The 223,265-nt window shown below is 66.1% G+C and carries 206 protein-coding genes, 17 tRNA genes and 3 pseudogenes (2 of these 226 cut by a window edge); 112 read left to right on the forward strand and 114 right to left on the reverse strand.

All coding sequences use genetic code 11. The features are described 5' to 3' along the window. The 5 genes in view from ABIC94_RS11750 to ABIC94_RS11770 are tightly spaced (at most 52 nt apart) and all read left to right on the forward strand, a layout consistent with a single transcriptional unit that may run on beyond the window. Positions 1-738 carry the 3' portion of a methionine ABC transporter ATP-binding protein gene (locus ABIC94_RS11750; protein WP_354373198.1) on the forward strand. It extends 138 nt beyond the left edge of the window, so 738 of the gene's 876 nt are visible here — the last part of the coding sequence; its start codon lies beyond the left edge, outside the window; the stop codon is at positions 736-738. Next, positions 731-1,393 (forward strand): methionine ABC transporter permease, encoded by a 663-nt coding sequence (locus ABIC94_RS11755; RefSeq protein WP_047783086.1) that lies wholly within the window; start codon positions 731-733, stop codon positions 1,391-1,393. The genes ABIC94_RS11750 and ABIC94_RS11755 overlap by 8 nt, the downstream gene beginning before the upstream one ends. A gap of 41 nt (positions 1,394-1,434) precedes the next feature. Beyond that, entirely contained in the window at positions 1,435-2,256 is an 822-nt protein-coding gene (locus ABIC94_RS11760) for a MetQ/NlpA family ABC transporter substrate-binding protein (RefSeq protein ID WP_354373199.1), read from the forward strand. A gap of 21 nt (positions 2,257-2,277) precedes the next feature. Next, positions 2,278-2,634 carry a hypothetical protein gene (locus tag ABIC94_RS11765; protein ID WP_354373200.1) on the forward strand — a complete coding sequence of 119 codons (357 nt, stop codon included), beginning with the start codon at positions 2,278-2,280 and terminating at the stop codon, positions 2,632-2,634. 52 nt (positions 2,635-2,686) lie between these two features. Continuing rightward, a complete protein-coding gene (locus tag ABIC94_RS11770; protein ID WP_354373201.1) occupies positions 2,687-3,394 on the forward strand; it encodes an aspartate/glutamate racemase family protein in 708 nt (235 codons plus the stop codon). Between the two features lie 12 nt (positions 3,395-3,406). Here ABIC94_RS11770 and ABIC94_RS11775 read toward each other — a convergent pair whose 3' ends face one another. Then, positions 3,407-4,336 carry an alpha/beta fold hydrolase gene (locus ABIC94_RS11775; RefSeq protein ID WP_354373202.1) on the reverse strand — a complete coding sequence of 310 codons (930 nt, stop codon included), beginning with the start codon at positions 4,334-4,336 and terminating at the stop codon, positions 3,407-3,409. 115 nt (positions 4,337-4,451) lie between these two features. Here ABIC94_RS11775 and ABIC94_RS11780 point away from each other — a divergent pair, with 115 nt between their 5' ends. From ABIC94_RS11780 to ABIC94_RS11795, 4 genes are read left to right on the forward strand one after another with little or no spacing between them, the layout of a single operon-like run. Next, the gene (locus ABIC94_RS11780) at positions 4,452-5,513 is read left to right on the forward strand and encodes an aldo/keto reductase (RefSeq protein WP_354373203.1); all 1,062 of its coding nucleotides are present in this window, start codon (positions 4,452-4,454) and stop codon (positions 5,511-5,513) included. Between the two features lie 22 nt (positions 5,514-5,535). Next, complete coding sequence (locus ABIC94_RS11785) at positions 5,536-6,027, forward strand: aminoacyl-tRNA deacylase (RefSeq protein ID WP_354373204.1); 492 nt, start codon at positions 5,536-5,538, stop codon at positions 6,025-6,027. A gap of 41 nt (positions 6,028-6,068) precedes the next feature. Continuing rightward, positions 6,069-6,704, forward strand: coding sequence for a glycerol-3-phosphate 1-O-acyltransferase PlsY (plsY, locus tag ABIC94_RS11790; RefSeq protein WP_354373205.1), 636 nt, complete (start codon positions 6,069-6,071; stop codon positions 6,702-6,704). An 11-nt stretch (positions 6,705-6,715) separates the two neighbouring features. Then, a complete protein-coding gene (locus ABIC94_RS11795; RefSeq protein ID WP_258501656.1) occupies positions 6,716-7,069 on the forward strand; it encodes a RidA family protein in 354 nt (117 codons plus the stop codon). Positions 7,070-7,081: 12 nt separating this feature from the next. Here ABIC94_RS11795 and ABIC94_RS11800 read toward each other — a convergent pair whose 3' ends face one another. Further along, the gene (locus ABIC94_RS11800; RefSeq protein WP_354373206.1) at positions 7,082-7,726 is read right to left on the reverse strand and encodes a retropepsin-like aspartic protease family protein; all 645 of its coding nucleotides are present in this window, start codon (positions 7,724-7,726) and stop codon (positions 7,082-7,084) included. Positions 7,727-7,732: 6 nt separating this feature from the next. Further along, the gene (locus tag ABIC94_RS11805) at positions 7,733-8,218 is read right to left on the reverse strand and encodes a YajQ family cyclic di-GMP-binding protein (protein ID WP_015866547.1); all 486 of its coding nucleotides are present in this window, start codon (positions 8,216-8,218) and stop codon (positions 7,733-7,735) included. 44 nt (positions 8,219-8,262) lie between these two features. On the opposite strand from ABIC94_RS11805, the gene murB reads away from it, so the two are divergent. Then, positions 8,263-9,315: a UDP-N-acetylmuramate dehydrogenase gene (gene murB, locus ABIC94_RS11810; RefSeq protein ID WP_354373207.1), complete on the forward strand. Its 1,053-nt coding sequence runs from the start codon at positions 8,263-8,265 to the stop codon at positions 9,313-9,315. Beyond that, positions 9,315-10,145, forward strand: coding sequence for a glycine-rich domain-containing protein (locus ABIC94_RS11815; protein WP_354373208.1), 831 nt, complete (start codon positions 9,315-9,317; stop codon positions 10,143-10,145). The genes murB and ABIC94_RS11815 overlap by 1 nt, the downstream gene beginning before the upstream one ends. Before the next feature lie 83 nt (positions 10,146-10,228). On the opposite strand, the gene argG is transcribed toward ABIC94_RS11815, so the two are convergent. The 4 genes from argG to ABIC94_RS11835 all read right to left on the reverse strand — a co-directional run bounded on the left by argG (position 10,229) and on the right by ABIC94_RS11835 (position 13,079). Then, positions 10,229-11,569: an argininosuccinate synthase gene (argG, locus tag ABIC94_RS11820; protein WP_354373209.1), complete on the reverse strand. Its 1,341-nt coding sequence runs from the start codon at positions 11,567-11,569 to the stop codon at positions 10,229-10,231. 27 nt (positions 11,570-11,596) lie between these two features. After that, positions 11,597-11,923: a pyrimidine/purine nucleoside phosphorylase gene (locus tag ABIC94_RS11825; RefSeq protein WP_354373210.1), complete on the reverse strand. Its 327-nt coding sequence runs from the start codon at positions 11,921-11,923 to the stop codon at positions 11,597-11,599. Between the two features lie 145 nt (positions 11,924-12,068). Next, complete coding sequence (locus ABIC94_RS11830) at positions 12,069-12,665, reverse strand: hypothetical protein (RefSeq protein WP_354373211.1); 597 nt, start codon at positions 12,663-12,665, stop codon at positions 12,069-12,071. Between the two features lie 57 nt (positions 12,666-12,722). Further along, positions 12,723-13,079 (reverse strand): ArsC family reductase, encoded by a 357-nt coding sequence (locus ABIC94_RS11835; protein ID WP_354373212.1) that lies wholly within the window; start codon positions 13,077-13,079, stop codon positions 12,723-12,725. A 57-nt stretch (positions 13,080-13,136) separates the two neighbouring features. On the opposite strand from ABIC94_RS11835, the gene folC reads away from it, so the two are divergent. From folC to ABIC94_RS11880, 9 genes are all read left to right on the forward strand, one after another. Continuing rightward, complete coding sequence (folC, locus tag ABIC94_RS11840; protein WP_354373213.1) at positions 13,137-14,444, forward strand: bifunctional tetrahydrofolate synthase/dihydrofolate synthase; 1,308 nt, start codon at positions 13,137-13,139, stop codon at positions 14,442-14,444. A 61-nt stretch (positions 14,445-14,505) separates the two neighbouring features. Then, positions 14,506-15,372 carry an SPOR domain-containing protein gene (locus ABIC94_RS11845; RefSeq protein WP_354373214.1) on the forward strand — a complete coding sequence of 289 codons (867 nt, stop codon included), beginning with the start codon at positions 14,506-14,508 and terminating at the stop codon, positions 15,370-15,372. An 18-nt stretch (positions 15,373-15,390) separates the two neighbouring features. Beyond that, on the forward strand, positions 15,391-15,876 hold the full coding sequence (locus ABIC94_RS11850; RefSeq protein ID WP_126746284.1) for a CvpA family protein: 486 nt from the start codon (positions 15,391-15,393) through the stop codon (positions 15,874-15,876). Between the two features lie 12 nt (positions 15,877-15,888). Then, complete coding sequence (purF, locus tag ABIC94_RS11855; protein ID WP_354373215.1) at positions 15,889-17,391, forward strand: amidophosphoribosyltransferase; 1,503 nt, start codon at positions 15,889-15,891, stop codon at positions 17,389-17,391. A gap of 8 nt (positions 17,392-17,399) precedes the next feature. Continuing rightward, positions 17,400-18,620, forward strand: coding sequence for an O-succinylhomoserine sulfhydrylase (locus tag ABIC94_RS11860; RefSeq protein ID WP_354373216.1), 1,221 nt, complete (start codon positions 17,400-17,402; stop codon positions 18,618-18,620). A gap of 8 nt (positions 18,621-18,628) precedes the next feature. Then, entirely contained in the window at positions 18,629-20,017 is a 1,389-nt protein-coding gene (gltX, locus tag ABIC94_RS11865) for a glutamate--tRNA ligase (protein ID WP_354373217.1), read from the forward strand. Between the two features lie 36 nt (positions 20,018-20,053). Further along, positions 20,054-20,129, forward strand: a tRNA-Ala gene (locus tag ABIC94_RS11870). 51 nt (positions 20,130-20,180) lie between these two features. Continuing rightward, positions 20,181-20,256 (forward strand) — tRNA-Glu (locus ABIC94_RS11875). A gap of 69 nt (positions 20,257-20,325) precedes the next feature. Beyond that, positions 20,326-20,402: transfer RNA gene (locus ABIC94_RS11880), tRNA-Asp, on the forward strand. Positions 20,403-20,510: 108 nt separating this feature from the next. Here the strand turns inward: ABIC94_RS11880 and ABIC94_RS11885 are convergent. Then, positions 20,511-20,633, reverse strand: coding sequence for a hypothetical protein (locus ABIC94_RS11885; RefSeq protein ID WP_354373218.1), 123 nt, complete (start codon positions 20,631-20,633; stop codon positions 20,511-20,513). Between the two features lie 277 nt (positions 20,634-20,910). Between ABIC94_RS11885 and ABIC94_RS11890 the strand changes: the two genes are divergently transcribed. From ABIC94_RS11890 to ABIC94_RS11935, 10 genes and pseudogenes are all read left to right on the forward strand, one after another. Continuing rightward, on the forward strand, positions 20,911-21,306 hold the full coding sequence (locus ABIC94_RS11890; RefSeq protein ID WP_354373219.1) for a DUF2946 family protein: 396 nt from the start codon (positions 20,911-20,913) through the stop codon (positions 21,304-21,306). Positions 21,307-21,928: 622 nt separating this feature from the next. Beyond that, entirely contained in the window at positions 21,929-22,846 is a 918-nt protein-coding gene (locus ABIC94_RS11895; RefSeq protein ID WP_354373220.1) for a LysR family transcriptional regulator, read from the forward strand. 139 nt (positions 22,847-22,985) lie between these two features. After that, positions 22,986-23,366, forward strand: a complete 381-nt coding sequence (locus ABIC94_RS11900) for a cupin (RefSeq protein WP_354373221.1) — start codon at positions 22,986-22,988, stop codon at positions 23,364-23,366. Continuing rightward, positions 23,363-23,833: pseudogene (locus ABIC94_RS11905) on the forward strand (D-glutamate cyclase family protein); the annotation flags it as partial. The gene ABIC94_RS11900 and the pseudogene ABIC94_RS11905, both read left to right, overlap by 4 nt. A gap of 48 nt (positions 23,834-23,881) precedes the next feature. Then, complete coding sequence (locus tag ABIC94_RS11910; RefSeq protein WP_436317997.1) at positions 23,882-24,964, forward strand: TRAP transporter substrate-binding protein; 1,083 nt, start codon at positions 23,882-23,884, stop codon at positions 24,962-24,964. Then, positions 24,964-25,581, forward strand: coding sequence for a TRAP transporter small permease subunit (locus ABIC94_RS11915; RefSeq protein WP_354373222.1), 618 nt, complete (start codon positions 24,964-24,966; stop codon positions 25,579-25,581). Before ABIC94_RS11910 ends, ABIC94_RS11915 begins: the two co-directional genes overlap by 1 nt. Continuing rightward, complete coding sequence (locus ABIC94_RS11920; RefSeq protein WP_354373223.1) at positions 25,578-26,978, forward strand: TRAP transporter large permease; 1,401 nt, start codon at positions 25,578-25,580, stop codon at positions 26,976-26,978. Before ABIC94_RS11915 ends, ABIC94_RS11920 begins: the two co-directional genes overlap by 4 nt. A gap of 26 nt (positions 26,979-27,004) precedes the next feature. Continuing rightward, positions 27,005-27,721 carry a DUF2848 domain-containing protein gene (locus tag ABIC94_RS11925; RefSeq protein WP_436317998.1) on the forward strand — a complete coding sequence of 239 codons (717 nt, stop codon included), beginning with the start codon at positions 27,005-27,007 and terminating at the stop codon, positions 27,719-27,721. Between the two features lie 5 nt (positions 27,722-27,726). Continuing rightward, positions 27,727-29,064 (forward strand): amidase, encoded by a 1,338-nt coding sequence (locus ABIC94_RS11930; RefSeq protein WP_354373224.1) that lies wholly within the window; start codon positions 27,727-27,729, stop codon positions 29,062-29,064. 416 nt (positions 29,065-29,480) lie between these two features. Then, a pseudogene (locus ABIC94_RS11935) lies at positions 29,481-29,609 on the forward strand (sigma factor-like helix-turn-helix DNA-binding protein); the annotation flags it as partial. A gap of 74 nt (positions 29,610-29,683) precedes the next feature. On the opposite strand, the gene ABIC94_RS11940 reads toward ABIC94_RS11935, so the two are convergent. After that, on the reverse strand, positions 29,684-31,147 hold the full coding sequence (locus ABIC94_RS11940; protein WP_354373225.1) for an efflux transporter outer membrane subunit: 1,464 nt from the start codon (positions 31,145-31,147) through the stop codon (positions 29,684-29,686). A gap of 104 nt (positions 31,148-31,251) precedes the next feature. Here ABIC94_RS11940 and ABIC94_RS11945 point away from each other — a divergent pair, with 104 nt between their 5' ends. The 5 genes from ABIC94_RS11945 to ABIC94_RS11965 all read left to right on the forward strand — a co-directional run bounded on the left by ABIC94_RS11945 (position 31,252) and on the right by ABIC94_RS11965 (position 37,921). Further along, on the forward strand, positions 31,252-31,869 hold the full coding sequence (locus tag ABIC94_RS11945) for a TetR/AcrR family transcriptional regulator (protein ID WP_354373226.1): 618 nt from the start codon (positions 31,252-31,254) through the stop codon (positions 31,867-31,869). 84 nt (positions 31,870-31,953) lie between these two features. Further along, a complete protein-coding gene (locus ABIC94_RS11950; RefSeq protein ID WP_354373227.1) occupies positions 31,954-33,069 on the forward strand; it encodes an efflux RND transporter periplasmic adaptor subunit in 1,116 nt (371 codons plus the stop codon). After that, positions 33,066-36,143 carry an efflux RND transporter permease subunit gene (locus ABIC94_RS11955; protein ID WP_354373228.1) on the forward strand — a complete coding sequence of 1,026 codons (3,078 nt, stop codon included), beginning with the start codon at positions 33,066-33,068 and terminating at the stop codon, positions 36,141-36,143. Before ABIC94_RS11950 ends, ABIC94_RS11955 begins: the two co-directional genes overlap by 4 nt. A gap of 40 nt (positions 36,144-36,183) precedes the next feature. After that, positions 36,184-36,996, forward strand: coding sequence for an oxidoreductase (locus ABIC94_RS11960; RefSeq protein ID WP_354373229.1), 813 nt, complete (start codon positions 36,184-36,186; stop codon positions 36,994-36,996). A 34-nt stretch (positions 36,997-37,030) separates the two neighbouring features. Next, the gene (locus ABIC94_RS11965) at positions 37,031-37,921 is read left to right on the forward strand and encodes a LysR family transcriptional regulator (RefSeq protein WP_354373230.1); all 891 of its coding nucleotides are present in this window, start codon (positions 37,031-37,033) and stop codon (positions 37,919-37,921) included. A 28-nt stretch (positions 37,922-37,949) separates the two neighbouring features. On the opposite strand, the gene ABIC94_RS11970 is transcribed toward ABIC94_RS11965, so the two are convergent. From ABIC94_RS11970 to ABIC94_RS12040, 15 genes are all read right to left on the reverse strand, one after another. Next, positions 37,950-38,513 carry an HNH endonuclease gene (locus ABIC94_RS11970; protein ID WP_354373231.1) on the reverse strand — a complete coding sequence of 188 codons (564 nt, stop codon included), beginning with the start codon at positions 38,511-38,513 and terminating at the stop codon, positions 37,950-37,952. A gap of 53 nt (positions 38,514-38,566) precedes the next feature. Continuing rightward, a tRNA-Arg gene (locus ABIC94_RS11975) sits at positions 38,567-38,643 on the reverse strand. Positions 38,644-38,648: 5 nt separating this feature from the next. Beyond that, a tRNA-Ser gene (locus tag ABIC94_RS11980) sits at positions 38,649-38,735 on the reverse strand. Positions 38,736-38,827: 92 nt separating this feature from the next. Beyond that, a tRNA-Ile gene (locus ABIC94_RS11985) sits at positions 38,828-38,902 on the reverse strand. A gap of 10 nt (positions 38,903-38,912) precedes the next feature. Next, a tRNA-Asn gene (locus ABIC94_RS11990) sits at positions 38,913-38,989 on the reverse strand. A gap of 67 nt (positions 38,990-39,056) precedes the next feature. Then, positions 39,057-39,141 (reverse strand) — tRNA-Tyr (locus tag ABIC94_RS11995). Between the two features lie 7 nt (positions 39,142-39,148). Continuing rightward, positions 39,149-39,226: transfer RNA gene (locus tag ABIC94_RS12000), tRNA-Arg, on the reverse strand. A 21-nt stretch (positions 39,227-39,247) separates the two neighbouring features. Continuing rightward, positions 39,248-39,323 (reverse strand) — tRNA-Phe (locus ABIC94_RS12005). 8 nt (positions 39,324-39,331) lie between these two features. Next, positions 39,332-39,407, reverse strand: a tRNA-Asp gene (locus ABIC94_RS12010). 190 nt (positions 39,408-39,597) lie between these two features. Continuing rightward, positions 39,598-39,673, reverse strand: a tRNA-Pro gene (locus ABIC94_RS12015). A 16-nt stretch (positions 39,674-39,689) separates the two neighbouring features. Further along, a tRNA-Gln gene (locus ABIC94_RS12020) sits at positions 39,690-39,767 on the reverse strand. 32 nt (positions 39,768-39,799) lie between these two features. After that, positions 39,800-39,877: transfer RNA gene (locus tag ABIC94_RS12025), tRNA-Glu, on the reverse strand. Positions 39,878-39,896: 19 nt separating this feature from the next. Further along, a tRNA-Trp gene (locus ABIC94_RS12030) sits at positions 39,897-39,972 on the reverse strand. Between the two features lie 10 nt (positions 39,973-39,982). Continuing rightward, positions 39,983-40,067: transfer RNA gene (locus ABIC94_RS12035), tRNA-Leu, on the reverse strand. 158 nt (positions 40,068-40,225) lie between these two features. Then, a tRNA-Gly gene (locus tag ABIC94_RS12040) sits at positions 40,226-40,302 on the reverse strand. Between the two features lie 455 nt (positions 40,303-40,757). Here ABIC94_RS12040 and ABIC94_RS12045 point away from each other — a divergent pair. After that, complete coding sequence (locus ABIC94_RS12045) at positions 40,758-41,309, forward strand: hypothetical protein (RefSeq protein WP_354373232.1); 552 nt, start codon at positions 40,758-40,760, stop codon at positions 41,307-41,309. A 120-nt stretch (positions 41,310-41,429) separates the two neighbouring features. Here the strand turns inward: ABIC94_RS12045 and ABIC94_RS12050 are convergent, their stop codons facing one another. The 5 genes from ABIC94_RS12050 to ABIC94_RS12070 all read right to left on the reverse strand — a co-directional run bounded on the left by ABIC94_RS12050 (position 41,430) and on the right by ABIC94_RS12070 (position 49,042). After that, entirely contained in the window at positions 41,430-42,722 is a 1,293-nt protein-coding gene (locus ABIC94_RS12050; RefSeq protein WP_354373233.1) for a phosphatase PAP2 family protein, read from the reverse strand. After that, entirely contained in the window at positions 42,719-44,023 is a 1,305-nt protein-coding gene (locus ABIC94_RS12055; protein ID WP_354373234.1) for an ArgE/DapE family deacylase, read from the reverse strand. The genes ABIC94_RS12050 and ABIC94_RS12055 overlap by 4 nt, the downstream gene beginning before the upstream one ends. 76 nt (positions 44,024-44,099) lie before the next feature. After that, positions 44,100-46,202, reverse strand: a complete 2,103-nt coding sequence (locus ABIC94_RS12060; RefSeq protein ID WP_436318005.1) for a TonB-dependent siderophore receptor — start codon at positions 46,200-46,202, stop codon at positions 44,100-44,102. A 250-nt stretch (positions 46,203-46,452) separates the two neighbouring features. Then, a complete protein-coding gene (locus ABIC94_RS12065) occupies positions 46,453-48,147 on the reverse strand; it encodes a hypothetical protein (RefSeq protein ID WP_354373235.1) in 1,695 nt (564 codons plus the stop codon). Between the two features lie 7 nt (positions 48,148-48,154). Further along, positions 48,155-49,042: a hypothetical protein gene (locus ABIC94_RS12070; RefSeq protein WP_354373236.1), complete on the reverse strand. Its 888-nt coding sequence runs from the start codon at positions 49,040-49,042 to the stop codon at positions 48,155-48,157. A gap of 511 nt (positions 49,043-49,553) precedes the next feature. Between ABIC94_RS12070 and ABIC94_RS12075 the strand changes: the two genes are divergently transcribed. Then, positions 49,554-50,138 carry a BPSL1445 family SYLF domain-containing lipoprotein gene (locus ABIC94_RS12075; RefSeq protein WP_354373237.1) on the forward strand — a complete coding sequence of 195 codons (585 nt, stop codon included), beginning with the start codon at positions 49,554-49,556 and terminating at the stop codon, positions 50,136-50,138. 27 nt (positions 50,139-50,165) lie between these two features. Here the strand turns inward: ABIC94_RS12075 and ABIC94_RS12080 are convergent, their stop codons facing one another. Together ABIC94_RS12080 and ABIC94_RS12085 are read right to left on the reverse strand one after the other, a co-directional pair. Then, a complete protein-coding gene (locus ABIC94_RS12080; protein WP_354373238.1) occupies positions 50,166-51,017 on the reverse strand; it encodes a plasmid replication/partition related protein in 852 nt (283 codons plus the stop codon). A 30-nt stretch (positions 51,018-51,047) separates the two neighbouring features. Then, positions 51,048-51,848, reverse strand: coding sequence for a 4'-phosphopantetheinyl transferase family protein (locus tag ABIC94_RS12085; RefSeq protein ID WP_354373239.1), 801 nt, complete (start codon positions 51,846-51,848; stop codon positions 51,048-51,050). Positions 51,849-52,170: 322 nt separating this feature from the next. Here ABIC94_RS12085 and ABIC94_RS12090 point away from each other — a divergent pair, with 322 nt between their 5' ends. The 10 genes from ABIC94_RS12090 (at position 52,171) to ABIC94_RS12135 (ending at position 87,043) form a co-directional block, all read left to right on the forward strand. Beyond that, positions 52,171-52,704 (forward strand): sigma-70 family RNA polymerase sigma factor, encoded by a 534-nt coding sequence (locus ABIC94_RS12090; protein ID WP_354373240.1) that lies wholly within the window; start codon positions 52,171-52,173, stop codon positions 52,702-52,704. A gap of 89 nt (positions 52,705-52,793) precedes the next feature. Continuing rightward, entirely contained in the window at positions 52,794-53,054 is a 261-nt protein-coding gene (locus tag ABIC94_RS12095; RefSeq protein WP_354373241.1) for a FecR/PupR family sigma factor regulator, read from the forward strand. A gap of 215 nt (positions 53,055-53,269) precedes the next feature. Next, positions 53,270-53,542: an MbtH family protein gene (locus tag ABIC94_RS12100; RefSeq protein WP_354373242.1), complete on the forward strand. Its 273-nt coding sequence runs from the start codon at positions 53,270-53,272 to the stop codon at positions 53,540-53,542. Positions 53,543-53,547: 5 nt separating this feature from the next. Beyond that, positions 53,548-54,270: a thioesterase II family protein gene (locus ABIC94_RS12105; protein ID WP_354373243.1), complete on the forward strand. Its 723-nt coding sequence runs from the start codon at positions 53,548-53,550 to the stop codon at positions 54,268-54,270. Between the two features lie 9 nt (positions 54,271-54,279). Next, on the forward strand, positions 54,280-59,577 hold the full coding sequence (locus ABIC94_RS12110; RefSeq protein ID WP_354373244.1) for an amino acid adenylation domain-containing protein: 5,298 nt from the start codon (positions 54,280-54,282) through the stop codon (positions 59,575-59,577). Further along, positions 59,577-64,187, forward strand: coding sequence for a type I polyketide synthase (locus ABIC94_RS12115; RefSeq protein WP_354373245.1), 4,611 nt, complete (start codon positions 59,577-59,579; stop codon positions 64,185-64,187). The genes ABIC94_RS12110 and ABIC94_RS12115 overlap by 1 nt, the downstream gene beginning before the upstream one ends. A gap of 7 nt (positions 64,188-64,194) precedes the next feature. After that, the gene (locus ABIC94_RS12120; protein ID WP_354373246.1) at positions 64,195-70,683 is read left to right on the forward strand and encodes an amino acid adenylation domain-containing protein; all 6,489 of its coding nucleotides are present in this window, start codon (positions 64,195-64,197) and stop codon (positions 70,681-70,683) included. Further along, positions 70,683-79,697 (forward strand): amino acid adenylation domain-containing protein, encoded by a 9,015-nt coding sequence (locus ABIC94_RS12125; protein WP_354373247.1) that lies wholly within the window; start codon positions 70,683-70,685, stop codon positions 79,695-79,697. The genes ABIC94_RS12120 and ABIC94_RS12125 overlap by 1 nt, the downstream gene beginning before the upstream one ends. 4 nt (positions 79,698-79,701) lie before the next feature. Continuing rightward, on the forward strand, positions 79,702-82,929 hold the full coding sequence (locus ABIC94_RS12130) for a non-ribosomal peptide synthetase (protein ID WP_354373248.1): 3,228 nt from the start codon (positions 79,702-79,704) through the stop codon (positions 82,927-82,929). 52 nt (positions 82,930-82,981) lie between these two features. Further along, positions 82,982-87,043 (forward strand): amino acid adenylation domain-containing protein, encoded by a 4,062-nt coding sequence (locus tag ABIC94_RS12135; protein WP_354373249.1) that lies wholly within the window; start codon positions 82,982-82,984, stop codon positions 87,041-87,043. A 54-nt stretch (positions 87,044-87,097) separates the two neighbouring features. On the opposite strand, the gene ABIC94_RS12140 is transcribed toward ABIC94_RS12135, so the two are convergent. The 3 genes from ABIC94_RS12140 to fhuF all read right to left on the reverse strand — a co-directional run bounded on the left by ABIC94_RS12140 (position 87,098) and on the right by fhuF (position 91,200). Continuing rightward, the gene (locus tag ABIC94_RS12140) at positions 87,098-89,251 is read right to left on the reverse strand and encodes a TonB-dependent siderophore receptor (protein WP_354373250.1); all 2,154 of its coding nucleotides are present in this window, start codon (positions 89,249-89,251) and stop codon (positions 87,098-87,100) included. A gap of 162 nt (positions 89,252-89,413) precedes the next feature. Continuing rightward, positions 89,414-90,259, reverse strand: a complete 846-nt coding sequence (locus ABIC94_RS12145; protein ID WP_354373251.1) for a formyltransferase family protein — start codon at positions 90,257-90,259, stop codon at positions 89,414-89,416. A gap of 128 nt (positions 90,260-90,387) precedes the next feature. Next, a complete protein-coding gene (gene fhuF, locus ABIC94_RS12150; protein ID WP_354373252.1) occupies positions 90,388-91,200 on the reverse strand; it encodes a siderophore-iron reductase FhuF in 813 nt (270 codons plus the stop codon). A gap of 279 nt (positions 91,201-91,479) precedes the next feature. Here fhuF and ABIC94_RS12155 point away from each other — a divergent pair, with 279 nt between their 5' ends. The 7 genes from ABIC94_RS12155 (at position 91,480) to ABIC94_RS12185 (ending at position 102,043) form a co-directional block, all read left to right on the forward strand. Further along, entirely contained in the window at positions 91,480-93,159 is a 1,680-nt protein-coding gene (locus ABIC94_RS12155; RefSeq protein WP_354373253.1) for a cyclic peptide export ABC transporter, read from the forward strand. A gap of 51 nt (positions 93,160-93,210) precedes the next feature. Continuing rightward, a complete protein-coding gene (locus ABIC94_RS12160) occupies positions 93,211-94,512 on the forward strand; it encodes a lysine N(6)-hydroxylase/L-ornithine N(5)-oxygenase family protein (RefSeq protein WP_354373255.1) in 1,302 nt (433 codons plus the stop codon). An 89-nt stretch (positions 94,513-94,601) separates the two neighbouring features. Continuing rightward, complete coding sequence (locus ABIC94_RS12165; protein WP_354373257.1) at positions 94,602-95,765, forward strand: efflux RND transporter periplasmic adaptor subunit; 1,164 nt, start codon at positions 94,602-94,604, stop codon at positions 95,763-95,765. Beyond that, a complete protein-coding gene (locus tag ABIC94_RS12170; protein WP_354373258.1) occupies positions 95,762-97,750 on the forward strand; it encodes a MacB family efflux pump subunit in 1,989 nt (662 codons plus the stop codon). Before ABIC94_RS12165 ends, ABIC94_RS12170 begins: the two co-directional genes overlap by 4 nt. Positions 97,751-97,764: 14 nt before the next feature. Then, a complete protein-coding gene (locus ABIC94_RS12175; protein ID WP_354373259.1) occupies positions 97,765-99,192 on the forward strand; it encodes an efflux transporter outer membrane subunit in 1,428 nt (475 codons plus the stop codon). A 142-nt stretch (positions 99,193-99,334) separates the two neighbouring features. After that, on the forward strand, positions 99,335-99,574 hold the full coding sequence (locus ABIC94_RS12180; RefSeq protein WP_354373260.1) for a hypothetical protein: 240 nt from the start codon (positions 99,335-99,337) through the stop codon (positions 99,572-99,574). Between the two features lie 27 nt (positions 99,575-99,601). Continuing rightward, positions 99,602-102,043 (forward strand): penicillin acylase family protein, encoded by a 2,442-nt coding sequence (locus ABIC94_RS12185; RefSeq protein ID WP_354373261.1) that lies wholly within the window; start codon positions 99,602-99,604, stop codon positions 102,041-102,043. A gap of 12 nt (positions 102,044-102,055) precedes the next feature. On the opposite strand, the gene ABIC94_RS12190 is transcribed toward ABIC94_RS12185, so the two are convergent. From ABIC94_RS12190 to ABIC94_RS12200, 3 genes are all read right to left on the reverse strand, one after another. Further along, positions 102,056-102,760, reverse strand: a complete 705-nt coding sequence (locus tag ABIC94_RS12190; protein ID WP_354373262.1) for a glutathione S-transferase N-terminal domain-containing protein — start codon at positions 102,758-102,760, stop codon at positions 102,056-102,058. A gap of 45 nt (positions 102,761-102,805) precedes the next feature. Then, the gene (locus ABIC94_RS12195) at positions 102,806-103,693 is read right to left on the reverse strand and encodes a phosphate/phosphite/phosphonate ABC transporter substrate-binding protein (protein ID WP_354373263.1); all 888 of its coding nucleotides are present in this window, start codon (positions 103,691-103,693) and stop codon (positions 102,806-102,808) included. Positions 103,694-103,791: 98 nt separating this feature from the next. Next, positions 103,792-104,631 (reverse strand): hypothetical protein, encoded by an 840-nt coding sequence (locus ABIC94_RS12200; protein WP_354373264.1) that lies wholly within the window; start codon positions 104,629-104,631, stop codon positions 103,792-103,794. Positions 104,632-104,841: 210 nt separating this feature from the next. On the opposite strand from ABIC94_RS12200, the gene ABIC94_RS12205 reads away from it, so the two are divergent. Beyond that, positions 104,842-105,495 (forward strand): DUF1345 domain-containing protein, encoded by a 654-nt coding sequence (locus ABIC94_RS12205; RefSeq protein ID WP_354373265.1) that lies wholly within the window; start codon positions 104,842-104,844, stop codon positions 105,493-105,495. Here ABIC94_RS12205 and ABIC94_RS12210 read toward each other — a convergent pair. The 3 genes from ABIC94_RS12210 to ABIC94_RS12220 are packed head-to-tail and all read right to left on the reverse strand — an operon-like array spanning position 105,470 to position 108,576. Continuing rightward, positions 105,470-106,432: a DMT family transporter gene (locus tag ABIC94_RS12210; protein WP_354373266.1), complete on the reverse strand. Its 963-nt coding sequence runs from the start codon at positions 106,430-106,432 to the stop codon at positions 105,470-105,472. The two genes, ABIC94_RS12205 and ABIC94_RS12210, sit on opposite strands and share 26 nt — an antisense overlap. 38 nt (positions 106,433-106,470) lie before the next feature. Next, a complete protein-coding gene (locus tag ABIC94_RS12215; protein ID WP_354373267.1) occupies positions 106,471-106,965 on the reverse strand; it encodes a methylated-DNA--[protein]-cysteine S-methyltransferase in 495 nt (164 codons plus the stop codon). Positions 106,966-106,971: 6 nt separating this feature from the next. Beyond that, positions 106,972-108,576, reverse strand: a complete 1,605-nt coding sequence (locus ABIC94_RS12220; protein ID WP_354373268.1) for a DNA-3-methyladenine glycosylase 2 family protein — start codon at positions 108,574-108,576, stop codon at positions 106,972-106,974. A gap of 111 nt (positions 108,577-108,687) precedes the next feature. On the opposite strand from ABIC94_RS12220, the gene ABIC94_RS12225 reads away from it, so the two are divergent. The 3 genes from ABIC94_RS12225 (at position 108,688) to ABIC94_RS12235 (ending at position 112,166) form a co-directional block, all read left to right on the forward strand. Next, positions 108,688-110,070, forward strand: a complete 1,383-nt coding sequence (locus ABIC94_RS12225) for a phosphomannomutase/phosphoglucomutase (RefSeq protein WP_354373269.1) — start codon at positions 108,688-108,690, stop codon at positions 110,068-110,070. Between the two features lie 5 nt (positions 110,071-110,075). Further along, positions 110,076-111,452 carry a 3-deoxy-D-manno-octulosonic acid transferase gene (locus ABIC94_RS12230; protein ID WP_354373270.1) on the forward strand — a complete coding sequence of 459 codons (1,377 nt, stop codon included), beginning with the start codon at positions 110,076-110,078 and terminating at the stop codon, positions 111,450-111,452. 399 nt (positions 111,453-111,851) lie between these two features. Further along, positions 111,852-112,166, forward strand: a complete 315-nt coding sequence (locus ABIC94_RS12235) for a hypothetical protein (RefSeq protein ID WP_354373271.1) — start codon at positions 111,852-111,854, stop codon at positions 112,164-112,166. A 42-nt stretch (positions 112,167-112,208) separates the two neighbouring features. On the opposite strand, the gene ABIC94_RS12240 is transcribed toward ABIC94_RS12235, so the two are convergent. The 4 genes from ABIC94_RS12240 to ABIC94_RS12255 form a co-directional block, all read right to left on the reverse strand. Beyond that, positions 112,209-113,753 carry a TolC family outer membrane protein gene (locus ABIC94_RS12240; protein WP_354373272.1) on the reverse strand — a complete coding sequence of 515 codons (1,545 nt, stop codon included), beginning with the start codon at positions 113,751-113,753 and terminating at the stop codon, positions 112,209-112,211. A gap of 21 nt (positions 113,754-113,774) precedes the next feature. Next, positions 113,775-114,113 (reverse strand): rhodanese-like domain-containing protein, encoded by a 339-nt coding sequence (locus ABIC94_RS12245; protein WP_354373273.1) that lies wholly within the window; start codon positions 114,111-114,113, stop codon positions 113,775-113,777. A gap of 14 nt (positions 114,114-114,127) precedes the next feature. Continuing rightward, entirely contained in the window at positions 114,128-114,805 is a 678-nt protein-coding gene (locus ABIC94_RS12250; protein ID WP_354373274.1) for a protein-L-isoaspartate O-methyltransferase family protein, read from the reverse strand. An 89-nt stretch (positions 114,806-114,894) separates the two neighbouring features. After that, positions 114,895-115,572 carry a TetR/AcrR family transcriptional regulator gene (locus ABIC94_RS12255; protein WP_354373275.1) on the reverse strand — a complete coding sequence of 226 codons (678 nt, stop codon included), beginning with the start codon at positions 115,570-115,572 and terminating at the stop codon, positions 114,895-114,897. Positions 115,573-115,673: 101 nt separating this feature from the next. On the opposite strand from ABIC94_RS12255, the gene msrA reads away from it, so the two are divergent. From msrA to ABIC94_RS12275, 4 genes are all read left to right on the forward strand, one after another. After that, positions 115,674-116,228 (forward strand): peptide-methionine (S)-S-oxide reductase MsrA, encoded by a 555-nt coding sequence (msrA, locus tag ABIC94_RS12260; protein WP_354373276.1) that lies wholly within the window; start codon positions 115,674-115,676, stop codon positions 116,226-116,228. Between the two features lie 37 nt (positions 116,229-116,265). Then, entirely contained in the window at positions 116,266-116,676 is a 411-nt protein-coding gene (locus ABIC94_RS12265; protein ID WP_354373277.1) for a hypothetical protein, read from the forward strand. A gap of 80 nt (positions 116,677-116,756) precedes the next feature. Continuing rightward, positions 116,757-118,865 (forward strand): TonB-dependent receptor, encoded by a 2,109-nt coding sequence (locus tag ABIC94_RS12270; protein ID WP_354373278.1) that lies wholly within the window; start codon positions 116,757-116,759, stop codon positions 118,863-118,865. A gap of 86 nt (positions 118,866-118,951) precedes the next feature. After that, entirely contained in the window at positions 118,952-119,902 is a 951-nt protein-coding gene (locus ABIC94_RS12275; RefSeq protein ID WP_354373279.1) for an AEC family transporter, read from the forward strand. 130 nt (positions 119,903-120,032) lie between these two features. Here the strand turns inward: ABIC94_RS12275 and ABIC94_RS12280 are convergent, their stop codons facing one another. After that, complete coding sequence (locus tag ABIC94_RS12280; protein WP_354373280.1) at positions 120,033-120,410, reverse strand: hypothetical protein; 378 nt, start codon at positions 120,408-120,410, stop codon at positions 120,033-120,035. A gap of 24 nt (positions 120,411-120,434) precedes the next feature. Here ABIC94_RS12280 and ABIC94_RS12285 point away from each other — a divergent pair, with 24 nt between their 5' ends. Continuing rightward, a complete protein-coding gene (locus ABIC94_RS12285) occupies positions 120,435-121,637 on the forward strand; it encodes an OmpA family protein (RefSeq protein ID WP_354373281.1) in 1,203 nt (400 codons plus the stop codon). Between the two features lie 6 nt (positions 121,638-121,643). Here the strand turns inward: ABIC94_RS12285 and pdxH are convergent, their stop codons facing one another. Then, positions 121,644-122,315 (reverse strand): pyridoxamine 5'-phosphate oxidase, encoded by a 672-nt coding sequence (gene pdxH / locus ABIC94_RS12290; protein ID WP_354373282.1) that lies wholly within the window; start codon positions 122,313-122,315, stop codon positions 121,644-121,646. A gap of 37 nt (positions 122,316-122,352) precedes the next feature. On the opposite strand from pdxH, the gene ABIC94_RS12295 reads away from it, so the two are divergent. Further along, positions 122,353-122,928 carry a nucleotidyltransferase family protein gene (locus tag ABIC94_RS12295; protein WP_354373283.1) on the forward strand — a complete coding sequence of 192 codons (576 nt, stop codon included), beginning with the start codon at positions 122,353-122,355 and terminating at the stop codon, positions 122,926-122,928. A gap of 4 nt (positions 122,929-122,932) precedes the next feature. Here the strand turns inward: ABIC94_RS12295 and ABIC94_RS12300 are convergent, their stop codons facing one another. Both ABIC94_RS12300 and ABIC94_RS12305 read right to left on the reverse strand, forming a co-directional pair. Continuing rightward, positions 122,933-123,475, reverse strand: coding sequence for a superoxide dismutase family protein (locus tag ABIC94_RS12300; RefSeq protein ID WP_354373284.1), 543 nt, complete (start codon positions 123,473-123,475; stop codon positions 122,933-122,935). Continuing rightward, positions 123,472-124,221: a gamma-glutamylcyclotransferase gene (locus ABIC94_RS12305; protein WP_354373285.1), complete on the reverse strand. Its 750-nt coding sequence runs from the start codon at positions 124,219-124,221 to the stop codon at positions 123,472-123,474. Before ABIC94_RS12305 ends, ABIC94_RS12300 begins: the two co-directional genes overlap by 4 nt. Positions 124,222-124,344: 123 nt before the next feature. Here ABIC94_RS12305 and ABIC94_RS12310 point away from each other — a divergent pair, with 123 nt between their 5' ends. From ABIC94_RS12310 to ABIC94_RS12325, 4 genes are all read left to right on the forward strand, one after another. Beyond that, positions 124,345-124,896, forward strand: a complete 552-nt coding sequence (locus ABIC94_RS12310) for an OmpA family protein (protein WP_354373286.1) — start codon at positions 124,345-124,347, stop codon at positions 124,894-124,896. A gap of 160 nt (positions 124,897-125,056) precedes the next feature. Next, positions 125,057-126,883 carry a phosphogluconate dehydratase gene (gene edd / locus ABIC94_RS12315; protein ID WP_354373287.1) on the forward strand — a complete coding sequence of 609 codons (1,827 nt, stop codon included), beginning with the start codon at positions 125,057-125,059 and terminating at the stop codon, positions 126,881-126,883. Continuing rightward, positions 126,874-127,518, forward strand: coding sequence for a bifunctional 4-hydroxy-2-oxoglutarate aldolase/2-dehydro-3-deoxy-phosphogluconate aldolase (gene eda / locus ABIC94_RS12320; RefSeq protein ID WP_354373288.1), 645 nt, complete (start codon positions 126,874-126,876; stop codon positions 127,516-127,518). The genes edd and eda overlap by 10 nt, the downstream gene beginning before the upstream one ends. Before the next feature lie 2 nt (positions 127,519-127,520). Next, positions 127,521-128,249 carry a haloacid dehalogenase type II gene (locus ABIC94_RS12325; RefSeq protein WP_354373289.1) on the forward strand — a complete coding sequence of 243 codons (729 nt, stop codon included), beginning with the start codon at positions 127,521-127,523 and terminating at the stop codon, positions 128,247-128,249. Between the two features lie 25 nt (positions 128,250-128,274). On the opposite strand, the gene ABIC94_RS12330 is transcribed toward ABIC94_RS12325, so the two are convergent. The 9 genes from ABIC94_RS12330 to ABIC94_RS12370 all read right to left on the reverse strand — a co-directional run bounded on the left by ABIC94_RS12330 (position 128,275) and on the right by ABIC94_RS12370 (position 136,937). Beyond that, complete coding sequence (locus tag ABIC94_RS12330) at positions 128,275-129,336, reverse strand: acyltransferase family protein (RefSeq protein ID WP_354373290.1); 1,062 nt, start codon at positions 129,334-129,336, stop codon at positions 128,275-128,277. After that, positions 129,333-130,487, reverse strand: a complete 1,155-nt coding sequence (locus ABIC94_RS12335) for a hypothetical protein (RefSeq protein ID WP_354373291.1) — start codon at positions 130,485-130,487, stop codon at positions 129,333-129,335. The genes ABIC94_RS12330 and ABIC94_RS12335 overlap by 4 nt, the downstream gene beginning before the upstream one ends. Before the next feature lie 341 nt (positions 130,488-130,828). Next, the gene (gloA, locus tag ABIC94_RS12340; RefSeq protein WP_354373292.1) at positions 130,829-131,269 is read right to left on the reverse strand and encodes a lactoylglutathione lyase; all 441 of its coding nucleotides are present in this window, start codon (positions 131,267-131,269) and stop codon (positions 130,829-130,831) included. A gap of 47 nt (positions 131,270-131,316) precedes the next feature. Further along, complete coding sequence (locus ABIC94_RS12345) at positions 131,317-131,994, reverse strand: glutathione S-transferase family protein (RefSeq protein ID WP_354373293.1); 678 nt, start codon at positions 131,992-131,994, stop codon at positions 131,317-131,319. 97 nt (positions 131,995-132,091) lie between these two features. Further along, the gene (locus tag ABIC94_RS12350; RefSeq protein WP_354373294.1) at positions 132,092-132,775 is read right to left on the reverse strand and encodes an ABC transporter ATP-binding protein; all 684 of its coding nucleotides are present in this window, start codon (positions 132,773-132,775) and stop codon (positions 132,092-132,094) included. Next, positions 132,772-134,451 (reverse strand): ABC transporter permease, encoded by a 1,680-nt coding sequence (locus tag ABIC94_RS12355; protein ID WP_354373295.1) that lies wholly within the window; start codon positions 134,449-134,451, stop codon positions 132,772-132,774. The genes ABIC94_RS12350 and ABIC94_RS12355 overlap by 4 nt, the downstream gene beginning before the upstream one ends. A 38-nt stretch (positions 134,452-134,489) precedes the next feature. Next, the gene (locus ABIC94_RS12360) at positions 134,490-135,551 is read right to left on the reverse strand and encodes a Fe(3+) ABC transporter substrate-binding protein (RefSeq protein ID WP_354373296.1); all 1,062 of its coding nucleotides are present in this window, start codon (positions 135,549-135,551) and stop codon (positions 134,490-134,492) included. Positions 135,552-135,684: 133 nt separating this feature from the next. Next, positions 135,685-136,377: a nitroreductase gene (locus ABIC94_RS12365; RefSeq protein ID WP_354373297.1), complete on the reverse strand. Its 693-nt coding sequence runs from the start codon at positions 136,375-136,377 to the stop codon at positions 135,685-135,687. 14 nt (positions 136,378-136,391) lie between these two features. Continuing rightward, complete coding sequence (locus ABIC94_RS12370; protein WP_354373298.1) at positions 136,392-136,937, reverse strand: PaaI family thioesterase; 546 nt, start codon at positions 136,935-136,937, stop codon at positions 136,392-136,394. Between the two features lie 50 nt (positions 136,938-136,987). Here ABIC94_RS12370 and ABIC94_RS12375 point away from each other — a divergent pair, with 50 nt between their 5' ends. From ABIC94_RS12375 to ABIC94_RS12385, 3 genes are read left to right on the forward strand one after another with little or no spacing between them, the layout of a single operon-like run. Beyond that, complete coding sequence (locus ABIC94_RS12375) at positions 136,988-137,485, forward strand: MarR family winged helix-turn-helix transcriptional regulator (RefSeq protein ID WP_354373299.1); 498 nt, start codon at positions 136,988-136,990, stop codon at positions 137,483-137,485. Further along, on the forward strand, positions 137,478-138,713 hold the full coding sequence (locus ABIC94_RS12380) for an MFS transporter (protein ID WP_354373300.1): 1,236 nt from the start codon (positions 137,478-137,480) through the stop codon (positions 138,711-138,713). Before ABIC94_RS12375 ends, ABIC94_RS12380 begins: the two co-directional genes overlap by 8 nt. A 35-nt stretch (positions 138,714-138,748) precedes the next feature. Beyond that, the gene (locus tag ABIC94_RS12385; protein WP_354373301.1) at positions 138,749-140,158 is read left to right on the forward strand and encodes an MATE family efflux transporter; all 1,410 of its coding nucleotides are present in this window, start codon (positions 138,749-138,751) and stop codon (positions 140,156-140,158) included. A 34-nt stretch (positions 140,159-140,192) separates the two neighbouring features. On the opposite strand, the gene ABIC94_RS12390 is transcribed toward ABIC94_RS12385, so the two are convergent. The 5 genes from ABIC94_RS12390 to ABIC94_RS12410 all read right to left on the reverse strand — a co-directional run bounded on the left by ABIC94_RS12390 (position 140,193) and on the right by ABIC94_RS12410 (position 144,748). Next, a complete protein-coding gene (locus ABIC94_RS12390) occupies positions 140,193-140,516 on the reverse strand; it encodes a hypothetical protein (protein ID WP_354373302.1) in 324 nt (107 codons plus the stop codon). Positions 140,517-140,674: 158 nt separating this feature from the next. Further along, positions 140,675-141,418: an aldolase gene (locus ABIC94_RS12395; protein WP_354373463.1), complete on the reverse strand. Its 744-nt coding sequence runs from the start codon at positions 141,416-141,418 to the stop codon at positions 140,675-140,677. A gap of 42 nt (positions 141,419-141,460) precedes the next feature. Further along, complete coding sequence (locus ABIC94_RS12400) at positions 141,461-142,102, reverse strand: 2-dehydro-3-deoxy-6-phosphogalactonate aldolase (protein ID WP_337318484.1); 642 nt, start codon at positions 142,100-142,102, stop codon at positions 141,461-141,463. Continuing rightward, on the reverse strand, positions 142,099-143,007 hold the full coding sequence (locus ABIC94_RS12405) for a 2-dehydro-3-deoxygalactonokinase (protein ID WP_354373303.1): 909 nt from the start codon (positions 143,005-143,007) through the stop codon (positions 142,099-142,101). The genes ABIC94_RS12400 and ABIC94_RS12405 overlap by 4 nt, the downstream gene beginning before the upstream one ends. A 1-nt stretch (position 143,008) precedes the next feature. Next, complete coding sequence (locus tag ABIC94_RS12410) at positions 143,009-144,748, reverse strand: IlvD/Edd family dehydratase (RefSeq protein ID WP_354373304.1); 1,740 nt, start codon at positions 144,746-144,748, stop codon at positions 143,009-143,011. A gap of 201 nt (positions 144,749-144,949) precedes the next feature. Here ABIC94_RS12410 and ABIC94_RS12415 point away from each other — a divergent pair, with 201 nt between their 5' ends. From ABIC94_RS12415 to ABIC94_RS12435, 5 genes are all read left to right on the forward strand, one after another. Next, the gene (locus tag ABIC94_RS12415; RefSeq protein WP_354373305.1) at positions 144,950-145,699 is read left to right on the forward strand and encodes a FadR/GntR family transcriptional regulator; all 750 of its coding nucleotides are present in this window, start codon (positions 144,950-144,952) and stop codon (positions 145,697-145,699) included. Positions 145,700-145,746: 47 nt separating this feature from the next. Continuing rightward, the gene (locus ABIC94_RS12420; protein ID WP_354373306.1) at positions 145,747-146,292 is read left to right on the forward strand and encodes a TRAP transporter small permease; all 546 of its coding nucleotides are present in this window, start codon (positions 145,747-145,749) and stop codon (positions 146,290-146,292) included. Continuing rightward, positions 146,289-147,590 (forward strand): TRAP transporter large permease, encoded by a 1,302-nt coding sequence (locus ABIC94_RS12425; protein WP_354373307.1) that lies wholly within the window; start codon positions 146,289-146,291, stop codon positions 147,588-147,590. The genes ABIC94_RS12420 and ABIC94_RS12425 overlap by 4 nt, the downstream gene beginning before the upstream one ends. A gap of 46 nt (positions 147,591-147,636) precedes the next feature. Then, a complete protein-coding gene (locus ABIC94_RS12430; RefSeq protein ID WP_354373308.1) occupies positions 147,637-148,647 on the forward strand; it encodes a TRAP transporter substrate-binding protein in 1,011 nt (336 codons plus the stop codon). 72 nt (positions 148,648-148,719) lie between these two features. Then, a complete protein-coding gene (locus tag ABIC94_RS12435; RefSeq protein ID WP_354373309.1) occupies positions 148,720-149,916 on the forward strand; it encodes a mandelate racemase/muconate lactonizing enzyme family protein in 1,197 nt (398 codons plus the stop codon). Between the two features lie 20 nt (positions 149,917-149,936). On the opposite strand, the gene ABIC94_RS12440 is transcribed toward ABIC94_RS12435, so the two are convergent. Continuing rightward, positions 149,937-150,950, reverse strand: coding sequence for an endonuclease/exonuclease/phosphatase family protein (locus tag ABIC94_RS12440; protein ID WP_354373310.1), 1,014 nt, complete (start codon positions 150,948-150,950; stop codon positions 149,937-149,939). Between the two features lie 218 nt (positions 150,951-151,168). On the opposite strand from ABIC94_RS12440, the gene ABIC94_RS12445 reads away from it, so the two are divergent. Both ABIC94_RS12445 and ABIC94_RS12450 read left to right on the forward strand, forming a co-directional pair. Further along, the gene (locus ABIC94_RS12445) at positions 151,169-151,384 is read left to right on the forward strand and encodes a hypothetical protein (RefSeq protein WP_354373311.1); all 216 of its coding nucleotides are present in this window, start codon (positions 151,169-151,171) and stop codon (positions 151,382-151,384) included. Positions 151,385-151,420: 36 nt separating this feature from the next. Next, positions 151,421-152,128: a hypothetical protein gene (locus ABIC94_RS12450; RefSeq protein WP_354373312.1), complete on the forward strand. Its 708-nt coding sequence runs from the start codon at positions 151,421-151,423 to the stop codon at positions 152,126-152,128. A gap of 78 nt (positions 152,129-152,206) precedes the next feature. Here the strand turns inward: ABIC94_RS12450 and ABIC94_RS12455 are convergent, their stop codons facing one another. Beyond that, positions 152,207-154,054: a DEAD/DEAH box helicase gene (locus ABIC94_RS12455; protein ID WP_354373313.1), complete on the reverse strand. Its 1,848-nt coding sequence runs from the start codon at positions 154,052-154,054 to the stop codon at positions 152,207-152,209. A gap of 289 nt (positions 154,055-154,343) precedes the next feature. On the opposite strand from ABIC94_RS12455, the gene ettA reads away from it, so the two are divergent. Both ettA and ABIC94_RS12465 read left to right on the forward strand, forming a co-directional pair. Then, entirely contained in the window at positions 154,344-156,005 is a 1,662-nt protein-coding gene (gene ettA, locus ABIC94_RS12460) for an energy-dependent translational throttle protein EttA (RefSeq protein WP_055798110.1), read from the forward strand. A 109-nt stretch (positions 156,006-156,114) separates the two neighbouring features. Continuing rightward, complete coding sequence (locus ABIC94_RS12465; protein WP_354373314.1) at positions 156,115-157,398, forward strand: PQQ-dependent sugar dehydrogenase; 1,284 nt, start codon at positions 156,115-156,117, stop codon at positions 157,396-157,398. Between the two features lie 74 nt (positions 157,399-157,472). On the opposite strand, the gene ABIC94_RS12470 is transcribed toward ABIC94_RS12465, so the two are convergent. Together ABIC94_RS12470 and ABIC94_RS12475 are read right to left on the reverse strand one after the other, a co-directional pair. Beyond that, the gene (locus tag ABIC94_RS12470) at positions 157,473-158,867 is read right to left on the reverse strand and encodes a TAXI family TRAP transporter solute-binding subunit (protein WP_354373315.1); all 1,395 of its coding nucleotides are present in this window, start codon (positions 158,865-158,867) and stop codon (positions 157,473-157,475) included. A 7-nt stretch (positions 158,868-158,874) separates the two neighbouring features. Continuing rightward, positions 158,875-159,924 carry a P1 family peptidase gene (locus ABIC94_RS12475; RefSeq protein ID WP_354373316.1) on the reverse strand — a complete coding sequence of 350 codons (1,050 nt, stop codon included), beginning with the start codon at positions 159,922-159,924 and terminating at the stop codon, positions 158,875-158,877. Between the two features lie 40 nt (positions 159,925-159,964). On the opposite strand from ABIC94_RS12475, the gene ABIC94_RS12480 reads away from it, so the two are divergent. After that, positions 159,965-161,263 (forward strand): NAD(P)/FAD-dependent oxidoreductase, encoded by a 1,299-nt coding sequence (locus ABIC94_RS12480; protein ID WP_354373317.1) that lies wholly within the window; start codon positions 159,965-159,967, stop codon positions 161,261-161,263. 32 nt (positions 161,264-161,295) lie between these two features. Here the strand turns inward: ABIC94_RS12480 and ABIC94_RS12485 are convergent, their stop codons facing one another. From ABIC94_RS12485 to ABIC94_RS12515, 7 genes are all read right to left on the reverse strand, one after another. Beyond that, a complete protein-coding gene (locus ABIC94_RS12485) occupies positions 161,296-161,763 on the reverse strand; it encodes a DUF411 domain-containing protein (protein ID WP_354373318.1) in 468 nt (155 codons plus the stop codon). A gap of 15 nt (positions 161,764-161,778) precedes the next feature. Beyond that, positions 161,779-162,057: a hypothetical protein gene (locus ABIC94_RS12490; RefSeq protein WP_354373319.1), complete on the reverse strand. Its 279-nt coding sequence runs from the start codon at positions 162,055-162,057 to the stop codon at positions 161,779-161,781. Further along, positions 162,054-163,088 carry a glycerophosphodiester phosphodiesterase gene (locus ABIC94_RS12495; RefSeq protein ID WP_354373320.1) on the reverse strand — a complete coding sequence of 345 codons (1,035 nt, stop codon included), beginning with the start codon at positions 163,086-163,088 and terminating at the stop codon, positions 162,054-162,056. The genes ABIC94_RS12490 and ABIC94_RS12495 overlap by 4 nt, the downstream gene beginning before the upstream one ends. Then, a complete protein-coding gene (locus ABIC94_RS12500) occupies positions 163,085-163,666 on the reverse strand; it encodes a DUF1439 domain-containing protein (protein WP_354373321.1) in 582 nt (193 codons plus the stop codon). Before ABIC94_RS12500 ends, ABIC94_RS12495 begins: the two co-directional genes overlap by 4 nt. A gap of 50 nt (positions 163,667-163,716) precedes the next feature. Then, positions 163,717-164,685: a succinylglutamate desuccinylase gene (locus tag ABIC94_RS12505; RefSeq protein ID WP_436317999.1), complete on the reverse strand. Its 969-nt coding sequence runs from the start codon at positions 164,683-164,685 to the stop codon at positions 163,717-163,719. Positions 164,686-164,687: 2 nt separating this feature from the next. Beyond that, the gene (locus ABIC94_RS12510; RefSeq protein WP_354373323.1) at positions 164,688-165,668 is read right to left on the reverse strand and encodes a Bug family tripartite tricarboxylate transporter substrate binding protein; all 981 of its coding nucleotides are present in this window, start codon (positions 165,666-165,668) and stop codon (positions 164,688-164,690) included. Positions 165,669-165,765: 97 nt separating this feature from the next. Further along, positions 165,766-166,659 (reverse strand): LysR family transcriptional regulator, encoded by an 894-nt coding sequence (locus tag ABIC94_RS12515; protein WP_354373324.1) that lies wholly within the window; start codon positions 166,657-166,659, stop codon positions 165,766-165,768. A 201-nt stretch (positions 166,660-166,860) separates the two neighbouring features. On the opposite strand from ABIC94_RS12515, the gene ABIC94_RS12520 reads away from it, so the two are divergent. Then, positions 166,861-167,826 (forward strand): DUF72 domain-containing protein, encoded by a 966-nt coding sequence (locus ABIC94_RS12520; RefSeq protein WP_354373325.1) that lies wholly within the window; start codon positions 166,861-166,863, stop codon positions 167,824-167,826. Between the two features lie 26 nt (positions 167,827-167,852). Here the strand turns inward: ABIC94_RS12520 and ABIC94_RS12525 are convergent, their stop codons facing one another. From ABIC94_RS12525 to ABIC94_RS12555, 7 genes are all read right to left on the reverse strand, one after another. After that, positions 167,853-168,620: an amino acid ABC transporter ATP-binding protein gene (locus tag ABIC94_RS12525; RefSeq protein WP_354373326.1), complete on the reverse strand. Its 768-nt coding sequence runs from the start codon at positions 168,618-168,620 to the stop codon at positions 167,853-167,855. Beyond that, positions 168,604-169,257 carry an amino acid ABC transporter permease gene (locus tag ABIC94_RS12530; RefSeq protein ID WP_354373327.1) on the reverse strand — a complete coding sequence of 218 codons (654 nt, stop codon included), beginning with the start codon at positions 169,255-169,257 and terminating at the stop codon, positions 168,604-168,606. Before ABIC94_RS12530 ends, ABIC94_RS12525 begins: the two co-directional genes overlap by 17 nt. A gap of 17 nt (positions 169,258-169,274) precedes the next feature. Then, entirely contained in the window at positions 169,275-169,931 is a 657-nt protein-coding gene (locus ABIC94_RS12535; protein ID WP_354373328.1) for an amino acid ABC transporter permease, read from the reverse strand. Between the two features lie 44 nt (positions 169,932-169,975). Beyond that, a complete protein-coding gene (locus ABIC94_RS12540) occupies positions 169,976-170,776 on the reverse strand; it encodes a transporter substrate-binding domain-containing protein (RefSeq protein WP_354373329.1) in 801 nt (266 codons plus the stop codon). After that, positions 170,773-171,534 carry a GntR family transcriptional regulator gene (locus ABIC94_RS12545; protein ID WP_354373330.1) on the reverse strand — a complete coding sequence of 254 codons (762 nt, stop codon included), beginning with the start codon at positions 171,532-171,534 and terminating at the stop codon, positions 170,773-170,775. Before ABIC94_RS12545 ends, ABIC94_RS12540 begins: the two co-directional genes overlap by 4 nt. Positions 171,535-171,969: 435 nt before the next feature. Continuing rightward, positions 171,970-172,947 carry a Bug family tripartite tricarboxylate transporter substrate binding protein gene (locus ABIC94_RS12550; RefSeq protein ID WP_354373331.1) on the reverse strand — a complete coding sequence of 326 codons (978 nt, stop codon included), beginning with the start codon at positions 172,945-172,947 and terminating at the stop codon, positions 171,970-171,972. Positions 172,948-172,993: 46 nt separating this feature from the next. Beyond that, a complete protein-coding gene (locus ABIC94_RS12555) occupies positions 172,994-173,434 on the reverse strand; it encodes an OsmC family protein (RefSeq protein ID WP_354373332.1) in 441 nt (146 codons plus the stop codon). Between the two features lie 221 nt (positions 173,435-173,655). Between ABIC94_RS12555 and ABIC94_RS12560 the strand changes: the two genes are divergently transcribed. The 3 genes from ABIC94_RS12560 to ABIC94_RS12570 all read left to right on the forward strand — a co-directional run bounded on the left by ABIC94_RS12560 (position 173,656) and on the right by ABIC94_RS12570 (position 177,585). Then, complete coding sequence (locus tag ABIC94_RS12560) at positions 173,656-175,347, forward strand: long-chain fatty acid--CoA ligase (RefSeq protein ID WP_354373464.1); 1,692 nt, start codon at positions 173,656-173,658, stop codon at positions 175,345-175,347. Positions 175,348-175,834: 487 nt separating this feature from the next. After that, complete coding sequence (locus ABIC94_RS12565; RefSeq protein WP_354373333.1) at positions 175,835-177,115, forward strand: DNA sulfur modification protein DndB; 1,281 nt, start codon at positions 175,835-175,837, stop codon at positions 177,113-177,115. Next, positions 177,112-177,585: a hypothetical protein gene (locus tag ABIC94_RS12570; RefSeq protein WP_354373334.1), complete on the forward strand. Its 474-nt coding sequence runs from the start codon at positions 177,112-177,114 to the stop codon at positions 177,583-177,585. The genes ABIC94_RS12565 and ABIC94_RS12570 overlap by 4 nt, the downstream gene beginning before the upstream one ends. On the opposite strand, the gene ABIC94_RS12575 is transcribed toward ABIC94_RS12570, so the two are convergent. Genes ABIC94_RS12575 through ABIC94_RS12590 form a run of 4 tightly spaced genes read right to left on the reverse strand, consistent with a single transcriptional unit; the run spans position 177,557 to position 178,944 of the window. After that, entirely contained in the window at positions 177,557-177,949 is a 393-nt protein-coding gene (locus ABIC94_RS12575; RefSeq protein WP_354373335.1) for a hypothetical protein, read from the reverse strand. The genes ABIC94_RS12570 and ABIC94_RS12575 overlap by 29 nt on opposite strands. Then, positions 177,946-178,098, reverse strand: coding sequence for a DUF72 domain-containing protein (locus ABIC94_RS12580; protein WP_354373465.1), 153 nt, complete (start codon positions 178,096-178,098; stop codon positions 177,946-177,948). Before ABIC94_RS12580 ends, ABIC94_RS12575 begins: the two co-directional genes overlap by 4 nt. Positions 178,099-178,123: 25 nt before the next feature. Continuing rightward, positions 178,124-178,729 carry a hypothetical protein gene (locus tag ABIC94_RS12585; RefSeq protein WP_354373336.1) on the reverse strand — a complete coding sequence of 202 codons (606 nt, stop codon included), beginning with the start codon at positions 178,727-178,729 and terminating at the stop codon, positions 178,124-178,126. A 20-nt stretch (positions 178,730-178,749) separates the two neighbouring features. Next, positions 178,750-178,944 carry a hypothetical protein gene (locus tag ABIC94_RS12590; RefSeq protein ID WP_354373337.1) on the reverse strand — a complete coding sequence of 65 codons (195 nt, stop codon included), beginning with the start codon at positions 178,942-178,944 and terminating at the stop codon, positions 178,750-178,752. 1,231 nt (positions 178,945-180,175) lie between these two features. Here ABIC94_RS12590 and ABIC94_RS12595 point away from each other — a divergent pair. After that, entirely contained in the window at positions 180,176-180,586 is a 411-nt protein-coding gene (locus ABIC94_RS12595; protein ID WP_354373338.1) for a hypothetical protein, read from the forward strand. Positions 180,587-180,621: 35 nt separating this feature from the next. After that, entirely contained in the window at positions 180,622-180,837 is a 216-nt protein-coding gene (locus ABIC94_RS12600) for a hypothetical protein (protein ID WP_354373339.1), read from the forward strand. Positions 180,838-180,930: 93 nt separating this feature from the next. On the opposite strand, the gene ABIC94_RS12605 is transcribed toward ABIC94_RS12600, so the two are convergent. From ABIC94_RS12605 to ABIC94_RS12665, 13 genes and pseudogenes are all read right to left on the reverse strand, one after another. After that, positions 180,931-181,248 carry a hypothetical protein gene (locus ABIC94_RS12605; RefSeq protein WP_354373471.1) on the reverse strand — a complete coding sequence of 106 codons (318 nt, stop codon included), beginning with the start codon at positions 181,246-181,248 and terminating at the stop codon, positions 180,931-180,933. Positions 181,249-181,251: 3 nt separating this feature from the next. After that, positions 181,252-181,326, reverse strand: a pseudogene (locus tag ABIC94_RS12610) (zinc ribbon domain-containing protein); the annotation flags it as partial. A gap of 376 nt (positions 181,327-181,702) precedes the next feature. Further along, a complete protein-coding gene (locus ABIC94_RS12615) occupies positions 181,703-181,873 on the reverse strand; it encodes a hypothetical protein (protein ID WP_354373340.1) in 171 nt (56 codons plus the stop codon). A gap of 271 nt (positions 181,874-182,144) precedes the next feature. After that, positions 182,145-182,519 carry a nucleotide pyrophosphohydrolase gene (locus ABIC94_RS12620; RefSeq protein ID WP_354373341.1) on the reverse strand — a complete coding sequence of 125 codons (375 nt, stop codon included), beginning with the start codon at positions 182,517-182,519 and terminating at the stop codon, positions 182,145-182,147. After that, a complete protein-coding gene (locus ABIC94_RS12625) occupies positions 182,512-183,459 on the reverse strand; it encodes an MrcB family domain-containing protein (protein ID WP_354373342.1) in 948 nt (315 codons plus the stop codon). The genes ABIC94_RS12620 and ABIC94_RS12625 overlap by 8 nt, the downstream gene beginning before the upstream one ends. Positions 183,460-183,717: 258 nt before the next feature. Further along, on the reverse strand, positions 183,718-184,902 hold the full coding sequence (locus ABIC94_RS12630) for a hypothetical protein (RefSeq protein ID WP_354373343.1): 1,185 nt from the start codon (positions 184,900-184,902) through the stop codon (positions 183,718-183,720). A gap of 82 nt (positions 184,903-184,984) precedes the next feature. After that, positions 184,985-185,527, reverse strand: a complete 543-nt coding sequence (locus tag ABIC94_RS12635) for a hypothetical protein (RefSeq protein WP_354373344.1) — start codon at positions 185,525-185,527, stop codon at positions 184,985-184,987. A gap of 3 nt (positions 185,528-185,530) precedes the next feature. Then, positions 185,531-185,740: a hypothetical protein gene (locus tag ABIC94_RS12640; protein ID WP_354373345.1), complete on the reverse strand. Its 210-nt coding sequence runs from the start codon at positions 185,738-185,740 to the stop codon at positions 185,531-185,533. 31 nt (positions 185,741-185,771) lie between these two features. After that, positions 185,772-186,440: a hypothetical protein gene (locus tag ABIC94_RS12645; RefSeq protein WP_354373346.1), complete on the reverse strand. Its 669-nt coding sequence runs from the start codon at positions 186,438-186,440 to the stop codon at positions 185,772-185,774. A gap of 2 nt (positions 186,441-186,442) precedes the next feature. Next, on the reverse strand, positions 186,443-186,895 hold the full coding sequence (locus ABIC94_RS12650; RefSeq protein WP_354373347.1) for a helix-turn-helix domain-containing protein: 453 nt from the start codon (positions 186,893-186,895) through the stop codon (positions 186,443-186,445). 8 nt (positions 186,896-186,903) lie between these two features. After that, positions 186,904-187,101 (reverse strand): hypothetical protein, encoded by a 198-nt coding sequence (locus tag ABIC94_RS12655; protein ID WP_354373348.1) that lies wholly within the window; start codon positions 187,099-187,101, stop codon positions 186,904-186,906. An 88-nt stretch (positions 187,102-187,189) separates the two neighbouring features. After that, positions 187,190-188,029 (reverse strand): DUF6387 family protein, encoded by an 840-nt coding sequence (locus ABIC94_RS12660; protein WP_354373349.1) that lies wholly within the window; start codon positions 188,027-188,029, stop codon positions 187,190-187,192. Positions 188,030-188,058: 29 nt separating this feature from the next. Beyond that, positions 188,059-189,225 (reverse strand): tyrosine-type recombinase/integrase, encoded by a 1,167-nt coding sequence (locus ABIC94_RS12665; protein WP_354373350.1) that lies wholly within the window; start codon positions 189,223-189,225, stop codon positions 188,059-188,061. A gap of 273 nt (positions 189,226-189,498) precedes the next feature. Here ABIC94_RS12665 and ABIC94_RS12670 point away from each other — a divergent pair, with 273 nt between their 5' ends. Next, entirely contained in the window at positions 189,499-190,017 is a 519-nt protein-coding gene (locus ABIC94_RS12670) for a thermonuclease family protein (protein WP_354373351.1), read from the forward strand. A gap of 40 nt (positions 190,018-190,057) precedes the next feature. Here ABIC94_RS12670 and ABIC94_RS12675 read toward each other — a convergent pair whose 3' ends face one another. Further along, entirely contained in the window at positions 190,058-191,404 is a 1,347-nt protein-coding gene (locus tag ABIC94_RS12675; RefSeq protein ID WP_354373352.1) for an NAD(P)/FAD-dependent oxidoreductase, read from the reverse strand. A gap of 164 nt (positions 191,405-191,568) precedes the next feature. Here ABIC94_RS12675 and egtB point away from each other — a divergent pair, with 164 nt between their 5' ends. From egtB to ABIC94_RS12700, 5 genes are all read left to right on the forward strand, one after another. Further along, a complete protein-coding gene (gene egtB / locus ABIC94_RS12680) occupies positions 191,569-192,825 on the forward strand; it encodes an ergothioneine biosynthesis protein EgtB (protein WP_354373353.1) in 1,257 nt (418 codons plus the stop codon). Positions 192,826-192,951: 126 nt separating this feature from the next. Continuing rightward, complete coding sequence (egtD, locus tag ABIC94_RS12685; protein ID WP_354373466.1) at positions 192,952-193,848, forward strand: L-histidine N(alpha)-methyltransferase; 897 nt, start codon at positions 192,952-192,954, stop codon at positions 193,846-193,848. Positions 193,849-194,537: 689 nt separating this feature from the next. Further along, a complete protein-coding gene (locus ABIC94_RS12690) occupies positions 194,538-194,822 on the forward strand; it encodes a DUF427 domain-containing protein (protein ID WP_145746146.1) in 285 nt (94 codons plus the stop codon). Further along, positions 194,819-195,568, forward strand: coding sequence for a 2OG-Fe dioxygenase family protein (locus ABIC94_RS12695; RefSeq protein WP_354373354.1), 750 nt, complete (start codon positions 194,819-194,821; stop codon positions 195,566-195,568). Before ABIC94_RS12690 ends, ABIC94_RS12695 begins: the two co-directional genes overlap by 4 nt. A gap of 109 nt (positions 195,569-195,677) precedes the next feature. Beyond that, on the forward strand, positions 195,678-196,121 hold the full coding sequence (locus ABIC94_RS12700; protein WP_015866434.1) for a universal stress protein: 444 nt from the start codon (positions 195,678-195,680) through the stop codon (positions 196,119-196,121). Here the strand turns inward: ABIC94_RS12700 and ABIC94_RS12705 are convergent. Beyond that, complete coding sequence (locus tag ABIC94_RS12705) at positions 196,105-196,809, reverse strand: RluA family pseudouridine synthase (RefSeq protein WP_354373355.1); 705 nt, start codon at positions 196,807-196,809, stop codon at positions 196,105-196,107. The two genes, ABIC94_RS12700 and ABIC94_RS12705, sit on opposite strands and share 17 nt — an antisense overlap. 80 nt (positions 196,810-196,889) lie before the next feature. On the opposite strand from ABIC94_RS12705, the gene ABIC94_RS12710 reads away from it, so the two are divergent. Next, positions 196,890-198,191, forward strand: coding sequence for an MFS transporter (locus ABIC94_RS12710; RefSeq protein WP_354373356.1), 1,302 nt, complete (start codon positions 196,890-196,892; stop codon positions 198,189-198,191). Positions 198,192-198,206: 15 nt separating this feature from the next. Here ABIC94_RS12710 and ABIC94_RS12715 read toward each other — a convergent pair whose 3' ends face one another. The 3 genes from ABIC94_RS12715 to ABIC94_RS12725 are packed head-to-tail and all read right to left on the reverse strand — an operon-like array spanning position 198,207 to position 198,915. Then, the gene (locus tag ABIC94_RS12715) at positions 198,207-198,488 is read right to left on the reverse strand and encodes a 2Fe-2S iron-sulfur cluster-binding protein (protein WP_354373357.1); all 282 of its coding nucleotides are present in this window, start codon (positions 198,486-198,488) and stop codon (positions 198,207-198,209) included. Continuing rightward, a complete protein-coding gene (locus ABIC94_RS12720; protein WP_354373358.1) occupies positions 198,485-198,769 on the reverse strand; it encodes a VF530 family protein in 285 nt (94 codons plus the stop codon). The genes ABIC94_RS12715 and ABIC94_RS12720 overlap by 4 nt, the downstream gene beginning before the upstream one ends. Further along, on the reverse strand, positions 198,766-198,915 hold the full coding sequence (locus ABIC94_RS12725; protein WP_354373359.1) for a hypothetical protein: 150 nt from the start codon (positions 198,913-198,915) through the stop codon (positions 198,766-198,768). Before ABIC94_RS12725 ends, ABIC94_RS12720 begins: the two co-directional genes overlap by 4 nt. Positions 198,916-199,010: 95 nt before the next feature. Between ABIC94_RS12725 and ABIC94_RS12730 the strand changes: the two genes are divergently transcribed. Both ABIC94_RS12730 and ABIC94_RS12735 read left to right on the forward strand, forming a co-directional pair. Further along, a complete protein-coding gene (locus ABIC94_RS12730; protein ID WP_354373360.1) occupies positions 199,011-199,529 on the forward strand; it encodes a GNAT family N-acetyltransferase in 519 nt (172 codons plus the stop codon). Between the two features lie 84 nt (positions 199,530-199,613). Next, on the forward strand, positions 199,614-200,522 hold the full coding sequence (locus ABIC94_RS12735; protein ID WP_354373361.1) for a DUF808 domain-containing protein: 909 nt from the start codon (positions 199,614-199,616) through the stop codon (positions 200,520-200,522). 75 nt (positions 200,523-200,597) lie between these two features. Here ABIC94_RS12735 and ABIC94_RS12740 read toward each other — a convergent pair whose 3' ends face one another. After that, positions 200,598-200,810, reverse strand: coding sequence for a hypothetical protein (locus ABIC94_RS12740; RefSeq protein ID WP_354373362.1), 213 nt, complete (start codon positions 200,808-200,810; stop codon positions 200,598-200,600). A 30-nt stretch (positions 200,811-200,840) separates the two neighbouring features. Continuing rightward, the gene (locus tag ABIC94_RS12745; RefSeq protein WP_354373363.1) at positions 200,841-202,037 is read right to left on the reverse strand and encodes a lactonase family protein; all 1,197 of its coding nucleotides are present in this window, start codon (positions 202,035-202,037) and stop codon (positions 200,841-200,843) included. 102 nt (positions 202,038-202,139) lie between these two features. Here ABIC94_RS12745 and ABIC94_RS12750 point away from each other — a divergent pair, with 102 nt between their 5' ends. The 3 genes from ABIC94_RS12750 to ABIC94_RS12760 are packed head-to-tail and all read left to right on the forward strand — an operon-like array spanning position 202,140 to position 203,750. Then, positions 202,140-202,412, forward strand: coding sequence for a DUF2164 domain-containing protein (locus tag ABIC94_RS12750; protein ID WP_354373364.1), 273 nt, complete (start codon positions 202,140-202,142; stop codon positions 202,410-202,412). A gap of 53 nt (positions 202,413-202,465) precedes the next feature. Then, positions 202,466-202,894, forward strand: a complete 429-nt coding sequence (locus ABIC94_RS12755; protein ID WP_354373365.1) for a hypothetical protein — start codon at positions 202,466-202,468, stop codon at positions 202,892-202,894. 58 nt (positions 202,895-202,952) lie between these two features. Continuing rightward, on the forward strand, positions 202,953-203,750 hold the full coding sequence (locus ABIC94_RS12760; protein WP_354373366.1) for an enoyl-CoA hydratase/isomerase family protein: 798 nt from the start codon (positions 202,953-202,955) through the stop codon (positions 203,748-203,750). Here the strand turns inward: ABIC94_RS12760 and ABIC94_RS12765 are convergent, their stop codons facing one another. Continuing rightward, on the reverse strand, positions 203,751-204,410 hold the full coding sequence (locus ABIC94_RS12765; protein WP_354373367.1) for a glutathione S-transferase: 660 nt from the start codon (positions 204,408-204,410) through the stop codon (positions 203,751-203,753). Between the two features lie 114 nt (positions 204,411-204,524). Between ABIC94_RS12765 and zigA the strand changes: the two genes are divergently transcribed. Then, entirely contained in the window at positions 204,525-205,718 is a 1,194-nt protein-coding gene (zigA, locus tag ABIC94_RS12770) for a zinc metallochaperone GTPase ZigA (protein WP_354373368.1), read from the forward strand. A gap of 31 nt (positions 205,719-205,749) precedes the next feature. Here zigA and ABIC94_RS12775 read toward each other — a convergent pair whose 3' ends face one another. Next, positions 205,750-206,217: a Fur family transcriptional regulator gene (locus ABIC94_RS12775; RefSeq protein WP_354373369.1), complete on the reverse strand. Its 468-nt coding sequence runs from the start codon at positions 206,215-206,217 to the stop codon at positions 205,750-205,752. A gap of 109 nt (positions 206,218-206,326) precedes the next feature. On the opposite strand from ABIC94_RS12775, the gene ABIC94_RS12780 reads away from it, so the two are divergent. The 7 genes from ABIC94_RS12780 (at position 206,327) to ABIC94_RS12810 (ending at position 211,666) form a co-directional block, all read left to right on the forward strand. Beyond that, positions 206,327-206,992 (forward strand): alpha/beta hydrolase, encoded by a 666-nt coding sequence (locus tag ABIC94_RS12780; protein WP_354373370.1) that lies wholly within the window; start codon positions 206,327-206,329, stop codon positions 206,990-206,992. 57 nt (positions 206,993-207,049) lie between these two features. Then, the gene (locus tag ABIC94_RS12785) at positions 207,050-207,361 is read left to right on the forward strand and encodes a putative quinol monooxygenase (RefSeq protein ID WP_354373371.1); all 312 of its coding nucleotides are present in this window, start codon (positions 207,050-207,052) and stop codon (positions 207,359-207,361) included. 169 nt (positions 207,362-207,530) lie between these two features. Further along, entirely contained in the window at positions 207,531-209,087 is a 1,557-nt protein-coding gene (gene gshA, locus ABIC94_RS12790) for a glutamate--cysteine ligase (protein WP_354373372.1), read from the forward strand. Between the two features lie 188 nt (positions 209,088-209,275). Beyond that, on the forward strand, positions 209,276-209,656 hold the full coding sequence (locus ABIC94_RS12795; RefSeq protein WP_354373373.1) for a response regulator transcription factor: 381 nt from the start codon (positions 209,276-209,278) through the stop codon (positions 209,654-209,656). Positions 209,657-209,768: 112 nt separating this feature from the next. Continuing rightward, a complete protein-coding gene (locus ABIC94_RS12800) occupies positions 209,769-210,692 on the forward strand; it encodes an SDR family NAD(P)-dependent oxidoreductase (protein WP_354373374.1) in 924 nt (307 codons plus the stop codon). Between the two features lie 103 nt (positions 210,693-210,795). Further along, positions 210,796-211,221 carry a nuclear transport factor 2 family protein gene (locus ABIC94_RS12805; RefSeq protein ID WP_354373375.1) on the forward strand — a complete coding sequence of 142 codons (426 nt, stop codon included), beginning with the start codon at positions 210,796-210,798 and terminating at the stop codon, positions 211,219-211,221. Next, the gene (locus ABIC94_RS12810) at positions 211,211-211,666 is read left to right on the forward strand and encodes a MerR family transcriptional regulator (RefSeq protein ID WP_354373376.1); all 456 of its coding nucleotides are present in this window, start codon (positions 211,211-211,213) and stop codon (positions 211,664-211,666) included. Before ABIC94_RS12805 ends, ABIC94_RS12810 begins: the two co-directional genes overlap by 11 nt. A 6-nt stretch (positions 211,667-211,672) precedes the next feature. On the opposite strand, the gene ABIC94_RS12815 is transcribed toward ABIC94_RS12810, so the two are convergent. From ABIC94_RS12815 to bamE, 3 genes are all read right to left on the reverse strand, one after another. Beyond that, complete coding sequence (locus tag ABIC94_RS12815; RefSeq protein ID WP_354373377.1) at positions 211,673-212,032, reverse strand: HPF/RaiA family ribosome-associated protein; 360 nt, start codon at positions 212,030-212,032, stop codon at positions 211,673-211,675. 97 nt (positions 212,033-212,129) lie between these two features. Further along, a complete protein-coding gene (locus ABIC94_RS12820) occupies positions 212,130-212,558 on the reverse strand; it encodes a CBS domain-containing protein (protein WP_354373378.1) in 429 nt (142 codons plus the stop codon). Positions 212,559-212,702: 144 nt separating this feature from the next. After that, a complete protein-coding gene (gene bamE / locus ABIC94_RS12825) occupies positions 212,703-213,302 on the reverse strand; it encodes an outer membrane protein assembly factor BamE domain-containing protein (protein WP_354373379.1) in 600 nt (199 codons plus the stop codon). A 212-nt stretch (positions 213,303-213,514) separates the two neighbouring features. Here bamE and ylqF point away from each other — a divergent pair, with 212 nt between their 5' ends. Further along, on the forward strand, positions 213,515-214,486 hold the full coding sequence (gene ylqF / locus ABIC94_RS12830) for a ribosome biogenesis GTPase YlqF (protein WP_354373380.1): 972 nt from the start codon (positions 213,515-213,517) through the stop codon (positions 214,484-214,486). Between the two features lie 18 nt (positions 214,487-214,504). On the opposite strand, the gene ABIC94_RS12835 is transcribed toward ylqF, so the two are convergent. Beyond that, positions 214,505-216,154 carry a DUF4139 domain-containing protein gene (locus tag ABIC94_RS12835; RefSeq protein ID WP_354373381.1) on the reverse strand — a complete coding sequence of 550 codons (1,650 nt, stop codon included), beginning with the start codon at positions 216,152-216,154 and terminating at the stop codon, positions 214,505-214,507. A 202-nt stretch (positions 216,155-216,356) separates the two neighbouring features. Here ABIC94_RS12835 and ABIC94_RS12840 point away from each other — a divergent pair, with 202 nt between their 5' ends. Further along, on the forward strand, positions 216,357-216,776 hold the full coding sequence (locus tag ABIC94_RS12840) for a PaaI family thioesterase (RefSeq protein WP_354373382.1): 420 nt from the start codon (positions 216,357-216,359) through the stop codon (positions 216,774-216,776). Here the strand turns inward: ABIC94_RS12840 and ABIC94_RS12845 are convergent. Next, positions 216,712-217,956, reverse strand: a complete 1,245-nt coding sequence (locus tag ABIC94_RS12845; protein WP_354373383.1) for an acyltransferase family protein — start codon at positions 217,954-217,956, stop codon at positions 216,712-216,714. The two genes, ABIC94_RS12840 and ABIC94_RS12845, sit on opposite strands and share 65 nt — an antisense overlap. Before the next feature lie 166 nt (positions 217,957-218,122). Here ABIC94_RS12845 and ABIC94_RS12850 point away from each other — a divergent pair, with 166 nt between their 5' ends. From ABIC94_RS12850 to ABIC94_RS12860, 3 genes are all read left to right on the forward strand, one after another. Then, positions 218,123-219,061: a LytTR family DNA-binding domain-containing protein gene (locus tag ABIC94_RS12850; RefSeq protein WP_354373384.1), complete on the forward strand. Its 939-nt coding sequence runs from the start codon at positions 218,123-218,125 to the stop codon at positions 219,059-219,061. A gap of 184 nt (positions 219,062-219,245) precedes the next feature. Further along, positions 219,246-220,448, forward strand: coding sequence for an ammonium transporter (locus ABIC94_RS12855; RefSeq protein ID WP_354373385.1), 1,203 nt, complete (start codon positions 219,246-219,248; stop codon positions 220,446-220,448). Between the two features lie 169 nt (positions 220,449-220,617). Then, entirely contained in the window at positions 220,618-221,553 is a 936-nt protein-coding gene (locus ABIC94_RS12860) for a succinylglutamate desuccinylase/aspartoacylase domain-containing protein (protein WP_354373386.1), read from the forward strand. 64 nt (positions 221,554-221,617) lie between these two features. On the opposite strand, the gene ABIC94_RS12865 is transcribed toward ABIC94_RS12860, so the two are convergent. The 3 genes in view from ABIC94_RS12865 to ABIC94_RS12875 are tightly spaced (at most 42 nt apart) and all read right to left on the reverse strand, a layout consistent with a single transcriptional unit that may run on beyond the window. Beyond that, a complete protein-coding gene (locus ABIC94_RS12865; RefSeq protein WP_354373387.1) occupies positions 221,618-222,535 on the reverse strand; it encodes a peptidoglycan DD-metalloendopeptidase family protein in 918 nt (305 codons plus the stop codon). A gap of 42 nt (positions 222,536-222,577) precedes the next feature. Beyond that, on the reverse strand, positions 222,578-223,114 hold the full coding sequence (locus ABIC94_RS12870) for a pseudouridine synthase (RefSeq protein ID WP_055799122.1): 537 nt from the start codon (positions 223,112-223,114) through the stop codon (positions 222,578-222,580). Continuing rightward, on the reverse strand, positions 223,114-223,265 hold the end of the coding sequence (locus ABIC94_RS12875) for a glutamine--tRNA ligase/YqeY domain fusion protein (RefSeq protein ID WP_354373388.1). The gene runs 1,675 nt beyond the window's last position; the window shows 152 of its 1,827 coding nt (coding positions 1,676-1,827); its start codon lies off the right edge, out of view; its stop codon occupies positions 223,114-223,116. The genes ABIC94_RS12870 and ABIC94_RS12875 overlap by 1 nt, the downstream gene beginning before the upstream one ends.

Below are 223,265 nucleotides of genomic sequence, written 5' to 3' on the forward strand. Positions count from 1 at the left end.
CAGGGCGACGTGTTCGGCCTGATCGGCAAGAGCGGCGCGGGCAAGTCGACCCTGCTGCGCCTCATCAACCTGCTGGAGCGGCCCGATGCGGGCAAGGTCTTCGTCGGCGGGCGCGACCTGACGACGCTCTCGCGCCGCGAGCTGCGCGACACGCGCCAGAACATCGGCATGATTTTTCAGCAGTTCAACCTGCTGCAGAACGCCACGGTGTTCGACAACGTGGCGTTTCCGCTGAAGATCCACGGCCGCCATTCGAAGGCCGAGATCGACGCCCGCGTGCGCGAATGCCTGGCCCTGGTGGGCCTGGCCGAAAAGATCGACACCTACCCGGCCCAGCTTTCGGGCGGGCAGAAGCAGCGCGTGGCCATTGCGCGTGCGCTGGCGCCGCGGCCGCAAGTGCTGCTGTGCGACGAGCCCACCTCGGCGCTCGACACCGAAACCACGCGCGCGCTGCTCGAAACGCTGCGCGACATCAACCAGAAGATCGGCGTGACCATCGTCATCGTGACGCACGAGCTCTCGGTGGTCGAGGTGCTGTGCCGCAACGTGGCCATTCTGGAGAAGGGCCGCCTGGTGGAGCAGTTCGCCGTGGTCGATGCGCCGGCCGAAGAGCGCCAGACGGCGCTGGGCCGCGAAATCGACGAGCTGGTGCGTCGCCGCGAGCGCGAGGCGCGCGAACCCATCACGCCGCGCCCCTTGCCGGTGCAGCGCAGCGCGCAGGAGGTGGCCTATGTTTGAAAACATCGCGCCCATCCTCCCCGAGCTGTGGGTGGCCACGGGCCAGACCTTCCTGATGCTGGCCATCGGCCTTTCGGCCGCAGTGCTCATCGGCGGGCCGCTGGGCATTCTGCTGTTCCTGCTGGGGCCGGGCCAGTCGCTCGAGAACAAGCCGGCGTTCCTGGTGCTCAACTGGATCGTGAACACCGTGCGCTCGTTTCCTTTCATCATCCTGCTGGTGGCGCTGGTGCCGTTCACGCGGGTGATTGCAGGCACCTCCATCGGGCCGCTGGCGGCCGCGGTGCCGCTGTCGTTCGCGGCCATTCCGTACTTTGCGCGGCTGGTCGACCAGTGCCTGCGCGAAGTGCCGCGCGGCGTGATCGAGGCGGCGCACGCCATGGGCGCTTCGGAGCTGCAGATCGTCTGGCGCGTGCTGGTGGTGGAGGCGCGCTCCGGTTTGGTGCTCGCGCTCACGGTGCTGGCGGTGAGCTTTCTCTCCTACTCGGCCATTGCCGGCGTGGTGGGCGGCGGCGGCATCGGCGACCTGGCGATCCGCTACGGCTACTACCGCTTCCAGACCGACGTGATGGTGCTCACTGTGGCGCTGCTCGTGGTGCTGGTACAGATCCTGCAATTCGTGGGCAACACCACGGCGCGCAGGCTGGACAAGCGTTGATTTCTCTTTCTCCTCTTTCTTTTTTCTCTCCTGCTCATTCCATGAAAACCGCACTGCTGCGCCGCTCCGTTCTCGCCCTGTCCCTGGTCGCCCTCTCGTTCGGCGGCCTTTCGCTGGCACAGGCGCAAGAGGCCAAGAAGAACCTCGTCATCGGCGGCACCGCCGGCTCCAACATCGACCAGCTCAAGGCCGGCATCGTGCCCATTCTCGAAAAGAAGGGCTACAAGGTGAAGCTGGTCGAGTTCAACGACTACGTGCAGCCCAACCTCGCGCTCGCGCAGGGTTCGCTCGACGCCAACTTCTTTCAGCATCAGGTCTACCTGAAGAAGTTCTCCACCGACCAGAAGCTGGACCTCGCCGAACTGGTGCAAGGCCCCATTGCGCCGCTGGGCGTGTACTCGACCAAGCGCAAGACATTGGCCGAAGTGAAGGAAGGCGACCGCGTCACGCTGCCGAACGACCCGAGCAACCTGGCCCGCGCGCTGGTGCTGCTGGAGCAGAACAAGCTCATCACCATCAAGCCCGGCATCGATCCGCTGCGCGCTTCTGAAAAAGACGTGGCCGAGAACCCGAAGAAGCTGAAGTTCATTCCGCTCGAAGCCGCGCAGCTGCCGCGCTCGCTGGGCGACACCGAATACGCCATCGTCAACGGCAACTTCGCGATCTCGTCGGGCCTGAAGCTCAACGAAGCCGTGGTGCTGGAAAAGACGCCCGACTACTACCTGAACGTGGTGGCCGTGAAGAGTGCGGACAAGAACGCGCCCTGGGCCAAGGACATCGCCGAGGCCTACCGCTCCAAGGAGTTCAAGGCCGTGGTCGACACCAAGTTCCAGGGCTACGCCAAGCCCAGCTTCCTGCAGTAACGCCTCAACCAAAGGACGCCCATGCCCGTGCTCGCCGTTTTCGATGTCGAAGGACGCTGGTGCGACACGCATGTGTGCGACGGCCGCATCACCGAGCGCCTGTCCGGGCAAGGCGTGACCTGGGGCCGCGAAGAAGCGCCCGCAGGCCAGCGGGTGCTCGAGCGTGCGAGCCTGTTCTACGTGCGCACCGAAGACGGCTACCTGGGCCTGCTGTTCGAGGCGGGTGAATGGGTGGCCATGTCGGCCGGCGCGGAGCATTTTTTCGACGATGGCGAGGCCGCGCCGGCCCGGCCGCTGCCCGCCGCGCTGCCGCACTTCGACGCCTTCGTCGAAGAAGTGCTGATGCTGACGGGCAACGACGCGGACGAAGAAGACTGAGTGCAAAGCCGGGTCTGGCGCACGCCGGGCCGCAGGCTTGTAGCATGTGCGGATGACCCAGCACATCGGAATCGTCGGATGCTCCGCCGAAGGCGCGGCGCTCTGCTACCAAACCATCTGCGTGGAGGGGGCCCAACTGCTCGGCCCGCATGCGCATCCTGAAGTCTCGATGCACACGCCGTCGCTTGCCGACTACATGCAACACATCTACCGCAGTGACTGGCGCGGCGTGGGCGAGGTGATGCTCGCTTCGGCGAACAAGCTCGCGAAGATCGGTGCGAGCTTTCTGGTCTGCCCCGACAACACCATTCACCAGGCGCTGCCTTTCATCGCGGAACGCTCGCCGTTGCCGTGGCTGCACATTGCCGAGTGCGTGGCCGACGAAGCCGCACAGCGCGGGTTCAAGCGCCTGGCCATCACCGGCACGCGCTGGCTGGTCGAGAGCGAGGTCTACCCTGAGAAGCTGTCGGCCAGGGGGCTCGAATACGTTCGGCCTACCGCTGAAGAGCGCGAAGAGATCAACCGCATCATCATGGACGAGTTGGTTTGCGGTGTTTTCACGCCCGACGCCATCACGGCGTTCCGCCGCGTCATACAGCGCATGAAGGACGAAGACGGCTGCGATGCCGTGGTGCTCGGCTGCACCGAAATTCCACTGATCATGAACGACGTGAACTCGCCGCTGCCGACGCTCGATTCCACGCGGCTGCTGGCCCGCGCGGCGCTGCAGCGCACCGTGCAGGGCCGCGCTGCCAACTGAAACCCTGCTGGCTCAGCCGGCCAGGAACTGCTCGATCAGCCCGGCCACGCGCTGCGGCTGGTCGTGGTGCAGCATGTGGCCCGCATCGGCGACCTGCTCGATGCGCACCGAAGGCACGGACTTCAGGCGCTCGTGGAACTCTTCTAGCGTGTAGCGGTTTTTCCACCAGCCGTGCAGGCTGTCGTCCGCAGCCTCGACCATCAGCGTGGGTGCCGAGATCCGCGCATACAGGGCGAGCGTTTCGTCGACCCGGAAGATGTTCGCGTTGATGATCTTGTGGGCGGCGTCGCCAAGAATCTGCCAGCGCTCGCTGCCGTCGGGCTGGGTTTGCGCGGCCGACCAATGGCCCGCCAGCCAGTTCGCCTTGTCGGGTGTGAGGCGCGGGTTGGTCTTCATGAGCCGCCGTGCCACGCCGTCCACGGCGGAGTAGCCGGCAAGCGCCATCTCGCCGCGGTGCAGGCGCTTGAGTTCGTCGATCCATTGCCCGTAGCGCGCGGGCGCTTCCTCGGGCTTGCGAGCGGGCATGCCGAAGCCTTCGCAATTGACCAGGCGGCGAATGCGCCCGGGCCTTGCCCCTGCATAGTGCATGGCGACATTGCCGCCCATGCTGTGGCCGACCAGGTCGACCGGTTGTGCCGCATCGCCTTCGCCCGCGTAGTGGTCGAGCAGCCATTCGAGGTCGGCCAGGTAGTCGGGCAGCCAGTAGTTGTCGACGCCGCCGCCCTCGGTCAGGCCAAAGCCGCGCCAGTCGGGCGCGATGATGAAGCGCTCTTCGGCCAGCGCATCGACCACGAACTGCCACGAGGCCCCCACGTCCATCCAGCCGTGCAGCAGCACCAACGGCGGCCGCGCCGCGGAGGGCTCGCCCCACACGCGCACGTGGTAGCGAAGGTTGCGCACGGGCACGAATTCGGTGCGCGAAGGACGAAGGGCTTGGTACATGGGCGCCGATGATACGGAGCCGGCGGCCGCGGCGCAGTCCGCCACAAGACAGTGCCCGCTCGGGTTTTGGGCGCACGGCCAGCGCATTGCAAAGGAGGGCGGTAGCATTCCGCGCATGAAAAAAATCCAACTCGGCCAGAGCAGCCTGCAGGTCACCCCGATCTGCCTTGGCACCATGACATTCGGCGAACAGGTGGACGAGCCCACCTCGCACGCCATCTTGAGCCGCTCGCTCGAGCGCGGCGTCGATTTCATCGACACGGCCGAGATGTATGCGGTACCCACGCGCCAGGAGACCTACGGCGCCACCGAAACCATCATCGGCAACTGGTTTGCGGCCAACCCCGGGGCGCGCCAGAAGATCACGCTGGCCACCAAGGTGGCCGGCCCGGTGCGCGCCACGCCCTGGGTGCGCGAAGGCACGGGCATGACGGCGGCCGACATCGTGGCCTCGTGCAACGCCAGCCTGAAGCGGCTGAAGACCGACGTCATCGACCTGTACCAGATCCACTGGCCCGAGCGCCACGTGCCGGCCTTCGGCGCCCTTTACTACGACCCCACCAAGGAAACCTCGCAGACCCCGATTCACGAGCAGCTCGAAGCGCTGGGCGGGCTGGTCAAGGCCGGCAAGGTGCGGGAAATCGGCTTGTCGAACGAAACGCCATACGGCGTGCACGAGTTCGTACAGCTGGCCGAGCAGCACGGCCTGCCGCGCGTCGCCTCGGTGCAGAACGTCTACAGCGTGGTGAGCCGCGGGCTCGAGAACGGGCTCGACGAAACGATGCACCGGCTGGGCGTTTCGCTGCTGGCGTATTCGCCGCTGGCCTTCGGCCTGTTGACCGGCAAGTACGACCAGAGCGGCATCGAGGGGCCGGAGGCTCCGAAGGGCGCGCGCATTTCGAGCTACGAATCGGTGCGCAAGCAGCGCTGGGGCCGGCCCGATGCATTGAAGGCGGCACGCCGCTACAACCAGCTGGCACGCGACAACGGCCTCACGCCGGCGCAGCTGGCGCTGGCCTTCTGCTACACCAAGTGGCAGGTGGCGAGCACCATCATCGGCGTGACCACGGTGGCACAGCTCGACGAAGATCTTGACGTGTGGGGCACCACGCTTTCGCCCGAGATCCTTGCCGAGATCGACAAGATCCGCTGGGAAATCCGGGACCCGGCAACGTGAGCGCAGCGCCAGGGGTGCGCCGGTGAGCAAGAAGGCCCACGTTTCCGAAACGCCCGCCACCCAGCTGCTGCGCGAGAGCAAGGTCGCCTTCACGGAGCACCCGTACGAGTACCTGGAGCACGGCGGCGCGCAGCACAGCGCCGAGGTGCTGGGCCTGGACCCCTTCACCGTGGTGAAGACGCTGGTGATGCAGGACCAGGACGCCAAGCCGCTCATCGTGCTGATGCACGGCAACCGCACGGTGTCGACCAAGAACCTGGCGCGGCAGATCGGCGCCAAGTCGGTGGAGCCCTGCAAGCCCGAGGTCGCGCAGCGCCACAGCGGCTACATGGTGGGCGGCACCTCGCCCTTCGGCACGCGGCGCGAAATGCCGGTCTACATCGAATCGACCATCCTGGAGCTGCCGAAGATCGCCATCAACGGCGGGCGCCGCGGCTACCTGGTGGGCATCGACCCGCAGGTGTGCGTGGCGCTGCTGGGCGCCAAGCCGGTGCAGTGCGCGCTGGCAGAATAGCCGGCCCGAATAAGAACATCCATCCTTCGTGGAGCGCCGCCTTGAGCTTTCATTTGCCTTCCCTCCTTGCCATCGTGGCTTCGTACCTGATCGGCTCGCTGTCCTTCGCGGTCATCGTGAGCAAATCGCTCGGCATGGCCGATCCGCGCAGCTACGGCAGCGGCAACCCCGGCGCCACCAACGTGCTGCGCTCGGGCAACAAGGGCGCGGCGCTGGCCACCTTGCTGCTCGATGCGCTCAAGGGCTGGCTGCCGGTGTTCCTGATTCGCCATTTCGGCGCGCAGTGGGGTCTGGGCGAGGGCGTGGCTGCGCTGGCGGGCCTGGCGGCCTTCCTGGGGCATCTCTACCCCGTGTTCTTCGGTTTTCAGGGCGGCAAGGGCGTGGCCACTGCTGCCGGCGTGCTGGTGGGCATTGCGCCCTGGCTGGGGCTGGCCACCGGCGCCACCTGGCTGATCATTGCCGTGTTCTTCCGTTATTCGTCGCTGTCGTCGCTGGTGGCGGCCTTCTTTGCGCCGGCGTATTACCTGATCGGCGGAAACATTGCGTGGCCGCTCGACCGCACGGTGCTGATTGCGATCATCATCATGAGTCTGCTGCTTATCTGGCGGCACCGCGAAAACATCCGCCGGCTCGCGGCCGGCACGGAGTCGAAACTCGGCTCGAAGAAAAAGGCTTGAGAAAGAACACCATGGCAACCATTACCCGCTTTCACGTCGGCCCCCGTTTGTCCGAAACGGCGGTGCACAACGGCACCATCTACCTTGCGGGCCAGGTGCCCGATGACACCTCGCAAGACATTCGCGGCCAGACCACGCAGGTGCTGGCCATGGTCGACCGCCTGCTGGCCGAGGCCGGCAGCGACAAGTCGCGCATCCTCATGACGCAGATCTTCCTGGCCGACATCACCGACATCACGGCGATGAACGAAATCTGGGATGCGTGGATTCCCGCCGGCAACACGCCGCCGCGCGCGACGGTGCAGGCCAAGATGGCCAATGCGGCCTACAAGATCGAGATCGTGGTCACGGCCGCGCAGGCCTGACGCTCAACAAGCTCAATAGCGTTTTTCCAGGACCATCTGGTCCGCGTCCCGGCGCATCGAGAACCGATTGATGAAGCTGTTGCCCAGCAGCACAAAAGGCATGGGCTGGGGCGAGACGATCGCGTCGATGTCGTACACCTCGACATCGCCCACGCGTACCGACTGCAGCCGCAGCTTGTAGCCGCTGGACACGCCGTTGGCGGTGTTCATCTGGACGCGCTGCCCCTTGCTGTAGTCGAGCCCGATGCGCTGCGCGTCGGCGGCCGACAGGGCAATGGACGTGGCGCCGGTGTCGAGCATGAAGGTCACGGGGCGGCCGTTGATGGCGCCCTGCGTCATGAAATGGCCGCGGCTGTCGGCGGGCAGCACGATGCGGGTGCCGCCCCCGCCTGAACCGCCCCCGCCGCCGATGCTCACCGGCGTGTCCATGCGCAGGTTGACGCGCTTGCCTTCGAGCTCGACCACTGCCTGCTCGGCTTGCAGCGACACCAGTTTCACGCCCTGGAAGGTTTCGCCGACCGCAACGGTCTTCGGTGGCGCGCCGTTCACGATCAGGATCGCGCGGCTGCCGATGGTGCCGGTCAGCATGACCGAGCTCGCCGCATGCGCCCCGGCAGCGGCAGCCAGAAGCTGCACCGCGACGACGAGGGATTTCATGCGGGCTCAGTCGCGGAAGTTGTTGAACGAGAGGGGCATGTCGGGCACGTCCTTCTTGATCAACGCCATGGCGGCCTGCAGATCGTCGCGCTTGGCGCCGGTGATGCGCACCGCGTCGCCCTGGATGGCGGCCTGCACCTTGAGCTTGCTGTCCTTGATGATGCGGGTGATTTTCTTGGCCTGCTCGGATTCGATGCCGCTCTTGACCTTGATGACCTGCTTGACCTTGTCGCCGCCGATTTTCTGCACGTCGCCCTTGTCGAGGAAGCGCACGTCGACGCTGCGCTTGGTGAGCTTGGCGCGAAGAATGTCTTCGACCTGCACGAGCTGGAACTCGGCATCGCCGATCATGGTGATTTCCTTGTCCTTGAGCTCGACGGCGGCGGCCGTGCCCTTGAAATCGAAACGCGTCGCGATTTCCTTGGCGGTGTTTTCGACCGCGTTCTTCACTTCGGGCAGATTGGGTTCGCAGACGGTATCGAAAGACGGCATGGGCTCCTCCTGGATTCGCTGTAGCTGGATGCGACAATTCTCCCATGATCGTGGAGAACAACGTCCCGCTGCAGCCGTACAACAGCTTCGGCATCGTCGCGCGCGCGCAGAACCTGGCGCGCATCGCCAACGAGGCGGACGTGGCTGAGCTGCGGGCCGACCCCCGCTGGCGCGACGCGCCCCGCTTCGTGCTGGGCGGGGGCAGCAACATCGTGCTGACGGGCGATGTGAAGCCGCTGGTGCTGAAGGTCGAGATCAAGGGGCTGCGGCTGGTCGAGGAGACCCCGCGCGCCTGGATCGTGGAGGCCGGCGCGGGCGAAGTCTGGCACGAGGCCATCCAATGGATGCTGGCGAACGGCTACCCGGGGCTCGAAAACCTGGCGCTCATTCCGGGCACGGTGGGCGGCGCGCCGGTACAGAACATCGGCGCCTACGGGGTCGAGCTGCAAGACCGTTTCGATTCGCTCGATGCCATCGACCTGGACACCGGGCGCAGCTTTACCCTGGACGCCGCGCAGTGCGCCTTCGGCTACCGCGACTCGGTGTTCAAGCACGTGCGCAGCGGGCCGAACGATTTCGGGCTTTCGGGCCGGGCGCTGATCACCCGGGTGCGCTTTCGGCTGCCCAAGCCATGGAAAGCGGTGGTGGGCTATCTCGACCTCGAGCGCAAGATGGAAGAAACCGGCAACTTCACCCCGAGCGCCACCGACGTATTCGACTGGATCTGCGCCATTCGCCGCGCCAAGCTGCCCGATTGGCGGGTGCTCGGCAATGCCGGCAGCTTCTTCAAGAACCCCACGGTCACGCCCGAGCAGTGCGCCGACATCATCGCGCGCGACCCGAAAATCGTGCATTACCCCATGGCCGACGGCAGCATCAAGCTCGCGGCCGGCTGGCTCATCGACGCCTGCGGCTGGAAGGGCAAGTCCGTCGGCAACGCCGGCGTCTACGAGAGGCAGGCGCTGGTGCTGGTGAACCGCGGCGGCCTCGAAAACCCGGTAACGGGCGGCGAGGTGATGACGCTGGCCAAGGCCATCCAGACCAGCGTGTACGAGCGCTTCGGCATCCGGCTGGAGCCGGAACCGGTGGTCGTCTGATGGACCTGGACTTCCTGCACCTGAACTACCGGCGGCGCATTGCCGCGCTGATGTGGGCACGCCGGGCAGCGGTGGTGGCGGCGCTTGTCGCCGTGTTCTTCGCCTTCCGCAATGGCGGCTGGCTGGTGCTGGTGCCGTTGATTCTTGGCGCGTGGGCGCTTGCAGCTACGCTGGGCTTCATGGAAACAAGCCTGCGCCGGCAGTTCATTCGCGAAGCCCGCATGCCGCCGTTTCTCATCGGCAAGCTGCGCGCGGCGCACCCGGGGCTCAGCGTGCGCGACGCCGAGCTGGTGCTGCGCGGCCTGCGCCAGTTCTTCATGGCCCATCTGCGCAGCGGCCGCAAATTCGTGGCCATGCCTTCCAAGGTGGTCGACACCGCCTGGCACGAGTTCATTCTGCACACGCAGGGCTACCAGAACTGGTGCAAGGCGGCCTTCGGCGGCATGCTGCATCACAGCCCCGCCGAAGTGCTGGGCAAGGACCCGAAGCGCAACGACGGCCTGCGCCGCAGCTGGTACTGGGCCTGCAAGGAAGAAAGCATCGATCCGCGCAAGCCGGCGCGACTGCCGCTGCTGTTTGCGCTGGACGTGAAGTTCGGTATTCCGGGTGGCTTCGACTACGTGCCCGACTGCAAGGCCGTCGACCGGCACAACGGCTCCGACGCCCATTGCGGCACCAGCTTCGGCGATTCGTCTTCGGATGGCGGCGGCACGGGCGATGCCGGCGGCTTCGGCGGCAGCGAATCGAGCGGCAGCGGGGGAGGGGACTCCTCCGGTGGCGATGGGGGCGGCTGCGGCGGTGGATGCGGCGGGGGCGGTGGCGGCGACTGATCGACCGACAGGCGCGCGCACGGCGCACAAAAGAAAAACGGGCCCCGCGAGGGCCCGTTCGTCATTGGAATAAGCGCGTTGGCTTACTTGGTCTCGTCGTCGTTGGTGAGCCGCGGCACTGAGGTGCCCTGGCCTGGCGACAGCAGCCCGGTGCGGGTGTAGATCGCCAGCTTCTCGCGCGTGTCGACGATGTCGAGGTTGCGCATCGTGAGCTGGCCGATACGGTCGAGCGGCGTGAACGCGCCGGCCACCTTTTCCATGCTCAGGCGCTCTGGCTGGTACGTGAGGTTGGGCGAGACGGTGTTGAGAATCGAGTAGTCGTTGCCGCGGCGCAGCTCGATGGTCACTTCACCGGTAATGGCGCGTGCCACCCAGCGCTGTGCCGTTTCGCGCAGCATGATGGCCTGCGGGTCGAACCAGCGGCCCTGGTAGAGCAGGCGGCCGAGCTTGCGGCCGTGGTCGCGGTACTGCTCGATGGTGTCTTCGTTGTGAATGCCGGTCACCAGGCGCTCGTAAGCGATGAACAGCAGCGCGAGGCCGGGGGCTTCGTAGATGCCGCGGCTCTTGGCCTCGATGATGCGGTTTTCGATCTGGTCGCTCATGCCCAGGCCGTGCCGGCCGCCGATGCGGTTGGCTTCAAGAATCAGGTCGACCAGGTTCGCATGCTCCACGCCGTTCAGGGCAACGGGGCGGCCTTCTTCGAAGCGCACGCTGACTGTCTCGCGCTTGACCTCGACCTCGTCCTTCCAGAACGCCACGCCCATGATGGGCTGCACGATCTGCATGCCGCTGTCGAGGTTCTCCAGGTCCTTGGCCTCGTGCGTGGCGCCGAGCATGTTGGAGTCGGTGCTGTAGGCCTTCTCGGCCGACATCTTGTAGCCGAAGCCGGCTTTGGTCATGAACGCCGACATCTCGGCGCGGCCGCCGAGCTCGTCGATGAACAGCTGGTCGAGCCAGGGCTTGTAGATCTTCAGGTTGGGGTTGGTGAGCAGGCCGTAGCGGTAGAAGCGCTCGATGTCGTTGCCCTTGTAGGTGCTGCCGTCGCCCCAGATGTGGACGTCGTCTTCCTTCATGGCCGACACCAGCATGGTGCCGGTCACCGCGCGGCCGAGCGGCGTGGTGTTGAAGTAGGTGACGCCCGCGGTGGTGACGTGGAAGGCGCCGGCCTGCAGCGCGGCAATGCCTTCATTCGCAAGCTGCGCGCGGCAGTCGATCAGGCGGGCGTTCTCGGCGCCGTAGAGCATCGCCTTGCGGGGAATCTCGTCGTAGTCGGGCTCGTCGGGCTGGCCGAGGTTGGCGGTGTAGGCGTAGGGAATCGCGCCCTTGTTGCGCATCCAGTGCAGCGCCGCGCTGGTGTCCAGGCCGCCCGAAAAGGCAATGCCGACCTTCTGGCCGGCGGGAACGTTTTGGAGAATGGTCGACATGTGGGTGTCCGGTTGGCAGGTCAGGGTTCAGCCGAAGTGGCAGATGTAGCTGTAGGGCTCGCCCGCCACACGGATCTGGAAGCTCGAATTGCCCGGCACGTTGAATTTCTGGCCGGGGCCCGCGGCGACCCATTCGGTGGTGCCCTCGAGCTGGTATTCGCAACTGCCGGCCGTGCCTTCCATGATTTCAGGCGTACCGGTCTTGAAGGTCAGGGTGGACGGAAGAATCACGCCGACCGATTTTTTCGTGCCGTCGGCCAGCGTGAGGCTGTGGCTCACGCACTTGCCGTCGAAATACACATTGGCCTTGGTCGCCACTGCGGCGCTGTTGAGAGTGTCGGTAGTCGTCGTCATTGGATGGCGCCGGCGCATGCGCGGTCGGCTTGTCGGGGACGCGCCACCGCGGCGGCGCACCCCTCGGGGGTTGGAAAAGTCCCCGATTTTAGGGCTTGGCCAATACCCGCGGCCGCGGGCTCCCGGTCAGCCTGCCGCGCGCGGCTCAGCGCCAGTGGCGATGGCCCCATCCGCCGCGATAGCCGCCCCATCCCCTCGAGTACCCGAAATTCAGGGAGAGGCCGACCGGCGGGTAGACGTAGGGTTGCGGGTAGGCATAGGCCGGCTGCACATAGACGGGTGCCGCATACACCGGGGCCGGCCGAACGTAGACCGGTGCCGGCGCCGGGGCATTGGAAACCACCACGCCTTGTTCGGGCACCACGTTGTCCCATGGTGAGCCTGGCTGTGAAGGTTGGGCGTATTGCGGGGGTTGCTGGTACTGCTGCTGGCCGCTGTCGGCTTCGACCGGGTAGGGCTGCAACTGCGGCTGGGGCGCAACCGGTGCCGTGGTCACGCCATAGGCGTTGGCCTGGATCGGGATGGTGGCGCCTGGCCGGCTGTTCATGCGCGTGGTGTAGTGGCGCCCGCCGTACTCGTAGGTCACGTTGTAGCTGGGGCTGCTGCCGGTCGTCTCATAGACGGGGGTGGCGGAAATCACCCGCGCCCATGCCTCCTGGGCCTGGGCCACGCCCGCGGCGCCCACCGTCAGCAAACCGGCCGCCGAAAGACCCGCGAGGGTGCGAAAAACGTGTCTGTTCATGGTGTTCTCTCCTGCAGATGGGTGTTGGAGAAGGTCGGCGAGACAGGGTTCCGGGGTTTACGCGGCGTTCACAGCAGCCCAGGTTTCGGCATCGAACCCTGTCGTAACGCCGGTTTTGGCCCCCCAGTTGACCACCGGCCGCTTGATGAGGCTGGGGTTGGCCAGCAGCGCGGCGCGGGCCGAAGCCGCGTCGACCACCGCGTTGCGTTCGGCTTCGTCGAGCTTGCGCCAGGTGGTGCCGCGGCGGTTGACCAGCGCTTCCCAGCCCGGCTTTTTCAGCCACTGGTCGAGCTCGGCCTCGGGGACGCCTTGTTTCTTGAAATCGTGGAAGGTGTAGACGACGCCATGCTCGTCGAGCCAGGCGCGGGCGCGCTTGACGGTGTCGCAGTTGGGAATTCCGTAGAGGGTTGTCATGGACGCCAATGATGCCGATAAAACGTGTGGCGTCAGTCGCTTCCCGGGTCGGCGACAATGCCGGGCTCCATGGAAACCCTTAACGACTGGCTCGCACGCGCCGAGCAACTCCATCCGAAGAACATCGAGCTCGGCCTCGATCGCGCCAAGGAAATGGCGGCCCGGATGGGCCTGCGCTTCGACTGCCCGGTCATCACCGTGGCCGGCACCAATGGCAAGGGCTCGACCTGCGCCATGCTCGAATCGATCCTCACGCATGCGGGCTACCGCGCGGCGGTTTTCACGTCGCCGCACCTGGTGCGCTTCGAGGAACGGCTGCGCCTGGCGGGCGAAGCGGTCGATGCTTCTAAATTGATAGCAAACTTCGAGGCGGTGGAAGCAGCCCGGGGCGACATGCCCCTGACTTACTTCGAATTCACCACGCTCGGCATCCTGCGCTGCATGATCGAGGAGAAGCCGGATGTGGCCATTCTCGAAGTGGGGCTCGGCGGCCGGCTCGACGCGGTCAACATCATCGACACCGATTGCGCGGTCATCACCAGCATCGACCTCGACCACATGGACTACCTCGGGCCCGACCGCGAAAGCATCGGCTTCGAGAAGGCCGGCATCCTGCGCCCGGGCAAGCCCGCCATCGTGAGCGACCCGATGCCGCCGCAAAGCGTGATCGACCACGCGGCCGCCATCGGCGCCGACTTGTGGCGCTTCGGGCACGACTTCAACGTGTCGGGCGACAAGCAGCAGTGGGGCTGGTCGGGCCGCGGCAGGCGCTACAGCGGGCTGGCGTATCCGGCACTGCGCGGCGCCAACCAGTTGCTCAATGCCGCGGGTGTGCTCGCGGCGCTCGAAGCGCTGCGGCCGCAGTTGCCCATTACCGCGCAGGCGGTGCGCACCGGGCTCGCCATGGTCGAGCTGCCAGGCCGCTTCCAGATCGTTCCGGGCGAACCCGCGCTGGTGCTCGACGTGGCGCACAACGCGCATGCCGTCGCGGCGCTGGCCGAGAACCTCGATGCCATGGGTTTCTACCCCACCACGCACGGCGTGTTCGGTGTCATGGCCGACAAGGACCTGGCGCCGATCCTCGCGCGCATCGGGCCGATGATCGACCGCTGGTACTTCACCGATCTGCCGACGCCGCGCGCCGCCAAGGCGAGCGATCTGCTCGCGAGCTGGCAGGCGCAGAACACGCGTGTCGATGCCTCCGGCAGCGTGCATGCGGGGCCGATGGAAGCGCTGCGCGCAGCCATCGAGCACGCGGACCCCGCTGATAGAATCGTGGTCTTCGGATCGTTCTTCACCGTGGGTGGCGTGCTGGAGCACGGCACTCCGCGGCTGCAAGCCAAACACCTGCTGCCCGGCGGCTGATCGCCGAGCCGTCCGCACCATCTGGCACCACCTCGCTGCACTCCTTCAGGGATCGAACTTCATGGCGTTTTTCAAGTTCCGCACGCGCGGCCAGCAAGGCAACGAAGGACGCAGCGCACCGGCTGCCGTTCCCGCGGAAAGTGTCGAAACCATGCGCCGCCGCGCGCGGCACCGGTTGGTGGGCGCGGCTGTCCTGGTGCTGCTCGGCGTCATCGGCTTTCCGCTGTTGTTCGACACCCAGCCGCGGCCGGTGTCGGTCGACATCCCCATCGAGATTCCCGATCGCAACAAGGTCAAGCCATTGCCGGTGCCTGCAACGCCGGCACCCGCCGCACCCACGGGTGCAACCGACGGCGGCTCGCGCGTTGCCGCGGCGCCGTCGACGGGTGGCCGCATGATCACCGAGACTGCCGACGGCACCGAAATCGACCCCGGCAAACCAGCGGCCAACACGCCTCCGGCCGAAACAAAGCCCGCCGCCGAGCCCAAGCCGGAGCGCAAGCCTGAACCAAAGCCCGAGCCCAAGCCGGAACCCAAACCCGAGCCGAAGCCAAAGCCCGAACCCAAGCCGGAAGCCAAACCCGAACCCAAGCCCGCAGCTCCCAAGCCGGCCTCGGCCGACGACGGCAACCGCGCCCGCGCCTTGCTCGAAGGCAAGCCTTCCTCTACCAGCACCAAGCCCGCCGCAGCCGAAGACGGCGGCCGCTTCGTGGTGCAGGTCGGCGCCTTCGCGGACTCCGACAAGGCGCGCGAAGTGCGGCAAAAACTCGAGAAGGCGGGCCTGAAGACCTATGTGCACGTGGCCAAGACGGCCGACGGCGAGCGCACGCGTGTGCGTGTCGGCCCGTTCAGCTCACGCGCCGAGGCGGACAAGGCGGCGGAGAAGGTCAAGGGCTTGTCTTTGTCGGCCGCCATCCTCACGTTGTAGTAGCCATCGCTCGCTGCCGTGGCCCTGCTCGACTGGATCGCCGTCACGCTCATCATCGTGTCGATGCTGTTCGGCCTGTGGCGAGGCCTGGTGTTCGAAGTGATTTCGCTGGCGGGTTGGGTGGCTGCTTTCATCGCCGCCCAATGGCTGGCTTCGGATGTGGCGGCCTGGCTGCCGTTCGGCGACCCGCAGGCCACCTGGCGCTATCCGCTGGCCTTCGTGCTGGTGTTCGTGGCGGTGGCGTTCGGCGTGGGCCTGGTGGCCGCGCTGACGCGAAAGCTGATTGCGGCTGTCGGCCTCAGGCCGGTGGACCGGATATTGGGTGGGGCCTTCGGAGCGGCGCGGGGTGCGGTTGCCCTGCTCGTGCTGGCGGTCATTGTTCATTTGCTGGCGTTGAGCGACAGTGCCTGGTGGCACGAATCGCACAGCGCCATTGTTCTCGATGCGGCATTGCAGGGCCTGAAACCCGCGCTGCCTGAAAAGTTGGCAAGCTACCTGCCCTGAGAGGAATCGTTCATGTGTGGAATCGTCGGCGTTGTCAGTAACGCACCCGTCAATCAACTGCTCTATGACGCCTTGCTGCTGCTGCAGCATCGCGGCCAGGACGCGGCCGGCATCGTGACCCTGCTTGAACGCAAGTTCTTCATGCACAAGGCCAAGGGCATGGTGCGCGACGTGTTCCGCACGCGCAACATGCGCGGGCTGCCGGGCAACGTGGGCCTGGGCCAGGTGCGCTACCCGACGGCGGGCAATGCCTACAGCGAAGAAGAGGCGCAGCCCTTCTACGTGAATGCGCCCTTCGGCATCGTGCTGGTGCACAACGGCAACCTCACCAACGCGCATGCGCTGCGCGCGGAACTGTTCTCCACCGACCACCGCCACACCAACACCGAGAGCGATTCGGAAGTGCTGCTCAACGTGCTGGCGCACGAGCTCGAGCGCGCGTCGCGCGGCGTGCCGCTGAACCCGGCCGAGGTGTTTGCCGCAGTCAAGAACATGCACAAGCGGCTGCGCGGCTCGTATGCCGTGGTGTCGCTGATCGCCGGCCACGGCCTGCTGGCTTTCCGCGACCCCTACGGCATTCGCCCGCTCTGCATGGGCCGCAATGCCGACGGCACCGTCATGGTGGCGAGCGAGTCGGTGGCGCTCGAAGGTTCGGGCCACGTGTTCGAACGCAACATCGAGCCCGGCGAAGCGGTGTTCATCGACTTGCAAGGCAAAGTGCACTCGATGCAGTGCGCCGAAGCGCCCACGCTGAACCCCTGCATCTTCGAATTCGTTTACCTGGCGCGTCCGGACTCGGTGCTCGACGGCATTTCGGTGTACCAAGCGCGGCTCAATCTCGGCGAAACGCTGGCCAAGCGCGTGGTGTCCACCGTGCCGCCGAACCAGATCGACGTGATCATTCCCATTCCGGAATCGAGCCGCCCGAGTGCCACGCAGCTCGCGCACCTCTTGGGCGTGCCGTACCGCGAGGGCTTCGTGAAGAACCGCTACGTGGGCCGCACCTTCATCATGCCGGGGCAGGGCGTGCGCAAGAAGTCGGTGCGCCAGAAGCTCAACGTGATTGCCAGCGAGTTCAAGGGCCGCAATGTGTTGCTGGTCGACGACTCGATCGTGCGCGGCACCACCAGCCGCGAAATCGTGCAGATGGCCCGCGATGCCGGTGCGCGCAAGGTCTACCTGGCCAGCGCCGCGCCGCCGGTGCGCTATCCCAACGTCTACGGCATCGACATGCCCACCAAGGACGAGTTGGTGGCACACGACCGCACGGTCGAGGAGATCCGTGAGCTGATCGGCTGCGACGCGCTGATCTACCAGGACGTGGATGCCATGAAGCGCGCCATCGGCTCGCTCAACCCCAAGCTGAATGGTTTCGATGCCTCCTGCTTCGACGGCGTGTACGTGACCGGCGATATCGACACCGAAGCCATCTCGCGCATGAACGGCAACCGTCCGCGCATCGAAGAGACCGAAGAAGATTCTTCGCGCCTTGCGCTTCCCAATCACAGCGAGTGAGAGCTGAATTGACCGATGAACGAACCCTGCCGCCCGGACTGCATCGCGACACGCTCGCGCTGCGCACCGGCCTGGCGCCCAGCCAGCACGGCGAACACTCCGAAGCGCTGTTCCTGACCAGCGGCTTTGTGCAGCCCGATGCCGAAACGTCGGCGCGCCGCTTTGCCGGCACCGAAGCAGGCTTTACCTACTCGCGCACTTCCAACCCCACGGTCACCAGCTTCGAGCAGCGGCTTGCGGCCATGGAGGGCACGGAAGCCGCCATCGGCGCTTCCACCGGCATGGGCGCCATCCTCATGATGTGCATGGGCCTGCTCAAGGCGGGCGACCATGTGATCTGCTCGCGCTCGGTGTTCGGCTCCACGCTCAACCTGTTCGGCAAGGAGTTCGCCAAGTTCGGCGTCGAGACCACCTTCGTCTCGCAGACCGACGTGGCGGAATGGCGCGCGGCCATGAAGCCGAATACCAAACTGCTGTTCGCCGAAACGCCGACCAATCCGCTGACCGAGGTGTGCGACATCCGCGCGCTGGCCGACCTGGCGCACGGCGCCGGCGCGCTGCTCGCGGTCGACAACTGCTTTTGCACGCCCGCGCTGCAGCGCCCGACCGAACTGGGCGCCGATCTCGTCATTCATTCCGGCACCAAGTACCTCGACGGCCAGGGCCGCGTGATGGCCGGCGCGATCTGCGGTCCGTCGAAGCTCATCGTCGATGTGTTCGGGCCCGTGGTTCGCACGGCCGGCATGGCGCTGTCGCCGTTCAATGCGTGGGTGGTGCTCAAGGGCCTGGAAACACTCGGCATTCGCATGCAGGCGCAGTGCGCCAATGCGCTGGCCGTGGCGCAGTGGCTCGAAACGCAGCCCGGCATTGCGCGCGTCTACTATCCTGGCCTTGCCTCGCACCCCCAGCACGAACTGGCCATGCGCCAGCAGTCGGGGCAGGGCGGGGCGGTGGTGTCGTTCGACGTGGTCGGCGGCGATCCCGAAACGGCTCGTGCCAATGCTTTCCACGTGATCAACAGCACGCGCGTGGTGAGCATTGCCACCAACCTCGGCGACACCAAGACCATCATCACGCACCCCGGCACCACCTCGCACGGCCGCTTGACCGAAGTGCAGCGCCAGGCCGCCGGCATCAGCCAGGGGCTCATCCGCGTCGCGGTCGGCCTCGAGTACATCGACGACATCAAGGCCGACCTGCTCCGCGGCCTGAGCACCCTGAAATCCTGATCGACCTCATGACCGGCAAAGTTCGCACCCGCATCGCTCCGTCCCCCACGGGTTTTCTTCACCTGGGCACGGCGCGCACCGCGCTTTACTCGTGGGCCTACGCGCGCCACCATGGCGGCGAGTTCGTGCTGCGCATCGAGGACACCGACGTGGCCCGCTCCACGCAGGATTCGACCGACCAGATCCTGGCTTCCATGCATTGGCTCGGCCTCGACTACGACGAAGGCCCCATCTACCAGATGCAGCGCCTGGAGCGCTACCGCGAAGTCATCGCGCAAATGCTCGCGGCCGGCACGGCCTACCACTGCTACTGCACGCCGGCCGAGCTCGATGAAATGCGCGAGGCGCAACGCGCGCGCGGCGAAAAGACGCTGTACGACCGCCGCTGGCGCCCCGAGCCGGGCAAGGTGCTGCAGCCCGTGCCCGAAGGCGTGCCGCCGGTGGTGCGCTTTTGCAATCCGCCCGAAGGCGACGTGACCTGGAACGACCTGGTGAAGGGCGAGATCACCATCAACAACCGCGAGATCGACGACCTCATCATCCTGCGGCCCGACGGTGTGCCCACCTACAACTTCGCCGTGGTGGTCGACGACTGGGACATGGCCATCACGCACGTGTTCCGCGGCGACGAGCACATCAACAACACGCCGTGGCAGATCAACATCTTTCGCGCACTGGGTGCGCCGCTGCCGCAGTTCGGCCATGTGCCGGTGATCCTCGGCGACGACGGTCAGAAGCTCTCCAAGCGCCGCGGTGCCGTGAGCGTCACGGCCTATGAAGAGAACGGCTACCTGCCCGAAGCCATGCTCAACTACCTGGCGCGCCTCGGCTGGAGCCACGGTGACGACGAGCTCTTCACGCGCGAGCAGATGGTGAGCTGGTTCGACGGGTCGCACCTGTCGAAGAGCCCCGCGCAATGGGACGCCGCAAAGCTGGCGTGGGTCAATGCGCAGTACATCAAGGCCAAGGCCGATGCAGAGCTCGCACCGCTGGTGGCTGCGCAATTGAAGAAGCGCGGCATCGAGGCCGACGATCGCCTCGCTGCCATCTGCGCGCTCTTCAAGGACCGCTGCGAGACCACGGTTGCCCTGGCCGACTGGGCCGCCGCGTTCTACGCGGACGTAACGCCGAGCGAAGCCGATCGCACGCAGCACGTCACCGATGCGGTGAAGCCCGTTATCGCTACGCTCGCCGAGAAGCTCGCGAACGTGCCGTGGGAAAAAGTTTCGATCGCCGCGGCCATCAAGGAAGTTCTGGCCGCGCATTCTGTGAAAATGCCTGTGTTGGCCATGCCGGTTCGCGTCCTCGTGATGGGAACACCGCAGACGCCATCCCTCGATTCGGTGCTCGCAATTTTTTCTCGTGAAAAAGTTGTGGAGCGTCTGAAAAGGGCCTGATTTTTCGGTCTATAATTCGAGGCTCGACACCCACACGGGGGTATAGCTCAGCTGGGAGAGCGCTTGCATGGCATGCAAGAGGTCATCGGTTCGATCCCGTTTACCTCCACCATCAAAGTGTCGAGAAGATAAGTGCTGATCTCAGCACGGTTCCTAAGGTTTTGACCCTATCGTCTAGAGGCCTAGGACACCACCCTTTCACGGTGGCTACCGGGGTTCGAATCCCCGTAGGGTCGCCAGTTTCACGCAAGTGAAGCCGGCACAAGTCGTCAGCACTTGGCTCCGCAAGGAGTGAACGTTGTCTACCAGGAGTGGTAGTTCAGTTGGTTAGAATACCGGCCTGTCACGCCGGGGGTCGCGGGTTCGAGTCCCGTCCACTCCGCCAAACACAAGCCCCTGTCGCAGCTCTGCTGCTACAGGGGCTTTTTGTTGTCCGCCCCGCTTGGGGGATGGCTTGTACGCTGCGTGCCCATGCTTTTGCCCATGTTTGCATCTACACCCTGGGCATGGTGTGAGCAGGGGCGTCGCGCCGGCCCAGGGTGCCTGAGCGGATGTCATGGCACAGCTGCAGCTTGAACTGCGCAGAGTGCCCGCGATACGGATCTCTTGAGGACATGGACCTTCTCCTTCTATGAAGGCCCAGCCAGCGTATCAGTTCATCTTTCCCCGGTGGTCCAGTCGATGGGGTTCACTCCAATCTCGGGTCAGAGATCGGCGGAATTCAACAGCCAAGGGAACATTGAGTGCGACGTCCCGACGTTGACGGGTTGCGGAGACATCCAGATGGAAAAAACGCCCATGTCGGCATCGGATATCGAAACCAGGTTTCGTCACTCCCGCAAGACCGAAATCCATCCGGCTTGACCAAACGCGCCGGCCGATAATCTGAGCCTATGAGTTCACGCGCCGTGACCCACACGCATCCGCCAAACGCGGGCAAGCGGCGTCCTGCAGCCGATCTGATCCGATGGGTGCTGCTGTGGTTTGCCTTGTCTCTCGGCGCGGCCATTGCTTCTCCGATGGTGCATCCGCAGCCCTTGGAGTTGATCTGCTCGGCCACCGGCTCGGTCAAGGCCATCGTTCACACAGACGACGGCGTGCAAGAACTCGTGACGGACCAGATGGACTGCCCGCTGTGCATGCTGGCTGGTACCCCGCCCGCAACACCGGTCCTAGAACTGCCTGTACTCATGCCGCTCGCCCATGCGGTGGGGGCAGTTGCAGCCGCGCACATTGCCGCGGCCGCCGCGGCGCCCATGCCGGCGCGTGGGCCCCCTTCGCTCTCCTGACGCCTCTTCTCCAGTTCGTCCGCACTTGATGCTGCCTTAAGGCGCGCTTTGAGCTGCGTGTTTCCGCATCGAGTCGGCGCTCGCCTTCGGGCGCCAGAGAGCCCTTTTCCGCGAGCGACGGGGCTTCGCCATCGAGACGGCACGCCAAGCGGCGCAATCGGCCCGAGACCGCTGGACTTCCTGAAGGAGCAAGCGATGGGGCGCGGTCAGTGCGTACGCGCTCACCCGACGCTCCGTTGTAGGCTCCCAATTGACGACCGCTGCTGGCCCCAATGAGGACTGGCTCCTATGCTCAGCATACTTTTCATACTTCGACAGAAGTGCAGCTTTCCGCGGCTCTCATCATCGACTACGTGCCAGCTCGCTGCCGTCGGGATGGGATTACCGGCCAGCTCATCCCGCCATAGGTCATCCGCTTCAATCCGCGCAGCGGCTTCGACCGCTTTCGTGCGGCGCAACGCCCCGCCGAACCGACGTAATCGGCGCCTGGGCCCGAGGTGAGTCCCCCGCAGCCCGGTGACGCTCCGCGATGTTGGCAAAGTGACCGACGCGCGGGCCCGTTCCGCCACGCGCGGCGAGTGAGCCGCGGCCGGCCGGGCCGGCCTGCCCGTAGACTCCGCGCATGAACGTGCGTTTTCTTGAGGCCTTCGTCTGGGTTGCCAAGCTGGGCAGCTTCAAGGCTGCCGCCGAAAAGATGCACACGACCCAGGCCGGCATCTCCAGCCGCATCGCGACGCTCGAAGAGCAGTTCGGCGTTCGCCTGTTCGACCGCGAGCATCGCGGCGTGCTGCTCACCTACCATGGCACCGAGCTGCTGCCCTACGCCGAGCGCATGCTGGAGCTGCAGTCCCGCATGGTCGCCGCGATGGGGCAGTCCGACGCCTTCTCCGGCATGTTGCGCATCGGCGTGAACGAGACGGTGGCCCACACCTGGCTGCCCGACCTGTTCTCGCGCTTTGCTGAGAAATACCCCAACGCCACGCTGGAACTCGTCTCCGACATCACGCCGCGGCTGCGCGATGATCTGCTGCGGGGCACCATCGACTGCGCGATCCTGGCGGAGGAGATCACGCCCGGCTTCATCGACAACCGCCGCATCGCCAACCTCGCGATGCGCTGGGTGACCAGCCCCTCGCTGGCGCTCAAGTTTCCGTCGAGCAAGCTGCTGTCCTTCGCCGACATCGCGGAGCAGCCCATCATTTCCTTCAACCGGGAGTCGAGCGTCTACCGCAACATCGCACAGAACGCTGGCGGCTGCGCCAACCTGCGGGTGAGCTACTTCTCGTCGCTGGGCGCCATGGTCGCCCTGGCGCGCACCGGCTTCGGCACGGCGCTGCTGCCGCTGGCCGTGATCCAGCAGGACTTGCGCCAGGGCAAGCTGGTGGTGCTCGACGTCGATCCGGTGCCGACCCCGCTGCCGCTGGTGGCCAGCATGCGGCTGGAACCGGCGTCGCCACTGGCCGAAGCGCTGGTCGGCATGGCACAGGCTGCGTGCGAGCAGTTCATCGCGACCTGCCGCGACGACGTGCTCGCGCCCTGATCCGGCCCACATCGCGCCCGATGCTGGGGCGGCGTGGTGCGCCAGGGCTGTGCATCACGAAACGTTATGGGTTACCGAAAGAATTTCCCGTTTGACCCTGCGGAGGTGAGGGGCAACACTGCGCGCCATGCACAAGTCCATGACCGCCAAAAGACATCGGGAGTTCTTCGCGATCCGCCCTGACGACGCGTCCACCGAATGGTCGCCCGTGCCCTGCTCGGCCGGGCGCATCGATGAGATCATCCTGGCCGACAACCTCGACACGGCGGCTGGCACCGGCTCGCGCACGCGGCTGGCCCGCTGGTCGGCCGGCGCGCTGATCGACCGGCCGGTGGTCCACGATTTCCATGAAGAGGTCTTCATCGTCGAAGGCGAGCTGGTGGTCGGCTGCGACGCCGAAGGCGAGGGCGGCGAGGCCTTCGGCCCCTACACCTTTGCCTGCCGCCCGCCGGGCGCCGTGCACGGCCCTTTCGTCTCTCGCACCGGCTGCGTGATGTTCGAAATCCAGTACTACGAATGAGCGCCTCGAGCTCCTCGCTCGCTGCCATGGCGCCCACTGGCCGCGACGCGCGCCTGCTGATGCGCAGCGGGCGCTACGGCGGCCACACGGCCGGCATGGCGCCGGGCCATGTGCAGGGCAACCTCGCGATCCTGCCGAAGGCTCAGGCTGACGACTTCCTTCGGTTCTGCCAGCGCAACCCCAAGCCGTGCCCTTTGCTCGCCGTGTCGGAACCGGGCGACCGGGCCTTGCCGACGCTGGGCGCCGACATCGACATCCGCGGCGACCTGCCGCTCTACCGCATCTGGCGCGACGGCGTGCTGGTCGACGAAGTGCAGGACGTGGGCGCCTTCTGGCGCGACGACCTGGCGAGCTTCGTCATCGGCTGCTCCTTCTCATTCGAGGAGGCGTTGCTCGAGGCCGGCGTGCCGCTGCGGCACGTGGCCGAGGTCCGCAACGTCGCGATGTACCGCACCAACCTGCCGACCATCGCCAGTTTCTAGGCGCTGTTTTTCTTCTTTCTTCAGGAGTTCTCGATGAAGCCTTCTCTGTCTTCCCTCGCATCCGTCGCTGTCGCAGTCATGCTGCTCGCCGGTACCGCCGTCACCTCCATCGCCCAGGTGCCGGCCGGCCCAAAGATCGCCGTGCAGGCCATCACGCAGGTGGCACCCAACCTGCCGCAGTACACCAAGGTCGACCAGCCGCTGCTGCGCGACGGCATCGCCAAGGCCACCAACGGCCGCGTCGAAGTCACGCTGTCGTCCTGGCCCGAACGCAATGTGAATGGCCCTGAAGTGCTGCGCCTGGTGCGCTCCGGCCAGGTCGACCTCGCCGCCGCGCCGCTGACCACCGTGTCGGGCGACGTGCCCATGCTCGACGGCCTCGACCTGGCCGGCATGAACGCCGACATCGCCCAGGCCCGCAAGGTGGCCGACGCGATGGTGCCGGTCGCCAACAAGGAACTGGAGCGGCTGGGCATCAAGCTGGTTGCGACCTACCCGTTCTCGGGTCAGATGCTGTTCTGCCGCAAGCCGGTCATGAGCCTGGCTGACCTCAAGGGCCTGAAGGTGCGCACCAACGGCCCGTCGGCGTCGGACCTGATCAAGTCGCTCGGCGGCCAGCCCGTGTCACTGGCCTTCGGCGAGGTCTACACCGCGCTGGAACGCGGCACAGTCGACTGCGGCATCACCGGTGCCGGTTCTGGCAACGGCGTGAAGTGGCCGGAAGTGACGACGCACCTCTACACGCTGCCGCTGTCGTGGTCGACCTCGGGCTACTTCGTGAACCTGGCCTGGTGGAACAAGCTCGACCCAGCCGTTCGCGCCCAATTCGAGAAGACGCTGGGCGAAGTGCAGGAAGCACAGTGGAAGCTCGGCGTCGAAGCCACCAACGACGGCATCGCTTGCAACGTCGGCCGCGCTGCCGGCTGCAAGCTGCACACGCTAATGAAGAAGCCGATGGTCGAGGCCAAGCCCGAAGCCGGCGTGATCGCGTCGCTGCAGAAGCACCTGGCCGACGACGTGCTGCCCGGCTGGATCAAGCGCTGCGGCGACCGTTGCGCGACGACGTACACCGAAGTGATCGCCCCGATCACCGGCATCAAGTACGTGGCCAAGTGATGTTCCGTGCGCTCGAATGGGTGAGCGCCAAGGCGATGACAGTCGCCGGCTGGTGCTACCTGCTGATCACCCTGCTGATCTGCTTCGACATCGCGGCCCGGCGCCTGCTGGGCTTCTCGACCGAGGCGACCACCGAAGTCACCGGCTACCTGATGGCCATCGGCATGAGCTGGGGGCTAGCGGGCACGCTCTTCGAGCGTGGCCATGTGCGCATCGACGTGCTGGTGCAGAAGATGCCGCTGAAGGTGCGGGTGTGGCTGCACCTGGCGTCGCTCATCGCGCTGATGGTCGCTTCGGGCTTCTTCGCCTGGGGCGCCTTCTCGCTGACCAAGGACTCGTGGGACTTCGGTGCCACCGACCTCTCGGCGCTGCACACGCCGCTGGCCATTCCGCAGGGCCTGTGGGCTGGTGGCCTGGTCCTGATGCTGCTGGCCGTCGTCGCGCTCGCGGCCCGCGCCGTGCGCCAACTGGCGGCCGGCGACGCCGACGGCATGGACCGCATGCTGATGGCGCGCACCTACGTCGACGAAGCCGCCGAGACGCTGGAGGCCGTGGCCGAAGCACAGCAAGGCATGCAACAACCCGCCATTTCCACGGCGACAGGAGCCCCTCGATGATCGCCATCGTCTTCATCGTCGCGATCGGCCTGCTGATCGGCGGCGCCTCGCTGTTCGGCATGCACGACCATGCGGCCGCCATCGCCACCTCGGGCGTGCCCTGGTGGGCGCTGGCGTCGGTGCTTGTGGCCTTCATCGGCTTCTTCGCCGGCGGCATCTACGTGGGTGCCGCGCTTGCGGTGCTGTCGCTGCTGGCAGGCTATGCGCTGTCGGACCGTCCCTTCTGGAACTTCATCGGCGAGATGATCTGGAGCCCGTCGACCAACTTCGTGCTGGTTTCGGTGCCACTGTTCCTCCTGATGGGGGAGGTGATGCTGCGCGCCGGCCTCTCGGAGCGGCTTTACCGCGCGCTGAACATCTGGATGGGCCGCCTGCCCGGCGGCCTGCTGCACACCAACATCATCTCTTGCGGCGTGTTCTCGGCCGTGGCCGGCTCCAGCGTGGCGACCGCCGCCACCATGGGCTCGGTCGCGCTGCCCTACTTCGAGAAGAGCCACTACCCGCCCAAGCTGGTGCTGGGCTCGCTGGCTGCCGGCGGCGCGCTGGGCAATCTGATTCCGCCTGGCATCACCTTCATCATCTACGGCCTGATCACCGAGACCTCGGTGGGCGCGCTGTACCTGGCGGCGGTGGGTCCGAGCATCCTGGTGGTGGGGCTGTTCACGGCCGTCATCCTGTACTACAGCTACAAGCTCAAACTGCATGGGGACGAGGCCTCGAAGGCCATCACCTGGCAGCACCGCATCGCCAGCCTGTCGGACCTGGTGCCCACGGCGCTGCTGATTGGCCTGGTGCTGGGCACCATCTACGCCGGCTGGGCCACGCCCACCGAGTCGGCCGCGCTCGGCGTGGCAGGGAGCCTGGTGCTGGCGCTGGTCGACCGCAAGCTCAAGTGGAAGATGCTCGCCGAGTCGATGAAGGCGACCGCGCGGACCACGTCGATGATCGCGTTGATACTGTTCGGGGCGTACTTCCTGAACTACATCCTCTCGGCGCTGGGCATCCCCCAGATGCTGGCGAAGTTCCTCACCGGCCTGCCGTTCCCGGGCTGGGTGATCATGCTGGTGATCATCGGCTTCTACTTGGCGCTGGGCACCTTCATGGAAGGCATGTCGATGGTGATTACCACTATCCCGCTGCTGTTCCCAGTGGTCACGGCGCTGGGCTACGACCCGATCTGGTTCGGCGTGGTGATCACGATGCTCGTGGAGATCGCGATGATCAGCCCGCCCGACGGCACCGTGCTCTATGTGTTGCAGGGCATGCGACGCCAGCCGGGGCCCATCACCGATGTGTTCGCCGGCGTGATGCCCTTCATGGCCGTCTACATGTTCGCGATCATCGTGCTGATGGTGTTTCCTGCCATCGCGCTGTGGTTGCCGGCCTACCTCATGTGATTCCTTTTTTCGCGGAGCCTGCCTTCATGTCATTGACCCTTTCCTTCGCCTGCGAATCCGTGATGGGCGACGGCACCCGTGCCACGCAGTTGCTGTCGGTCGTGCCGCGCCAACTGGTCATCGCCGGCTGGACCGGCCGCGACGCCGCCGCCATCGAACACCACATCGAAGAGCTCGAAGCCATCGGTGTGCCGCGGCCATCGAGCGTGCCGCTGTACTACCGCGTCGGCGCGGGCCTGCTTACGCAGTCGCCCGCCATCGAGGCGCTCGGCGCCCAGAGCTCGGGCGAGGCCGAGCCGATGCTCTTCTTCGCCGGCGGCGAGTGGTGGCTGACGGTCGCGTCCGACCACACCGATCGCCATGTCGAGACCTACTCGGTCGCCGTCTCCAAGCAGATGTGCGCCAAGCCGCTGGCCACCGCCGCCTGGCGCTGGTCCGACGTGGCCGCCTACCAGGACGAACTCGAACTGCGCTCGCGCATCCTCGAGGACGGGCGGTGGGTCGACTACCAGACGGGCACCTTCGCCTCAATCCGGCCGCTGGGCGCACTGCGCGACGGCATCTACACCGCCGAAGGCGCCGAAGGGCGCTTCATGACCTGCGGAACCCTGGGCGCGATTCCCAATGCGCGCGGCGAGGGCATCCGACCCGCGGCCGAGATGGAGATCGAGATCCGCGACCCGCGGCGGCAGCGCCGCATCGTCCACCGCTACGCCGTGCAGGCACTGGAAGTGGTAGCGTGACGGGCATGAAGAACGCCACCATTCCCGTGCTGCGCGAGCGCATTGCGCGCGGCGAAACCTCTCATGAAGCATGGGTTGTGCAAGCCCTCGAAGGCGCATCGTCCGACGCGGCGAAGCATGTCTTCACGCAGCTCTACAGTGACGCCGCCTTGGCCGCTGCGCGCCATGCCGATGCATCGCAGCGTGCCGGTGTCGTGCCGCCCGCGCTGGCCGGTCTGCCCGTCACCATCAAGGACCTGTACGACGTGGCCGGTGAGACCACGATGGCCGGCTCCGTCGTGTGCGCCGGCGAGCCCGCCGCGACGGCGGACGCTGTGGCCGTCGCGCGCCTGCGAAAGGCCGGCGCGGCGATCGTCGGCAAGACCAACATGACCGAGTTCGCCTTCTCGGGCGTCGGCATCAACCCGCACCACGGCACGCCGCGCAACCCGGCCGACGCCGCGGTGGCGCGCATCCCCGGCGGCTCGTCGTCGGGCGCGGCGGTGTCCGTCGCGCTGGGCCTGGCGGTGGCAGGGCTGGGCTCCGACACGGGCGGCTCGATCCGCATCCCGGCCGCGCTGTGCGGCCTGGTCGGCTTCAAGAGCACGCAGTCGCGCGTGCCGCGCACCGGCGCGTTCGAGCTCGCGCGCTCGCTCGACACCGTGTGCGCGATGACGCGCAGCGTGGCCGACTGCTTGCTGGTCGATGCCGCCATTGCCGACACGCCGCTCGCGGTGCGACACCGGCCGCTGCAGGGCATGCGCCTGGCGGTGCCACGCACGCTGATGTTCGACGGCATCGAGCCGGCCGTGGCCCAGGCCGTCGACCGCGCGCTGGGCGTGCTGTCGGCCTCCGGCGCCATCGTGGTCGACATCCCGCTGGCCGAGCTGGCCGAAATCGCACGGATCAACGCCCCCGGCGGCTTCTCGCCGGTCGAGGCCTCGGCCGTGCACCGCGCACGCATCGGCGCGCAGCGCGCCCGCTTCGACCCGCGCGTCGCGGCACGCGTCGACCTCGGTATGTCGGTGAGCGCGGCCGACTACATCGTCATGCAGGATCGCCGCAGCGACTGGATCGGCCGCGTCGAAGGCGCGCTCGAAGGCTTCGACGCGCTACTGTGCCCCACGGTGCCGATCGTCGCGCCGGCCATCGATGCGCTGGCGACCGACGAGGCCTTCTTCAAGGCCAACGGCCTGCTGCTGCGCAACACCTTCGCGATCAACTTCCTCGACGGTTGCGCCTTCAGCCTGCCCTGCCAGCGCGATGGCGAGTGGCCGGTCGGGTTGATGCTGTCGTCGGTGCGCGGCGACGATGCGCGGCTGGCGGCGGTGGCGCTGGCAGTGGAGGCCGCGCTGCGCGCGTGACGTCGCTGATCGTCGTGAATGCTGGCTTGTCCGCATTTAGCAAGCCAGCGCCTGTTAGATCGCGACACCGGTGAGCCCCACCGTGGCCAGCAGGCGGTCTGGATCTTCTCTGTGGCGGGCGCTGGCCGAAAGTCCGTCCATGGGGGTGCAGACGTTCGACCTCGCATAAAGGAAGCTTCCGGTGTGAGCCGACGAAATCAGGCGTTCGAACTTCAAGATCGACTAGGCCTCAAGATGCCAACCTCAATCTGCTGTCGCTTGACGAGTCGCAGATTGTCGGCACGCCCAGTTGGCCGACGACGGGCCTGACTGTTGATCGCCACCGAAAATCGACCCGGCTAACGCACTAATTTCCGGCTAAGACGTGACCCACGTAAAACCCTACCTTGCTCATTTTTAAGGCAAGGGATCCTAGAGTGATAGACGTGGCGGCATTGAGCGCCATCAGATGCTGGGGCCTGCGCGAGCAGATGTCCATTCGCGAGATTGCAAGGCGCACAGGCCTGTCTCGCAACACCGTGAAGAAGTACCTGCAAGCCGGCGAAACGGTTGAGCGCCGGCTGGCCGCTCGCTTCTCGTGGTGAGAAGAGAAGAACCGCGCTGGTTCGTATCCGGAATCTCAGTGCGCTTCGATTGCCGCCGCTCTGACGGGCTCAACCTGCCAGCCGCCGCCCAGCGCCTTGAATGCACTGACTGCCGCGCGCGCCGATTCCGTTTGCGCTTGCGCTCTTGCATCGGCCACGCGCAGCATGCTCTCGTCGGCCTGCAGCACTTCGATCAGGCTGACCACACCGCGCTGATAGGCCGCGAACGACGCCCCGCGCGCACGGCCGAGCGATACCTCTCCCTGCGCGAGCAGGGCGGCCTGTTCCTCGCGCTTGACCAGGGCGGAGAAGGCGTTCTCCACGTCTTCAGTCGCGCGCAGCGCGGCAAGCCGGTAGGCCGCGAGCAGCTCCGCGTCCTGCCCCCTGGCGAGTTCGATCTGCGCATCGATGCGTCCGAAGTCGAACAGCCGCCAGCGCAGGCCGAGCAGGGCCGCGGCCTGGCTTGCGCCCCCGGTGAACAGGTTGCCGCTGGCCATCGACGTGGCGCTGCCGATCGTTGCCCCTAGCGACAGCTTCGGGTAGTACTCGGCCACGGCCACGCCGATGCGGGCGTTCGATGCGGCAAGGCGCCGCTCGGCGGCGATCAGGTCGGGTCGGCGCCGCAGCAATTCGGCAGGCGATCCGGCGGCGCTGATGCGTGGTGCGGCGGGAATGGCGGCTGCCGTCGCGAGTTCGGCGCGGTGCGCGCCCGGCGCCGCACCCAGCATCACGTCGAGCGCATTCATCGCCGCGGCCTCGCCCGTCTCGAGCGTCGGCACGGACGCGCGGACCTGCGCCAGCGCACCCTCGGCCTGGTGTAGCTGGAGCTCGGTGGCCAAGCCCTTGCCGTGGAGCAGGCCGATCTTCGCGAGCAGGTCCTGCTGCGTTGCAACTTGCCGGCGTGCAATGTCCAGGCGGGCTTGCAGGCCGCGCAGGGTGATGTAGGTGTCGGCGGTCTGCGCGGCCACGGCCAGGCGCGTGGCGGCCGCTCCGGCCTCCGATGCCTGGTAGTCGGCCAGCGCCGCCTCGCGTCCCCGGCGCAGGCCGCCGAAGATGTCCAACTCCCAGCTTGCGCCGAGGTTCGCTTCGTAGGCGTTGCCGTAGCGATCGAACCCCGGCTGCGCGTTCAGCACTTGGCCCAGCGGTGTTTCCACGGACTGGTAGGCCCTGGCGGCCTGCGCGCCGAGATTGCCCGAAGGCAGCAGCGCCGCGTTCGCGGCACCCAGCCCGGCCCGGGCCTGCGCCACGCGGGCGGATGCCTGCGCAAGATCGAGATTCTGTTTGAGCGCCTGTTCGACATAGCGCGCCAGTTGCGCATCGCCGAAGCCGGTCCACCATGTCACCAGCTCGGCGTTGGCGGTGGCCGATCGCTGGCCGAGCGCCGCTTCGCCGATGAAGCGGTCCGGCAAGGTCGTGGCAGGTCGGACATAGTCGGGTCCCACGGCGCAGCCTGCGAGCAGGCTGAACAGCAGGGGTAGGGCAAGAGTACGTTGGGACATGGATTGCTCCGGTACGGCTGACGGGAAAGCAAAAAGAAGTGTGTGACTATAATTCAATTTGGTCACTTGTTGTCGATTGTTTATGCGGGCGGTAAGCTCCGGGCATGAACAACGCAACTTCTTCTCCGCCTGCCACGCGGGGGCCGGCCGATCACGACGTGCGCGCGCAGATCGTCGTCGCGGCCACCGAGCATTTCAGCCAGTACGGCTACGAGAAGACCACGGTTTCCGACCTTGCCAAGGCCATCGGCTTCTCCAAGGCATACATCTACAAGTTCTTCGAGTCCAAGCAGGCGATCGGCGAAATGATCTGCTCGAACTGCCTGCGCGAGATCCAGGCGGGCATCCGCGCGGCGATCGACGGGGTCGAAAGCCCGCCGGAGAAGCTGCGCCGCATGTTCAAGGCCATCGTGGATTCGGGTCTTCGGCTGTTTTTTCAGGACCGCAAGCTCTACGAGATCGCCATTTCGGCGGCCAGCGAGCGCTGGCCGTCGGCCATCGCTCACGAGGAGTGCATCCGGCAGATGCTCCTCGAGCTGTTGAAGCAGGGGCGGGAGTCCGGCGACTTCGAGCGCAAGACGCCGATCGACGAGACCGCAGCGGCCATCTACCTGGTCGTTTATCCCTACGTCAACCCCCTGATCCTGCGGCTCAGCGCCGATCACACGGACCGGGCGCCGGCCCAGCTGTCGGGTCTGGTTCTGCGCAGCTTGTCGCCGTAGACGAATAATTTCATTGTGACCATTGACTAAAATGGTCACTGTTATCAGAATCGGGGCCCTGATCGATTCGTCAATGGGCCCCTCATGCACACGCGCCGCCTCCTTACATCCGCATTCGTCTGTGCCTTGCCGTTCGCGCTGGTCGCCTGCGGCGACAAGACGCCGCCCGACCCGCGCACCCAGACACCGCTGGTGCGCGCCGCCACCGTCCAGGCAGCCGCGTCGGCATCGCGCTCGTTCACCGGCACCGTAGCCGCGCGGGTTCAGAGCGACCTGGGCTTCCGCATCCCCGGAAAGGTTCTGGAGCGCTTCGTCGATGCAGGCCAGACGGTCAAGCGCGGGCAATTGCTCATGCGCATCGACCCGGTCGATCTGAGGTTGGCGGCGCGTGCGCAGCAGGAGGCCGTGAGCGCCGCGCGAGCACGTGCGAAGCAGGCCGGCGACGAAGAAGCGCGCTTTCGCGATCTGCGCGGCACCGGCGCCATTTCCGCCTCGGCGTACGACCAGGTCAAGGCGGCGGCGGATGCCGCCCAGGCCCAGCTCGGTGCGGCGGAAGCGCAGGCCGAGGTCGCGCGCAATTCGAATCGCTATTCGGAACTCGTTGCCGATGCGGACGGCACGGTCCTCGAGACGCTGGCCGAGCCTGGCCAGGTCGTCAACGCCGGGCAGCCGGTGGTCCGCGTGGCGCAGGCCGGACGCCGGGAGGCCGTGGTCCAGTTGCCCGAAACGCTGCGTCCGGTCGTCGGCTCCGGCGGGCAGGCCACGCTGTTCGGCAGGGAAGGTGTTGCCGTGCCCGTCAAGCTCAGGCAACTCTCCGATGCGGCCGACAAGCTCACGCGCACCTTCGAGGCGCGCTACGTGCTTGACGGCGCGCTCGCCAACGCACCCTTGGGTGCGACAGTGACGGTCGACATCGCGGACGGCAAACCAGCGCAGGCAGGTGGCGTCCAGGTGCCCATCAGCGCCCTGTTCGACACAGGCAAGGCGACGGGCGTCTGGGTCATCGGTGGCGACCCATCAACCGTGCGCTGGCAGCCGGTGGCCGTCGAGCGCCTGGACGGCGAGCGTGCACTGGTGGCCGGTCAACTGAAGCAGGGGGACCAGGTTGTCGCGCTCGGCGCGCATCTGCTGCGCGAAGGCGAGAAGGTGCGTGTCGCCGCCTCCGCCGCCGTGTCCGTGGCAGGCGGAGCCCGCCCATGAGCGAAGGCCGCTTCAATCTCTCGGCGCTGGCCGTACGCGAGCGATCCATCACGCTGTTCCTCATTGGCCTGATCTCGTTGGCGGGTCTGGTCGCGTTCTTCAAGCTCGGCCGCGCGGAAGATCCCGCCTTTACCGTCAAGGTGATGACGGTCATCACCGCCTGGCCCGGCGCCACGGCGCAGGAGATGCAGGACCAGGTTGCCGAGAAGCTCGAGAAGCGCCTGCAGGAATTGCGCTACTACGACCGCACGGAGACCTACACGCGGCCCGGGCTGGCGTTCACGACCCTGACGCTGCTCGACAGCACACCGCCGCCACAGGTGCAGGAACAGTTCTACCAGGCGCGCAAGAAGCTCGGCGACGAAGCGGGCAACCTGCCGGCCGGCGTGATCGGGCCGATGATCAACGACGAGTACGCGGACGTCACCTTCGCCTTGTTCGCGTTGAAGGCCAAGGGCGAACCGCAGCGCGTGCTGGTGCGCGACGCCGAGACGCTGCGCCAACGGCTGCTGCACGTGTCGGGCGTGAAGAAGGTCAACATCGCCGGTGAGCAGTCGGAGCGCGTCTACGTCGAGTTCGCGCACGACCGGCTGGCAACCTTGGGCATCGGGCCGCAAGACGTGTTCGCCGCGCTCAACAGCCAGAACGCGCTGAGCCCGGCCGGGTCCGTGGAAACCAGGGGCCCTCAGGTGTTCATCCGGCTGGACGGCGCCTTCGACACCCTGCAGAAGATCCGCGACACGCCGGTGATCGCGCAAGGCCGCACCTTGAAGCTTTCGGACGTGGCCACGGTCAGGCGCGGCTACGAAGATCCGGCCACCTTCATGATCCGCAACGGCGGCGAGCCTGCCTTGCTGATCGGCGTCGTCATGCGGGAAGGCTGGAACGGGCTCGACCTGGGCAAGGCCCTGGACGTGGAAGCCCGTGCCATCAACGCCGAGCTGCCCTTGGGCCTGAGCCTCACCAAGGTCACGGACCAGTCGGTGAACATCAGCGCGTCGGTCGACGAGTTCATGGTCAAGTTCTTTGCGGCCTTGCTAGTCGTCATGTTGGTGAGCTTCCTGAGCATGGGCTGGCGCGCGGGCCTCGTGGTGGCCGCCGCGGTGCCGCTCACCCTCGCCGTGGTCTTCGTGGTGATGGCCGCGACCGGCAAGAACTTCGACCGCATCACGCTCGGCTCGCTGATCCTCGCGCTCGGCTTGCTGGTGGACGACGCCATCATCGCCATCGAAATGATGGTCGTGAAGATCGAGGAGGGCTATAGCCATGTGGCCGCATCCGCCTACGCCTGGAGCCACACGGCAGCGCCGATGCTCTCGGGCACGCTGGTCACCGCCGTCGGCTTCATGCCCAACGGCTTCGCGCCATCGACCGCGGGCGAGTACACCAGCAACATGTTCTGGATCGTCGGCATCGCGCTCATCGCATCGTGGGTGGTCGCCGTGGTGTTCACCCCCTACCTGGGCGTCAAGCTGCTGCCGAACTTCAAGAAGATCGAAGGCGGCCATGCCGCGATCTACGACACGCCGCGCTACAACCGGTTGCGCCGCGTGCTGGCGCGCGTCATCGCGCGCAAGTGGCTGGTGGCAGGCGCGGTGGTCGGCTTGTTCGTGGTGTCGATCCTCGGCATGGGCGTGGTCAAGCAGCAGTTCTTTCCGATCTCCGACCGCCCTGAAGTCCTGGTCGAAGTGCAGATGCCCTACGGTACTTCCATCACGCAGACCAGCGATGCAACGGCCAAGATCGAGACCTGGCTCTCCACGCAGCCGGAGGCGCAGATCGTCACCTCCTACATCGGGCAGGGCGCGCCGCGCTTCTACTTCGCAATGGGGCCGGAGCTGCCCGACCCCTCGTTCGCCAAGATCGTGGTGCGCACAGCCAGCCAGGAGGAGCGCGAGGCCTTGAAGCACCGCTTGCGTCAGGCCATTGCCGATGGCCTCGCGTCCGAGGCGCGGGTGCGCGTGACGCAGCTCGTGTTCGGGCCGTACTCGCCGTTCCCCGTGGCCTACCGTGTCACCGGACCCGATGCGAACGAACTGCGCAAGATCGCGGGCGAGGTGCGACAGGTGATGGATGCCAGCCCGATGATGCGCACCGTCAGCACCGACTGGGGGACCCGCACGCCCACGCTGCACTTCACGCTGAAGCAGGACCGCCTGCAGGCTGTCGGGCTGAGCTCCAGCGCGGTGGCGCAGCAACTGCAATTCCTCTTGAGCGGCGTGCCGGTGACGACCGTGCGCGAGGACATCCGCACCGTGCAGGTGGTAGCCCGTTCGGCCGGCAGCACCCGGCTCGATCCCGCGAAGCTTGTGGACTTCACGCTCGCCGGTGCCGGCGGCCAGCGCATTCCGCTGTCGCAAGTCGGCGAGGTCGAGGTGCGCATGGAAGAACCCGTCATGCGGCGACGCGACCGCATGCCCACGATCACGGTGCAGGGCGACATCGCCGAAGGGCTGCAGCCCCCCGACGTGTCGACCGCGATCACCGCGCAGTTGCAGCCGCTGGTGCAAAAGCTGCCCGCCGGCTACCGCATCGTCCAGGCCGGCTCCATCGAGGAATCGGAGAAGGCGACCGCGGCGATGCTGCCGCTGTTCCCGATCATGCTGGCGATCACGCTCCTCATCATCATCTTCCAGGTGCGCTCGATCTCCGCGATGGTCATGGTGTTTCTCACGAGCCCGCTCGGGCTGATCGGCGTGGTGCCGACCTTGCTGCTGTTCCAGCAGCCCTTCGGCATCAATGCACTTGTGGGACTCATCGCGCTGTCGGGCATCCTGATGCGCAACACGCTGATTCTGCTCGGGCAGATCCACCACAACCAGCAGGAGGGGCTCGACCCGTTCCATGCGGTTGTCGAGGCGACCGTGCAGCGTGCCCGGCCTGTGATCCTCACGGCGCTGGCGGCGATTCTCGCGTTCATTCCGCTGACGCATTCGGTGTTCTGGGGCGCATTGGCGTACACGCTGATCGGTGGCACCTTCGCGGGAACGATCCTGACGCTGGTGTTCCTGCCGGCGATGTATTCGATCTGGTTCAGGATCAAACCCGGCAACGCCACGCAGCCCGCGCACTGATGCGGCTCATCACCATTCATTGAGATCGAAGGAGCCAGTCATGTCGAGTTCATCGGTTGTAGTAGTCACGGGCGCATCCTCGGGCATCGGACGCGTCGCTGCGGAAATGTTCGTGGCGCGAGGCTGCCGCGTGTTCGGCACCGTGCGCGACCTGCGCAAGGCGCCCGCGCTGCCCGGTGTCGAGTGCGTCGAGATGGACGTTCGCGACGAAGGCTCTGTTCAGAGGGGCATCGAATCCGTCATCGACCGTGCCACGCGCATCGACGTGCTGGTCAACAACGCGGGAATGATGATGATCGGTGCGGTCGAGGAAACCGCGACAGCCGAGGCCGCGGAGCTGTTCGACACCAACGTTTTCGGCATGCTCCGCACGACGCGCGCGGTGCTCCCGTACATGCGTGCGCAACGCCGCGGGCGAATCGTCAACGTCAGCTCTGTGCTCGGTGTGCTTCCGGCACCGTACATGGGCCTGTATTCGGCCACCAAGCACGCGGTGGAAGGGCTGTCGGAGTCGCTCGATCACGAGGTACGCCAGTTTGGCATTCGCGCAACGCTGGTGCAGCCAGCCTTCACCCGGACCAACCTCGACGCCAACGCACCCCGTGTCAAAGCTCGAATATCGGACTATGACCGCGAATGCGACCTGGTGTCGCTCTCCGTGGCCGACAGCGTGAGCAGCGCGCCCGAGCCGCACGGCGTGGCGGGCACCATCGTCGAGGCGGCGCTCGGCCCATGGCGCATGCGTTGCACGCCGCCGGGGGAGGCGTCTCTGCTGACGAAACTGCGCCGCTTCATGCCGGCCGGGCCGGTGGATGCGAGCCTGAGAAAAAAACTCGGACTCGGCGCTTCCTGAGCAGCTGCTCGTCGCGCAAACGAAGGAGAACATCATGGACAGCCTGGATCTCCTGCGCACCTTCAGCGAGGTTGCCTCTTCAGGGAGCTTCTCCCGCACGGCCCGGCATCTGGCGCTGTCGAGAGGCACGGTCAGCAAGTACATCGCTACCCTCGAGCGCCGCTTCGGCGTGCGGCTGCTGAACCGGACCAGCCGCGCCGTCAGCCTCACCGACGCGGGCCTCTTGCTGCTCGACAGGAGCAGGCCCATACTGGAACTGGCCGATGCGACACGCGCCGAACTCCAGGATCGCGCGCGGGTTCCGAGCGGGCGCCTGCGCATTTCGGCACCGCACGGCATGGAACTGACGGAACTGCCGGCGCTGATCAACGACTTTCTCGGCCACTACCCGGAGGTCAGCATCAGTCTTGTGCTCACGAACCGCATGGTCGATCTTGCGGAGGAGGGCGTCGACATCGCGCTTCGCTTCGGCGCTTCGGCCAACGAGAACCTCATCGTTCGAAAACTGGTGCCCATGGAGCTCAGCGTCTGCGCCGCGCCCATGTACTGGCGCAAGCGCGGCATACCTGCGCACCCTGGCGAGCTTGCGCATCACGTTGCACTGTTCAGCACCCATCTGAATCCGCTGCCGAAGTGGCTCTTCGAAGCGGATGGCCAACCATTGGAAGTCGCGGTCCGCGGAAGGCTGGATGCAACGGAAGCGGGCCCTTTGATCCAGGCTGCGCTACTGGGGGCCGGCGTCGTCTATCTGCCATCGGTCATGCTGCAACCCTATATCGAGAGCGGGCGACTGGTGCCCGTCCTGTCGGACTTCGTTCGCAGCGGCATGTGGCTGTCGGCTGTCTACCTGCAGCGTCGGCACAGCACGGCGGTGCACCGTGCATTGCTCGATTTTCTTGCAGCTCGATTGGCGGCACATAAATAGAAAAGGGCGCCCCTTGCGGAGCGCCCTTTCAGTTGAGCCTGGAGCCCTTCGGCAGCCTGCTCGCAAGCCATTCATGCACGTCGGCGCGCACGTTGCGGCCTTCCAGCAGAAAGTCTTCCCAGCGGCTCGGCACATACGGCAGGTAGACCAGCTTCATGCGGGCTTCCTCCGGCGTCCTGTCGGCTTTCAGCGAGTTGCAGGTTCGACAGGCTGCGACCAGGTTCATCCAGTCCCAGCCGCCGCCGCGGCTTTCGGGAAGAATGTGCTCGCAGGTCAGATCCTGCTCCCGGAAGCGCTGCGCGCAGTACGCGCAGGTGAAGCGGTCACGCACGAAGAGCTTGCGGCGATTGAAGACCGGCGTGTGATCGAACAGGTTCACCTTCGCGCAGCCCTTGAGCGCGATGATCGGCGAAATTTCCAGGCGAGACTCGACGCCGCGCGCCACGTTGAAACCTCCGCGCATGGCGGCCAGAGGGCCTGCGCCGTCTTCCCAGACGACCGAGCCGGTGGCGTAATGCGATGCAGCCTGCTCGAGCGAGAGCCACGCTTGAGGCGTTCCCTGGATGTCGAGCTGAAGAACTTGGGGTTTCATGATGTCGGCCTCCTTTCATGGCCGGTCTTTCGGAGAATCTTCTGTCTGCGTGTTGGACCAGCCGGCTGGATCCGCCCCAGCGACCTCGCGCTTCGGAGGCGCGCGCGCTATCTGACTGCGCCACGGCTGGGAAAATGGTGCGCGGCGCCGGAGTCGAACCGGCATGTCCTTTCGGACACGGCGCCCTCAAAGCCGAGCGTCTGCCGATTCCGCCAGCCGCGCCATAAAGGGTGGCAGGCCCCGGGAATGTCGAAATCCCGACCGTCGCCTTGTAAGGGCGCTGCTCTGCCATTGAGCTACGCGCACCATTGAACTGGTAGCCGCAGATGGGAACGATCCATCGGCCCCCGCCTTATCAAGACGGTGCTCTACCACTGAGCTATGCGGCTAAAGGGTATGTGGCTCCTCGACCTGGGCTCGAACCAGGGACATCCGCATTAACAGTGCGGTGCATCTACCAACTGAGCTACCGAGGAAAAAAAAGATGTAGACCGCGCGCGCAGCGGCGATGCGGACCTCCCACTCGACCAGGCCCGCGTGTCATGGTGGAGCGCCAGGGCTTCGAACCCCGTATGTCAGAGACGCCGGATTTACAGTCCAGTGCAGTCACCCATGCTGCTCGCACTCCAGGTGGTTGGTCCCGCGCACACGATTCGAACGTGCAACCCCCGGCTTCGTAGGCCAGTGCTCTGATCCAATTGAGCTAACGCGGGAGGAAAATGGGTCAGAAAAGATGGTGCCGAGAGCAGAAATCGAATCTGCGACGCTCGCGCTTTCAACGCGACGCTCTACCATCTGAGCTATCTCGGCGTGTGAGTTGGCGATCCGTAAGGGAGTTGAACCCTTGGCTTCCTCCTGGACAGGGAGGCACTCTGGCCACTGAGTTAACGGATCAGTAATGGTGGTGGAGAAGATCGGAATTGAAACGAACGAGCCGTTTGCGCGACCATGGCTTAGCGAGCCGCTGTCTTGGACCTCTCGGCCAATGCTCCAATGGTGTCCGGTTACGAGTTCCGGCGACGCCCAATTTTTGCGTCCGGTTTCCACGAGAGAACGATCTACATCGCCCGGTCTCGCTCTTGTGTGGTCGGGGCGGCAGAAATCGAATCTGCGACCTGATGCTCCCAAAGCAACCGCGCTGCCAACTGCGCTACGCCCCGATATTTGGTATGTTCCTGGCAGACCGTGCACGATTCGAACGTGCGATTGCCTGAGTCAAAGTCAGGTGCCTTTGTCCAGCTTGGCGAACGGCCTGTTAATAACAAAATGGTTGATTCGTCTGTGACTGGCGTCGTGTGCGGGATTCGAACCCGCGTCTACGTACTTGAAAGGCACGTGTCCTGGGCCAACTAGACGAACACGACATCTCCGACAACGAATAGCTGGCGAGCACCGAAGGAGTCGAACCTTCAACCGCCGGTTTTGGAGACCGGTGTTCTGCCAGTTGAACTAGGCACTCAGCAATCTGGTGGTACCCCAAGAGAGCCTCGAACTCTCATGACTTGCGTCCCCGGCTTCTGAGGCCGGTGCGTCTACCAATTCCGCCATCGGGGTACGTATTCGAACTTCCATTTCGGTTGTGTCTTCACGCGATTCGAGCGCTTGCGCGCTCACGTCGACATCGCTGCACATGGTTGGGTCCAGACCGTGCACATCCCCCCAGGCCGTCGACGCGGTTGGCCTCTGGAGGTGCTGCAAAGGCACACCCGAAATGGAGCAGCAGGAGGGCTTCGATCCCTCGGCCTCAACGTTGGCGACGTTGCGCTCTACCTGACTGAGCTACGGCTGCAAGTTTTGCGAGCCGTTGGCCCCACCAGTGAGGGGCGCGACTCGCGGCAAATTTTTAAGGATCACCCACCGGCGCCACTCGGCGGGTGAGTTCACGGCAGCGCGATCACTGCTGTGGCGGCCGGCAACAGTGAGTGCCATTCGCGGTCAGGTGCGGATCGAGATCTGCACGGTAAAAAAACAAAAAGGCCCGGATCCATTTCGGAATCCGGGCCTCTGGCAAGAGAGCTTGGAAGGTATGCGCCTACGCGCTACCTCCACCCGGGTGCGGCTGATCCTCGTACTGCTGTCCAAGCCACAAGCTGGCCGGAATCGCGGGAAGGGAGTTCAGCTGCGAATGCAGCTTGGACATCGTCAGGCTGTGACCGCCGCCAAACGAGACGCGCACGAACGTCCGGCCCGATGCGGGTCGAATGTTCAGTGGGTTCAGGTTTGCTTGCACGATGGTTCCAGTGGTTGACGAAGTTCTCGATGAATCGATGTTGGTTGCGGATGAAACGGGGACGAAGCAATTTCGTCGACGGATGTACTGTAAACTGGGTTTACACCATCGCGCAACTATTTTTTATGGGCGTGGTGTTTTTTTCTCACCACGCCGCAGCCCCGCAGCACGAATTCCGAAGCATGTCACTGCCATCCATCCGTCGAAACAACGTGCTCATCCTCTTTGGTGACTTCGTGGCGGCGCACGCGGTGCATGGCGCTGAGCCGCTAGGCCTTGCCGCGAAGTTTGCGGAGACGCTCCAGGTCTCGCCCAGCATGTGGAGCCAGATAAAGAAAGGGCGTGTGATATCGGACAAGCTGGCGCGGCAGATCGAAGCGCATTGCGGCAAACCGGCCCTCTGGCTCGATGCGGTTCAGAGCACCGAGCCTCTGCCCGACCCCGGCGAAGAACGCTTCATCGAGTTGGCGCGGCAGGCATATCGCGCGCAGAACGCGCGAGGCAAGCGCGCCTTGCGTACCGTGCTGCTCGAGCACATCAAGCCGCCTCCAGGCCCTCTCTCCTAGAAAACGCCCTGTGCCGTGTCGTGGCAGATGAGGTCATACGGATTTCGGGAGGGCGGGTCCATCCCCGCACTTGGAAGAGGGTAAGGCGATTCAACGAGACGCGTTGCCGATGCGATCTGTTCAAAGCGCAGCAGATGCTGTGCGTGAGGAAGAGGAGGGCCCGTGCGGCACCCGGTTTCTGCCCCACCTGGTCTGGAGAATGGCCAGCAGCGCCAGAACCGGCAAGGCCAGTTCGAGAACCTCTTCGAAACTGAGCAGCAGGTAGCGATAAAAGGCTAAAGGCGGCTCGGCGAAGGCCGCCTGATCGGCAAGCGGACCAGGCATCTGATCGAGAACGATCGCGGTTCCAATGACCGCTGCAAAGGTCAGCAAGGTCGTGGCTTCCGGCCGCCATTGCCACCATGACCGCATGGCATGCCGTGCGGACCAGGCGCGTTTCGCCAGCCACGCGCCGGCCGTGGCGACCGGCAGAAAAATCCAGGCGCCGAATTGCGCCAGATGCCAATCGACTTCACGCGCTGCGAGGGCAAGAAGCACGCTGCAGATGGCCGTCCGGTCGAGCCGCGACAGAGAAGCCATGCGAACCGACAGAAAGCAGACCACCGCGGCCAGGTACAGAAGAACCGTGCTTTTTTCGACCGGGCCGCTTTCCTCCAGAAGCGCCGGACCGATCGATTCCGGTGTGTTCAAGCCGATCCATGCAGCGGCGAAGCTGAACGCCAGCACCAGTGAAGGGCCTGCCTTGCCGCCGGCCAGTGCGCGCAGCGGCCATGCCGGGGCGGCTCCGGGTTCGGGAGCGAACTTGCGTCCTGCAGTCTGCAGCGCAAGCAGGGCACCGGCAACGCACGCACCCAACAGTGCGCCTGCCGCAACATCGAACGGAAAATGAATGCCGACGTAAATGCGCGACCAGGCCGTGACCGCGGCCACGGCAAGAACGAACAGCCCCACGTCACGCAAGCCGCGCCGCAGCAGGAGCAGGAAGGCCATGGTGAACATGACCGAGGCGTGGGTGCTGGGCAGTCCCGCGCGCACGCCGTGCGGAACGTGAGCCGGGCTCAGCCCCACCATGAAGGGACGCGGCATGCCGACGGAAGCCGCGATCTCGTGCGAGATCAGCGAAGCCGCGCCTCCCGCGGCCAGCGCAGCCAGCACGCAGGCGCGTTCCGGAGGGCGGCGCCACGCCACCCAGCCAAGAACGGCCGCGCATGCCCAGGACGAACCCAACGCAATCGCCGATGCGAACCACAGCACCGTGGGGGAGGGAGAGAAGCCTGCGGCGAGTGCGTCGAAGAGCGCGAGGTTGAGTGAATTCATCCGTCGGTTTTTCGCATTTGCTGCCAGTGACCAGACCCAATTTAGCATCCGCCCGGCTTGCCGCGAAACATGCCCGACTGTTGGAGGAAGGATCAACCGGTGCGGTTGACGCCGCACCAGCGCGCCATGAACACTGCCAGCACGGCGGTCACCTGCATCAGGCTGTCAATGGAAACCCACTCGTCGATGCCGTGGATGCTGGAGCCCGTGGGGCCGTAGCAGACCGCGGGCGTCTGTCCGTAGATGTTGAAGAATTTCGCGTCCGTCGTGCCCGTGAAGGCACCAGGCTCGAGCGGCTCGCCGACGATGTCCTGATAGCACTTCGAAAGCTCGGTGACGATCGGTGAAGTCAGATCGAGATCGAAGCCCTCGGCCTGGAAGCCTTCGTAGATCACCCTGTAGCTCAGGCTCTCGTGCGCCGGATGCGCGGCGTAGGCGGCCGCCAGCACCGCCTCGACTTCGGCCTTGGCCCGGGCCACGTTCATGTCGGGATAGAAGCCGATGCGAATGTCGCTGCGGCAGGCCGAGGGCACCGACGACGCCCATTCGCCGCCTTGGATCTTGCCCAGGTTGAAGTTGATCGGGTGCGCGTGATGCGCGTAATTGCGATAGCGGTTGGCGGGCTCGTTCCAGCGCTGCTCGAGCTTCTTCAGCTCCGAAAAAAGGTACAGCGAAAAGTCGATGGCACCGACACCGGTTTGAGCCACCGAAGCATGTACCGGCTTGCCCAACACCTCGAGCGCGAGCCACAGCACGCCCAGTTGGCAGGTCATGATGCCGCCGAGCGGCTCGGGAATGATCGCCGCATCGGCGCGATAGCCTTCGACCAGGCAGGCCAGCGCGCCGTTGCCCGTGCACTCTTCTTCCACCACCGACTGAAAGTAGACCGGCGATGCCGGCTCGAGGCCAAGCGACTGCAGCGCTGCATACGCCATCGTGTAGGCGGCGATGCCCGCCTTCATGTCGGCCGAGCCGCGGCCGTAGAGCCGGTCTCCGTCGATCACGGGCTTGAACGGCGGATGCGTCCACAGCACCTCGGCGCCGGTCGGCACCACGTCGATGTGGCCGTTGAAGATGAGCGAGCGGCCCCTGGCCGGCCCGCCCGGCTGGTGAATGCCGACCACATTGGTGCGCCCTTCGTACGAAACGATGGACGGCGAGTAGCCCGCATGCCGCCGGATCTTTTCCTCGTCGATCTCGAACTGGTGGACCCGCAGGCCCAGGCTTGCGAAAGTCTCCGCCATATAGGCCTGCGCGCCTTGCTCGTGCCCCAGCAGAGAGCGGTGCGCAACGAGCTCTTCGAGCATTCGAACCGCCTGGCCGCGCAGCGCTTGGGCGGCCTTCACGATGGCGGCTTCGCTGACCGGGGCTTCAGTGAGTTCAGTGAGGTTTGGCATGGCGTCGGGAGCGCGTGCTCGGCGGTTGGGAGGAAAGGAAGGCTTCCATCCTACCGGGCAGGCGCCGCGCCAACCCCTAGAAGTCCAGCTTGGCGCTCACGCTGAAGGTGCGCGGGTCGCCGGGCTTGATGTAGTTGTCGTACTGGTATTCCCAGTAGCGCCTGTTCGTCAGGTTGTTCACCGCCACGCGGAAGGTGGTGTCGTGCCCGTTGATGCGCGTGGCATAGCTCGCACCGATGTTGGCGATGGCGTAGCCGGGGAGCTTCAGCTGATTCGCCGCGTTGAGCATGGTGCTGCCCGTGTACTTGGCGTCGGCCGAGAGCTTCAGGCCCGGCACCTGCGCCACCGCATACGACACCTGCGCCGTGGCCACGAAGTTCGGCGCGCCCGCCACGCGGTTGCCGACATTGCTGGTGCCGCGCTTGTACGAGGTGTCGAGGAACATCAGGTTGCCGCCGATTTTCCACTGCGATCCGAGCCGCGTGGAGGCACCGAATTCCAGACCCTGGTAGATCGACTGGCCGTCTTGCACCAGCGCGTTGGCGCTGTTGGCGTACTCGGAGCCGCGCTCGATGCGGAACAGGGCCGCCGTGGCGCTCCAGCGCTCGCGGTCGGTCTTGATGCCCAGTTCGTACTGCTTGCTCTTGAGCGGCTTGAGCAGCTCGCCGTTGTTCGCGTAAAGGCTGCTGACCGAGCTGCCCTGCTCGAGCGATTCGACATAGCTGGTGTAGAGCGTGGTGTCGGGCGCGGGCTTGAACATCAGCGCCAGCGTCGGCGTGACGACGCCTTTCTTCGCGTACTCCGAAGTCCTGACACCGTCGGTGCCGTAGCCGCTCTGTTCGTAGTTGGTGCTGCGCAGGCCGGCCAATACCGACCAGCGGTCCGACAGCTTGATGGTGTCGCTCGCGAAGACGGCGCGCTGCGTGATGTCGCTGTTGCGGTACATCAGGAGATCGGTCGAGCTGGCATAGGCGTTGGTGTTCTGCCCGAAGATGCTGCCGGTGCCGATCCACTGGTAGATGCTGTTGCTGCTGTAGTCGTTGACCTGCTTCTGCCACGACGCGCCCAGCGTCACCTGGTGCTCGATGGTGCCGGTGCGCAGCTTGCCCTCGGCCATGGCCTGCCACTGGTCGAAGCGATGGCCTTCGCGCGTGTCGGAGCGGTAGTCGTTGTAGTTGCCGCTTTCATCCTGCAGATACAGGATGCCTTCGTTGCGGCTGCGCTTGGAGGTGCTGTGGCTGTAGCTGGTGCTCAGCGTCCAATCGGGCGTCAGCTTGTACTGCAGCCCGGTCGAGTAGAGCTGCAGGTCGGTGGTGAGATGCTGGCCGGGGCCAAGGAGGCTTTGGCCGTCTTCGCGAATCGTTCCGGGCAGCCGCGTTCCGGTGTACGCGCTGGTGGCGATCGACGGGGTCTGGTTCGTGGATTTGCGCTTCTGGTACAGCGCATCGAAGGTCCAGGTCAGGTCGCGCGTGAGCCTGGCGTCGAGTGCCAGCGACACCGAATCGCGGCGAATGCCGCCGTCGTTGAAGGTCTTGCCTTCTTCGTGCGTGGCATTGAGCCGGTAGCCGAACCGGTCGTCTGCGCCGAAGCGCCCGCCCAGGTCGACGTGCTCGCTCCACACGCTGTTCGACTTGTAGCCGATGTCGATGCTCCGCACCGGCTGGTCGGTCGGCTTCTTGGTCACGTAGTTCACGATGCCGCCCGGCGAGCCGAAGCCGTACATGAAGCCCGACGAGCCCTTCAGCAGTTCGATCTGCTCGAAGTGCTCGTAGGGCAGCGTGATGGCGTAGCTGAGAAAGGGCTTGCCGTCCATCCGGTAGCCGTTCTGCCAGTCCAGCGGCAGGCCGCGCACGGTGATGTAGCTGGCCCAGCTGCTGTAGGCGCCGCTGTTGTCGGACACCGAGGCATCGAGCGCGAACACGTCGCCCAGCTTCGAGACCTGGCGGTCGGCCAGGTCTTCGCTCCTGATCACGGTGGTGGAAAAGGGCGTTTCAAGCTGCGTGCGCGCGCCCAGAGCACCGCTGCTCACCCTGGCACCGAGGTGCTGCGGCGTTTCTTCCGCCGCGGTGGCGGTGACTGTCGGCAGCGCGGCGGCCGGCTTGTCCGTGGCCTCCTGGGCATAGGCGCGGCCACTCTGGGCGGCTGCGCACAGCACCAGCAGCGTGGCGCCGGTGCCCAGGCCCAGCGCCGAGTTCTTGAGGGAGGGGAGGGAGGCGGTTCCCGATGCCAGGCGCGCGCTGGCGGCGGCGATGTCCTTGAGTCTTAAGTTCAACAATTGAGGGCTTTAGAAATGTAAATGACAATCATTATCGTTAAGATTTGGGGGGAAATCTTGTGGAATTCGACAGGTATCGGCAGTCGCTCGACATGCAGGCCCCGGAAGCACCTCGCACCGATCGCGAATTCGAAAGTTGAACCCCCGGCCCGGGCTAGCGCAGAAGACCGGCCGCCATGTTGGCCGCGCCCTGATAGTTCTGACGCGCGTGGCGGCGCTCGAATTCGTGCAGCCGCGCAGCGAGTTCGGCCTGCCGCGCGGTCACGCCCGGCGGGAGCGCGCGCACGGCCGATGCCTGCGTCAGCGCATGGTCCAGGTCCATGCCAATGCGCTGCGACAGCGGCCACCCGGCGCCAAGTGGCTCCAGCCGCCAGCCGGCCCAGTGATGGATCCGGAAGCTGCCGTCCTCTTCCCTGTACACGGCATTGCTGGACAGTTCGGGCAGCACCAGCTGCAGCGGCATGGCTCGCACCGTTTGCAAGAGCGCAGGCCAGGCGAGCCGCAGCGTTTCGATATCGTCTGCCTGGGACTTGTCGGCCACGGCTTCCGCGAGCGCGTCGAACCGCACCTGCAAGAGCCGCTCGGGCAGAAGCGCGCGTGAACGGCGGTATCGCTCCACCAGCCCAGGTGGCAGCTCGAACGCCATCAACTGGATGCGCAATGCCGAAATGCCTCGCGCATATTCCACGCCGTTGGTCCGGTGCGCCTGCGGGTTCCAGTGCATCACGTGGCAGGCATAGCCGCTCACTCTGGCACTGCCAAGCCATTCGAAAGTGGGCAGGCCGGAAGCGCCGAGGTCCAAGAGATCGGTCTCCTGTTGAGCCGCCGCATCGCGGGCGTGATCGAAGAGCTTTAAAAGAAAGCCCTGTTTCAGGGTGCCCCCGGCATCGAGCACTTTGACGAACAGCGCCTTGATGTGGCCGGCGGCCATGGTGCGGGTTTGTACGTCCAGCCGGGTGCCGTCGAGCGGCAGGCCGAACTGCGTGCGGAGCACCTCGAACATCCACTGCTCGCGACGCTCCGGCTCCAGCAACTCGTCGAACGGGCTGCGAACCGCCGCCGGGGCTTGCCACTGCACGCCCGGCAGGAACAGGGCCTGGACCTGGCTGCGCTGCCTGTCCAGCGCGGAGGCATGAAGCACCACGTGGGCGATTTGCTGCAGCGTCTGCCGCAGCAGAATCAATGCGACCAGCACCGCCTGCAGGGGCGGCAGGGCGTCGCGCCAGTACTGCCAGACCACGTAGGCCAGCGCGCAGAAGAATCCTCCCTGCACGAACCCGCTCATGAGCCGGTTCAGCGAGCTGCGCAAGTCATGCGCCAGGCCCGGCCGCCACCTGATCGATGCATGCAGTGCCAGCGGCACCAGTGCGCACCACAGCAGGGAGACCAGAAGCAGCGCAGGGTAGAGAACAGCCAATGCCGCCATCGCCAAGCAGGCAAAGACCAGGGAGGCCATGCTGCGCAGCAAGCGTTGATAAGCCTGCCGTGCAGTCTTCGACTGATTGTTGAACAGCCCTGTTTTCTCGCTGGCCCGCCATTGCTGCCGCGCGCCGCGTTCGCACAGCCAGTCGATGAGCTTCTCGGCCGCCAGATGCAGCACGTAGGCCGCCGCGATGGCGCCGCCGATGAGCAGAACCTGCGTTTTCTGCGGCAGCGCGGAGACGGCCTGCGGCAGAAGCGTGGGCGCATCGGTGCCGCTCAGCATGACCACGAGTTTCCAAGGCAGCCACAGCGTCAGCAGCAAACCCACTTGCGACACCAGAGCGGCCCCGACGACCAGGACCACATGGCCCGGCGTGTGGGTCATCAATACGCGATAAATCGGCAGGCAGGCGAAAGCGGCGCCCATCGTCACATCAGTGCAGGGCCGCCTGCAGAGCCAGGAAGGCTTCCATCTCCGCTGTCGTGGCGGCGCCCGGGCGCCTGGCCTGCGCACGCACCACCTGCAGCACCTCGCGGAAGATCCCGGCATCGTGCGCCGGGGAGCGCTGGTCTTCCTCTTTCCAGCCGAAGGCGGGCCAGCCGTTGCGCGCCGAGACCTGGCGGTCCAGCGGACCGAGTGCCTCGAGCAGCGCCTTCATGAAAGCCGCGCCGCGCAGCAGGTCGTCATGGATGACCGGGCTGCCGTCGACATACGTGGTCCGCGCCAGATCGGCGGGCAGCCTGAGCCTGCCGTCGGGGTCCAACAGCGTTGCAAGGCGGTTCCACATCGTGTCGGCCGCGTAGGTTTCGGAGAACACCTGCGCTTGCAGGGCCGGCAACGTGCCGGGCAGCGGCCGCTCCGGCCCCGTGCCCATGCGCAATGCGTACTCGGCCCAGCGCGCGGTGCCCTCCAGCAACCAGCGTGCCTTGAACATGGTGTAGCCGTACTGGTATTGGTGAAAGAGTTCGTGGGCCGGCGTCACGTTCTGGTTCGAATGGCTGTTCAGCAGATCGATGCGCAATGCGCAATGGCCCGCGGGCTGGTCGATTCCGAGGCGGTAGTTCGTCGCCTCGTCGTAAGAGCGGCCGTTGCCTTTTTCCATCTTGAACAGGAAGACGTCGATCGAGGTGGTGCGCGCATTGCGCGCCTGGCGCATCGGGTGCGTGAGGCCCATCACCTCGGAGAAGATGCGGCGTCCCGCCACCAGTTGCGTGGCCACGTCCTCGACCTTGTCGGGCACGCCGTTGCGGTTGGCGTCGCGGGCGTCGGGCAAGGCATGCTCCCCGTCCAGCGTGTAGAAGATGCGGAACTCGTCGCGCACATGACTGCGATCCAGACGGGGAAGGGCGGCACTGCGTGCCGTGCGGCATCCTTCCGCCGCAACTTCCTGAGCCGTGGAAGGAGGGGCTGCGACAGCCATCCAGCCGATGAACAGAAGCACCTCTTTCCATGCACCGCATCGAGAAGATCCGCGCCGATTCGGGGGGCGACCGAAAGGCGAAGACATGGCATCTCGCGAGTGTTTCATGGCGCTTCCCTTGAGGTACTTCGGGCGGGGCCGTGACTCTTGTATTCGCGCGGCCAGCGTAACGGCGGGCCAGTATGCCATCGGCCGGCGGCGCCGGTGCTTGCACTGGACCAGGGCGACCGCATCGACCTCGGCCTTGAAGCCGAAATGCAGCCATCTTCTTCGAAGGCTTGACTTTGCGTAGGCCATTTCCGCAAACCGGTTCCGGCGGGATTTTGCGGAACTAGCATGGGTCGAACACGCTGCCGGACGCCAATGAAGCACTCCGGCTTTTTCTGAAGTTGCCTATAAAAAGGAGAGCACCATGCAATCCATTCATTTCCGTAGCCTTGCTCTTGCATGGGCCGTCGCAGTCGGCGGCGTCGCAGTCGTGGGCTGCACCACCACGCGGCCCCAGGACCAGGCGAGCAGCGCATCGTCGCGCGCATCGATCGATGCCCAGGTCGACGCCTCGTTGTCCAAGTTGTACGACTCCGTCAAGGGCTCGCGCGAGGTCGTCGCCTCGTCGAGCGGCGTGCTGGTGTTTCCCGCCGTGGTCGGTGCCAGCATGGGCATAGGCGCCGAGTACGGTCGCGGCGCATTGCGCGTGAACGGGCGCACGCAGGCCTACTACAGCACCACCGCGGGTTCGATCGGCTTCCAGGCCGGTGCGCAGTCGAAGGCGGTGATCTACGTGTTCACCACGCAGGCCGCGCTGGACAAGTTCCGCAATAGCAAGGGTTGGACGGCCGGTGCCGATGCCACGGTGGCTGCCGCGACCATGGGTGCCAACGGCAGCATCGACACCAACACGCTTCGCCAGCCCGTGGTCGGCTTCGTGCTGACCAACGTGGGCCTCGAAGCCGGCGTGTCGTTGTCGGGTGCCAAGATCACCGAGATCCGGTTGTAAGCAAGCGCCGGAAGGCCTCGCCTTCGATCAGTTCGCCAGCTGCGCCTGCAGCTCGGCGACTTGCCTGCGCAAGGCATCGTTCTCGGCCGTCAGTTCGGCCACGCGCTGCTCCAGCAACTGGAGAGCATCGGGCTTTGCCATCGCCTGATCGGCCGGATTCGATTCAGCGGATTCGGCCGATTCCTCGCGCGGCTTGCGCTTGGCCTCGCGAACCCGCTTGGCGGCCTGCTTGAGTTCGTCCTTGCCCGCGTTCGCCGCGGAAACCTGCTCTTCGGCGGGCAAGCTGGCCACTGCGGCCGCGGTGTTGATGGAAATCACGCCCGACTTCACGGCCGCCACCAGTTCGGGCGCGGCCTGCTTCTGGATCTTCTCGATCATCACCACCTGATTGCTGCTGAGCCGCGCGGCGCGTGCAATGGCTTCGCGGCTGCTCAACGGCGCCGGCGGGGGCAGCGCAGAAGCACTGTCTGCCGACGATTCGGTGCTGGCGGGCGCGTCGGCGTCGAAGGGTGCGTCATCGTCGGAGGGCGCCGTGTCGGCCAGCGCACGCGCACGGCGCTCGTCGACGATGTCCTTCTTTCGCAGCGCCAGCACACCGCGCAGAAAGTCGGAAATGCTGCGCCGGCCGAGATGCTGGTCGATCATCCAGAGGTGCACGTCCTCGATCGTCTTGAAGCGCGTGTTCTGCACCGTCTGGAACGGCAGGCCGTGCTTCTGGCAAATGCCGTAGCGGTTGTGGCCGTCCACCAGCACGTCGCCCCACAGCACCAGCGCGTCGCGGCAGCCCTCGGTGAGGATGCTGCGTTCCAGCGCCTCGTGCTCCTCCGGAGTCAATGGATCGATATAGGCTTTGAGTTCTTCGTTGACGACGATGTTCATGAGGGAGGGATCGGGGAAAGGGGCGGGATTCTAGATGCACCCGCTGGCACGCATCGTGCGAACTGCCAGCGGCCGCTCCCATTGCAACGGTGCGACTTCGCGGCACACGATGCGTGCGGGAGACGAATGGCCGGGCGCAGCGCACACCGACACGAGATGCTCGCGCGTGGGCTGCAACTGCCAGAAACGCCAGCGCTGCGCGGTGCCGTCGAGCGGATCTGCGAGTGCGAATGCGATGCCGCCTGGGTCGTCCAGCGCAAAGCTGAAGCTGTCGAGCGGTATCTGCAGCCCCATGCCGCGCGCCTTGATGTAGCTCTCCTTCAGCGTCCACAGTTCGAAGAAACGCTCTGCCTGCAGCGAGGGCGGCAGTGCGTTCAATGCGGCCGACTCGGAGGGCGAGAAGAAATGATCGGCCACCTCCGGCGCAGCCTTGCGCCCGAGGTTTTCTGCATCGACACCCAGGTCGATTCCACGCGCAACAGCCATCACGATGAGGCCATCGGTGTGGCTCAGGTTGAAGTCCAGGCCATGGGCTTCTTCCGCGAGGGGCGCCTCGATACGAGGTCGACCGAAGGGGCCGGTGGCGAAGCGCCAGGCCTGCGCCTGCACTGGTGCATAACGCGAGAGCACCGAGCGTGCCAGCACCCGTGTCAACAGATAGCGGTGCTGGTCGCGAGCGAAGTGGAAGCGGTCGTGCCTCGATCGATCTTCGGATGTCAACAAAGAGAAATATTCCGCCGTCAACGCGGGGTTGCCGTTGTCACCGTGAAAGCAGAACCAGAGGTGAATGTCGCCCGCGGGCAAGGAGATGAGAGGGGCGGGGCTTGGCATGGACTGGCCGCAGCGCATGGGCCGCGGACGGAATTTTTTGCGGATGATGGCATGAAGCGAAGTGGTCTATCATTGCGCTCCTCCGCATGAGCGAAGCCGGATTCCGCAATTCTTCGCGGATCTTCAGGCCGCACGCATCGCTGCCCGAGACCATCTCGGAGCCTCAATCCACTTGTTTGAACGTTGATCTGGAAGGGTCATCAGGGTGACTCGAAATCCAACTATAAATAGAAATGATTCTTATTTAGATTGTTACACGAAAAGTAGTAATTCGGACTTGCGGCCCGCTTCGGCTCGCTCACTGGAGGAAGAGGTGTTGAACATGCCATTGCATTCGTCCGAGCCTTCGCTCGGGGAGGTTTTCATCGCCAATCGCGCCCAGCTTTGGCGCGTTGCCCGCAAGATCGTCAACACGGCGGATCTGGCCGACGACGTCGTGCAGGACGCGTACCTGAAGATCGTCGACGGCCCCTGCGTCCGGCAGGCCGACCGTCCCATTGGCTACTGCTGCCAGGTAGTGCGCAACATGGCGCTCGACTACTGCCGCCGCCATCGCGTCGAGGCCAGCTATCGCACTTTCGATGTCGACGTGGAACTGCTCGACGTGCCGGCCGCCGCAACGCCGGACCGCATGATGTGCGAGCGCCAGGTCATCACTGCGATCGACAAGGTTCTTTCCGGGCTCGCGCCAAGGACGCGCCTGGTGTTCGAGCTCTACCGGCTCGAAGGGCTCACGCAGCGCGAGATCGCGGCGCGCCTGGGTTGTGCGCTGGGGCTCGTGAACGGCCTGATTGCCGAGGCCGCGACGGCCATCAAGTCGTGTGGCCATCTGTTGTTCGAGAGCGGTTCTCGCTAGAAGCTAAAAATGGAAACGGAAAAGAAGCTGTCCGGTTTCCCGCGAGAATGCGCGTTGTTCTACACGGACGACCGCGAGCAGCTTCGAGAATGACACACGAACAAGACGATCCCATCTGGAACACCGCCTGGGACTGGGTACAGCGCGAACACGACCGCGAGAGCTTCGACGAGGCGACCCGCGCCGAAATGACCGCATGGCTGGTGGCGGAGCCTTCGCACCGCCGTGCCTACGACAAGGCCGCGCAACTCTGGCTGCTTGCGGGCTTCGTGCCGCCGGCCAATGATTTCGGTGACGGCGACGAATCCCCTGGCAACGGCACTGGCGCCGCACCGCGAGCCGGCAAGTAAAGCCAGACTTTCCCGCCAACGCGCGCCATGCCGCGCGTTTTTGCAATGGCCCCCGCCGGCCCGGCCCGGCGGATGCAGCCGTCTCCCCCGCAAGCACCTCGTGAAATGAACAGATTCGCCTCCGAAGCGTCCTGTTGGCAGGGGCGCTGCGATTCAATCCGGTCCGCGACCGGCCATCCGGCGCTCCTTCTGTTCAATCACACAAGGATGCATCGATGTCGACGAGCTGTTTTGACCGTGAAGACGAGACCTTCATCGTTCTGGTCAATCACGAAGACCAGTACTCCATCTGGCCCCACTGGAAAGCCGTTCCCGGCGGATGGACCGCCGTCGAGGGCGTGCGGGGCGACAAGAAAACCGCCCTGGCCTACGTGGAGGGACATTGGACCGACATGCGGCCGCGCTCCCTGCGCGAATGGATGGACGCCAACGAACAACAACAGCAGCAGCAACAAGGCGCAGGGGCCGTGGAGCGCGCGGCCGGCTGATGGCCATGCGGGGACCCCTCTCGCTTTTGTGCCTGCCGTGCGCCGGCGCAAGCGCCGCCATGTACCTGCGCTGGCGTCGTTTCCTTCCGCCGTGGCTCCGCATCGTGCCGGTGGAGTTGCCGGGGCGCGGCGCGCGGATGGGCGAGGCCTTCGTCGAAGACTTCGATGCCATGGTCGCGCGGATATGCACCGAGCAGGCCGACGCCATGCACGGCGACTTTGCGATCTTCGGCCACAGCATGGGAGCGCTGCTGGCCCAAGGCGTGACCCGCCGGCTGCAGGCATCGCGTCGGCCGATGCCGCGCGCGCTGCTGGTGTCCGGCTGCGCGGCGCCCACGCGGCGCGATCCTGAGCGTTTCGCCGGCGGGGAAGACGACGGCTCGTTGATCGCAGAGCTGCGCAAGCAGGGCGGCACGCCCGAAGAGGTGTTTGCCAGCGACGAACTCATGCGCATCACGCTCGACACGCTGCGCGCCGACCGCCGCGTCTGCCGCAGCCACGATGCGCGCGCCACGGCGGGCGCGCCGCCCCTGCCGCTGTCCCTTCATGCCTTTGCGGGGCGGCAGGACGACATCGAGGCGCAGGCCATGGCGGCCTGGTCGAAGGAGACCGCGGGCGCCTTCACGCTCGACTGGTTCGAGGGCGGCCACTTCTTCCTGCGGCAGCACGAGACCGAATTTCTCGCGGCGCTTGCTCGCCATCTGCCGACACATCTACACGCGCATTAAAGGGTCGATATGAATGAACTGTTCGCAACGGAACCTGCCGGCCGGCAACCGCGCAATTTCGTGGAACACCTGCGCGCGCTGGCCGAACGGCGCGCGGACGACGTCTGGCTCACCGTGGTCGACGAGATCGATGGCGCCTACACCGAACTGCCCATCACCTACGCCGTCTTCGAGCGGCGCGTGCGCGCGCTGGCCGCGCGGCTGCAGCAGCAGTTCGCCAAGGGCGACCGCGCGCTCGTCATGCTCGACAACGGCGACCACTATGCGGTGAGCATGCTGGCCTGCTTCTACTGCGGCGTGATCGCGGTGCCCGTGTTTCCGCCGGAGTCCACCCGGCCCCAGCACCTGGCCCGGCTCACCGGCGTGGCGGCCGATTCGCAGGCGCGCTGCGTGCTGACGTCGGCCGCATCCGGCGAGGCGATGGCCGCGGCCGGCAGCCAGTTCGGCGAAGCGGTCGTCGTCGCCGTGGATGCGGTGGACGCGGCACTCGCCGATGCGTGGCAGCCCTTCGAGCCGGCACACGACGACATCGCCTTCCTGCAATACACCTCGGGTTCGACCTCCGCGTCCAAAGGCGTCATCGTCACCCACGGCAACCTGATGGCCAACGAACATGCGATTCAGGTCGGCATGGGCATCGGCCCGGACGACAAGTTCGTCTCGTGGGCGCCGCTGTACCACGACATGGGCCTTATTGGCGGGCTGATGCAGCCGCTCTACAGCGGCATCCCCCTTGTGCTGACTTCGCCGCGCTACTTTCTCGAGCGCCCGGTGCGCTGGCTCGAACTCATCTCGCGCCATCGCGCCACGCTCAGCGGCGGGCCCGACTTCTCGTTCCGCCTGTGCCTGGAGCGCGTGAAAGACGCGCAGATCGCGCAGCTCGACCTGTCGAGCTGGCGCGTGGCCTACACCGGTGCCGAGCCGGTGCGCGCCGACACCGAGCTTGATTTCATCGAGCGCTTTGCCGCCGCCGGGTTCGACCCGCGTGCGGTCTACGCCTGCTACGGCCTCGCTGAGGCCACCCTGTTCGTAACGGGCGGCCGGCGCGGCGGTGGCATGGTCGCGCGCGGCTTCAGCGCCGACGGCCTGGCCAGCGGTGCTGGCACGCCGAGCGAAGAGGGCACGCTGCTGGTCGGCTGCGGCGCCGTGGCCGTCCAGCACGAGATCGAGATCGTCGACCCCGCCACGCTCTCGGCCGCGGCGGCCGGCCGCATCGGCGAAATCTGGGTCCACGGCCCGAGCATCGGCGCCGGCTACTGGGGCAAGGAGCGCGAGTCGCGCGAGACCTTCGTCGAACGCGCGGGTCGCCGCTGGCTGCGCACCGGCGACCTCGGCTTCGTCTGCGATGGCGAACTCTATGTGACCGGCCGCATCAAGGACCTGATCATCGTCCGCGGCCACAACATCTATCCGCAGGACATCGAGCGCGTCATCGAGGCCGAGGTCGATGCGGTGCGCAAGGGCCGCGTTGCGGTTTTCGCGGCCAGCGGGCCCGACGGCGAAGGCATTGGCGCCGCGGCCGAGGTGTCGCGCAGCATGCAGAAGCTGGTGCCGCCGCAGGTGCTGGTCGAGGCGCTCAGCGCCGCGGTCAGCGAGGTGTTCGGCGAGCCGCTGTCGGCCGTGCTGCTGCTCAATCCCGGCGGCATGCCCAAGACAACAAGCGGCAAGCTGCAGCGCAGCGCCTGCCGCGCCGGCTGGTTGGACCGCAGCGCCGACGCCTATGCCATCTACGAACGCGGCGCCTTCATCAAGGGCGGCCCGGCCGAGGCGCAGGCCGACCCCCCCGTGCCCGACGAAACAGAACGCGCCCTCGACGCCATCTGGCGCGAAGTGCTGCGGCCCGCCGATGCGAAGCCCTTTGCGCGCGATGCCCATTTCTTCACGCGCGGCGGCAGCTCGCTCACGGCCACGCAGGTTGCGGCACGCATCTCGGATCACTGGGCCATCGACTACCCGGTGCGCCTGATGTTCGAACACCCGCGGCTGCACGAGAGCGCGGCCGCCGTTCGGGAGCGGTTGGCGCAAGGCGCGCATGCACGGCCCGCGCCCATTGCGGTGCTGCCGGCCGAGCGCCGGCTGCACGCGCTGCCGCTGTCCCATGCGCAGGAGCGCCAGTGGTTCCTGTGGCAACTCGACCCGGCCAGCGCGGCGTACCACATGAGCGGCGCGCTTCGCCTCACCGGCGCCTTGCAGGCCGACGCGCTGCAAGGTGCGCTGGACGACCTCGTCGCCCGTCACGAATCGCTGCGCACCGTGTTCCGCGCCGGCAGCGACGGCGTTGCCGCGCAGTGGATCGAGCCCTCCGGCAAAGTGGCGCTGCAAGTGATCGACCTGCGTGCCGTGCCCGAAGACCGGCGCGACGAGCAGCTGCAAGAAGAAGCCCGCCGCATCAAGGCCGCGCCCTTCGACCTCACCCGGGGTGGCCTGCTCCGCGCGGTGCTGTTCCGCCTGTCCGGCGACACGCAGGTGCTCGCCGTGGTGATGCACCACATCGTGTCCGACGGCGCTTCGATGCAGGTGCTGATCGACGAACTTGCAGCGGGCTATGCGGCGCGCCTGCAGGGGCGTTCGGCGGCGCTGCCTGTGCCCCGCGTGCAGTACGCAGACTACGCCGCGTGGCAGCGCGAATGGCTCGCCGCCGGCGAAGCGGAACGCCAGCTCGGCTGGTGGCGCGCGCACCTCGGCGACGAACACCCGGTGCTCGAGCTGCGCACAGACCATCCGCGCAAGCCGCAGGCCAGCTACCGCGCGGCCCGCCATGCCTTCGAGTTGCCCGCGCCATTGCTCGGCCGGTTGCGCGGCCTTGCGCAGGCAGAGGGCGCCACGCTTTTCATGGTGCTGCTGGCGGGCCTCCAGGCCCTGCTGCACCGCTACACCGGGCAGGAAGAGATCCGCGTCGGTGCCGCCATCGCAAACCGCAACCGCGTGGAGTTCGAAAACGTGATCGGCCTGTTCGTCAACACGCTGGTGTTGCGCAACCCGATCGACGGGCGTACCCCGCTCTCGCGCGTGCTGGCGCAGGCCAGGGAAGCGGTGCTCGGCGCGCAGGCGCACCAGGACCTGCCTTTCGAACAACTGGTGCAGCGGCTGCAGCCTGAGCGCAGCATGAGCCACAGCCCGCTCTTCCAGGTGATGTTCAACCACCTGTTCGAAGACCATCGCGCGCTGAGGCGCCTGGACGGCATCGAAGTGAGCGACCATGCGCTGCCCGATCTCCAGACCCAGTTCGACTGGGTGCTGGAAGCACGCGAACGGCCCGACGGGCGGCTGATGCTCGACGTGATCTATGCCGAAGACCTGTTCGATCGCGACACCATCGCGCGCATGGCGCAGCACTATGCCGCGGTGCTCGGCGCGCTCTGCGCCGGCGCGGAGCGCGCGGTGGGCGACATCGACCTGCTGGGTGCCTCCGAGAGGGCGCAGCTTGCGCAATGGGGCGTGAACGCGCGGCGCGAACCGCAGCCTGAGCCCGTGCACCACATCATCGCGCGGCAGGCCAGGCAGCAGCCCGACGCGGTTGCGCTGCTGTTCAGCGAAGAGGCACTGAGCTTCGCCGAACTCGACCGCCGCGCCAACCGCCTGGCCCACCGGTTGATCGCGCTCGGCGTCAGGCCCGACATGCGCGTGGGCATCGCGATGGAGCGCTCCGTCGAGATGGTCGTGGGCATCTTGGGCATCCTCAAGGCGGGCGGCGCCTATCTGCCGCTGGACCCCGAATATCCGGTGCAGCGCCTCGACTACATGGTGGAGGACAGCGGCATTGCGCTGCTGCTCGTGCACCGCGCTACGCGCGATCTCATCACGGCCCGCCCGGGCCTGGCCAAGCTGGAGCTCGACGGCGGCTACTTCGCCGACCAGCCCGAAGCCGATCCGCAGGTCGCGCTGCATGCGGAGAACCTCGCCTACGTCATCTACACCTCCGGCTCCACCGGCAAGCCCAAGGGCGCGGCCGTGCGCCATGCGGCACTGCACAGCTGCATGGCCTGGATGCAGCAGACCTACGGCCTGACCCGTGACCACACCGTGCTGCACAAGGCGCCGTTCGGCTTCGACGTGTCGGTGTGGGAGATGTTCTGGCCGATGACCGCAGGTGCGCGGCTGGTCGTCGCCAACCCCGGCGACCACCGCGACCCGGCCCGGCTGGTCGAGCTGATCCAGCGGCACCGGATCACCACGCTCAACTTCGTGCCCTCGATGCTGCAGGCTTTCCTCGCGCACAAGGACATCGAGGCCAGCACGCAGTTGAAGCACATCATCTGCGGCGGCGAAGCCATGCCCGCCGAGACGCAGAAAGAAGCGCTGCAGCGCCTGGGCGGCGCCACGCTGCAGAACCTGTACGGCCCGACGGAGACCACCATCCATGTCACGCGCTGGACCTGCCGCGACGATGGCCAGAGCCTGGTGCCGATCGGCCAGCCGGTCAGCGACACCGAGTGCCACATCCTCGATGCCGAACTCAACCTGGTGCCGCGCGGCGTGGCCGGCGAGCTGTATCTCGGCGGCGTGAGCCTTGCGCGCGGCTACCTCGGCAAGCCCGGCCTCAGTGCCGAGCGGTTCGTGGCCAACCCCTTCGGCAACGGCGACCGGCTCTACCGCACCGGCGACCTCGTGCGCTGGAACACCGAGGGCCAGATCGAATACCTGGGCCGCATCGACCACCAGGTGAAGATCCGGGGCTTCCGCATCGAGCTGGGCGAGATCGAGGCGCAGATCCTCGCGCAGCCTGCGGTGCGCGAAGCCGTGGTGGTGGCCCGCGAGGGCGTTGCCGGCGTCTCGCTCGTGGCCTACATCGCCGCGCATGCGCAGCAGGCGGTCGACACCGCCGCGCTGCGGGAGCAACTGGGCCAGGTGCTGCCCGACTACATGGTGCCGCGCGCCGTGGTGGTGCTCGAGGCTTTGCCGCTGAACGCCAACGGCAAGGTCGACCGCAAGGCGCTGCCCGAGCCCGAGGGGCTGGGCCGCGCGACTACCTACGAGGCGCCAGAGGGCCATGTCGCGTGCACCATCGCCGCTATCTGGTCGGAGGTGCTGCAGATCGAGCAGGTAGGCCGGAACTACAACTTCTTCGACCTCGGCGGGCACTCGCTGCTGCTCATCCGCGCGCACCGCCTGCTGGAAGACCGGCTGCAGGGCAGCTTCCCGCTGGTCAACCTCTTCAAGTACCCCACCGTCGAATCGCTCACGCGCTGGATCGAGCAGGGCGGCGCGCAGGCCGCGGCCGTTTCCGCCGCGGGCGCCGACGACCGCGCGCTGCGCCAGCGCGCCGCCATGCTTCAACGCCGCAAAGTGGCAGAGAGAGTCAATTGATGACCACCGCCTTCAACGAATCCGCCGAACCTACCGGCCTGGAAATCGCCATCGTGGGCCTGTCCGGCCGCTTCCCCGGGGCCGACGACGTGGACGCCTTCTGGCGCAACATCCAGGGCGGCGTGGAATCGGTGTCGCGCTTCACCGATGAGCAACTGCGCGAACGCGGCGTGCCGCAGAGCTTGCTGGACGACCCCGACTATGTGAAGGCCGGTGTGATGTTCGAGGGCTTCGACCAGTTCGATGCCGGCTTCTTTGGCTACACGCCCCGCGAGGCCGAAAACCTCGATCCGCAGCAGCGCGTCTTTCTCGAATGCGCCTCGGCGGCGCTCGAACACGCCGGCTGCGATCCCGAGCGCTGGCCGGGAAAAGTCGGCGTGTATGCAGGCGAGGGCGCCAACGTCTACCTGATCCGGAACCTGCTGCCGGCCTTCGGCCTCGGCGCGCACACGGGCATCGCCGACCTGCTCGGCCTCATGAGCGGCAACTCCGGCGGCTCGCTGTGCACGCGCGTCGCCTACAAGCTCGACCTGCGCGGCCCCGCCGTCAGCGTGCAGACTGCCTGTTCGACCTCGCTCACCGCCGTGCATACCGCCTGCCAGGCACTGCTGAGCCACGACTGCGACATGGCCCTGGCCGGCGGCGTGTGGCTCAACCTGCTGCAAGAGGGCGGCTACCGCTACCAGGCCGGCGCGATCCTCTCGCCCGACGGCCATTGCCGCGCCTTCGACGCCGATGCGGCCGGCACGGTGATCGGCAGCGGTGCCGGCGTCGTCGTGCTCAAGCGCCTCGACGAAGCGCTGCGCGACGGCGACACGATTCACGCGGTCATCAAGGGCACCGCCGCCAACAACGACGGCTCCGCCAAGGTCGGCTTCACCGCGCCCAGCATCGACGGGCAGGCCGAGGTGATCCGCGCGGCGCAGCTGATCGCGGGCGTCTCGGCCGACACCATCGGCTACATCGAGGCGCACGGCACCGGCACCACGCTGGGCGACCCGATCGAGATCGCCGCGCTCACGCAGGCCTTCCGCGCCGACACCGAGCGGCGCGGCTTTTGTGCCGTCGGTTCGGTGAAGACCAACATCGGCCACCTCGATGCGGCGGCCGGCGTGGCGGGGCTCATCAAGGCCACGATGGCGCTCAAGCATGGCGTGCTGCCGCCCAGCCTGCATTTCACCAAGCCCAATCCGCAGATCGATTTCGCAGGCAGCCCGTTCTACGTGAATGCGCAGCGCCAGCCCTGGCCCGAAGGCCGCACGCCGCGCCGCGCGGGCGTGAGCTCGTTCGGCATCGGCGGAACCAACGTGCACGTGGTGCTCGAAGAAGCACCGGTGGTCCGTCCGTCTGCACAAGCAAAGGCGCAGGCCTGGCAGGTCTTGCCGCTCTCGGCCCGCAACACCACCGCATTGCAGCAAGCCGCGCAGCGGCTTGCCGGTCATCTCGAAGCAGCGGATTCCGCCACGTCGCTCGCCGATGTTGCGCACACCCTGCAGACCGGCCGGCGCGCGCTGGCAGTGCGCGGCGCGGTTGTCGCCGACGGGTTGGCGACCGCCGTGCAGGCGCTGCGCGCGCCCGAGAGCGACTTCGACCTGGCAACCGGCGTTCCCGCGTCGGCGCCCGAGGTCGCGTTCCTGTTCCCGGGCGGCGGTACGCAGCACGCGAACATGGGTCTCGCGCTGTACCGCGGCCATCCGGTGTTCCGGGAAGAGGTCGATCGCTGCTGCAACGCCCTGCGCGACGCGATGGGCATGGACCTGCGGCAACTGCTCTATCCGGCTGCCGGCAGCGAGGCCGCCGCCGACGAAAAACTCGGGCGCATCGAATACACGCAACCGGTGCTCTTCATCGTCGAGTACGCGATGGCCCGGCTCTGGATGTCGCGCGGCGTGCAGCCCGCCGTGATGCTGGGTCACAGCCTGGGCGAGTACGTGGCCGCCTGCCTGGCGGGGGTGTTCAGCCTGGAAGATGCGCTGCGCATCGTCGCTGCGCGCGGCCGGCTCATGCAGTCCATGCAGCCGGGCGCGATGACCGCCATTGCGCTGTCGGAATCCGAACTCGCGCCTTTCCTCGCCACCGGCTGCGACATTGCGGCCATCAACGGCGAGCAGCTGTGCGTGCTCGCCGGGCCGATGGCGACCATCGAGGCGGCCGAGCGCCAGCTGTCGGCGAGCGGCCTGATGCCGCGCCGCCTGCTGGTCTCGATCGCTTCGCATTCGGCGATGACCGAAACCATCGTGGCCGAGTTGCAGCAGGTGGTTGCTTCCGTGCCACGGTCTGCGCCGCGCATCCCGTTCATCTCCAACGTCACGGGCAAGCCCATCACGGCGCAGCAGGCGGTCGATCCGGCCTACTGGGGCCACCACCTGCGGGGCACGGTGCGTTTCGCGGACGGCGTGGCGGAACTGCTGCGCGTCGAAGGCCGCGTGCTGCTGGAAGTCGGACCCGGCGAGACGCTCGCCGGCCTCGCGCGCCAGCATCCGCTGGCCGATTCGGCGGCGGCCATCCTGTCGAGCCAGGCCCATCCGCAGAAGCAGGCGCAGAACGAACGCCAGATGGCGAGTGTGATCGGCCAGCTCTGGTGCGCGGGTGTCGACATCGACTGGGCCGCGTGCCATCCGGGGCGGCAAGCCCGCCGGGTGCCGCTGCCGACCTATCCGTTCCAGCGCCAGTCGTACTGGACCGACATGCCTGAGCCGGGTAGCGAAGCGCCGGCATCGTCCGTGCGCACCGGCAGCGATGCGTTCCACGTGCCGGTCTGGCAGCGCACCGAGCCGGCGAATGCGTCGTCGACGGCTGTACCGGTCGAAGGCTGCACGCTGGTGTTCGCGGAAGAGAGCGGCCTCGCGGATGCGTTGATCCGCCAACTGGAGGCCGACGCACCCGGACACGCAGTGGTTCGCGTGACACAAGGCAATGGCTATGCGGAAACAGGCTCCCGTCATTTCACCATTCGCCCCGGCGAACGCGCCGACCACGAACAGCTGCTGCGCAAGGTGCAGGCCGAATCCGGGCCGGTCGCCAGGGTCTATCACTTGTGGAGCGTGGATGAGCAGCCGCTGCCGCCATCGCAATCCGGACAGGTCATGGAATGCGGCTACTTCAGCCTGCTGGCGTTGGTCCAGGCCTTCGACAGCACCGCCGATGGGCGCACGCGCAAGCTCTCGATCGAAGTCATCGCGAACCAGATCGAAGATGTCTCCGGCCTCGAGCCGCTGTGCCCAGAGAAGGCGACGCTGTTCAGCCTCTGCAAGGTGATCGCACAGGAGTATCCGCACATCGCCTGCCGGGTGACCGACATCGTGCGGCCCTCGCCGGGCAGCGCTGCTGAATCGTGGCTCGCAAGTCAACTCGCCGCACCGGCACAGGCGCCGCACGACGAAACGCTCGTGGCCTATCGCGGCCCGCATCGCTGGGTCAAGACCTATGCGCCGTTGCCGTCCGGGTCTGCGCCGCAGCAGCGCCTGCGCTCCAAGGGCGTGTACCTGATCACCGGCGGCCTCGGCGGCGTGGGGCTCGCGGTCGCGCGGCACCTGGCCGAGTCGTGGCAGGCGCGGCTGGTGCTGCTGGGGCGCACACCGCTGCCCGAGCGCAGCCAGTGGGAAGCCCTCGTCGCGGACGAAGTGCAACCCCAGGCACAGCGGACCAAGCTCGCGCAACTGATCGAACTTGAAAATCTCGGCGGCGAAGTGCTCGTGGTGGCGGCGGACGTGGCCGATGCGGCCTCGATGCAGGCCGCCGCCGCGCAGGCCCGCGCGCGCTTCGGCATGGTGCAAGGCGTCGTGCACGCCGCGGGCCACGCGAACAGCGGAATGATCGCAACCCGCACCCGCGCCGCGATCGACGAAGTCTTCGCGCCCAAGCTGCAGGGCACGCGTTTCCTGCTCGATGCGTTGCAGGGCGAGCCGCTCGATTTCGTGCTGCTGTGCTCGTCCATCTCCAGCATGGCCGGCGGCCTGGGCATGAGCGACTATGCCGCCGCCAACGCCTATCTCGACGCGCTGGCCGCGCAGTGGCAGCGCAGCGCGAAGCACCCCGTCATCTCGGTCAACTGGGACGCATGGCGGGACCTCGGCATGGCCGCCGGCCGCGTGCTGCCCGAAGGCATCGGCATGGACGGACCCGAGGGCGCGCGGGCGCTGGAGCGCATCGTCAACGGCCCGGCGTTCGCGCAGGTCGTGATCTCCACCACCGACCTGAACCAACGGCTCGGCAAGCTCGACAACGGCATGCTCGAACTGCTGGAGGGCGGGCCGGCCGCGAAGAAGAACAAGCGCCGCGAGCATCCGCGCCCCGTGCTCGATACCCCCTTCGTCGCGCCTGAGGGCGAGCTGGAGAGTGTGCTTGCGGGCATCTGGCAGGACATGCTGGGCATCGCCAGCGTCGGCATCGACGACAACCTGTTCGAGCTGGGCGGCGATTCGCTGCTCGCGATCCAGATCCTGGCGCGTGCCCGCAAGGCCTACGAGGTCGAACTGCATCCGGCCGCCTTCTTCAAGGCGCCCACCCTCCGCGACCTTGCGATCCTGGTCGAGACCAAGCTGATCGAGGAAATCGAGGCCGATGCCCCGGCCGATGCCGAACCCGATCGCTCGCCCGCAACCGTCTGAAAACTCCATGTCCGACATCCAAGACATCTCCACGCGCCGCGCCAACCTGACGGCCGAACAGCGTGCCAAGTTGGCGCAGCGTCTGCGCGGCGCGGGCGGCGCAGATCGTGCCGAGCGGTCCTCGATTGCGCGGCGCCCGGCGGGCGAACGCATCGCCTTGTCCTTCGCGCAGCAGCGGCAGTGGTTTCTCTGGAAGCTGGATCCGGCGGGCACCGCCTACCACCTGAGCGGCGGCCTCGTGCTCGATGGCCACCTCGACGCCGAGGCGCTTCGCGCCAGCGTGCAGGCGCTGGTCGATCGCCATGAATCGCTGCGCACCGTCTTCCGCGAGGCCGATGACGGCGAGGTGGAACAGGTCGTTCAAGACACGGCCGACATCGCGTTGCCCTGCATCGACCTGAGCGCACTGGCCGGCCCGGCACGCGAGGCCGCGATCCGGCAGGAGGTGCGGCGAATTCGCACCGAAGCCTTCGACCTCACGCGCGGCCCATTGATGCGCGCGGTGCTGCTGCGCACCGGCGCGCAGAGCCACCAGCTGCTGGTCGTGATGCACCACATCGTGTCGGATGGCTGGTCGGTCCAGCTCATCCTCGACGAGCTGGCCGTGCAGTACGCGGCGCGCGTGCAGGGCCAGGCGCCCGTGCATGCCGAGCTGCCGATCCAGTACGCCGACTACGCCCGCTGGCAGAGCCAGTGGCTGGCCGAGGGCGAGGGCGAGCGCCAGCTCGACTGGTGGCGGGGTCACCTGGGTACGGAGCAGCCGGTGATCTCGTTGCACACCGATCATCCGCGCAAAGCCGACGGCCGCTATCGCGCGGCGCACCACACCTTCGCGCTGCCCGCGGATACCGCCCTGCGATTGCGGCAACAGGCGCAAGGCCAGGGCGCGACGCTGTTCATGGCGCTGCTCGCCGGCTTCAACGCGCTGCTGTTCCGCCACACGGCGCAGACGGATGCGCGCGTCGGCGTGCCCATTGCCAACCGCAACCGCGCCGAAACGGCGGGGGTCGTCGGCTTCTTCGTCAACACCCAGGTGCTGCGCTCGCAGATCGATGCGCGCATGACGCTGGCCGAGCTGATGAGCCGGACCCGCGACACCGCCATCGGCGCGCAGACCCACCAGGACCTTCCTTTCGAGCAACTGGTCAATGCACTGCGGCCCGAGCGAAGCCTGAGCGCCAATCCGATGTTCCAGGTGATGTTCAATCACCTGCGCCGCGACCATCGCTCGCTGGCCGAGTGGCCGGGCGTTGCCGTGCAGCGGCTCGATTTCGAGGAAGAGGCCGCACAGTTCGAGCTGACCTTGCAGACGCTCGAGCTGGAGGACGGCAGGGTCGACGCGACCATCCTCTACGCATCGGAACTGTTCGACGTGCAGACCATCGAGCGCATGGCCGGGCACTACTTGGCGGTGCTGCAGGCGATGGCGCATGAACCGCAGCGGGCGGTGAGCGATGTCGTGCTGCTCGACATGACCGAGCGCGCGCAGCTTGCGTCGTGGAGCAAGAACACGCGCCGGCACGAAGGCGCGCAGCCGGTGCACCGGCAGATCGAGCAGCGCGCACGGCAGACGCCCGATGCGACCGCGCTGCTGTTCGGCGATGAAACGCTGAGCTACGGTGAACTCAATGCGCGGGCCAACCGCCTGGCACACCACCTGATCGCACTGGGCGTGAAGCCCGAGGTCCTCGTGGGCATCGCGGTCGACCGTTCGGTCGAAATGATGGTGGGCATCCTCGCGATCCTGAAGGCCGGCGGCGCCTACGTGCCGCTGGACCCCGAGTACCCGGCCGATCGCTTGGCCTACATGGTCGAAGACAGCGGCATTGCGCTGCTGCTGACCCAGCGCCACCTGCGGCCGCTGCTGCCCGCAGGCGATGCATTGCGGGTACTCGAACTCGACACGCTGGACGTCGGCGGCGAATCCGCAAGCGACCCGCAGGTCGCGCTGCACGGCGAACACCTCGCCTATGTCATCTACACCTCCGGCTCCACCGGCAAGCCCAAGGGCGCGGCCATCCGCCACGACGCCCTGTACAGCTGCATGGCCTGGATGCAGGAGACCTACCGCCTCACCGAGGCCGACACCGTGCTGCACAAGGCGCCGTTCGGCTTCGATGTCTCGTGCTGGGAAATGTTCTGGCCGCTGACCACCGGCGTGCGGCTGGTGATCGCCAACCCCGGCGACCACCGCGACCCCGAACGGCTGGTGCAGCTGATCCAGAAGCACCAGATCACCACCCTGAACTTCGTGCCGTCGATGCTGCAGGCCTTCCTGGCGCACGAAGGCATCGAGGCCACCACGCGGTTGCGCTACATCATCTGCGGTGGCGAGGCCATGCCCGCGGCGACGCAGCGCGAAGCCCTGCAGCGCCTGAAGGGCGCTTCGCTGCAGAACCTGTACGGTCCCACCGAGACCACCATCCACGTCACGCAGTGGACCTGCCGCGACGATGGCAGCAGCCAAGTGCCGATCGGACGGCCGATCAGCGACACGCAGGCCTACGTGCTCGATGCTCAACTCAACGAAGTACCGGCGGGCGTGGCGGGCGAGCTGTACCTGGGCGGGATCAACCTGGCGCGGGGTTATCTGAACCGTGCCGGGCTGACGTCGGAACGCTTCGTAGCGGCTGCCAACGGCCAGCGGCTGTACCGCACCGGCGACCTCGTGCGCTGGAATGCGGAAGGCCAGATCGAGTACCTGGGTCGCATCGACCACCAGGTGAAGGTGCGGGGCTTCCGCATCGAACTCGGCGAGATCGAGGCGAGCCTGCTCGCGCAGCCTGAGGTGCGTGAAGCGGTGGTGGTGGCCGAAGAAGGCCCCACCGGTGCGCGGCTGGTGGGCTACGTGTCGGCCCATGCGGGCCAATCCATCGACGTGAGCGCATTGCGCAGCCGGATGGGCCTGGCGCTGCCCGACTACATGGTGCCTGGCGTGGTGATGGTGCTGGAGAACCTGCCGCTGAACGCCAACGGCAAGGTCGATCGCAAGGCGCTGCCCGCGGCGGAGTTCGCGAGCGATCGGGCCTACGAGGCGCCCGAGGGCGGCGTGGAGCAGACGCTGGCCGCGATCTGGGCCGGAGTGCTCGGCGTGCAGCGCGTGGGCCGCAACGACAACTTCTTCGAGCTCGGCGGCGATTCGATCCTCAGCCTGAAGGTGGTCGCCCGCGCCCGCCAGGCCGACCTGCATGCCAGCCCGCGCCAGATGCTCGAGCACCAGAGCCTGGCCGCGTTCGCGCAGGCCGTGAGCCGTGACGCAGCGACCGAGGTTTCGTCGATCCCGGTGCTGCCGGCAGCGCGACGCGCGGGCGAGCTGGCGCTGTCCCATGCGCAGTTGCGCCAATGGTTCCTCTGGCAACTCGATCCGACGAGCACGGCGTACCACATCAGCGGTGCGCTCCGGCTCACGGGCATGCTCGACGTGCCGGCGCTGCGCTCGAGTTTTTCCGCACTGGTGCGGCGCCATGAATCACTGCGCACGGTGTTTCGCGCCGACGCGCAAGGCCTCGCACACCAGGTGATCCGGCAGGACGATGCCTTCGGCTACACGCTGGTCGACCTCGGCGCTTCGCCCGCCGGTGCGCGCGAAGCGCTCGCCATGGCGCAGGCGCAACGCCTGAGCCAGGTTCCATTCGACCTCGGCACGGGTCCGTTGCTGCGCGTCGATCTGATCCGCCTCTCGGCCGAGGACCACCTGATGCTCGTGGCAATGCACCACATCGTCTCCGATGGATGGTCGATGCAGATCATCGTGGACGAATTCGTGGCGCAGTACCGCGCGCACCTGCAGGGCCGATCGCCCGAACTGCCGCCGCTGCCGCTCCAGTACGCCGACTACGCCGCGTGGCAACGCGACTGGCTCGAGGCCGGCGAGAAAGAGCGCCAGCTCGCTCACTGGAAGGCCCACCTGGGCACCGAACATCCGGTGCTGCAATGGCCGACCGATCGCGCGCGGCGCGTGGACGGGCGCTACAGCGTCGCCCGCCACGGCTTCGACCTGCCCGATGCGCTGGTCAAGGGGTTGCAGCAGCGCGCCCGGCAACAGCAGGCCACGTTGTTCATGGCACTGCTTGCGGGTTTCCAGGTGCTGCTGCGCCGCCACACGGGGCAGCAGGATCTGCGTGTCGGCATTCCCATCGCCAACCGCCATCGGCCGCAGACCGAAGGCGTCATCGGCTTCTTCGTCAACACCCAGGTGCTGCGCGCCGTGGTGGACGACCGCACCCGCCTGTCGCAGGTGCTGTCGCAGGCCCGCGAGGCCGCGCTGGGCGCGCAGGCTCATCAGGACCTTCCGTTCGAACAGCTCGTCGAGGCGCTCCAGCCGGAGCGCGCGCTGGGCGTGAATCCCCTGTTCCAGGTCTTGTTCAACCACCAGCGTGGCGACCTGAAGGCGCTGGAGCAACTGCCGGGGCTGCGGCTGGCCGAGGTCGACACGGGCGGGCAGGCGGCCCAGTTCGAACTCACGCTGGAGACCAGCGAGAGCCCGGACGGAGGCGTGCGGGCGAGCTTTGCCTACGCGGCGGAGCTGTTCGATGCCGCGACCGTCGAGCGCATGGCGGGGCACTACCTGGCGGTGTTGCAGGCATTGGCCGAACGCCCCGAGCAGGCGGTGAGCGAGGTGGCGTTGCTGGGCGAGGCCGAACGCGCGCAGCTCATGGCGTGGGGCACGAATCCGCAAGGTCATCCCGATGCGACGCCGGTGCATCGCCTGATCGAGCAGCAAGTCGTGCGGCATCCCGATGCCGCGGCGCTGGTCTTTGGCGAGCGAACGCTGAGTTATGGCGAACTCAATGCAAGGGCCAATCGTCTCGCGCATCACCTGATCTCCCTGGGCGTGAAGCCTGAGGCCCAGGTGGGGATCGCGGTGGAGCGCTCCGTCGACATGGTGGTGGGCCTGCTGGCCATCCTGAAGGCCGGCGGCGCCTATGTGCCGTTGGATCCGGAGTATCCGGCCGAGCGGCTGGCCTACATGGTCGAGGACAGTGGCATCGGGCTGCTGCTCACGCAGAGCCACCTGAGCGTGCCCGGCCTGGAGGGCTTGCAGGTGCTGGCGCTCGACACGCTGGCGCTCGATGCCCAGCCCGAGCACAACCCGCAGGTTGCGCTGCACGGCGAGAACCTGGCCTATGTGATCTACACCTCCGGCTCCACCGGCCGCCCCAAGGGCGCGGCCAACCGGCATCGCGCGCTGCACAACCGGCTGGCCTGGATGCAAGACGCCTACGGCCTGGACGGCAGCGACACCGTGCTGCAGAAGACGCCGTTCAGCTTCGACGTCTCGGTGTGGGAGTTCTTCTGGCCGTTGATGACCGGCGCGCGCCTGGCACTCGCCAACCCGGGCGACCACCGCGATCCATCGCGGCTGGTGGCCCTGATCCGCCAGCACCGCGTGACCACGCTGCACTTCGTGCCGTCGATGCTCCAGGCCTTCCTCGCGCACGAAGGGGTCGAGGCCTGCGAGAGCATCGAGCGCGTCGTCTGCAGCGGCGAAGCCTTGCCGGCCGAAGCGCAGAACGCGGTGTTCCAGCGGCTGCCGCGCGCGCGGCTGTACAACCTCTACGGCCCGACCGAAGCGGCGATCGACGTGACGCACTGGCAGTGCCGCGCAGACGGCCGCAGCCAGGTGCCGATCGGACGGCCGATCGATGGCCTCGAGACCCGGGTGCTCGATGCCGCGCTGGGCCTGGTGCCCGAGGGCGTGGCCGGGGAGCTGTACCTGGGCGGGATCGGCCTGGGGCGCGGCTACCTCGATCGCGCGGGGCTGACGGCCGAGCGTTTCGTGGCCGACCCCTTCGATGACCAGGGCGGCCGGCTGTACCGCACGGGCGACCTCGTGCGCTGGAACAACGAGGGTCAGCTGGAGTACCTGGGCCGCATCGACCACCAGGTGAAGGTGCGGGGCTTCCGCATCGAGTTGGGCGAGATCGAGGCGCAACTGCTGGCGCAGCCCGCGGTGCGCGAGGCGGTGGTGGCGGCCAGCGAAGGACCGGCCGGGGTACGACTGGTGGGTTATGTGTCGATGCATGCCGGCCATGCGGCCGACATCGCCGGATGGAAGAGCAGCCTGGGCCGGGCGCTGCCCGAGTACATGGTGCCCCCGACGATCGTGGTGCTGGAGACGCTGCCGCTCAATGCGAACGGCAAGGTCGACCGCAAGGCTCTGCCACCGGCGGAGTTCATCAGCGAGCGTGCGTACGAGGTGCCTGCGGGCGAGGTGGAAGAAAAGCTGGCGGCCGTCTGGGCCGAGGTACTGGCCGTGGCGCGCGTGGGCCGCCAGGACAACTTCTTCGAGCTCGGCGGCCATTCGCTGCTGGCGACCCAGCTCGTGGCCCGGGTCCAGGGCTTCGCGCATGGCCGTCTCACGATCCGCGATGTCTTTCAGCACCCGACGCTGGCGGCGCAGGCCGCCCTGTTGGCCAGCATGCCCGGGGACGGCGCCACCGACCTGGCGCTGGCGGAAATCGATTCACTGCTTGACAGCATGGAGGCTGTTTGATGGAAACAACTGCGACCCGTCGCATTGCAGAGCGCTTCGCCCGGTTGCCCACCGAACAGCGCCGTGTCGTCTACCAGGGGATTCGCTCGAAGGGACTGACGCTCGACCAGTTTCCCATCCTGACGCGCGAGGACCCGGCCTCGGACCGTTGCCCTGTGTCCTATGCGCAGCTGCGCCAGTGGTTCCTGTGGCAGCTCGACCCGCAGAGCACGGCCTATCACATCAGCGATGCGATCGAGCTGACCGGCGCGCTGGACGTGGATGCGGTGCGGGCCAGTTTCGAAGCCCTGGTGAAGCGCCACGAATCGCTGCGTACGGGGTTCCGCGCCGATGCCGACGGTTCCGCCGAGCAGGTGATCCGCGAGGACGGTGAGCTCGACTTCTCGCTGCTGGACCTGAGCCAGGAACACATCGATGCGCGCCAAGCCATGGCCCGCGAAGCGGCGCGGCGCATCGGCGGCACGCCCTTCGATCTGACGCAGGGGCCGCTCCTGAGGGTCGGTCTGATCCGCCTGGCCGCCGACGTCCATGTGCTGGTGCTGGTGATGCACCACATCGTGTCGGACGGCTGGTCGCTGCAGATCATGGTGGACGAATTCGTGGCGCACTACCGCGCCCGCGTGCGCGGCGAGGCGGTGGCGCTGCAGCCGCTGCCGGTCCAATACGCCGACTATGCGGTGTGGCAGCGGCACTGGCTGGAGGCCGGCGAACAGGAACGCCAGCTCGCCTACTGGAAGACGCAGCTGGGCGGGACGCAGCCGGTGCTGCAGTTGCCGCTCGACCATGCCCGCCAGCCCGACGCGCGCTACAGCGAGGCAGTCCATCGCATCGAACTGCCCGCGCAGCTGGTCCAGGCGCTGAACAGGCGCGTGCAGGGGCAGGGCGCGACGCTGTTCATGGCCTTGTTGAGCGCCTTCCAGGCGCTCCTCGCGCGCCACAGCGGCCAGGAAGACATCCGCGTGGGCGTGCCGATCGCGAACCGCCAACGCGTGGAGACCGAAAGCGTGATCGGCTTCTTCGTCAACACGCAGGTGTTGCGCGGCGTGGTGGACCCTCGCGCGAGCCTGTTGCAGTTGCTGGCGCAGACCCGCGAAGCGGCACTGGGCGCGCAGATGCATCAGGACCTGCCGTTCGAGCAACTGGTCGAAGCCCTGCAGCCCGAGCGCATTCCGGGAATCCATCCGTTGTTCCAGGTGATGTTCAATCACCAGCGCAGCGATTTCTCGGAGCTGAAAGGCCTGCCGGGTCTCGCGCTGGAACCCTATGGCCTGGGTGCCCAGGCCGCGCAGTTCGAGCTGATGCTGGTCACCAGCGAGAGTCCCGATGGCCGCCTGCATGCGAAGTTCAGCTATGCGCGGGAGCTGTTCGACGCCTCGACCATCGAGCGCGTGGCGGGGCATTACCTGGCGGTGCTGCAGGCGCTGGCGGACCATCCCGAGCAGGCGGTGGGCGAGGTGGCGCTGCTGAGCGAAGCCGAACGCGCGCAGCTCGCGGCCTGGGGGGCGAACGCGCAGAGCTTTCCGGATGCGACGCCAGTGCACCGCCTGATCGAGCGGCAGGCCGCGGCGCATCCCGAAGCGGTGGCGCTGGTCTTCGGCGACGAGACCCTGAGCTACGGCGAACTCAATGCCCGGGCCAACCGCCTCGCGCACCATCTGATTGCCCTGGGCGTGAAGCCGGAGACGAAGGTGGGCATCGCGGTGGAGCGCTCCATGGAGACGGTGGTGGGCCTGCTGGGCATCCTGAAGGCCGGCGGCGCCTATGTTCCGATGGACCCGGAATACCCGGCGGAGCGGCTGGCCTACATGGTGCAGGACAGCGGCGTTGCGCTCCTGCTGACGCAAAGCCATCTGCAGCCGCAGCTGCCGGGTGCCGAGGGGCTGCGGGTGCTGGCGCTCGACACGCTGGTGCTGGACGCGCAGCCCGCGGGCGACCCGCAGGTCACGCTGCATGGCGAGAACCTCGCCTACGTGATCTACACCTCGGGCTCCACCGGCAGGCCCAAGGGTGCGCAGATGTGTCATCGCAACGTGACGCGGCTGCTCGACGCCACCGATCACTGGTTCCATTTCGGCCGGCACGACACCTGGACCCTGTTCCATTCCTATGCCTTCGACTTCTCGGTGTGGGAAATCTTCGGCGCGCTGTGCACCGGCGGCAAGCTGGTCATCGTGCCGTTCTGGGTCAGCCGGTCGCCCGAGGATTTCCTGCAATTGCTGAGGGCGCAGAAGGTGACGGTGCTCAATCAGACACCTTCGGCGTTCGGTCAACTCGCCAGCCTGCCGCAGGCCTACCGGGAGCGCCTGGCACTGCGTGTGGTGATCTTCGGCGGAGAGGCACTGGACCCGCAGCGGCTGCGCCAGTGGATCGAACACCACGGCGACCAAAGCCCGCAGATGGTCAATATGTACGGCATCACCGAGACCACGGTGCACGTGACCTACCGCCGTATTACCGCGGCGGACCTGGGCCGGCAACGCAGCCCGGTGGGCCTGGCCATTCCGGACCTGGGACTGCGGGTGCTCGACGCGCACCTGAACATGGTGCCCGTCGGCGTGGCCGGCGAACTGCATGTCTCCGGTGCCGGCCTTGCGCGCGGCTACCTGAACAGGGCCGGCCTGACATCGGAACGCTTCGTCGCGGGACCGGGCGGAGAGCGGCTGTACCGCACCGGCGACCTGGTGCACTGGAACCCGCAGGGCCAGCTGGAATACCTGGGCCGCATCGACCACCAGGTGAAGGTTCGGGGCTTCCGCATCGAGCTGGGCGAGATCGAGGCGCAACTGCTGGCGCAGCCCGAAGTGCGCGAGGCCACGGTGGTGGCCGACGAAGGCCCCGCCGGCACGAGGCTGGTGGGCTATGTGTCCGCGCATGCGGGCCATGCGATCGACGTCGCGCAGCTGAAGGCGCAGCTGGGCCAGGCGCTGCCCGACTACATGGTCCCCGCGGCCATCGTGGTGCTGCAGGGCTTGCCGCTCAACACCAACGGCAAGGTCGACCGCAAGGCGCTGCCGGCGGCGGAATTCACGAGCGAGCGGGCGTACGAGGCCCCCGAGGGCGACGCCGAAGAAAAGCTGGCCGCGATCTGGGCCGAAGTGCTGGGTGTGGCGCGCGTGGGTCGCCAGGACAACTTCTTCGAACTCGGCGGCCATTCGCTGCTGGCGCTGCGGCTGCTCGAACGCATGCGCGCCCAGGGCTGGTCGGCGCAGGTGCGCACGCTGTTCCAGCAGCCCCAGCTCGGCGCCTTCGCGCAGGCGCTGGCGCAGGAGCCGGTGCGGCACGCGGCGGTCATTCCGCCCAACGGCATTCCCGCGGATTGCCGGGCGATCCAGCCGGAGATGCTGACGCTGGTGGCGCTGGATGCGCGGCAGATCGCGCGCATCGAGGCGGCGGTGCCGGGCGGGGCGGCCAACATCCAGGACATCTACCCGCTGGTGCCGATGCAGGAGGGCATGCTCTTCCACCACATGCTGCAGACCGAGGGCGACGCGTACATCACGCTGAACAGCCTGAGTTTCGACAGCCGCGAAAGGCTCGAGCATTTCGTCGCCAGCTTCAACGAGGTGATCGCGCGCCACGACATCCTGCGAACCGCCGTGATGTGGGAAGAACTCCCCGAGCCGGTGCAGGTGGTGCATCGCAAGGCCGAGCTCGAACTCCAGTGGCTGGCGGATGCCGCACCCGGCGGCGCGAGCGCGTCCGCGCGGCTCGCAGCACACGTCGACCCGGCCCGCTACCGCATCGACGTGCGCAAGGCGCCGATGCTGAGAGCCATCGCGGCCCATGACGTGGACACCGGCCGCTGGCTTCTTCAGCTGGCGAACCATCACCTGGTGGTGGATCACACCACGCTGGAACTGGCCGTCGAGGAAATCGCGCTGATCCAACAGGGGCGGAGGTCCGCGTTGTCGACGCCCGTGCCGTTCCGGCGCTTCGTCGGGCAGGCACGGCTGGATGTGGGCCAGGCCGAACACAAGGCCTTCTTCAGTCAGATGCTCGCCGACGTGGAGGAGCCGACGGCACCCTTCGGCCTGCTCGACGTGCAGGGCGACGGCACCCGGGTGCGGGAAGCCTCGCTCGCGCTGGACGCCCGGCTCGCCTTGCAGGTCAGGCGCCAGGCGCAGAGACATGGGGTGAGCGCCGCGGCGCTGTTCCACCTGGCGTGGGCACTGGTGCTGGGCAAGACCACGGGCAGGGACGACGTCGTGTTCGGCACCGTGCTGTTCGGCCGCATGCAGGGCGGTGCGAACGCCGACCGGGCGCTGGGCATGTTCATCAACACCCTGCCTGTGCGCGTCCGGCTGGGAACGCAAGGCGTGTTGTCGTGCGTACGCCAGACGCACGCGGCGCTGAGCGAGCTGATGCACCACGAGTACGCCAGCCTGTCGCTGGCGCAGCGCGCGAGCGGACTGCCGGAGCGGATGCCATTGTTCACGGCGCTCCTGAACTACCGCTACGGCGCGCAGCAGGGCAAGGCCGAGGAGAAGGGCCCGCTCTGGGAAGGCATGGAGATCCTGGGCAGCCGGGAGCGCACCAACTATCCGATCGAGATGTCGGTGGACGACCTGGGCGAGGGCTTCGGGCTGGCCGCGCAGATTCACGAGGCCGTGGATGCCGGGCGCGTGTGCGGCCTGATGATTGCCGCCGTCGAGGCCATTGTGCAGGGGCTGTCGAGCCAGCCCGACCGGCTGGTCTGCGAACTCGAGGTGATGGCCGCCGGCGAGCGGCGCCAGCTTGCCGCATGGGGGGAGAACGCCGTGCGGTATGCGCAGGACGTGCCGGTGCATCGGCTGATCGAGCGCCAGGCGGCACGCAGGCCGCATGCCATTGCATTGGTCTCGATCGGCGAGACGCTGAGCTATTCGGAACTCAACGCGCGGGCCAACCGCCTGGCGCACCACCTGATCACCCTGGGCGTGAAGCCGGAGACGAAGGTGGGGATTGCGGTCGAACGCTCCACCGACATGGTGGTCGGGGTCCTCGCGATCCTGAAGGCTGGAGGAGCGTATGTGCCGCTGGACCCGGAGTACCCGGTGGACCGGCTGGCCTACATGGTGGCCGACAGCGGCATCGGACTGCTGCTCACGCAGAGCCACCTGAGAGCCTTGGTGCCCGGCACCGAAGCGCTGCAGGTGCTGGCGCTGGACGCGCTGGACACCGGCAGCCAGCCCGACGCCGACCCGCAGGTCGCGCTCGGCGGAGACAACCTCGCCTACGTCATCTACACCTCCGGATCCACCGGAAAGCCGAAGGGCGTGATGGTGCGGCATCTGTCGCTCGGCCACTTCATGCTGAGCATGAAAGACGCACCGGGCATGACCGAGGACGACGTGCTGGTCGCGGTCACTTCCCTGTCGTTCGACATTGCTGCCCTGGAGCTGTACCTGCCGCTGCTCAGCGGCGCGCGCCTCGTGCTGGCATCCAGAGAGGTGGTGCGGGACGGAAACGCGCTCGGAAAACTGGTGGACGACTGTGGTGCCACGGTGCTCCAGTCGACGCCCGCGGGGTGGCGGCTCTTGCGGGCCGCCGGATGGAATGGTGGCCGCGCAGCGAACTTCAAGGGCCTGTGCGGCGGGGAAGCACTGCAGGCGGATCTTGCGGAAGACCTGCAGGCGATCGGCGTCGAGCTCTGGAACATGTACGGCCCTACCGAAACGACGATCTGGTCGACGGCAGCGGAGGTTCGCGGCGCGCCTCGCATCGGCGGACCGATCGCGGCCACGCAGCTCCACGTGCTGGACGGATCCCTGAACGCGGCGCCCGTGGGCGTGCCTGGCGAACTGTTCCTGGGCGGCATCGGCCTGGCGCGCGGATACTTCCAGCGCGCGGGCCTGACGTCGGAACGCTTCATTGCGGCGCAGGACGGCCAGCGCCTGTATCGCACCGGCGACCTGGTGCGCTGGAGCGCCGAAGGCCAGTTGGAATACCTGGGCCGCATCGACCACCAGGTGAAGGTGCGGGGCTTCCGCATCGAGCTGGGGGAGATCGAAGCCCAGCTGCTGGCGCAACCCGAGGTGCGCGAGGCCGTGGTGGTGGCTCGCGAAGGCGCGAGCGGCGCGTCGCTGGTGGGCTACATCGCATTGCAGGCGGGACAACAGGCAACGCAGCCGGCAACGCTGCACGACCGGCTCGCGGTGGTACTGCCCGACTACATGGTGCCGGCCGCCATCGTCGTGCTCGACCGCCTGCCTTTGAACGGCAACGGCAAGGTCGATCGCAAGGCGCTGCCGCAGGCGGAGTTCGCGAGCGCCCAGGCCTACGAGGCGCCCGAAGGGGAGGTGGAAGAGACGCTGGCCGCGATCTGGGCCGAGGTGCTGGGCGTGGCGCGCGTCGGGCGGCATGACGACTTCTTCGAGCTCGGCGGTCACTCGCTGCTTGCCGCGCAGCTCGCTTCCAGGGCGCGCGTCGATGGCGGATTCGACCTGCCGTTGCGCAAGATCTTCGAGCACCCGGTGCTGCGCAATCTCGCGAATGTTGCGCGGCAGTCGATGCATGGCACCGTGCTGTCCCGTCGGGAACCGGCGCTGCAGCCGGTTGCGCGCACGGCCGAGATGAAACTCTCGCCCGCGCAGCAGCGCCTGTGGCTGGTGAATCGGCTGTCGGATGCATCGGCCGGCAAGCACTCGGCCTACAACATTTCAGCGGCGCTGCGGTTGTCGGGCGCGCTCGACATCGATCTGGTCCGGGCCACGCTCGACGCCATCGTGCAGAGGCACGAAGTGCTGCGGACCTGGTTTCCGGAGAACGACGACGGCGATCCCGTGGCGCGCATCGCACCAAACGCCGGCCTTGTCGTTCCGCTGATGGATCTTTCGCACCTGGCGGGCGAGTTCCAGGCGGCGGCCATGCACGATGCGCTTGCCGCACATGCGGGCACCGCCTTCGAGCTGACCACCCGCCCGGCCTTTGCGGCCGCCATCCTGCGCCTGCAGCCCGAAGAGCATGTGCTGCTTCTGTGCGTGCACCACATCGTGTTCGACGGCTGGTCGGAAGCCGTCTTCATCCAGGACTTCATGGCCCTGTATGCGGCGCTGCGGGAGGGACGGAAATCGCCCCTGGCGCCGCTTGCCATCCAGTACGCGGACTATGCCGATTGGCATCACCGCAAGCTCGTGCAGAACTTTGCGCAAGACGCCGCGTTCTGGCGCGGCTACCTCGATGCCGCCCCCGCCGTGTCCACGCTCAGGCCCGATCACGCCCGGCCGCCAGTTGCCTCGGTGGCGGGAGACAGGGTCGGCATCGATGTCGGGCATGAACTCGCGCAGGCGCTGCATGGCCTTGCAAGGGAGCAGAAGACCTCGCTGTACGTGCTGTTGCTGTCGGCCTTTCTGCTCGTGCTGCACCGGCAGGCCGCCGCGGACGACCTGGTGGTGGGCACCGACGTCGCGGGGCGCGATCATCCGGCCCTTGAAGACTTGATCGGCTTCTTCGTCAGCGTCGTGCCGCTGCGCTCGCGGCTCGCGCCCGCACTGCCGTTCACGCAGTGGCTTTCGAGGGTCAAGGAAAGCACGCTGTCGGCCTTCGAGCACCAGGACATGCCTTTCGACCAGATCGTCGAATTGGCCGGTGCGCCCCGCAGCCGCCAGTACAACCCGCTGGTGCAGGTGCTGTTCGTCATGCAGAACATGCCGGGGCAACGCTTCGAGATTCCCGGCGTCGCCATCGAGCCGATCGCGAAACCCGAGACCACGTCGAAGTTCGACCTCGCCGTCTTCGTGAGCGAGAACGAAAGCGGCCTGCGGGCCGAGTGGACCTTTGCCTCCAGCCTGTATCTGCGCGAAACCATCGAGCGGGCATCCGCCGCGTGGCGCGATCTGCTGCAACAGATCGTCGCGGCGCCCGACGGCGTGCTCGAAAGTTTCGCCATTCAATCCAATCCGGAAAGAAAAACCATGTCATCCATCTCGCCCGTGCCGGGCAAATTGCAGAAGCTCAAGAAATTCGCGGACAAGGATCGCGGCGTCCAGGGGGCACCGCGCTCGCCCGTGCGCACGTCCTTCCTGTCGGACCAGCGGGCTTTCCCGCTGGTGATCGAAGCCACCAGCAGCGACATCGACGCGGTGTCATGGGCCCGGGAACAGCGCGACTACATCGAGGCCAGCCTTCGCAAGCACGGCGGCATCCTGCTGCGCAACTTCGGCCTGCGCACGCCGCAGGAGTTCGAAGCTTTTGCGGAAGTGATCGAGCCCGAACTCTACGGCGGCTATGGCGATCTGCCGAAAAAGGAAGGCGGGCGCAACACCTACCGTTCGACACCGTATCCCGAGCGCCAGATGATCCTGTATCACAACGAGAGTTCGCACCTCGACCGCTGGCCGCGCAAGCAGTGGTTTTTCTGCGAGCTGCCCTCGCCCGTGGGAGGCGCCACGCCCATCGTCGATTGCCGCGAGATGCTGCGCCGCCTGCCCGCCGAGATGGTGGCCGAGTTCGAGCGCAAGGAACTGATGTACGTGCGCACCTTCCTGCCTCGCTTCGACGTGAGCTGGCAGGACTTCTTCAAGACCGGCAGCAAGGCGGAGGTCGAGGCGCGCCTCGCGCTGGCCGGCACTGCCTGGCGCTGGCTGGACGACGACACGCTGCAGACCCGCAACCGCTGCCCGGCGGTGATCACGCATCCCGTCACGGGCGATCGCGTGTTCTTCAACCAGATCCAGTTGCACCACGTCAGCTGCCTGGAGGCCGATGTACGCGAGGACCTGCTGGCCCTGGCGGGCGGCCTGGACAGCATGCCCCGGCACGTGACCTACGGCGACGGCACGCCGATCGACGACCAGACCATGGCGGTTGTCGGCCGTGCCTACGAAGACTGCGCTGTGCGATTCGACTGGCGCCAGGGCGACGTGGTGATGCTCGACAACATGCTCGCGGCCCATGCGCGGGACCCGTACGAGGGGCCGCGCAAGATCGTGGTCGCGATGGGCGCGATGTGCGACCGCGCCGCACTGGCGCAAGCGCCCGGGGCGGATGCAAAGGCTTCCGGCCCTGTCGGGCAACCCGTTGCGTCCGAGGGCTGAATCCATGGCTGCCATTCTCGAAACCACGACTTCTTCCTCCTCCTCCTCCTTGCCGCTCAGTCCCGAGCAGCGCGCAGTCTGGGCCCAGTACGCAGGGCAGTCTGCAGCCGGAACGCCCCAGCTCGTGCTGCTGGCCGATCTTGACGGCGAACTCGACGCGGCGCGCCTCGAAGCCGCGGTGCAGTCGGTGGCGCAGGCCCATGTGGCCTTGCGCACGGCGGTGTTGCAGGTCTCCGGGTTCCGTGGCCTGCGGCAACAGGCACGCGATGCGGCAGCTGTGCTGCGCTGCCAGAGAATCGACCTTCGCGGCAATGCCGACAGTGCCGCCGCGCTGGCCCGCTGGATTGCCGATTGCGCGGACGAGCCGCTGGATGTCGCGAGCGGCGCACCGCTGCGCATCGGCATCGCCCGGCTCGGCGAGACGCAGCACAAGCTCTTGCTGGCGGCCAGCGTGTTCGCCGCGGACAAGGGCAGCCTGCAGGGCTTGCTCGGCCAGATCGCCGCGGCCTACCTGACGCAGAAGTCCATCGATGCGGACGACGTCTTTCAGTACGCGCAGTTCGTCGAATGGCGCCAGGAGCTCGACAACGGCGACGAAGCGGCCGAAGGGCGCGCCTACTGGCGTGCCTGCGTCGACCGTGCCGATGCGCTGCAGGCACCGCGCCTGAGCACCCGGATGGACGGCGCGCGAGAGGCCGCGCCAACGGGAACGCCGGCACGTATCAGCCGCTCGCTCCCTCTTGATGCGGCGCTCGCCGCCCGCACGCAGGAACTGGCCGCGCAACTCGGCTGCGGCACCGACTTGCTGCTGCAGGCCGCATGGTGGCTGCTCGTGGCCCGGTTGACCGGCCACCGGCCGTTCATTGCCGGCTGGCAGAACGATTGCCGGCGCAACTACGAAGTGATGCAGGGCGCGGTGGGTGTCTTCGAGAAGATACTGCCCATGGCCGTGGACGTCGCGCCCGAGGAGGGCTTTTCCGACTGGCTTGCACGCCTGGGCGAAACGGTCGAGGCGCACACCGATGCGCAGGAGTACTGGGCGGTCGATGCGCCACCGATCTCCGCGCACCTGGCCATGGGCTTTGCTTTCGACGAGATGCCCGTGCCGTCGCACGGCGCCATGGCCTGGCGTGTCGACGCTGCGCCGGGGCCGATGCCTTGTTTCGAACTCGCGCTGCAAGTCGCCCAGGCCGGGCAGGCGTTCACCCTGTCCGTGCATGCGGATGCATCGCGCTATTCGCCGCAGGCGGTGGAGCGGTTGCTGTGGCAGTACGGCACTTTGCTCGGGGATGCCGTGGCGCAGCCTCGCGCACCGGTGGGAAGCCTTGCGCTGACAGGTGCGCACGAGCGCGAGTTGCTGCTGCTTGCCGCCCATGGCGCGGCGGCCGATTTCGGAACCCTTACGCTGGCCCAGCAGGTCGCTGGCTGGGCGCGCTCAACGCCGGATGCGCCCGCGCTGGAGGCTGGCGATGTGCGTTGGAGCTATCGCGAATTCGATGCGCGGATCAACCGTATGGCGCATTGGCTGCAGGCCCGGGGCGCCACGGCCGGAACGCTGGTGGCGCTCGACCTCCCGCGGTCGGCCGACCTGCTGGTGGCCATGCTGGCGAGTTGGCGCATCGGGGCGGGCTACCTGCCGCTGGACCCTGAATGGCCCGCCGCACGCCGCCAGGCGGTGCTGGCGGATGCGGTGCCGTCGCTTGTGCTCGATGCCACCGGATCGACTTCGGCCGGCGATGCGCCATGGCGGCAGGCATCGCTCTGCGACATGGGTCCAGGCGATACGGACGACAGCGCGCCGGCGCACCAGCCCTCGATGCAGGACCTGGCCTATGTGCTCTACACCTCGGGTTCGACGGGAACGCCCAAGGGCGTCGTGATCGGGCAGAGGCAGCTGCTCAACTATGTGGCCGCGGTGTCATTGGCCATGGACCTGGGTCGCTGCCGTCGCTGGGCGCTCACCAGCTCGGTCGCGGCCGACCTGGGCAACACGGCGCTCTTCGGCGCGTTCCACAACGGGGCCTGCCTTGTCGTGGCGGGACCCGGCGACGTGAAGGATGCCAGCGCTTTCGCGGGCTTCATGCGCGAACGCCGGATCGATGCGCTCAAGATCGTGCCCTCCCATCTGGAGGCCTTGCTCGAGGACGAGGCCCCCACGCTGCCGGGCACGCTGGTGCTGGGCGGCGAGGCAGCGCCGCGCTCGCTCATCGAGCGCATCGCCCGGCTCGCACCGGAGTGCGCGATCTACAACCACTACGGCCCCACGGAAACGACGGTGGGCGTGATGGTGCACCGCGTGTCGCCGGAAGAGGCCGCACCCTCGATGTCCTCGACATCCTCGGTACTGCCGCTGTCGCGCGTGCTCGCGAACAACCGCGTGCATGTGCTGGACGAGTCCCTGCGCCTGGTGCCGAGCGGCGCGCTGGGGGCGGTGTACGTCGGCGGTGCGCAAGTGTGCCGCGGCTATCTGAACCGCGAGGTGGAAGGCGCCTTCGTGGCCGATCCGTTCCAGGCGGGGCAAAAGCTCTACCGCACAGGCGACCTGGCCTGGGTGCTGCCCGAGGGCGGCATCCGCCTGGCAGGGCGCGTCGACGACCAGATCAAGATCCGGGGCTTTCGCGTCGAGCCGGCCGAGGTGGAGGCGGCGCTGCTGTCGCAGCCCGGCGTGCGGCAGGCCGTGGTGCTGGCGCTGCCGGGTGGCAGCGGCGGCGCCGAACTGCAGGCCTTCGTCGTGGGGGACGAGGCGCTCGCATCGGAGGCCGCTCGCGGCGCCCTGAGCGCACGCCTGGGCGCCTTGCTGCCCGCGCACATGGTGCCAGCGCGCTGCGTCTTCCTTGCGGAGTTCGCGCGGCTGCCGAACGGGAAAATCGACCGGCAGTCGCTGCTGTCACTGGCAAGGGCCGATGACCGCAAGCCGGTGCTGACGGCGCCGCGCGACGCGCTCGAATCGGTGCTGGCCGAGTGCATGGGCAGCCTCCTTCAGCGCGACGCGATCGGCGTGGAGGACGACTTCTTCGAACTGGGCGGGCATTCGCTGCTGGTGATCAAGCTGGTGGCGCGCATCCGCAAGCTGCTGCGGCTCGAGATCGCCCCGGGGCTGGTGTTCGACCATCCCTCTGTCGCCGCGCTCGGGGCGGCAATTCGCGCGCTGGAGGGGCAAGACACCGAACGGATGGAACTGCTGGCGCGCACGCACGAGCAGGCTCGCCGCAAGGACCCGGTCGCCGGCTGAATGCCGGCTTGCAAGCACACAGGATCAGTTGGACATGCAGGATGGAACAGCAATGAACAGCAGCAGCCAAGCGGCGCAGCGAATCCCGGCAGGGGAAGAGTGGGCAGAAGACGACGAAATCCGCCATCGCGTATCGAACGGCGACGAGGTGCCGTTGTCCCATGCGCAGGAACAGCTCTGGTTCCTGCAGCGCCTGGAGCCAGGGCTGACGGCGTACAACCTGCCGCGGATGTTCCGCCTGAGCGGCCCGCTGGACGCGGATGCGCTCGAGCGCGCATTCCAGGCCGTGGTCGATCGCCACGGCATCCTGCGTACCCGCTTCTTCGAGAAAGACGGCGTTCCCATGCAGCAGATGGTGCGGGACGTGGCGTTCGTGCTGGAGCGGTTCGATCTGTCCGGGCAGCCCGAAGCCGAGCGGCAGGCGCGCGCCGATGCGCTGATGAGCGAGGCGGCGCTGCACGTGTTCGACCTGGGCGCCGCGCCCGCGCTGGTGGCGAGGTTGATCCGGCTGTCGCATGAAGAGCATGTGCTGGCGGTCTGCCTGCATCACATCGTGTCGGATGCCTGGTCCAACCCCATCCTTGCGGCGGACCTCGCCTCGGCCTACCGCCAGGCACTGGCCGCGGGCGCGCCCGTTCGGCTGCCCGCCTTGCCGGTCCAGTACGCCGACTATGCGCTGTGGCAGCGCGAGCGCCTGCACGGCGAGGCCTTGGCGAAGCAGCTGGCTCACTGGAACGCCCACCTGGGGGCCGATGTGCCTGCGCTGGAGCTGCCGCTGGACGGGCTCCGTTCCTCGCGGCAGACCTTCGATGGTGCCGTGCACCGCTTCGCGCTGGAGCCCGCTCTGGCGCAAGCGCTGCAGCAATTCTGCCGCGCGGAGAAGTGCACACCCTTCGTGGTCCTGCTGGCAACGTGGCAGATGCTGCTGGGGCGCTGCAGCGGCCAGGGCGACTTTGCCGTCGGCGTGGCCAATGCCGGCCGCCATCGCGACGAGGTACGCGATCTGGTGGGGTTCTTCATCACCACCCAGGTGTTCCGCGCGCGGCTCGAGCCGCGGGCCACGCTGCGTGAAATCTGCCGGCGGGTGCGGCGCGATTCGTTGTCGGCGCTGGAGCATGCGGACCTCCCCCTCAAGGCGCTGCTGGCCAGCCGAAACGAAAAGCGCGACGCCTCGCGCAATCCGTTGTTCCAGGTGATGTTCGGCGTGCAGATGAGCGACAGCGCTGCCGACCTTTCGTTCGGCGACGCGCGCACCGAGCAGATCGGTGCCGGCAATTCGAGCGCCAAGTTCGACCTGTCGATGGATTTCTTCATCGAGCCGACGCGAGCGCATGCGCAGATCGAATACAACACGGGCCTTTTCGGCGAGGCAACCGTGGCACGGCTGGCAGGCTGGTACGTGCGCCTGCTCGAGGCGTTGACGCTCAATCCGGACCAGGGCTTTTCGGAGGTCGATCTTTGCAGCGTAGCCGAAGGCGCGCAGCTCGCGGCGTGGGGGTCGAGCACGCAGAGCTTTGCGGCCACCGAAGCCGTGCACCGCCTGATCGAGCGGCAGGCTGCGGCGCATCCCGAAGCGGTGGCGCTGGTCTTCGGCGACGAGACCCTGAGCTACGGCGAACTCAATGCCCGGGCCAACCGCCTGGCTCACCACCTGATCGCACGGGGCGTGAAGCCCGAAACCAAGGTAGGCCTCGCGGTGGAACGCTCCATCGAGATGATCGTGGGCCTGCTGGCCATCCTGAAGGCCGGCGGCGCCTATGTGCCGCTGGACCCGCAGTACCCGGCCGAGCGGCTGGCCTACATGGTCGCGGACAGCGGCATCGCCCTGCTGCTCACGCAAAGCCACCTGCAGCCGCAACTGCCCGGTGCCGAAGGCCTGCAGGTGCTGGCACTGGACGCCCTGGACACGGGCAGTGAATCCGAGGCCGACCCGCAGGTTGCCCTGAACGGCGAGAACCTCGCCTACGTGATCTACACCTCCGGCTCCACCGGCCGGCCCAAGGGCGCGCAGCTGTGCCATCGCAATGTCACGCGCCTGCTCGATGCGACCGCGCCGTGGTTTCGCTTCGGCCCCCAGGACGTGTGGACGATGTTCCACTCCTACGCCTTCGACTTCTCCGTGTGGGAAATCTTCGGTGCGCTGTGCACCGGCGGCCGGCTGGTCATCGTGCCCTTCTGGGTCAGCCGCTCGCCCGAGGACTTCCTGCAGTTGCTGCGCGAGCAGCAGGTGACGGTGCTCAACCAGACGCCCTCGGCCTTCGGCCAGCTGGCCAGCCTGCCGCAGGCGTACGAAGAAGAACAAGGCCTGGCGCTGCGCGTGGTGATCTTCGGCGGCGAGGCGCTGGAGCCGCAGCGGCTGCGCCGGTGGATCGAACACCACGGAGACCAGCGCCCGCAGCTGGTCAACATGTACGGCATCACCGAGACGACCGTGCACGTGACCTACCGGCGCATCACCGCGGCCGACCTCGGCCAGGCGCGAAGTCCCGTGGGCCAGGCCATGCCAGACCTGGGCCTGCGCGTGCTCGATGCGCAGTTGAACCCGGTGCCCATCGGCGTGACCGGGGAGCTGCACGTGTCGGGCGCGGGCCTGGCGCGCGGCTACCTGAACAGGGCCGGCCTGACATCGGAACGCTTCGTCGCGGGACCGGGCGGAGAGCGGCTGTACCGCACGGGCGACCTGGTGCGCTGGAGCGCCGAAGGCCAGCTGGAGTACCTGGGGCGCATCGACCACCAGGTGAAGGTGCGGGGCTTTCGAATCGAGCTGGGTGAGATCGAGGCGCAGCTGCTGGCGCAGCCCGAGGTGCGCGAGGCGACGGTGCTGGCCGATGAGGGCCCGGCGGGCACGCGGCTGGTGGCCTATGTGTCGGCGCAGGCCGGCCATGCGATCGACATCGCCGGATTGAAGGGCAGGCTGGGCCAGGCGCTGCCCGACTACATGGTCCCCGCGGCCATCGTGGTGCTGCAGGGCCTGCCGCTCAACACCAACGGCAAGGTCGACCGCAAGGCGCTGCCGGCGGCGGAGTTCACGAGCGAGCGGGCGTACGAAGAACCGGAGGGACTGGTGGAGGGCGCGCTGGCTGCAATCTGGGGGCAGGTACTGGGCGTGCCGCGCGTGGGGCGGCACGACAACTTCTTCGAGCTGGGTGGCGATTCCCTGGTTGCGCTCAAGCTGCTGGCCAGAATCAACAAGTCCCGTGCCTTCGGCGTGAAAATTTCCCTGCAGGATCTGCTTCAGAAACAGACGATCGCCAGGCTGGTTGCACAGTTGGACATCGGTGCGCCCGCGGAGGCTGTCCAGTTGCTGAACGCCTATGCCGGACCGGTAGACGCCATGCCGCTGTTCTGCGTGCCGCCCGGGCTGCGCCACCCGGTCGACTACCGGCCGATCGCGCGCTGCCTGGAAGACTCGTGCGCCGTCTACGGCCTGAGCTACACGGACGACATCGCCGGGCTGGATTCCATCGAGCAGATGGCCCGGTTCTACGCCGATGCCATCCGCAGGACGCGGCCGCAGGGCGCCGTCGGCATCCTCGGCTGGTCATTGGGCGCGGTGGTTGCGGTGCATGTCGCCAGCCTGCTGGAACAGGAGGGCGTGGAGGTTGCCTTTCTCGGCATGGTCGAGAGCTTCCTGCTGGACGAGCGCTTCGATCCGCACGGCTGGTACCGGGACTTCCGGGATTTCGTTCTGGACACGGCAACCGGCAGCATGGACCGCGAAGCCATCGGCGCGACGCTCGACAGCTTCGAATCCGTCCGCTCGGGCTCCGACGAGGCCGTGCGCGACGCTGTCGAGGCCATCGTGTCCGCGGCCGGCATAGGGATGAAGACGGCCGATATCGTTCAGGGAATCTTCGCGACCCGGCGCATGAACGCGATCACGGAAAAAATCACGGCATTTCCGCGCGTGAACGTGGCGCCGCATTTCTGGTGGAAGAAGGCAAGGTCGGCCGCGGAGAAGGCCGCGCTCCTGTCGCAGTTCGGCGGCGAAGCGCGTGCTTCGGTCGAAGTGGATGCCGACCACCAGGGCATCGTGCGCAACGCTGCGCTGCTCGGCCATGTGCATGCAGCGATGTGCGATGCGCAGGACCGGGAGACAGCGAACGCGCGCTGATCGCGGGGGAAGAGAAGGCGCCCCCCGCTTTCGCGCGGGGGCGTCAGCGCCAGATCAGAACTTGTAGCGGGCGGTCAGGGTTGCCGCGCGAAGGTTGCCCTGGTAGCACTCGCCGTGGTAGCAGATCGCGTTGTACTTCTTGTTCGCCAGGTTGGTGACGTTCAGCGCGAAGCGCCACGGGCCGCGTTCGTAGTGCGCGGCCGCATCGAAGAGCGTCACGCCGCGTTCGAACGAGGTGTTGACCTCGTCGTTCTGGCGCTTGCCGATGTAGCGCACGCCGCCGCCGAATCCCAGGCCGTTGCCCAAGGTGTAGTCGAGCCACACCGAGGCGGATTGCTTGGGCACGAGCGGCGGGATCTTGCCGATTTCGTCCGGGTCCGCACTGTTGAGCACCTTCATGTCCAGCCAGGTGTAGGCGGCCGCGATGTTCAGGCCCGGTGCGAGCTCGCCCTTGGCCTCCAGCTCGATGCCGCGGGAGCGCTGCTTGCCGACCGCGCGTTGCTCGAAGGACGACGGGTCGGTGGTGACCACATTCGTTTTGCTCAGGTCGAAGGCCGCGGCGGTGAACAACGTGCGCGAACCTTCGGGCTGGAACTTGACGCCGACCTCGAGCTGCTTGCCGCGGCTGGGCTCGAAGGGTTGGTTGTTGGCGTCGACGCCGCTGTTGGGCAGGAAGGAAGTGGCGTAGCTCACGTAGGGTGCCCAGCCGTTGCCCATCAGGTAGGTCAGGCCCGCCCGCCCACTGAACGCGGTGTCCGATTGCCGGGTGTGGCTGGAGTTCAGGTAGTTGTCGGTGATCTTGCGCACTGCGTCGTGGCGGCCACCGAGCGTGACGACCCAACTGTCGCCGAACTTGATCTGGTCCTGGGCGTAGAAGCCGGTCTGGCGCGTCGACTGCGCCAGATCGGTTGCGCGCGTGGTGGGCATTGCCACGGCCTGTCCGTAGACGGGTGCGAACACGTCGAGGTCCGGTGCCGGGCCGCGGAAGCGCCGCTGCTTGCCCTTCTGGTCGGCGAAGTCCACACCCAGCAGCACCGTGTGCTGGACCGAGCCGTACTGCAGCTTGCCCTGCACGCTGGTGTCGAGCGCCGCCAGGTTCACGGGGTCGTTCCAGGATCTGGCAACACGGGAGAGTGTGCGCTGGTCGTCGCCGAGCGAATTGGCCCAGACGGCTCGCCGGTCCAGGGCAATCTGGCTGTAGCTGAAGTTCTGGCGCAGGGTCCAGGCGTCGTTCAGGGCCGTTTCGAAGCGGTAGCCGATGGCGCCCTGTTTCTGCTTGAGCTGGCCGAAGCTGTAGTCGCCCACCTTCACGGAGGAGAGAACGTAGTTTTGCGTGAGGTAGTAGGGGTCTTCGTTCGTGTTGTTCTTGAGAAACTCCGCGAAGACCGTCAGCGAAGTCTTCGAGTTGGGCTGCCAGCGCACGGAAGGCGCGAGGTAGGTGCGCGTTTGGTTCAGCTTGCGGCCGTCGGGATACTTGTCCTGGTCGTTGCTGTCGAGGCCGACGCCGATCAGGCGATAGCTGAGGTCGGTGCTGCCGATCCGGTCGCCCAGATCGAACGCCAGTTGCTGGCGCTGGTGGCTGCCGTACTGGACTTCGACTTCGCGGACCCGCTCGCCCGGCTGCTTGCTCACGCGGTTGACGATGCCGCCTGCGTCACCCTGGCCGAACACCATCGACGACGGGCCGCGCAATACCTCCACGCGCTCCAGCGCGTACGGCTCGGTCAGGTAGTAGGTGGGGCCGAAGGCCGGCTGGCCGAGCCCGTCCCGGTAGACGCCGGTGGAAGACGAGTTGAAGCCCCGCAGCAGCACGTATTCCCAGCCGCGGTTGTCGGGGCCGTAGATGCTCGTCGTGACGCCTGGCGTATAGCGAAGGGCCTCCATGACGTCCTGTGCGCCGCGCGTGTCCATTTCCTTGCGGCTGATGACGGAGATCGACTGCGGCACTTCCAGGATGGGCGTGTCGGTCTTGGTGCCGGTGGTGGCGCGCTTGGCCGCATAGCCCGTGTCCTTGCCCGGTTCTTCCGAGTCGGCACTCACCGTCACGGCGGGCAGGGTGGACGTGGACGGCGCGGGCTGGGCCGCCACGTTCGGCTGTGCGGCGGTCTGGGCCGAGGCGGAGAAACCCAGGAGGGCGGTGGCGGTTCCGAAGGCCGCCGCGAGCGAGGCATTCAGCAAACGTTGACGGGGCAGCGGGAGAGTGCGCATGAAAGGACTCGTTGGTGATTGAACCGCGGGAAGTGTAATGAGAATGGTTCTTATTTTGGTGTACGAACAGCAACACGGGTCGTGTTTTCGCAACATTCGCCAACCGATGCCGGCGGTTGGCCGCAGCCACCGCACGCAGAGGCCTGTGGTGGCGGCCCGGATTTATCCGGCCGAGGCCCGCCGGACATGCGGCGCCAGCAAGGCCAGGCCCTGGTAGAGCGCGGGAAATAGGCTGCGATTGAAGTTGTTCCAGCGCAGCTCGAGGATGGTGTCTTCGGGCGCGATGTCGGTGCCGAGCACGTCGAAGATGACTTCGCCCGAATCGATGCCGTTGTCCACGTAGTGCAGCGAGGCGCCGGTCTTGGTGACCGTGGGCGCCGGCACCTTTTCCATGGTGGCCCAGTTCACCACCTTGCTGCCCTGCACCCCATGCAGGGCGTCCAGCGTCGCGCAGGCGCCGCGGCGTTCGTAGGGCGACTCGATGCGCGTGATGCCGGGGTGGATGTTGACCATCTTCCGATGAAAGTGCGCGCCGGGCCGCACCAGCTCGTCCAGGATGATCAGGAGGCCGTCGAGCACGACCACGTCGGCTTGCAGGGTCAGCAGCTTGTCGAGCAGGGTGCGCTCGTAGGCGCTCTTTGCCGCCACGCGGTCGGCCGAGTCGAGCGGCAGCCGCCGGTAGGTCGATGGAACCGCATGGAGCATGTCGCGCAGCAGCCGGCCCTGGGCCTGCAGGTCCTTCGGGAAGATCCATTTCCGGTCCGGATGCCATGCGAAGCCGTAATCCGCCAGCACCGCCTGGTCGCGCGGCGAGTGCGCGTCATCGTCGTACACGATGCCTTCGAGCGAGTAGGCGTCGCCCAGCGGCGTGCCGTCCAGCGCCTCGGCCAGGTATTCGAGCGGCGACTTCATGTAGCGCTGCTCCCCCTTGAAGTCGATGTACTGGCCGGCCTTGTCGGCGGCGGCGTTTCGGAGGGAAAGGATGTAGACGAGCTTTGCCTTGGACATGGAAGCTGAGGATGTGAGTGGATGAAGGCCGGTTCGGCGAACGGGCGCGGATGGACCCAAGCTGCCGCGGCACCTTCAGGACAAGACGGGGCAGCGCGCGATCTGTTCATCGCGGCTCGCGGCCGCGCTCAGGCTGCCGGTGTCTCGATCGCGCCTTCGCCCTCGTCTTCGTCCTCATCCTCGCCTTGCCGGTGGTGCGGCGCGAGGGGGCAGGCGCCGCAATATGTTTCGCCGGGCAGCAGGTGGTAGAGGCAGCATTGCCGGTGCAGCTTCAGGGGCGCGCGCTCTCCGTCGTGCAGCCGGTGGATCACGCGCCGGCGGCCGTGCAGGGGGTTGGCACACGGCCGGCCATCGCCGTCCGCCGGCCACTCGGGGCTGTGCAGCAGGTGCTCGCGGTCCCGCAGGATCGGCGCCGCACCGCCGGTGAGCGCCAGGGCCTGGTCGAAGATCGGCTCGAGGCTGCGCGATGCATTGCCCCACAGGATCTTCGGAGCCACGCGCGTCAGCTCGCCGAGCGCCGCGAAGAGTGGCCGCAGGTGCAGCCACAGCAAGGGTCCATACCGTTGCACGGTGCTCGCGCCGGCGCGGGATTCACCCATGTTCTGGATGTGAAAGACAAGCGGATTGCCATGGCCGTCCAGCTGCACCCGCACCTGCGATGCCGCCATCGGAAAAACGTGCTGCAGCACGCTGGCCGCGGCAACCACCGGCGGCAGCAGGGCGCCGAGGTACTCCAGGGTCCACGCGGAGGCCACGGCCCGCAGGTCGTTGCCCATGCTGCGCCTGAACCTGGCCTGGCGGTGCAGCAGCGGGAGCAGCGTATCGGGCTGCAGCAGGTCCTCGATGCGCACGGCGTCGGAAGGGCCGGCCGCTGCGCACTGCAGTCTTTCGCCGAGCGGTGCCAGCGTGCCCTGGAAGATGGGTTCCAGCAGCGCGATCAAGGGCCGGCCTGCGAAGGGATGTCGAAGCAATGCGCGCGGTGCATCCAGACAAGACGCTTCCGCACGCCGGATGTTCACCGGGGGTTTGGTGCGCCGCGTCCCTGTGGGTGGCCGGCGATGAACATCGGCGAAGCCCAAGCGTCTACCCAATGGGCGGCGTCGTGCCGCCCGGAACCCTTGTCCGCCGGACGGAGTTCCTGCAGCCAGTTCCGGCCCGGCCGCGGATGTTCCGCGCTGCCGGGCGGCAGTAGTCGCCTCCAGGGCGGAAAGAGTCCTTGCATGACATCCAAGAGCGGCAACGCCGCAGAAGCCACGCACCTGCTGAAACCCTTCGCTCCGTGGATCGTGCTGTCCGCGGTCACCGGCATCTGCTCGGGCATCGCCACAGTCGCGTTGCTGCGCACCATCAACGAGGTGTTGAACCAGGAAGGCGGCATGGCCGGCGGGCTGCTGCTGACCTTCATCGGCCTGTGCCTGGTGGCGCTGTTCGGCCGCATGGCGTCGGACGTCTCGACCAATTTCGTCGGCCAGCGGCTGGTGGCCCAGGTGCGCAAGAGCCTGGCCCAGAAGATTCTTTCGGCGCCCATCGACGCGCTGGAGCGCTACCGCACGCACCGCCTCATGCCCGTGCTGTCGCAGGACGTGGACATGATCAGCGACGCGGCCTTCGTGCTCTCCTCCACGCTGATCGCGGTGGCCGTCGCGCTGGGCTGCCTGGCCTACCTGGCGTGGCTGTCGCTGCCGCTGTTCGGCCTGCTGACGGTGGCGCTGGTGATCGGCGCCAGCATCCAGGTCGCGGCGCAGACCCGGGCCGGGGTCGGCTTCTGGAAGGCGCGCGAGCACGAGGACCAGTTGCACAAGGCCTACCGCGCGATCAGCGATGGCGCCAAGGAACTGCGCATGCACCGCGAGCGCCGCACCCGCATGTTCGGCGGCCAGATCGAGCACATCGTCGACAAGATACGCATCGTCAACAGCCGCGCCATCAATACCCATGTGATTGCCACCGCCTTCGGCTCGGGCCTGTTCTTCCTGCTGATTGCGCTGATCCTGGGCTGGGCCGCGTTTCGCAGCACGGAGCCCTTGGTGCTCAGCGGCTTCGTGCTGGTGATGCTGTTCCTGAAGGGGCCGATCGACCAGATCGCCGGCACACTGCCCAACGTGGGGCGCGCCAGGGTCGCGTTCCAGCGCATTGCCGACCTGTCGGAGCGCTTTGCCACGCCCGAGCCCCACCTGCACCTGGCGCAGGCCGGCAGCGGCGCCACGGTGAGCAAGGACATCGGCATGCGCGGCGTGCGTTATGCCTTCGATGCGCCCGATGGCGGCGAGCCCTTCGTGCTGGGGCCGATCGACCTGCAGCTTCGCCGCGGCGAGATGGTGTTCGTGGTAGGCGACAACGGCTCCGGCAAGACCACGCTGATCAAGCTGCTGCTGGGCCTCTACGCGCCGCAGCAGGGCGAGGTGCTGGTCGACGGTGCGGTCGTCACGCCCGAGGGCCGCGACGACTACCGCCAGCTCTTCACCACAGTTTTCTCCGACTTCTACCTGTTCGAGGATCTCGTCGCCAACGAGAAGAGCGAAGAGGGCGCGCACGCCCTGCCGCAAGCCGCGCTGCCTTATCTGCAGCGCCTGGAGATCGCCCACAAGGTGAGCATCAAGGACGGCTCGTTCAGCACCGTCGACCTGTCGACCGGCCAGCGCAAGCGGCTGGCGCTGGTGCATGCCTACCTCGAAGGCCGCCCGGTGCTGGTGTTCGACGAATGGGCGGCCGACCAGGATCCGACCTTCCGCCACCTCTTCTACACCGAGCTGCTTCCCGAGCTGCGCGCCAAGGGACACCTGCTGGTGGTCATCTCGCACGACGACCGCTACTTCCACCTGGCCGACCGCGTGATCACCATGAAGGCCGGCCGCATCACGGAAGACCGGGCTCGTGCGCCGGCGAGTCTCGCCGCATGAAGGCCCGCGCCTTTTTCGATCGCGTTCCATACACAGAGGAGTTGACATCCCATGCAGCACATCCATGACCTGATCGGGATCGGATTCGGCCCGTCGAACGTCGCGCTGGCCATCGCGCTCGACGAGAAGCGCCACGGCGGCCATCCGTTGGACGCCCTGTTCATCGAACGGCAGCCCAGCTTCGCCTGGCATCCGCACATGCTGCTGGAGCAGGCGCACATGCAGATCTCGTTCCTGAAGGACCTGGCGACGCTGCGCAACCCGACCAGCCGCTTTACCTTCGTGAACTACCTGCACGAGAAGGGGCGCCTGACGGATTTCATCAACCTCAAGAGTTTTTTCCCCAGCCGCCACGAGTTCAACGACTACCTGGGCTGGGCCGCGGGCCAGTTCGAGGACAGCTGCCGCTACGGCGAGGAGGTGTTCGAGGTGCTGCCCGAGAAGCAGGGCGGCGAGGTGTCGCTCCTGCGCGTGCGCTCGCGAGACGGGAGTGGCCGGGTGCAGGAGCGCCTTGCCCGCAATCTCGTCGTCAGCATTGGCGGAACACCCAACATCCCCGAGGCGTTCCGCACCCTGCGCGGCGATGCACGCGTCTTCCACTCCAGCAGCTACCTGAAGGACATCGGGCGCCATCCGGAGGCCCGCAGGGTCGCCATCCTGGGGGCGGGCCAGAGCGCGGCGGAAATTTTCATGGACCTGCAGGGACGTCCGGGCGCGCCCCAGGTGGACCTGATCATGCGTGCGCGCTCCATCCGGCCTTCGGACGACAGCCCCTTCGTGAACGAAGTGTTCAATGCCGACTTCACCGACTACATGTACAGCCGCGGCAGCGACGAGCGCGCCGCGCTGCTCGACGAGTTCTCGCAGACCAATTACGCGGTGGCCGACCTCGACCTGATCCAGCAGATCTACAAGGTCTTCTATGACCAGAAAGTGGCGCGCGGCAACCGCCTGCGCATGCTGCGCCAGCACGACGTGCGCGCGGTCCGCGCCGCTTCGGATGGGGTCCATCTCACGCTGCTGGACCGCGACGTGCAGCGCGAGAGCACCGTTCGCTACGACGCCGTGGTGCTCGCCACAGGCTATGCGCGCGACCAGCATAAAGACTTGCTGCAGCCGCTCGCGCCGTACCTCGGCGACCACGACGTCGATCGCTACTACCGCCTGAAGGGCACGCCCGATTTCCATCCGGGCATCTACCTGCAGGGCGCCTGCGAGGACAGCCACGGCCTGAGCGACACGTTGCTTTCGGTGACCTCCGTTCGCACCGGGGAGATCGGCAATGCCCTGCTTGCCGCCCAGTCCCGTGCGCGCAGCACGGTGCGCGACGCGTCGCAGGCCGTGCAGATCTAGCTCCCGGCCCGGCCGCGGGTCTCCTCCCCTGTTCCGGGGGCGTGCCACGCTTCGGCGGCGGGGCGCCCGAACGTCCCGCTTCCCCCTCCATGCGCAGAATCGTTCCTTTCGCTCTTGTTCTTCTTCTGGTCACCGCCGGTGCCGGGCTGCTCTGGGCGCGTCGTCCCGCCACGGCGTTCGATGCCGTGCCCGTGGTGCGCTCGACCATCGAATCCAGCGTCACCGCGCTCGGCACGCTCCAGCCGCGGCGCTATGTGGACGTCGGCGCGCAGGTGTCGGGGCAGATCCAGCGCCTGCTGGTTCAACCCGGCGACGTTGTGGCCAAGGGGCAGTTGCTGGTCGAGATCGACCCCAGCGTGCAGCGCGCCACGGTCGATGCGGGCCGGGCCTCGCTGGCCGGCCTGCGTGCGCAGCTTGCGGAGCAGCGCGCCCAGCACCGCCTGGCGGAGCAGCAGCACGCGCGCCAGCGGCGGATGGCCGCCGACGGCGCCACGCGCGAGGAAGATGTGCAGGGCGCAGAGGCCGCGCTGGCCGCCGCCGCGGCCCGCATCGACAACCTTGGCGCACAGATTGCGCAGACCCAGGCCACGCTCAAGGCGGACGAAGCCCGCCTCGGCTATACGCGCATCTATGCGCCGATGGCCGGCACGGTCGTTTCCGTGGAATCGCGCGAAGGGCAGACCCTCAACGCCACCTACCAGACGCCCAACGTGCTGCGCATCGCGGACCTGTCGTCCATGACGGTGTGGTCCGAGGTGTCCGAGGCCGACGTGCGGCGCGTGAAGGCGGGCATGCCGGTGTACTTCACCACGCTCGGCGCGGACCAGCGCCGCTGGCACGGCACGGTGCGCCAGCTCCTGCCCGCGCCGCCGACGCCCGCGGGCAAGCCCGGAGGCGGCGAAGCCAATGCCAACCCGTCGGCCGCGGGCAGCAAGGTCGTGGTCTACACGGCGCTGTTCGATGTCGACAACAACGACGGCGCGCTCATGCCGCAGATGACGGCGCAGGTCGCCTTTGTCGAAGCCTCCGCGAAAGACGTGCCGGCAGTTTCGGTGGCGGCGCTCGTGCCGGTGTCCGGCGGCGACCGTTTTGCCGTCCGGGTGCTGCGTGCCGACGGAACGGTCGAGAGCCGGCAGGTACGCGTCGGCGTTCGCAACCGGCTCATGGCGCAGGTTCTCGAAGGCGTGGAGGTGGGCGATCGCATCGTCGCCGCCGGTGCCGACAGTGCCGACCGCACGCCCGCGCAACCATGACGCCGATGGCCCTGCCGCTGATCGAACTGCAGGACATCCGCAAGTCCTACGGCCGGCCCCGTGGTGCCGGCGAGGGCGAGGCACCGCCCGCCGCGCTGGTGTTGCGTGGCATCTCGCTGCGCCTGTATGCGGGCGAATTCGTCGCCATCGTCGGGGCATCCGGATCGGGCAAGTCCACGCTGATGCACATCCTCGGCTGCCTCGACCGGCCCAGCAGCGGCCGCTACCTGTTCGAGGGGCAGGACGTGTCCACCTTCGATGCCGACGCGCTGGCCTGGCTGCGGCGGGAGGCCTTCGGCTTCGTCTTCCAGGGCTATCACCTCGTGCCCACCGAATCGGCCCGCGAGAACGTCGAGATTCCGGCGCTCTATGCCGGCATGCCGGAGACCGAACGCCGCGCACGCGCCACCGCGCTGCTCGAGCGCCTGGACATGGGCGCGCGCCTGGACCACCGGCCCAACCAGCTGTCGGGCGGGCAGCAGCAGCGCGTGGCGATTGCCCGCGCGCTGATGAACGGCGGCCGGGTGATCCTGGCCGACGAACCGACCGGCGCACTCGACAGCCGCAGCGGCGCAGAGGTCATGAAGCTGCTGCACGAACTGGCGGACGCCGGCCACACCGTGATCCTGATCACGCACGACCGCAACGTGGCGGCGCAGGCGCGGCGCATCGTGGAGATTCGCGACGGGCAGATCGTGGCGGATTCGGGCGGCGACCGTGTGCCGCCGCAACCGGCGCCCGATGCCGCGGCCCCCGTGCCGGCGCAGGGCCTTCGCCAGGGCCGCAACAGCCATGCATCGCTGGCGGCCGACCTGCGCGAAGCGGCGCGCGCGGCCTGGCGCGTGATGTGGAGCAACCGCTTTCGCACCGGCCTGACGCTGCTCGGCATCGTCATCGGCGTGGCTTCGGTGATTGCGATGCTCGCAGTGGGCACAGGCTCGCAGCGGAAGGTGCTCGCGCAGTTCGAGACCTTCGGCGTGCGCACCATGTTCGTTGCCGCGCGCGAAGGCAGCGTGCGTTCGCCGAGCGCGCCGCTGACGCTCGGCGACGCCGAGACCATCGCCAGCCTGCCGAACGTCGAAGGCATCGCGCCCTACATCGAGGAACGCGTCGTGGTGCGCCGGGGCAACGTCGACCATTCGACGGAAGGTGGCGGCACGACGCTCGGGTTCGCCGACGTGCTGGGATGGACGATGAGCGAGGGCCGCATGTTCGACCCAGCCGACGAGGCGGGCGCGGCCAAGGTCGCGGTCATCGGCCAGACGGTGCGCAAAGCCTTGTTTGCCGATGGCAGCGATCCGATCGGGCAGGACATCCTGGTCGACAAGGTGCCGTTCCAGGTGGTGGCCGTGCTCGCGGCCAAGGGAACGAGCAACAGCGAAGACCAGGACGACCGCGTCGTCGTGCCGTTCTCCGCCGCTGCCGCGCGGCTGTTCGGCCATCAGAACCCCACCTGGATCGGCGTGAAGGTCCGGGACATGGAAAAGGCCCTCGCCACCGCCGAGGAGATCGAGACCCGGCTGGCCGAGCAGCGGCGCGTGCGCGACGTGCGCGTATGGAACCGGGTCGAGGCGATCCGCATGCAATCGGCCACCGCGCGCACCATGACGATGATGCTCGGCCTGATTGCCGCGATCTCGCTGGTGGTCGGCGGCATCGGCGTGATGAACGTGATGCTGATGACGGTGCGCGAGCGCACACGCGAGGTCGGAATCCGCATGGCGACCGGCGCGCGCCAGGTCGACATCCTGCGCCAGTTCATGACCGAGGCCGTGCTCGTGACCTCCGTGGGCGGCACGGTGGGCGTGGCCGCAGGGCTGGTGATTGTCGCGGTGCTGATGCTGGCCGGCGTGCCCGTGGTGTTCTCGCTTCTTGCCAGCCTGGGGGCCTTCGGCTGCGCCGTGCTGACCGGCCTGATCTTCGGTTTCATGCCCGCAAGGAATGCGGCCCGGCTGGACCCGGTCGTGGCACTCGCATCGCAATAGCCGCAATTCATACCATGCCGACAGAAGAACTTCGCCGCCCCCGTCTTTCGCTCGCCTGCTGGGCTTGCATGTTGTCGCTTGCGGGCTGTGCCGTGCCCGCGGACCCGCCGCCGCATGCGGTGAATCCGCCCGCGTCCTGGCAGGGCGATGGTGCGCAGGCCGATGCCAGTGCTCCGGCGTTCGATGCGCATTGGTGGCGGCACTTCGGCAGCAGCGAGCTCGATGCGTTGATCGCACAGGCAGAAGCGCACAACCAGGACCTCGCGAGGGCATTGGCCCGCGTCAAAGGGGCCAGGGCACAGGCGCGAATTGCAGGGGCGCAGCTTCTGCCCGAACTGACGGGCCAGGTCGACGCAAGCCGCGAGGCCCGCCTCGGCGGCCGCGCGGAAGTCGACGGCAATGAAAGCATGGCCGGGTTTGCGGCCCGCTACGAGCTGGACCTCTGGGGGCGCCAGGACGCGCTGCATCGGGAGGCGCGGCAGGGCATGCGTGCCAGCGTCTTCGAGCGCGACGCGGTGCGGATCGGTGTCGCGGCCGAGGTTGCATCGTCGTGGCTGCAACGGGCGGGGTTGCGCGAGCGCGCGGCCATTGCGCGGCACAGCCTGGAGAACGCGCAGCGCGTCTTGCGGCTGGTGGAGTCGCGCGGCCGTGCCGGTGCGGCTGCGCCGCTGGAGCTGGCCCAGCAGCGCGGCCTGGTGGCCATGCGGGAGCGCGAGCTTGCGCGCCTTCGGCAGGAGGCCCGCAACGCCGAAACTGCGTTGGCCCTGCTGCTCGGCCTGCCTGCGCCGGAGCCGGTGGCGGCAGAAGTGCGGCTCGACGCAGTGCAGGTTCCCGCCATCTCGGCCGGGCTGCCGTCCCGGTTGCTGGTGCGCCGCCCCGACATCGCGCAGGCCGAGGCCCGGCTCGCCGCCGCCAATGCGAACGTGCAGGCGGCACGTGCCGCACTGCTGCCGCGCGTCACCTTGAGCGCGTCCATCGGCGTGCAGGGGCAGGCGCCCGGCGCGCTGTTCGACAACCCGCTCTACAGCCTTGCAGCGGGACTCGCGGCGCCCATCTTCGACGGCGGGCGCCTCGCGGGCGCGCGCGATCTTGCCGAGGCGCGGCGCGAGGAACTGCTTGGCGCCTATCGCGGCGCGGTCATCGCCGCTTTTGCCGATGCGCAAACGGCGCTGCATGCAGTCGCCGGCATTGACGCGCAGGCATTGGCGCACGCCGGCGAACTGCGGGAGGCGCGCCGCGCGGCGGAGCTTTCGGAGCTGCGCTACAAGGCGGGCGCCGAGACGCTGCTGGTCCTGCTCGATGCGCAGCGCGTGCTGTATGCCGCGCAGGACCTGGAGATTCAATTGCGCCAGGCCCGGCTGCAGGCGCGCGTTGCGCTGTACCGCGCCTTGGGCGGGGGATGGCGCGACGACGGCCGCGTGCTCGCGCAGGGCGAGCGCTGAGAGCGCTTTCCCCGATGCTGCTTTCATCGCACGTCACGTGAGCGCCTGCTTCTTCGGAACTGGCCGGAATGAACATATGCGTGGGTGCTGCGTCAATACGAAAGACGAAGCCAACCCCGGCACAGATTCAACGCAGTCGACGATGGCCACCAAAACTTCCGCTACCCACGAGGCTGCCGTCGACCGGGCCTGGGCGCTTTTTTGCCGGCTGCACGATGCGCCCTCGTGCATCCATGCGGGTCAGCTTGTCCATTGGCTCGGCGAAGACCCCCGGCATGTGCGGGCGTTCGACGAGGCGCTCACGCTGTGGGCGCTTGCGGGCGCAGCCCTGCTGGGGCCCGTGCTCGAAGAAGCGCAGCACAACGGCTCCGATCTGCAATAGCCCGTGCGGCAACGCTTCAATCATCTCGTGAAAACAACCGTCAAGCTCCGCGCCGGTGCGCTGAGCCGCCGCATCGCCGCTGTCGCTGCCATGGTCGCCGGCCTGTTCGTTGGCATCGGCCCGGCAGGGGCCAGGCCTGAAGCTCCGGCGGCAGTGTCGGTCGACATACGCCGCACCGGCGACGGCATCCCCCACGTGCGGGCCGCCACATGGCGGGGGCTCGGCAGCGGCTACGGCCAGGTGCAGGCCGAGGACGCGCTGTGCACGCTGGCCGACGCCTTCGTGACCTACAGCGGACAGCGCTCCCTGTACTTCGGCGCCGGCAGCAAGCCGGCCACGCGCTCGACCTTCGGCGAGCCGGTCAATCTCGATCTCGACTTTTTCTTCAAGGCCTTCGCAGGGCAGGAGGCCGTCGGGGCGCTGAAGCGGGAGCAGCCGGCCGAGCTCGTCGAACTCATCGAGGGCTACGCCGCGGGCTACAACCGCCATGTGCGCTCGCTCCGGCAGGGCGGCAAGGACGCACGGCATGCCTGCAGCGGCGAGCCCTGGGTGCGGACCATCGAACCCGACGATATCTACCGCCGCATGATCGCCGCGGCGCTGGCGGGCGGGTACGCGCGTTTCGTCTCCGAGATCGCGAATGCGAAACCCGCCGCGGCCGCACCGCCTGCGCCTTCGGACAAGCTCTCGCTGTCGTCCCGACTCGATATTCCGGTGGGCGACGCACGCGGCATCGGCAGCAACATGCTGGCCTTCGGCCAGGCCGCCACGGGTGAGCGGGGCGGCAGCGTGCTGTTCGGCAACCCGCACTGGTATTGGGGTGGCCCCGACCGCTTCTACCAGGCGCACCTCACGCTGCCGGGCAAGATGGACGTGGCGGGCGTGTCCTTCCTGGGCATTCCGGTGGTCATGATCGGCTTCAACAACGACGTGGCCTGGAGCCACACGGTGTCGGCCGCGCGCCGTTTCGGGCTGTTCGACCTGACGCTGGACCCTGCCGATCCCACGCGCTACATGGTCGACGGCCGCTCCGAGGCCATGCAGGCCCGCACGCTCGCCGTGGCCGCGCGCAAGCCGGACGGTACCGTGGACCTGGTCCAGCGCACCCTGTACAGCACGCGTTTCGGCCCGGTGGTCGACCTGGGCGCGCGCAACGCCGCGCTCGGCTGGAGCGCCCGCAAGGCACTCGCGATGCGCGACATCAATGCGGGCAATCCGCGCATCTTCCGCAACTTCCTGCGCTGGAACCAGGCGCGTTCGCTCGACGAGTTCATCGGCATCCAGCGCGAAGAGGCGGCGATGCCCTGGGTCAACACGGCGGCCATCGGGCGCGGCGACGGCCGGGTCTGGTATGCCGATATCGGCGCGGTGCCCGGCGTTCCCGATGACCTGCGCTCGGCCTGCGCCACGCCGCTGTCGAAGGCGTTTGCCGCACTCGATCCGGCAACGCCCCTGCTCGACGGCAGCCGCTCGGCCTGCGAGTGGCAGTCCGCGAAGAACGCCGCGCAGCGGGGCGCCCTTGCCGCCGACCGGATGCCCAGCCTTCTGCGCGAGGACTATGTCGCCAACATGAACGACAGCTACTGGCTCACGAACCCGGCGCAGCCATTGACGGGATTCGCATCGATCCTCGGCAGGGAAGACCGGCTGCTTTCGATGCGCGGAAGAGAAGGCCATCGCATCGCCGGTGAACTTGCAGGCATGGGCGAAAGCTCCGCCCGGGGGCTGGCAGGCCAGGTCATGCGAAAGACGCTGGAGGCCCGCGCCTACACCGCCGACAAGTTCAAGGCCGCCATGCTCGACGGCGCCTGCACGCCGGGCCGGGTGGAACTGCCGGCCGACGACGCGGTGGCAACAGCGCGGACGATCGACATACGGCAAGCCTGCCAGGTGCTGCGGAACTGGCCGAACCGCGCCGACGCCAGGGACCGGGGCCCATTGCTGTGGGACGCCTTCTGGACACGGGCGCAGAAGATCCCCGCACAGGAGCTCTACACGCAGCCGTTCTCGGCGTCCGCACCGCTGCAAACGCCATCCGGCATCAACGCCGCGGATCCCCGCATCGCGCGCGCGCTGGCCGGCGCGGTCGAGGACATGTCGCGCAAGGGATGGGCACTGGACGCGCCGCTCGGCGAGCACCGCTTCGCCCGCAGCGAAGGCCGCCGCATCCCATTGTCCGGCGGCTGCGACGCCGAAGGTTATTTCACGAACGCCTGTGCGATAGAGGGCGACTACGCCATGGGCGATCGCTCCCACGGCAACACCTATCTCCAGGTTGTGTACTTCGACCGGCATGGCGTGCAGGCGCACACGCTGCTCGCGCACGGCGAGCGCGAGACCGCGGTGAGAAACGGCAAGGGAGCGGCGCCGGTCGCGCGCTACGCGAGGAAGGATTGGCTGCGCTTTCCGTTTCGCGAGCAGGACATCGCACGCGATTCCCTGCTGCGGCAGCGCGCGCCGGGTCGCTGAATTGCCCGGGGCTCAGCCCCGCTTGGGAATGCCCAGGCCCTTGGCAACGGCCGGGCGCGCCACGAAGGCTTCGAGCACGCGGGCCACGTTCTTGAACTCGCCGAAGCCGACCAGGTCGCCTGCCTCATAGAAGCCGACCAGGTTGCGCACCCACGGAAAGATGGCGATGTCGGCGATGGTGTAGCTGTCGCCCGCTACCCACTGGCTGCTTGCAAGGTGCTTGTCGAGCACTCCGAGCAGCCGCTTCGATTCGGCCACATAGCGGTCGCGCGGACGCTTGTCTTCATAGTCCTTGCCCGCGAACTTGTTGAAGAAGCCGAGCTGGCCGAACATGGGGCCGATGCCGCCCATCTGGAACATGAGCCACTGAATGGTTTCGTAGCGGCCCGCGGCGTCTTGCGGAATGAACTGGCCGGTCTTGTCGGCCAGGTAGAGAAGAATGGCGCCCGACTCGAAAAGCGCAAGCGGCTTGCCGCCGGGGCCGTCAGGGTCGAGGATGGCGGGAATCTTGTTGTTCGGGTTGAGCGACAGAAACTCCGGCGACATCTGGTCGTTGGTTTCGAAGCTCACCAGGTGCGGCTCGTAGGGCAGGCCGGTTTCTTCGAGCATGATCGAAACCTTCACCCCGTTGGGCGTGGGCAGCGAATAAAGCTGCAGCCGCTCGGGCTGGAGCGCGGGCCATTTCTTGGTGATGGGAAAGCTGGACAGGTCGGTCATGGGTGAATCAGGAAAGCGGAGTTGGGAACGCCGCGCCTTCCGGGTTCAGATGCCGAGCCAGGTTATCAAGGCTGCCTCGACTTCGGCGGAGGGTGCGACGAAGCCAGTGTAGGTCGATGTGGTGAGCGCGCGCTTGCCAGCGTCGCTTTGTGCCAGCCCCAGCAGGGCTTCGCGCGCGGCGCTTGCGGTGGCGGCATCGAGCTTGCTCGACACCAGCCATTGCTTGATCGGTACCGCGCGCGACTCTGCGCAGACGTTGCCGCCGCCATCCTTCCAGGTCTTGATCACGCCCGATGAGGCCGTGGCACCGTAGGCAACGAAGCCGTTCTGCACGTAGAAGGGCACCGCGTCCTGGTAGCGCGTGTTGGTGAGCTTGAGCGCGGCAGGCTGCACGCCGTGCTCGCGCAGAAGGGCGCGCGTGATCACCGAGGTGATCGAATCCGCGTCGGGCATGACCAGGCCCTTGCCCGCGATGCTCTTCCAGTCGGAGATGGGCTGCGGCTCCTTGCACAGCAGCGACACCTTGTACGCGGTAAAGCCGCTCGTCCAGGCCAGCGTCTGGTAGCGGCCGCTCTTGGTGGCTTCGAGCGCCACATGGGCCGGATGGATGAACGCGATGTCGACCTGCTGTCCCTTCAAGGCCTCGCGCGCACTGTTGTACGAGATCAACACCTTGATGGTCACGGGCTGCTTCAACGCCTTGCTCAGTACCTCGGCAATGGGTTCGAAGCGAGGCGCAATCTGGCTTTCGGTGACCTGGTAAGTCACGCCTTCCGTCACGCCGATGACCAGCGCGTGGGCGGGGGCGCCCGCCGCCAGCAGCAGGGCTGCAGCCGCTTGCACGGCCGGACGGAGCAGGGACGGCTTGCGGCGCCGGCTCTCCTCCCTGGCGGTGCAGATGTCGGAGCCGGTCTTCGCAGTGTGGAGGTCCATCAAACCATCATAGGGGCCGGGGGCACGGCCGACGATGATCGCAAGCACCTATGCGCGCGGCGCCTCGCCCATGGCATGGCGCCGCGGCGGGAGAAATTTCAGAACCGCGCCTTGAGGAAGGCCGAAGGCCCGTGCAGCTTGACCTTGACCCGGGTCTCCGCGGAGCTGCTTTCGCGCGCCAGGTCGATGTTGGTGACGCCGTAGGCCAGCACCAGGCCGACGTTCTTCACCGGGAACCACTCCACGCCCGCGCTGGCGTTGTAGATGTTGCCGTGAAAGCGCCCGCCGCCCTTGCGCACGCCCGAGAGGTCGGCAAACAGGCGCAGGTCCGGGTTGATGGCATGCCGCACGCCGACTTCTAGCAAGGGAGCGAAGGCATCGTCGCTCGCGTCCTCGTTCAGCTGGCCGATCCGTCCATTGACCGCGACGTTGGCGTTCGCGCCAACGTTGATGCGGTAGTAGGCCGCGCCCGCGCCCAGGCCGAACACCGTGTTGCCGGAGCCGAGCCACCACTTGTACGAGAGCTTGGCGAAGTCGAGCTTCACGTTGAGGTTGGCGTTGCCGATGGCGTTCACCGTGCCGAAGCCGCCGAGAGACTCGCTGCCTGCCGCCTGGCCGAAGTAGTCGCGCTTGTAGCGGTAGTAGTCGAAGGAGATGCCGTGGCTGTCGCCGATCAGCAGGTCGGCTGTGACGCGCGGCATGGTCACGCGGCCGGGTTCGAGGTCGCGCGTTCGCAGCGCGCCATACGGCGAACTGACCGATGCATTGAATTTGGGGTCGGCGCTGAAGGCTCCCACCGAGAAACTGAAGCGGTCCAGTGCGGGCGAAGGGTCGGCCCATACAGGTACATGGGCGAAGAGCAGTCCGGCACCGGCCAATGTGCCCAGCGTCGTCAATCTGGCGGTATTGGCGAACGGGCGGGAGCGAGGCAGCAGCATGAAGGGTCCTTCAGAAGGCAAAAAAAAGCCTCGGGACCGACACGCAATTTTTATGCGCGCAGTGCTTCCGGGCGGCGGCTCCCTTTTGATGACCGCCAAGTTAATAGCGCGTTCGCAAAACGCCCATGCGCCGATTGCCGTTCTGCTTGTAGGACAGCGTTGATGCGTCCGCCGACAAGCGTGAAAAAGTACTAGGGGTAAGCTTTGAACATGCGCAAACACCTCTCCGCAACCACCGGCCCGCAGCGTCTTTTCTATGGCGGCGTGGCGGGCGTCGTCGTCGCGGCGATTCCCTGGCCGCTCGACGCCATGACGCGCGGACTTGCGGGCTGGTGTGTCGCCGCCGCCGTCTACCTCGTGCTCACGTGGTGGCTGGCCCATACCTTCGATGCACGACGGACCCGCGAGCGCGCGCAGTCGCTGGACCAACCCAACGTGGTGATCCTGGTGTCGATGCTGGTCGCGATTGGTGCGAGTGTGGTTGCCATTGCCATGCTGCTCCAGCAGGTCAAGCTGATGAGCGGGCCGGCGCGGGCCGGGCATATCGGGCTCGGGGTGATGGCGCTCGCGGGGTCGTGGCTCATGATGCACACGATCTACGCCTTTCACTACGCGCACCGCTACTACATCGACCAGCGCGACGGCTCGCCCGATGGCGGGCTGGATTTTCCGGGCAAGGACGAGCCGGACTATTTCGACTTTTTGTATTACGCCTACGTGGTCGGCATGACCTCGCAGGTGTCGGACGTGCAGGCCACCTCGCGTGAGATGCGGCGCATCACGCTGGTGCACAGCGTGCTCGCGTTTGCCTTCAACATGCTGGTGCTTGCGTTGTCGGTCAACGTGGTCGCGGCGGCGATGTAGCAGCGGCGGAGCCCGCGCCCGGCCACAGCTTCACGAGGCCCGTGGAAAGCGCCACGCCGCAGACGATGACGGCCGCGCAGATCAGCATCCACTGCGTGATGTTCTCGCCGAGGAACACCGCGCCGTAGAACACTGCGAACACCGGCACCAGGAAAGTCACCGTGAGCGCGCGCGCCGGTCCCGCATTCGCGATCAACCGGAAGAACAGGATGTAGGCCAGGCCGGTGCAGGCAATGCCCAGCGCCAGCAACGCGAGCCATGCGCGCAGGCTCGGCATTTGCGTGGGCCAGAACCAGAGCGCGGGCAACGCGAGGAACAGCGTGGCGCCGATCTGGCTGCCGGTGGCCGTGGCCAGCGCGGGCACGCCGCCCAGGTAGCGCCGCGTGGCGCTGGCCGCCACGCCATAGCTCGCGCAGGCGCCGAGGCACGCCAGCACGGCCCACAGCGCGGCGTTGCCGCCCGCATCGGCATGCAGGCCCGCGCTGCGGCTTGCCAGCATGGCAACACCCGCAAAGCCGATGATCAGCCCGACGATGCGCGAGCCGTCGGGCCGGTCGCGAAACCAGGCCCACGCCACCAGCGCGCCGAACATCGGCACGGTGGCGTTGATGACGGCAGCCAGGCCGCTGTTGATGGTGAGCAATGCAAAGCAGAACAGTGCGAAGGGAATGCCGGAGTTCAGCACGCCGATCGCCATCGACGCCTTCCAGTGCTGTGCCAGCGCCGCGCCGTGCCCGCGCATGAACAGCAGCGGCAAAAGAAAGAGCGTGGCGACGCCGACGCGCACCGCGGCTGCCGGCAACGCGCCGAACTCGGCCGCGCCGATGCGCATGAAAAGAAAAGACGCCCCCCAGAGCGCGCCCAGCAGCACAAGATCGAGAAGCCAGGCCTTGGGCTTCGGCGAGGCGGTGGTGTTGTCTTTTGTTGTCGTGCTCATACGTTCTTTCGATCAGTGCGCGCAGCCGGAGCCGAACTCTATTTCGATTCGAGTTCCAGCAATGCGGTTTTGCGATGAAGCCCGCCAGCGTAACCGGTCAGCGACCCGTCGGAGCCGAGCACGCGATGGCAGGGCACGATCACGCTGATCGGGTTGCGCCCCACGGCCGCGCCCACCGCGCGCACCGCGGCCGGGTTGCCCACGTTCACGCTGAGTGCGCCGTAGGTCATGGTCTTGCCCGCCGGTATGGCAAGCAGCGCCTGCCACACGCTCTGCTGGAACACCGTGCCGTGCGAGAGGTCGAGCTTCACGTCGAAGGTGTCGCGCTTGCCGGCGAAGTAGTCGCGCAGCTGCGCGCCGGCATCGACGAGCGCGGGATGATCGTCCTTGGTTTGCCAGCCCGTGGTGTCGGGCCAGTGGCGTTGCTGGTCGAACCAGACGCCTGCTAGGCCTTCGTCGGTGGCCGCCATGGTGATGCCGCCCAACGGCGTGCCGATGTGCGATGTGTAGATGACTTTGCTCTTGAACTTCATGACATTTCAGGCTGCGAGGCCTGCCGTTGTGATGTTGTTGAAAGAAGGCTCCGCCGCGGGCGATTCCGCGGCCGTAGCCGGTGAAGGTGCGTGCCATGCACGCAGCACCGCGTAGCTGCGCCAGGGGCGCCATGCCTGCGATGCCTCGCTGGCCGCGCGTGCGGTGCTCACGCCCAATGCTTTCTGCAGCGCGACGTCGCCCGCCGGAAATGCGTCGGGCCAGCGCAGTGCGCGCATCGCGATGTACTGCGCGGTCCAGGCGCCGATGCCGGGGAGTTCCTGCAGCGCGGCGATGGTCGAGGGCACATCGGCGCCCGCATGCAGCGCCAGCTTGCCTGCGGCAACTTCGCGGGCGATGGCCTGCAGCGCCGCTTGCCGCTGCCGCACGATGCCGAGCTGTCCGAGTGCGTCGCCGCTCGCGGCCGCCACTGCCGCGGGCGTGGGAAACAGCCGGTTCAGTCCGTCGATGGGCGTGGCGATGGGCTCGCCGAATGCCGCGACCAGCCGCGAGCCCAGCGTGCGCGCCGCGGCCACCGTGATCTGCTGGCCGAGCACCGCGCGCACCGCGAGCTCGAAGCCGTCGACCGTGCCCGGCACGCGCAGCCCGTCGCCATGCGGAAAGGCTTCGTGCAGCGCGGCGTTGATGGCCATCGGCTCGGCGTCGAGGTCGAGCATGGCGCGTGCGCGGCTGATCACGATCGGCAGCACCGCGGCGAGCGAATCGCTGACCGAGAGCAACATCTGCTCGCGCTCCATGTCGAAACGAAGTTGCAGCCATCCGGCGTGTGTCTGGGCGCCTTGCTGCACGCGCAGCGTGCGGGCCAGGCGAACATAGGCAGGCGTGCCGCCTTTGACGGGTGCCTTGCCGTCGGCCGTGAAAGCCACTTCAACGCCGCGCAGCGCACGGCGCGCAAAGAAGCCGAGCATCGCGTTCACGTCATACGGCGGGCGGAAGCCCAGGCGCACTTCGATGGCTTTTCCCTCGCCGCTCTCGGCACCGCCCGCGCGCCGCAGCGCACTCGGGTTGAGGCCGTAGTGCTCCAGGAACGCGGCATTGAAACGGCGCACGCTCGCAAAGCCGCTGGCCAGCGCCACCTGCGTCATCGGCAGCCGCGTGTCGGCAATCAGTTGCTTGGCGGCCAGCAGGCGCCGCGTTTGCAGGTACTGCAGGGGCGAAACGCCGAACTGCGCCTCGAAGATGCGCCGCAGATGGCGGTCGCTCACGCCGAGGCGTGCCGCAATCTGCGCGGCGCCCGGGCCGTCTTCGGCCCACGCATCGGGTTCGTCGATGAGGCGCGCGGCTTGCAGTGCGAGAATGCGCGAGGCATCTTCGGTGGACCAGCTCGCCGCGCGCGGCGCCAGTTCGGGCCGGCAGCGCAGGCAGGGGCGAAAGCCTTCCGCCTCGGCCTGCGCCGCATGGCGGAAGAACCGGCAGTTCTCGCGGCGGGGCAGTTTCACGCGGCAGACCGGCCGGCAATAGATGCCGGTGGAGGTCACCGCGGTGAAGAACGAGCCGTCGAAGCGCGCATCGTGCGTCTTCATCGCCAGGTAGCAGGCGTCGCTCTCGAGTGCTTCAGTGGAGGCATGTGTGGAGGCATGTGTGGAAGGCATGGGCAAATGATACGGTTTCGACTCGTTTCAACTGGCCGTTTTCGGACATGTGGGCACGAGACTGCTTGCCTACAATGGCTCGGTCTTTAGAACTACAGGGAATGCCTTCTCATGCAACTCAGTGCGTCGATTTTCAAGGCCTATGACATTCGCGGCGTGGTGCCCGTCACGCTCGATGCCGAGGTCGCCGAAGCGCTTGGCCGGGCTTTCGGCAGCGCCGCCCGCGCCGCCGGTGAAAAAACCGTGGCGGTGGGCCGCGACGGCCGTCTGTCGGGCCCTGCGCTTGCCGAAGCACTGATCAAGGGCCTTGTTGCCACGGGCATCGAGGTCATCAACGTCGGCGCCGTGACCACGCCCATGCTGTACTTCGCAGCCCACACGCTGTCGAGCAGCGGCATCCAGGTAACCGGCAGTCACAACCCCAAGGACTACAACGGCTTCAAGATGGTGCTGGCGGGGCGCGCGATCTATGGCGACGAGATCCAGGGCCTGCGCAAGGTCATGGAAGAAGGCACCGCCAGGCTCGCACCCGGCGGCAGCGTGCGCAACGTCGACGTGACCGATGCTTATGTGAAACGCATCGTCGGCGACATCAAGCTGGCCCGCCCGCTCAAGATCGTGGTCGATTCCGGCAACGGCATTGCGGGCGCTTCGGCACCTGCCATCTTCCGTGCCATCGGCTGCGAAGTGACCGAGCTGTTCAGCGAAGTCGACGGCGACTTCCCCAACCACCACCCGGATCCGAGCAGGCCCGAGAACCTCAAGGACCTGATGGCCGCACTGGCCACGGGCGACGCCGAACTGGGCCTGGCCTTCGACGGCGACGGCGACCGGCTCGGCATCGTCACGAAAGACGGCCAGAACATCTTCCCCGACCGCCAGATGCAGCTCTTTGCGCAAGACGTGCTCTCGCGCGTGCCGGGCGGCACCATCGTGTACGACGTGAAGTGCTCGCAGCGCCTGGGCCCGGCCATCGAGGCCGCGGGCGGCAAGCCGATGATCTTCAAGACCGGCCATTCGCTCATCAAGGCCAAGATGAAGGAAATCGATTCGCCGCTCGGCGGCGAGATGAGCGGCCACATCTTCTTCAAGGAGCGCTGGTTCGGTTTCGACGACGGCACCTATGCGGGCTGCCGCCTGCTCGAGATCCTGAGCAAGACGCCGAACGCGAGCGACACGCTCAACGCGCTGCCCACGAGCTTCTCGACCCCCGAACTCAACGTGAAGTGCGCCGAAGGCGAGCCGCACGCGGTGGTCGACAAACTCGTCGCAGGCGCGAGCTTCGCGGCACCCGCCGTGGTCTCGACCATCGACGGGCTGCGCGTCGACTGGCCCGACGGCTTCGGCTTGATTCGCGCTTCCAACACCACGCCGGTGCTGGTGCTGCGTTTCGAAGGCCAGACCGATGCGGCCCTGAAGCGCATCGAAGCCGAAATGCTCGCGCTCCTCAGAACCGTCAAGGCCGACGCGACGTTGGCCGAAGCGTCGCACTGAGTCCCGTGCGTTCGCTGCTGCTGCGCCTCTACGGCGTCTTCACCTCCGTCGTGCAACCGCTGGTTCGCCGCAAGCTGCGGCGCCGCGCGGTGGCGGAGCCCGGCTACGGCGTGGCCGTCGAAGAGCGCTTCGGCTACTACGACGACGAAACCACCGGTGAGGGCCAGTGTTGGGTGCATGCGGTTTCGCTCGGCGAAACGCGCGCGGCCGCCATCCTGATTGCGGAGTTGCGGCGGCAGTATCCGGGCATACCGATCCTGCTCACGCACGGCACCGCCACGGGCCGTGAAGAAGGCGCCAAGCTGCTCGAGCCCGGCGACACGCAGGTGTGGCAGCCGTGGGACACGCCGGGCGCGGTGGCGCGTTTTCTCGATCGCTTTCAGCCGCGCATCGGCGTGCTGATGGAAACCGAAGTCTGGCCCGAGATGGCCGCCGCCTGCGCCGAGCGCCGCATTCCGCTGGTACTCGCCAATGCGCGGCTCAACGAAAAATCGCTGGCCGCGGCCGAGCGCCTTGGCTGGCTCGCGCGCCCCGCGTATTCGGCGCTGGCCGCCGTGTGGGCGCAAACCGAGGCCGATGCGCACCGGCTCGTGTCCCTCGGCGCCAAGGTGGCCGGCATCTACGGCAACCTCAAGTTCGACGCCTCGCCCGACGTGCGCCAGCTCTCCGCCGCCGTGGCGCTGCGCGAACGCCTGCCGCGGCCCATGGTGGTGCTCGCAAGCTCGCGCGACGGCGAGGAGCGCATGCTGCTCGACGTGCTCAAGCGCTTCGGCGCCACGTCGCCTGTGCCGCCGGAGCAGGGCGCGGTTCGTTCGATTGCCAAGCGCGTGCACGACGTGCAGTGGATGATCGTGCCGCGCCATCCGCAACGCTTTGACGAAGTGGCCGCGCTGATCGAATCACAAGGCTTTGCCGTGGCGCGCCGCAGCGCCGCCGGTGAGCCGACCGACGCCGAGATATGGCTCGGCGACTCGCTCGGCGAAATGGCGCTTTACTACGGCCTTGCCGATGTCGCGCTGCTCGGCGGAAGCTTCGAGCCGCTGGGCGGCCAGAACCTCATCGAGCCCGCCGCGTGCGGTTGCCCCGTGGTCATGGGCCCGTCGACCTTCAACTTTGCCGAGGCCGCGCAGCTTTCGCTCGCGGCCGGCGCCTCGCTGCGTGTCGAGAACATGGAGCAGGCGGTGACCGCGGCCCTCAAGCTGGTCGAGAACCCCGAGCGCCGCGCCGTCATGGCGCAGGCCGCGCTGGCTTTCTCGTCGTCGAACCGCGGCGCGGCCGAACGCACTGCCGCGGCGGTGCTGGCCATTGCACAGGCCGCCGATCCCGTGGTCACCGAAAGCGCGCCGCTGGACGATTCCAGAGCAGAACCAACGCTGGAGTGACCTGGCAAACAGTTAAAAATTCACGATTGTTTCGCCGAAGGAAAGAGGCGATGGCTTCGTGAAATAAGCCCAATGCCGCGAAGGCGCTCCTCCCACAATGCGACATCGTGATTGTTCAGGAGGGCGACAGTGGAGAAAAAGATCATTGCGGCTGGCGGTCCGCCAGCATCTGGAGGGTGCTTGCCCTTCTTGCCCTGTCTTCGCAGTGGCGCCAGGGGTTCCATCGCCGCGGCGCTGCTCGGGTGCTTCCTGAACTCTCCGGCGCTGGCGCAAGAGGTACCGGAGCCAGGCACGCTGCAACGCCTGGCGGCTCAATCCGGCCTTGGCACGTGTCTGAATGCCGTGCGCCGGATCGGGCCTTTTCTCACGGGGCCGGAGGGCTCTTACGCGGTTCTTTCGATGAGCCATCCGGTGGCCCCCGACGCCAGCGCCTGGACCGTGGCGATAGAGCGTGCCCGTGAGGGCGTTTCCGATCTGGTGTCGGCCACCTTCGCTCCCACGATTCGGGGCGGCTGCGACGTCGTCTACGAAGTCGTCCAAGTATGGCGCATGTCGTGCCAGGACTATGCACTGAAGGCCGGGTCTGCAGCCGGCAGCGTTCCCGTCATCGGACAGCGCATCGGCGTGCTGGCGGCAAGCCCGACAAGTCATGTGTACCTGATGCGCACGGCCGGCGGGTGCACCAGCGTCACGAAGGAATACCTGTTGCTCTGAGGGAGCCGCGCGGATCCGGCGGCTCGCACCCTTCGCGGCGTTCTAGCGCGTTGGCGGATTCAGGATGACTGGCGGCGGCGGTGCCGAAGGCATCGTCGGTGCTGGCGGATTGAACGGCGGCACCGGCACCGGCGGCACCACGGGAATGGGGGGCGGAGTGACCGGCACCGTTGTCGAAGGCGAAGTCTGGAGGCGCTCGCCGGGCGATGGCGGCGAAGCCGTGCTTCCGTTCTTCGCCAGCGTCGCGTTGATCGCGTTCATGTCTTCCACGGTCAGCGTGCCGTTGGCCTGTCGCAGCTTCAGGTTGCCCAGCAGCACGTTGTAGCGCGCCTGCGCGAGATCGCGCTTGGTCTGGAACAGCTGGCTCTGCGAGTTGAGCACGTCGATGTTGATGCGCACGCCCACCTGGTAGCCCAGCCGGTTGGCATCGAGCGCGCTCTGGCTCGAGGCCTCGGCGGCTTCGAGCGCCTTCACCTGGCCCGCGCCGGACACCAGCCCCAGATAGGCCGCGCGCGTGGCCTGCGCCACGCTGCGGCGGGTGCCGTCGAGCACGCTGCGCGACTGGTCTTCGAGCGCCAGCGTTTCCTTGATGCGGTTCTCGGTGGCAAAGCCGGCGAAGAGCGGCAGGTTGAACACCACGCCCACCGACGCGGCATCGATGCGCGTGCCCACGGTGCTGGTGCTGGTGCCGTGCGGATTGCGCGTGATGTTGTAGCCCAGGTTGGCGTCCAGCGTGGGCTTGTGGCCGGCCTCGGCCTTGCGGATTTCCAGGCCGGCCACGTCGAGGCCGAGCCGCGCCTGGCGGATGGAGGGGTGCACTTCTTCGGCCTGGGCCACCCAGGCTTCGATATTGGCCGGCATGGCCGTGGGCAGCACCACAGGCTGCGAGAGCGGCACCGGCACGCTGCCGGGGCGGCCGACCAGTTGGTCGAGGATGATCTTCTTGACCTGCAGGTCGTTCTCGGCGGCAATTTCCTGCGCAATGACGAGGTCGTAGCGCGCCTGGGCTTCACGCGTGTCGGTGATGGTCGAAGTGCCGACCTCGAAATTGCGCTTGGCCGATGCGAGCTGCTCGGCCACCGCCACCTTTTGCGCGCGCACCAGCGCCAGGCTGTCCTGGCTGGCGAGCACGTCGAAGTACGCCTGGCTCACGCGGACGATCAGGTCCTGCTCGGCTGCGGTGAGCACCGCTTCGGCAATCTCGGCCTGGCGCTTGCCTTGCTCGTAGGTGGCCCAGTTGGCGGGCCGGTAGATCGGCTGCGTGGCGTTGATGCCGACGTTCTGCGTGGTGAAGTCGCGCGGCGTGCTCGTACCGCGGCCGGCGCCGGTGAGCGTGTCGATGTCGAGGTTGTTGCGCGTGGCGCCGGCCGTGAGCCCCACGGCGGGAAGAATGCCCGCCTTGGCCTGCGCGGCGCGCGCCACGCTCGCGTCGTACTGGGCCCGCGCACCCTGGTAGGTGGCGTCGAAGCCGCGTGCGGATTCGTAGAGTTCGTTCAGTGTCTGGCCTTGGGCCGGCAGTGCGAGCAGGGTGGCAAAGAGACTTGCGAGCGCTGCGGAAAGAGGCGAAAGCCTGGGCCTGGAAGGCATTGAACGTCCTTGAAGAAAGAATCAGTAGCGCGGCACGGCGGGGTCGTGCTGTGCGGACCAGGCGTCGATGCCGCCGGCCACGTTGGCCAGCTCTGCAAAGCCGTTCTGGCTCAGGAAAGCCGCCACGCGCTGGCTGCGCGCGCCGTGATGGCACAGGCATGCAATGCGCTGGCCCTCGTCGAGTTCGGAAAGCCGGGCCGGAATTTCGTTCATCGGGATGGCGACCAGCGTGAAGCCTTGGGGCGCGACGCTCGCCGTCTGCAGCTCCCACGGCTCGCGCACGTCGAGCAGCACGGGCGCCGCACCGGGGTTTTGGGCAAACCAGGCTGCCAGATCGGCGGGGCGGACTTGATCGATCATTCGAGGGTGCCCGTTCAGAACGAGAAGCGCGAGGGCTCGGGGAAATTGAGCAGCCGCGGCGCCACCGTGTCCCACGGCTGGATGGTGTCCCACTTGCTTTCGCTGCTGCGGGTGACGAAGTGCGCGCGCATCATCGGTTCGTCGCCCACGATGGCGGCAAGGCGGCCGCCCACCTTGAGGGAGCCGAGCAGGTTCTGCGGAATGCGGGCGACGGAACCGCTGAGCACGATCACGTCGAAGCTCGGGCCGCTCGGCAGCGGCACGGCGCCGTCGGCGTTGCGCACCTCGACATTGGCGACGCCGTTCTGGCGCAGCGTTTCGGCGGCGCGGGCGGCCAGCACGGGGTCGATTTCGAGCGACAGCACCTGCGCTGCGCGATGGGCGAGCAGGGCGGCCATGAAGCCAGACCCGGTACCGATCTCGAGCACCGACTCGTGCTTTTGCACATGCAGGTCTTGCAGCATGCGTGCCTCGACCTTGGGCGAGAGCATGACCTGGCCGGGAACGGAGCCATCGCCCAGGGGGAGCTCCATGTCGAAGAAAGCCAGCGCGCGATGCGCGGGCGGCACGTAGTCTTCACGCCGGATGGCAGCCAGCAGGTCGAGAATTTCAAGGTCCAGCACATCCCAGGGCCGGATCTGCTGCTCGATCATGTTGAAGCGCAAGCGCTCGAGGGTGGGGGTCGGGTTCATTGGGGCTTTTCCTTGTGGGGCTCAGGACAAACCTTCAATTTTAGGTCTCGCCGCGCCCGCCCGCGGAAGCCGGGCCGTCCATGCACGCTTCATGCCGCGGCCTCCGGGCGACGGGTGAGGCCGTAAAGCACGGTCTCGGCCTGGGTGGCAATGTACTTTTCAGGGTCGAGCGCGGTGTCTTCGTCGACGCACACCATGGCCGAGTGCTTCCACAGCATCAGGAAGACCATGGGCGCCACCACCGAGTAGATGGCGTGGTCGATGTCGACCGGCGCGAACTCGCCCTTGTCGATGCCCCGCTGCAGGATGCGCCGCAACAGCGAATGGCCCGGCCGGATCACTTCCTTGCGATAGAACTCCGCCAGATCGGGAAAATTGGCGCCTTCGCTCATCATGAGCTTGGTGAGGCCCGAGGCCTTGGTCATGCCGACCCGCTCCCACCAGACGCGCATGCAATAGCGCAGCATGTCCGCCGAGGTGCCCTCGAAGGTCTCGAACTCCTCGTTCCATTCGGAAAACCGGCCGCTGAGGTTTTCGACCACCACGGCCTTGAAGAGCTCTTCCTTGCTCGGAAAATAAAGAAAAAGCGTGCCCTTGGAGACCCCCGCACGCGCCGCAACTTCCTCGGCGCGGGTGGCGGCAAAGCCTTTTTCGACGAAAAGATCGAGCGCCGCCGCCAGCAGTTCGCCGGGGCGCGCTTCCTTGCGGCGCTCGCGTTTGGAGCGCACCGGGCAGATCTTGTCGACAAAGGAACGGGGGGAGGGCATGAGATTAATGACTCGCGGGTTAGTAATGTAGTGACCAGCATCCGGCCCGTCAAGCCGCGACAATATCGGGTTCGCTTTTTTCCTACCTGCCGGAGCAGCCCATGTCTTCCTCATCGTCGCAAACCGAAACCATCGTGCTCGGTGGGGGCTGCTTCTGGTGCACCGAGGCCGTGTTCGACCGCGTGCAGGGCGTGCTGGACGTGGAGTCGGGTTATTGCAACGGCCAGGTGGTCAACCCGACCTATGAGCAGGTCTGCACTGGCCGCACCGGCCACGCCGAAGTCGTCAAGCTGGAATTCGACCCCGCAGAGATCAGCCTGCGCGAGATCCTCGAAATTTTCTTCGTGGTGCACGACCCCACGACGCTCAACCGCCAAGGCAACGATGTCGGTACGCAGTACCGCAGCGGCATCTATTTCGCGAACGAAGCCCAGAAGCAGGTGGCCGAAGAGGTCATCCGCGAAATAGAAGCCAGCAAGACCTACAGCGCTCCCGTCGTCACCGAGGTGGCGCCGCTCGCCAACTATTCGACCGCCGAGGCCTACCACCAGGACTACTTCCTGAACAACCCGAACCAGGGCTACTGCGCTTTCGTGGTCGGCCCCAAGGTCGAGAAGTTCCAGAAGACCTTTGCCTCGCGTGTCAAGAAGGCCTGATCAAGGCCCGACCCGATTGTTCAAGGCCCCGTTTCCCGTGCACATCATCGCCAGCCAGGTTCCGCATCGGTCGATCTTGTCGACCCGCGCGATCGCCATCGCGCTGGTGATTGCGCTGTGGTTCGCGGGCACGCTGGGGCTGATTCACCGGTCGCTGCACGTGACCGGTCTTGCGCAGGCAACGGCAGCCGCGCAGGTCGGCCATCATGACGATTCGGGCGGGCACGCATCGCACGTGTCTCACGGCATTGCCAGCCTGTTCGGCGATCACACCGATGCCGAATGCCGGCTGTACGACCAGCTGTCGCACGGCTCGGGCGCATTGGGCGTTCCCATGGTGGTGTTGCCGGTGCTGCTGCCGTCGGCCACCTTTGCCTATCTCCAGGGCGAGGCCATCGCCCGCTGGGTTGCGCTGTTCGACGCGCGCGGCCCGCCTTCCACTCGCTGAATCCCTCCGTGTTCCGGTGTGCCGCACCCGCGCTTTGCGGGTGGCGGCAGATCGTCCCTTGATTCAACGAGTGCTCTTTCATGATTCCCAATTTCCGTCGCAACGCTATCGGCGCTGCCGTTCTTTCGCTGGCTTCTTTCGCGGCCATGGCCCAGGCGCAGCCGCAGCCGGCCCCACAGGCGCAACCGGCCGAAGCGGCCGCGGCCACCCTGCCTGAGATTGCCGTCACCGGCAATCCGCTGGGCGCGGCCGACCTCATCGCACCCACCACCACGCTCTCGGGCGAAAAGCTCCTGATGCGCTCCGAATCGACGCTCGGCGAAACCCTCAACAACGTGCCCGGCGTGAGCAGCAGCTACTTCGGCCCCAATGCGAGCCGGCCGATCATCCGCGGCCAGGACGGCGACCGCATTCGCATCCTGCAGAACGGCGGCGGCGCTCCCGATGCTTCGGCGCTGAGCTACGACCACGCCGTGCCGGTGGATGCGCTGGTCACCGACCGCATCGAAGTGCTGCGCGGTCCCTCCGCGCTGCAGTACGGCGGCAGCGCCGTGGGCGGCGTGGTCAACGTGATCGACAACCGCATTCCGACCGAGCCGATCAACGGCTTCGGCGGCCGTGCCGACCTGGGCTTTTCCTCCGGCAACAAGGAAAAGAGCGGCGGCGTGGTGCTCGAGGGCGGCAACGACCGCTTCGCGCTGCACGTCGATGCGTTCAACCGCGACTCCAAGGATGCCTCGGTGCCCATCGACCTGGAATGCAGCAAGCCTGGGCGTCCCTCGCTGGCCCGCAAGATCTGCAATTCGGCCAACGAGGCGCACGGCGGCGCGGTGGGCGGCACGCTGTTTTTCGATCGGGGCTGGATCGGCGCCTCGGCCAGCACCTATCGCAGCAACTACGGCACCGTGGCCGAGGACGACGTGACCATCGGCATGAAGTCCGACCGCTATGCGATCGAAGGCGAATGGCGCCCGGGCGGCATCATCAGCAGCGTTCACGCCAAGCTCAGCCACACCGACTACCGCCACACGGAGTTCGAAGGCGGCGAGGCCGGCACCACGTTCTCGAACATGAGCAACGACCTGCGCATCGAGGCTCGCCACCGGAAGATCGGCAACTTCGAAGGCCTGGTCGGTTTCAGCAGCGAAACCAACCGCTTCGCCGCGGACGGTTCGGAAGCCTTTGCGCCGCACAGCCGCACGCGTTCCAACGCACTGTTCATGTACGAAGAACTGGGCACCTCCTGGGGCCGGCTGAGCTTCGGCGCGCGCACCGAGAAGGTTCGCGTCACTTCGCTCGGCTACCCGGACGATCCGACGGTGACGCGCTTTGCCGTTGGCGAACGCACGTTCAATCCGCACAGTGCGGCGCTGGGTGCGCTGGTGAACCTGACGCCGCAATGGCAGCTCACCTCGAACCTGGCCTATACCGAGCGGGCACCGAAAGACTACGAGCTGCTCGCCAACGGCCCGCACGTGGCAACGGCTGCCTGGGAGGTCGGCAATCCGAACCTCGACAAGGAAAAGTCGACCGGCTTCGACCTGGGCGCGCAATGGAAGTCGGGTGCCAACACCGCGCGGGTCAACGCCTATGTCACGCGCTTTCGCAACTACATCGGCCTGACGGCTTCGGGCCGCACGCTCGACGAAGAAGGCCAGGTGGTGACCGATCCCGAGGCGACCGACACCTTGGCCGAGTACGCCTACAACGGCGTGCGCGCGCGTTTCACCGGCATCGAGGCGAGTGGCAACCTGCGCCTGTTGGGCACCGACGGTTTCGCGCGGATGGCCGATGCCTCGACGCTCGACCTGGAATGGCGCGGCGACATCGTGCGGGCCAAGAACCTCGACACCGGCGAGCCGCTGCCGCGCATTGCACCGTTGCGCCTGGGCGCCACGCTGGCCTATGGCAACGGCCCTTGGGGCGCGCGCCTGGGCTTCGACTACAACGCGGCGCAGCGCCGGGTGCCTAGCGTGGGCGCGCGCGAGACCGACTCTTACACGCTGTGGAATGCCGCCGTCACTTATCGGATGAAGGTGCAGCGCGCCAACCTCACCTGGTATGCGCGCATCGACAACATCACGAACAAGCTGGCCTACAGCCCGACGTCGATCCTGACGACAACGGTGTACCCGAACGCGCCGCTGCCGGGACGTTCGCTGAAGGTCGGCCTGCGCGTGACGTTCTGAAGACGTGAAGGCAGCCGAGCCCGCTCTTCTCCTCGTGGAGGAGCGGGTGGGGTGAACGGAATGCACCCTCGGCTATCCTCGACGGGGTGAACCCGTTCGTCATTTCTTCGTTGCTGCCCGTCGTCGTCCTGATCGCAGCAGGCTACCTGGCCGGCCGACGCCGCTGGATCGGCGGCAACGCCGTCAAGGATCTTTCCAACCTGATCTTCCTGCTGCTTGCGCCAGCATTGCTGTTTCGCGCGATGAGCACGGTGCATGTGGAAGAGCTGAGCCTCAAGCCCGTGGCGGCATATTTCATCGCCTCGGGCCTGTTGTTCGCGGGCACCCTGGCGCTGCGCGGATTCAACCGCACGGCCGCGGTCCTTGCCTTGGCCAATACCTACAGCAACACCGTGATGATCGGCATCGTGCTGGTCGGCCTCGCCTATGGCGAGCAGGGCATGGTGGTGCTGCTCACGCTGATCTCGCTGCATTCGCTGGTGCTCTTGACGAGCGCCACGGTAGTGCTCGAACTGGCCGTGGCGCGCGAGCACGCGGGCGGGAGCGGGGATGCGAAGCGCTCCATGTCGGGCACCGTGTTGCGGGCGCTGCGCAACGCCATCATCCACCCCGTGCCGCTGCCGATCATCGCGGGACTGCTGTTCGCGCAGACGGGGCTCGTGATGCCCGAGTTCCTCGACAAGCCGATCATGCTGCTCGGGCAGGCGTTCGGCCCGGTGGCGCTCGTGATGGTGGGCATCACGCTGGCGTTGACGCCCATCGGGCGGCACTGGCGCGGCGCCATGGTGCAGTCGCTGGTGAAGAACCTGCTGCATCCGCTGCTCGTGGCCGGCATCGGCTGGCTGCTGGGCGTGCGCGGCATTCCGCTCACCGTGATGGTGGTGGCGGCGGCGCTGCCCATCGGCGCCAACGTCTTTCTCTTTTCGCAGCGCTACCGCACGGCCGAAAACATGGTGACGGCCAGCGTCGCGGTGTCGACAGTGCTCGCGCTGGCCACGCTCACGCTGGTGATGACCCTGGTGCAGTGGCTTCCTTGAAGCTTTCGTAGCCTTTCGGGCTATCGAAGCAGCGGACGTCCCGCAACGGGGCGCCTATGCCGTTCGGCAGGGTGGCCGTTTGGCGAGATGGCGAGCGGCGCCTGTCGCTCTACATTTGCCGGCTGATGATTTACCAGGCGCGGTTTTCGCCGTTTTCCGCCATGGCGCCGATCGCGATGGTGGTCGCGCTGTGCTGTGCCGCCCTGCCGGCGACGGCCGATACGAAGCCGTGCAGAACGCCGTGCCTTTCGGCCGGCGTGCCGCGGGAGTCGGCCCCAGCGTCGCCGCCGGCAGCCAAGCCGGCCGAGCCCAGGCCGGCGCCTGTTGCGGCAACGCGGCCAGGCCCTAAGCCCAGGCCGCAGGCAGTGGCCGTGGCTGTACAGCCGCCGTCCCCGCCGGTACCGGAAGTGGAGAAGGCCGCGGCCCCCAAAAGGCCGCCGCTCTCCAGGCGCTGCAGCGAAATCAACATGCGCGCAGCGGTGGGCGAGCCGCTGTCGGATGAAGACATGAAGATCTTGAGGAGCCAATGCTGATGATGAAGACCACCCATCCCATCGGGACCACGCTGCGCGTGTTCGCACTGTGCGCCGCGGTGCTCTGCGCTGCGTGCGCGCATCGGCCGGCGCCGGGCAACGCCATGCCTTTCGATCAGGCCGTCAACCAGGCCGTGGACGACCTGATCGTGCAGACGCAGAAGCTCCCGGCCTTTCTCGCCAAGGTGGAGTCGACCATCAAGCAGAGCCGCATCGTGATCGACCCGCTGCTCGAAGGCTCGAGCGGCCAGCAGACCGAGGTGACGCGGGTGGCCGAGCAGCGCATCGTCCAGCGCATGCAGTCGCAGTTCAAGCAGTTCACCGTCACGCCGTTCAACAACGCCGAGATCGAGCGTGCGCAGTACGTGCTGAACGGCACGCTGGTGCGCGACAAGGATGCGGCCGAAGGGCGCTATCGCCTGAACCTGGCACTGACTGAAATCAAGAGCGGGGTGGTCATTGCGCAATCGGTGGCGCGCGTCAGCGATGCGACGCTCGACACGCGGCCGACGGCCTTCTTTCGCGACAGCCCGGTGAACGGCAAGGACCGCGGCGTGGAAGGCTATATCCGCACCGCCGAAACGCAGCCCGGGCAAGCCGCCGATGCGTTGTACCTGGAGCGCCTGCCGACTTCGACCGTGCTGCAGGAAGCCACCGCGGCTTACGAAGCGGGCCGCATGAGCGAAGCGCTCAGCCGTTACGAAGCCGCCTCGCGCCGGCCCGATGGCCAGCAGCTGCGCATCTACAGCGGCCTGTACCTCACGCAAGCGCATCTAGGCCGCGCGGCCGATGCGGAAAAAACCTTCGGCACCCTTGCGCGGCTTGGGCTGGAAACCAACAACCTGAGCGTGAAGTTCCTGTTCAAGCCCGGCTCGACCGACTTCCTGGCCGACCCGAAGATCAGCGCCGCCTACCCGATGTGGCTGCGGCAGATCGCGCGCCAGGCCGCGCAGATCGATTCATGCGTGGTGGTCACGGGCCACACGAGCCGCACCGGTTCGGAGTCGGTCAACGAGCGCCTGTCGCTTCAGCGCGCCGTGAGCGTGAAGACCCGGCTGGTGGGCGAGGCGCCGCCGCTGTCGAGAAAGCTGCGCGAATCCGGCATGGGGTTTCGCGAGAACATCGTGGGCACGGGGGCGGACGATGCAAGCGATGCGCTCGACCGCCGCGTCGAATTCAAGGTCGCAGCCTGCGAGGCTTGACGAAGCTCAGGGCGCGAGGCGTTCACGCACCCAGCCGCCGCCTTCGAACCGGTAGCGCAGCCGGTCGTGCAGCCGGCTCTTGCGGCCTTGCCAGAATTCCCAGCGATCAGGCACGAGCCGGTAGCCGCCCCAATGCGGCGGGCGCGGAGGCGAGAGCAGGTGCTTGGCGGCGGCCATGGCGGCGTTCTTCACCAGCACGTCGCGGCCGCTGATCACTTCGCTTTGCGGGCTGGCCCAGGCGCCGATGCGCGAGTCGAGCGGACGGCTGGCAAAGTAGGCATCGCTTTCTTCGGCGCTGGCTTTTTCCACGCGGCCCTCGATGCGCACCACGCGTTCGAGTTCGACCCAATGGAACTGCAAGGCCGCATAAGGATTGCCCGAGAGTTCGCGCCCCTTGCGGCTTTCGTAGTTGGTGTACCAGACGATGCCGCGCGCGTCGTAGCCCTTGATGAGCACGATGCGGCTCGAAGGCCGCAAGTCGCTGCCCACGGTGCACAGAGTCATGGCGTTGGGCTCCGGCACCTGGGCGCCGATGGCTTCGCCGAGCCAGCGTTCGAACTGCTTCAGCGGATCGTCGGCGCTGTGGGTTTCGCCGAGTTCGGCCCGCTCGTAGCTCTTGCGCAGCGCGGCCAACGTTTCGTTGGTTGGAGAAGAGGTCATGCCGACATTGTTGCGCATGCATTGCCGAACGCCATTCCGCGGACATACTCGGCCCATGGCGACAAAGGCGAATTCTGCGTTGGTGATCGTGCTGGCTTCGGGCCGGGGCGAGCGTTTCATTGCGGCGGGCGGCGTGGGCTCCAAGCTGCAAGCGCTGCTTGCGGGCAAGCCGCTGCTCGAACGCACGCTGGACGCCGTCCGCGCCAGCGGCCTGCCATGGCGCCTTGAAGATGCCGGCCACCCGGGTATGGGCGATTCGATTGCCGCCGCGGTGCGCGCCACGCCCGACGCCGCCGGCTGGTTGATCCTGCCGGGCGACTTGCCGCTGGTGCGCCCCGAAACATTGCGCGCGGTGGCGGGGGCGCTCTCCGGCCGCGTATGCGCGGCGCAGCCGCAATACAAGGGCGAGCGTGGCCACCCCGTGGGCTTTGCGGCGGGATGCCGCGCGCAGCTCGCGGCGCTGCAGGGAAACTTCGGCGCGGCGTCCATCCTGAAGGCGATGCGCGCCATCGATGCGGTTGCCGACCTTGTGGTGGACGACGTCGGCATCGTGACCGACATCGACACGCCCGAGGCGCTGGCGCGCGCCGAGGTCCTGTGGCGGGAGCGCTCGGCGACTTCGGCTAGCTAACCGATCAACGCCGCGCAATCACCGCGCACGCGGTGCGCGGGCCGGAATTGCCGGCCGGCTGGGTCGTGAAATCGTCGCGATCGCGGTGCACGACGAGCGTGCGGCCCACCACGTTGTTGGGGGCGCCTTCGGTCAGCGAGATCGAATGAACGTCGACGCGAAAGCGCGCCACGCCGCTGGCGTCCGCCACGAGACTCGGAAGTTCGCCGGCATGACTGCCCGGGGCGCTGAACTTGCCGTGCGTGCCGCCCGCCGGATTGAAGTGGCCGCCCGAGGCGTTGCCGTTGTCGGCGCAGTCGCCCTTTTCATGGATGTGGAAACCGTGCTCGCTGCCAGGTGCCAGGCCGCGCACTTCGCCGGCCACGCGCACACCATGGTCCAGCGCGGTGAAGGTCACCGTGCCGCGTGTGGGGTTGGGCGAGATTGCCGTGGTGGGCATCAGTTCGGCGGCCGCGCTCGGCTTGCCGCCCATCATGCCGCCGCAGGCTGAAAGCAGGGCGCTGGCGAGAAGGGCGGTGCCGGAGGCGATCGAAAGACGATGGTTCATGGTTTTTTGGACGGTCCAGAGGATTGTTGGAAAGAAAAAGAAGGGGAAGAAGTTTTCTTGTCCGGAGACCCCGGAACATATACCGGAGCGGAGGGTGCGCCGCAATCGGCCACCGTCCCGGATTGCTCTTGTTGTTCCCGCTGCTCCTGTCGCTCCAGCTGTTCTTGCTTCTCGTGCGCCAGCGCCACCAGCCGCGCCAGCGCCGCATCGTGGATCGAATGCCGGCGCAGTTCCAGCAGGGTCTGGCGGGCGTAGTCGAGCGAGCTGCCGTAGCGGCCCACGGCGTGGGTGAAGATGTGGCGGTAGCGGTCGTCGCTGAGTTCGCCCGTGAAATTGGGGCTGCGCCTCGAGAGCGTGAAGGCAAGCGCACGCACGGGCCCTTCAGGCGTGGTGCACTTCAGCCACTTGGGGTCGTACACGCCGGTCGGCATTTCGCGCAGCCAGAGCCTGCGCAAGGTTTCAAGGCCGTGGGCCGCCGGCACCCGGAACACCATGCCGCGGCAACTGCCGCCCGACAGCAGGCCGAAAACGAGGCCGGGCGTCTGCACGCTGCCGCGGTTGATGCGGCTCCACATCTTCAAGGCGCGATGCCAGCCGTGCACCCAGGCAAAGCGCCGCTCGGCAAAGTCGAACTCGGGGCGCCATATGAGCGAGCCGTAGCCGAAGAGCCAAAGATCCTCGCGGCCACCCCAATCGGCGATGGCCTGTTCGAGCATCGGCTGCGGGTCGCGCAACGGCCGGAGCATCGGGTCCCACCCCGGCGGTCCGGGATCGGGGCCCGGGCCCGAAGGACCGGAGCCTACAATTTGGCGATCATGGTTCACCGCACCATTATTTACCGACCGCTTCCCTACGGAGTACTACGACCCATGAATGAAGACGACAGCCAGCAGAAATTTGCCCTCGGGTTTCTCGTGATACTGATTGCGCTGGTGATCTCCTTCGTACTGGGCGTTGCGTTCTGGCACAAGGGCAAGAACTCGGCAACAAAGGCCAGGCCCGCCGTTGCGGTTGCAGCGGCCCCCGCGGCGCCGGCGCCCACCACCACCGTGGCCGAGGTCACCGAAACGGTCACTGTCGTGATTCCCGACGGGGCCAGCATTCGCGTGGCCGACGGCGTGGTGAACTTCTATTTCGCAACTGGCAGCGCAGATCTCGCACCGGGTGCCGCGGAGGCGCTGGCTGCCGTCATCAAGGGCGTGGAGAGCGGGCGCAAGGCCGTGGTGTCGGGCTTTCATGACACCACCGGCGATGCGGCCATCAACGAGCAACTCGCCAAGAAACGCGCCGAGATGGTCCGTGACGTGCTGGTAGGCCTGGGTGTGCCGGCCGGCAAGGTCGATCTGCAAAGGCCCGCCGTCACCGCAGGTTCAGGCAACAACGCCGAGGCGCGCCGCGTCGAGGTCAAGCTCATCGATTGAGCACCGTTGGCTCAAGTTGGCGCGCGGATGTAAATTCGTATTGCCGGGGTGGCCGTTTTCGATCGGCCTTGTTCTGCTGTCTTGGTACCATTGACTTCCAAGTCGAAGGTCGCAAAAGTGACAGTGGCCAGTTGCCGGCAGCGCGACCGAATACATCCCCATGAGCACACATCCCACCGTCCTTGACGTTACCGATCGCATTCGCGAACGCAGCCGGGGGCCGCGCAGCGCGTACCTTGAGCGCCTGACCGAAATCCGCAACCGCGACCGCGGCTCCGACCGCATGGGCTGCGCCAACGTGGCGCACGCCGTGGCCGGCATCCCGGCCAACGACAAGTTCAAGGTGGTGACCGAGCGCGCGCCCAACATCGGCATCGTCACCGCCTACAACGACATGCTCTCGGCCCACGCGCCGTACCAGAGCTATCCCGACATCATCAAGAACGAGGCGCGCAGCCTCGGCGCCACCGCGCAAGTGGCCGGCGGCGTGCCCGCCATGTGCGACGGCGTGACCCAGGGCACGCCCGGCATGGAGCTGAGCCTCTTCAGCCGCGACGTGATCGCCATGGGCACCGCAGTGGCGCTCACGCACGACATGTTCGACGGCGCGCTGCTCTTGGGCGTGTGCGACAAGATCGTGCCGGGTCTCCTGATCGGCGCGCTGCATTTCGGGCACCTGCCCACCGTGTTCGTGCCCGCCGGCCCCATGCCCTCGGGCCTGTCGAACGGCGAGAAGTCCAAGGTGCGCGAACAGGCGGCGCAAGGCCTGGTTGGCCGGCAGGGCCTGCTCGACGCCGAGATGGCGGCCTATCACACCGTGGGCACCTGCACCTTCTACGGCACCGCCAACAGCAATCAGATGCTGCTCGAGGCCATGGGCCTGCACGTGCCCGGCACCGCGTTCATCCAGCCCGGCGACGCCATGCGCGAATCGCTCACGCGCGAGGCCGTGCGCACCGTGCTCGGCCGCGCCAGCGCGGCGAAGTTCAATTGCCCGCCCATCGGTGAAATGGTCGACGAGCGCTGCATCGTCAATGCCATGGTCGCGCTGCTGGCGACCGGCGGTTCCACCAACCACCTGATCCACTGGGTGGCCGTGGCGCGCTCGGCGGGCATCGTGATCGACTGGGACGACTTCTCGCGGCTCTCCGACGTGATTCCGCTGCTGACGCGCGTCTATCCCAACGGCAGCGCCGACGTCAACGCATTCCAGGCCGCGGGCGGCCCGGGCTTCGTGATCGGCGAGCTGCTCGATGCGGGCCTGATGCATGCCGACGTGCTGACCGTGCGCGCCGGCGGCATTCGCGAATTTGCGAGCGTGCCCTCCCTGGGCGACGACAAGCGACTGGTCTGGAATTCCGCCGCGCCGTCCAAAGACGAAGCGGTGGCGCGGCCTGTAGAGAGCCCCTTCAGCGCCACCGGCGGCCTGAAGCTGCTCAACGGCAACCTGGGGCGCAGCGTGATCAAGGTGTCTTCGGTGCCCGACGACCGCCATGTGATCGAAGCGCCGGCGCGTGTCTTCGATTCGCAGGCCGCGCTGCAGCAAGCCTTTACCGCCGGCGAACTGGAGCGCGACGTGGTTTGCGTGGTGCGCTGGCAGGGACCGCAGGCCAACGGCATGCCCGAGCTGCACAAGCTCACGCCGCCGCTGTCGGTGCTGCAGGGCAAGGGCTTCCGCGTGGCGCTGGTCACCGACGGCCGCATGAGCGGTGCATCGGGCAAAGTGCCGGCCGCCATCCACGTTTCCCCCGAAGCCGCCGCGGGCGGTCCGCTCGCCAAGGTGCGCGACGGCGACGTGGTCCGCCTCGACGCGGTGGCGGGTACCCTTGCCGTGCTGGTGCCCGATGACGAATGGGCCGAACGCGAGATTGCCAAGCTGCCCGACGCGAAACGCATCGCCGACGGCCACGGCCTCGGCCGCGAACTGTTCGCCGGCATGCGACGCAATGCATTGACTGCTGAAGAAGGAGCCTGCTCATGGCTGTAGACAACAAGAAACTCACCGCACTCGACGTCATGCGCGATGCGCCGGTCATCCCGGTCATCGTGCTGCACGATGTGAAACATGCCGTTCCGTTGGCGCGCGCGCTGGTGGCCGGCGGCATTCGCATGCTCGAAGTCACGCTGCGCACGCCGCAGGCGCTCGAATGCATCGAAGCCATTGCCAGGGACGTGCCCGATGCCGTCGCCGGCGCGGGCACCATCCGCAGCGCGGCCGATGCGCAGGCCTCGGCGCTGGCGGGCGCCAAGTTCGGCGTGAGCCCCGGCTACACGCGTGCCGTGGGCAAGGCGTGCCACGACCTCGGATTGCCGTTGCTGCCCGGCGTGGCCACCGGCAGCGAGATCATGACGGTGCAGGAAGACGGCTACACCGAACTCAAGTTCTTCCCCGCGCTGCAAGCGGGCGGCCTGCCGATGCTCAAGGCGTGGCAAGGGCCATTCGGCGACGTTACCTTTTGCCCCACCGGCGGCATCCATGCGGGCAACGCGGCCGAATTTCTCGCGCTCTCGAACGTGGCTTGCGTGGGCGGCTCGTGGATCGTGCCGACCGATGCGATCCGCGACGGCAACTGGGCACTGATCGAGCAGCTGGCGCGCGCCGCGAGCCAACTGCAGCGCTGACCATGCGCGCGGATTTCGACGCGAGCGACCTGAAGGTCATCGCGTTCGACGTTTTCGGTACCGTGGTCGATTGGCACAGCGGCATTGCCGCCGAGGCCGAGCTTGCGTTGCCGGGCGTCGACGGCGACACCTTCGCGCTGGCATGGCGCGCCGGCTATCAGCCCGCCATGAAGTCCGTGATGGAACGCATTGCCGCGGGCGAGGGCGGCTTCACGCTGCTCGACGAACTGCACCTGAGCATGCTCGAGCAGGTGCTGCACGATTTCGGCCTGACCGAGCAGCTCGACACCGCCGCCAAGCGCCACCTGAGCCGCGCCTGGCACCGGCTGCCCGCCTGGCCCGACTCGGTCGAGGGGCTTACGCGCCTCAAGAAGAAATTCACCATTTGCACGCTTTCCAACGGCAACATCGGCCTTCTCACCGAAATGGCCAAGCGAGCCGGCTTGCCGTGGGACTGCGTGCTTTCGGCCGAAGTGTTCAAGGCCTACAAGCCCGATCCGCGCACCTACCTTGGCGTGGCGGGCGTGTTCGATGCCACGCCCGGGCAGGTCATGCTGGCGGCGGCGCACCACGACGACCTTGCCGCGGCGCGCGTGTGCGGCCTGAAGACCGCCTACATCGAGCGGCCTCAGGAATACGGCCGCACGCAGCCCAAGGATGTTTCGCCCAACCCCGAAAACCACCTGCACGCGCGCGACATCAACCAATTGGCGGACCAGCTGGGCTGCTGATCGCGCTGCCGCTCATCGGGCGCAATTACCTTGCTCTCGCTGCGGTCAGGGATTTCGCAGACTTGATCATTCCACGCATCATTTGCGTCAGCGGAAACTCCACGAACTTGTAGACCATGTGCGAGGCTGCAATTGCCGCGATGCCGACCGCGGCGGAAATGGCGAGTATCTGGGCCGGCGAGGAAATGCCGAGCAACTTCACCGCAATGGGGATTCCGACCAATATGAACGGATGGAAAAGGTACAGCGAATAGGAGCTGTCCCCAATGGCCAGCACCGTGCGCATTCTTTTCCAGAATGACCCGAGCAATATGATTCCGATGAACATCATGGCCGAAGGGATTGCGAGTGCGAATCCCCTCAGCTGGCCGCTGCCAAGGCCTCGTGATATTGCCAGGTAGGCCAGAAAAGCCCCGGCGGTGGTCAGGACGATGGAGACAGGGATGTTCTGCTGAAACAGCCCCTTCTTGAACGCGACGCCGATGGCCACCCCGAAGGCAAATTCCACGAACAGCGAAAAATTGATGACCTTGGGGTCTACGCCGAAAAGCAGCCCTGCCAACGACCCCGCAGCCAGTATCAGGCATGCAAGGTATGCAGTTTTCCGGTTGGCGGTCGGCAGCGCGACGAGAGCCCAGAGTCCGTAGAAGATGATCTCGTAGGTCAGCGTCCAGCCGTTGTTCACCAGGTATGGCGCAGTTGTGGGCCACAGGAAAAACGACGCCGCGATATCCGTTGCCTGCTGCGCGTTGCTGTTGATCAGGTTCGGTTTGAAGATGAGAACGAGCAGTGCCAGCAGGGAGAGTCCCCAGTAAAGCGGAAACACACGCACGAACCGTTTTTCCATGAACTCTGCGTGCGTCATCGTCTTGTTGGCAGTGACGAAGTAGATGATGAAGCCGCTGATCATGAAGAAGATGTCGACCCCGATGATCCCGAAATCGAACAGGGGAATGGCGCCACCGGAGAGCGCATGCGACTTCTGCGCGATGTGGTGAACCACCACCAGGAGAGCGGCAATGCCTCTTCCGGCCTGGATGGACTCGACGTATTGGGGCTGATCGACCGCAATGGATTGGGACTTCACGAGATGCGATCCTGCTGAATGGCGCCAACGAAGGCTGGCGCGCCGGAGGGGGCGGCATGGCTGCGCCGCAGCAACTTTTCCTGAACCAGCTCGGCTTTCTGCATCAGCGCCATTGCGGAAAAAACGAGCGGACTGACGATGGCGAAGTGACGCGCAAAAGAACCGAAGTCCGGTTCAAATACGCCTTCGATGATGAGAAAGGACAAAGGCGCAAGCGCTATCTTGCCGGCCTGAATGATCCTTTTGTTGTCGGATTTCGCGCTCTTGACAATCACTTTCACCATCCAGATGAAAGTGAAAGGCATGATGGAAATGAATGCCAGCTGGCTGACCGACCCGAAGCGCAAAAGCTCCAGGGGAAATGCCAACCGGAAGAAAGTAATCGTTGCATTGAGTGCTTGCAGCAATGCATTGTCGGAAGCGATGACCGCCTCGATAACCGTGCGCGAGCCTTCGGCACCTACTTCTCTGTTTTCGTTGACCGCCAATCTGGCAAAGTCCAGGGTGACGCCAAGCGCAATCTGGAATGTCAGCGCAAGTGCGATGTAAACCAGGACGATGATGACGAGCAATCTGAATACGGTCAGCTGTTTTCTTATCAGCCTCAGCCCAAACCAGACGGCACTGACCAACAGCCAGTACTTTCTCACCACCCACCCATAAATCGTCGCCGACAAAAGCCATGTCAGCCCGAACCATGTTTGCCGTGCTGCCATGACCGAAACGAGTACCACGGCGGCAGACAGCATGTCCTTTGAAAGGACCGACAGGAAAATCGCCCTGATCACCCCCCACGCAAGCGATGCGAGAAATACACCCAAAGGGACTCGAGCGAACTGAAATATCGGTATCAAGGTGAGCGACACGCTCAGCAGGGCGCCGGCCAATGGCGCAGTGCTGGCGCTCAGCCCCACCGATTCCAACAAGAATGCGCTGCAGGCGTAGGAGTTTCTTTCCTCGATGGTCGTGGAGGTCAGTTGGCACGCATCGGCCCCGAAGAAGCTCAGGAGCGTGTCTTCGTCCGGGAAAATCTGGGCTGCCGTGTCGTGGTACGCAAACGGAATGGCTCCAACAACCAGGGCGGCGAATAAAAATATGATGAGCGATATCGCCGGATCAATGGCTTTGCCGCGTATGCTGAGACTGGTCAAATTCACTCCGCTTGGAAGAAATCGCTCATATGGAAAATGGGGCAGGAATTAACGAGCACTGAGACTTCTGTACGAACAATTTGCTCAAGCCTGAAAGCTCTTGTTGCAAACTAAGGCATTGTGAAGCGTTTAGCATTAATGCCTGCGCTAGCTAAACACCAGCAAAGAATATGCCGGTCGCCCTGCAAAGGCGCTTATTTTGTCTCGTTAATTCGCCCGCGCATTCCAGGCATCGCGTTTCTTACGGTTGCTTGCAATCTGGCAGATGCAGGCTGACCGCGTGGCCAAGCTCCTGGGCAAGTTGCTTGCCCGGGATCGCAGAGGGCCGCTGCTATGGCTGGCTACGATGTGCGCAAAGCGTCTGCGCCGGCTCCGGGCTTGCCGCCCTGGGTCTTCGATTTGTCCTGGATCAGTTCGACCTTGTAACCGTCCGGGTCGGTCACGAAAGCGATGACGGTGGTGCCGCCCTTCACCGGTCCGGCTTCGCGCGTGACGTTGCCGCCGGCCGCCTTGATCTTTTCGCAGGCCGCGTAGGCGTCGGGTACGCCGAGCGCAATGTGGCCGTAGGCCGTACCGGGTTCGTAGCTTTCGGTACCCCAGTTGTAGGTGAGCTCGATTTCGGCCTGATCGGGGTTGCCGTTGTCGTAGCCGACAAAGGCGAGGCTGTATTTGTACTCGGGGTTCTCCGACGTGCGCAGCAGGTTCATGCCGAGCACCTGGGTGTAGAAGTCGATCGAGCGCTGGAGGTTGCCGACGCGCAGCATGGTGTGGAGAAGTCGCATCTCGTGGTGCCTGTCGTAGTGGGAAAGAGGAATTTCAATTGTCGGGTTTATGCGAGCGCGAGCAAGTGCGCCTCGTGCTTCTGCAGAAATTCGCGCAGGTGCTGCGGATATTCCGGCACCACGGCGTTGCGCACGCTGGGCCGCGCCGCCAGCGCCTTGCGCCATGCGTTCACCTTGGGCAGCGCATCGAAGATGTGCGAGTTGCTGATCTCGTCGAACACCTCGAAGTAGCGGAAGATCGGCGCGAAGACCGCATCGACCAGACTGAAGTTTTCGCCCGCGAAGTAGGGGCCGGCACCCAGCGCGGCTTCGACGCGCTCGAACTTGGCGGCGAGTGCCAGGCGCTTCTGTTCGAACACTTCGGCGTCGCGCGTGGTTTCGTAGCCCCACAGGTCGCCCAATATGGCCGAACCGAATTCCATCCACGCGCGATGCTCGGCGCGGGTGAGCGGGTCTTCAGGGTGCAGGCGCGGGCCGGGCTGGGTTTCTTCCAGGTATTCGCAGATCACGTTGCTTTCGAACAGCACCGCTTCGCTGCCGTCGGGCCGCTGAAGGCGCAGCAGAGGCACCTTGCCGAGCGGCGAAATCGCGACGAACCAGTCCGGCTTGTTTGCGAGGTCGATCACCACGCGCTCGAAGGGCACGTTTTTCTCGGCCAGGGCGATGGCTGCGCGCTGCACATAGGGGCACAGCAGGTGGCTGACGAGGGTAAGGGGCTTGGCCATGGGATGTTCCAAAAAATAGGGATGTGGGAGCGCCGCATTCTTGCGGTCCCGAACAACCTTTTCCCGGAAAGCCCATTCGCCAAATGGGCGCCTTGTGCTATTTGGCAGTGTCCAGCCAGTGCGCGATGCGGCCTGCGTGCATCACCCCGATGCGGTCGGCCATGGCATGGGCCTCGGCGTCGTTATGAGTGACCAGAATTGCGGTCTGCCCGGCGCGCTTGAGAATGGCGCGCACCTCGGCCGTCAGGCGTTCGCGCGTGCCGCCGTCGAGGTTCGAAAAAGGTTCGTCGAGCAACAGCAGCTCGGGTGAAGGCGCCAGCGCGCGGGCAAGCGCAATGCGTTGCTGCTGGCCGCCCGACAGTTCATGCGGAAAGCGCTCGCCGGCGTCGGCCAGGCCGACGAGCGACAGCATTTCGGCCACGCGCGACTGCTGTTGCGCACGGCTCGAGCGGCGCAGGCCGAAGGCCACGTTCTGGCTCGCCGACAGATGGGGAAACAGCGCGTACTCCTGAAACATCATGCCCACGCGCCGCTGCTCGGGGGGCAGGTGCACCTGGGTCGAAGACAGCAGCACGTCGCCGAGCTGGATCGTGCCGGAGCGCACCGGCTCGAAGCCTGCAATCGCCCGCAGGACGGTGGTCTTGCCGCAGCCCGAGGGGCCGAACAGGCAGGCGATTTCGCCCGCCGGCAGGGACAGCGAGAAGTCGTTCACCACGGTGTGCAGGCCGCGCGGTGTTTCGTAGGCGAGCTGGATCGATTCGAGGGAGAGAGGGGAACTCATGTTTGGTGCGGACCGGGCTGGGCCGATGGCATGCCCAGTTGATTGCGCGCCAGCAGCACCACGGGCAGCAGCCCCGCCGCGACGATGGCCAGCGCGGCAATCGCGCCTTCTTCGTACGTGCCGCGAGCGGCTTCGGCATAGAGCCAAGTGGCCAGCGTGTCGAAATTGGCGGGGCGCAGCAGCAGCGTGGCCGGCAGCTCTTTCATTGCGTCGACAAAAACCAGCAGCGCACCCGTGGCGATGGCGGGCTGCAGGAGCGGCAGGTGCACCCGGCGCAGCGTGCCGCCGGTGGTCTCGCCCAGCAGCCGCGAAGCCTGCTCGATGGCGGGCGGAATGCGGGCGAGCCCGGCTTCGATGCCGCCCACCGGCATGGCGAGAAAACGAATGGCGCAAGCCGCCACCAGCACGACGCCCGCGCCCATGAGCGGCAAGCCCGAGAGGCCGAACACATTGGCCAGCGCCGCGTCGAACGCCAGTGCGGGCGTGAGCAGGCCGATGGCGAGCACCGTGCCCGGCACGGCGTACCCCAGCGTGGCAACACGTGCCTGCCAGCGTGCACGGTTGGGGCGCGAGCCCTGGCTGCGGGCCGCCCACGCGACCACCAATCCCGCGGCGACCGCCACCACGGTCACGCCCGCGGCCAGCGCCAGCGTGTTGCCGAGGCTTGCGAGCAGCCCTTGCGATACACCGCCGCCCTGGTGCAGCCGCTTGGCGCTTTCCCAGACGAGGTAGAGGGCAGGCGCCACGAATCCGATCATTACCGGCAAAGCGGCGGTGGCGGTGGCGAGCCAGGCAGCGCCGCCGCGCAGTCGCCGCGGCTGCATGGGGCGCATGCGCTGCGCCGAGCCGAAGCGCTGATGCTGGCGGCCGTTGCGTTCGAGCCAGACCAGGGCCACCACCACGAACAGCATGGCGCAGGCGATCTGCGCCGCGCCGGCCAGGTCGGAGCGCGTGATCCACGTGGTGTAGACCGCCACCGTGAGCGTGTTCACGCCCAGGAATTCCGAAGCGCCGATGTCATTGAGCGTTTCGAGCAGCGCAAGGCTCAGGCCCACCGCGAGCGCCGGCCGTGCGAGCGGCAGCGCCACGCGAAAGAACGCGCCGCCGCGGCTTTCGCCCAGCGTGCGGGCGGCTTCCATCAAGTGTGCGGGCTGCGTCATGAACATGGCGCGCGCGGTCATGTAGACGTACGGATAGAGCACGAAGCCCAGCACGAAGATCGCACCCGGCATCGAGCGCAGGTCGGGCAGGCGGAACTGGCGCGGGCTGTCGAAGCCCAAGGCCCAGCGGATCGCGCCCTGCACGGGGCCGATCGGGTGCAGCAAGTCCAGATAGGCGAAGGCGACGATGTAAGTCGGCATGGCCAGCGGCAGCAGCAACGCCCAGTGCAGCACGCGCCGCCCCGGAAAGTCGCAGGCCGTCACCAGCCACGCGCAGCCGGTGCCGATTACCAGCACCAGCACTCCGACACCGGTGAGCAGCACGGCCGTATTGAGCGCCGCCTGCGGCAGCACGTGCGCAAACAGCGGCCCCCAATGCGCCACGCCGGAGCCGAACGCAAGCCACGCCAGCGTGAGCACCGGCGCAAGCACGCCGACGGCGATTGCGAACGAGGCGCTGCGCCAAAGCGGCCCCGCCGCGTGCAGGCCTGGCAACCGGGGCTGCGCGCTCAGCATTCAGGCACCGGCAAGGCGTGCCCGGCCGTGTTCATCACTCACTGATCGAAGCCGACCTTGTCGACAAGCGCACTGGCTTGCTTGCGGTACTTGGCAATTTCCGTGAGCGGCAGTGGGTCGACCTTCAGTTCGCCGATGGTCTCGCCGATGATCGGGTCGAGCACCACACCCTTGCGCACCGGATATTCATAGTTGGCTTGCGCGTACAGCGACTGCGCCGGCTCCGACACCAGGAACTCGAGCAGCTTGACCGCGTTGGCGCGCTGGGGCGCGTTCTTGGCCACGGCCGCGCCGCTGATGTTGACGTGCGTACCGCCGCTCTTGCCGCTGGCGAAGGTCGGGCGGATCACCTTGATGGCGTCGCCCCACTTGCGTGCGTCGGTGCCTTCCTTGGCGCTCTTCATCTGGCCGACGTAGTACGAGTTGGCCAGGCCGATGTCGCAGATGCCGCCCAGGATGTCGCGCGCCACGTCGCGGTCGCCGCCGGTGGCCTTGCGGGCCAGGTTGGCCTTGACGCCGCGCAGCCATTGTTCGGCCTTGGCCTCGCCGTCATGCGCGATCATCGATGCGATCAGCGCCGTGTTGTAGGGGTGCTGGCCCGCGCGGATGCAGACCTTGCCCTTCCACTTCGGGTTGGCCAGGTCTTCATAGCTGAAGCGGGTGAGCGGCTGGTTCTTGTCGGCGTAGAGCACGCGCGCGCGCAGCGAAAGCGCAAACCATTGGCCGTCGGCGCCGCGCAGGTTGGCGGGAACGGCCGATTCCAGCGCGGCCGATTTCACCGGCTGCGTCACGCCGCCGTCGACCAGGTCCATCAGGTTGCCGATGTCCACCGTCATCAGCACGTCGGCCGGCGAGCGTGCGCCTTCGGCCTTGACGCGCTCGAGCAGGCCGTCCTTCACGAACACGGTGTTGACCTTGATGTTCGTCTGCGTGCTGAAGGCCGTGATCAGCGGCTGGATCAACGCGGCTTCACGCGTCGTATAGAGCGTGAGTTCGTCGTTGGCGGCGAAAGCAGGCAGGGCGGCAGCGGCCAGCCAGGCGGCGGAGACGCCGATCAGTGCGCGGGCGGCGCGGCCTTGAACGCCGAGGCGGTCGGTCATGAAGGATCCTCCAGATGCAGGGACAGGTTTTCGAGAAGCATCGCGGCCGCATGGCAACGATGCGAATCATTATCACTGCCATTGAGGCGGTTTTTACGTCCTTGCACTTACAAGAAGCACCGGGTCGCGCCGGTTAATCCACCCATTGACAAGCCTGGTCCGGCGTTGCGCGCGTGGTGCGAAAGCGGTTGGCCGGGTGCGAGGGATCCTCATAGCCGAACGAAATGCCGCAAACGACCTGGCGGTCGTCCGGAATGTCGAACCAGCGATGGAGAAACTTAGAGCGCGAGGCGACCGCCGCCTGGGCGATGCTTGCCACGCCGAAGCTGCGCGCCGCCAGCATGAAGTTGCTGACGTAGGCGCCGCAATCCAGTGCGCCGTAGGTGCCGAGCAGCGCCTCGGTGGTGACGAGGGCCACGTGCGGCGCCCCGAAGAACCTGAAGTTCTCCTTGCCCTGCCGCGCCGAAGCCTCGCGGTCGCCGCGTGCGATGCCGACGCTCTCGTACAGCTGAAAACCGCATTCGCGGCGGCGCTCCTGGTACACGCCGCGGTATTCCGATGGAGGCGCGATGTCGAATGCGGCATCGGCCGCGGCTTCGTCCGAATCAAAAACCTGGCGCAAGCGGTCGGTGGCGGCCGCACTGGTGACGATGACTTGCCATGGCTGGGAGTTGCACCAGGAGGCGGCGCGCTGCGCCATCTGCAGGATGGCATCGATGGTTTCGCGCGCGACGGGCTCTGCAAGGTAGGCCCGGCAGCTGTATCTCTCGGCAAGAAGGCTCTTGAAAGCCGGAGCGAGGCCAGGGTCGAAGGGCGTGGATGGCATGGCGGCGGCCCGGCTTACCGTGGAGATGGCATTTCGAACACCAGGCAGGTGGTGGTGGCATGCGCGTACAGCGTGCCGTCCGGTCCGAAAAGCCGCGCTTCTGCGGTGGCCAGTTGCCGGCCGCAGTGAATGACCTTGCCTTCGGCGCGAACCCGCTGCACCTTGGGCGTGAGGCCCTTCACGTAGTTCACGCTGAGCTCGGCGGTCGTGTAGGCGCGGCCGGCCGGCATCATGGTGTGGACAGAGCAGCCCAGCGCCGAATCCAGCAGCGTGGCAACCCAGCCGCCATGGATGGTGCCGAGCGGATTCAGGTGCTGCGCAAGCGGTGTGCCCTGGAACACGGCCACGCCGGGGCTCACCGAAAGAAGCGTGAAGTCGAGCGTCTTGGCGATGGCGGCATAGGGGATTTCGGCGCGCAGCATCGCTTCCATCATTTGCAGACCGGTCTTGCCGACAATCTGCTCGGGGCGTGCCAGTCCCGGGCCGGGCCCCGCGTCCAGACGTTGGACGATCTCGGCCTCCTGGGCGATCCAGGCGTCGATGGAATGGGGCTCGGACATGAAAACTCCTTGATAGTTGCAGGTGCAATTATTGTAGCTACAATAAAAACATGAACACCGCTCTGAAGCCCCCTGAGCTGAAGCCCCGGGGATGCACCAATTTCCGCTTGCGTCGGCTCTCCCGGCTGGCGTCGCGCCTCTATGACGCGCACGTTGCGCCCAGCGGGCTCAAGACCACGCAGTATTCACTGCTCTCGCATGTGCTGCATTTCGGGCCGCTGCGTCCGGTCGACCTGGCGCGCGAAATGAACGTCGACGCTTCCACGCTCACGCGCAATCTCAAGCCGATGCTGGCGGCGGGCTTCCTGGTGCAGACCGAAGGCCCCGATGCGCGCAGCCGCATGCTGGCGATCACCGATGCAGGCCGGGAGAAGCGAGCCGAAGCGCAGCGCCTGTGGCACGGCGCGCAGCTGGCGCTCAACGAGATCCTCGGCACGGAGCGTGTTCTGGCGCTGCATGCCTTGCTCGACGAGAGCCTGGAATTGCTGCAGCGCGCAGGGCTGGGCGATGTACAGCCGGAAGACCAAACAGGAGCCCGCGATGAATGAAACCTCTCTGCGGCGCCATGCGCTCTGGCTCGTGCTGCTGGCCGCCGCGGGCGCTTTCGCGCTCACGATGGGCGTGCGCCAGACGATGGGCCTGTTTCTTTCGGCGCTCAACACTTCGACTGCGCTCGGCATCGGCAGCATCAGCCTCGCGTTCGCGTTCGGACAGCTCTGGTGGGGACTCACCCAGCCCTTCGCGGGCGCCGTGGCCGACCGCATCGGCGCCGGGCGTGTGGTGTTCATCGGCGTGCTGCTGGTGGCCATCGGCACGCTGATCACGCCGCTCATGACGAGCACGGCCGGCCTGATCTTCGCCATTGGCGTGCTCGCGGCCGGCGGCGCCGGCATGGCGGGCCCTTCGGTGCTGATGGCCGCGACCACGCGCCTGGTGCCGGCGGACAAGCGCGGCCTGGCCACCGGCCTGGTCAATGCCGGCGGTTCCTTCGGGCAATTTGCGATGGCACCGATCGCTGTCGGCCTGACGGCGGCCGTGGGCTGGGCCGGCGCCATGCAGTGGCTCGGCGTGCTGGTGCTGCTGGCGCTGCCGGCCGCATGGGTGCTCAAGGGCAATTCGAACGCGATGGCCGCGGCCTCGGCGGCCGCATCGGGCACAAAACCGCTGAGTGCGCGCCAGGCCATCGGCCAGGCGCTCGCGACGCCCAGCTACCGCTACCTGAGCCTCGGCTTCCTGGTCTGCGGTTTCCACGTCGCCTTCCTGGCCACGCACCTGCCCGGTGTCGTCGCGGCCTGCGGGCTGCCGGCCGAGGTCGGCGGCTGGGCGCTCGCGATGATCGGGCTCTTCAACATCGTCGGCAGCCTTGCCATGGGCTGGGCCGTGGGGCGCTGGCGCATGAAGTCGTTGCTGTCGCTGGTCTATGCCACGCGCGGCATCGCCGTGCTGCTGTTCCTGCTGGCGCCCAAGACGACCCCCGTCATGCTGGTGTTCGCCGCAGTGATGGGTGTGACTTTCCTGTCGACCGTGCCGCCTACCGCGGGCCTGGTCGCCAAGATGTTCGGGCCGGCCAACATGGCGATGCTGTTCGGCATCGTGATGCTGGCGCACCAGGTCGGCGGCTTCCTCGGTGCGTTCCTGGGCGGCTACGTCTTCCAGGCCACGGGCAACTACGACATCGTCTGGTACATCGACATCGCGCTTGCCGCGGGCGCCGCACTGGTGCACCTGCCGATCCGCGAAGCGCGGCTTGCGCGTTCGAAGCTGGCGGCGGCATGAGCGCGCACCGCGGTGCACAGCAAGGAGGTCGATGAATGAGCCAGGAACTCGATCCGCGCACGCGGCTGCTGCTCGAAGCGCCAATCGTCCCTACGCTGCTGCGCCTGGCCGCGCCCAATGTGCTCGTGATGCTGGCGCAGGCTTCCGTGGGGCTCATCGAAACCTACTTTGTCGGCAAGCTGGGCACCGATGCCCTCGCGGGCATGGCCCTGGTGTTCCCGATCGTCATGCTGATGCAGATGACGTCGAGCGGTGCAATGGGCGGCGGCATCGCTTCGTCGATTGCGCGCGCCCTGGGTGCGCGCCGCCGCGGCGACGCCGACGCATTGGTGTGGCACGCGGTGGTCATCGCGATCGGCTTCGGCTTGTTCTTTTCGCTCGCGCTGCTGGCGGGAGGGCGCTGGCTGTACGGCGTCATGGGCGGCACCGGCGCGGCGCTCGATGCGGCCCTGACGTATTCGAACTGGGTGTTCGCGGGTGCGGTGCTGGTGTGGCTCTTCAACTCGCTGTCGGCCATCATCCGAGGCACCGGCAACATGGCGGTGCCGGCGAACGTGACGGTGGCTGGCGTGGTGTTCCTCATTCCCGCGTCTCCGCTGCTCATCTTCGGTTGGGGGCCGCTGCCGGGCATGGGCATCGCGGGCGGCGCGATGGCGCTGCTGCTGTACTACCTGCTGGGCTCGGTGGCGCTCATCGTGTACCTGCGTTCGCCGCGCAGCCTGCTGCGCCCCACGCTCGCCGCGCTGAAGCTGCGCTGGCCGATGTTCCGCGACATCCTGCGTATCGGGCTCGTGGGTGCGGTGTCGACCGTGGCGACCAATCTTTCGATAGGCATTGCCACGGCATTGACAGGCCATTTCGGCTCGGGCGCACTGGCGGGCTACGGCACCGCATCGCGTCTCGAGTATTTGCTGGTGCCGCTGGTATTCGGGCTTGGCGCGCCGCTGGTCGCGATGGTCGGTACCTGCATGGGCGCCGGGCAGCGCGAACGCGCGCTGCGTGCCACGTGGGTTGGCGCGGCGTTGGCCTTTGCACTGACCGAAGCCATCGGTCTGGCCGCGGCGCTGTTTCCGCGGCCCTGGCTGCTGTTGTTCGGCAACGACCCCGCCATGCTCGAAACCGGCGCGCACTACTTGCGCGTGGTGGGGCCGCTCTATGGTTTCTTCGGTGTCGGCCTGGTGCTGTACTTCGCCTCGCAGGGGGCAGGGCGCTTGCTGTGGCCTGTGCTCGGCAACATCGCGCGGCTCGCCGTGGCCGGCATCGGCGGTTGGCTCGCATTGCGCTGGGGCGGCGGGCTGACCGGCGTGTTCGCTGCGCAAGGCGTGGCGCTCGCGGTGTACGGCATCGTCATTGCGTCGGCAATTGCAGGCGGCGCATGGTTCGGCCGCGTCGGCTGGCCGCGCTCGCCCACAAATCTGCTGCGGCGCGTGGCGGCGCAAGCCTGAGCGGCTTCGCTCAGGCAAGGCCTATCGCGCGAAATCAATAGCGGTAGGGATTGTTGGGGCGGCGGTCGTAGCGATTGGGTACGCCGTCTCCGTCGTAGTCCCTGCGGCCATAGCGGCGCTCTTCCCAATGGCGATGACGGCGGTGCTCGTAGCGGTCGTGGCCACGGTGGTAGCCCGGACCGTAATAGGGCCGCGGGGGCGGCGGAGCGTAGTAGTGATGGCGCGGCGGTGGCGGCGCGGGCACGACATACACCTGGGCCTGAATGAAGCGGCCGCCGGTCTGGGCTTGGGCCGGAGCGCTGAGGGCGGCCAGCGAGAGCAGGGCAGCGGCGCTGATTGCAAAGATGAGCTTTTTCATGGCAACTCCAATGGAGTGGTTGGAAGCCCTATCGTCGTGGCTCCATGTGAACGCTTTGTAAGGCTGGAGCGAAATCCGATGAAGAGCTGTAAGCCGCTGCGCAGCCGTTGCGCCATCCTAGGCGCCTCGTGCCGGGGCCGGAACCGGCCGAACGGACGTCAGCCGTGTGGCGGAGGCAGCATTCGCCGGAGCGCCTCGAAAAACAGGTCGGACTGCTCGCGTTCGCCCTGGATTTGCGCCGCGGCAAGAGCGGCCATCTTGGCATCGACGGGAACCAGCGGGCGCCCGGTCGACTGCGCAATGACCTGATGCAGGCTTGCGCGTTCCAGATAGTAGAGATCGTCATAAGCATGCGCAATGGTCGCGCCCGCCACGACGACGCCGTGGTTCGCGAGAAAGGCCACGTCCTTCCCCGCCATGGCACGCGCGATGCGCTCGCCCTCGGCATCGTCGAGCGCGAGCCCGTTGTACACCGCGTCAATCGCGATGCGGTTCATGTAGCGCATGGCGTTCTGGCTCAGCGTGGGATCGAGCGCGCGATCGACCGTGAGCGTGAGCGCGGTCGCGTAGGGCATGTGGCAGTGCAGCACGACGGCGTGGCCGGTGATGCGGTGCACCGCGCCGTGAATGAAGAGCGCAGTCGGCTCCACCCTGTGGCGGCCGGCAAGCACCTCGCCATGCACGTCGATCAGCACGATGTCATCCGGCCCGATCTCGCTCCAGTGCAGGCCGCGCGGATTGATCAGGTAGCGGTCCTGCGCGCCGGGCAGCATCACGCTGAAATGGTTGCACACCCCTTCGGACAGGCCGTGGTGTGCGGCTGCGCGCAATGCAAGCGCCAGGTCTTCGCGCAACTTGCGCACGGCGGGGCTGGCGTAGTCTGAATCTGCGGACATCGACAGGGCCTCGTGGATGTGGACGTGGTTGAAAGAAAAAGGTGTGGTTCAGGCGTGGATTGCGCCCGCATAGGCAGCGACGAACCTCTGGGCGTCGGCGCGCACCGCCGAGGCTTGCTTGCCCGGCTTGTACAGCGCAGAGCCGATGCCGAAGCCGGACGCGCCGGCCGCCCGCCACTCGGCCATGTTGGCCGGCGTGATACCGCCCACGGGCATCAGCGGCGTGCCGGCGGGCAACACCGCAAGCAGCGCCTTCACCACAGCGGGCGATGCCAGTTCGGCCGGAAACAGCTTGAGGCCGGTCGCGCCCGCGGCCAGCGCGCCGAAGGCTTCGGTCGGCGTCATCACGCCGGGCAGGCACACCATGCCGAGCCGCACGGCTTCGGCGATCACTTCGGCGTTGAAGTTGGGCGACACGATGAGTTCGCCGCCGGCTGAATGCACGTAGCGCACTTGCTGCGCATCGAGCACCGTGCCGGCGCCCACAAGCGCTTGCGGAAAGCGCGTGCGCATCAGCGTGATGCTGGCGTAGGGCTTGGGCGAATTGAGCGGCACCTCGAGCAGCCGGAAGCCGGACTCGACGATGGCGTCGCCCACATCGGCGGCCTCGGGCGGCGTGAGCCCGCGCAGGATGGCGACCAGCGGCAGCTCGCGCATCGCGGCGTCGAATTTTTCTTGGGGAGTGGTCATGAGGGCGTTCTGTCTGCGTCGAGAAAGCCGGACAGCACATGCAGTCCGGCCCAGGTGGCTTCGGCGCCGAGCGTGCGAGTGGCGGTGCCGGTGGCGCTCAGCGCGAGCGTGTAGCGTTGGGTGAGTGCAGGGGAGCCGATCAGCACCACTTCGCCGAAGGCATGCAGCGATTGCGTGCGCAGCTCTTCGCCGATCAGGAGGCCCGAGAGATAACTCGCGAGTTCCTGCCTGGGCATGCGTTCGAACAGCGCCAGCGTGCGCGCGCCGAAAGCGTTGTGCAGCAGGCCCTGGCCGTTGTCGGCACGGGTAACGCCCTGCACGAAGGCCGCCTCGTCGAGCGGTGCATCGGCATCGAGCGTGCGCGCGAGAATCGAATGCTGGCTCAGCAGCGCATAGAACTCGCCGGTCATGAAGGTGCGAAAGCCCGTAACGCGGCCCTTCTTGACCGTGGCCCACTTGTTGTGCGTGCCCGGCAACACGAAGACGCCTTCGTCGACGTCCATCAACGTCATGGCGCCGAAGATTTGCACCTCTTCGCCGCGCATGACATCGGGAACACCGTCATGCTCGTCGCTGAGGCCCGGCACGATGGCAATGCGCGAACCCGGCAGCGCGTCGATGTCGATGATCTTGCGGCCCACTTCGACGCGGCCCGCGGGGCAGGCGCAATACGGCGCCTCGACCCAGCCCTGCTTGCTGCCGGCCATGCCGGAGATCAGGCAGCGTGTGCCCTCGGGCTGCATCCAGTCGCCGAACAGTTCCTCGAATACGGCGGGAAAGCCACCGGCCGGCACTTTGAGAATGCCGCGGGTATCGCTGCGCTCTTCGAGCACCTTGCCGCCGGCATCGATCAACGCGCCGCGCAGGGAGCTCGTGCCCCAGTCGATGGCTACCAGTCTTGTCATCCTAGTGATTGTCGCGCGGCACAAAGCTTCCGCGGCGGCCGCGCAGGAAGGCCAGGTCGGCGCCCTGGTCGGCCTGCAGCACCGTATCGACATAGAGCTTCCAGTAGCCCGAATCGAGTGGTGCCTTGGGCGCGACCCATTTCTCGAGCCGCTTGGCCAGTTCTTCGTCGCTCACGTGCAGGTGCAGCTTGCGGTTGGGCACGTCGAGCTCGACGATGTCGCCGTCTTGCACCAGCGCGAGCGGGCCACCCGCGGCGGCTTCGGGCGATGTGTGCAGAACCACCGTGCCGTAGGCCGTGCCGCTCATGCGCGCATCGCTGATGCGGACCATGTCCGTGATGCCCTTGCGCAGCACCTTCGGCGGCAGCGGCATGTTGCCCGACTCGGCCATGCCGGGGTAGCCGCGCGGGCCGCAGTTCTTGAGCACCATGACGCAGTGCTCGTCGATGTCCAGGTTCTCGTCATCGATGCGCTTGTGCAGGTCGTCGGCGTTTTCGAACACCACCGCGCGGCCCTTGTGCACCAGCAGTTCGGGCGTTGCGGCACTCGGCTTGATGATCGCGCCGTTGGGCGCGAGGTTGCCGCGCAGCACGCAGATGCCGGCCTTGTCCTTGAAGGGCTCGGCCAGCGTGCGGATCACCTGCGGGTTGTAGTTTTCGGCGTCCTTCACGTTGTCCCACAGCGTCTGGCCGTTGGCGGTGATGGCGTCCTTGTGCAGGTGCTCCGCAATTTCCTTGATGACCACCGGCAGGCCGCCCGCGTAGCAGAAGTCTTCCATCAGGAAGCGGCCCGAGGGCTGCAGGTCGACCAGGCACGGCAGCTCGGAAGCCAGCCGGTCGAAGTCGTCGAGTGAAAGATCGACGCCTATGCGGCCTGCAATGGCCAGCAGGTGAATCACCAGGTTGGTCGAGCCGCCGATGGCCGCATTGACCTTGATGGCGTTCTCGATGGCCTGGCGCGTGAGGATCTTCGACATGTTGAGGTCTTCATGCACCATGTCGACGATGCGCCGGCCGGCCATGCGCGCCAGCACGTTGCGGCGGCCGTCGACCGCCGGATAAGCCGCATTGCCGGGCAGGCCGATGCCGAGCGACTCCACCATGCAGGCCATGGTGCTCGCGGTGCCCATCGTCATGCAGTGGCCATGGCTGCGGTGCATGCAGCTCTCGGCCTCGAAGAAGTCTTGCAGCTTGAGCGTGCCGGCGCGCACCTGCTCGCTCATCTGCCACACGCCGGTGCCCGAGCCCAGTTCCTGGCCGCGCCATTTGCCCGAGAGCATCGGGCCGCCCGAGACGCCGATGGTCGGCAGGTCGACGCTGGCCGCGCCCATCATGAGTGCGGGCGTGGTCTTGTCGCAGCCCATGAGCAGCACCACGCCGTCGAGCGGATTGCCGCGAATGCTTTCTTCCACGTCCATGCTCGCAAGGTTGCGGTACAGCATGGCCGTGGGCCGCAGCAGCGTTTCGCCGAGCGACATCACCGGAAACTCGACGGGAAAGCCGCCCGCTTCGTACACGCCGATCTTCACCTGCTCGGCGAGCGTGCGGAAGTGCGAGTTGCAGGGCGTGAGTTCGCTGAAGGTGTTGCAAATGCCGATGACGGGGCGGCCGTCGAACTGGTCGTGCGGCACGCCTTTGCCCTTCATCCAGCTTCGATAGATGAAGCCGTCGCGGTCGTTGCGGCCGAACCATTGCTGGCTGCGCAGGTCTTGGGGATTTTTCTTCTTCGGCGGGGTGGTCATCGCTTGTCTCCGGTAACTGGAAGTGTGCAGGCAGGTCAGGGTTTTTCCTGCCGAAATGCGTTTTCAATCATCATATGATAAGCGTGAGACGTTGTCATGGCGTTCAGGGTTTTCGAGTGGCCGGCAGCGTCTTTCCGACCCCCGGGTATCGGACAAGAAGCAAAAGCAAGAAAACATAACAAAGACGAGAAACAGGCACGCATGATCAAGAATGTTCACGGCAATACCGTCGACCGCATCGGAAGCGACATCGTCGCTGGCCGTTATGCGCCTGGCGCGTCGATTCCGCCGGAACCGCTTCTGTGCGAGGAGCTCGGCGTCAGCCGCACCGTGATTCGCGAGTCGATCAAGTCGCTGATTGCAAAGGGGCTTGTCACCAGTGGTCCCAAGGTCGGCACGCGCGTGCAGCCCGCGGACCAGTGGAACTGGTTCGACGCCGACGTGATCGTCTGGCAGACCGAAGCCGGCCTTTCCGCCGAGTTTCTGCGCGACCTGCAAGACCTGCGCCGCGTGGTCGAGCCGGCAGCAGTGGGCCTCGCCGCCGAGCGCGCCACCGCGCAAGACATTGCCGAGATGGAAGACGCCTATGCGGGCATGAAGCGCGCCATCGAGTTCGGCGGCGACTACATCACGCCCGACCTGCGTTTTCACCAAGGCCTCATCCGCTCCAGCCACAACCGCATGCTGGTGCAGATGAGCCGTGCGCTCGGTGCGTTGCTGCGCACGAGCTTCGAAATATCGACCAGCCGCAAGAACGGGCCCGCCAGTTCGCTGCCGCTGCATCGCGCGGTGCTCGACGCCGTGATTGCGCGCGACTCGGCGCGGGCCGAAAAAGCCGTTCTGGTGCTGATCGACGGTGCGCGACACGATATCGAGCAGGTGCTGGCCTCGCGCAAGAAGCTTCCACGCATCAGCCGCCCCGCCACCAGGCTCAAGGCCTTTCCGCTCTAGCGGGCGACAAATTTCATAACAACAGCAGAAGTGACAGGAGATGGATTATGAATAGAGTGATCGACGGGTTTTTCCGCGTGCTGGAATTCCTTGTGGTGGTGTGCATGGTGGCCATGGTCATCATGGTGTTCGGCAACGTGGTGCTGCGCTACGGCTTCAACTCGGGCATTTCGGTGTCCGACGAAATGTCGCGCTACTGCTTCATCTGGCTCACCTACATCGGTGCCATGGTGGCCATGCGCGAAGGCGCCCACCTGGGCGTCGACACACTCATCAAGAAGCTGCCCCTGGGCGGCAAGAAGTTCTGCTTTTTCATGAGCCAATCTCTCATGCTGTTCTGCAACGTGCTGTTCCTCATGGGCACGTACGAAATGCACGAGCTGCAGGTCACCAACATATCGCCGGTGGTCGGCATCTCGATGATCTGGGTGTATGGCATCGGCTACGTGGTCGCCGTGGTCATGGGCATCTTCAACATCGAGAAGCTCTGGCGCCTTTTCCGCGGAAGGGTCCCGGAGCAGGAACTGATCCAGGTCATGGAATCCGAAGAGCAAGTGCTCGAAGTTTCGGCGCATGGCAAGGTGGCCCAATGACAGTCACCATCTTCATCGTCTCGCTGCTCGGTGCCATGGCGCTGGGCATTCCAATTTCGTATTCGCTGCTGGTGTGCGGCGTGTCGCTGATGGGCTGGCTGGCCTACACCGGCGGCCTGCCGGCGTTCGACAGCCAGATCATTGCGCAGCGTTTTGTCGATGGCGCAGACAACTTCCCGCTGCTCGCCGTGCCATTCTTCTTGCTGGCCGGCGAGTTCATGAACGCCGGGGGGCTGAGCCGACGCATCGTCAACCTGGCGATGGCGTGGGTCGGCCATTTCCGCGGCGGCATGGGCTATGTGGCCGTGGTGGCCGCGATCATCATGGCGTCGGTTTCGGGCTCCGCCGTGGCCGACACCGCTGCGCTGGCCGCACTGCTGATCCCGATGATGAAGTCCGCGGGCTACCAGCTGAACCGCTCGGCCGGCCTGATCGCCGCGGGCGGCATCATCGCGCCGGTCATTCCGCCGTCGATCGGCCTCATCGTGTTCGGCGTGGCCGGCAACGTGTCGATCACCAAGCTGTTCCTGGCCGGCATCGTGCCGGGCATCCTCATGGGCCTGGCTGTCGGCGTCGCCTGGTGGATCGTGGCCAAGAAGGAGAACGTGAAGTCGGCGCCCCGCGTGGCCTGGGGCGAGCGGCTCAAGGTCACGGCGCAGGGCAGCCTCGCGCTCGCACTGCCCGTCATCATCATCGGTGGCATGAAGTTCGGCGTCTTCACGCCGACCGAGGCGGCGGTCGTGGCTGCGGTCTATTCGTTGATCGTCGGCCTTTTCGTCTACGGCGAGCTGAAGGTCAAGGACCTGTACCGGCTCACGCTGGCTGCTGGCAAGACGACCGCCGTCGTGATGTTCCTCGTGGCCGCCGCCATGGTGAGCGCATGGCTGATCACGGTGGCCAACATCCCCGCCGAGGTGGTCACGCTGCTCGAGCCCTTCCTCGACAACAAGATCCTCTTGATGTTCGTCATGATGGTGCTGATCGTCATCGTCGGCACCGCGCTCGACTTCACGCCGACGGTGCTGATCCTCACGCCGGTGCTGATGCCGGTGGTGCTCAAGGCCGGCATCGATCCGGTGTACTTCGGCGTGATGTTCATCATGAACAACGCCATCGGCCTCATCACGCCGCCCGTGGGCACGGTGCTCAACGTGGTGAGCGGCGTGGCGCGCATCTCGATGGACGATGCGTTCAAGGGCGTGATGCCTTTCTTCATCGCCCACCTGGTTGTGCTGTTCACGCTGGTGTTCGTCCCTGAAATCGTGACCATTCCGCTCCAGTGGTGGATGGGGCGCTAGTTGGTTTTCCGTCAGTTCATTTCAACCTCAATCGAAGGAGACAAGCATGTTGTTTCGCAGAACCCTGATGACCGCCGCCCTCGTGGCCGGCGGCCTGCTGGCATCGACCGGTGCCATTGCGCAATTCGCCGACCGCACGATCAAGTTCACCAACGGCGTGAACGAAGACCACCCGGTGGGCGTGGGCGTCAAGAAGATGCAGGAAGTGCTGGCCGCCAAGACCGGCGGCAAGATGAAGATCGTCGCCTTCTGGGGCGGCGCCGCGGGCGGCGACCTGCCGGCCACGCAGGCTCTTCGTGCCGGTACCCAGGAAATGGTGTGCACTTCCAGTTCGCCGCTGGTCGGCATCGTGAAGGAACTCGGCGCATTCGACCTGCCGTTCCTGTTCGCCAACGAGAAGGAAGCCGATGCGGTGCTCGACGGCCCCGCCGGCGAGTACTTCAACAAGAAGCTCGAAGCCGCGGGCCTGGTGAACCTGGCCTACTGGGAGAACGGCTTCCGCAACCTGACCAACAGCAAGAAGCCCGTGGCCAAGCCCGAGGACTTCGAAGGCGTGAAGCTGCGCGTGATGCAGAACAACATCTTCCTGGACTCGTTCAAGACCCTGGGCGCCAATGCGGTGCCGATGGCTTTCGGCGAAGTGTTCACCGCACTTGAAACCCGCACCATCGACGGCCAGGAAAACCCCTTCGTGACCATCGAGACCTCGAAGTTCAGCGAAGTACAGAAGTACCTGAGCGTGACGCGCCATGCCTACACGCCGTTCCTCATCCTCTACAGCAAGAAGCTGTGGGACCAGCTCAACCCGCAAGAGCAGGCCGTGCTGCGCGAAGCCGCGAAGGAAGGCCAGAAGGTCCAGCGCGAAGCCAATCGTGCACTCAACGAGAAGGCGCTCGCCAACCTGCGCAAGACCATGACGGTGAACGACGTGTCGCCGGCCGAGCAGAAGCGCATGCTGGACAAGGTGAAGCCCGTGTACGACAAGAACGTGCCCACCATCGGCGCGGAAGCCGTGGGCGTGGTGACCGATGCGCTGAAGAAGGCGCGCGGCGGCTGATCGATTCCTGACGTGGTATCGGGGCCGCGCAGCGCAAGCTGCCGCGGCCCTTTTTTTCTGGAGTTTCAAAAATTGAAGATCACCGAAGTCGAAACCATCCGCCTTGGCGAGTTTCCCAATATCGTGTGGGTGCGCCTGCATACCGACGAGGGCCTGGTCGGCCTCGGCGAAACCTTCATGGGCGCGGAGGCGGTCGAGGCCTATCTGCATGAATGGGCGGCGCTGAAGCTGCTCGGCACCGATCCGCTGCAGATCGAGGCACGCAACCGTGACATCACCGGCTATCTGGGCTGGCGCGGGTCGGGCGTGGAAACGCGCGGCAACTCGGCCGTCGACATTGCACTGTGGGATTTGTTCGGCAAGGCTGCCAACATGCCGGTGCACACCGCCCTGGGCGGCAAGAGCCGGGACGCGATCCGCATCTACAACACCTGCGCCGGCTATCAGTACATTCGCAGCGCCACCAACCAGACCAGCTCCAACTGGGGGCTGGCCAACAACAACGGCCCCTACGAGGACCTGCAGGGCTTTCTGCACCATGCCGACGAGCTGGCCGAATCGCTGCTGTCCGAAGGCATCACGGCCATGAAGATCTGGCCGTTCGACCCCGCTGCGGAAAAGAGCCACGGCCAGTACATCAGCAATGCCGATCTCGACACCGCGCTGGAGCCGTTCCGCAAGATCCGCAAGGCCGTCGGCGGCAAGATGGACATCATGGTCGAGTTCCACAGCCTGTGGCGCCTGCCCATGGCGCAAAAAATCGCCCGCGCGCTGAAGGAGTTCGACACCTTCTGGCATGAAGACGCCATCCGCATGGACAGCCTCGACCTGCTCAAGCAGTACGCGAAGGATTGCGATGCGCTCATCTGCGCCAGCGAGACGCTCAGCTACAAGTGGGGCTTCAAGGACTATCTGCAGACCGGCGTGGCCGGCGTTGCAATGCTCGACCTGAGCTGGTGTGGCGGCCTCACCGAAGCCCGCAAGATCGCGGCCATGGCCGATGCCTGGCAACTGCCGGTGGCACCGCACGACTGCACCGGCCCGGTGGTCTGGGCCGCGTCGACACACCTGAGCCTGCATGCGCCCAATGCGCTCATCCAGGAGAGCGTGCGCGCCTTCTTCACCGGCTGGTACAAGGAGCTCGTCACCGAGCTGCCGAAGGTCGAGAACGGCATGATCAGCCTGAACGACAAGCCCGGGCTCGGCCTGGAACTGCTGCCAGACCTGCACAAGCGGGCCGACGCGATGGTGCGGGTTTCGAAGCTCTGAGCTTCGTTGGCTGGTCCCGTTCAGTCGGTGCGCAGCCTCAGCAGCGCACGCACAAAGCCGTGGTCCGAGCGCGAGCGGTCGCGCCCTTCGTGCAGGTGGTCGTTGAAATAGTCGACCCTGCGCACGTCGCCCAGGCTGTGCCGGCTTGCCGCAACGAATTCCTCGCTCACGAAGATCTGGTCGAGCACGGCCGGAAAGCCTTGGTGAACGTGTGAATAGGCCACGTCTTTCTTCAGCGCCGATTCGCCCTGCATCTCGTAGGCGTTGAACAGCGCCACGTCGCGCGCCGCCTTGTCGTAGGCCACGTCGGAAGTGGCGGCCACCAGTTGCGTGGTTACGCTGTGCGGCTCGTCGTTGAAGTCGCCCATCACCACCAGTGGCGTGTTCGTGCCTTGCAGCAGGTCGATCACGATGCAGCGCAACGCGGCCGCTTCAACGCCCCGCATGACGAGCGAGCGCAGCGAAGCCATCGCACCCACCTTGCGGTCTTCCCGGTCTTCCAGATGATTGCCTTGCGCGTCTTGAAGGAATTTCGGGCGCTTGGACTTCAGGTGCACCGTCAGCACATGCACCTGCTGCCCGTGCTTCATGCGCAGCGTGACCAGAAAGGGCGGTCGCTCGAAGCGCGTGTGCGGGCCCAGGCCCGGCACGTCGACGCCGAAGCCCGGCGGAAAGTCGACAAAAGACTGCGCATGGTCCACCGGCAGGCGCGTGGCAATGCCGACCCGCGGCGTGCCCTGCGCGCCGTTGTGCGGCGGCGTGTTCTCGGCGCCGGGTACCGAGACGAAGTCATAGCGCAAACCGCTGCGCGCAATTGCGGCCTTCAGCGCGCTTTCGTCCCAGACCTCTTGCACCGCGAGCACGTCGGCATTGAGCGCGTGAAAGCGCTCGCCGATCCAGCCGATCTTGCGTTCGTATTCGCGCTCGTCGTAGGCGTCCTGGTTCTCGTAGTACACGCGGTGCGGGTTCGCGAGATTCAGCAGGTTGCACGTGGCGACGAAGAGCGTGGCGTAGTTGGGTGGGATGTATTGCATGGCCCGCGATTGTGTCCGTCCGCCGTGACGGGCGGGGCGACGCCTTTGGTACTAATGGGCAGAAAGGCGACCGGCGCAGCTTTGTGGCGTAGCTGACAAAAGCCGTGAGAAATGTGCTGAATTTGTGCTCTTGCAACATTTGTGTTGTGACTTGTAAAACGACAATTCGATGCTGCGGCTTTTTCATCCGCACCAAATTCCAACGGGAGGACATAAAGATGAAGATTCGATCGACCTGTGCTGTCTTGCTGGCGTGCATTGCACTCGCCGCATGCCAGTCCGCCCCTCTGTACGAGCCCGGCCGGCGCGCGCTGGTTGCGGCGCAAGAAGACGAGGAGCGCACCGTGGTTGCCGAGATCTCGCGCACCAGGGCTTACACGCCCGACGTGCTGATCCAGATCGTGCACAACCCCGCCGACAGCGGGAAGCTCTGAGGCGGAATCTTGAACTTGAAATCAATCAACTACGGGATGCCTTCCCACCGCGCTCTGCTGGCTTGCGCCTTCGCAGGCACCCTGTTGCTTGCAGGTTGCGGCTCCAGGCCCACCACCGTGCCCGAACTCCCCTCCGTCACCCGCATCATGGTGATCCCCGTGGCGCCGATCAACAAGCTTCACACCGAGAACAAGGGCGTCCCGCTCGGCGTGCTGTGGCAGTCGATTGCCGATCGTGTGAAGGGCTCTGAATTCAACGAGCGCATGGAAGCCGTTCGCAAGGACATGGGGCCGAAGATGACGGCGGCGCTGGTGCAGCAACTGAACGCGCTGGGTTACCAGGCGCAGGCGCTCGAGGGCGTTTCCAGGCCGGCGGCTTCGCCGGACCACATCGACTACGGCAAGCTGCCGACGTCGGAGCCGGTGCTGCATGTTTACTTCAACGAGGTCGGCATGTATTCGGCGCGTTTCTCGACCGACTACGTGCCGCGCGTGAACCTGAGCGTCTATTTGATGACCGCGAAGGACGGCGACTCCGTGTACTCCGAGACCATCTACTACGGTGCCGACGCCAGCGGCGATTCTTCCGGCAGCGTGCCGGCGAATGCGCGAGACCGCTGGGGGAGCTTCGGTGAACTGGTCGCCAAGCCGCAGGAGGTCACCCGCAGCTATGACGACGCGGTGACCGCGCTGGCGACCAGAATCGCAAAGAACATACGGGCGAGCACGGCACCGCCGCGCTGACGAGCGACCCGGAAAAAACAAAGGGCACCGAGGTGCCCTTGTTCAATTGCGGGGTAGGTGTTCTACCCGCGGTTCCGCTTAACGGCCGAACGAACGGCCACCGCCGCCACCGCCGCCACCGCCGGAACGGTTGCCGCCGCCGCCACCGTAGCCACCGCCACCACCCGAACGGCCACCGCCGCCCGAACGGTTGCCGCCGTAGCCGCCACCACCACCGCCGCCCGGACGGCCGCGACCGCGTCCGCCACCCATGTGGTCGACGCTCGTGCGCAACGGATCCGGCTGGCCATCGCCGCCCGCGACCGCTTCAGCGCGCAGGTGTGCAACCTGGTTGGCTTGCGTCGGGCTGTGGCTGTTGCCGTGATGGCGCGGTTGGCGCTCGTCGTGCGGCAGATGATTCTGCTGTTGATGATGTTGGGGCGCATGGTGCGGCGTGCGTGCCGGGCCTTGCGGTCCGCGGCCTTGTGCCGGGCGGGCAGCGCCTTGGCCGCGCGGGCCTTGGCCTTGGAAGCCCTGGCCTTGACCGCCACCGTTGGCGTTGCGGCCTTGACCGCCGCCGCCCTGGCCGCCACCGCGGCGTTGACCGCCGCCGTTGCCACCACCACCGCCGCCACCGGCGCGTTCGCCGCCGCCCTGGCCGGTCTTGTTCTCGCGAATGCGTTGCAGCATTTCGGTGCGGGCAGCCTTGGCGGCCGCCTGCATCACGTCGCGGCTCGGCGGACGGCCTGCGCCGCCCCAGATCGTCTGGCGACCCATGGCGATCGGCTCGGCGCGTTCGCCGTCTTCAGGGCCGAAGCCTTCGACGAACTGCACCGGAATCGTCTGCTTCGTGAAGCGTTCGATTTCCTGCATGAAGCCTTCTTCGTCCAGGCAGACAAAGCTCACGGCCTCGCCGCTCGAACCGGCGCGGCCGGTGCGGCCGATGCGGTGAACGTAGTCTTCGCTGACGTTCGGAATTTCGTAGTTCACGACGTGCGGCAGCTCATCGATGTCGATGCCGCGGGCCGCAATGTCGGTGGCCACCAGCGCGCGGATGTCGCCGCTCTTGAAGCCGGCCAGCGCCTGCGTGCGTGCGCTCTGGCTCTTGTTGCCGTGCAGCGCCATCGCCTGGATGCCGTTCTTGGTCAGGAATTCGGCCACGCTGTTGGCGCCGAACTTGGTGCGCGTGAACACGAGCACCTGGCTCCACTTGTTCTCGTTGATGATGTGCGCGAGCAGCGCCTTCTTCTTGCCGCGGCCCACCGGGTGGATCACCTGGGTGATGCGCTGCACGGTGGTGTTGCGCGGCGTGACCTGGATGCTTTGCGGGTTCTTGAGCAGCGTGGCGGCCAGGTCGCGGATTTCGTCGCTGAAAGTGGCCGAGAACAGCAGGCTCTGCTTTTCCCGGGGCACCAGGGCGAGAATTTTCTTCACGTCGTGGATGAAGCCCATGTCGAGCATGCGGTCGGCTTCGTCGAGGATCAGCATCTGGACCTGGCTCAGGTCGAGCATGCCTTGCTGCTGCAGATCGAGCAGGCGGCCGGGGGTGGCCACGAGAATGTCGACGCCCTTCTTGAGCTTGCTGATTTGCGGGTTCATGCCCACGCCGCCGAAGATCACGGTGGAGTCGAGCTCCAGGTACTTGCCGTAGGTGCGGACCGACTCTTCGACCTGGGCCGCGAGTTCACGCGTGGGGGTGAGCACCAGGGCGCGAATGCCGATGCCGCCGAACTTGTTGGTGGCGCTGGCGCTCGTGCTGAGCTTGTGCAGCATCGGCAGCGTAAAGGCGGCCGTCTTGCCGGTGCCAGTCTGGGCGCCGCCGAGCAGGTCGTGGCCTTCGAGAACCGCGGGAATGGCTTGCGCCTGGATGGGGGTGGGGGTGTCGTAACCGTGCTCGTGCACAGCCTTCAAGATGGCGGGAGCCAGCTTCAGTTCGTCAAAATTCATTGGAAACAATAAGCGCCATACACGGCGCAGTGGCATCGGCCCGCTTGGCGTCTTTTGGTAACGCCGAGCCAGTCAAGGCAGATGAAGGTCAGGGGTGGGAGCCGAAAAACCCGTCGTGATAAAGGGCTTTCTTCGTCCCCGGCAGAGAGCCGGTGTTGCGGGCAACTGGACCCGGCAACGGTGCCTATTGTCGCATGAGTCGATAATCCATGGTTTGCCGCGTCCGAAAGCTTTCTTCGGGCGCCCGCACTTTTCCCCAATTTCCGCTACCCAAGGTAACTATCCACAGATGGCTCAATACGTCTATTCGATGAACCGTGTCAGCAAGACCGTGCCGCCCAAGCGGCAGCTCTTGAAAGACATTTCGCTCTCTTTCTTCCCCGGCGCCAAGATCGGCGTGCTCGGCCTGAACGGCTCGGGCAAGTCCACGCTGCTCAAGATCATGGCGGGTGTGGACAAGGAGTTCGAGGGCGAGGCGCTGCCCATGCCGGGGATGACGATCGGCTATCTGGAGCAGGAACCCAAGCTCAACAACGAGCACACGGTGCGCGAATCGGTCGAAGAGTCCATGGGCGCGGTGTTTGCGGCCAAGGCCCGCCTCGAAGAGGTGTACATCGCCTACGGGGCCGAAGACGCCGACTTCGACGCGCTGGCGGCCGAGCAGGCCCAGCTCGAAGCCATCATCGCCACCGCCGGCACCGATTCCGAACATCAACTGGAAATCGCCGCCGATGCCCTCCGCCTTCCGCCGTGGGACGCGAAGATCGGCCTGCTGTCAGGCGGCGAAAAGCGGCGCGTGGCGCTGTGCCGCCTCCTGCTGTCCAAGCCCGACATGCTGCTGCTCGATGAGCCGACCAACCACCTGGACGCCGAATCGGTGGAGTGGCTCGAAGTGTTCCTGCAGCGCTTCACGGGCACCGTGGTGGCCATTACCCACGATCGCTACTTCCTCGACAACGCAGCCGAGTGGATCCTGGAAATGGACCGCGGCCGCGGCATTCCCTGGAAGGGCAACTACAGCACCTGGCTCGAGCAGAAGGGCGAACGCCTGGCGCAGGAGCAGAAGAGCGAAGAAGCCCACGCCAAGGCGCTGAAGAAGGAACTGGAGTGGTCGCGCCAGAACCCGAAGGCACGCCAGGCCAAGAGCAAATCCCGCCTGGCCCGCTTCGAAGAGCTGAGCGACATGGAATACCAGAAGCGCAACGAAACGCAGGAAATCTTCATTCCGGTGGCGGAGCGTCTGGGCCAGCAGGTGTTCGAGTTCCACGGCGTCAGCAAGTCCTTCGGCGACCGCATGCTGATCGACAACCTGAGCTTCACCGTGCCGCCGGGCGCGATCGTCGGCATCATCGGCCCGAACGGCGCCGGCAAGTCGACGCTCTTCAAGCTGCTCGCGGGCAAGGAGCAGCCGGACACTGGCGAAGTCGTCATCGGCTCGACGGTCAAGATGGCCTTCGTCGACCAGCACCGCGACGAACTCGCCAACAACAAGACCGTGTGGGAAGACATCTCGAACGGCCTGGACATCATCAACGTCGGCAAGTTCCAGATGGCGAGCCGCGCGTATGCGGGCCGCTTCAACTTCAACGGCGCGGACCAGCAAAAGAAGGTCGGCACGCTGTCGGGCGGCGAACGCGGCCGGCTGCACCTGGCCAAGACGCTGATTGCTGGCGGCAACGTGCTGCTGCTTGACGAACCGTCGAACGACCTTGACGTGGAAACGCTGCGCGCGCTCGAAGACGCGCTGCTCGAATTCGCCGGCACCGTGATGGTCATCAGCCACGATCGCTGGTTCCTCGACCGTATCGCCACGCACATCCTGGCCGCCGAAGGCGACAGCCAGTGGACCTTCTTCGACGGCAACTACCAGGAGTACGAAGCCGACAAGAAGAAGCGGCTGGGTGAAGAGGGTGCCAAGCCCAAGCGCATGCGCTACAAGGCGCTCAAGTAACGCTGCCGCGGTGCTTACCAAATGAAACCGCCTTCGGGCGGTTTTTCTTTGCGCCCGGTCGGTCGCGGTGTCACCATGGTGCGGTCCATTCTGTCGAAAGAGGCCGGTCATGACGATGTCGACACGCATCCTCTGGTTCACCGCACCGATATGGCTGGCCGGTTGCGGCGGAGGGGGCGGCGGGGGCGGCAACTTTTCGCTCGCCGCGTTGGGTACGCCGGCCGCGGTCACGACCCCATCCCCGGCAACGGCGCCCCAACCCGTTCCCGGCGCCGCGCCTGCACCGCCTTCCGGCCCGCTTCGCGTGACGGAACTGGCCACCGACCTGTCGAACCCCTGGAGCATGGCTTTTCTGCCGGATGGCCGAATGCTCGTCACTCAGCGCGGCGGTCAACTGCGGCTGCGCAACGCCGATGGCACGCCCGTCAATGGTGGGGCCGACACAGTGTGTTGTGCACCGGTGGTCGATACCGACGGCCAGGGCGGCCTGCTCGACGTGGCGCTCGATCCGGCCTTTGCCAGCAACGGCCGCATCTATCTGAGCTTCGCCGAGCGCGACAGCGCGAACGTCGCGCTCAACGGCACGGCCGTGGCACGCGCCCAACTCGATACCGCCAATCGCACGCTGAGCAACGTCACGGTGATCTACCGGCAGGCTCCCAAGGTGAGCGGCAGCAGTGGGCACTACGGCTCACGCCTGGCATTCGACCGCCTGGGCTATCTGTTCGTGACCATGGGCGACCGCCAGATCGACACGCAGCGCGGATTCGCGCAAGACCTGTCGCGCGGCAACGGCAAGGTGGCACGCCTTACGACGGAGGGCGCCCCGGCGCCCGGCAATCCGGACTTCGGCGTCGCTGGCGCGCAGCCAGAGCTGTGGAGCTACGGCCACCGCAACCCGCAGGGCGCCGCGATGCGGCCGGGCACGGATCAGCTCTGGACCAGCGAGCACGGACCGCAGGGCGGCGACGAGATCAACCTCACACAGGCCGGCCGCAACTATGGTTGGCCGGTGATCAGCTATGGCCAGGAGTACGGCACCCTCACCCAGGTGGGCGAGGGCACCAGCAAGGCGGGCATGGAGCAGCCCGCGACCTGGTGGGAAAAGATCGACGGCTCGGTCTGGACCCCAGGCACGCAGAAGTCGTCGATCGCGCCGAGCGGAATGGCCTTCTACACCGCGACGAACATCCCGGAGTGGCAGGGCAACCTGTTCGTCGGGGCATTGGCCGGTACCGCGCTCTGGCGGCTCACGCTAAGCGGCGACACTGTCACCGGCCGCGAGCGCCTGCTCGCAAACCGCGGCGAGCGCGTGCGCGATGTTCGCCAGGGCCCGGACGGCTGGCTCTATGTGCTGACCGACAACGGCAAGCTGCTGCGCCTTCAGCGCTGACGGCGCGGCCGGCGCTTTCTCGAGAGATCAAGCTGTGCCCGCGACGCGGGTCGCAGCCTGGAGCGCGCTCCAAGTCAAGCGCTTTCTGTGGGTTCCTTTGGCGGCGGTGTCCGGGGCGCGAAATCGCCCGGCTGCGGCCAGCGCAGCTGCACGCGCCTTTGCACCGTGTGGATGTTGTTGCGCAGCGCATAGAGCTCGTCGGCGTAAGAAAGCGGCACGGCCACCTTGTTCACCACGCGGTCGAGGTCCTCGAGTTCGCTGAGCAATTCCTCGCGTCCGCCTTGCTGCGCGTCGATCTTGGCTTCGATGTCGCGCAGCCGCGCATACCAGCGGAACACACGCCGCCGCACGCGGAACTGGTAGAGCGGTGGCACCACGCGGCTCAGCGGCAGCATCAGCACCAGCAGGCCGCCGAGCACCAGCCACATGCGCTCGATCAGGTTGCTGGCCCAGAACGGAAGGTAGCGCTGCCAGAACGGCGGCGTGCCGTTGATGGCGCGGTCGCCCTCGGGGCTCACGGGTAGTTCGCTGGTGCGCGTGTTGGGGAAGTCGCGCGCGCGGTTGAACCAGCCCGCATCGCTGTGCAAGCCTTGGGCGGCCTGCGCAAAAAGCTGCCGCAGCGCCGAGTGCGTTTCGTCGCGCGAAAGCATCGAGGTGGTGGCGGCGAGCAGCGTGACGTCCGAAGGCGGCAGGTCTTTCGACAGGTCGACCACGCCGCGCGGCAGCGTCACTGCAGAAAGAAAGGGAAAGCGCCGCGAGTAGGCATCGGCCTGGCCGAAGTCCATCAGCTTGATGTCGGGTGCGCGCAGCAGGCGCTGCACCTGCGGCGACTGCGGCGCCGAGGCGAGCACGATGACGTCGAGCAGGCCGGCCTGCAGCGCTTCGGCCGCGGCCGCCTGTTCAAGGTTGGAGAGCTGCAGCGCATCGGGCTCCAGGTGGTTGGCCTTGAAGAGCCTTTCCATGATCTCTGGCAGGCCGCTGCCCGGCATGTCGACGTTCACGCGCAAGCCGCGCAGTTGCGTGAGCGAGGTCAGCGTGGCCGTCTTGCGATCGATCTTCTGCGCGGTGTCGGCGCGATAGAAGAGCCATATCGGCTCGAAGAACAGGCTGCCGAGGGAGGTGAGCCCGGCTTCCTCGTCGGCCACCGGGTCGGCGCTGCCGCCGCGCACAAAGCCCACATCGGCGCCGCCGGTGCGCAGCAGTTGCAGGTTCTCGGTCGATCCCGTGGTGGCCTTGAGCTCCACCTCGATGCCGCTGTTCTTGAGCACCTCGGCATAGCGCTTGCCGAACTGCGCGTACGCGCTGCCGGTGGGGCCGGTGGCCAGCGTCACGTGCTTGGGCGGCTGCGGCTGCAGCCACCAGTAGGCGGCAATCAGCACGCCGATCACCAGGAACACGACAGGACCGGCCGAGGCGATCAGGTCGCGTATCGACAGCAGGATCAGCTTCAGCGTCTTGGGCATGGCCATGAGGAATTCAACCTTTTGTTGCTGCGAGGTCGGCCGCGCAGGGAATATGCAAATCGCCGACGGTAACGGCGCGCGCCGCCAGCACGGCGCGCAAGGTGGCGCGTGCCACCGCTTCGGCCGCCATGGTGCCGAGCACTGTCATGCCCGGCCTGGATTCGGCGCCGGGGCCTTCGAGCGGAACGCGGCCGGTGGCCAGCGCAAACAGTGTGTCGCCGTCGCTCATGGTGTGCACCGGGTTGATGGCGCGCGCGAGGCCGTCGTGCGCCACGCTGGCGAGGCGATTGGCCTGCACCTTGGTCAGCACCGCATCGGTCGCGATCACGCCGAGCGTGGTGTTGGTGCCCGCGAGCAGCGGCTTGGGCGCCTCTCCGCGCAGCAGGGCCTGTCGTGTGTCGAGCAGGGCAAGGCCGTCTTCGGTGCGTGCGCCGGCCACCGGCTGCGCGGTGTCGGGGTCGATCACGTCGCCCAGCGCATTGACCGCGATGAGCGCGCCCACCGTCACGCCGCCCACGGTGACAGAGGCGGTGCCGATACCGCCCTTCATCGCGCGGTGCACGCCGAAGAGCTTGCCCACGAGCGCGCCGCTGCCGGCGCCCACGTTGCCTTCGGCCGGGGCGCTGTTGCTTGCTGCGTCGCAGGCCGCATAACCGGCCGCGGCGTCGGGGCGGATGCGCGCATCGCCCATCGGCAGGTCGAACAGCACGGCCGCGGGCACGATGGGCAGGGTGCCGAAGCGCACGTCCATGCCGATGTTGCGTTCCTCGAGCCAGCGCATTGCGCCCTCGGCGGCGGCCAGGCCCCAGGCGCTGCCGCCCGCCAGCATGATGCCGTGCACCTGCTGCACCAGGTTGCCGGGCGAGAGCAGGTCGGTCTCGCGCGTGCCCGGTGCGGCGCCGCGCACGTCGACACCGGCAACAGCCCCTTCGCGCGCGAGGATCACGGTGCAGCCCGTGGGCCGGCGCGTGTCGGAGAAATGACCGACTTCGATGCCGGCAACATCGGTAATGGCGCCTGAAGACGAAGAAAGAGAAGAGGGTGCGGATGACGAAGCAGGCATGGCGGCCGATTATGGGACCGCGCCCTCTACGATAGGCGCCATGACAGTTGCAAGAAGTTTCTCCGCGGACGGTGCTGTGCGCCACGCGGTCGTGATTGGTGCGGGCGCCGTGGGCAGCGCAACCGCCATCGAGGCACTGCGCGCGGGCCTGCGCGTGACGGTGATCGAGCCCGGCGAACCCGGCGGCCCGCACGCCACGAGCTACGGCAATGCGGGCTGGTTGTCCTCGCATTCGGTGGTGCCGCCCGCGCTGCCGGGTGCATGGCGCAAGGTGCCGGGCTGGCTGGCCGATCCGCTGGGGCCGCTGGCGCTGCGTTGGCGCTACCTGCCGCGCGCGTTGCCATGGCTGCTGCGCTACCTGGCTTCGGGTTGGACCGAGGCGCGCGTGCAGCGCACCGCCGACGCACTGCGCACGCTGCTCGCCGATGCGCCGGCGCTGCACGCCCGGCTTGCCACCGAGGCCGGCGTGCCGCAGCTCATCGAACAGCGCGGGCTGCTGCATGCCTACCGTTCGCGCGACGAGTTCGAGGGTGACGCGCTCGGCTGGCGCGTGCGACGGCGCACCGGCGTGCAGTGGGAGGAATGGGCCGAGCCGGAACTGCGGCAGCGGGAGCCCGACCTCGACGCGCGCTACACGCTCGGCATCTTCGTGCCCGAGGCCGGCCACTGTCGCAACCCGGGTGCCTATGTGGCTGCGCTGGCGCAGCATGCATTCAGCGCCGGTGCACAGCGTGTGGCAACGCGCGCCACGGGTTTTCGCGTCGAGGGCGGGCGGCTGCGCGCGGTGCTGACAGAGGCCGGTGAAATCGCCTGCGATGCCGCCGCCATCTGCGCCGGCGCACGCTCAGGTCCGCTGGCCGCTGCAGCCGGTTCCCCGGTGCCTCTGGAATCGGAGCGCGGCTATCACGTCGTCGTCGAAGGCGCCGCAGTGGGACCGCGCACGCCCACGATGGTGGCCGACGGCAAGCTCATCGCGCACTGGATGGACGGCGGACTGCGGGCGGCGGGCCAGGTCGAGATCGGCGGGCTCGAAGCCGCGCCTGACTGGCGCCGCGCCGAGATACTGCACCGGCACCTGCAATCGATGTTTCCCGCCCTCGGCCGTCAGTCAGCGGGTTCAGCCTCGGTGAAGCACTGGCTCGGTCACCGGCCCAGCCTGCCCGACGGCCTGCCGTGCATCGGGGCTTCAAGGGCCAGCACAGACATCGTGCTGGCCTTCGGGCATGGGCATGTCGGCCTGTGCGGCTCGGCGCGCACAGGCAAGCTCGCGGCGCAATTGCTCGCGGGTACAACGCCCGAGACGCCGCTTGCGCCTTTCGATCCTGGCCGCTTCGGCTGATCGGCCCGATCTGTCTTTTCTGCGATTCAGGCTCAGCGATAGCTCTGGTAGACGCGGCTGCCGCCATCGGCCAGCACCAGCAGGACGTCGTACGGATCGCGCCGGTCCCCGTAGGCGGCGCCGTCCATGCCGGGTGAGCCGACCGGCATGCCCGGTACGGCAAGGCCGATGGCCTTGGGTTTTTCCTTCAACAGCCGGTGCACCTCACGCGCCGGGACGTGGCCTTCGAGCGCATAGCCGCCCACCAGGCCCGTGTGGCATGAGCCCAGCTTGGCCGGAACACCGAGCCGGGAGCGCGCGGCATTGTTGCCCTCGTCGTGCACACGGGTGGCGAATCCGTTGGCGTTGAGGTGCTTCACCCAGTCCTGGCAGCACCCGCAATTCGGGTCTTTCCAGATTTCGACCATCGGCGCGGCGGCCATTGCGGCCAGCGGCCATGCCGTCGTCGATGCGAGCGCCAGCACCGGGGCGGCGCGCAGAAGCAAGGTTCGTCTTTGCATGGGGTTCTCCTCTTCTCAGGACACCAGCTGCGCGCGGGCCTTGTCGACCCACACCTGCAGGTTGTCGAGCAGGTCTTTCTGGCTGAATGAGCAGCTCTCTTCGCTGAACAGCGCGCTCGATTCGAGCCGGTCGAGCAGGTTCAGCAGCACTTCGCCATAGCGCGGCGGCAGGGCTGCGAGCAGTTCGCTGCTTGCGCGCGCTTCGTTCGAAAGGACGGTGATCGATTCGCCGCGGCCGTTGCGCAGCGCGTCGATTCGCGTGCCGATGGCGTCGAGTTGCGATGCTGCGTTCATGCGCCGGCCTTTCCGGGCGGCGGCAGCGAGAGGCCGCGCTCGCGCACCAGGTCGCGCAGCACGTCGGGGTAGTCGGTAATGATGCCGTCCACGCCCCAGTCCATCAGCCGCAGCATGTCGGCGCGCTGGTTCACGGTCCAGGGCAGCACCTTGAAGCCGAGCCCTTGCGCCTCCTTGATGGCTGGGGGTGTCAGGTCGGCGTAGGCCGGCGACCAGATGACAGGCGCACCCGGCTTGCCGGCGGCGGCCTTGACCAGTTGCGGCGTCGAAGCGAAATCGGTGGCGTTGAGGCCGGCTGTCCAGCGGCTGTCCTTGAGCGTACGCGGTGAGCTCAAATAAGCCCGCGGCAATTGCGGCGCGAGCTGCCCGACCAGCGCCAGCGTGCGCCAGTCGAAGCTCTGAATCGTCACCCGGCCGCCCATCTGCGCCTTGTCGATTTCGGCGAGCAGGGCGCGCACCATCGGCTCGGGCGCGGCGGTTTCGTCGGGCCTGGTCGGGTCGATCTTGGTTTCGATGTTGAAGCGCACCGTTGCGGCCGCGGTGCCGCGTGCGCGCACGTGGTCGAACAGGGCGGCCAGCGTGGGAATGCGTTCGCCGTCATGCGGCTGCTGCAGCGCGAACTGCTTGCCGTAGTTGCTCGCGGGGTTCAGTCGGCCCACGTCGTAGCTCTGAAGCTGCGCCAGCGTGAGAGAGCGGACGGTTGCGCCGGTCTTCGGCGCGAGCCAGGCGCTGTTTGCGTCGCGCGTGTGGTCGGGGTTGAGCGCGGTGTCGTGCGAGATGACGACCACGCCGTCGGCCGTGAGCCCGATGTCGAGCTCGAGCGTGTTCACGCCCAGGTCGATGGCTTTCGAGAACGCCGCCAGTGTGTTCTCGGGCGCGAGGCCACGCCCTCCCCGGTGGGCCTGCAGGTCGAAGTGCTGCTTGGCCCTGGGCAGGATGGCCGCGCAGCCGGCCATGAACAGCGCGCCGGCAATGCATGCCGCCAAGGTGCCCGAGGCGAAACGATGCGCGCGAAGTAGGGAAGCGGTCATTTCAGCTGCACCTTGATGCCGTCGTCCTGAACAGTGATGTCGCCGATCTCGTAGGTCTTGCGTCCGACCGTGAGCTCGTCGGCGGTAAAGCTGCGCAGCACCTGACCTTGCAGCAGTTCCTGCGCCACCAACGCGCCCACCTGCTGCAGGCGTTCCGCATCGCGGCCGTGTACGCCCTGCAGCTCGATGCGTTCGGCCTTGGGTTGGTCGAGCCGCAGCGCGCGCGTGGTGGCGTCGTAGCGCAGCGCGCTGCTGACCGACACCACGCCTTGCACGGGCGAGGCGGCCAGCAACGGGCTTGCAATCGTCAGCGTGGCCGTGATGGCCGCGCGGTTCCCGCGTGCGTCCAGGCCCAGCTGCGGGTCGCGCAGCCCGACCATGAAAATCTCGGCATAGCGCTCGGCCACCGGAAAGCGCTTGGCGATCTGCGTTTGCAGCTCATCGCGCGTTGCGGTGTATTCGCTGGTGAAGAAATTGAAGCCGGCCAGCGCCGAGAGCGGCGACTGCAGGGCGGCGGCACCCAATAGCGCGCACAGCAGCCAGCGGCGGGAAGGGAAGGGCAGGGGGCGGGTTTGCATACTCCTTGGAGCTTGCCACAGCCCGAAAGCTCCCGCCAGCCGGCCCAGGTTCAGAGTAGCCTGCGACGGGCGTAGCGCACCACTGTTACGCCCGGCTTGGCCTGGCGCGTCGAGGGCATGACGAGCACGCAATCGTCATAGGGCGTGGTCACGGGTTCGCCGTCGTTCCAGCCGATGACGGTGCCTGCGCGCTCGATCACCTCCAGCCCTGTAAAGGGCTGTGCAAAGCGAAAATCCTCGCTGCGCGCCACCACCGGTCCGGTCACGTCCAGCGCCCATTGGCGCGGTGCGTCCGGCTGCAGCCAGCCGGGCAGTTGCTGCGCAATGGCGGCATCGTCCAGGGTGCCGGCCGCTCGCAGGAAGCGCGCGCACTGGTCTTGGGCCACGGTGCGGCTGGCGGGGTCGCCGTGGAAGCCGCACTCCACCAGCAGCGCATGGGCGTCGCTTTGCGCGTCTGGCATACCAAACCGGCCGAAATCGCGCATGCGTACGCCGTCCTTGTGGCCGGCATCGATGACCACATGCTCCGGGCTGCGCATCGCCTGCGCCAGCCGCAGGTTGCGCGGCTGCGTGCCGGTAAGGGTCAGCGGCGCGGAGGGCTCGTGCATCGAGTGCAGGTCCAGCAGCCAGTCGGCCTGGGCTACAAAGGACTGCAGCGCCGCGGCGCGCCGCCGCTCCCGCGTGGTGGCGGCCTCCAGCCGTTCCGGCGACCATTGGCGGTTGAGGTCTTCGTCGACGAAGCGGGAGGCATCGTGGTCCGCGGGATCGAAGCGCTCGAAGGCCTCCAGGTTGCAGAACGCCAGCGTGAGCCGGCCGCTCCGGGGGCGAACACCCGCTTCCAGCAGGCCCTTGAGCGCCCAGGCGCCGCACACTTCGTTGCCATGCACGAGCGCACTGATCATCACGTGCCGGCCGGGCACCGCGGATTCGAATTGCCAGACGCCTTCGGTGCCGGTGTTGCCGGCGCGCCATGCGGCGATGTCGGGGGCGGGGAGTTCAAAAAGAAGAGACGCGGACAAGCTCATTCCTTGATGTTGGCGAATTTGACGATGGTCTTGTACTTGGCGGTTTCGCTGACGAGAAACTTGTCGATCTCCACATCCGAGGTCGGGACAACCGAACTCGCGGCATCCATCTTCTTGCGGAAGTCGGGCGACTGCAGCGTTTCGCCCAATGCCTTCTTCAGTCTTGCCGCCACCGGCTCCGGCAGCTTTGCAGGCCCCATCAGCGCAAACCAGACGCCGATGTCCAGGCTCTTCAGGTTGGGGTTCTCGTTGAGGGCGGGCAGGTCTGGCGTGACGGCCGACCGCTTGGCCTCGGTGGTGCCCAGCGCCACCATCTTGCCGCTGCGGATGTAGGGCAATGCGCTGGAAAGAACGAACACGCCGAAGTCGATGTTGCCGCCCAGCAGGTCGTTGGTCAGCGGCGCCACGCCGCGGTAGGGCACGTGCGTCATGAAGATGCCGCCCTGCTGCTTGAGCATCTCGCCCGCCAGGTGCAGGGAGGTGCCGACGCCGGAGCTGCCGTAGCTGTACTTGCCGGGGTTCTTCTTCAGCAGCGCAAGAAATTCGCCGGAGTTCTTCACGCCGGCCGACGGGGCCGCCACCAGCACTAGCGGCTGGGACGCGATCAGGCCGATGGCGGTGAAGTCCTTCAACTCGTACTTCACGTTGCCGTTGACCAGCTTGTTGATCGCCACTTCGTTGCTGGCGCCGACGAGCAGCGTGTAGCCATCGGGCGCGGCATTGGCAACCTTTTGTGCGCCGATGGCTCCACCGGCTCCGCCCACGTTCTCGATGATCACCGGCACGCCCAGCCGGCTCGACAACTCGACGCCGAGCGCACGCCCGGTGAGGTCGGTGGAGCCGCCGGGCGGGTAGGCCACCACCAGCGTGATCGGTTTGCTCGGGTACGCCTGGGCATTGGCCGGAGCGGATGCCGCGCAGGCGAGGCCGCACAGCGCCAGGGCGAGGCTCGAAGAGAAAGCACGGGGAAGACGCATCGTTGCCTCTGGGGATGTAGTAATCCCGAGAATTCTGTGCGGCCTTTTGCTCTGGCGTGTGCCGTATTGGCACGAACCCGTGCCGATGGAGCCGATGTCAGCGCGGCGCCATTGCTTGCCAAACGCTTTCGGCCAGTGTTCCCAGGCGGCGCTTGGGCCGGTAGAGCCGAACTTCGAAGCGCACTTCCATGCGCCGCCCGCCCGCCGGCACCAACCGGCCGGCCTTGCAATCGCCTTGCACCATGGACCACGGCAGCCACGCCACGCCAAGGCCTCTCAGTGCATATTCATAGAGCGCGTCGGCCGAATCGGATTCGATGCAACGCTTGAGGCGTGGCGCCTGGGGATTGTTGGCCAGCAGGTCTTCCACCATGCGGCCCATCGCAAGCGTGCGGACGTACGAGAGAAACGGCACTTCGCCGGCACCCTCGAAGCTGTGCATCGCGCGGCCCTGCGCGTCCGCGAGCGACACTGGAACGAGCTTGTCTGACGCCACCGTCACATGGGAAAACTGCCGCCCGTCGAGCCGGACGGTGAGGGCGGCGTGGTGAAAGATGAGCGAGAAATCCACCTCGTTGTGTTCCAGCATGCGCACCGTTTCCGCCAGTGCGCCGGTCAGCACCCGCACTTCGCCCTGCCGCAGCAGGGGCCGCAGGCGCACCAGCCAGTCGGCCATTACCGTGCGCGCCAGCGTGCGGCCGGTAACCAGCGTGACCGTGCGCGCCTGCCGGCCCGCCACGTTGCGCATTTCCTCGCGCGAGCCCTCGACACTGCGCACCACCTGGCTCGCGTGGTCCAGAAAATTCTCGCCCGCGGCCGTCAGCACTACCGGCGAACTGCCGCGCTCGATCAGCACCGTGCCGGCCCATGATTCAAGTGCGCGGATGCGCCGTCCGAAGGCCGGATGCGTGACGTGGCGAAGCTCGGCGGCGCGCGTGAAGCTGCGCGTCTGCGCCAACGCGATGAAGTCTTCCATCCATTTGAACTGCATGGCGGTCGAGGCTGCTAGTAGCCCGAGGGGTTGGTGTGCTCGATGTGCATCGGGACGGATCTTAAGCATGGCCCGCCCGCTGATTCGCACGAAGGGCGCTGCAAGTTCCGCATGCTGCTATGCGAAAAGGAAAATCTCCTACGCCACGATGCCGCCCGGCAAGCGAGCTTCGAGGCTTCAGCACAAGAGCACGAGCAAACGATGCAGGGCGCGACGCGAATCGGTATTTCTGGCTGGCGCTATGCGCCATGGCGGGGGCGCTTCTACCCGAAGGGGCTGGCGCAGCGCCTCGAACTCGACTTTGCCTCGCGCATGCTCCCCACCATCGAGATCAACGGTTCGTTCTATTCGCTGCAGCGCCCCGTGTCGTACCAGGCGTGGCACGACGCAACGCCGGACGATTTCGTGTTTGCGGTGAAGGGGCCTCGCTACATCACCCACAACCTGTGGCTCAAGGATCCACTCACTGCGCTGGCCAACTTCTTTGCCTCGGGCGTGTTCGCGCTCGGCTCCAAGCTGGGTCCGATCCTGTGGCAGTTGCCGCCGTCCTTTGCCTACGACGCCGATCGCCTCGAGGAGTTTCTGGCACTGTTGCCGAGGGACGGCCGGTCCGCCCTTGCGCTGGCCCGGCAGCACAACGAGAAGCTGGACGACGACCGCGCGTTTCTGAAGGTGCCCGCGAAGCTGCAGATCCGGCATGCGATGGAGGTGCGGCATGCGAGCTTCGAGAACCCGGGCTTCATTGCGATGCTGCGCCGGCACGGCGTTGCGCTGGTGGTTGCCGACACCGCGGGGCGCTGGCCCCTGCTCGAAGACCTTTGCGCCGATTTTGTCTACATGCGGCTGCATGGCGACAAGGAGCTCTACGCGAGCGGCTACAGCGACGAGGCGCTCGATCGCTGGGCCGGGCGCATGGATGCCTGGCGCAACGGGCGGCAGGTCAAGGATGCAAGGCTGGCCGAACCCTCGCGCCTGCTGTCACGCAAGAAGGGGCGCGATGTTTACTGCTACTTCGACAACGACGTGAAGGTGCATGCGCCATACGATGCCGCGCATCTGGCCGCCCGGCTCGGTGTGGCCACAGGGCTGGGGCCGAAAGACAGCTTCGTCTTGCCGCCCGGCATGGCCGTGCGAAAGCCCGCGCGTGGACGGGCTCGCAAGAAGTAGCAGCGCTTCCCGGGTCAGTCGGTCGGTCAGTCGTGCAGCGACGAAAGAAACTGCTTCAGTTCGGCCGTCTGCGGATTGCCGAACATTTCCGCCGGTGGTCCCATCTCATGCACGCGGCCCTGGTGCATGAAGATCACACGGTCGCTCACCTTGCGCGCGAAGCTCATCTCGTGCGTGACCATCAGGAGCGTCATGCCTTCGTCGGCCAGCGACTCGACCACGCGCAGCACTTCGCCCACGAGTTCCGGGTCGAGTGCGGAGGTGATTTCGTCGCACAGCAACACGGCGGGCTCCATCGCCAGAGCGCGGGCGATCGCCACGCGCTGCTGCTGGCCGCCGGAGAGCTGGTCGGGCATGGCGTCGAACTTCTCGGCCAGGCCCACGCGATCGAGCAGCTTGCGCGCCTGCGAGGCCGCTTCCATGCTGCCGCGCTTCTTCACCAACGTGGGCGCGAGCATCACGTTCTTGCCGACCGTGAGATGCGGAAACAGGTTGAAGCTCTGGAAGATCATGCCCACGCGCTGGCGCAGCTCGCGCATGGCCATGGCGCTCTCGTGCAGCAGGGGCTTGCCGTCGACGGTGAGGGAGCCTTCCTGGAACACCTCGAGCCCGTTGATGCAACGCAGCAGCGTGCTCTTGCCCGAGCCGCTCTTGCCGATGATGGCGATGACCTCGCCGCGCTTCACGTCGAGGTCGATGCCCTTGAGCACCTCGTTGGCGCCGTACGATTTGCGCAGCGCGGTCACGCGCACGATGGGCGCGGCGGAGGTGTAGGGTTCAAGCACGGCGGCCATGGGATTTCCTCTCGAGGTTCTTGGCGTACAGGCTTACCGGGAAGCACAGCACGAAATAAAGCAGCGCCACGCAGCTGAACACCACGAAGGGTTGGAAGGTGGCGTTCGAAATCATGCTGCCGGCCTTGGTGAGTTCGACAAAACCGATCACCGAGGCGAGCGCCGTGCCCTTGATGACCTGCACCAGAAAGCCGACTGTCGGCGCAATCGCGATCTTCACGGCCTGCGGCAAGATGACGTGGCGCATCTGTTCGGCGAAACTCAGCGCCAGGCTGCCTGAAGCCTCCCATTGGCCCTTGGGGATGGAGGCCACGCAACCACGCCATATTTCGGTAAGAAAGGCGCTGGTGTAGAGGGTGAGCGCCACGCTGGCCGCGGTCCATGCCGACACGTCCACGCCGAACAGCGCAATGCCGAAGTACGCGAGAAACAGCTGCATCAGCAGCGGCGTGCCCTGGAACAGCTGCACGTAGAAGCCGACGGCGCGGTTCATGACGCTGCCGCCGCGCAAGCGCAGGAACAGCAGCAAGGCGCCCATCAACCCGCCGCCGACGAAAGCAATGAGCGAAAGCACGACAGTCCAGCGCAGCGCCATCAGCAGGTTGCGCAGGATGTCCCAGAGAGAAAAATCGACCATGTGGGGGCTTCCTGCGTTCAGCGGCCGAAGAAGAACTTCGGTCCGGCCCAGTTGAGCAATTTGCGCAGCGCCACCGCCAGCGCCAGATAGATCAGCGTGGCGACGATGAAGGCCTCGAAGGCGCGGAAGTTGCGGCTCTGGATGAGGTTGGCCGCATAGCTCAGCTCTTCGGTTGAAATCTGCCCGCACACCGCGGAGCCCAGCATCACGATGATGATCTGGCTCACCATGGCGGGCCACACCTTCTTGAGCGCCGGCGGCAAGATGACGCGGGTGAACACCTGCACCTTGTTGAGCGCAAGGCTCACGGCAGCCTCGATCTGCCCCTTGGGCGTGGCCTCGATGCCGGCGCGGATGATTTCCGTGGCGTAGGCCCCGAGGTTCATCACCATCGCAATGATCGATGCCGTCTCCGGCGTGAGCTTGACGCCCGCCGCGGGCAGCCCGAAGAAGATGAAGAACAGCTGCACGATGAAGGGCGTGTTGCGGATCAGCTCCACATAGCTGCCGACGAGCCAGCGAAGCCACGCGGGCCCGCTGGCGCGCGCCCAGGCGCAGGCCACGCCCACGGCCATGCCGATGAGGGTGGCAATGGCCGTGAGGCCGACCGTCCAGGCCACCCCTTTGGCGAGCAGCCGCCAGTCGACAAGAACTGCACCGAAGTCGAATTCCATGGCCGCGCCTTCTTCTTTACTCGTCGGGGTTCAGCGGTGGTCGGTCAGACGGGCAGGTCGCCGGCGGCCTTGCCGAGCCACTTCTTCGACATGGTGTCCAGCGTGCCGTCCTTCTTGGCTGCGGCAATGATCTCGTTGACCTTGGTCTTCAATGCGGTTTCGCCCTTGGCAATGCCGATGAAGCAGGGGCTGTCTTTCAGCAGCAGCTTGAATTCGGCGCTCACCTTCGGGTTCTTGGCGAGCATGTCGCCCGCCACCGCGGCGCTGGTTGCAAGGGTTTGCGTCTGGCCGGCCACGAAGGCGGCGATGGTCGCGTTGTTGTCCTCGAAACGGCGGTAGTCGACGTTCGGCGGCGCCACCTTGTTCAGCTCCTGGTCTTCCATTGCACCGCGCGTCACGGCGACGGTCTTGCCGGCCATGTCGGCAAAGCTGGTGAGCTTCATGCTCTTGGCGGCATACACGGCCTGGAAGAAGGGCGCGTAGGCGGAAGAGAACTCGATCACCTTCTCGCGTTCGGCGTTCTTGCCGAGCGTGGAGATCACGAGGTCGGCCTTGCGGGTCTGCAGGTAGGGAATGCGGTTGGCGCTGGTCACGGGCACCAGCTCGACCTTCACGCCCAGCTTGGCGGCAATGAGCTCGGCCATTTCAACGTCGAGGCCCTGGGGCTTCATGTTCTTGTCGACCGAGCCGTACGGCGGGTAGTCGGTCGGCACGGCGATCTTGATGGTCTTGGCCTTCAGCACGTTGTCGAGCGCGTTCTGGGCCTGGGCGGTGCCGGCTGCGGCCAGCATGGCAACGGAAGCAAGCGCGAGCGTGAGGTGGCGTTTGGACGAAGAGAAAGTCATAGCAGGGCTCCTAGGTAAGTCGAAGAATCGGGGTCATTGGGAGAAGACGCGGCCGGCTTGCGCCGCTTCGGCCTGGCCGCAGTGTTCTGTTGCAGCGGCGCCAGCGCATCGCGCAGTTGCGCAAGCGGATCGGTCGGCGCCTGCACGCGCAGCGCGGACTGCACGGTGCCGATGTGCGCTGCCATCAGGGCTTCGGCCGCGGCGTGGTCGCCCCGTTCGAGTGCGGCAACGATCTGCACGTGGTCTTCGCACGACTGCACCGCGTCGTGCGTGCTTTGGTAGAGCATGGCGATCAGCGTGGTGCGCGCCGTGAAGTCGCGCAGCGTGTCGGCCAGCAGCGTGTTGCCCAGGCATTCGGCCAGGCACACATGAAAGTCGCCCAGAAGAAAGCTGCGGTTGCCGACGTCGCTTTCTTTCAGCGCCGCTTTTTCACGCTGAAGATGAGACTTCAGCTGGCGCAGCGCGGTCTTGTCGATCTTGCCGGTGCTTCGAATGAGGCCAAGCTCTATGACGCGCCGCGCCTCGAAGGCCTCGCGTGCTTCTTCCTGCGAAGGCTCGATGACGAACCAGCCACGCCGTGCGCTCACCGTAACAATGCCGCGCGCCGCCAGCCGGGTGAGGGCTTCGCGCACGATGGTGCGGCTGCAGTCGAAGAGCATTGCCAGCTGCTGTTCGCCCAGGCGCGAACCCGGCGCGAGCTTCTGCGCCATCACCGCTTCGACGATGCGTGCACTGATTTCGGATGCGGATGTAGACATTGGTCTGCATACCAGCAGCTTTTGTGCCAACTGGTATGCAAGATATGTGCACCGAAATGGGTTTGCGCTGCATGCCGGTGGTGCATGGCGCCTGCTTCAGCGTGCTCGTTTCGGGGGGGCGTGCGTTTGGGGCGCCGCTGTTCGGGGCGGCGCACCCGCCGACGGGGTACCTTTCTCCGCGAATGTCCCCCGGCCTACGGCCTCCTCCTTTATTTCGCTGCGCAAGGCACCCCATCAGCGGGTGCGTTGCAAAGAGCGGTCGTTGATCAGTGGAACACCAGCAGCGTGTCCCAGTGCACAGGGCATCGGGTGCTCCCCGCAGCGAAATAAAGGAGGAGCCGAAGGCGGGGGACATTCGCGGAGGGGAGTACCCGGTGGCCTTTGCACAAGCCCTGAACCGAACCGCCAGCGATCGCCCTGAGCCGAGCCAGCAAATCAATCCATCCGCGCGCCCGAAGCCTTCACCGCCTTGTCCCAGCGCGGCGTCTCGGTGGCAAGAAAGCGCGCGAAGTCCTCGCTGCCCAGATAGGCCGGGTCCGCGCCCTGGCTCACCATGCGGTCGCGCACCTCGGCACTGGTCAGCACCTGCTTGAATGCGTCGCTCAACTTGGCGACCACGTCCTTGGGTGTGTCCTTCGGGGCGAAGAAGCCGTAGAAGCCCACCACCTCGAAGCCCTTGATTCCTGATTCGATGACCGTCGGCACATCCGGCAAGGCGGGGTTGCGCTCGCGGCTGGTCACGGCCAGGGCGCGGACCTTGCCCTGCTTGTGATAGTTGGCCGCCTGCGGAATGGATTCGGCCATGAACTGCACCTGCCCGCCCATCAGGTCCGTAAAGGCCGGCGCACTGCCGCGGTAGGGGATGTGCACCATGAAGATGCCCGTCGCGGTCTTGAACATCTCGGGCACGAGGTGGCTGATGCCGCCGTTGCCGGCGGAGCCGTAGTTGACCTGCCCGGGCCGTGCCTTGGCGTAGTCGACGAACTGCTTGAGGTTCTGTACCGGCAGCTTGGGCGTGACCAAGAGCGCCAGCGGCTGCATGGCGGTGCGTGCAATGGGCACGAAGTCGCGCTGCGTGTTGTAGGGCAGTTTGCTGTAGAGCGCGCCGTTGATCACGGCCACGCCGGTGTTGGCCAGCATCAGCGTGTAGCCGTCGGCCGGGCTCTTGGCGACAGCGTCCGCACCCACCGAGCCGCCAGCCCCGGGCTTGTAATCGACGATCAGGGGCTGACCGAGCACGGCCTGCAGCTTGTCGGTGAGCAGGCGCGCGTGCTGGTCGAGCGGGCCGCCGGCCGGGAAGCCGATGACGACCTTGATCGGCTTGTCGGGGTAGGCGGCCATGGCGGGGGTGCCCAGGCCGAACGACGCGACGGAAAAAGCAGCCAGGATGGCGGCGCGGACCGGGTGGGTCATGGAAATCGTCTCCTCTTTTTAGTGGAGACGATCATAAGCAGCAGCGCTAGCCCGCCAGCGTCGCCTTCAGCGTGATCTCCGGCACGCTGGCCAGCGCTTTCGACAACGGACAGCCGGCCTTGGCGGCGGCTGCGATCTGCTGGAACTTCGCTTCGTCGAGATTCGGCACGCTGGCGTCGAGCTCGAGCGCAATGCGGTCGATCTTGAAGCCCTCGCCGTCCTTGGCCAGTCGCACGGCGGCCTTGGTGTCGATCTTGGTGGCGGTGAAGCCCTCTTTCTCGAGAGCGAAGGCAAAGGCCATCGTCAGGCAGGCCGCATGGGCCGCGCCGACGATTTCCTCGGGGTTGGTGCCGCGCTTGTCGTCCTCGAAGCGGCTCGCGAAGCCGTAGGGGTAGTCCTTGAGGGCGCCGGTCTCCGTGCTGACCAGGCCCTTGCCGGTCTTGCCGGCGCCTTCCCAGTGAACGCTTGCGTGCTTGTCTGCTGCCATGAAATTCTCCTTCATTCGGGTGACGGGTGATGGGAACGCATGTATCGCGCGGAATGGCCGGCTTGTCTGTAGTCGCAAGGCGCATGCGCTGCAGATCGGCAAATTGAGAAGAATGGGCGTCGCCAAGGTGACGCTCCCGGGGGCTTCCCCGATGGGAGCGGCGGCCGGTGCGGCTTAGGCTGCGGGCTGTTTTTCTTTCTCTCCGTTCGCCTGCCTTGACCATGCAACAACGTCCGCACCACAAGTTCTGGCCCAAACGCCTCCCGCATTCGATCACCGTTCCCACCACTTCTCTGTGGCACAACCTCGCGACTTCGGCGGCGCGCTACCCCGACAAGGCTGCGCTGGTGTTCTTTGGCCGCGTGGTGACCTACCGCGATTTCGCCGCCCAGGCCGAGCGCCTGGCCGGCACGCTGCAGGCCATGGGCGTGAAGCGCGGCGACCGCGTGGTGCTGAACATGCAGAACTGCCCGCAACTCGTGATCGCGCATTTCGCGATCCTGCGGGCCAATGCCGTGGTGGTGCCGGTCAACCCGATGAACCGGGCCGAAGAGCTCAAGCACTACATCGTCGATCCCGATGCCAAGGTCGCCATCACCACCGGCGACCTGGCCGGCGAGCTGGCCAAGGCCAGCAACGCGCTGCCGCCCGGGCAGCAGCTCGATCACATCATCGTCACCCAGTTCACCGACGCCTTCGACGCCGACGCAACCGGCGACGACGCCCCCGCGCCGGCGTGGAAAGATTGGCTCACCACGCGCCATCCGCTGCCCGAGCTGACCGGCGGCAAGGCCATGGCCTGGACCGATGCGCTCGCGGCCGGCCATCCGGTGCCCGAGCATGTGGTGGGCGCCAACGACATGGCCTTGCTGCCCTACACCAGCGGCACCACCGGACTGCCCAAGGGCTGCGTGCACCACCATTCGAGCCTCATGCACAACGCGGTGGCCGGCCAGCTCTGGGGCCAGGCCACCTCGGAGGCGGTGGTGCTGGCCGTGGTGCCCATGTTCCACATTACCGGCGTGGTGAGCATGATGCACACCGCCATCCTGGCGGCGGGCACCCTGGTCATCATGCCGCGCTGGGACCGCGACGTGGCCGGGCGGCTCATCTCACGCTGGAAGGTCACGAGCTGGACCAACATCCCGACCATGGTGATCGACCTCATGGCCAGCCCCAATTTCGCGAGCTACGACCTGTCGAGCATCACGCACATCGGCGGCGGCGGTGCAGCCATGCCGCAGGCGGTGGCGCAGCGCCTGTTCGAGCAATACGGCCTCAAGTACCAGGAGGGCTACGGCCTGACGGAAACGGCCGCGCCGTCGCACACCAACCCGTCGGACAACCCCAAGCAGCAGTGCCTGGGCATTCCGTTCATGAGCACCGATGCGCGCGTGGTCGATCCCGATACGTTGAAGGAGTTGCCCGTCGGCGAATCGGGCGAGATCATCATCCACGGCCCCGAGGTGTTCGAAGGCTATTGGAAGCGCCCCGATGCCACCCGGGCCGCCTTTGTCGAGTTCGAAGGCAAGCGCTTTTTTCGCTCGGGCGACATGGGCCGCATGGACGAGGACGGCTATTTCTTCATCACCGACCGTCTCAAGCGCATGATCAACGCGAGCGGCTTCAAGGTGTGGCCCGCCGAGGTGGAGCTGCTGATGTTCCGCCACCCCGCCATCCAGGAAGCCTGCGTCATTTCCACCAAGGACAGCTACCGCGGCGAATCGGTCAAGGCCGTGGTGGTGCTGCGCGCCACGCACAAAAACACCACCGAGCAGGACATCATCGACTGGTGCCGCGAGAACATGGCCGTCTACAAGATTCCGCGCAAGGTGCAGTTCGTCGATGCGCTGCCCAAGAGCGGCAGCGGCAAGGTGATGTGGCGACTACTGCAAGAGGCTGAGAGCCAGTAGGCATGCAGGTTGTATGCTATTAAAAATATAGCAATAAGCAGATATGCGGGGCAAGTACGGAAAATGTACGAAAAACGACAGTTTTAATGCAACGCCCCAAGAAGCACGCCGAGCCCGAGCTGTCCCACGAGATTTGCTGGGCTGCTGGGACCGCGCAGTGTGCCTTTCCCGCCGCCGCAGGGAGCCGGAGCCTACAGCGCGATTACGCTCCGCGATCGGGCCCCGAACCCGCCTAGACGAAAAAACCTGCCAGCGGCCTCTCTGGAGGCACGCAAGGCATTGCCAGGCGGTGTGAGTGCACAACTCACCTTGGCGGCACACATGAAGCGCTGGTGCACTCGCCGCATGATGGCCGGAGTTCTCGCGGTCCAAGTGCCTGCGCACCCATCGACCGATCTCGAAACTTCATTTCGTCAGGCCTAACACTAGTCGTATCGATTGGTGTCACCAGTAAACTCTTGCAACCTAACAGAGGATTACAAGCGGCATGACTGAACCTGATATTGAGGGCTTCCTAGCTAAACCTGTCATGACCGCGAACGGTGGTATTTACACCGGCCGGCTGTCCTTTGACGATGTGCAGTTCACCGGGCGTGGCAAAGACGCGATGGCCACATTTACCATCACGGTCCGGCAATTACTGGATGCAGCGGACTCCGGCTTCCTTTGGACTGACCAAGACGTTCAGCGCGGAGTGCGGCCGGAGATATCTGGGAAGGTGCCACGCGAACTCGCTGTCGGGGACGGTTATCCAGACCCCAAGATTTATATCTTTAGCGAAAGTTCGGCCGACGAAATGGCTGATAAATTGTTGAGAGGCTTTCAACTTTTCATCAATCCGCTCGTGTGGAATTTGAGACCAGGAAAATTCGAGGCATATAACGACCATGCCAATCGAAAAATCTACATGTATGGCGGAAAAGTCTATCTTCCCGATTCACATCACCGGCACCAAGCAATCCTGAAGGCCGCTCGAATCTACAAAGAAGCTCCGCAAGACTACAAGCACTTCGATCTTGAAAAGCAGTTCAAAGTCGATTTGTATTTCTTAAAAAAGGAGGATGAAGGAAATTACTTCTTTCAAAAAAATCAGCTTTCCACTCCAACCGCAAAATCAAAGGCCTACGACCTAACAACCCAAGACGATCTCTCTGTTCTTGCTAAAAAAGTAATTGACCTCACCCCGACACTGCATGCAAATGTGAATCGAGTCACAGATCGCTTGTCCGGTAAAACACCGGATGTAGTAACGCTATCTACTTTGAGAGAGATGCTCAGGTCAACAGTAGACTACGACCACCTGGACGAGACTGAGCTTGAAGGGATCGCAAAACTTGCGTCATCCTTCCTTTCAATTCTCGCGAAAATTAGACCTGAACTAGGCGTCTTGCCGGTGACCGACCGGAAGGCAATCCGCCTAAGGTCTCTGGTTGATGCGCCAATAATGTTCCAAGGCTACGGCTCGTTGATATCCGATTTCGTTTCGGATGTTGCCAACCAAGGCTATACGGTTGCTGTAGAAAGCTGGGACGAGAAATTACAAAGACTCGCCGCATCCGTGCAGTACGCAGAAGGTTCATGGGCCGGAGATTTCTTCGATAAAGCCAATCCCGCTTGGACACGGTTAGGAGTCGTGAGGCCTGGACTAACTGGTCATCCCACTGTGAGCAACACTCGGGCATCGAAGCTGCAAGTGTCCCGCGCATTACGCTCTGTTGTTGGCAACGACCCTCAAGAGTCGACCCAGTTAGAGCTGATTGTTCAATGAAGCCGGGTCATAAATCGCTTCTTGATGGGCGAAATGTAGTCCCACTGGAACAACGCGATATAAATCGGGCGGCACAAACTTTTATCGCCTTGGACGACGGAGTCAACGCCAGGTACGAGCCAGACTCTTGGACTCGATTTCAGATCACGATCGACGAGCAAACTGGTGAAGAATACGGTGAAATCGTTTTTTCAGCCGATCTTTACCCCGGACAAAATATCGCCAATCCGAATGCGATTCTCTCCCCTAAGGCTGCAGCCGCTCACGAATTGGCCCACTACTATCGCTGGGAAAGCAAAACAGAATTGCCCCACGGGCAACTGGTCCATATCGACGAGGCGATGACGAGTTTGGAAGCCGCACTTCGTTACGCAGCCAAGTTGAGCTCCGTGGACACAAGTGGCCTCATATCGGATGCATTGGAACGCCTGCGTCGTTTTGTCATTGAAATAAAGCTTGAAAAGAACTGAATAAAATCCAATTAGATGGATAAAAACCAGGATTAGGCTGCGCTCGATAGCCTGTTTCTACAGCTGGGGCCACGCGGCCGAGCCCGATCCGCCCATCATGAACGACGCCGGAACTCGATGCTGATGACGTCGCGCTGCAGGCGGTGCACTCATTCTCGATGCAGTGACTTTCGGCGACAGCATCACCGAGGGCGGGAACTGGAAATGAATCAGTGCGAGCTTGCGGGGGGCGTGCAGCGGCTCCAGCATCGAACTGCTGCCAGAGGGCGTCGCGCACATCCGGTGCAGCATCGCGGTACCTGAGGCGGCTGCTGCTACCCAGCAGCTTGCGCACGGCGGCCAGCAGAACCTGGATCTCGGTCATGTGGCCTGCGAAGAGCGGAACGCCTTCACGTTCATCTTGAACTCGGGCGGCATCCGCTCGACCCACTGCTGGACCATGGACTGGGCCGGCATGGCGTAGTAGCTGCTGTCGACCTCGACCAATGGAAATACCGAGGCGTAGCAGCGCAGCCTGGCATTGGCACGTCGCGCTTATCTAAAGCTTGGCGGCTCCATCTCGCGCTTTGCTCGCAGCGGCCGCGGCTTTTCTGGCAGCCAGTGCATTGTCTTGAAACATAACGGTGGAGGCATCGATCCGGCCAACTCGCTCCACCGCAATCAGGCTCGTCCGCTGACCTCGCCACCGCACAGTTTGCGAAGTCAGTCGCGCACCATTTCTTGCGACGACTTCCCCAGGCTCCGTTTCCGTCGGCCGGCCGTAGCGCTCAGTGAGGACGGCGATGGCTTTGTCGAACTGATCATGATCAGTGTTGAAGAAAATCTCGCTGACGCGTCCCTCGAACGTGTTGAGAGTGGCGTGATACGAAAATCCCAGGTCCGGTGTCCCCCACAAATCACCGCGACCTGGAAAATATGTACTCGGCGCATAGCACAACACCGTTGGCTTTACCTCGTAGTAGCCGACCTGGGGCATTGGCGGGCACACCGGCAATGCCTCGATGGTGGCACCGAGTCGCACTCCAAAAACTGCCGATGGTTCCTGCGCCCATTGAGCATGAGCGGTGGCCATTGCGAATAAACATCCCGCGGCAACTAGTCGCACCGCGAGGAGGGTGGTCGAGAACGATCGGCGGTTCTTCATAGTGATTGCTCCTGACCGAACTAGAGCCACAGGCCCACTAGGAGGACGGGCACCAGCGGCGACGCCGCGTCTACAGATAGTGCGGTGATCGCAGCTGGTAACCAGCCTAGGCCGACGCCCAGCAGAAAGCCGTAATTGGCGATGCAGTAGATCCACGCGACGATGAACGTGACGCCGACTACGCCACCAATGCTTTGATAGATTTCTTTGTTCATGGTGGCAGGGTACGACCAAGGCGCACGTGCATGAAGAGCGATCTGTCATGAATGACGGGGAGGGCCTGTAGGAGTCTTGTCACCCACGACCCTCAATCCGCCCGTCATCGATATTGATGCTCCGGGCGAGGCGGGCGAGCCCAACGCTCAGACCGTTGCCCAACGGCTTGTGCGACGACACCGGCATAGCAGCCAAACCTCGATCGAGGCGATCCGCAGCCTCGAAACAACGGGCGCGCTGAAGGTTGCGGCGCCGCACGCAGTACAGCGTGAACCTGCACAACATCTACCCGCTCGACTTTGCCTGGACGGGTAGTGCAGCCACTGCACCAGTGGTGCATTTGGCGACCGGGGGTAGTGCGCCAGCTGCACCCGAACCTATCAAAGAACCTATCAATAAGAAGAAGGAGAGCGCGAGCGCGAAAATCGCCATCGGCTTGGATGCCCAGACCGTATCTTCACCGCCTCACTGCCGAGCACCTGACGCTCCGAAGAGCGCCCATCCCGGCGTGGATGTTGGACGCCGAGATCGTTGTGCGCTGGCTGCTGGCCCGGTGCGGCGCAAGTCCCGCTTCCTGACGAACTCGCCTGTGCGCCGGCTGGCTCTCCGCTCGCACAGAAGGCCCACACCAGCGAGCGCACCGGTGCAGTACGCCCTGCGCGAGCGACACGAGCGAGCTGGACATCGAGCGCGGCACCGGCCCGAATGGGTGCAACCGCTACCGCGTGGGTGCAAAACCTGCGGGGTGCAGATTCTGCGGGGGTGCAAAACACGACCGAAAGGGGTGCAACGGGTTGCACCCAAACCGTCATAGAACCGTCAAAGAAGGAGGAGAACGCGTGCGCGACTCCGTGCGTGGGTCAACGAGGCCCGAAGCTGCTGCCCGACGACAAAAGCCACCCCACGCCGGCGGCCCCTAGGGCGCCCGCAAAGCCCGCGACGCCACACTCCCCTCAGGACAGCCATTCGGGGCCCCCTGCGCCCGTTTTCGACGCTTTGGCGAGCTTTTGGCACCGGCCGGTGGGCTCCCATTCCTCCGCGCCCGTGCGCGGCCGAGCCCCCAAAACCTGCACCCAGAAAGACGCTCTCTATTCGCTCGACCTCCGCCTGGACGGGTGGTTCAGCTGGGCAGGTCAGGCCTGAGCAGTGCAGATTGCGACCAACAGCCGCAACCGGTTGCCTCGGTTCAGGTCGTAGACTTCCAGCTCCCACAAAGAGGATGGAGGACCCATGGCTGTGCTGAATCGCTTTGACGGCGCGATGCAGGTGATCGGTGGCGTGTGCGCTGCGGTCGTCTTGGGTGTTATTGCTTGGCACTGGTACAAGGATTGGTCTAGAGAGAACGACCGCAAGGCACTTGAGCAGCAGAAGCAAGCTGTCGGAACGGATGCGAGCGTCACGGCCAGCCTGCTCGTCGCGGCGTACAAGGCTTGCCGACCCCTTGGGCTAGACGTTCGTGCGTGCGTGGGCCACAAAGGGCCTCTCATCCAAGACCAGACCGCCCCGGTCGTCGCGTCACTGGCCGTCGAGCGACAAGGGGCGTACGAGGCAGGATGCCGAAGGCACTACGAGGTTCAATATTGCAACGACTTGCTGATGAGGGCCATCAACATCGAGTACCAGACTTCGAAGGATCGGTGACCCCATAGACTTCCAGCACCAACAAGGAGGAGGACATGCTCTGCGAGAACTGCAACGCACTGAACAGCAAGCGCACGAGGGAGTACGGCGCGCACGCAGACCTCAAGCATGTGGACAGCCAGAACTGGAGCAAGATCGCCGGAGGCATGGCGAAGGGTTCCATCGAGCACTACGAGTGCCAAGTCTGCGGTACCAAGATGGTTGCCGATAGGGACAAGAACGACGAGTACGCGATCTGGGAGATCGAGTGATGAGCTTCGTCCCTTCTGCAACACAGGGACGAAGAACGACAGCAGAACTGGCGGCGCCGAGGTCGGTGCGGTTGCCGCTCGAAGTCGGATCTTCTACTGACCTATCGCCTTTCCATTGATGGACAGCCCTTCGCATTTTTCTCGAACAACTCTGTCGTACGCGAGCTTGTCGGCGTAGCCAATCGTGCTGTGTCCGATGCCTGACATCATGGCAGCCGCGCATTCCTTTTTCCGCGCATCAAATCTTTCTGCAGCGTGGGCGTCGTCCGGATCGGCGGCCTTCCCGACGAGCATCAATAGCACAAAGAGAACGGCTGGAACGATGAACACCCACTTCAGCCAGCCGCCTTTTTTTTCCGCAGGCGGCGCTCCCGCGACGGCGGGCAGTTCTACGCCTGGCAGCTTGATCATTGGATGGCCACAGGAGGGGCAAGCACGTGCCTTGTCGCTTAATTTCTTTTCACACTCCGGACATGCAACTAGGGCCATCGCAACCTCACGGTAGTTTGCCGCCAGATTACGCTTTAAGTATTAATGGTCGAATGGGCGCTTTGTCATGACTTTCATGGGGCAATACACTGGACGCCTCCCGCTACTCGCCGCGCCCCTACTGACAGTGGCTCCGAACATTTGCGCTGCTAGTCCATCAGCTATTCGCGCTTGCCAACACGCCGTCGCTATGCGTGCTCAAGTCGGTGCCATATTTGGTGCGCACCGACGCGTCCAAGCCGAGTAGCTGAGCGCGGCATATCGGGTGTTGAGCGCCGAGATGAGCGCGGCGAGGTCACTGCGCCAGCGTTGAAATAGACCGGGGCTAGCATGTCGTCGGCGGGCCTTCGGAGGCAAGCAGTGGGCTGCCCGAGCTTTAATCACCGCGGGTCATCGTTTCCTGCTGGGCTTTCGCAGTAGCGGCCCAATCCTCGGGCGTCATGACGCCACCCACCACCAGCACGCCCTCGCTCTGCGTGGTGAGGTCGGTGCGGTTCTCGGTGCGCACAGGCGCGTCCAGGCCGAGAAGGCATGCGCGCCGCGTCATGATGTTGAGCGCGGCGAGGTCGCTGCGGTAGGCATTGCCGCACACCCGTGCACTGGGATGAACATGGCGTCGAGGCGCTCCAGCTCCAGTTGCCCCACCTGGCCGGTTCGCTCGGCCAGCATGCGCTTCAGGGCGCATTCCACGCAGTCTCATGCGGACTGGGGCTGGACACTTTCGGCTTGTCGGCGATCTGGGCGTAGTTCAGGCCGCACCTTGCGGTGGTGGAATGCTTTCACAGCTGGCCAACGGACTCGAGTCCTGATTTTGAGTCTTATTCTTTCTTGTACTCCGAGTATTTGCGTGCATCACCACGCACTCTATCTGCGGGATACTTGGCTCGATTGATTGTCATTTTTTCGACGACCGCTGCGGCGAGATCGACATCAAGCTTATCGGCGAGCCGAATTAAATAGACTAAAACGTCGGCCATTTCATGCCGAATCTGCTCGAGCCTCTCCTCATTGAGTTCGCTTTTGCCGCCCGTTTGAAGCCATTGAAAATGTTCGAGAAGCTCCGCGGCTTCGACACATAGGGCGATGGATAAATTCTTTGGGGTATGGAATTGATCCCAGTCGCGCTCAGCAACAAAGATTCGAATTTCTTCGCGGAGTTTGATAAAATCACTGCCCTCCGAATACTCAACCATGGTAGTGCTCTGCCTTAAATTTCTCAATATCCTCTAAGCAGCCGGAGCGATGAACCATGCGGTGGCAGTTCGAACATAGCACCGTAAAATCATTTAATGGATTCATTGCCACCTTCGTGCCCTTAAGGGCGGCTATCGGCTTCAAATGATGGGCTTCAATGTACCCCTTTCCAAGAGCGCCATACTTTTTTTCAAAGTTGGTGTTGCAGACCTTGCAGACGTAACCCTGTAATTTCTTGACGTCCTTCGAAAGCCTGACGTTGCGTTCAATGCGCTTATGAAAACGAAACTTAGTCCCATCTTCGTAATGAAGATCCACTGGTTCATCGCCTTCACTTGCGTTATTCGAATCGCTAATGACCTCCCCCTCGAGGATTGCCTGATATAACAACAACATGCTTGACAGATCGCCAATCAGTTGTGCTTCCGGCGGTAGTTGATTGATTGGATAAAACTTAGCGCAGATATTTCCTGCTTCATAGAAGGCGGTATCGTTGGATGGTGCTGTCGGAGCCAAGTCAATAACAAGGTCTGGAAACAGATTAATCTGAGCTCCCAGCATGGCTCGAAAATTCGCAGCCCTGGCACGAAGCGCAGTTTTCGCGTCTGCCTTGTAGTTTTTTTTCGCCTCCGTCATGCCCTGATTGAGACTGAGATAGACGCCTTGCATGTCCTCGCGAAATAGATAAACAGGGTAGTAGCCGCTCTGTGCCGATGTTGTTACTAGCTGGTCGAAAATGCCTACCCAGGGTCCTTTTACCCAGCGCCCTTGCCCAGCACTAGCCTTAAAAATGAGGCGCCCATGATCTCCTGAGGCGCTTGCGACAGCATCGCGAAAATCCTTGCGCAAGAATTTCGCGGTCGGATGCTCTTTGAGATCGTCCTTGGCGGCCGTCAAATAGGTGGTCAAAACACGTTCAATACATTCTCTCAATTGCATGGTTGTCCTTGACCTGGTATTTTCGAACTTGAGCTCAGATACCGAATGGTACTGGGGGCATCGCGCATCGTGCCCGCAAGCGGCCTGTGGCGACCAATATCTGCAGACGCTCGGTGGCGTTGAAGGGCGTAGCGGCAGCTCGTGCAGTGACACTTCGATTGCCGCATTGACCTGGGCGGCCGGATGGTCTCAATCGCCTGGAACTGCAGCGAGCGGCTGCTGATTTCCGGGGCGACAGGCCGTGGCACGGCTCGGCGTTCAGGATTTTGGAAGCGACCAGGTCTTGCTCAGGCGGAGCAGCGCCGACGCCGCATCTCGGGTCAGCTCGATGTTGTCCGGCCTGTCGCCGACATGCAGACCGGCCTTCTGGAGTGCCTTGCTCACCGATGGCCACTTGATGGTGCCGCGTCCCACGATGGGTTCGAAGTGGCAAATCAGCATGCCATCAACTCGCTCGAGGCGGCTGATTCTGGTTGTCCCAATCAACTCCTTGATCGGTCGATGAGTTTTTGGGCTGCTGCCGGTGACGGCCGGGAAAACGAGGTCGCCGACACGCAGCTGGCTCGCGACGGGCGAGTCGACCTTGATGCTCGTGCGATCAGGCGGCGCCCGACGAAAGCGCGGACCGGTCGGAGTCGCTGCCTTTGGTGGAGCCTCTCCCCTCACAACCGCATCAAGCTCGTCCATGAGATTTCGGCCCAACACCACGGCGAGCTTCGGGTCGATCGGCAACGGCCTGGGCGGCGTCCGCACCGGTTCTAGCGACGTCGTCAGCATCCACACTGTCGGGGCACGAACTCGGCCAGCGGCCGACGCTCGGTCCTCCGGGATCAGGGGGCCCAGCAGCTCTGACCCGACGTCGATCCTTGCCCGGTTGAGGCGCCGGACCGGCGGATGTCGCTTTACTTCGATTGCCTCGATCCGTTTCAAGAACTCGTCGTTGATCTCCCGGGCCTGGGGTTGAGCCATCGTCACCCGGATGAGTTCGAGAACAGATCCACGAATCTGGGAGTCAGTAGACCATGTGGCGGCTTCAAGCAGTCGTTCGGAGTTCGAGGTCATGTTTCCCGACCCGACCATAGAGTAGGGACCGATCACGGCCACCTTGGCGTGCAGCCCGGCAAACGAACGGAGCTGAGCCCCGTTGTTGTGGATCTGCCGGAGCAACCGGGCCGACGTGGCCCCGTCTTCGATGCAGCGCTTCGACGCATCGCAGATCAGTGTGTCGCCGGCTCGAAGGCCCAGGTGATCATTGGTGACATAGGAGATCGCAGCCAAGATCGGTGGGCGATCACCATTCTTGTCGTGCAACTTGCCCACTGCCTCGCGCACTCTAGGCCATAGGTCGTCGCTCAGCAGTACCGTGATTGGCGGCGCTGCACCGGCGGCCGCGTCCGAAAAGCCCAGCGGCTTCGATCTCTTGATCCTGTGCAGTGACGCCATAGTGGACTTTTTGCTTTTGAGCGGAGTTCCAGTATCGGTCTACGCCGAGGCAATATGGCTGGATTGTGTCTTCAACGCGGCCTCAATCGCCACGGGTAATTTCTTCCTGCTGCACCTTGGCGGCGGCGGCCCATTTTTCGGGTGACATGACGCCACCCACTACCATGATGCCGGTCGTGCTGTTGGGGTCGAGGTCGGTGCGGTTCTCGGTCTTAAGCGGCGCGTCCAGGCCCAACAACCGGGCACGGCGCGTCATGATGTTCAGCGCGGCGTTGAGCGCGGCGAGATCACCGCGACAGGCGTTGGCATAAACCGGGATAAACATCGCATCAAGGCGCCCAAGCTCAAGCTTTCGAACGATGGCGGCGGGCTCCTGCAGCGTGCGCTTGAGCGCGCTCTCCACAGCATTCCATGCGGCTTGCGGGCTGCCCATGCCGAGCCTATCCGCGATCTCGGCGTAGGTCAGGCCCATCTTGCGGTAGTGAAGCGCCTTCACCTGCTGTTCAACGGCTTCGAGGCGCCGCTGGCTGTGCAGGCTTTCGCCGGGTCGATTCTTCGCCCTGCGCTTGGGCTGGACGGCGGCCAGCGAATTGCCGGCCGCGGCCGGAATGTCAGTATTGGCCATGGTTCAGGCCTCGTCGCGCACAGCCATGACTTCGCCCCTGGCAGTGCGCCACAACGAATAGCCGTCTGGCGGAGGTGCCCAGCCGGCGGGCAGGTCAATCAGCGCGCCACCACGGATGCGAGCGAACTCAGCGAACGGCAAGCGCTCCATGTGGAAAGCCCCATCGGGGACGGCGGTGCCGTCAGCGCGGAAGCGATAGGTGACAACCTTCATGGCTCACTCTCTTTCAGTATGGACTGGTAATTTACGTAGTGGTGTGCAGAATCTGCAGGCGGTCGTGCATGACTTCGATCTCCGCATCAAGGTGGGCGACACCCGCATGGGTATTGGCTTTGCGGCTGATTCGCCGAACCACTGGCGCTCCAGTTTCTGCAGTAGGCCCGGTGGTAGTGACTGCAGCATCTGCAGCGCCACTTGCCCCCATCGGTGCAGTTTCTGCAGCGTCACGGTGCAGTTCCTGCAGCGCTGTTTTTTTCTTCGGCGTCGATGCTTCGGACACTGCGCGCCGCGCCTCGGCCAGCGTCTTGAACGCCTTGTAGTCGTCGGTCGCCTTGCATGCATCGATGCCGAGGTTCTTGCGCTCGAACACCTCGATATCGGTAAACCGATAGAGGTTGCAGAGTTTCGAGCCGCGATCCACTCCGATCGTCTTGCGGGTCTTGCGCAGCAGGCCGACAGCTTCGAGCTGGCGCAGCGCCTTGGCGAGCGTCGTCGAACTTGCCCAGCCGCGATGCTTCAGTTCCGACAACGGCGCGCTGATGTCACCGTTGTTGAAGCCTCCCATGCGGCTGCGCAGGTCCACGAACAATGCCCGAGCGGTCCAGTCCAGTGCAATGAAGGCAGGACTCCTGAGCAACGAAAGGTCGATCCGGATATGGGGCGCGACGGGGCCCGGGCGCTTGTCTCGGCCCATTTTTATTGCCGCTCCATGTCTGCACCCACGCCATAGGGCCTCTCGCTCTCTGCCGCGAGACACGGGCGCGTGTCCGCCGAGGCCGCGCCTTCCAACACTGCCAGCTGGTTCGACATCGAGCCGCCATGCGTGCGCACCTCTGATACCAGTGTGTAGAGGGCACAGCGGGCATGTCGAAAACCGGCTCGATCCACAAGCACTACCAAATCAGTAGTGATGGCGTAGCCAAACCGATCGCGCAGTTCTTTGATGCGAGCGGCGACCTGATAGATGCCGAGCTTGCGAAGGTCTTCGGTACTTTGCGGCCGATGCCGGAGCGCGGCCACGATGCGGCGGCGCTGGGCTTCACTGTGGGTCGAAGTGGGGCTAAACTCGCACCCAGACTGTCCAGTCTTGAGGGGGCTTACCGCTGCAACGGTCGGCCCCTTCGCCTTTTCGAGTGTAGGGTTGTCCATGCTGCACCTCACGCCGTGACCTGCTCGGCGGCCGTTTCTGCTTCGATGCGGCGGCGCCACTCGGCCGCGGCTTCCTGGCTGATGAGGGTGCGCCGGCCCACCTTCATCAAGCGCGGCGCCTTGCCTTGCTTGATCAACTCATAGAAGTGGGTCCGGCTGATGTTGTGGCCCTCGCAGAACTGCGGGACCGTGGCTGCTGACTTCATGACTGTTCGCCTTTCTTCGGTAGTGAACAGTTGTAGTCTCGGGATTTGGGCTCCTGATTCCTATGGAGCTTTCTGCGCAAAAGTTTCCCTAGGAATTGCGCCGCTTGCTTCGAACCGCTGCACGCGCTGGCGCTGTGAGCCAGCCGCGCATCACCATGTTGTCGAGCAGTTCTGTGCAGTTCTTTTTTGTCTCGCGCAGCGCGTCCGGATCGATCTCCAAGAGCCGTGCGAGGGCAGCGCTGGTGATGGCCGAGTCGGTTTCGTTCACCCATCGTTGAATGTCCATGCACGGAAGGACAGCGCGAGCCGCAAAGGTTTTCATGTTCGCCGCGTTGTGCTTGCCGAAGATGCGCGCCGCTTCGCGGTGTGGTTGCGGGATGGGCAGCTTGGCAAATTCCCGTCGCTTTTCCGCGATGAAGTCGCGCACATCGGCGACGATCTCGTCATCGGCCTTGCTCAGATCGATTCGTACGAACACCCCGAGCATGCGCTCCGGAAACGTCTGATCCAGTGAATCGAAAAATCCCGGGGGGAAGGCGTCGCGAGTGCACTTGCCAGGCTCATAGATGCGGCCAATTTCCCGGATGTGCTCTGGCAGCCGCTTCTCGAAGAAATACAGTTCGTCAGTCCGAAGAGATTTCACACTGGAGAGAGGTTCGTACCCGCTGAGAATGCGCTGCACGTCCTGATCGACGTCAGACCGTTTCGCCAACATGAGTTGCAGCATGAATGCGCTGTCATGACCTCGGCGGACCAACGGCACCTCGCGCAGATAGTCGGAAAGCTGGCCGTCATCGTCGTTGCGCGAAAGGTGCCCGCGCAACAGAAGGTTGATGTACCAGTCCGCCGCGTCCATCTTCTCCGCGTGGGCATACTTTGCCAAGTCGAACCACGGCGGTGGCGTGAAGGTTGTTTTTTGTCGAGCCATTGAAGCTATTTGGTGTGCGAGAGTGAGGGTTACAGGGCCAGGTGGGCCAGTGCCGTTCGTGCATGGTCGCGTGTCAGGTGGCCATAGTGCTTCTCGATCATTCCGATGCTCGTGCCCGACAGTTGCGCGACCGTCAAGCTGTCAACACCCGCGTGGATGAGATCGGTGATCGTGCTGTGCCGGACGCTGTACGTCGTCGCCTTTGGCGGCATGTCTGCCAGCGCGGCCGCTTGGTTGAAGTGGTAGCCCCAGGTGTCCCGACCCCATGGCCGGCCGGCAGCATTGGTGAAGATCGGCGCGGCAGGCAGCTTGTCCTTGCAGTGCAGCGCGAAGAATGCGGCGGTCTTTTCCGGCAGCGAGATTTTGCGATTGCTGCCCGCCTTGTCCTTGCTAATGGTCAGCACCCCGAGCCGCTTGTCGAAGCTGCCAACGGTCAGCGCCGCCAGCGCCCCGGGGCGTAGAGGTACCAGTGACAGGGCGCGAAGGAAGTCGGCCATTTCGCTGGTGGCGCACTCGATCAGCTTTCGGCGCTGGTTCTTGTCGAGATACACGTCGCGGCGCTTGTCCGCATTCTTGTTCGGTGCGAGCTTGGCGCGCCATGCAAAGTTCGACGTCACCAGGCCGTCCCGGTAGGCGAGGTTGAGCACGGCCCGGAACGTGTTCATGTCGCGGTTCATCGTGCTGTCGGAACGCTTCTTGCCCTTGTTGGCGCCGCTGGGGTTGGGCTTGTCGCGGAGAGCCCTGCGCCATGCCTCGATGTGCGCCGGGGTCAGTTTGCCGATCTCTACCGCCATCAGCTTCTTATCGCTGAGAACGTGCCGATCGAGCCGCGCTTGGGTATCGTCCGCCGCCATGTCTCCCTTGCCGTCGCGGATATGCGCCACGTACTTCCGGCAGGCCGCGCCCACGGTCGTAGCGTCGTTGCTGCCGCCCTTCCCAAGATGCTCGAGCCATACGCTCGTGGCTTTGCTTGCTGCGTCGAACCTCTGATGATCGGGCAGTTCTGTGAAGTCGCCGAGCGGGCGATAGAGCTGCTTGCCAGTGGTGTCGTCCAGGCTGCGAGCCAGCCATGTGCCGTCGGTGCCCGCGGTCATCTTCCGAAAGCCGACGTAGCAGCCCTTGGACAACTTCGCCCAGTACGGTTCGCGCCTGGGCTTCAGCTTCGTGCGTTCGGAAACCTTGGAGATGTTTGACATGGCGTGGCGTACGAAAAACGTACGGAAAACATTTGCGTACTTGAGCGTACCTCAACGAACCAAAAACCGCTTGCTACAGGGGAAAAACTGTTCGCGGGTGTTCGCTGAAAACCGCGAACTCTGCCCAAGAGCGGCAGCGGCAAGGTGATGTGGCGGTTGCTGCAGGAAGACGAGAACGAGGCCGCCGCGTAACAGCGGGTTCGTGCCCGCGGGGCGGGGCACTTCGCACCGAGAATCCGTGGCTTTTACTGCCACGTTTTTCTCTCTCTGCTCATGCGCTTGCGCTTCCTGCCTGTCATCTGTCTTGCGCTTTTGCCCCTGTTGTCGCACGCCGCTGCGCGAACCTGCCTGGTCGTCGGCATCAGCGACGGCGACACGCTCACCGCCCGCTGCGGCCGCATCGGTTCCTATGAAGAGGTCAAGGTGCGCATTGCCGCCATCGATGCACCTGAAAGAGCCCAGCCCTACGGACAGCGCAGCAGGCAGGCGCTGAGCCGCATCTGCTATTTCGAGCAGGCCGTGATCACCGAGCACGACACCGACCGCTATGGCCGCACGGTGGCCGATGTGAGTTGCAACGGCGAGGATGCCGGAACGCGGATGGTGGCCGAAGGTTGGGCATGGGTGTACGACTTCAACGGCATTGCCACGCGGCGCGGCGGCGGGTTGTTCAAGTTGCAGGAGAGCGCGCGTGCACAGCGCCAGGGGCTCTGGGCCGGCGCCAAACCGACAGCGCCGTGGGATTGGCGGCGTCGCCAGCGCGAGAACCGTTCGAACGACTTTCTTTTCTGAGCCGCGCTCGGGGCTGCCGGCCCGGCGGGCGCCTCGCCGCCTAGGACTCGCTCTTGCCCTGCACGTCCGCCACCACGCGCGCGTTGCGCTGGAAGCTCCAATAGGCGCTGGCCCAGTCCATCATCACGACGATGCGGTTTCGAAAGCCGATCAGGAAGTACGCATGCGCAAACAGCCAGAACAGCCATGCGAGCCGGCCGCTGAAACGCAGCGGGCCGAAAGGCGTGCCCAGGTCCACCACCGCCGAGTTGCGGCCGATGGTGGCCAGGTTGCCGTAGTCGCGGTAGCGAAAGGGCACCGTCGGCGCGCCCGCAATGCGGTGAAGAATATTCGCGGCCGCTGCGCGGCCCATCTGCTTGGCGCCGGGCGACACGCCGGGCACGGGCTTCGGCGGCTTGCCGGGTGCATGGCTCATGGCCGCCGCAAGATCGCCGACCACGCTGATTTCGGGGTGGCCGGCCAGGCTCAGGTCGGGCTCGACCTTGATGCGGCCCGCGCGATCGCATTCCGCGCCCGTCGCTTCGCCCAGCATGCGGCCCAGCGGCGAAGCCGCAACGCCCGCCGCCCACACCACGCAGCTGCTGTCGATGCGGTAGCCGGTGGCCGGCGCGCCGTCTGCGCCGCCGCCTGACTGCACTTCGAGCCCATGAGCGTCGATGGCGGTCACGCGGGCATTCAGCCGCACTTCGACGCCGAGTTTTTCCAGTTGTTCCAGCGCTTTCTGGCTCAGGCTCTCGGGCATGGCCTGCAGCACGCGCGGCCCGCCTTCGACCAGCAGAACCTGCGCGCTGCTAGGGTCGATGTGGCGGAACTCCCCGGAAAGGGTGTGCTTGGCAATCTCGGCCAGGGTGCCGGCCATTTCGACGCCGGTCGGCCCGGCACCGATCACCACGAAGGTGAGCAGGGCGCGGCGGCGCTGCGGGTCGGTTGCGGTTTCGGCCGTCTCGAACGACATCAGCACGCGCCGGCGGATCTCGAAGGCGTCGGCCAGCGTCTTGAGGCCGGGCGCAAGGGGCGCCCATTCGTCATGGCCGAAATAGCTGTGCGTGGCGCCGGCCGCGACGATCAGGTGGTCGTAGCTCACCCGGCTGCCGTTGGTCAATTGAACCGCTTGCGCCGACGGATCGATGGCGCTCACTTCGCCGAGCAGCGTGGTGATGCGCGGCTGCTGGCGGAACAGGGCCCGCACCGGCGCCGCGATGGACGGCGCGGCCAGTCCGGCGGTCGCCACCTGGTACAGCAGAGGCTGGAACAGGTGGTGATTGGTTTTTTCGATCACCGTCACATCCACGTCGGCGCTGTCGAGTCTTCGGGCGGCTTCGAGTCCGCCGAATCCGCAGCCGACGATGACGACGTGGGGGCGGGCGGAGGCGTTGTTCGTTTGCATCGAACGGATGATACGCAGCCGCCCTGCACGCCGGCGCATCTTGTGCCACAGTGACTCCCCCCACCGATCGGCGCCTGCAATGCAGCGCCAGGGCGAGAACTTGTCCTACGCACTGCAGCAATACGAATCGGCTACAACTTGCGGTTGACCCGACTGGAGACACCATGACGCTTTCCCGGCCGATCACCCAGGCGGCGAGCGCACTGCGCGACAAGTTCCGCGAGGTGCGCGCCGCCAGCCTGGCGCTCGCCGCGCCGCTCTCCGCCGAAGACCAGTGCATCCAGTCGATGCCTGACGCGAGCCCGACCAAATGGCATCTCGCGCACACGACCTGGTTCTTCGAGACCGTGCTGCTCCAGCCGCACGCCACGGGCTACCGGCCCTTCGATGTGCGCTTTCATTACCTCTTCAACTCGTACTACGAGGCGCTCGGCCCGCGGCATCCGCGGCCGCAGCGGGGGCTGCTCACGCGCCCGTCGGTGGACGAGGTGCATGCCTACCGAAGCCATGTCGACGAGGCGGTGCTCGCGCTGCTCGACGGGGAAATGGGCGACCACGACTGGGCCGCCATCGAGCCCATCGTGACGCTCGGGCTGCACCACGAGCAGCAGCACCAGGAACTGCTGCTGACCGACATTCTTCATGCGTTGTCGTGCAACCCGCTGCTGCCCGCCTACAAGCCGGCCGCGGGGCCCGCGCTGCGGCTCGCCGCCGTGCCGCCGACCATGCGCTGGCTGCCGCAGCCCGGCGGCGTGGTCCAGGTCGGCCATGAAGGGCCTCGGCAAGGCTTTGCCTTCGACAACGAAACACCGCGCCATGATGCCCTGCTGCAGCCTTATGCCGTTGCCGACAGGCTGGTGAATTGCGGCGACTACGCGCAATTCATTGCCGATGGCGGCTACCAGCGGCCCGAGCTCTGGCTGTCCGACGGCTGGGCCGCGGTGCAGGCGCAGGGCTGGCGGCATCCGGCTTATTGGATTGCGGCGGACGACCCACGGCTCGGAGCCCTGCAGCACCAGGGCGGCTGGCAGGTGTTCGGGCTGCACGGCGTGCGGCCCATGGAAGCCGAGGCACCGGTTTCGCAGCTGAGCTTCTACGAAGCTGCCGCGTATGCCGAATGGGCCGGTGCGCGGCTGCCCACCGAGTTCGAATGGGAGGCCGCCTTCGATGCGCCCGGCATCTCGCAGATGACCGGCCATGTCTGGCAGTGGACGCGTTCCTCTTACGACCCCTATCCCGGGTTCAGGCCCATGCCCGGCATCGCGGCCGAATACAACGGCAAGTTCATGGTGGGTCAACTGGTGTTGCGCGGTGGCAGCGTGGCCACCCCGGCCGGGCACACGCGGCCCAGCTACCGCAACTTCTTTCCGCCGGCGGCGCGCTGGCAGTTCTCGGGGCTGCGGCTCGCGAAAGACGTCTGAATCATGCGCAATCCAACATCTTCGTCCTCCTTCTCGTTCGCCGCCGCGCAACAGCAGCGCCAGCCCGCGGTGCCCGCCACCGCCGCCGTCGTGCCGAGTGCGCCGCTCTCCGAATTCGGCCGCGAGATGCAGGAGGGTCTTGCGCGCAAGCCGCGCAGCATTTCACCCAAATTCTTCTACGACGCGGCAGGTTCGCAGCTGTTCGACCGCATCTGCGAATTGCCTGAGTACTACCCCACGCGCACCGAGCTGCGCATCCTCGGCGAATGTGCCGGAGAGATCGCCGAACAGATCGGCCCCGGCGCCGAGATCGTGGAGTTCGGTGCCGGCTCCCTTACCAAGGTGCGGCTGCTGCTGGATGCGCTCGAGGCACCCAAGCGCTACCTGCCGATCGACATCTCGGGCGAGCATCTGGAGGCCGCCGCCGAGCGGCTGAAGGCCGACTACCCCCAACTCGTGGTGCAGCCGATTGCGGCGGACTACACGATGCCGCTGGTGCTGCCGGCGCCAATGCCGGGCGCGGGCAAGCGCGTGGGGTTTTTCCCCGGCTCGACGATTGGAAATTTCGAGCCCGACGAGGCGCTGGCTTTTCTGCAGCTTGCGGCGCGGATGCTGCGCGGCGGGGGGCTGCTGATCGGTGTCGATCTGGTGAAAGACCCGGCTCGGCTGCATGCGGCGTACAACGACGCGCAAGGCGTGACGGCTGCGTTCAACCTCAATTTGCTGCGGCGCGCCAATGCCGAGCTCGATGCCGACTTTGATCTTGATGGCTTTGCGCATTCGGCGTTCTACAACGCGCCGAAGCAGCGCATCGAGATGCACCTGGTGAGCCGCCGGGCCCAGGCTGTTTCACTGAACGGTGAGCGGTTCGGGTTCGAGGAAGGGGAGACGATTCATACCGAGTACTCGCACAAGTTCACCGTGGATGGGTTGCGGGCGCTGGCTGTGAAGGCGGGGTTTCGGCCTTTGGCGGTTTGGACGGATCCTGAGAGGCTTTTTAGTGTGCATTGGTTGGGGGCCTGATTTCTTGTTGGCTGTTGGCTTCGTTTGCTTCCCGAGGCCGGGATATCCGCCCGGCGGCGGACTCACTTTCTTTTGCTTCGCCAAAAGAAAGTAAGCAAAGAAAAGGCGACCCCACTGTCTGCGACCCCTGCGCTTCGCTACGGGGCAACCTGCGGTGCTCGGGTTTCGCGGGGTCTCGCAGAACTCGCTTCGCTCAAACAGCTGCGAGCCCTGATCCGCGAAACCCTGCGCTCCTCGGCGCATACAGAGGGGCTTGGAAACCGAACGGGCCTTTGCTTCGCTCGGCCACCAAGCCCCTGCGGCGCTACGCGCCGCGGGGGGCGGTATCGGCTGTTGGCTGTTCGTGCTGGGGCCGAGCGAAGCGATGGCCTGTCGGCTCCCACCCCTTCTGTATGCGCCGAGGAGCGCAGATGGAGGCGGGATCAGGGCCGCAGCTGTTTGAGCGAAGCGAGTTCTGCGGACCCCCGCCGGAGTCGAGCACCGCAGGTTGCCCGTAGCGCAGCGAAGGGACGCAGACAGTAGGGTCGCCTTTTCTTTGCTTACTTTCTTTTGGCGAAGCAAAAGAAAGTGAGTCCGCCGCCGGGCGGATATCCCGGCCTCGGGAAACAAACAAGGCCCCAGATCACCCGGACAGAAACCCATACAAAAAGCAAAGGGCACAATATCCCTTCCCCGTGGAGAGCAAGACAATGAAAGCAACCTGGAACGGCGTCACCATCGCCGAAAGCGACGACACCGTGCTCGTCGAAGGTAACCACTATTTCCCGATGAGCTCGCTCAACCGCGATCACGTCACCTTCAGCAATCACAAGACCACTTGTGCCTGGAAGGGCACGGCCAGCTACTACTCGCTGCTGGTCAACGGCGAACTCCACACCGACGCCGCCTGGTACTACGCAGACCCGAAGCCCGAAGCCGAGGAAATCCGCGATCGCGTCGCGTTCTGGAAGGACGTGAAAGTCACCGCGTCGTGACCATGGCCGCGTTCGCACCGCCGTTCATCCAGCCCGCCGAACTGCCGGCCGCGCTGCGCGAACAAGGCTATGCGGTGCTCAGCCCGCAAGGCGTGAGCGACTGGCTCGGCGTGCCGCTCGACCAGCTCGAAGCACTGCACGCCGACTGGAACAGTCTTCCACCGGATGAATACCTGAAGGACGGCGGCCGCTATCGCACGCGGCGCCATGCGTGCTTCACCGTCGAAGGCCAGGCGATTGAGCAGGTGCCGCATCGCGCGCACTGGCAGCCGGTCGAATACAACGCACTGCATGGCGGCATGCAGCGCTGGTTCGCGCCCATGCACGAAGCCACCGTGGCGCAGCCGGTGTGGCAGCGCCTGCTGCAACGCCTGGGCGAAGCGGCGAGCGGCATGCGCGGCGCCGCGGCGCAACCGTGGTTCGTCGAGGCGCACCAGTTCCGCATCGACACGGCCGGCGGCATCGGCCGGCCCACGCCCGAAGGCGCGCACCGCGACGGTGTCGACCTGGTGGCGGTGGCGCTGGTGGGCCGAAGTGGCATCAAGGGCGGCGAAACGCGCGTGTTCGAAGCCAACGGAAGGCGTGGCGAGCGCTTCACCATGACCGAGCCGTGGACGCTGCTGCTGCTCGACGACGCACGCGTGATCCACGAGTCCACGCCGATCCAGCCGCTCGAAGAGGAGGCCGCCGGTTGGCGCGACACCCTCGTCGTCACCTGCCGCGCTCAGGGTTTCCAGGGGGATTGACCCCGCTGGCTTGAGTCCTACAGTCACGCCCCGGCCGAGGGGTTAAATTCGAGGCCCGGCTCGATTGCGAGCCGCGCCTGCCTGCGAACGAATGAAAGTGAGGTCCGCCATGTTCAATCACATCCTGGTTCCGATCGACGGCTCCGAAACTTCCATGCTCGCGGTCAGCAAGGCCAGCGGCCTGGCGCTGGCGTTCGGAAGCCGCATCACGTTGATTCACGTGATCGACAACTATCCTTTCATCGGCGTGGGCGCGGACTACGCGCTCGGCCAGAACGAATACCTGGCCGCGGCCACCGCGAGCGCGAATGCGGCGCTCGCACGCGGCGTTGCCGCCCTGGCGGCCGAAGGCCTGCACAGCGACCAGCGCGTGATCGACGGGCATGTGGTGCACGAAGGCATCGTCGATACCGCCATTGCCATTGCGGCCGACCTGATCGTGATGGGTTCGCACGGCCGCAGCGGCATCGAGAAGCTGCTGCTCGGCAGCGTGACCCAACGCGTGCTCCAGGACGCACCGATGCCGGTGCTCGTGGTCAAGGGCGGGCTGTAGAAAAAAGAGAAGAAGAAAGAGAAAGGGCGAAGTCCGGCTGGCTCTGAAAGCGAAGCATCTGCTGCGTTGCGGGGTGCACGAAGCCCAGCTCGCTCGCATGCAGCAGCAGGCGCGGGGCGCGCGCCTGGACCTCGGCACTGCCATAGAGCGCATCGCCCAGAATCGGATGGCCGATCGACAGCATGTGCACGCGCAGCTGATGCGACCGGCCCGTGAGCGGCTCCAGCAGCACGTGCGTGGCAGCGGTTTCTCCATTCGATACTGAAGAAAGCGCCCGCCAGCGCGTGACGCTGGGCTTGCCCGCCGGATCCACCTTCTGCAGCGGGCGCCGGGGCCAATCGGCCATCACCGGCGCATCGATGGTCGACCATTCGTCTTGTTGCGCCGGCATCGTGCCGTCCACGATGGCCTCGTAGCGCTTGTGCACCACGCGGTTCGCAAACGCGTCGCCGAGTGCGCGCTGCATGGCGGCGCCGCGCGCCATCAGCACCAGTCCGCTGGTCGCCATGTCGAGCCGGTGAACGATCAGCGCGTCGGGCCACCGCTGCATGGCGCGCGCGCTCAGGCAGTCCTGCTTGTCTTCGCCGCGCCCGGGCACGCACAGCAGGCCGGCAGGCTTGTTCAGCACCAGCAGATGGGCGTCTTCGTGAACGAGATCGATGAGGTCGAGGGAGGCGGTATCGGGCATGGATGCGGCCGAGTGTAGAGAGGAAGAAGGAGAGCCCACCCTCATGCGAGGCTCATGAAGCCTCGGCTATCCTCGAACGAATGTCCGGCCCCGCCTTTCCTTCCTCTTCCGCTGCGTCGGTTTCCGCCTCCGTTACTCCGCCCCCGAGCTTTTCCGACCTCAGGCGCGAGCGCCCGTTCATGCAGATGTGGGTGGCGCGCCTGTTCGGCACCGCGGCGTCGCAGATGCTTTTGGTGGCCATCGGCTGGCACATGTACGAGCTCACCGGCAGCGCGTGGGATCTCGGCCTGGTCGGCCTCTACCAGTTCGTTCCCGCGCTGCTGCTGGCGCTGCTGGCCGGCCACGTGGTCGACCGCCGTCATCGGGGCCGTATCGTGGCGGCCTGCTTTGCGGTGCAGGGGGTGGTGGCGCTGGTGCTGCTGCTCGCGGTGGCGCAGCGGTTCGACACGCGCGGCCTGCTGCTGGGGCTGTCGCTGGTGCTCGGCGCCGTGCGGGCCTTCCAGATGCCGGCGCAGCAGGCGCTGACGCCGCTGCTGGTGCCGCCCATCATGCTGCCGCGGGCCATGGCTTTCAGCTCGGCCGGCATGCAGGGCGCGATCATCGGCGGGCCGGCGCTCGGCGGCCTGCTGTTCGTGGCGGGCATGGCGGTGGTGTACGGCGCGAGCGTGCTGTGCTTTGCCATCGCCTGCGTGCTGGTGCTGCGGTTGCGCTATGCCTATACGCCGGCCGCGCGCGAGCCGGTCACGCTGGCCACGGTATTCGCCGGGGTCAATTTCATCTGGAAGCGCAAGCCGGTGCTCGGCGCCGTGTCGCTCGATCTTTTCGCGGTGCTGCTGGGCGGCGCGGTGGCGCTGCTGCCCATCTACGCCAAGGACATCCTGCACAGCGGGCCGTGGGGGCTCGGGCTCCTGCGCGGGGCGCCGGCCGTGGGCGCGCTCGTGATGTCGATTGCGCTCACGCGCCGGCCCATCGAGCGCCGCATCGGCCGCACCCTGCTGATCGCCGTCGGGGTCTTCGGGCTGTGCATGGTGGTGTTCGGCATCTCGCGCAGCTTCATCGTTTCGCTGATTGCGCTGGCAGTGTCCGGCGGGGCCGACATGGTCAACGTCGTCATCCGCCAGACCCTGGTTCAGCTCGAAACGCCCGACGCCATGCGCGGCCGGGTGAGCGCGGTCAATTCGATCTTCATCGGCGCCAGCAACCAGCTGGGCGAGTTCGAATCGGGCGCCACGGCGGCGCTGCTGGGGCCCGTGGGCTCTGTGGTGCTGGGCGGCGTGGGAACCATGATGGTGGCGCTGGGCTGGTTCAAGCTGTTCCCCTCGCTGGCGCAGCGCGACCGAATGGTGGTCGCGATGCCGGCCCAGACAGTCAAGCAGAGCTGAACAGGGGGACCGGTCTCAGAAGACCGAAAACGCCTTCGGCGCATCGATTGCAAGATCGCTTTGCGCTTCGGCCACGCAGGGCAGTATCCAGCCCTCGGTCTTTTCTTCGGCGCTCAGGCCGGGCCATTCGACGATGTGGTGTACAGAGCCCGACAGCAGCTGGCAGATGCAGGTGCGGCAGGTGCCGTTGCGGCAGGAGCTCGGCATTTCGATGCCGGCCGCCTCGGCTGCTTTCAGGAGCGTGGTGCCGGCCCCGGCCTCGAAGCCGAGGCCCGAGGGTTCGAGCCGGACCTTCATCGCTGCGGAGGCTGCTGCTGTTGTTGCTCGCGGCGCTGTTCGCGCAGCATGAAGAGATAAAGGCTTTCGACCTTCTCGCGCGCCCATGGCGTCTTGCGCAGAAATTTGAGGCTGGAGCCCACGCTCGGCTCGAACGTGAAGCAGCGGATGGGAACAAGCTCGCCCAGTTGCTCCCAGCCGTAGTAGTCGGCCAGCGCCGTGACGATGGCTTCCAGCGTGAGCCCGTGCAGCGGGTTCCGCGGCTGGGCCGGCTTGGCAGGCGCTGGCGCTTCGTCGGTCACTTGTTCTTGAGCTTGCCGCGCGGAATGACCGCGGTGGTGAGCGTGCGGACCGGCTCGATGCCGCCGGTGCCCACGGGCTTGGGCGGCGAAGTGTCCTTCTTCGGTTTCTTGGCTTCCTTGTTCGCGCGTTGTTGACCCTTGGCCATATCTGACTCCTGTTTGATGCTGTGTATGCGGCGTATGTAGCGCCCAGTTTAGCGGTGCGGCGACAATACCCGGTTCCATTTGATTTTCCGCATTCATGTCAGATTACGAAGTTCGCCCCGCCACGATGCGCGACGCCAAGGCCGTCGCTGAAGTCCACACCCTGGCTGCCCAGGTTGCCTACCAGGGCATCCTGCCCGAAGAAGAGCTGCGCGCGCTGGCCCCGGCCACCCGCGAGGCCAAATGGCGCGAAGCCATCGAGTTCAGCGAGCCGCAGGTGCAGGTGGCGGTGCTCGGCAGCGAAATCGTCGGCTTCGTCGGCTTCGACCGCTCGCGCGATCCCAAGACGCCGTCCACCACGGGCGAGATCTGGGCCATCTACGTCAAGCCCGAACACTGGGGCAAGGGCATCGGCGTCGCGCTGTGGGACGCCGCGCGCGAAGGCCTGGAGGAAGAGGGCTGCACCACGGTCACCGTGTGGGTGCCCATTCGCAACGACCGCGCCATGCGCTTCATCGAGCTTGCCGGCTTCAAGCGTGAAATGAAGACCGCCAAGACCACCGCGCTCGGTACCGTGCGGGTCGAAGAAATCCGCCTCAAGCGCAGCGTCGCCTGACGCGCCTGCCGCGTACGGGTATTGCCGGCGAGGGCCGCGGTTGCGGCTAAGCTCGCCGATTCTTTTTTCACACCGACCATTGCCATGGCCACCAGCCTGCTTCTGCTGCTCGACGACATCGCGACCGTTCTGGACGACGTCTCCGTCCTTACCAAAGTCGCCGCCAAGAAAACGGCCGGTGTTCTGGGCGACGACCTGGCGCTCAACGCGCAGCAGGTCTCGGGCGTCAAGGCCGACCGCGAGTTGCCGGTGGTCTGGGCCGTGTGCAAGGGCTCGTTCGTCAACAAGCTCATCCTGGTGCCCGCGGCACTGGCCATCGGCACCTGGCTGCCCTGGCTGGTCACGCCGCTGCTGATGATCGGCGGTGCCTTCCTTTGTTTCGAGGGCTTCGAGAAGCTGGCTCACAAGTTCCTGCACAAGCAGGAGCACGAGGCCGACACGGCGCGTCACGAGCGGGCGGTGGCCGACGAAACCGTCGACGTGGTCGCGGTCGAAAAGGACAAGATCAAGGGCGCGGTGCGCACCGACTTCATTCTTTCGGCGGAAATCATCGCCATCACGCTGGGCACCGTGCAGGGCCAGCCGTTTGTCACGCAGTTCAGCGTGCTCGCAGGCATTGCGCTGATCATGACCGTCGGCGTCTACGGCCTGGTGGCCGGCATCGTGAAGCTCGACGACGCGGGCCTGTACCTGAGCCAGCAGGCCAGCAAGGCGGCGCAGGCCCTGGGCCGCGGCATCCTGGTTGCGGCGCCCTGGCTCATGAAGGGGCTGTCGATTGCGGGCACCGCGGCCATGTTCCTCGTGGGCGGCGGCATCCTGGTGCACGGCGTGCCTGCGTTCGGCCACGCGATCGAAGACTGGGCCAAGGCCACGGGCGGCGTGTTCGGCGCGCTCGGCTCAATGGGCGTGAACGCCGGTGTGGGCCTCGTGGCGGGAGCCATCGTGCTGGCAGGCGTGGAGCTCGTCGGCAAGCTCCGGGGCAAGAAGGGCTGAGCCCTCTTGCCGACCAATTGACCGATTGACCGGTCGGCCGATCCTGGGCCGGTGGGTCTTTTCCTGGTTGCGTGCCTATTCGCGCGATTTGCCGCGCTGGAACAGGCCGACCCCGACCAGCGCCACCCCCAGCACCAGCGCGAACCAGCCGACCAGGTAGGCGCCCGCCACCATATCGAACCATCGCGTGCCCTGCAGAAAGCGCGGCCCCAGCAGAACGGCGGCACCAATGGCGAGGCAGAGAATGCCGCGTTCGAACGTGCGGAGTTGTCGTTTGGGTTGGGCCATGGCTTTTTTTCGATCAGGTCGCTTGCGTTGTCAGTGCGACATTGTCCCGCGCATCGCGGCCGGATGCCCCTGCAGCGGGAATGACTTTCCCGTCGGCACCAGCGTGTCGCCGTCCACGCGCAGGATCGTGATGTCCTGGTCGATGAAGTTGCCCACATACAGGTACTTGCCGTCGGCACTCCACACCGCGCCTTCGGGCAGGCCGCGCAGCACCACCTCGTTCGCGCGCGTCACTTTCTTGCCGTCGATCTTCAGCAGCACCACCGAGCCGTTGCGGTTGTAGAAGTAGGCGTTCTTCGCCGAGTTACTGCCGCGCAGGAGCACGGCCACCGCGTGCCGGCCGGTCGGGCTCACGGCAAGGCCCTCGGGGCCGTCGCCGACCACCACCTTGTCGACCACGCGCGGCGGCGTGGCCTCAAGGTCGATCACGCTGACCGTGTCGATCTGTCCGTCCGATGCGCCGGAGTTGCCGTTGTCGGCCGTGAGCGCAAGCTTGCCGTCGGGCGTCACGTCGACGTTGTAGGGCCAGAGGCCGGCCGCGAGGTCCACCTTGTTGTAGCTGACCTTCTCGCCGTTCACTTCGAGCAGCGCGATCTTGTGGGTCGGAAACTTCGCGGCCAGCGCGCGCTTGCCGTCGGGCGTGAAGCGCACGTGTGCCACGGAATCGTTCATGGCCACGGTGTCGATCAGCGTCACCTTCTTGCCCGCGATGCGCAGCACGCTGACCGAGTTGTCGGCGCGGTTGGCCACCAGCGCGAGGTTGCCCGCGCGGTTGATCGACAGGCCCGAAGGCTGCTTGCCCACGGTGAGCGTGTCGATCAGCTTGGGCGGCGTGGTGGTCAGGTCGATCACGAAGAGTCGGTTGTCGGGCACCTGTCTGCGCACGCCGTTTTCTTCCACCACGTTGAGCGAGTTGGCGACCAGCGCCAGCGTTTCGCCGGGCGTGATGGCAAGGTTGACCGGCGGGCCGGCAATGGTGTTGTCCAGCTGCAGCGTGCCGACGAGCTTCGGGGCGAGCGGGTCGGTGCCGATGTCCAGCACCTGCACCGTGTCGCGCCCCATGGGGGCGAGGATCACGGCACCGGCATCGCTCCACGACTGCTTCTCGTCGTTGGCGACCAGCATCAGCTGGCGCTGCGGCACGGTGGGTGTCAGGTTGGTGCAGCCCGAAATGGCGGCGAGGGCGGCCAGGGCAAGGGCGGCCAGCGAGGCAGGGCGAAATTTCATGAGGCGGTCTCCGTGTTGTAGGTCTTTGTGCTGCGGGCCGCGCGTGCCCGCAGCGCATGGTAGCGGCACAATCGAACGCCCCAACCTCCAAGAGCGGCCCGCATGACCATCGAGATTTCCAAGGAAGCGCGCCAGCAGGCGATCACCTCGATCGAGCGCTACTTCAACGAGAACATGGAAGAGAAGATCGGCAACATCGCGGCCGGCGCGCTGCTCGGCTTCTTCCTTGAAGAGGTGGGCCCGATCGTCTACAACAAGGCCGTGGCCGATGTGCAGGAGCGGCTGCAATCGCGCATTTCCGAAGTCGATCTGGAAGTGCACGAAGACGAATTCCAGTACTGGCGCAAGTTCGACCGGCAGAAAAAAAGCAAGTAGGCGCGGCGCCCGCCATTTCAAAGGTGCTTCCAAACGTTGCAAAATCCCGGACCATGCACCAACAAAGCCTGTTCGCCCGTTTCGCGCCTTCTTCGCTGCGGCGCGCCGTCGCTGTCCTGCCGCTCGTGCTGGCCGCATCGCTCGCAAATGCCCAGCAAGATTCGCCGTCGGCGTTTCCCCAGGACGCCGTCGGCTACCTGAACGAGGAGCTGCCGCGCATGGAGGCCGCCGTCGCCGCCCGGGACCGCAGCTTCTTCCACGGCGCGATGGCCCGCACGGTGCAGTTTTCCGAGCGCTGGGGCTTCAAGGCCAAGGCCAATCCCGACCTCGCGGCCTACCCGATGTGTACTGCGGCGGTGATGGACTACGCAGTCGTCGGCATGTGCAAGCTCACGCCCGGCGACGAAGCCTGCGAGCCCGGCCTGGCGCCACGTTTCGATGCCAACGTGCAGCGCTGCCGCGAAATTGCGGCGCGAAAATAGGCCTCTCGTTTTTTCGACGAAGAAGAAGGGCCTCGCACCTGCGCGGGGCGGAGACACCATGGACTACGCCCGCTACCAGACCCTCTCCATCACGCGCCGCGGCATCAACGATGCGGTGCTCGACATCCAGATGCGCGCGGCCAACGGCAAGCTGCCGACGGCGGGCCATGACGGCCACCGCGAGTTGGCCGAAATCTGGCGCGACGTGTCGGCCGACGACACGGTGCGCTGCGCGGTGCTGCGGGGCGAAGGGCTGGGCTTCTCGGGCGGCGGCGATCTTGCGATGGTGCAAGACATGACCACCGACGACGCGGTGCGCCAGCGCGTGTGGAAAGAAGCGCGCGACCTCGTCTACAACATCATCAATTGCGACAAGCCCATCGTGAGCGCCATGCACGGCCCGGCCGTCGGCGCGGGGCTGGTGGCGGGGCTGCTCGCCGATATTTCCATTGCCAGCAAGGGCGCAAAGATCGTCGACGGCCATACGCGGCTCGGCGTGGCGGCTGGCGACCATGCGGCCATTGTCTGGCCGCTCCTGTGCGGCATGGCCAAGGCCAAGTACCACCTGCTGCTGTGCGAGCCGGTGAGCGGCGAGGAAGCCGAGCGCATCGGCCTGGTGTCGCTTGCGGTCGACGAGGCCGACCTGCTGCCGCGCGCTTACGAAGTGGCCGACCGGCTCGCCGCCGGCAGCCAGAGCGCGATTCGCCTCACCAAGTACGCGCTCAACAACTGGCTGCGCCAGGCCGGGCCAACCTTCGATGCCTCGCTGGCACTGGAGTTCATGGGTTTTGCAGGCGCCGACGTGCGCGAGGGTGTCGCCTCGCTGCGCGAACGGCGGGCGCCAAACTTCGGCTGATCAGGCTGGCGGGTAGACAACGCCAATTTCGCCTGAGACCCATGGCGCGTACTTCCGCATCGCACGCTCGAAGAGCGGCGATTTGGACCAGCCGGCCAGCCAGGTGCGCAGCAGCGGCCAGGGCTGGCCTTCGAACCACGCGGAATCGACCATGGCGAACTGCCGCACGAAAGGCATGACCGCGGCATCGGCCAAGGTGGTCCGCGCGCCGAAGAGTTGACCGGAACCGGCGGCAAGCCTTGCCTCGAGCTGCAGGAGGAATTGCGAACCGCGTTCGCATGCGTTCCCGGACGAATCCTCGAACCGGCCCGGGTATTTGTAGCGGTCGAGCTGCGGCTTGAAGTCGTTGTCGCACGCAGCCACGAGCGCGAGCATGTCGTCGGGCGTGCCGGCGCCGGGCTCCAGCCAGCGCAGCGGGTCGTTGCGGCGCAGGGCCCACAGCATGATGTCGAGGCTTTGCTCCAGCACCGTGCCGTCGACCATCGCCAGCACCGGCACCGTGCCTTTCGGCGACACCGCCAGCATTTCGGGCGGCTTGTTCTTCAGAACCACTTCGCGCAGTTCGCAAGGCTCGCCGCTGGCGGCCAGTGCGAGCCGGGCGCGCATGGCGTAGGGACAGCGGCGAAAGCTGTAGAGAACGGGAAGGCCAGGGTGTTGCATCGAACGCAAGAGTCTATGCCGGTGCTGGGGCGGGGCAATGTCGGTCCGAGATAAACGCAACTTGGTTGCGTTGGTTCGTATAATGCAATTCTGTTGCATATAAAGCCATATCTCATGACCGACCGCCTTCCCGTCACCGTGCTGTCCGGCTTTCTCGGCGCCGGCAAGACCACGCTGCTCAATCACATCCTGCACAACCGCGAGGGCCGCCGCGTGGCGGTCATCGTCAACGACATGAGCGAGGTCAACATCGACGCGGCCCTGGTGCGCGGCGGCGGTGCAGAGCTTTCGCGCACCGACGAGAAGCTGGTCGAGATGAGCAACGGCTGCATCTGCTGCACGCTGCGCGAAGACCTGCTCGTCGAGGTGGGCCGGCTTGCGAAGGAAGGGCGCTTCGACCAGCTCGTGATCGAGTCGACCGGCATCTCGGAGCCGCTGCCGGTGGCCGAAACCTTCACCTTCGCCGGCGAGGACGGCAAGAGCCTGGCCGACGTGGCGCGGCTGGACACCATGGTGACCGTGGTCGATGCCTTCAACTTCCTGCGCGACTACGGCTCGCCCGACAGCCTCGGCCAGCGCGGCCAGTCGCTCGGCGATGAAGACACGCGCACCGTGGTCGACCTGCTGATCGAGCAGATCGAGTTCTGCGACGTGCTGGTGGTCAACAAAACCGATCTCGTTACCGCCGAAGAGCGCGAGCGCCTGATGGCCATTCTGCGCAGTCTCAATCCGCGTGCGCGCATCGAGACCTCGGAGTTCGGCCGCGTTGCGCTCGATCGGGTGCTGGACACGGGCCTGTTCGACTTCGAGGAGGCCGAACGCGCGCCCGGCTGGCTGGCCGAGTTGCGCGGCGAGCACGTGCCCGAGAGCGAAACCTACGGCATTCGCAGCTTTGTCTATCGCGCGCGGCTGCCGTTCCACCCCCAGCGCTTCTGGGAGTTGGTGCAAAGCGAGTGGGAGGGCGTGGTTCGCTCCAAGGGATTCTTCTGGCTCGCAAGCCGCGCCACGCGTGCGGGCTCGTGGTCGCAGGCGGGTGGCGCCTGCCGCTACGGCGTCGCGGGGCTGTGGTGGGCGGCGGTGCCGCGCGAACACTGGCCTGCCGACGAAGAAGCGCTGGAAATCATCCGCAAGAACTGGGACCCGGCCACCGGCGATGCGCGGCAGGAACTGGTGCTGATCGGCATCGGCATGGACGAGGCCGGCCTGCGCGCGCGGCTCGATGCCTGCCTGCTGACGGAAAGCGAAATGCGCTACGGCGCTTCGTGGTGGGCGAACCTTCCCGACCCGTTCCCTTCGTGGAACGTGTAGGCCACGGAATAGATACAGGCCCGCCCGGCGCTCAGCCCTTGCATTCCCCGCAGGTGCCGTGCAGCGTGAGCGCGGTGTGGCGGGCGTCGATGCCTTGCTTGCGCAGTTCCCGGCCCAGCCGGCTCATCATCTTGGGGAGCTCGGGATCGGAAGGCAGCGCCAGCACCTTGTGGCACTGGTCGCATTCGAAGATGTTGCCCGAAGCGGCTTCGACGTGGCGCGAGAAGCGGTTGACGCGGTCCGCGCCCACGCGGCGGTCGCACAGGCCCGCTTCGACCAGGCGGTCGAGCACGCGGTAGATCGTGACGCGGTCGGGCGTTTCACCCGTGGCGGTGGTGTAGGCGGCAACCACGTCGTCATGCGTCAGGGGCTGGGAGGCGTGTTCCAGCAATTCCAGCACGGTTTGCGCGGCACGCGTCACGCGCAGGCCGGTGCTGCGCAGCAGGGCTTCGCTGTCGAATGCCTTGGCGGCAGGAGAGGGCTTCGGGTTCAGGCTCATGGAATTTCCGCGGAACCGCCATTGTGTTGCATTCCGTGAGACAGCGCCCCAGGCGGCCCGAATGCGCTAAGGTCTGGTGTTCGAGTTTTTTGAATACCTTCTACCGACCATGTCCCGTTCCCCGATCGAAATCGAAACCGCTCCCCATCCCACCGCCACGGTGATCGTGATGCACGGCCTTGGCGCCGACGGAAACGACTTCGTGCCGATTGCCAATGAACTCGACCTGTCGAGCGTGGGCCCGGTGCGCTTCATGTTCCCGAATGCGCCGGTGATCCCGGTCACCATCAACGGCGGCTACCAGATGCCGGCCTGGTACGACATTGCGGTGGCCGACCTGGCCGCGCGCGAGGACGAGGCGGGCCTGCGCCGCTCGCAGGCCACCATCGAAACGCTCATTGCCAGCGAGAAAGCCCGCGGCATCAAAGCCGACCGCATCGTGGTGGCCGGTTTCTCGCAAGGCTGCGCCATGGCGCTGATGACCGGCCTGCGCCATACCGAGCGGCTGGCGGGCATCGTCGGCCTCTCGGGCTACCTGCCCATCGCAGCCACCACCGCGGCCGAACGGCACGCGGCCAATCACGAAACCCCGGTGTTCCTGGCGCATGGCCGGCAAGACCCGGTGGTGCCGCTCGACAGGGCGCTGCAGTCGCGAGACGCGCTCGCCGCATTGGGCTATACCGTCGAGTGGCATGAATACACGATGGCGCATTCGGTCTGCATGGAGGAGATTGCCGATCTGAACCGGTTTCTCCTGCGCGTGCTGGCGCCATAACGCCCTTCACTTCATGCCCTTCGGCGCCTTCACGCACCCGCGAAAGGAGACGACAAAATGATTCTGGTTATCGGACACGCCATGGCGAAAGCCGAAACCCTGCAGGCGATGCTGGCCATCAGCACGGAGCATGTGCTGCGCTCGCGCACCGAACCCGGCTGCATCTCGCACGAGGTCAGCGCCGACGTGCAGCAGCCGCTGCGGCTCACCTTCGTGGAGCGCTGGAGCGACATGGAGGCGCTGAAGGCGCATTTCCGCGTCGAGGCCTCGCGTGCCTTCGCGAAGGCGTTGGCCGCCATGGCCGACGGCATGCCGCAGATCTCCGTCTACGAATCCGACGAGATCGATCTCGCGGCGGCGCGCATCTGATTTTCGATTTCAGGCGCCGGATCTGGCTGAAAAAGGGCTCGCGACATGAACTCAGCTATCAAAACAATAGCGGCGCGCAGCATAGCGAATCCCGGGATTCCCTGCACGAGCAGTGCCCGCGCGGCCGTGCTACCTTCCAGCCCCTTAGAAGATTGACGGGTATAACAATATGAGCAGCAGATTGCAGCAGAGGCTAGGGGCACTCTCAGCCGCGCGGTTGAAGGGAATGCGGCGGGGCCTCGAGAAGGAAAGCCTGCGCGCGCTGCCGGACGGCAAACTTGCGCTCACGCCGCACCCCATTGCCCTGGGCTCGGCGCTCACCCACCCGCACATCACCACCGACTTCAGCGAATCGCAGCTGGAGCTCATCACGGGCGTGCATGCCGATGTCGAATCTGCGCTCGAGGAGTTGACCCGCGTGCACCAGTTCACCTACCGCGTGCTCGACACGCTGGGAGACGAGCGGCTGTGGGTCTCGAGCATGCCCTGCGGCCTGCCGACCGACGAAACCATTCCCATCGGGCGCTACGGCTCCTCGAACGTGGGGCGCGCCAAGAGCGTCTACCGCATGGGCCTGAGCCACCGCTATGGGCGGCGCATGCAGACCATTTCGGGCATTCACTACAACTGGTCGCTGCCCGACGTGTCGAGCGAACAGTATTTCGCGCTCATCCGCAATTTTCGGCGCCACGCTTTCCTGCTGCTGTACCTGTTCGGCGCCTCGCCGGCGTTGTGTTCGAGCTTTGTCGCGGGCCGGCCGCACGAACTGCAGCCGCTGGGCGACGGCAGCATGTTCATGCCGCACGGCACTTCGCTGCGCATGGGGCGCCTGGGTTACCAGAGCGATGCGCAGGCCTCGCTGGCCGTGAGCTACAACAGCCTCGAAGGCTACGGCGCCTCGCTGCAGGACGCACTCACGCGGCCCTGGCCGGCCTATGAGTCCATCGGCATCCGCAACCTGGGCGGCGACTACAACCAGCTGGGCACCAGCCTGCTGCAAATCGAGAACGAGTTCTACGGCACCATCCGACCCAAGCGCGTGATCAACCCCGGCGAGCGTCCGCTGCATGCGCTGCGCGAGCGCGGCGTCGAATACGTCGAGGTGCGGCTGATGGACCTCGACCCCTTCGAGCCGGTGGGCATCAATGCGCAGACCATGCGTTTTATCGACGTGTTCCTGATGCAGTGCCTCTTGAGCGACAGCCCGACCGATACGCCCCAGGAAATTGCCGAGCTGGCGCACAACCAGCACCTCACCGCCGCACGCGGGCGCGAACCGGGCCTGCAGCTGCTGCGCGGCGGGCGCGAGGTGGGGCTGGCCGACTGGGGCATCGAACTGGTCGGGCAATGCCTGCCCATTGCCGCCGCGCTCGACGCCGCCAACGGCGGCACGCAGCACGCCGATGCGGTGCGTGCGGCGCTTTCCGCCTTGCAGAACCCGGACAGCCTGCCTTCGGCGCGCGTGCTGGCCGTCATCGAGGAGCGCTACGGCAACTCTTTCACCGGCTTTGTGCGGGCGCAGTCCGAGCAGATTCGCGCCGCGCTCCTGGCCCTGCCGTTCTCGGCCGAGCAGCAGGCCGGGTTCGAGCGCATGACCGAGGAGTCGATCCAGGAGCAGAAGCGCATCGAGGCCGCCGACACCCTGCCTTTCGAGATCTACCGCGAACAGTACGTGTCGCCAGCGCGCCTGGGGCTGGGCCGCGGGCGAATGGCCGTCGCGGCCTGACGCCGTTACTGTCCTACGCGTCTCACTGTCACAAAGCCCGCCTGACGACAGCTGCGGGGGCCGATGGCCTACAGGCATTGGCCGGCATGGCTCACTGCGGAGTCCGCCGCCATGGAGACCATGGGTGGCATGCACCCCGCAAGTTCCAGTTTTTCCCTCCGGCTCGTGGTTTGGCCGGAGATTCCGGCATGACTTTCAAGGCCTATCTTGTCGAGGACAACGCCCTCATCCGTGAAAACCTCGTCGGTTTCCTGCATGACGTGGCCGATGCGGACGTGGTGGCCTGCGCCAGCAGCGAGGCAGAGGCCGTGCACTGGCTGCATCAGCATCGCGACGACTGGGACCTGACCATCGTCGATCTCTTCCTGGAGCGCGGCAACGGCCTGGGCGTGGTCAGGGCCTGCCGCGACCGCGCGGAGAACCAGAAGGTCGTGGTGCTGAGCAATTACGCCACGTCCGAGATGCGCCAGCGTTCGGAGGAATTGGGCGCCGATGCTTTCTTCGACAAGTCGGCCGAGCTCGACCAGCTGGTGGCCTACTGCGAAACCCTGCGTCACGCGCGCGACTGAGTTCGCGCCAAGACCGCCGCCCAGGCACGCTTTTCTGGGGTAAAACGCCAGCCGGCCGCCACAGCGGCCAGCGGACACCCCCATCTCCAAGGAAAGCAGCGAGAGCGACACAATGAGCAACAGCACCATCGACTTCAAGGGCCGAGTGGTCATCGTGACCGGCGCGGGCGGCGGCCTGGGCCGCCAGCATGCGCTGGCCCTGGCGGCGCGCGGGGCCAAGGTGGTGGTCAACGACCTCGGCGGCACAGCCGACGGCTCCGGTGCGTCGGTGAGCGCTGCGCAGGCCGTGGTCGACGAAATCAAGGCCGGGGGCGGCGAGGCCATGGCCAACGGCGCTTCCGTGACCGACTTCGAAGCGGTGCAGGCCATGGTGCAGCAGGCTGTCGACGCCTGGGGCCGGGTCGACATCCTGGTCAACAACGCCGGCATCCTGCGCGACAAGAGCTTTGCCAAGATGGAGCTCGCCGATTTCAAGCTGGTGGTCGACGTGCACCTGATGGGCGCGGTGAACTGCACCAAGGCCGTCTGGGCGCTCATGAACGAGCAGAAATACGGCCGCATCGTCATGACCACCTCGTCTTCCGGGCTCTACGGCAACTTCGGCCAGAGCAACTACGGCGCCGCCAAGCTCGCGCTGGTGGGCCTCATGCAGACGCTGAGCATCGAGGGCGCAAAGAACGACATTCGCGTCAATTGCCTGGCCCCCACGGCGGCCACGCGGATGACCGAGGGCCTGATGCCGCAGGAAGTGCTCGATGCGCTCAAGCCCGAGGCCGTGGTGCCCGCCATGCTGGTGCTGGCCTCGGCGGATGCGCCGAACCGCACCATTCTTTGTGCGGGCGCCGGCACCTTCGAGGCCGCGCACATCACGTTGACGCAGGGCGCCTGGCTCGGCATTGGCGCGGACACACCCGAGCAACTGGCCGCGCGGCTCGCCGAAGTGACCTCGCGCGAAGGCGAAATCGTGCCGCAAAGCGGCACCGCCCAAGGCAGCAATGAGGTCGGCAAGGCCATGGCGAACGCAAGAAAAGGCTGATGCGCCAGCCTTGTTCATGGCACTTGACCTAGAGTGCACTTGAGCATTTCCAATGAATTCACCGGGACTTCCGGTTCATTCATTCCACGAGGAAATTGCAGCCATGAACACGACGACAGACAACAAGGCGCTGGTGCAGCGCATCCACGCCGAGCTGGACCAGGGCAACGGCCAGTTCTTCACCGACAGCCTGGCCGACGATGCCCGCTGGACGCTGGAAGGCACCACGCCGTGGTCGCGCACCTACGCGGGCAAGGCCGCCATCCGCGAGGAGCTGCTCAAGCCGCTGTTCGCGCAATTCGCAGGCCCTTACGTGAGCAAGACCGAGCGCATCATTGCCGAGGGAGACCGGGTGGTGGTGCTCTTCAGCGGTGACGTGCCCACCAAGGCCGGCAAGCGCTACAACAACCGCTATTGCTACGTCTATCGACTCGAAGGAGGCAAGGTGAAAGAACTGACCGAGTACTTCGACACCGCACTGGTGCAGGAGGCGCTCCAGGCGCCGTCCGCCGCCGCCCATGCCGGCTGAGAGCGGCACTCCTTTTCACATCGGCGAGCTCGCCGCGCGCACCGGCCGAACGGTGCACGCCATTCGCTGGTACGAAGCGCAAGGCCTCGTGCCCGGCGTTTCGCGCGACGAGGGCGGCCGGCGCCTCTACGGCGAGCTGCACGTCGGCTGGCTCGACCTGATGGACCGGCTGCGCCGCACCGGCATGTCGATTGCCGAGATGCGCGAATACACCGCGCTCGCATTGCGGGGCAAGACCACGCTGCACCAGCGCCGCGACATGCTCGCGGCGCACCGTGCGCGCGTGACCGAAACCATTGCCGATTGGAAACGCGCCTTGTCGCTGGTCGACCGCAAGATCGGCTTCTATGACGAGTGGATGCAGACCGGCCACCGGCCGCCGCTGATTCCCGCCGGAGCGCCCCGCACCAAGGCGCTCACCCGGAAACCGGCAAAGCCCGGGTGACCCCGGCTACTCCGCGATGAAGCCCGCGTCCTTGCGGATCGATTCGCGGTCGCGGTGGTTGTTCAAGCGGCCCAGCGTGTTGTCCAGCAGGCGCTTGAGTTTGTCGGACGCGCCGCGAAAGGCCTCGTCGAGGCTGGTGGCGTGCTGCGTTACCGCAAGCGGTTTGTGGTGGGCGAGGCGGGCTTCCATCACGCAGCATTTGTCGCCGCCGCCGGCCTTGTCGTGGTTCTCGTCGCTCAAATGAACCTCGACGCGTGTCACGTCCTCGACGAAACGGCTCAGCTGTTGCTTGATCTCGGTATCCGCCCAGCGCTCCAGCGCGTCCTTGTTGTTGATGCCGTTGCTCGTGTTGACCTGAATCTGCATGCCATGTCCCTGCTGATGGATGAACGAGCCCCTACTGTGCGCCCTAAACGGCCCCGCTGCGCGTAGGCGTGTTCCCCACCTTGGAGCAGGCAGGGATTCAACTCTGGATATAGGTCGTGAGTTGGGCGATGGTCACTTCGTGGTCGGCGATGATGTCGTCCATCAGGTCCTGGATGGAGATCATCCCGACCACCTTGTCGCCGTCGACCACCGGCAGGTGGCGGAACTTGCGCTGGCTCATCAGCGCCATGCAGGCGCGCGTACGGGTTTGCGGAGTCACGGTCATCACGTCGGGCGTCATGATCTCGGAGACCTTCATTTCCTTGGAATTCTTGCCCTGCAGCGCCACTTTGCGGGTGTAGTCGCGCTCGGAGAGAAAGCCCACCAGCTTCTCGCCGTCCATCACCATGAGCGCGCCCACTTCGAAACGCGCCAGGGTTGCCAGCGCATCGAACACGCTGGTGTCCGGCGAGGTGCGCCAAGCCGCGGAATCGTGGCGCTTGAGCAGTTCGGAGACGGGTTTCATCGCGGTAACTCCATCAAAAAGTTTCAATTTGGCCGACGCGCCGATGCGCGGCATTCAGTCAAATGATAGGGGCGGAACAGCCCCCCGCGATGCAAAACCTCTAGGGGATTGCGCGTGTCGCACCGAGACGCGCGCCAACGCGAACTAAGGTGTTGGTGCCAGCACGCGGCTGAGCGCCACCGGGTCGCCCAGCACGCTCTTGACCAGGCCCTTCTCGTCGAAGTTGACCTGGTACTCCGACCAGCTGTCGCGCCAGTAGCGCCACGTGGGTGCATCGAGGCTGGGGTTCTCGCCGGCCACCGGATAGCCGATGGCCATCAGCACCTGCTCGCGCGTCATGCCGGGCGCAACCTTTCCGGCGACGATGGCATCGCGGACTGCGGGCGCAAAGGCCGCCATCTTCTGCTTCGGGTCTTCGGTCACCACGTAGCGCTTGGCGAAGTCGATCAGCGTGATGTTGCGGCTGTAGTCGTTCTTGATGCGCTGGGGCTTGCCTGCCAGATCGAGGTTGAACCAGCGGAAGTCGTAGGCCGTGATGCGGGCCGGTGTGCCCACGGCCACGATGCTCGTGCCCTGCTCGTCGTAGTTGATGTCGCTGATGGAGTTGCCGTAGGTGCGCATGTTGCAGCACAGGTAGCCGCTGATCAGCGGGCCCTGCGGCGGCGAGGGACGCTGGGCGTGGACGACGGTCGTGGAAACGACGGTGGCTGCCAGCAGGGCGGCAGCGGCAAGGCGCTTGAACATGGATTTCCCTCGGGTGTCTATTTTTGAAAATGACTGCGGGTGCAGCGCGCGGATTCTAGAGGGCGAGGCGCGCCGAAGCGCAGGCAAAATGGGCATGCGCAGCTATCGAAAACGTAGCGGCGTGATCCGGCGCACATTCCCGGTCCACAATGCGCACCCGGCCTCTTGAGCCAACCCCCTCGCAGACTGAGCAAACGAAAGAACATCCATCGATGGCGATCCAGTGGTTCCCCGGGCACATGTACACGACCCAGAAGGCCATCACCGAGCGGGTGAAGGACATCGACGTGGTCATCGAGCTGCTCGATGCGCGGCTGCCGGGCTCCAGCGCCAACCCGATGCTGGCCGAACTCACGGCCGGGCGGCCCTCGCTGAAGGTGCTCAACAAGCAGGACCTGGCCGACGCCGCGCGCACCGCGCTCTGGCTCGCGCACTACAACGCGCTGCCGGCCACGCGCGCCATTCCGCTCGATGCGAGCCAGACCACGCCGGCACAGGCCATCGTGCGCGCCTGCCACGAGCTCTCGCCCAACCGCGGCGGCATGGCCAAGCCGATGCGCGTGCTGATCTGCGGCATTCCGAATGTCGGCAAGTCGACCCTCATCAACACCCTGACCGGCAGCCGCAAGGCCAAGACTGGCGACGAAGCCGGCATTACCAAGCTCGAGCAGCGCATCACGCTGGCCGACGACTTCTACCTGTGGGACACGCCCGGCATGCTGTGGCCGCGCATCGTGGTGCCCAAGAGCGGCTACAACCTGGCCGCCAGCGGTGCGGTGGGGCGCAATGCCTTCGACGAGGAAGAAGTGGCGCTGGAGCTGCTCAACTACCTGAAGACGCACTATGCGGCGGGCATCGCGGAGCGATTCAAGCTGGTCGAACTCGATGCAGCAACCATCGCCGGGATGAAGGACGAGGACGTGCTTGACACCATCGGCCGCAAGCGCGGTGCGCTGCTGGGCAAGGGCCGCGTCAACCTGCAGAAGGCCGCCGAAATCGTGATGCACGAGTTTCGCGCCGGCAACCTCGGGCGCATCACGCTCGAAACACCCGAAGAGTTTGCGCAGTGGCTCGCCGAGGGGCAGCGCATCGACGCCGAGCGGCAGGCAAAGAAAGCGGCACGCGGCAAGAAGCGCAAGCCGGGTGCCGACCTCGCCGAAGGCCAGGCACCCGAGCCGCACTGAACTGCGCGCGCTCAGCGCTCAGCGCATCTGCAGCCGCGCGTCCTTCGGGTAGCTGATGGTGTAGTCGGCCGCCACGCGCGCAGTCTTGCCGGCGTCCAGGTCGAAGCTCCACATCGCGAGGCCGGGCTGCTTGTTCCAGGCCAGCTCGCCCGGCTGCGGCGAGAACTGCGCGGCCACGCGCACCTGCTCGTCGACCGACACCGGCGCGGCCTCCAGCACCTGCACCGCGATGGGCGTGCGGTGGCGGTTCTCCACCACATAGGCGCGCTGCACCTTGCGCTCGGCGCGCGAGCCGACGAAGCCGCCCGTGCCCTGGCTGTCTTGCTCGGGCTCGGGTTGCACGCGCACGAGTTCGTCGCGGCCGAAGGAGAGCGTGAGCTTCGCGTCGCCCGGCGCGTTCCAGCGGCCGCTGCCGACGAAGTTGCCATCGCGGTACAGCTGCAGCGGACCGGCTGGCCATACGCCCGTCGGCTGCGCAAGTTCGGCGACGAGGAAGGCGCTCGGGTCCACGCGCGGACTGGTGCGCGCGGCCAGCTTCGCCGTGTCTTCGTGCTGGCCCAGCGCCAGCGTCACGCGCTGGCCGTTGGAGGGCACGTCGATGCTTTGCGGCACGGCAAATTCGGTGGCAAAGCTGTTGTCGAACACGGCCACGTCGAAAAGCGGCTCCGCAGCCTCGGCCATGGCGCGCCGGCGGTCGAGGGATGCAGCGGGCGCCGGCGCTGCCATCATGGCGGCCACCGGGCTCGCGGGCGCTCGCTGCGGCGGCTCGATGCCGATGCGCCATGCGCTCGGGGTGCGGCCGGTGGTTTCGCGGCGCGGCTGGCCGGTGGAAAGCACCAGCTTCACGCCGCGCCAGTCTTCGCCCGTGGCCTGCGCCACCAGGGCCTGCCGCTCGATGCGCACCTTGCGCGTGGCGGTGTCGAGCAGCGCGCGGTAGGTGGGCGTCCAGCCGGGGCCGTTGACCTGGTAGCTCAGCTTCACGTCGGCATCGGTGCTGGCGGCCAGCGTCACGGTGACCGCCATCACCTGGGCACCGTCGCCTTGCGAGCGCTTGCGCTCGGCAAGCAGCGGGTTGAGTTGGCGGTCGATGTCGGTCTGCTTGCGCTGGATCTGGTGCTGCTTCAGCAGCGAGTCTTGCCCGGTGCGGCGCATCGCATCGGTCATCGCGGCAAGGTTGCGGGCGTCCGTCGGCGCACGTGCGCCCTGTGCCGATTCGCCGCCGCCGGAGAGGCCCTTGAGATAGCCCGTCACCATGCCGAGTGCCTCGTTCTCCGCCTGCAGCGCGGCCTTCTGGTCTTCCAGTTCGCGGATGCGGCCGTCGAGCGCGCTGGTGGCGCAGCGCGCCGAGAGTTCGCGCGCCTCGCTGAGCACCGAGGTCTCGCCCACGCGCACCGATGCGCCGGCCGACACCTGCAGGCTCTGCACGTCGAGGCCGGCGGGCAGGCAGGCGAAGGTGACCGATCGGCTGCCGGCTGCGACGCGCGCCACGCGTTCCACCGTGGCGCTGCCAGGGTAGACCTTGACTTGCGTGATGCGCGACGCATCCGCGCCCCCGGCGGTTGCCACGGCCTGGGCGTTTGCGCCGGTGCCGAGCACCAGCCACGCCGCGGCAACGACGGTGACGCGCAGGTTGGCACGGAAGAAGGAAGAAGAAGAGATTGTTGTCATCGGAGCCTCGGTAGTGGTTCGTTCCACCACTCATACGGCGGGGCTCGCCGACCGGGGTTAAAGCCGCCGAAAAAAAGTGCGCTGTCGCCAACGCAACTGCGCGGGCCTTGCGGGTCGCGGGCGCGACGGCGCGCAGCGGAGCCGCTTCGTAGAGTGGCTTTTCCGTTCTCGACGCTTCATCCTTCTTCTCTGAAAGACAGCCATGCTCGACACCATTCAGGCCATCAACAAGACCGCCGCCTTCAATCGCTGGGCCGGCTTCGAAGTGACCCGGGCCGCCGCCGGCGAAGCCGAACTGCGCATGGAATGGCGCGAGGAGGACATGGGCCAGTACGCCGGTTTTCTGCACGCGGGGCTCATCGGCGCAATGCTCGACACGGCCTGCGGCTTCGCGGCCTCCACGGTGGCGGGGCGGGTGCTGGCATCGCACTTTTCGGTGAACTGCCTCTCGCCCGCGCTGGGCCGTGCCTTCATTGTGCGCGGCAAGGTGGTGAAGGCCGGACGCAAGCAGGTGTTCACCACCGCCGAGCTCTATGGCCAAGGCGATGACGGCAGCCTCAAGCTCGTGGCGACGGGGAGCGCCATCCTGGTTCCGGTGGAAGGGGCTCTGCCGGTGACGTGATTTCCGCTTTGCAACGGGCGCGCCGGGGCTTCAGCCCGAAGAGCGGCCGCAACCAGTTGAAGCGGCGAATCACCCCGTCGGTGAGTGCCCAGCAGCCGGCGATGGTCAGCGCGACCAGCAGCGTTGGCTCCAGCACCGGGCCGAGTGCAAGAGGGGCCAGCAGCGCAATGCCCGCGATGATCAGCGTCTGGTGCAGCACGTACCACGGGTACACCGATTCGTTGGCCCAGCGCAGCCACGGCCAGGGCCGGTTCAGATGGCGGTGGCCGTAGCCGAGGATGGCGGCAACCGCCAGCCACAGGTAGAGCATGCGCAGCGTGTCCATCGGCACGCCGGAAGGCGGCCCCTGCGCGCCGAGCCGCAGCACGATGAAAGCGGCGATTGCCACTGCCGCCATCGCCAGCGACACCCGGCGCAAGCGCGCCAACTCGCGCCACACGCCTGTGTCCGCGCCCATCCAGTAGCCGTAGAGAAACACGGTGAAGAAAATGCTGTGCAGGTAGAAGTCGCGAATCAGGTTGTGCGTGGGCGGAAAGTGCCGGGCGAGCAGCATCGTCCACACCAGCAACGGAAGCGCCGGCAGCAACAGCAGCTTCCAGCCGCGCAGCCCGTTGAAGCTGCGCCGCATCCACTGGCCGGCTGGCGACTTCCACAACGGCAGCGTCAGCGCAATGAGCGCCGTGTAGGTGAACAGGTAGGGCAGGTACCAGAGGTGGTTCCAGGTGATGCCGAACTCCGCGCCGGCGAACGCCTGTTTCGGCCAAGGGTTGCTCATCGAGAGATAGCGCGGCAGGAATGCGCCGAAGCCCGGCGCAACCAGCCCGTTGGCCACGCCCTCCGCATAGGCCTGGTAGGGCACGATCACCGCCATGCCGAGGGCCAGCGGCAGCATCAGCCGGGCGCCGCGGCTGCGCAGCAGGCTCCAGGTGCCCTGGTTGCGGCTCAGGAAGCCCAGCGACACCCCTGAGATCAGAAACACCAGGTCCATGCGCCAGAGGTTGATCACCCGCATCGGCCACTGCAGCCATTCGGCCGCATGCGGGCTCTTGAGGTGCCAGGGCCAGTCGGCCACGTAGTACATCGCCACGTGGTACAGGATGACCAGCAGGAAGGCCAGCGCGCGCAGCGCGTCGATGTCGTGGCGGCGGTGGTCGGGCAGAAGAGTGGGGGCGGCGATCATCGGAGGGCTCCTCGAAGCAGTAAGCCGCGATGCTCGGCCCCCTGGCCCCCGTGCGGCGCACCCGAGGGACGGATGGCCCCCGTTTTGTGACGAGCGGTGGCCCCGAGGGACGAGACGGGGCGAAATTCGCCCGCCCCAAGGCCCGTTTTCGCGAGAATCCCCGGCCATGGGAGACCACCGCAAAAACCTGTACGAGCGCTACGAGCCGGTCCGCCGCTATGTGGAGGTGGCTTTCTGGATCGTGCTGATGACCTTGCAGGCCGTGTTCAGCACGGTGGTGGCCATCGTCGATATGCGCACGCGCGCCGTGCCGCGCGCCAACTGGGAAGTCGCGACCTGGGAGGGCTCGAGCCACCTGGTGCTGTTGCTGCTGGTTCCGGCGCTGGTCGCCGTCGAGCACCGGCTGTCGCCGCTGGTGCGCGGCCATGTGCTGCGCTTCCTGGCCTGGCATGCGGTGGCGAGCGTGGTGTTCAGCCTGGTCCACGTGGTGGGCATGTTCGGGCTGCGGGCCCTGGTCTATGCCGTGGCCGGCGAGCGTTACGACTTCGGCGGCTGGGCTCGCCAGTGGGGCTACGAATATCTGAAGGACGTGCGGGTGTACGTGAGCATCGTCTTCGGCATCTGGGCCTACCGGCTGTTCGTGCTCCGGCTGCAGGGCGAGGCGCGGGTGCTCGATGCGCCGGAAGAAGGAGGGCAGGCCATGCCGGCTTTGGCTCCGGCGGAACCGGAGGGATTCGAACCCTCGATGCCGGAAATGCCCCCGCCCGCGCCTGCCGCGCGCCCCGAGCGCTTCCTGGTGCGCAAGCTGCGGCGCGAATTCTTGATTGCCGCGAGCGACATCGACTGGCTCCAGGCCGAAGGCAACTACGTCGGCCTGCACGTCAACGGCCACGACTACCTGCTTCGCGCCACACTCACCGATTTTCTGACCCAGCTCGACCCCGCCCAGTTCGTGCGCGTGCACCGAAGCCACGCGGTCAACCTGGGGCGAATCAAGGAAATAGAGCCGCTGGGCGGTGGCGATGCCCGGCTGCACATGCACGACGGCACCACGGTGCCGTGCAGCCGCCGCTACCGCGATGCGCTGCGCGCCGGTGCCAGCTGACCGGGATCGGCGTTTTTTTTCAGCTGTTCTGTTCCGGTGCGGCCTTTGCACTGAGAACGCCCATTAACGGGCCGTAGCGCACCAGGAAAGAGCCTTCAGGCACCATTTTTGCTTCCTTGTGGCGCTGCCTCGGGCAATCCGGGTGCAATGCACCAATTCAAACCAAAAACTGCAAGAAGCTCCAATGGACGCACTCAAACAGGGCGCAGACGCGCTGTTCATCCTTCTCGGCGCCATCATGGTGTTTGCCATGCATGCCGGTTTCGCCTTTCTGGAACTGGGCACCGTGCGCAAGAAGAACCAGGTCAATGCGCTGGTCAAGATCCTGGTCGACTTCTCGGTCTCGACCATCGTGTACTTCCTGGTGGGCTACGGCGTGGCCTACGGCACCCACTTCTTCGTAGGCGCCACCGAGCTGGCGGCCAAGAGCGGGTACGAGCTGGTGAAGTTCTTCTTCCTGCTGACCTTTGCCGCGGCCATTCCGGCCATCATTTCGGGCGGCATTGCCGAACGCGCCAAGTTCTGGCCGCAACTCATCGGTACGGCGGTCATCGTCGGCTTTGTGTATCCGCTGTACGAGGGCATCGCCTGGAACAAGGCCTTCGGCATCCAGGGCTGGATCGCCTCGGTCACCGGCCACGAGTTTCATGACTTTGCCGGTTCGGTGGTGGTGCACGCGGTGGGCGGCTGGCTCGCATTGCCCGCTGTGCTGCTGCTGGGCGCACGCCGCAACCGCTACCGCGGCGACGGCTCGCTGAGCGCCCATCCGCCGTCGAACATTCCTTTTCTGGCGCTGGGCGCATGGATCCTGTGCGCGGGCTGGTTCGGCTTCAACGTGATGAGTGCGCAGACCATCGACAAGATCTCCGGCCTGGTGGCCGTGAACTCGCTCATGGCCATGGTGGGCGGCACGCTGGTCGCGCTGGCCATGGGCAAGAACGACCCCGGCTTTGTCTACAACGGCCCGCTCGCCGGGCTGGTGGCCGTGTGCGCCGGCTCCGACCTGATGCACCCGCTGGGCGCGCTGGTGGTGGGCGGCGTGGCCGGCGCCATCTTCGTCTTCATGTTCACGCTCACGCAGAACAAATGGAAGATCGACGACGTGCTCGGCGTGTGGCCGCTGCACGGCCTCTGCGGCACCTGGGGCGGCATTGCGGCCGGCATCTTCGGTACGCAGGCGCTGGGCGGCATCGGTGGGGTGAACGTGTGGGCCCAGCTCATCGGCACGTTGATGGGCGTGGCATGGGCTGCACTTGCGGGGGCGGCGGTGTACGGCGTACTCAAGGCCGCCATGGGCCTGCGGCTCACGCAGGAAGAGGAATACGACGGCGCCGATCTGTCGATTCACCACATTTCGGCGACGCCGGAGCGTGAGGTGAACTGGTAAACGGAGCGGGCTGAAGCGTATGCATTCGGCTTGCGAAAAGACGGGGTAGAGCAATGCCGCCCGGTATGCGCTTGTTCGCCTGATTTAGCTGCGGCCAGCACAAGAGCAAAAAAGCGCGGCCTGTAGCAAACTCGCCCGACCGCTCCGCTTGAATACTCACCACCGCCCAATGACCCAAACGCCCCCCGCCCTCGAAGTCCTCCCCCGCGACCTTTCCGCCTACCGCAAGGGCAACGTCGGCATCGACTATGTGCACCGTTTCGAGTCCGGCAAGCCAGGCCCGCACGTGCTGATCAACGCGCTCACGCACGGCAACGAAATCTGCGGCATGACCGCCGCCACGCATCTGCTCGACACCAACGTGCGCCCGAAAATCGGCACGCTGACCGTGAGCTTTGCCAATGTGGAAGCGTACGAGTCCTTCGACAAGGCGCTGCCCTTCGACAGCCGTCAGCTGGTGCACAACCTCAACCGCATCTGGTCGCCCGCATGGCTCGACGGCACCGAAGACAGCCCCGAACTGCGCCGCGCTCGCGTGCTGCGCCCGGTGGTGAGCGCGGCCGACCACATCCTGGACATTCACTCCACCAGCCAGCCCGTGATTCCGTTCTGGGTGTACCCCGCCTACGACCGCAATGCCGAAGCGGCGCTGGCCATCGGCCGCCCCTCGGTGCACCTGGTCATGCCCGACGGCCTGGGCTCAGGCACGCCGCTGATCCAGCATGGCCGCCATGGCCTGCCCGAAGGCAAGGGCGTGGCGCTGGTGGCGGAGTGCGGCCAACACTTTCTGCGCTCTGCGTCGGAGCTGGCCACCGCCATCTCGCTCGACTTTCTGGCGCACTTCGGCCTTATCGACAAGGACCCGGCTGCGCCCGCGCCCGGTCCGCAACGCCGCTTCGAACTGCTGCAGACCCACGTCATCAAGTCGGAAGAGTTTGCGTTCGTGCGCCCGCTGATCGGCTTCGAGACCTTTGCCAAGGGCGAGCTGATTGCCATCAACGGACCTGACGAGATTCGCGCGCCATGCGATGAGTGCACGATCTTCATGCCCGCGCAGCGCGTGATCGTGGGGCGCGAGGCGGTGTATTTGACGAAGCCGATCTGAGGTCGGTCGGCAGAACAGGCGACGACGATTTCAGGAGTGAACGCGTCGCCGATGCAGGGTCATCTCAAGCCGCAATGAACAGCGCCGGATCCACCATCGCCCGATTCAGCATCACGGACCAATGCAGATGCGGCCCCGTCACGCGCCCGGTGGCGCCCACGGCGGCAAGCTGCTCGTCGGTCTTCAGCACGTCGCCTACTTTCACATCCACTCGGCTCAGGTGGCAATACATCGTCAGCAAACCGCCGCCGTGGTCGAGCCACACCGTGCCGCCGTTGAAGAAATAGTCGCCCGTGTCGATCACTCGCCCCGGCAGCGGCGCCAACACCGGTGTGCCGGTGCCGGCCGCGATGTCCATGCCGCTGTGCGGATTGCGCGACTGGCCGTTGAACACGCGGCGCAGGCCGAATGAGCTGGAGCGGCGGCCCGGTACGGGGACGCGCATCTGCAGCGCGGCATCGGGCCGCAGATCGGTGAACGTGGCCATCACGGTGGCCAGATGCGTGCGTTCTCGCTCGTAGCGTGCTTCGTTTTCGGGCGACAGGTCGACCGTGCGCGGTGGCACTGTCAGGCGTTGCTCGCGGTACTGCTTTGGGGCTACGGTGTAGGCGACCTGTTTTTCGGCGCCGCTCTCGGGGCGCACAACGATGCTTGCGTCGCCTGGAGTGGCTGCGAGCGGAATGCCCACCAGCGCCGTCCACTCGATGGCGTCGCCCAGCACGAGCAATGGCACATCGCCTGAAAAGGCGGCCGGTCGTCTGGCATTCGGACCGAGCGACAGTCGCGCGACGCCGCCCGGCACCTGGGACGCGTGCGGCCAGACGTCGGGGCGCTGTTGTTGCTTCGGCTTCGCAGGGGGCGCGGCATTGACGTGCGTTGCAGCAGGCAGCGCCAGCAGGCTCAGCGTGCCGAGCAATGCGTGGCGGCGATTCAGCAGAGCGGGCGAGAGGAGGTCGGGAAAATGGGATCGATTGCTGCGCATACGAGATCGAATGAATGAAAGGTGTGCGGTGGCGCTATTGCGCTATTCCAGCCAGGTGCCGGGCGCCAATCCGTCCAGCGTGTGCGGCCCGATGGCAGCGCGAATCAGGCGCAGGGTGGGAAGCCCCACGGCGGCGGTCATGCGCCGCACCTGACGGTTGCGGCCTTCGCTGATCGCCAGCTCCAGCCATGCGGTGGGAATGCTCTTGCGTTCGCGAATGGGCGGTTGCCGCGCCCACACATCGGGCGGGGGATCGAGCAGGCGCGCACGGGCCGGGCGCGTGAGGCCGTCGTTGAGCTGCACACCTTGGCGCAACGCGGCAAGCGCCTCCTCAGTGGGCACGCCTTCCACCTGCACCCAATAGGTTTTCTCCATCTTGAAGCGCGGATCGGCGATGCGCGCCTGCAGCTGGCCGTCGTTGGTGAGCAGCAGCAGACCCTCGCTGTCGGCATCGAGGCGGCCGGCGACGTAGACGCCGGGAATGTCGATGAAGTCTTTCAGCCCGCGCCAGCGGCCCTCGGGCGTGAACTGGCTGAGCACGCCGTAGGGCTTGTTGAAGCGGATCAGGCGGGAAGGGATTACTTGCCCCAGCTGTCCCGCATGCCCGCGGCGCGATTGAACACCCGCTTGCCGTCTGCACCCGCCTGCGCATCGAGCACGAAGTACCCGTGCCGCTCGAACTGAAATGCCGCGCCGTCTTCAGCCTTGGCCAGTGACGGCTCCACGAACG

It is taken from the genome of Variovorax paradoxus, from assembly GCF_040544635.1.
In the GTDB taxonomy this organism is placed as follows: Bacteria; Pseudomonadota; Gammaproteobacteria; order Burkholderiales; family Burkholderiaceae_C; genus Variovorax; species Variovorax paradoxus_R.

Coding starts and splice junctions, on each gene's coding strand:
- ABIC94_RS12190 (WP_354373262.1), bottom strand. CDS start 102,760: ATGACCGACCTGTCCAGCTTTCCCATCACCAAGAAATGGCCCGCGCTC.
- argG (WP_354373209.1), bottom strand. CDS start 11,569: ATGTCGACCATTCTCCAAAACGTTCCCGCCGGCCAGAAGGTCGGCATT.
- ABIC94_RS12560 (WP_354373464.1), top strand. CDS start 173,656: ATGCAACAACGTCCGCACCACAAGTTCTGGCCCAAACGCCTCCCGCAT.
- ABIC94_RS12165 (WP_354373257.1), top strand. CDS start 94,602: ATGCGCAGAATCGTTCCTTTCGCTCTTGTTCTTCTTCTGGTCACCGCC.
- ABIC94_RS12530 (WP_354373327.1), bottom strand. CDS start 169,257: ATGGTCGATTTTTCTCTCTGGGACATCCTGCGCAACCTGCTGATGGCG.
- ABIC94_RS12175 (WP_354373259.1), top strand. CDS start 97,765: ATGCCGACAGAAGAACTTCGCCGCCCCCGTCTTTCGCTCGCCTGCTGG.
- ABIC94_RS11780 (WP_354373203.1), top strand. CDS start 4,452: ATGAAAAAAATCCAACTCGGCCAGAGCAGCCTGCAGGTCACCCCGATC.
- ABIC94_RS11770 (WP_354373201.1), top strand. CDS start 2,687: ATGACCCAGCACATCGGAATCGTCGGATGCTCCGCCGAAGGCGCGGCG.
- ABIC94_RS12715 (WP_354373357.1), bottom strand. CDS start 198,488: ATGAAGGTCCGGCTCGAACCCTCGGGCCTCGGCTTCGAGGCCGGGGCC.
- ABIC94_RS11940 (WP_354373225.1), bottom strand. CDS start 31,147: ATGTCCCAACGTACTCTTGCCCTACCCCTGCTGTTCAGCCTGCTCGCA.
- ABIC94_RS12455 (WP_354373313.1), bottom strand. CDS start 154,054: ATGAATTTTGACGAACTGAAGCTGGCTCCCGCCATCTTGAAGGCTGTG.
- ABIC94_RS12515 (WP_354373324.1), bottom strand. CDS start 166,659: ATGCAGTTCAAATGGATGGAAGACTTCATCGCGTTGGCGCAGACGCGC.
- ABIC94_RS12690 (WP_145746146.1), top strand. CDS start 194,538: ATGAAAGCAACCTGGAACGGCGTCACCATCGCCGAAAGCGACGACACC.
- purF (WP_354373215.1), top strand. CDS start 15,889: ATGTGTGGAATCGTCGGCGTTGTCAGTAACGCACCCGTCAATCAACTG.
- ABIC94_RS12765 (WP_354373367.1), bottom strand. CDS start 204,410: ATGCAACACCCTGGCCTTCCCGTTCTCTACAGCTTTCGCCGCTGTCCC.
- ABIC94_RS12570 (WP_354373334.1), top strand. CDS start 177,112: ATGAAGCCGGGTCATAAATCGCTTCTTGATGGGCGAAATGTAGTCCCA.
- ABIC94_RS12360 (WP_354373296.1), bottom strand. CDS start 135,551: ATGACCGACCGCCTCGGCGTTCAAGGCCGCGCCGCCCGCGCACTGATC.
- ABIC94_RS12075 (WP_354373237.1), top strand. CDS start 49,554: ATGCAATCCATTCATTTCCGTAGCCTTGCTCTTGCATGGGCCGTCGCA.
- egtD (WP_354373466.1), top strand. CDS start 192,952: ATGCAGGAGGGTCTTGCGCGCAAGCCGCGCAGCATTTCACCCAAATTC.
- ABIC94_RS12085 (WP_354373239.1), bottom strand. CDS start 51,848: ATGCCAAGCCCCGCCCCTCTCATCTCCTTGCCCGCGGGCGACATTCAC.
- ABIC94_RS11910 (WP_436317997.1), top strand. CDS start 23,882: ATGAAGCCTTCTCTGTCTTCCCTCGCATCCGTCGCTGTCGCAGTCATG.
- ABIC94_RS12385 (WP_354373301.1), top strand. CDS start 138,749: ATGAGCCAGGAACTCGATCCGCGCACGCGGCTGCTGCTCGAAGCGCCA.
- ABIC94_RS11925 (WP_436317998.1), top strand. CDS start 27,005: ATGTCATTGACCCTTTCCTTCGCCTGCGAATCCGTGATGGGCGACGGC.
- murB (WP_354373207.1), top strand. CDS start 8,263: ATGATCGTGGAGAACAACGTCCCGCTGCAGCCGTACAACAGCTTCGGC.
- ABIC94_RS11825 (WP_354373210.1), bottom strand. CDS start 11,923: ATGACGACGACTACCGACACTCTCAACAGCGCCGCAGTGGCGACCAAG.
- ABIC94_RS11930 (WP_354373224.1), top strand. CDS start 27,727: ATGAAGAACGCCACCATTCCCGTGCTGCGCGAGCGCATTGCGCGCGGC.
- folC (WP_354373213.1), top strand. CDS start 13,137: ATGCCGGGCTCCATGGAAACCCTTAACGACTGGCTCGCACGCGCCGAG.
- ABIC94_RS12805 (WP_354373375.1), top strand. CDS start 210,796: ATGAACACGACGACAGACAACAAGGCGCTGGTGCAGCGCATCCACGCC.
- ABIC94_RS12600 (WP_354373339.1), top strand. CDS start 180,622: ATGCTCTGCGAGAACTGCAACGCACTGAACAGCAAGCGCACGAGGGAG.
- ABIC94_RS12405 (WP_354373303.1), bottom strand. CDS start 143,007: ATGACAAGACTGGTAGCCATCGACTGGGGCACGAGCTCCCTGCGCGGC.
- ABIC94_RS12525 (WP_354373326.1), bottom strand. CDS start 168,620: ATGGCCGCCGTGCTTGAACCCTACACCTCCGCCGCGCCCATCGTGCGC.
- ABIC94_RS12645 (WP_354373346.1), bottom strand. CDS start 186,440: ATGGGCCGAGACAAGCGCCCGGGCCCCGTCGCGCCCCATATCCGGATC.
- ABIC94_RS12065 (WP_354373235.1), bottom strand. CDS start 48,147: ATGGGCGCCGCTTTCGCCTGCCTGCCGATTTATCGCGTATTGATGACC.
- ABIC94_RS12795 (WP_354373373.1), top strand. CDS start 209,276: ATGACTTTCAAGGCCTATCTTGTCGAGGACAACGCCCTCATCCGTGAA.
- edd (WP_354373287.1), top strand. CDS start 125,057: ATGAGCACACATCCCACCGTCCTTGACGTTACCGATCGCATTCGCGAA.
- ABIC94_RS12115 (WP_354373245.1), top strand. CDS start 59,577: ATGACCACCGCCTTCAACGAATCCGCCGAACCTACCGGCCTGGAAATC.
- ABIC94_RS12625 (WP_354373342.1), bottom strand. CDS start 183,459: ATGCAATTGAGAGAATGTATTGAACGTGTTTTGACCACCTATTTGACG.
- ABIC94_RS12510 (WP_354373323.1), bottom strand. CDS start 165,668: ATGCGTCTTCCCCGTGCTTTCTCTTCGAGCCTCGCCCTGGCGCTGTGC.
- ABIC94_RS12605 (WP_354373471.1), bottom strand. CDS start 181,248: ATGATCAAGCTGCCAGGCGTAGAACTGCCCGCCGTCGCGGGAGCGCCG.
- ABIC94_RS12400 (WP_337318484.1), bottom strand. CDS start 142,102: ATGACCACTCCCCAAGAAAAATTCGACGCCGCGATGCGCGAGCTGCCG.
- ABIC94_RS12380 (WP_354373300.1), top strand. CDS start 137,478: ATGAATGAAACCTCTCTGCGGCGCCATGCGCTCTGGCTCGTGCTGCTG.
- ABIC94_RS12860 (WP_354373386.1), top strand. CDS start 220,618: ATGACCCAAACGCCCCCCGCCCTCGAAGTCCTCCCCCGCGACCTTTCC.
- ABIC94_RS12310 (WP_354373286.1), top strand. CDS start 124,345: ATGAATGAAGACGACAGCCAGCAGAAATTTGCCCTCGGGTTTCTCGTG.
- ettA (WP_055798110.1), top strand. CDS start 154,344: ATGGCTCAATACGTCTATTCGATGAACCGTGTCAGCAAGACCGTGCCG.
- egtB (WP_354373353.1), top strand. CDS start 191,569: ATGACGCTTTCCCGGCCGATCACCCAGGCGGCGAGCGCACTGCGCGAC.
- ABIC94_RS12220 (WP_354373268.1), bottom strand. CDS start 108,576: ATGCCTTCCACACATGCCTCCACACATGCCTCCACTGAAGCACTCGAG.
- ylqF (WP_354373380.1), top strand. CDS start 213,515: ATGGCGATCCAGTGGTTCCCCGGGCACATGTACACGACCCAGAAGGCC.
- ABIC94_RS12305 (WP_354373285.1), bottom strand. CDS start 124,221: ATGCTCCGGCCGTTGCGCGACCCGCAGCCGATGCTCGAACAGGCCATC.
- ABIC94_RS12710 (WP_354373356.1), top strand. CDS start 196,890: ATGTCCGGCCCCGCCTTTCCTTCCTCTTCCGCTGCGTCGGTTTCCGCC.
- ABIC94_RS12300 (WP_354373284.1), bottom strand. CDS start 123,475: ATGAACCATCGTCTTTCGATCGCCTCCGGCACCGCCCTTCTCGCCAGC.
- ABIC94_RS11795 (WP_258501656.1), top strand. CDS start 6,716: ATGGCAACCATTACCCGCTTTCACGTCGGCCCCCGTTTGTCCGAAACG.
- ABIC94_RS12815 (WP_354373377.1), bottom strand. CDS start 212,032: ATGCAGATTCAGGTCAACACGAGCAACGGCATCAACAACAAGGACGCG.
- ABIC94_RS12650 (WP_354373347.1), bottom strand. CDS start 186,895: ATGGACAACCCTACACTCGAAAAGGCGAAGGGGCCGACCGTTGCAGCG.
- ABIC94_RS12520 (WP_354373325.1), top strand. CDS start 166,861: ATGCAGGGCGCGACGCGAATCGGTATTTCTGGCTGGCGCTATGCGCCA.
- ABIC94_RS11775 (WP_354373202.1), bottom strand. CDS start 4,336: ATGTACCAAGCCCTTCGTCCTTCGCGCACCGAATTCGTGCCCGTGCGC.
- ABIC94_RS12145 (WP_354373251.1), bottom strand. CDS start 90,259: ATGTCCAAGGCAAAGCTCGTCTACATCCTTTCCCTCCGAAACGCCGCC.
- ABIC94_RS11960 (WP_354373229.1), top strand. CDS start 36,184: ATGTCGAGTTCATCGGTTGTAGTAGTCACGGGCGCATCCTCGGGCATC.
- ABIC94_RS12390 (WP_354373302.1), bottom strand. CDS start 140,516: ATGAAAAAGCTCATCTTTGCAATCAGCGCCGCTGCCCTGCTCTCGCTG.
- ABIC94_RS12280 (WP_354373280.1), bottom strand. CDS start 120,410: ATGTCTTCATCCGACAGCGGCTCGCCCACCGCTGCGCGCATGTTGATT.
- ABIC94_RS12135 (WP_354373249.1), top strand. CDS start 82,982: ATGAACAGCAGCAGCCAAGCGGCGCAGCGAATCCCGGCAGGGGAAGAG.
- ABIC94_RS12670 (WP_354373351.1), top strand. CDS start 189,499: ATGCGCTTGCGCTTCCTGCCTGTCATCTGTCTTGCGCTTTTGCCCCTG.
- ABIC94_RS12425 (WP_354373307.1), top strand. CDS start 146,289: ATGACAGTCACCATCTTCATCGTCTCGCTGCTCGGTGCCATGGCGCTG.
- ABIC94_RS12850 (WP_354373384.1), top strand. CDS start 218,123: ATGGGAGACCACCGCAAAAACCTGTACGAGCGCTACGAGCCGGTCCGC.
- ABIC94_RS12820 (WP_354373378.1), bottom strand. CDS start 212,558: ATGAAACCCGTCTCCGAACTGCTCAAGCGCCACGATTCCGCGGCTTGG.
- ABIC94_RS12450 (WP_354373312.1), top strand. CDS start 151,421: ATGCCTTCCCACCGCGCTCTGCTGGCTTGCGCCTTCGCAGGCACCCTG.
- ABIC94_RS12735 (WP_354373361.1), top strand. CDS start 199,614: ATGGCCACCAGCCTGCTTCTGCTGCTCGACGACATCGCGACCGTTCTG.
- ABIC94_RS12620 (WP_354373341.1), bottom strand. CDS start 182,519: ATGGTTGAGTATTCGGAGGGCAGTGATTTTATCAAACTCCGCGAAGAA.
- ABIC94_RS12370 (WP_354373298.1), bottom strand. CDS start 136,937: ATGTCCGAGCCCCATTCCATCGACGCCTGGATCGCCCAGGAGGCCGAG.
- ABIC94_RS12655 (WP_354373348.1), bottom strand. CDS start 187,101: ATGAAGTCAGCAGCCACGGTCCCGCAGTTCTGCGAGGGCCACAACATC.
- ABIC94_RS12705 (WP_354373355.1), bottom strand. CDS start 196,809: ATGCCCGATACCGCCTCCCTCGACCTCATCGATCTCGTTCACGAAGAC.
- gltX (WP_354373217.1), top strand. CDS start 18,629: ATGACCGGCAAAGTTCGCACCCGCATCGCTCCGTCCCCCACGGGTTTT.
- ABIC94_RS12125 (WP_354373247.1), top strand. CDS start 70,683: ATGGAAACAACTGCGACCCGTCGCATTGCAGAGCGCTTCGCCCGGTTG.
- ABIC94_RS11830 (WP_354373211.1), bottom strand. CDS start 12,665: ATGAACAGACACGTTTTTCGCACCCTCGCGGGTCTTTCGGCGGCCGGT.
- ABIC94_RS12375 (WP_354373299.1), top strand. CDS start 136,988: ATGAACACCGCTCTGAAGCCCCCTGAGCTGAAGCCCCGGGGATGCACC.
- ABIC94_RS12465 (WP_354373314.1), top strand. CDS start 156,115: ATGACGATGTCGACACGCATCCTCTGGTTCACCGCACCGATATGGCTG.
- ABIC94_RS12225 (WP_354373269.1), top strand. CDS start 108,688: ATGCAACTCAGTGCGTCGATTTTCAAGGCCTATGACATTCGCGGCGTG.
- ABIC94_RS12105 (WP_354373243.1), top strand. CDS start 53,548: ATGCGGGGACCCCTCTCGCTTTTGTGCCTGCCGTGCGCCGGCGCAAGC.
- ABIC94_RS12410 (WP_354373304.1), bottom strand. CDS start 144,748: ATGACCACCCCGCCGAAGAAGAAAAATCCCCAAGACCTGCGCAGCCAG.
- ABIC94_RS12755 (WP_354373365.1), top strand. CDS start 202,466: ATGCACCAACAAAGCCTGTTCGCCCGTTTCGCGCCTTCTTCGCTGCGG.
- ABIC94_RS12725 (WP_354373359.1), bottom strand. CDS start 198,915: ATGGCCAAGGGTCAACAACGCGCGAACAAGGAAGCCAAGAAACCGAAG.
- ABIC94_RS12490 (WP_354373319.1), bottom strand. CDS start 162,057: ATGAACGCAGCATCGCAACTCGACGCCATCGGCACGCGAATCGACGCG.
- ABIC94_RS12845 (WP_354373383.1), bottom strand. CDS start 217,956: ATGATCGCCGCCCCCACTCTTCTGCCCGACCACCGCCGCCACGACATC.
- ABIC94_RS12780 (WP_354373370.1), top strand. CDS start 206,327: ATGTCCCGTTCCCCGATCGAAATCGAAACCGCTCCCCATCCCACCGCC.
- ABIC94_RS11945 (WP_354373226.1), top strand. CDS start 31,252: ATGAACAACGCAACTTCTTCTCCGCCTGCCACGCGGGGGCCGGCCGAT.
- ABIC94_RS11755 (WP_047783086.1), top strand. CDS start 731: ATGTTTGAAAACATCGCGCCCATCCTCCCCGAGCTGTGGGTGGCCACG.
- ABIC94_RS12170 (WP_354373258.1), top strand. CDS start 95,762: ATGACGCCGATGGCCCTGCCGCTGATCGAACTGCAGGACATCCGCAAG.
- ABIC94_RS11815 (WP_354373208.1), top strand. CDS start 9,315: ATGGACCTGGACTTCCTGCACCTGAACTACCGGCGGCGCATTGCCGCG.
- ABIC94_RS11765 (WP_354373200.1), top strand. CDS start 2,278: ATGCCCGTGCTCGCCGTTTTCGATGTCGAAGGACGCTGGTGCGACACG.
- ABIC94_RS12120 (WP_354373246.1), top strand. CDS start 64,195: ATGTCCGACATCCAAGACATCTCCACGCGCCGCGCCAACCTGACGGCC.
- ABIC94_RS12665 (WP_354373350.1), bottom strand. CDS start 189,225: ATGTCAAACATCTCCAAGGTTTCCGAACGCACGAAGCTGAAGCCCAGG.
- ABIC94_RS11920 (WP_354373223.1), top strand. CDS start 25,578: ATGATCGCCATCGTCTTCATCGTCGCGATCGGCCTGCTGATCGGCGGC.
- ABIC94_RS12745 (WP_354373363.1), bottom strand. CDS start 202,037: ATGAAATTTCGCCCTGCCTCGCTGGCCGCCCTTGCCCTGGCCGCCCTC.
- ABIC94_RS12535 (WP_354373328.1), bottom strand. CDS start 169,931: ATGGAATTCGACTTCGGTGCAGTTCTTGTCGACTGGCGGCTGCTCGCC.
- zigA (WP_354373368.1), top strand. CDS start 204,525: ATGACCGACCGCCTTCCCGTCACCGTGCTGTCCGGCTTTCTCGGCGCC.
- ABIC94_RS12660 (WP_354373349.1), bottom strand. CDS start 188,029: ATGGCTCGACAAAAAACAACCTTCACGCCACCGCCGTGGTTCGACTTG.
- ABIC94_RS11915 (WP_354373222.1), top strand. CDS start 24,964: ATGTTCCGTGCGCTCGAATGGGTGAGCGCCAAGGCGATGACAGTCGCC.
- ABIC94_RS12365 (WP_354373297.1), bottom strand. CDS start 136,377: ATGCCATCCACGCCCTTCGACCCTGGCCTCGCTCCGGCTTTCAAGAGC.
- ABIC94_RS12500 (WP_354373321.1), bottom strand. CDS start 163,666: ATGCAAACCCGCCCCCTGCCCTTCCCTTCCCGCCGCTGGCTGCTGTGC.
- ABIC94_RS11965 (WP_354373230.1), top strand. CDS start 37,031: ATGGACAGCCTGGATCTCCTGCGCACCTTCAGCGAGGTTGCCTCTTCA.
- ABIC94_RS12140 (WP_354373250.1), bottom strand. CDS start 89,251: ATGCGCACTCTCCCGCTGCCCCGTCAACGTTTGCTGAATGCCTCGCTC.
- ABIC94_RS12855 (WP_354373385.1), top strand. CDS start 219,246: ATGGACGCACTCAAACAGGGCGCAGACGCGCTGTTCATCCTTCTCGGC.
- ABIC94_RS12800 (WP_354373374.1), top strand. CDS start 209,769: ATGAGCAACAGCACCATCGACTTCAAGGGCCGAGTGGTCATCGTGACC.
- ABIC94_RS12205 (WP_354373265.1), top strand. CDS start 104,842: ATGCGCAAACACCTCTCCGCAACCACCGGCCCGCAGCGTCTTTTCTAT.
- ABIC94_RS12485 (WP_354373318.1), bottom strand. CDS start 161,763: ATGCAAAGACGAACCTTGCTTCTGCGCGCCGCCCCGGTGCTGGCGCTC.
- ABIC94_RS12760 (WP_354373366.1), top strand. CDS start 202,953: ATGGACTACGCCCGCTACCAGACCCTCTCCATCACGCGCCGCGGCATC.
- ABIC94_RS12475 (WP_354373316.1), bottom strand. CDS start 159,924: ATGCCTGCTTCGTCATCCGCACCCTCTTCTCTTTCTTCGTCTTCAGGC.
- ABIC94_RS12545 (WP_354373330.1), bottom strand. CDS start 171,534: ATGTCTACATCCGCATCCGAAATCAGTGCACGCATCGTCGAAGCGGTG.
- ABIC94_RS11970 (WP_354373231.1), bottom strand. CDS start 38,513: ATGAAACCCCAAGTTCTTCAGCTCGACATCCAGGGAACGCCTCAAGCG.
- ABIC94_RS11800 (WP_354373206.1), bottom strand. CDS start 7,726: ATGAAATCCCTCGTCGTCGCGGTGCAGCTTCTGGCTGCCGCTGCCGGG.
- ABIC94_RS12750 (WP_354373364.1), top strand. CDS start 202,140: ATGACCATCGAGATTTCCAAGGAAGCGCGCCAGCAGGCGATCACCTCG.
- ABIC94_RS11760 (WP_354373199.1), top strand. CDS start 1,435: ATGAAAACCGCACTGCTGCGCCGCTCCGTTCTCGCCCTGTCCCTGGTC.
- ABIC94_RS12090 (WP_354373240.1), top strand. CDS start 52,171: ATGCCATTGCATTCGTCCGAGCCTTCGCTCGGGGAGGTTTTCATCGCC.
- ABIC94_RS11890 (WP_354373219.1), top strand. CDS start 20,911: ATGAGTTCACGCGCCGTGACCCACACGCATCCGCCAAACGCGGGCAAG.
- ABIC94_RS12100 (WP_354373242.1), top strand. CDS start 53,270: ATGTCGACGAGCTGTTTTGACCGTGAAGACGAGACCTTCATCGTTCTG.
- ABIC94_RS12080 (WP_354373238.1), bottom strand. CDS start 51,017: ATGAACATCGTCGTCAACGAAGAACTCAAAGCCTATATCGATCCATTG.
- ABIC94_RS12200 (WP_354373264.1), bottom strand. CDS start 104,631: ATGCTGCTGCCTCGCTCCCGCCCGTTCGCCAATACCGCCAGATTGACG.
- ABIC94_RS12420 (WP_354373306.1), top strand. CDS start 145,747: ATGAATAGAGTGATCGACGGGTTTTTCCGCGTGCTGGAATTCCTTGTG.
- ABIC94_RS12055 (WP_354373234.1), bottom strand. CDS start 44,023: ATGCCAAACCTCACTGAACTCACTGAAGCCCCGGTCAGCGAAGCCGCC.
- gshA (WP_354373372.1), top strand. CDS start 207,531: ATGAGCAGCAGATTGCAGCAGAGGCTAGGGGCACTCTCAGCCGCGCGG.
- ABIC94_RS12270 (WP_354373278.1), top strand. CDS start 116,757: ATGATTCCCAATTTCCGTCGCAACGCTATCGGCGCTGCCGTTCTTTCG.
- ABIC94_RS12775 (WP_354373369.1), bottom strand. CDS start 206,217: ATGAGCCTGAACCCGAAGCCCTCTCCTGCCGCCAAGGCATTCGACAGC.
- ABIC94_RS12215 (WP_354373267.1), bottom strand. CDS start 106,965: ATGAAGTTCAAGAGCAAAGTCATCTACACATCGCACATCGGCACGCCG.
- ABIC94_RS12160 (WP_354373255.1), top strand. CDS start 93,211: ATGCAGCACATCCATGACCTGATCGGGATCGGATTCGGCCCGTCGAAC.
- ABIC94_RS12245 (WP_354373273.1), bottom strand. CDS start 114,113: ATGATCGATCAAGTCCGCCCCGCCGATCTGGCAGCCTGGTTTGCCCAA.
- ABIC94_RS12550 (WP_354373331.1), bottom strand. CDS start 172,947: ATGACCCACCCGGTCCGCGCCGCCATCCTGGCTGCTTTTTCCGTCGCG.
- ABIC94_RS12430 (WP_354373308.1), top strand. CDS start 147,637: ATGTTGTTTCGCAGAACCCTGATGACCGCCGCCCTCGTGGCCGGCGGC.
- ABIC94_RS12250 (WP_354373274.1), bottom strand. CDS start 114,805: ATGAACCCGACCCCCACCCTCGAGCGCTTGCGCTTCAACATGATCGAG.
- ABIC94_RS12615 (WP_354373340.1), bottom strand. CDS start 181,873: ATGACGCGGCGCGCATGCCTTCTCGGCCTGGACGCGCCTGTGCGCACC.
- ABIC94_RS12810 (WP_354373376.1), top strand. CDS start 211,211: ATGCCGGCTGAGAGCGGCACTCCTTTTCACATCGGCGAGCTCGCCGCG.
- ABIC94_RS12470 (WP_354373315.1), bottom strand. CDS start 158,867: ATGGCCATGCCCAAGACGCTGAAGCTGATCCTGCTGTCGATACGCGAC.
- ABIC94_RS12235 (WP_354373271.1), top strand. CDS start 111,852: ATGAGCCATCCGGTGGCCCCCGACGCCAGCGCCTGGACCGTGGCGATA.
- ABIC94_RS12210 (WP_354373266.1), bottom strand. CDS start 106,432: ATGAGCACGACAACAAAAGACAACACCACCGCCTCGCCGAAGCCCAAG.
- ABIC94_RS12835 (WP_354373381.1), bottom strand. CDS start 216,154: ATGACAACAATCTCTTCTTCTTCCTTCTTCCGTGCCAACCTGCGCGTC.
- ABIC94_RS12700 (WP_015866434.1), top strand. CDS start 195,678: ATGTTCAATCACATCCTGGTTCCGATCGACGGCTCCGAAACTTCCATG.
- ABIC94_RS12155 (WP_354373253.1), top strand. CDS start 91,480: ATGACATCCAAGAGCGGCAACGCCGCAGAAGCCACGCACCTGCTGAAA.
- ABIC94_RS12730 (WP_354373360.1), top strand. CDS start 199,011: ATGTCAGATTACGAAGTTCGCCCCGCCACGATGCGCGACGCCAAGGCC.
- eda (WP_354373288.1), top strand. CDS start 126,874: ATGGCTGTAGACAACAAGAAACTCACCGCACTCGACGTCATGCGCGAT.
- ABIC94_RS12240 (WP_354373272.1), bottom strand. CDS start 113,753: ATGCCTTCCAGGCCCAGGCTTTCGCCTCTTTCCGCAGCGCTCGCAAGT.
- ABIC94_RS12345 (WP_354373293.1), bottom strand. CDS start 131,994: ATGGCCAAGCCCCTTACCCTCGTCAGCCACCTGCTGTGCCCCTATGTG.
- ABIC94_RS12675 (WP_354373352.1), bottom strand. CDS start 191,404: ATGCAAACGAACAACGCCTCCGCCCGCCCCCACGTCGTCATCGTCGGC.
- ABIC94_RS12555 (WP_354373332.1), bottom strand. CDS start 173,434: ATGGCAGCAGACAAGCACGCAAGCGTTCACTGGGAAGGCGCCGGCAAG.
- ABIC94_RS12840 (WP_354373382.1), top strand. CDS start 216,357: ATGCTCGACACCATTCAGGCCATCAACAAGACCGCCGCCTTCAATCGC.
- ABIC94_RS12255 (WP_354373275.1), bottom strand. CDS start 115,572: ATGCCCTCCCCCCGTTCCTTTGTCGACAAGATCTGCCCGGTGCGCTCC.
- ABIC94_RS12590 (WP_354373337.1), bottom strand. CDS start 178,944: ATGAACAAAGAAATCTATCAAAGCATTGGTGGCGTAGTCGGCGTCACG.
- ABIC94_RS12445 (WP_354373311.1), top strand. CDS start 151,169: ATGAAGATTCGATCGACCTGTGCTGTCTTGCTGGCGTGCATTGCACTC.
- ABIC94_RS11805 (WP_015866547.1), bottom strand. CDS start 8,218: ATGCCGTCTTTCGATACCGTCTGCGAACCCAATCTGCCCGAAGTGAAG.
- ABIC94_RS12640 (WP_354373345.1), bottom strand. CDS start 185,740: ATGAAGGTTGTCACCTATCGCTTCCGCGCTGACGGCACCGCCGTCCCC.
- ABIC94_RS12495 (WP_354373320.1), bottom strand. CDS start 163,088: ATGACCGCTTCCCTACTTCGCGCGCATCGTTTCGCCTCGGGCACCTTG.
- ABIC94_RS12415 (WP_354373305.1), top strand. CDS start 144,950: ATGATCAAGAATGTTCACGGCAATACCGTCGACCGCATCGGAAGCGAC.
- ABIC94_RS11845 (WP_354373214.1), top strand. CDS start 14,506: ATGGCGTTTTTCAAGTTCCGCACGCGCGGCCAGCAAGGCAACGAAGGA.
- ABIC94_RS12740 (WP_354373362.1), bottom strand. CDS start 200,810: ATGGCCCAACCCAAACGACAACTCCGCACGTTCGAACGCGGCATTCTC.
- ABIC94_RS11955 (WP_354373228.1), top strand. CDS start 33,066: ATGAGCGAAGGCCGCTTCAATCTCTCGGCGCTGGCCGTACGCGAGCGA.
- ABIC94_RS12480 (WP_354373317.1), top strand. CDS start 159,965: ATGACAGTTGCAAGAAGTTTCTCCGCGGACGGTGCTGTGCGCCACGCG.
- ABIC94_RS12630 (WP_354373343.1), bottom strand. CDS start 184,902: ATGGCGTCACTGCACAGGATCAAGAGATCGAAGCCGCTGGGCTTTTCG.
- ABIC94_RS12285 (WP_354373281.1), top strand. CDS start 120,435: ATGATGAAGACCACCCATCCCATCGGGACCACGCTGCGCGTGTTCGCA.
- ABIC94_RS12540 (WP_354373329.1), bottom strand. CDS start 170,776: ATGACTTTCTCTTCGTCCAAACGCCACCTCACGCTCGCGCTTGCTTCC.
- ABIC94_RS11900 (WP_354373221.1), top strand. CDS start 22,986: ATGACCGCCAAAAGACATCGGGAGTTCTTCGCGATCCGCCCTGACGAC.
- ABIC94_RS12110 (WP_354373244.1), top strand. CDS start 54,280: ATGAATGAACTGTTCGCAACGGAACCTGCCGGCCGGCAACCGCGCAAT.
- ABIC94_RS12565 (WP_354373333.1), top strand. CDS start 175,835: ATGACTGAACCTGATATTGAGGGCTTCCTAGCTAAACCTGTCATGACC.
- bamE (WP_354373379.1), bottom strand. CDS start 213,302: ATGTTCAAGCGCCTTGCCGCTGCCGCCCTGCTGGCAGCCACCGTCGTT.
- ABIC94_RS12635 (WP_354373344.1), bottom strand. CDS start 185,527: ATGGCCAATACTGACATTCCGGCCGCGGCCGGCAATTCGCTGGCCGCC.
- msrA (WP_354373276.1), top strand. CDS start 115,674: ATGTCTTCCTCATCGTCGCAAACCGAAACCATCGTGCTCGGTGGGGGC.
- ABIC94_RS12585 (WP_354373336.1), bottom strand. CDS start 178,729: ATGAAGAACCGCCGATCGTTCTCGACCACCCTCCTCGCGGTGCGACTA.
- ABIC94_RS12865 (WP_354373387.1), bottom strand. CDS start 222,535: ATGCGCAGCAATCGATCCCATTTTCCCGACCTCCTCTCGCCCGCTCTG.
- ABIC94_RS12130 (WP_354373248.1), top strand. CDS start 79,702: ATGGCTGCCATTCTCGAAACCACGACTTCTTCCTCCTCCTCCTCCTTG.
- ABIC94_RS12325 (WP_354373289.1), top strand. CDS start 127,521: ATGCGCGCGGATTTCGACGCGAGCGACCTGAAGGTCATCGCGTTCGAC.
- ABIC94_RS12350 (WP_354373294.1), bottom strand. CDS start 132,775: ATGAGTTCCCCTCTCTCCCTCGAATCGATCCAGCTCGCCTACGAAACA.
- ABIC94_RS11950 (WP_354373227.1), top strand. CDS start 31,954: ATGCACACGCGCCGCCTCCTTACATCCGCATTCGTCTGTGCCTTGCCG.
- ABIC94_RS12440 (WP_354373310.1), bottom strand. CDS start 150,950: ATGCAATACATCCCACCCAACTACGCCACGCTCTTCGTCGCCACGTGC.
- gloA (WP_354373292.1), bottom strand. CDS start 131,269: ATGCGACTTCTCCACACCATGCTGCGCGTCGGCAACCTCCAGCGCTCG.
- ABIC94_RS12355 (WP_354373295.1), bottom strand. CDS start 134,451: ATGCTGAGCGCGCAGCCCCGGTTGCCAGGCCTGCACGCGGCGGGGCCG.
- ABIC94_RS12195 (WP_354373263.1), bottom strand. CDS start 103,693: ATGGACCTCCACACTGCGAAGACCGGCTCCGACATCTGCACCGCCAGG.
- ABIC94_RS12595 (WP_354373338.1), top strand. CDS start 180,176: ATGGCTGTGCTGAATCGCTTTGACGGCGCGATGCAGGTGATCGGTGGC.
- ABIC94_RS12575 (WP_354373335.1), bottom strand. CDS start 177,949: ATGACCGAGATCCAGGTTCTGCTGGCCGCCGTGCGCAAGCTGCTGGGT.
- ABIC94_RS11885 (WP_354373218.1), bottom strand. CDS start 20,633: ATGTCCTCAAGAGATCCGTATCGCGGGCACTCTGCGCAGTTCAAGCTG.
- ABIC94_RS11835 (WP_354373212.1), bottom strand. CDS start 13,079: ATGACAACCCTCTACGGAATTCCCAACTGCGACACCGTCAAGCGCGCC.
- ABIC94_RS12095 (WP_354373241.1), top strand. CDS start 52,794: ATGACACACGAACAAGACGATCCCATCTGGAACACCGCCTGGGACTGG.
- ABIC94_RS12785 (WP_354373371.1), top strand. CDS start 207,050: ATGATTCTGGTTATCGGACACGCCATGGCGAAAGCCGAAACCCTGCAG.
- pdxH (WP_354373282.1), bottom strand. CDS start 122,315: ATGCGCAACAATGTCGGCATGACCTCTTCTCCAACCAACGAAACGTTG.
- ABIC94_RS11895 (WP_354373220.1), top strand. CDS start 21,929: ATGAACGTGCGTTTTCTTGAGGCCTTCGTCTGGGTTGCCAAGCTGGGC.
- ABIC94_RS12180 (WP_354373260.1), top strand. CDS start 99,335: ATGGCCACCAAAACTTCCGCTACCCACGAGGCTGCCGTCGACCGGGCC.
- ABIC94_RS12295 (WP_354373283.1), top strand. CDS start 122,353: ATGGCGACAAAGGCGAATTCTGCGTTGGTGATCGTGCTGGCTTCGGGC.